Source organism: Pedobacter yulinensis (assembly GCF_003029735.1).
Taxonomy (GTDB): domain Bacteria; phylum Bacteroidota; class Bacteroidia; order Sphingobacteriales; family Sphingobacteriaceae; genus Pedobacter; species Pedobacter yulinensis.
In genome coordinates this window covers 115,344-346,029 of sequence record NZ_KZ686269.1, presented here as the reverse complement: position 1 = coordinate 346,029, position 230,686 = coordinate 115,344, and the positions used below count along the sequence as shown (strand labels likewise).

General features: G+C 51.0%; 194 protein-coding genes (1 of these 194 running past the window's edge). 90 read left to right on the top strand and 104 right to left on the bottom strand.

Features of this window, described 5'->3' with window-relative positions; all coding sequences use genetic code 11:
* Positions 1-260: 260 nt before the first annotated feature.
* The 4 genes from C7T94_RS19745 to C7T94_RS08775 form a co-directional block, all read right to left on the bottom strand.
* The gene (locus C7T94_RS19745; protein ID WP_107214997.1) at positions 261-500 is read right to left on the bottom strand and encodes a chemotaxis protein CheB; all 240 of its coding nucleotides are present in this window, start codon (positions 498-500) and stop codon (positions 261-263) included.
* The gene (locus C7T94_RS08785) at positions 454-2,121 is read right to left on the bottom strand and encodes a DUF5060 domain-containing protein (protein ID WP_204353253.1); all 1,668 of its coding nucleotides are present in this window, start codon (positions 2,119-2,121) and stop codon (positions 454-456) included. The genes C7T94_RS19745 and C7T94_RS08785 overlap by 47 nt, the downstream gene beginning before the upstream one ends.
* Positions 2,122-2,203: 82 nt before the next feature.
* Positions 2,204-3,769, bottom strand: a complete 1,566-nt coding sequence (locus C7T94_RS08780; RefSeq protein ID WP_107214996.1) for a carboxylesterase/lipase family protein — start codon at positions 3,767-3,769, stop codon at positions 2,204-2,206.
* 3 nt (positions 3,770-3,772) lie between these two features.
* The gene (locus C7T94_RS08775; RefSeq protein ID WP_204353252.1) at positions 3,773-5,062 is read right to left on the bottom strand and encodes a glycoside hydrolase family 30 protein; all 1,290 of its coding nucleotides are present in this window, start codon (positions 5,060-5,062) and stop codon (positions 3,773-3,775) included.
* A gap of 404 nt (positions 5,063-5,466) precedes the next feature.
* Between C7T94_RS08775 and C7T94_RS08770 the strand changes: the two genes are divergently transcribed.
* Entirely contained in the window at positions 5,467-6,486 is a 1,020-nt protein-coding gene (locus C7T94_RS08770) for a glycoside hydrolase family 26 protein (protein WP_107214995.1), read from the top strand.
* On the opposite strand, the gene C7T94_RS08765 is transcribed toward C7T94_RS08770, so the two are convergent.
* The gene (locus C7T94_RS08765; RefSeq protein WP_239494963.1) at positions 6,459-7,355 is read right to left on the bottom strand and encodes an AraC family transcriptional regulator; all 897 of its coding nucleotides are present in this window, start codon (positions 7,353-7,355) and stop codon (positions 6,459-6,461) included. The genes C7T94_RS08770 and C7T94_RS08765 overlap by 28 nt on opposite strands.
* Before the next feature lie 385 nt (positions 7,356-7,740).
* Between C7T94_RS08765 and C7T94_RS08760 the strand changes: the two genes are divergently transcribed.
* From C7T94_RS08760 to C7T94_RS08735, 6 genes are all read left to right on the top strand, one after another.
* The gene (locus tag C7T94_RS08760) at positions 7,741-10,818 is read left to right on the top strand and encodes a SusC/RagA family TonB-linked outer membrane protein (protein ID WP_107214994.1); all 3,078 of its coding nucleotides are present in this window, start codon (positions 7,741-7,743) and stop codon (positions 10,816-10,818) included.
* Between the two features lie 12 nt (positions 10,819-10,830).
* Complete coding sequence (locus tag C7T94_RS08755) at positions 10,831-12,363, top strand: RagB/SusD family nutrient uptake outer membrane protein (RefSeq protein ID WP_107214993.1); 1,533 nt, start codon at positions 10,831-10,833, stop codon at positions 12,361-12,363.
* A 10-nt stretch (positions 12,364-12,373) separates the two neighbouring features.
* Complete coding sequence (locus C7T94_RS08750) at positions 12,374-13,306, top strand: hypothetical protein (protein WP_204353251.1); 933 nt, start codon at positions 12,374-12,376, stop codon at positions 13,304-13,306.
* A gap of 69 nt (positions 13,307-13,375) precedes the next feature.
* Entirely contained in the window at positions 13,376-14,395 is a 1,020-nt protein-coding gene (locus C7T94_RS08745; protein ID WP_107214992.1) for a glycoside hydrolase family 26 protein, read from the top strand.
* 46 nt (positions 14,396-14,441) lie between these two features.
* Entirely contained in the window at positions 14,442-15,848 is a 1,407-nt protein-coding gene (locus C7T94_RS08740) for an MFS transporter (protein WP_107214991.1), read from the top strand.
* A 22-nt stretch (positions 15,849-15,870) separates the two neighbouring features.
* A complete protein-coding gene (locus C7T94_RS08735; protein ID WP_107214990.1) occupies positions 15,871-17,046 on the top strand; it encodes a glycoside hydrolase family 130 protein in 1,176 nt (391 codons plus the stop codon).
* Between the two features lie 54 nt (positions 17,047-17,100).
* On the opposite strand, the gene C7T94_RS08730 is transcribed toward C7T94_RS08735, so the two are convergent.
* Entirely contained in the window at positions 17,101-18,324 is a 1,224-nt protein-coding gene (locus C7T94_RS08730) for an AGE family epimerase/isomerase (protein WP_239494962.1), read from the bottom strand.
* An 89-nt stretch (positions 18,325-18,413) separates the two neighbouring features.
* Positions 18,414-19,613: a glycoside hydrolase 5 family protein gene (locus tag C7T94_RS08725; protein ID WP_107214989.1), complete on the bottom strand. Its 1,200-nt coding sequence runs from the start codon at positions 19,611-19,613 to the stop codon at positions 18,414-18,416.
* Between the two features lie 303 nt (positions 19,614-19,916).
* Here C7T94_RS08725 and C7T94_RS08720 point away from each other — a divergent pair, with 303 nt between their 5' ends.
* The 6 genes from C7T94_RS08720 to C7T94_RS08695 all read left to right on the top strand — a co-directional run bounded on the left by C7T94_RS08720 (position 19,917) and on the right by C7T94_RS08695 (position 25,453).
* On the top strand, positions 19,917-21,260 hold the full coding sequence (locus tag C7T94_RS08720) for a M23 family metallopeptidase (protein WP_107214988.1): 1,344 nt from the start codon (positions 19,917-19,919) through the stop codon (positions 21,258-21,260).
* A 30-nt stretch (positions 21,261-21,290) separates the two neighbouring features.
* On the top strand, positions 21,291-21,626 hold the full coding sequence (locus C7T94_RS08715; protein ID WP_107214987.1) for an MGMT family protein: 336 nt from the start codon (positions 21,291-21,293) through the stop codon (positions 21,624-21,626).
* A gap of 97 nt (positions 21,627-21,723) precedes the next feature.
* On the top strand, positions 21,724-22,020 hold the full coding sequence (locus tag C7T94_RS08710) for a hypothetical protein (RefSeq protein WP_107214986.1): 297 nt from the start codon (positions 21,724-21,726) through the stop codon (positions 22,018-22,020).
* 49 nt (positions 22,021-22,069) lie between these two features.
* Complete coding sequence (locus tag C7T94_RS08705) at positions 22,070-22,816, top strand: DUF72 domain-containing protein (RefSeq protein ID WP_107214985.1); 747 nt, start codon at positions 22,070-22,072, stop codon at positions 22,814-22,816.
* 52 nt (positions 22,817-22,868) lie between these two features.
* Positions 22,869-23,216, top strand: a complete 348-nt coding sequence (locus C7T94_RS08700; protein ID WP_107214984.1) for a hypothetical protein — start codon at positions 22,869-22,871, stop codon at positions 23,214-23,216.
* 56 nt (positions 23,217-23,272) lie between these two features.
* The gene (locus C7T94_RS08695) at positions 23,273-25,453 is read left to right on the top strand and encodes a TonB-dependent receptor (protein WP_107214983.1); all 2,181 of its coding nucleotides are present in this window, start codon (positions 23,273-23,275) and stop codon (positions 25,451-25,453) included.
* Between the two features lie 70 nt (positions 25,454-25,523).
* Here the strand turns inward: C7T94_RS08695 and C7T94_RS08690 are convergent, their stop codons facing one another.
* Complete coding sequence (locus C7T94_RS08690) at positions 25,524-27,896, bottom strand: sensor histidine kinase (RefSeq protein ID WP_107214982.1); 2,373 nt, start codon at positions 27,894-27,896, stop codon at positions 25,524-25,526.
* 625 nt (positions 27,897-28,521) lie between these two features.
* On the opposite strand from C7T94_RS08690, the gene C7T94_RS08685 reads away from it, so the two are divergent.
* Positions 28,522-29,037 carry a hypothetical protein gene (locus tag C7T94_RS08685; protein ID WP_162618621.1) on the top strand — a complete coding sequence of 172 codons (516 nt, stop codon included), beginning with the start codon at positions 28,522-28,524 and terminating at the stop codon, positions 29,035-29,037.
* Between the two features lie 200 nt (positions 29,038-29,237).
* Here C7T94_RS08685 and C7T94_RS08680 read toward each other — a convergent pair whose 3' ends face one another.
* The 7 genes from C7T94_RS08680 to C7T94_RS08650 all read right to left on the bottom strand — a co-directional run bounded on the left by C7T94_RS08680 (position 29,238) and on the right by C7T94_RS08650 (position 40,976).
* Entirely contained in the window at positions 29,238-30,335 is a 1,098-nt protein-coding gene (locus tag C7T94_RS08680; protein ID WP_107214980.1) for an alpha/beta hydrolase, read from the bottom strand.
* Positions 30,336-30,771: 436 nt separating this feature from the next.
* On the bottom strand, positions 30,772-31,173 hold the full coding sequence (locus tag C7T94_RS08675; protein WP_107214979.1) for a VOC family protein: 402 nt from the start codon (positions 31,171-31,173) through the stop codon (positions 30,772-30,774).
* A gap of 143 nt (positions 31,174-31,316) precedes the next feature.
* Entirely contained in the window at positions 31,317-32,822 is a 1,506-nt protein-coding gene (locus C7T94_RS08670; RefSeq protein ID WP_107214978.1) for an alpha-L-fucosidase, read from the bottom strand.
* A gap of 1 nt (position 32,823) precedes the next feature.
* Positions 32,824-34,386, bottom strand: coding sequence for a sulfatase family protein (locus tag C7T94_RS08665; protein ID WP_107214977.1), 1,563 nt, complete (start codon positions 34,384-34,386; stop codon positions 32,824-32,826).
* Positions 34,383-36,041, bottom strand: a complete 1,659-nt coding sequence (locus C7T94_RS08660; protein ID WP_162618620.1) for a beta-N-acetylhexosaminidase — start codon at positions 36,039-36,041, stop codon at positions 34,383-34,385. The genes C7T94_RS08665 and C7T94_RS08660 overlap by 4 nt, the downstream gene beginning before the upstream one ends.
* A gap of 16 nt (positions 36,042-36,057) precedes the next feature.
* A complete protein-coding gene (locus tag C7T94_RS08655) occupies positions 36,058-37,794 on the bottom strand; it encodes a RagB/SusD family nutrient uptake outer membrane protein (protein ID WP_107214975.1) in 1,737 nt (578 codons plus the stop codon).
* Positions 37,795-37,802: 8 nt separating this feature from the next.
* Entirely contained in the window at positions 37,803-40,976 is a 3,174-nt protein-coding gene (locus tag C7T94_RS08650) for a SusC/RagA family TonB-linked outer membrane protein (RefSeq protein ID WP_204353250.1), read from the bottom strand.
* A gap of 252 nt (positions 40,977-41,228) precedes the next feature.
* Between C7T94_RS08650 and C7T94_RS08645 the strand changes: the two genes are divergently transcribed.
* Positions 41,229-45,176, top strand: a complete 3,948-nt coding sequence (locus C7T94_RS08645) for a hybrid sensor histidine kinase/response regulator transcription factor (RefSeq protein WP_107214974.1) — start codon at positions 41,229-41,231, stop codon at positions 45,174-45,176.
* A gap of 48 nt (positions 45,177-45,224) precedes the next feature.
* Here the strand turns inward: C7T94_RS08645 and C7T94_RS08640 are convergent, their stop codons facing one another.
* A complete protein-coding gene (locus C7T94_RS08640; protein WP_162618619.1) occupies positions 45,225-46,484 on the bottom strand; it encodes a family 16 glycosylhydrolase in 1,260 nt (419 codons plus the stop codon).
* A gap of 242 nt (positions 46,485-46,726) precedes the next feature.
* The gene (locus C7T94_RS08635; protein ID WP_107214972.1) at positions 46,727-47,299 is read right to left on the bottom strand and encodes a hypothetical protein; all 573 of its coding nucleotides are present in this window, start codon (positions 47,297-47,299) and stop codon (positions 46,727-46,729) included.
* A 268-nt stretch (positions 47,300-47,567) separates the two neighbouring features.
* On the opposite strand from C7T94_RS08635, the gene C7T94_RS08630 reads away from it, so the two are divergent.
* The 6 genes from C7T94_RS08630 to C7T94_RS08605 all read left to right on the top strand — a co-directional run bounded on the left by C7T94_RS08630 (position 47,568) and on the right by C7T94_RS08605 (position 59,278).
* A complete protein-coding gene (locus tag C7T94_RS08630) occupies positions 47,568-48,140 on the top strand; it encodes an RNA polymerase sigma factor (RefSeq protein WP_107214971.1) in 573 nt (190 codons plus the stop codon).
* 131 nt (positions 48,141-48,271) lie between these two features.
* Positions 48,272-49,339, top strand: coding sequence for a FecR family protein (locus C7T94_RS08625; protein WP_107214970.1), 1,068 nt, complete (start codon positions 48,272-48,274; stop codon positions 49,337-49,339).
* 217 nt (positions 49,340-49,556) lie between these two features.
* Positions 49,557-52,781, top strand: coding sequence for a TonB-dependent receptor (locus tag C7T94_RS08620; RefSeq protein ID WP_107214969.1), 3,225 nt, complete (start codon positions 49,557-49,559; stop codon positions 52,779-52,781).
* Between the two features lie 10 nt (positions 52,782-52,791).
* Positions 52,792-54,402: a RagB/SusD family nutrient uptake outer membrane protein gene (locus tag C7T94_RS08615; RefSeq protein ID WP_107214968.1), complete on the top strand. Its 1,611-nt coding sequence runs from the start codon at positions 52,792-52,794 to the stop codon at positions 54,400-54,402.
* 41 nt (positions 54,403-54,443) lie between these two features.
* The gene (locus C7T94_RS08610; protein ID WP_107214967.1) at positions 54,444-56,315 is read left to right on the top strand and encodes an alpha-L-rhamnosidase-related protein; all 1,872 of its coding nucleotides are present in this window, start codon (positions 54,444-54,446) and stop codon (positions 56,313-56,315) included.
* A 188-nt stretch (positions 56,316-56,503) separates the two neighbouring features.
* The gene (locus C7T94_RS08605; RefSeq protein WP_107214966.1) at positions 56,504-59,278 is read left to right on the top strand and encodes a family 78 glycoside hydrolase catalytic domain; all 2,775 of its coding nucleotides are present in this window, start codon (positions 56,504-56,506) and stop codon (positions 59,276-59,278) included.
* Positions 59,279-59,360: 82 nt separating this feature from the next.
* Here the strand turns inward: C7T94_RS08605 and C7T94_RS08600 are convergent, their stop codons facing one another.
* Positions 59,361-60,140 (bottom strand): tryptophan-rich sensory protein, encoded by a 780-nt coding sequence (locus C7T94_RS08600; protein ID WP_107214965.1) that lies wholly within the window; start codon positions 60,138-60,140, stop codon positions 59,361-59,363.
* Positions 60,141-60,198: 58 nt separating this feature from the next.
* Positions 60,199-62,634: a TonB-dependent receptor gene (locus C7T94_RS08595; protein ID WP_204353249.1), complete on the bottom strand. Its 2,436-nt coding sequence runs from the start codon at positions 62,632-62,634 to the stop codon at positions 60,199-60,201.
* A gap of 205 nt (positions 62,635-62,839) precedes the next feature.
* Here C7T94_RS08595 and C7T94_RS08590 point away from each other — a divergent pair, with 205 nt between their 5' ends.
* On the top strand, positions 62,840-63,178 hold the full coding sequence (locus C7T94_RS08590) for a hypothetical protein (RefSeq protein WP_107214963.1): 339 nt from the start codon (positions 62,840-62,842) through the stop codon (positions 63,176-63,178).
* Positions 63,179-63,371: 193 nt separating this feature from the next.
* On the top strand, positions 63,372-63,719 hold the full coding sequence (locus C7T94_RS08585) for a nuclear transport factor 2 family protein (RefSeq protein WP_107216017.1): 348 nt from the start codon (positions 63,372-63,374) through the stop codon (positions 63,717-63,719).
* A gap of 159 nt (positions 63,720-63,878) precedes the next feature.
* Here C7T94_RS08585 and C7T94_RS08580 read toward each other — a convergent pair whose 3' ends face one another.
* From C7T94_RS08580 to C7T94_RS08570, 3 genes are all read right to left on the bottom strand, one after another.
* A complete protein-coding gene (locus C7T94_RS08580; protein ID WP_162618618.1) occupies positions 63,879-64,178 on the bottom strand; it encodes a c-type cytochrome in 300 nt (99 codons plus the stop codon).
* Positions 64,179-64,606: 428 nt separating this feature from the next.
* Positions 64,607-65,413 carry a helix-turn-helix domain-containing protein gene (locus C7T94_RS08575; RefSeq protein ID WP_162618617.1) on the bottom strand — a complete coding sequence of 269 codons (807 nt, stop codon included), beginning with the start codon at positions 65,411-65,413 and terminating at the stop codon, positions 64,607-64,609.
* 298 nt (positions 65,414-65,711) lie between these two features.
* Positions 65,712-66,071, bottom strand: a complete 360-nt coding sequence (locus tag C7T94_RS08570; protein ID WP_107214960.1) for a winged helix-turn-helix transcriptional regulator — start codon at positions 66,069-66,071, stop codon at positions 65,712-65,714.
* Between the two features lie 86 nt (positions 66,072-66,157).
* Here C7T94_RS08570 and C7T94_RS08565 point away from each other — a divergent pair, with 86 nt between their 5' ends.
* Positions 66,158-66,688 (top strand): dihydrofolate reductase family protein, encoded by a 531-nt coding sequence (locus C7T94_RS08565; protein ID WP_162618616.1) that lies wholly within the window; start codon positions 66,158-66,160, stop codon positions 66,686-66,688.
* A gap of 51 nt (positions 66,689-66,739) precedes the next feature.
* Here C7T94_RS08565 and C7T94_RS08560 read toward each other — a convergent pair whose 3' ends face one another.
* Positions 66,740-67,453 (bottom strand): hypothetical protein, encoded by a 714-nt coding sequence (locus C7T94_RS08560; RefSeq protein WP_107214958.1) that lies wholly within the window; start codon positions 67,451-67,453, stop codon positions 66,740-66,742.
* A 237-nt stretch (positions 67,454-67,690) separates the two neighbouring features.
* A complete protein-coding gene (locus C7T94_RS08555; RefSeq protein WP_107214957.1) occupies positions 67,691-69,082 on the bottom strand; it encodes an MFS transporter in 1,392 nt (463 codons plus the stop codon).
* 627 nt (positions 69,083-69,709) lie between these two features.
* On the opposite strand from C7T94_RS08555, the gene C7T94_RS08550 reads away from it, so the two are divergent.
* Entirely contained in the window at positions 69,710-70,333 is a 624-nt protein-coding gene (locus C7T94_RS08550; protein ID WP_162618615.1) for a methyltransferase domain-containing protein, read from the top strand.
* Between the two features lie 107 nt (positions 70,334-70,440).
* On the opposite strand, the gene C7T94_RS19335 is transcribed toward C7T94_RS08550, so the two are convergent.
* Entirely contained in the window at positions 70,441-70,647 is a 207-nt protein-coding gene (locus tag C7T94_RS19335) for a hypothetical protein (RefSeq protein ID WP_162618614.1), read from the bottom strand.
* A 69-nt stretch (positions 70,648-70,716) separates the two neighbouring features.
* A complete protein-coding gene (locus tag C7T94_RS08545) occupies positions 70,717-71,205 on the bottom strand; it encodes a hypothetical protein (RefSeq protein WP_107214955.1) in 489 nt (162 codons plus the stop codon).
* Between the two features lie 238 nt (positions 71,206-71,443).
* Between C7T94_RS08545 and C7T94_RS08540 the strand changes: the two genes are divergently transcribed.
* The 3 genes from C7T94_RS08540 (at position 71,444) to C7T94_RS08530 (ending at position 74,539) form a co-directional block, all read left to right on the top strand.
* Positions 71,444-72,073 carry a TetR/AcrR family transcriptional regulator gene (locus C7T94_RS08540; RefSeq protein ID WP_107214954.1) on the top strand — a complete coding sequence of 210 codons (630 nt, stop codon included), beginning with the start codon at positions 71,444-71,446 and terminating at the stop codon, positions 72,071-72,073.
* 295 nt (positions 72,074-72,368) lie between these two features.
* On the top strand, positions 72,369-73,034 hold the full coding sequence (locus C7T94_RS08535) for a hypothetical protein (RefSeq protein ID WP_107214953.1): 666 nt from the start codon (positions 72,369-72,371) through the stop codon (positions 73,032-73,034).
* Positions 73,035-73,234: 200 nt separating this feature from the next.
* Positions 73,235-74,539: a toxin-antitoxin system YwqK family antitoxin gene (locus tag C7T94_RS08530; RefSeq protein WP_204353248.1), complete on the top strand. Its 1,305-nt coding sequence runs from the start codon at positions 73,235-73,237 to the stop codon at positions 74,537-74,539.
* A gap of 1,062 nt (positions 74,540-75,601) precedes the next feature.
* On the opposite strand, the gene C7T94_RS08515 is transcribed toward C7T94_RS08530, so the two are convergent.
* From C7T94_RS08515 to C7T94_RS08490, 6 genes are all read right to left on the bottom strand, one after another.
* On the bottom strand, positions 75,602-76,195 hold the full coding sequence (locus C7T94_RS08515; protein ID WP_107214949.1) for a hypothetical protein: 594 nt from the start codon (positions 76,193-76,195) through the stop codon (positions 75,602-75,604).
* Positions 76,196-76,252: 57 nt separating this feature from the next.
* Entirely contained in the window at positions 76,253-77,443 is a 1,191-nt protein-coding gene (locus tag C7T94_RS08510) for an RCC1 domain-containing protein (protein ID WP_107214948.1), read from the bottom strand.
* Between the two features lie 156 nt (positions 77,444-77,599).
* Complete coding sequence (locus C7T94_RS08505; protein ID WP_162618613.1) at positions 77,600-78,013, bottom strand: hypothetical protein; 414 nt, start codon at positions 78,011-78,013, stop codon at positions 77,600-77,602.
* Between the two features lie 109 nt (positions 78,014-78,122).
* Entirely contained in the window at positions 78,123-78,719 is a 597-nt protein-coding gene (locus C7T94_RS08500) for an NAD(P)H-dependent oxidoreductase (RefSeq protein WP_107214946.1), read from the bottom strand.
* 456 nt (positions 78,720-79,175) lie between these two features.
* Positions 79,176-81,107 carry a RagB/SusD family nutrient uptake outer membrane protein gene (locus C7T94_RS08495; RefSeq protein WP_107214945.1) on the bottom strand — a complete coding sequence of 644 codons (1,932 nt, stop codon included), beginning with the start codon at positions 81,105-81,107 and terminating at the stop codon, positions 79,176-79,178.
* Positions 81,108-81,118: 11 nt separating this feature from the next.
* Complete coding sequence (locus C7T94_RS08490; protein WP_107214944.1) at positions 81,119-84,394, bottom strand: SusC/RagA family TonB-linked outer membrane protein; 3,276 nt, start codon at positions 84,392-84,394, stop codon at positions 81,119-81,121.
* Between the two features lie 367 nt (positions 84,395-84,761).
* Here C7T94_RS08490 and C7T94_RS08485 point away from each other — a divergent pair, with 367 nt between their 5' ends.
* Positions 84,762-88,076 (top strand): ligand-binding sensor domain-containing protein, encoded by a 3,315-nt coding sequence (locus tag C7T94_RS08485; RefSeq protein ID WP_239494961.1) that lies wholly within the window; start codon positions 84,762-84,764, stop codon positions 88,074-88,076.
* Positions 88,073-88,849, top strand: coding sequence for a response regulator transcription factor (locus tag C7T94_RS08480; protein ID WP_107214943.1), 777 nt, complete (start codon positions 88,073-88,075; stop codon positions 88,847-88,849). Before C7T94_RS08485 ends, C7T94_RS08480 begins: the two co-directional genes overlap by 4 nt.
* Before the next feature lie 45 nt (positions 88,850-88,894).
* On the opposite strand, the gene C7T94_RS08475 is transcribed toward C7T94_RS08480, so the two are convergent.
* On the bottom strand, positions 88,895-90,007 hold the full coding sequence (locus tag C7T94_RS08475) for a glycoside hydrolase family 88/105 protein (RefSeq protein WP_107216015.1): 1,113 nt from the start codon (positions 90,005-90,007) through the stop codon (positions 88,895-88,897).
* Between the two features lie 386 nt (positions 90,008-90,393).
* On the bottom strand, positions 90,394-91,128 hold the full coding sequence (locus C7T94_RS08470; RefSeq protein ID WP_107214942.1) for a glucosamine-6-phosphate deaminase: 735 nt from the start codon (positions 91,126-91,128) through the stop codon (positions 90,394-90,396).
* Between the two features lie 129 nt (positions 91,129-91,257).
* Here C7T94_RS08470 and C7T94_RS19330 point away from each other — a divergent pair, with 129 nt between their 5' ends.
* Positions 91,258-92,388, top strand: a complete 1,131-nt coding sequence (locus tag C7T94_RS19330; RefSeq protein ID WP_162618612.1) for an acyltransferase family protein — start codon at positions 91,258-91,260, stop codon at positions 92,386-92,388.
* Positions 92,389-92,491: 103 nt separating this feature from the next.
* Here the strand turns inward: C7T94_RS19330 and C7T94_RS08460 are convergent, their stop codons facing one another.
* The 11 genes from C7T94_RS08460 to C7T94_RS08410 form a co-directional block, all read right to left on the bottom strand.
* Entirely contained in the window at positions 92,492-93,145 is a 654-nt protein-coding gene (locus C7T94_RS08460; protein WP_107214941.1) for a carbohydrate-binding family 9-like protein, read from the bottom strand.
* A gap of 27 nt (positions 93,146-93,172) precedes the next feature.
* Positions 93,173-94,378 (bottom strand): N-acetylglucosamine-6-phosphate deacetylase, encoded by a 1,206-nt coding sequence (gene nagA / locus C7T94_RS08455; RefSeq protein WP_107214940.1) that lies wholly within the window; start codon positions 94,376-94,378, stop codon positions 93,173-93,175.
* A 5-nt stretch (positions 94,379-94,383) separates the two neighbouring features.
* Entirely contained in the window at positions 94,384-95,718 is a 1,335-nt protein-coding gene (locus C7T94_RS08450; protein WP_107214939.1) for a sugar MFS transporter, read from the bottom strand.
* Positions 95,719-95,727: 9 nt separating this feature from the next.
* Positions 95,728-97,287 carry a beta-N-acetylhexosaminidase gene (locus tag C7T94_RS08445; protein ID WP_107216013.1) on the bottom strand — a complete coding sequence of 520 codons (1,560 nt, stop codon included), beginning with the start codon at positions 97,285-97,287 and terminating at the stop codon, positions 95,728-95,730.
* 51 nt (positions 97,288-97,338) lie between these two features.
* Entirely contained in the window at positions 97,339-98,382 is a 1,044-nt protein-coding gene (locus tag C7T94_RS08440) for a glycoside hydrolase family 5 protein (RefSeq protein ID WP_204353247.1), read from the bottom strand.
* Between the two features lie 10 nt (positions 98,383-98,392).
* A complete protein-coding gene (locus C7T94_RS08435) occupies positions 98,393-99,385 on the bottom strand; it encodes a glycosyl hydrolase family 18 protein (protein ID WP_107214937.1) in 993 nt (330 codons plus the stop codon).
* 63 nt (positions 99,386-99,448) lie between these two features.
* Positions 99,449-100,822: a glycoside hydrolase family 18 protein gene (locus C7T94_RS08430; protein WP_107214936.1), complete on the bottom strand. Its 1,374-nt coding sequence runs from the start codon at positions 100,820-100,822 to the stop codon at positions 99,449-99,451.
* A gap of 98 nt (positions 100,823-100,920) precedes the next feature.
* Positions 100,921-102,507: a SusD/RagB family nutrient-binding outer membrane lipoprotein gene (locus tag C7T94_RS08425; RefSeq protein ID WP_162618611.1), complete on the bottom strand. Its 1,587-nt coding sequence runs from the start codon at positions 102,505-102,507 to the stop codon at positions 100,921-100,923.
* Positions 102,508-102,518: 11 nt separating this feature from the next.
* Positions 102,519-105,755 (bottom strand): SusC/RagA family TonB-linked outer membrane protein, encoded by a 3,237-nt coding sequence (locus C7T94_RS08420; RefSeq protein WP_107214934.1) that lies wholly within the window; start codon positions 105,753-105,755, stop codon positions 102,519-102,521.
* 297 nt (positions 105,756-106,052) lie between these two features.
* Positions 106,053-107,111, bottom strand: coding sequence for a LacI family DNA-binding transcriptional regulator (locus C7T94_RS08415; RefSeq protein ID WP_107214933.1), 1,059 nt, complete (start codon positions 107,109-107,111; stop codon positions 106,053-106,055).
* Between the two features lie 213 nt (positions 107,112-107,324).
* A complete protein-coding gene (locus C7T94_RS08410; protein WP_162618610.1) occupies positions 107,325-108,383 on the bottom strand; it encodes a glycosyl hydrolase family 18 protein in 1,059 nt (352 codons plus the stop codon).
* 455 nt (positions 108,384-108,838) lie between these two features.
* On the opposite strand from C7T94_RS08410, the gene C7T94_RS08405 reads away from it, so the two are divergent.
* The 3 genes from C7T94_RS08405 (at position 108,839) to C7T94_RS08395 (ending at position 112,461) form a co-directional block, all read left to right on the top strand.
* Positions 108,839-110,401, top strand: a complete 1,563-nt coding sequence (locus C7T94_RS08405) for a family 43 glycosylhydrolase (RefSeq protein WP_107214931.1) — start codon at positions 108,839-108,841, stop codon at positions 110,399-110,401.
* A gap of 468 nt (positions 110,402-110,869) precedes the next feature.
* Positions 110,870-111,385: a hypothetical protein gene (locus tag C7T94_RS08400; protein ID WP_162618609.1), complete on the top strand. Its 516-nt coding sequence runs from the start codon at positions 110,870-110,872 to the stop codon at positions 111,383-111,385.
* Positions 111,386-111,576: 191 nt separating this feature from the next.
* Complete coding sequence (locus C7T94_RS08395) at positions 111,577-112,461, top strand: NAD(P)-dependent oxidoreductase (protein WP_204353246.1); 885 nt, start codon at positions 111,577-111,579, stop codon at positions 112,459-112,461.
* Here the strand turns inward: C7T94_RS08395 and C7T94_RS08390 are convergent.
* The 3 genes from C7T94_RS08390 to C7T94_RS08380 form a co-directional block, all read right to left on the bottom strand.
* Positions 112,458-112,817 carry a winged helix-turn-helix transcriptional regulator gene (locus C7T94_RS08390; RefSeq protein ID WP_107214928.1) on the bottom strand — a complete coding sequence of 120 codons (360 nt, stop codon included), beginning with the start codon at positions 112,815-112,817 and terminating at the stop codon, positions 112,458-112,460. The two genes, C7T94_RS08395 and C7T94_RS08390, sit on opposite strands and share 4 nt — an antisense overlap.
* Positions 112,818-112,963: 146 nt before the next feature.
* The gene (locus C7T94_RS08385) at positions 112,964-113,710 is read right to left on the bottom strand and encodes a LytR/AlgR family response regulator transcription factor (protein ID WP_107214927.1); all 747 of its coding nucleotides are present in this window, start codon (positions 113,708-113,710) and stop codon (positions 112,964-112,966) included.
* Positions 113,711-113,721: 11 nt separating this feature from the next.
* Positions 113,722-115,638, bottom strand: coding sequence for a histidine kinase (locus C7T94_RS08380; protein ID WP_107214926.1), 1,917 nt, complete (start codon positions 115,636-115,638; stop codon positions 113,722-113,724).
* A gap of 408 nt (positions 115,639-116,046) precedes the next feature.
* On the opposite strand from C7T94_RS08380, the gene C7T94_RS08370 reads away from it, so the two are divergent.
* The 9 genes from C7T94_RS08370 (at position 116,047) to C7T94_RS08335 (ending at position 123,347) form a co-directional block, all read left to right on the top strand.
* A complete protein-coding gene (locus tag C7T94_RS08370; protein WP_107214924.1) occupies positions 116,047-116,238 on the top strand; it encodes a hypothetical protein in 192 nt (63 codons plus the stop codon).
* Positions 116,239-116,307: 69 nt separating this feature from the next.
* The gene (locus tag C7T94_RS08365; protein WP_162618607.1) at positions 116,308-116,511 is read left to right on the top strand and encodes a hypothetical protein; all 204 of its coding nucleotides are present in this window, start codon (positions 116,308-116,310) and stop codon (positions 116,509-116,511) included.
* Between the two features lie 28 nt (positions 116,512-116,539).
* Positions 116,540-116,740, top strand: coding sequence for a hypothetical protein (locus C7T94_RS08360; RefSeq protein ID WP_107214922.1), 201 nt, complete (start codon positions 116,540-116,542; stop codon positions 116,738-116,740).
* A 112-nt stretch (positions 116,741-116,852) separates the two neighbouring features.
* Positions 116,853-117,788: a grasp-with-spasm system ATP-grasp peptide maturase gene (gwsG, locus tag C7T94_RS08355; protein ID WP_107214921.1), complete on the top strand. Its 936-nt coding sequence runs from the start codon at positions 116,853-116,855 to the stop codon at positions 117,786-117,788.
* A 112-nt stretch (positions 117,789-117,900) separates the two neighbouring features.
* Complete coding sequence (locus C7T94_RS19325; protein WP_162618606.1) at positions 117,901-118,062, top strand: hypothetical protein; 162 nt, start codon at positions 117,901-117,903, stop codon at positions 118,060-118,062.
* Positions 118,059-119,141: a hypothetical protein gene (locus C7T94_RS08350; RefSeq protein ID WP_107214920.1), complete on the top strand. Its 1,083-nt coding sequence runs from the start codon at positions 118,059-118,061 to the stop codon at positions 119,139-119,141. Before C7T94_RS19325 ends, C7T94_RS08350 begins: the two co-directional genes overlap by 4 nt.
* A gap of 1 nt (position 119,142) precedes the next feature.
* The gene (locus C7T94_RS08345; RefSeq protein ID WP_107214919.1) at positions 119,143-121,335 is read left to right on the top strand and encodes a peptidase domain-containing ABC transporter; all 2,193 of its coding nucleotides are present in this window, start codon (positions 119,143-119,145) and stop codon (positions 121,333-121,335) included.
* A complete protein-coding gene (locus tag C7T94_RS08340; protein WP_107214918.1) occupies positions 121,325-122,632 on the top strand; it encodes an HlyD family secretion protein in 1,308 nt (435 codons plus the stop codon). The genes C7T94_RS08345 and C7T94_RS08340 overlap by 11 nt, the downstream gene beginning before the upstream one ends.
* 331 nt (positions 122,633-122,963) lie before the next feature.
* Positions 122,964-123,347 carry a DUF5018 domain-containing protein gene (locus C7T94_RS08335; RefSeq protein ID WP_204353245.1) on the top strand — a complete coding sequence of 128 codons (384 nt, stop codon included), beginning with the start codon at positions 122,964-122,966 and terminating at the stop codon, positions 123,345-123,347.
* A 147-nt stretch (positions 123,348-123,494) separates the two neighbouring features.
* Here C7T94_RS08335 and C7T94_RS08330 read toward each other — a convergent pair whose 3' ends face one another.
* From C7T94_RS08330 to C7T94_RS08300, 7 genes are all read right to left on the bottom strand, one after another.
* Positions 123,495-123,896, bottom strand: a complete 402-nt coding sequence (locus C7T94_RS08330) for a nuclear transport factor 2 family protein (protein WP_107214916.1) — start codon at positions 123,894-123,896, stop codon at positions 123,495-123,497.
* A gap of 304 nt (positions 123,897-124,200) precedes the next feature.
* Positions 124,201-125,109, bottom strand: coding sequence for a helix-turn-helix domain-containing protein (locus C7T94_RS08325; RefSeq protein ID WP_239494960.1), 909 nt, complete (start codon positions 125,107-125,109; stop codon positions 124,201-124,203).
* Between the two features lie 29 nt (positions 125,110-125,138).
* Positions 125,139-125,879: an SDR family oxidoreductase gene (locus C7T94_RS08320; protein ID WP_107214914.1), complete on the bottom strand. Its 741-nt coding sequence runs from the start codon at positions 125,877-125,879 to the stop codon at positions 125,139-125,141.
* 254 nt (positions 125,880-126,133) lie between these two features.
* Complete coding sequence (mnmE, locus tag C7T94_RS08315) at positions 126,134-127,492, bottom strand: tRNA uridine-5-carboxymethylaminomethyl(34) synthesis GTPase MnmE (protein WP_107216012.1); 1,359 nt, start codon at positions 127,490-127,492, stop codon at positions 126,134-126,136.
* Positions 127,493-127,715: 223 nt separating this feature from the next.
* Positions 127,716-128,399, bottom strand: a complete 684-nt coding sequence (locus C7T94_RS08310; protein WP_162618605.1) for an MCP four helix bundle domain-containing protein — start codon at positions 128,397-128,399, stop codon at positions 127,716-127,718.
* 273 nt (positions 128,400-128,672) lie between these two features.
* Entirely contained in the window at positions 128,673-130,091 is a 1,419-nt protein-coding gene (locus C7T94_RS08305; RefSeq protein ID WP_107214912.1) for an ATP-dependent DNA helicase, read from the bottom strand.
* A gap of 2 nt (positions 130,092-130,093) precedes the next feature.
* Positions 130,094-131,236 (bottom strand): putative sensor domain DACNV-containing protein, encoded by a 1,143-nt coding sequence (locus C7T94_RS08300; RefSeq protein ID WP_107214911.1) that lies wholly within the window; start codon positions 131,234-131,236, stop codon positions 130,094-130,096.
* A 153-nt stretch (positions 131,237-131,389) separates the two neighbouring features.
* Here C7T94_RS08300 and C7T94_RS08295 point away from each other — a divergent pair, with 153 nt between their 5' ends.
* The 3 genes from C7T94_RS08295 to coaD are packed head-to-tail and all read left to right on the top strand — an operon-like array spanning position 131,390 to position 133,246.
* Positions 131,390-132,208, top strand: coding sequence for a DUF3822 family protein (locus tag C7T94_RS08295; RefSeq protein WP_162618604.1), 819 nt, complete (start codon positions 131,390-131,392; stop codon positions 132,206-132,208).
* Complete coding sequence (locus tag C7T94_RS08290; protein WP_107214909.1) at positions 132,196-132,732, top strand: RsmD family RNA methyltransferase; 537 nt, start codon at positions 132,196-132,198, stop codon at positions 132,730-132,732. Before C7T94_RS08295 ends, C7T94_RS08290 begins: the two co-directional genes overlap by 13 nt.
* Positions 132,733-132,784: 52 nt before the next feature.
* Entirely contained in the window at positions 132,785-133,246 is a 462-nt protein-coding gene (gene coaD, locus C7T94_RS08285) for a pantetheine-phosphate adenylyltransferase (protein ID WP_107216011.1), read from the top strand.
* Here the strand turns inward: coaD and C7T94_RS08280 are convergent.
* Entirely contained in the window at positions 133,206-133,865 is a 660-nt protein-coding gene (locus tag C7T94_RS08280; RefSeq protein ID WP_107214908.1) for an NUDIX hydrolase, read from the bottom strand. The genes coaD and C7T94_RS08280 overlap by 41 nt on opposite strands.
* Here C7T94_RS08280 and pyrE point away from each other — a divergent pair.
* From pyrE to C7T94_RS08260, 4 genes are all read left to right on the top strand, one after another.
* On the top strand, positions 133,864-134,523 hold the full coding sequence (pyrE, locus tag C7T94_RS08275) for an orotate phosphoribosyltransferase (RefSeq protein WP_107214907.1): 660 nt from the start codon (positions 133,864-133,866) through the stop codon (positions 134,521-134,523). The genes C7T94_RS08280 and pyrE overlap by 2 nt on opposite strands.
* A 51-nt stretch (positions 134,524-134,574) precedes the next feature.
* A complete protein-coding gene (locus C7T94_RS08270; RefSeq protein ID WP_107214906.1) occupies positions 134,575-134,973 on the top strand; it encodes an SRPBCC family protein in 399 nt (132 codons plus the stop codon).
* Positions 134,974-135,305: 332 nt separating this feature from the next.
* Entirely contained in the window at positions 135,306-137,909 is a 2,604-nt protein-coding gene (gene clpB, locus C7T94_RS08265) for an ATP-dependent chaperone ClpB (RefSeq protein ID WP_107214905.1), read from the top strand.
* Between the two features lie 192 nt (positions 137,910-138,101).
* The gene (locus tag C7T94_RS08260) at positions 138,102-139,211 is read left to right on the top strand and encodes an acyltransferase family protein (RefSeq protein WP_107214904.1); all 1,110 of its coding nucleotides are present in this window, start codon (positions 138,102-138,104) and stop codon (positions 139,209-139,211) included.
* Here the strand turns inward: C7T94_RS08260 and C7T94_RS08255 are convergent.
* The 5 genes from C7T94_RS08255 to C7T94_RS08230 all read right to left on the bottom strand — a co-directional run bounded on the left by C7T94_RS08255 (position 139,201) and on the right by C7T94_RS08230 (position 144,487).
* On the bottom strand, positions 139,201-140,415 hold the full coding sequence (locus C7T94_RS08255) for an MFS transporter (RefSeq protein WP_107214903.1): 1,215 nt from the start codon (positions 140,413-140,415) through the stop codon (positions 139,201-139,203). The two genes, C7T94_RS08260 and C7T94_RS08255, sit on opposite strands and share 11 nt — an antisense overlap.
* An 83-nt stretch (positions 140,416-140,498) precedes the next feature.
* Complete coding sequence (locus tag C7T94_RS08250; RefSeq protein ID WP_107214902.1) at positions 140,499-141,404, bottom strand: ribonuclease Z; 906 nt, start codon at positions 141,402-141,404, stop codon at positions 140,499-140,501.
* A gap of 65 nt (positions 141,405-141,469) precedes the next feature.
* Positions 141,470-141,856 carry an STAS domain-containing protein gene (locus C7T94_RS08245; protein WP_107214901.1) on the bottom strand — a complete coding sequence of 129 codons (387 nt, stop codon included), beginning with the start codon at positions 141,854-141,856 and terminating at the stop codon, positions 141,470-141,472.
* A gap of 83 nt (positions 141,857-141,939) precedes the next feature.
* Complete coding sequence (locus tag C7T94_RS08240) at positions 141,940-142,890, bottom strand: phosphoribosylaminoimidazolesuccinocarboxamide synthase (protein ID WP_107214900.1); 951 nt, start codon at positions 142,888-142,890, stop codon at positions 141,940-141,942.
* A 637-nt stretch (positions 142,891-143,527) separates the two neighbouring features.
* A complete protein-coding gene (locus tag C7T94_RS08230; RefSeq protein ID WP_107214898.1) occupies positions 143,528-144,487 on the bottom strand; it encodes a PhoH family protein in 960 nt (319 codons plus the stop codon).
* Positions 144,488-144,590: 103 nt separating this feature from the next.
* On the opposite strand from C7T94_RS08230, the gene C7T94_RS08225 reads away from it, so the two are divergent.
* The 3 genes from C7T94_RS08225 (at position 144,591) to C7T94_RS19490 (ending at position 146,185) form a co-directional block, all read left to right on the top strand.
* Positions 144,591-145,370 (top strand): SAM hydrolase/SAM-dependent halogenase family protein, encoded by a 780-nt coding sequence (locus tag C7T94_RS08225; RefSeq protein WP_107214897.1) that lies wholly within the window; start codon positions 144,591-144,593, stop codon positions 145,368-145,370.
* Between the two features lie 133 nt (positions 145,371-145,503).
* Positions 145,504-146,022, top strand: coding sequence for a hypothetical protein (locus C7T94_RS08220; protein ID WP_239494959.1), 519 nt, complete (start codon positions 145,504-145,506; stop codon positions 146,020-146,022).
* A gap of 16 nt (positions 146,023-146,038) precedes the next feature.
* Positions 146,039-146,185, top strand: coding sequence for a hypothetical protein (locus C7T94_RS19490; RefSeq protein WP_204353244.1), 147 nt, complete (start codon positions 146,039-146,041; stop codon positions 146,183-146,185).
* A 50-nt stretch (positions 146,186-146,235) separates the two neighbouring features.
* Here C7T94_RS19490 and C7T94_RS08215 read toward each other — a convergent pair whose 3' ends face one another.
* From C7T94_RS08215 to C7T94_RS08195, 5 genes are all read right to left on the bottom strand, one after another.
* Positions 146,236-147,186 (bottom strand): D-2-hydroxyacid dehydrogenase, encoded by a 951-nt coding sequence (locus tag C7T94_RS08215; protein WP_204353243.1) that lies wholly within the window; start codon positions 147,184-147,186, stop codon positions 146,236-146,238.
* A 17-nt stretch (positions 147,187-147,203) separates the two neighbouring features.
* Positions 147,204-148,268, bottom strand: a complete 1,065-nt coding sequence (gene serC, locus C7T94_RS08210; protein ID WP_107214896.1) for a 3-phosphoserine/phosphohydroxythreonine transaminase — start codon at positions 148,266-148,268, stop codon at positions 147,204-147,206.
* 261 nt (positions 148,269-148,529) lie between these two features.
* Positions 148,530-149,492 carry a thioredoxin-disulfide reductase gene (trxB, locus tag C7T94_RS08205; RefSeq protein WP_107214895.1) on the bottom strand — a complete coding sequence of 321 codons (963 nt, stop codon included), beginning with the start codon at positions 149,490-149,492 and terminating at the stop codon, positions 148,530-148,532.
* 140 nt (positions 149,493-149,632) lie between these two features.
* Entirely contained in the window at positions 149,633-150,793 is a 1,161-nt protein-coding gene (locus tag C7T94_RS08200; protein WP_107214894.1) for a dipeptidase, read from the bottom strand.
* 2 nt (positions 150,794-150,795) lie between these two features.
* Positions 150,796-152,424 carry an acyl-CoA carboxylase subunit beta gene (locus C7T94_RS08195; RefSeq protein WP_107214893.1) on the bottom strand — a complete coding sequence of 543 codons (1,629 nt, stop codon included), beginning with the start codon at positions 152,422-152,424 and terminating at the stop codon, positions 150,796-150,798.
* A gap of 277 nt (positions 152,425-152,701) precedes the next feature.
* Between C7T94_RS08195 and sucC the strand changes: the two genes are divergently transcribed.
* The 4 genes from sucC (at position 152,702) to asnS (ending at position 157,528) form a co-directional block, all read left to right on the top strand.
* The gene (gene sucC / locus C7T94_RS08190) at positions 152,702-153,892 is read left to right on the top strand and encodes an ADP-forming succinate--CoA ligase subunit beta (RefSeq protein ID WP_107214892.1); all 1,191 of its coding nucleotides are present in this window, start codon (positions 152,702-152,704) and stop codon (positions 153,890-153,892) included.
* A gap of 142 nt (positions 153,893-154,034) precedes the next feature.
* Complete coding sequence (locus tag C7T94_RS08185) at positions 154,035-154,394, top strand: hypothetical protein (RefSeq protein ID WP_107214891.1); 360 nt, start codon at positions 154,035-154,037, stop codon at positions 154,392-154,394.
* A 494-nt stretch (positions 154,395-154,888) separates the two neighbouring features.
* Complete coding sequence (locus tag C7T94_RS08175; protein ID WP_107214889.1) at positions 154,889-155,419, top strand: ferritin; 531 nt, start codon at positions 154,889-154,891, stop codon at positions 155,417-155,419.
* Between the two features lie 660 nt (positions 155,420-156,079).
* Positions 156,080-157,528: an asparagine--tRNA ligase gene (gene asnS, locus C7T94_RS08170; RefSeq protein WP_107214888.1), complete on the top strand. Its 1,449-nt coding sequence runs from the start codon at positions 156,080-156,082 to the stop codon at positions 157,526-157,528.
* Between the two features lie 18 nt (positions 157,529-157,546).
* On the opposite strand, the gene C7T94_RS08165 is transcribed toward asnS, so the two are convergent.
* Positions 157,547-159,214 carry an FMN-binding glutamate synthase family protein gene (locus C7T94_RS08165; RefSeq protein WP_107214887.1) on the bottom strand — a complete coding sequence of 556 codons (1,668 nt, stop codon included), beginning with the start codon at positions 159,212-159,214 and terminating at the stop codon, positions 157,547-157,549.
* A 79-nt stretch (positions 159,215-159,293) separates the two neighbouring features.
* On the opposite strand from C7T94_RS08165, the gene C7T94_RS08160 reads away from it, so the two are divergent.
* Positions 159,294-159,914: an L-threonylcarbamoyladenylate synthase gene (locus C7T94_RS08160; protein ID WP_107214886.1), complete on the top strand. Its 621-nt coding sequence runs from the start codon at positions 159,294-159,296 to the stop codon at positions 159,912-159,914.
* Between the two features lie 96 nt (positions 159,915-160,010).
* Complete coding sequence (nhaA, locus tag C7T94_RS08155) at positions 160,011-161,237, top strand: Na+/H+ antiporter NhaA (RefSeq protein WP_107214885.1); 1,227 nt, start codon at positions 160,011-160,013, stop codon at positions 161,235-161,237.
* A 9-nt stretch (positions 161,238-161,246) separates the two neighbouring features.
* On the opposite strand, the gene C7T94_RS08150 is transcribed toward nhaA, so the two are convergent.
* From C7T94_RS08150 to recR, 11 genes are all read right to left on the bottom strand, one after another.
* Complete coding sequence (locus tag C7T94_RS08150) at positions 161,247-162,710, bottom strand: TolC family protein (RefSeq protein WP_107214884.1); 1,464 nt, start codon at positions 162,708-162,710, stop codon at positions 161,247-161,249.
* Positions 162,697-165,879, bottom strand: coding sequence for an efflux RND transporter permease subunit (locus C7T94_RS08145; protein WP_107214883.1), 3,183 nt, complete (start codon positions 165,877-165,879; stop codon positions 162,697-162,699). Before C7T94_RS08145 ends, C7T94_RS08150 begins: the two co-directional genes overlap by 14 nt.
* 22 nt (positions 165,880-165,901) lie before the next feature.
* On the bottom strand, positions 165,902-167,080 hold the full coding sequence (locus C7T94_RS08140) for an efflux RND transporter periplasmic adaptor subunit (protein WP_107214882.1): 1,179 nt from the start codon (positions 167,078-167,080) through the stop codon (positions 165,902-165,904).
* A gap of 88 nt (positions 167,081-167,168) precedes the next feature.
* Positions 167,169-167,765 (bottom strand): TetR/AcrR family transcriptional regulator, encoded by a 597-nt coding sequence (locus tag C7T94_RS08135; protein ID WP_107214881.1) that lies wholly within the window; start codon positions 167,763-167,765, stop codon positions 167,169-167,171.
* Between the two features lie 102 nt (positions 167,766-167,867).
* Positions 167,868-168,632 (bottom strand): tryptophan synthase subunit alpha, encoded by a 765-nt coding sequence (gene trpA / locus C7T94_RS08130; protein WP_107214880.1) that lies wholly within the window; start codon positions 168,630-168,632, stop codon positions 167,868-167,870.
* A 27-nt stretch (positions 168,633-168,659) separates the two neighbouring features.
* On the bottom strand, positions 168,660-169,841 hold the full coding sequence (gene trpB / locus C7T94_RS08125) for a tryptophan synthase subunit beta (RefSeq protein WP_107216008.1): 1,182 nt from the start codon (positions 169,839-169,841) through the stop codon (positions 168,660-168,662).
* Positions 169,842-169,845: 4 nt separating this feature from the next.
* The gene (locus C7T94_RS08120) at positions 169,846-170,496 is read right to left on the bottom strand and encodes a phosphoribosylanthranilate isomerase (RefSeq protein WP_239494958.1); all 651 of its coding nucleotides are present in this window, start codon (positions 170,494-170,496) and stop codon (positions 169,846-169,848) included.
* A gap of 1 nt (position 170,497) precedes the next feature.
* Complete coding sequence (gene trpD / locus C7T94_RS08115) at positions 170,498-171,493, bottom strand: anthranilate phosphoribosyltransferase (protein ID WP_107214879.1); 996 nt, start codon at positions 171,491-171,493, stop codon at positions 170,498-170,500.
* A gap of 254 nt (positions 171,494-171,747) precedes the next feature.
* On the bottom strand, positions 171,748-172,575 hold the full coding sequence (locus C7T94_RS08110) for an SDR family oxidoreductase (protein WP_107214878.1): 828 nt from the start codon (positions 172,573-172,575) through the stop codon (positions 171,748-171,750).
* A gap of 21 nt (positions 172,576-172,596) precedes the next feature.
* On the bottom strand, positions 172,597-173,379 hold the full coding sequence (locus C7T94_RS08105) for a PI-PLC domain-containing protein (protein WP_107214877.1): 783 nt from the start codon (positions 173,377-173,379) through the stop codon (positions 172,597-172,599).
* Positions 173,380-173,395: 16 nt separating this feature from the next.
* Complete coding sequence (gene recR / locus C7T94_RS08100; protein WP_107214876.1) at positions 173,396-174,013, bottom strand: recombination mediator RecR; 618 nt, start codon at positions 174,011-174,013, stop codon at positions 173,396-173,398.
* Positions 174,014-174,084: 71 nt separating this feature from the next.
* Between recR and C7T94_RS08095 the strand changes: the two genes are divergently transcribed.
* The 3 genes from C7T94_RS08095 to C7T94_RS08085 all read left to right on the top strand — a co-directional run bounded on the left by C7T94_RS08095 (position 174,085) and on the right by C7T94_RS08085 (position 177,342).
* On the top strand, positions 174,085-175,563 hold the full coding sequence (locus C7T94_RS08095; RefSeq protein WP_107214875.1) for a sodium:solute symporter: 1,479 nt from the start codon (positions 174,085-174,087) through the stop codon (positions 175,561-175,563).
* A 10-nt stretch (positions 175,564-175,573) separates the two neighbouring features.
* Positions 175,574-176,281: an LOG family protein gene (locus C7T94_RS08090; RefSeq protein WP_107214874.1), complete on the top strand. Its 708-nt coding sequence runs from the start codon at positions 175,574-175,576 to the stop codon at positions 176,279-176,281.
* Positions 176,282-176,730: 449 nt separating this feature from the next.
* Positions 176,731-177,342 (top strand): hypothetical protein, encoded by a 612-nt coding sequence (locus C7T94_RS08085; protein WP_162618603.1) that lies wholly within the window; start codon positions 176,731-176,733, stop codon positions 177,340-177,342.
* Between the two features lie 13 nt (positions 177,343-177,355).
* Here the strand turns inward: C7T94_RS08085 and C7T94_RS08080 are convergent, their stop codons facing one another.
* From C7T94_RS08080 to C7T94_RS08065, 4 genes are read right to left on the bottom strand one after another with little or no spacing between them, the layout of a single operon-like run.
* Complete coding sequence (locus C7T94_RS08080; protein ID WP_107214872.1) at positions 177,356-177,946, bottom strand: DUF502 domain-containing protein; 591 nt, start codon at positions 177,944-177,946, stop codon at positions 177,356-177,358.
* A gap of 9 nt (positions 177,947-177,955) precedes the next feature.
* Positions 177,956-180,412 (bottom strand): bifunctional UDP-N-acetylmuramoyl-tripeptide:D-alanyl-D-alanine ligase/alanine racemase, encoded by a 2,457-nt coding sequence (locus C7T94_RS08075; protein WP_204353242.1) that lies wholly within the window; start codon positions 180,410-180,412, stop codon positions 177,956-177,958.
* Complete coding sequence (locus tag C7T94_RS08070) at positions 180,409-182,124, bottom strand: GMC oxidoreductase (RefSeq protein ID WP_107214871.1); 1,716 nt, start codon at positions 182,122-182,124, stop codon at positions 180,409-180,411. The genes C7T94_RS08075 and C7T94_RS08070 overlap by 4 nt, the downstream gene beginning before the upstream one ends.
* Entirely contained in the window at positions 182,117-182,662 is a 546-nt protein-coding gene (locus C7T94_RS08065; protein ID WP_107214870.1) for a gluconate 2-dehydrogenase subunit 3 family protein, read from the bottom strand. Before C7T94_RS08065 ends, C7T94_RS08070 begins: the two co-directional genes overlap by 8 nt.
* A gap of 135 nt (positions 182,663-182,797) precedes the next feature.
* On the opposite strand from C7T94_RS08065, the gene C7T94_RS08060 reads away from it, so the two are divergent.
* The 3 genes from C7T94_RS08060 (at position 182,798) to C7T94_RS08050 (ending at position 186,221) form a co-directional block, all read left to right on the top strand.
* Entirely contained in the window at positions 182,798-183,262 is a 465-nt protein-coding gene (locus C7T94_RS08060; RefSeq protein WP_107214869.1) for a GNAT family N-acetyltransferase, read from the top strand.
* A 126-nt stretch (positions 183,263-183,388) separates the two neighbouring features.
* Positions 183,389-184,933 (top strand): SulP family inorganic anion transporter, encoded by a 1,545-nt coding sequence (locus C7T94_RS08055; protein WP_107214868.1) that lies wholly within the window; start codon positions 183,389-183,391, stop codon positions 184,931-184,933.
* A 79-nt stretch (positions 184,934-185,012) separates the two neighbouring features.
* A complete protein-coding gene (locus tag C7T94_RS08050) occupies positions 185,013-186,221 on the top strand; it encodes a GAF domain-containing sensor histidine kinase (RefSeq protein WP_107214867.1) in 1,209 nt (402 codons plus the stop codon).
* Positions 186,222-186,231: 10 nt separating this feature from the next.
* Here C7T94_RS08050 and C7T94_RS08045 read toward each other — a convergent pair whose 3' ends face one another.
* From C7T94_RS08045 to C7T94_RS08030, 4 genes are all read right to left on the bottom strand, one after another.
* Positions 186,232-188,976 (bottom strand): family 43 glycosylhydrolase, encoded by a 2,745-nt coding sequence (locus C7T94_RS08045; protein WP_107214866.1) that lies wholly within the window; start codon positions 188,974-188,976, stop codon positions 186,232-186,234.
* 78 nt (positions 188,977-189,054) lie between these two features.
* Positions 189,055-189,609 carry a dihydrofolate reductase family protein gene (locus C7T94_RS08040; protein WP_107214865.1) on the bottom strand — a complete coding sequence of 185 codons (555 nt, stop codon included), beginning with the start codon at positions 189,607-189,609 and terminating at the stop codon, positions 189,055-189,057.
* 122 nt (positions 189,610-189,731) lie between these two features.
* Positions 189,732-190,580 carry a sigma-70 family RNA polymerase sigma factor gene (locus C7T94_RS08035; RefSeq protein ID WP_107214864.1) on the bottom strand — a complete coding sequence of 283 codons (849 nt, stop codon included), beginning with the start codon at positions 190,578-190,580 and terminating at the stop codon, positions 189,732-189,734.
* Positions 190,581-190,713: 133 nt separating this feature from the next.
* A complete protein-coding gene (locus tag C7T94_RS08030; protein WP_107214863.1) occupies positions 190,714-191,142 on the bottom strand; it encodes a GyrI-like domain-containing protein in 429 nt (142 codons plus the stop codon).
* Between the two features lie 287 nt (positions 191,143-191,429).
* On the opposite strand from C7T94_RS08030, the gene C7T94_RS08025 reads away from it, so the two are divergent.
* Both C7T94_RS08025 and C7T94_RS08020 read left to right on the top strand, forming a co-directional pair.
* Positions 191,430-191,795 carry a hypothetical protein gene (locus tag C7T94_RS08025; RefSeq protein ID WP_107214862.1) on the top strand — a complete coding sequence of 122 codons (366 nt, stop codon included), beginning with the start codon at positions 191,430-191,432 and terminating at the stop codon, positions 191,793-191,795.
* A 109-nt stretch (positions 191,796-191,904) separates the two neighbouring features.
* Entirely contained in the window at positions 191,905-192,366 is a 462-nt protein-coding gene (locus C7T94_RS08020) for a YybH family protein (protein WP_107214861.1), read from the top strand.
* A gap of 7 nt (positions 192,367-192,373) precedes the next feature.
* On the opposite strand, the gene C7T94_RS08015 is transcribed toward C7T94_RS08020, so the two are convergent.
* Genes C7T94_RS08015 through C7T94_RS08005 form a run of 3 tightly spaced genes read right to left on the bottom strand, consistent with a single transcriptional unit; the run spans position 192,374 to position 194,602 of the window.
* A complete protein-coding gene (locus C7T94_RS08015; protein ID WP_107214860.1) occupies positions 192,374-193,177 on the bottom strand; it encodes an AraC family transcriptional regulator in 804 nt (267 codons plus the stop codon).
* Complete coding sequence (locus C7T94_RS08010; protein ID WP_107214859.1) at positions 193,170-194,099, bottom strand: hypothetical protein; 930 nt, start codon at positions 194,097-194,099, stop codon at positions 193,170-193,172. Before C7T94_RS08010 ends, C7T94_RS08015 begins: the two co-directional genes overlap by 8 nt.
* Complete coding sequence (locus C7T94_RS08005; protein WP_107214858.1) at positions 194,096-194,602, bottom strand: GNAT family N-acetyltransferase; 507 nt, start codon at positions 194,600-194,602, stop codon at positions 194,096-194,098. Before C7T94_RS08005 ends, C7T94_RS08010 begins: the two co-directional genes overlap by 4 nt.
* Before the next feature lie 260 nt (positions 194,603-194,862).
* Between C7T94_RS08005 and C7T94_RS07995 the strand changes: the two genes are divergently transcribed.
* On the top strand, positions 194,863-195,252 hold the full coding sequence (locus tag C7T94_RS07995) for a hypothetical protein (protein ID WP_204353241.1): 390 nt from the start codon (positions 194,863-194,865) through the stop codon (positions 195,250-195,252).
* A 31-nt stretch (positions 195,253-195,283) separates the two neighbouring features.
* Here the strand turns inward: C7T94_RS07995 and C7T94_RS07990 are convergent, their stop codons facing one another.
* Genes C7T94_RS07990 through C7T94_RS07975 form a run of 4 tightly spaced genes read right to left on the bottom strand, consistent with a single transcriptional unit; the run spans position 195,284 to position 202,428 of the window.
* Entirely contained in the window at positions 195,284-196,879 is a 1,596-nt protein-coding gene (locus tag C7T94_RS07990; protein ID WP_107216004.1) for a RagB/SusD family nutrient uptake outer membrane protein, read from the bottom strand.
* A gap of 20 nt (positions 196,880-196,899) precedes the next feature.
* On the bottom strand, positions 196,900-199,866 hold the full coding sequence (locus C7T94_RS07985; protein WP_107214856.1) for a SusC/RagA family TonB-linked outer membrane protein: 2,967 nt from the start codon (positions 199,864-199,866) through the stop codon (positions 196,900-196,902).
* Positions 199,867-199,912: 46 nt separating this feature from the next.
* Positions 199,913-200,782 (bottom strand): inositol oxygenase family protein, encoded by an 870-nt coding sequence (locus tag C7T94_RS07980; RefSeq protein WP_107214855.1) that lies wholly within the window; start codon positions 200,780-200,782, stop codon positions 199,913-199,915.
* A gap of 20 nt (positions 200,783-200,802) precedes the next feature.
* Positions 200,803-202,428, bottom strand: coding sequence for a sodium:solute symporter family transporter (locus tag C7T94_RS07975; RefSeq protein ID WP_107214854.1), 1,626 nt, complete (start codon positions 202,426-202,428; stop codon positions 200,803-200,805).
* 200 nt (positions 202,429-202,628) lie between these two features.
* Between C7T94_RS07975 and C7T94_RS07970 the strand changes: the two genes are divergently transcribed.
* From C7T94_RS07970 to C7T94_RS07945, 6 genes are all read left to right on the top strand, one after another.
* Entirely contained in the window at positions 202,629-203,639 is a 1,011-nt protein-coding gene (locus C7T94_RS07970; RefSeq protein ID WP_107214853.1) for a LacI family DNA-binding transcriptional regulator, read from the top strand.
* Positions 203,640-204,278: 639 nt separating this feature from the next.
* Positions 204,279-204,608 carry an ArsR/SmtB family transcription factor gene (locus C7T94_RS07965; RefSeq protein WP_107214852.1) on the top strand — a complete coding sequence of 110 codons (330 nt, stop codon included), beginning with the start codon at positions 204,279-204,281 and terminating at the stop codon, positions 204,606-204,608.
* A gap of 3 nt (positions 204,609-204,611) precedes the next feature.
* Positions 204,612-205,103: an SRPBCC family protein gene (locus C7T94_RS07960; protein WP_107214851.1), complete on the top strand. Its 492-nt coding sequence runs from the start codon at positions 204,612-204,614 to the stop codon at positions 205,101-205,103.
* A gap of 2 nt (positions 205,104-205,105) precedes the next feature.
* A complete protein-coding gene (locus C7T94_RS07955; protein WP_107214850.1) occupies positions 205,106-205,978 on the top strand; it encodes an alpha/beta fold hydrolase in 873 nt (290 codons plus the stop codon).
* 72 nt (positions 205,979-206,050) lie between these two features.
* The gene (locus C7T94_RS07950; protein ID WP_107214849.1) at positions 206,051-206,470 is read left to right on the top strand and encodes a DoxX family protein; all 420 of its coding nucleotides are present in this window, start codon (positions 206,051-206,053) and stop codon (positions 206,468-206,470) included.
* A 47-nt stretch (positions 206,471-206,517) separates the two neighbouring features.
* Positions 206,518-206,715: a KTSC domain-containing protein gene (locus C7T94_RS07945; protein ID WP_107214848.1), complete on the top strand. Its 198-nt coding sequence runs from the start codon at positions 206,518-206,520 to the stop codon at positions 206,713-206,715.
* A gap of 10 nt (positions 206,716-206,725) precedes the next feature.
* Here C7T94_RS07945 and C7T94_RS07940 read toward each other — a convergent pair whose 3' ends face one another.
* Complete coding sequence (locus C7T94_RS07940) at positions 206,726-207,076, bottom strand: winged helix-turn-helix transcriptional regulator (protein ID WP_107214847.1); 351 nt, start codon at positions 207,074-207,076, stop codon at positions 206,726-206,728.
* Positions 207,077-207,168: 92 nt separating this feature from the next.
* Between C7T94_RS07940 and C7T94_RS07935 the strand changes: the two genes are divergently transcribed.
* Entirely contained in the window at positions 207,169-207,921 is a 753-nt protein-coding gene (locus C7T94_RS07935) for an SDR family NAD(P)-dependent oxidoreductase (RefSeq protein WP_107214846.1), read from the top strand.
* A gap of 371 nt (positions 207,922-208,292) precedes the next feature.
* Here the strand turns inward: C7T94_RS07935 and C7T94_RS07930 are convergent, their stop codons facing one another.
* Entirely contained in the window at positions 208,293-208,700 is a 408-nt protein-coding gene (locus C7T94_RS07930; RefSeq protein ID WP_107214845.1) for a winged helix-turn-helix transcriptional regulator, read from the bottom strand.
* A 170-nt stretch (positions 208,701-208,870) separates the two neighbouring features.
* Here C7T94_RS07930 and C7T94_RS07925 point away from each other — a divergent pair, with 170 nt between their 5' ends.
* The 9 genes from C7T94_RS07925 to C7T94_RS07885 all read left to right on the top strand — a co-directional run bounded on the left by C7T94_RS07925 (position 208,871) and on the right by C7T94_RS07885 (position 219,857).
* Complete coding sequence (locus C7T94_RS07925; RefSeq protein WP_162618602.1) at positions 208,871-210,910, top strand: PAS domain-containing sensor histidine kinase; 2,040 nt, start codon at positions 208,871-208,873, stop codon at positions 210,908-210,910.
* 111 nt (positions 210,911-211,021) lie between these two features.
* The gene (locus C7T94_RS07920) at positions 211,022-211,714 is read left to right on the top strand and encodes a type 1 glutamine amidotransferase domain-containing protein (protein WP_107214843.1); all 693 of its coding nucleotides are present in this window, start codon (positions 211,022-211,024) and stop codon (positions 211,712-211,714) included.
* A gap of 96 nt (positions 211,715-211,810) precedes the next feature.
* Positions 211,811-214,084: an ATP-binding cassette domain-containing protein gene (locus tag C7T94_RS07915; RefSeq protein WP_107214842.1), complete on the top strand. Its 2,274-nt coding sequence runs from the start codon at positions 211,811-211,813 to the stop codon at positions 214,082-214,084.
* 109 nt (positions 214,085-214,193) lie between these two features.
* On the top strand, positions 214,194-215,669 hold the full coding sequence (locus tag C7T94_RS07910) for a sensor histidine kinase (protein ID WP_107214841.1): 1,476 nt from the start codon (positions 214,194-214,196) through the stop codon (positions 215,667-215,669).
* A gap of 148 nt (positions 215,670-215,817) precedes the next feature.
* On the top strand, positions 215,818-216,510 hold the full coding sequence (locus tag C7T94_RS07905; RefSeq protein WP_107216003.1) for a helix-turn-helix transcriptional regulator: 693 nt from the start codon (positions 215,818-215,820) through the stop codon (positions 216,508-216,510).
* A 79-nt stretch (positions 216,511-216,589) separates the two neighbouring features.
* Positions 216,590-217,006 carry a DUF1761 domain-containing protein gene (locus C7T94_RS07900; RefSeq protein ID WP_107214840.1) on the top strand — a complete coding sequence of 139 codons (417 nt, stop codon included), beginning with the start codon at positions 216,590-216,592 and terminating at the stop codon, positions 217,004-217,006.
* Positions 217,007-217,112: 106 nt separating this feature from the next.
* Positions 217,113-217,919 (top strand): helix-turn-helix transcriptional regulator, encoded by an 807-nt coding sequence (locus C7T94_RS07895; protein ID WP_107214839.1) that lies wholly within the window; start codon positions 217,113-217,115, stop codon positions 217,917-217,919.
* Positions 217,920-217,983: 64 nt separating this feature from the next.
* Positions 217,984-218,961 carry a nitrilase family protein gene (locus tag C7T94_RS07890; RefSeq protein ID WP_107214838.1) on the top strand — a complete coding sequence of 326 codons (978 nt, stop codon included), beginning with the start codon at positions 217,984-217,986 and terminating at the stop codon, positions 218,959-218,961.
* 65 nt (positions 218,962-219,026) lie between these two features.
* Positions 219,027-219,857 (top strand): transporter, encoded by an 831-nt coding sequence (locus C7T94_RS07885; RefSeq protein WP_107214837.1) that lies wholly within the window; start codon positions 219,027-219,029, stop codon positions 219,855-219,857.
* A 54-nt stretch (positions 219,858-219,911) separates the two neighbouring features.
* Here the strand turns inward: C7T94_RS07885 and C7T94_RS07880 are convergent, their stop codons facing one another.
* The 5 genes from C7T94_RS07880 to msrA all read right to left on the bottom strand — a co-directional run bounded on the left by C7T94_RS07880 (position 219,912) and on the right by msrA (position 222,437).
* Positions 219,912-220,475 carry a DUF4256 domain-containing protein gene (locus C7T94_RS07880; RefSeq protein ID WP_107214836.1) on the bottom strand — a complete coding sequence of 188 codons (564 nt, stop codon included), beginning with the start codon at positions 220,473-220,475 and terminating at the stop codon, positions 219,912-219,914.
* Between the two features lie 11 nt (positions 220,476-220,486).
* Positions 220,487-220,909: a DoxX family protein gene (locus C7T94_RS07875; protein ID WP_107214835.1), complete on the bottom strand. Its 423-nt coding sequence runs from the start codon at positions 220,907-220,909 to the stop codon at positions 220,487-220,489.
* Positions 220,896-221,381, bottom strand: a complete 486-nt coding sequence (locus C7T94_RS07870; RefSeq protein WP_107214834.1) for an SRPBCC domain-containing protein — start codon at positions 221,379-221,381, stop codon at positions 220,896-220,898. The genes C7T94_RS07875 and C7T94_RS07870 overlap by 14 nt, the downstream gene beginning before the upstream one ends.
* A 6-nt stretch (positions 221,382-221,387) precedes the next feature.
* Positions 221,388-221,711: an ArsR/SmtB family transcription factor gene (locus C7T94_RS07865; protein ID WP_107216002.1), complete on the bottom strand. Its 324-nt coding sequence runs from the start codon at positions 221,709-221,711 to the stop codon at positions 221,388-221,390.
* A 228-nt stretch (positions 221,712-221,939) separates the two neighbouring features.
* A complete protein-coding gene (gene msrA, locus C7T94_RS07860; protein WP_107214833.1) occupies positions 221,940-222,437 on the bottom strand; it encodes a peptide-methionine (S)-S-oxide reductase MsrA in 498 nt (165 codons plus the stop codon).
* Between the two features lie 802 nt (positions 222,438-223,239).
* Here msrA and C7T94_RS07855 point away from each other — a divergent pair.
* Together C7T94_RS07855 and C7T94_RS19320 are read left to right on the top strand one after the other, a co-directional pair.
* Positions 223,240-223,575: a hypothetical protein gene (locus tag C7T94_RS07855; protein ID WP_107214832.1), complete on the top strand. Its 336-nt coding sequence runs from the start codon at positions 223,240-223,242 to the stop codon at positions 223,573-223,575.
* Between the two features lie 466 nt (positions 223,576-224,041).
* The gene (locus tag C7T94_RS19320; protein WP_162618601.1) at positions 224,042-224,206 is read left to right on the top strand and encodes a hypothetical protein; all 165 of its coding nucleotides are present in this window, start codon (positions 224,042-224,044) and stop codon (positions 224,204-224,206) included.
* Positions 224,207-224,407: 201 nt separating this feature from the next.
* On the opposite strand, the gene C7T94_RS07850 is transcribed toward C7T94_RS19320, so the two are convergent.
* The 3 genes from C7T94_RS07850 to C7T94_RS07840 form a co-directional block, all read right to left on the bottom strand.
* Positions 224,408-225,109, bottom strand: coding sequence for a porin family protein (locus tag C7T94_RS07850; RefSeq protein WP_162618600.1), 702 nt, complete (start codon positions 225,107-225,109; stop codon positions 224,408-224,410).
* Between the two features lie 276 nt (positions 225,110-225,385).
* Positions 225,386-225,934, bottom strand: a complete 549-nt coding sequence (locus C7T94_RS07845; protein WP_162618599.1) for a cysteine hydrolase family protein — start codon at positions 225,932-225,934, stop codon at positions 225,386-225,388.
* A gap of 118 nt (positions 225,935-226,052) precedes the next feature.
* The gene (locus C7T94_RS07840) at positions 226,053-226,910 is read right to left on the bottom strand and encodes a methylated-DNA--[protein]-cysteine S-methyltransferase (protein WP_107214829.1); all 858 of its coding nucleotides are present in this window, start codon (positions 226,908-226,910) and stop codon (positions 226,053-226,055) included.
* Positions 226,911-227,169: 259 nt separating this feature from the next.
* Between C7T94_RS07840 and C7T94_RS07835 the strand changes: the two genes are divergently transcribed.
* The 3 genes from C7T94_RS07835 (at position 227,170) to C7T94_RS07825 (ending at position 229,675) form a co-directional block, all read left to right on the top strand.
* A complete protein-coding gene (locus tag C7T94_RS07835; protein ID WP_107214828.1) occupies positions 227,170-228,006 on the top strand; it encodes an aspartyl protease family protein in 837 nt (278 codons plus the stop codon).
* A gap of 74 nt (positions 228,007-228,080) precedes the next feature.
* Positions 228,081-228,665 carry a Crp/Fnr family transcriptional regulator gene (locus tag C7T94_RS07830; protein WP_107214827.1) on the top strand — a complete coding sequence of 195 codons (585 nt, stop codon included), beginning with the start codon at positions 228,081-228,083 and terminating at the stop codon, positions 228,663-228,665.
* A 116-nt stretch (positions 228,666-228,781) separates the two neighbouring features.
* Positions 228,782-229,675: an EamA family transporter gene (locus C7T94_RS07825; RefSeq protein ID WP_107214826.1), complete on the top strand. Its 894-nt coding sequence runs from the start codon at positions 228,782-228,784 to the stop codon at positions 229,673-229,675.
* Between the two features lie 336 nt (positions 229,676-230,011).
* Here C7T94_RS07825 and C7T94_RS07815 read toward each other — a convergent pair whose 3' ends face one another.
* A complete protein-coding gene (locus C7T94_RS07815) occupies positions 230,012-230,419 on the bottom strand; it encodes a hypothetical protein (protein ID WP_204353240.1) in 408 nt (135 codons plus the stop codon).
* 183 nt (positions 230,420-230,602) lie between these two features.
* On the opposite strand from C7T94_RS07815, the gene C7T94_RS07810 reads away from it, so the two are divergent.
* Positions 230,603-230,686, top strand: the beginning of a protein-coding gene (locus C7T94_RS07810; RefSeq protein WP_107214823.1) for a nucleoside triphosphate pyrophosphohydrolase family protein. It continues 279 nt past the right edge of the window; 84 of the gene's 363 nt are visible here — the first part of the coding sequence; it begins with the start codon at positions 230,603-230,605; the stop codon falls past the right edge of the window.

Below are 230,686 nucleotides of genomic sequence, written 5' to 3'. Positions count from 1 at the left end.
TTACCGGAATGGATACCTGCTGTGGCCGGGACTTGTACCTGCTCAGGCGATCAGATTCATGTGGCGAAATACCGGCTTTCCGAATGGCTGATCTGGTCATCTGCCCGGCTGCCGCCTGGAATTTGTTTAAGAAAATCGATGTAACGTTTATTTTTCTAGCTGTATCAATGACATGGCCACACGCGGCGTATCCTGATAAGGCGCATCAACGGATGCTGTACAACCGTTAGCCGCCAGTCTTTGAAATGCTCATGAGGCCCTCAATCCGTCCGCGCCATGCCCGACAACACCACACCGATAGCCTGGGCGGGAAGATGACAGGCTGCCGACCGGAACAGGGTATCAAGCGACGGCCGAAACCCGTTTTCCCGGGGCGCCTTGGATATGCGTATGCTGTTATCAGTCAGCCTCTGCGTCCTCAGCTTCAGGAGTACAGCTAGGAAAATCCTGTCGTTAAAACACCAGCACGATATCCCCGCCGGCCGCGACTGGTATCCCATTCAAAGTACTCCCGGCCCTTTGCCGGGGCAGTTTGCGCCGGCTTCCCTGTTCACAGTCATACAGGCTCAGCTTGCGAAAGGATTGCAGGGTAGCAAACTGCAAGTTCGCTATTCGGTCAGTTTTACCGGGATTGTAAACGTAGACGAATGTTCGCTTTCCGCAGGCGACAGCGAAAACCTCCAGGCCCGCCCCCGAATTGTTCACCTCCACTGTCCTGAAGGCTCCCCTGCCGGCCTGCATCATCTCATCCCGGACCGCCCTGACATTGGCCAGGTATTTGTCCGTGTCGCGGTTTTCAAAGTACTCCCACCACCAGGATAACGGCAGCACAGGTGTGGGCGAAAATAGTCCGTACCACAATCCGCGTTTAAAATCGCTATCCATTTCACTGGCAAAAAGATCAAAATTTTTCTGCCAGTCGTATTCATAACCATATTCGCCGATCACATACGGTTTGCCGAAGCGCTTGCCATAATCAACGATCGCAGCAGGTAAGGCCCGGTTGTTCCTGTAAATGTGTTTTTGGTTAAAATCAATGTCGGGCAGGCTGTTCAAGCCTTCCAGATCGCGGTGCGAGATGCTGGTTGTAATGAGGTGACGGTACGGATCCAGGCTTCGCAGGTATGTACTCATTTCACCGTGCCATTTCACAATGTCTGCCGCCGGGATGGGATTGTCTTTGTCTCTGAACTGGATATTATCTATTTCATTAAAAAACTCCCAGGCGCCAATTGCCGGACTAAAGCCCCAGCGCGCAACGATAAAACGCAGGCGGTTTTTATACTGTTCGCGCGCTTTGGCGTCGGTAAAAAAACCATGCATGGTAGCCGGGTGCCGGCCGTTTCGTTCATCGTGCGTTCCGGCACCAAGCGTCAGCATCATGTGCAGACCGAGGGAATCTGAAAGCTGTACCAGCCGGTCAAGCTTTTGAACGGCGCTTGGATTGAAATACGCGGCAGAGGGTGTGTACCTGCTGTTGTTGAAACCGCTTTGCCAGTCGATCGGTAAATTCCAGGAGCAGATCCAGGTGCGGAAATAGTCGCCGCCATGGCGGGCAAGTGCAGGCAGCATGTACTCGTAGTTGTATTTTTTGTCTTCATGCAAGGTTTTAAAAAACCTGGAATCATCGTGGTCCCTTGATTCCCAGCAAATATTTTCGCCCAGACCACGGTAAAGCTGTCCGTTGTCGTACCTGAAAGTCCAGTGGTTACCGGCATGGAGGATACCCTTGCCCCTGCCGCCCTTCGCGCTGAAATGTGCCGGAGGGCTTTCCTGTTTACCGGCCGGTGTCTTCAGTACGAAGCAATACCTGTATCGTCCCCGTTCTTGGGGCAGGAACCTTGCCTTCCAGGCAGACTTCAGGCTATCGCCTGATTCGAAATAACAGGGAAGAACAAGCTTTTTGCCGGAAGGGCTGGTCAGGAGCATATCTACGCGAACCTGTTCCTGCAGGTAAGGGTTGCTGAAAGGTGCGCGCAACACCAGCTGCCATTCGGCAAGCTGATACTGGACGGGCCTGCCCGTAAGTTGGCGGGACGCCAGAAAGCCGGTCTGTGCCGGTAAGCGAGAGGCCAGCAGCAACAGCGCGGCAACAGAAAATAAAAAAAACGGTTTCATCATGGTATTAGTTTCTTAAGCAGATGCGGCGGTCGATTCAGTAAGGATGATCATGCCCCCCTGCCGCCGTCCGGACCCTGGTATTTTACGGATGGAGCAATTGGTCAAGCTGGCTGTAACGTTTTCCGTGCGGCTCGGGCAGGGCGTGGCTCACCGAGTCGATCACCATGACTTTGGGGATGCTGCTGCGCAGTCCGGGCCATTCAGCCAGGCCGGTCCCGTTCGGGTTGCCGCTGCGCAGAAAGTTGAGCAGGTACCTGAACCAGGTTTCTGAGGCCTGCTGGTCAGCAGGTTGCCAGGCATAACGGGTATTTTGGTCCAGGTTGGCCAGGGCATACTCGATATCAGATGCATGAACGGCGCCGAAAGGATTGTTATAATCAGCACCGGGCCCCTTGAATCCGGTCCGTTTGCGCGCGAACAAGTATTGATAAACCGGAAAACCATTCGTTTTGCTGTGCACGTCGATCAACTTCCAGGTGCCATAAGCAATGAAGCGATCGCTGGCAAGCGCGGTAGCCATTCGTTCCACCAGCGAGTCCTGGCTGGCCGGGTAAATTTCCAGTATACCCGCCGCGAGCGGTCCGTACAGGCGATCAACGGCTTTTCTGTAATTGGCCACGGTCGGCTTGGCATTTTCGAGAACGGCTCCCGCAGCACGTTCGGCGGTCGTCCAGCCAGCCATGAGCGGGATGTCCAGCTGCCGCCCTGTCGAATAGAGCTGTAACGGATGCTCGGGCAAGAAATAGCCATCTATGACAGGCGGAAACCAAAAATCTGCCGCCAGTTTATGCAGCCGGGCCGCCGGCAACCTGCGCAGTGCAGCCAGCGAAGCAACCCCTGCCCTTTTTTGAAAATCAAGTCCGTATTTTTCGGCCTTTGCCCTCGCGGTAAGCCAGTCATTGCCCAGCAATGATCCGCTCTGCGCAATGGCGGCATGAAAAAGCCCTTTAGACAGCGGCGACGCGACCTGTGCCGAAACCGACATGGACCCCGCCGATTCGCCGCCGATGGTGATGCGCCCGGGGTCGCCGCCAAAAGCGGCAATATTTTTTTTGACCCATTGCAGTGCCGCATGCTGATCAAGCAGGCCATAGTTGCCAGATGCACCAAAACGGCTTTCTGCCGTCAATTCCGGGTGAACGAAAAAACCGAACAGCCCGAGCCGGTAATTGACGGTTACCATGATCACCTTATTTTCGGCCAGCCGCCTGCCGTCATAACGGGCCTCCGAGCCATCGCCCGATGAAAAGCCTCCGCCATAAAAATAAACCAGCACCGGAAGGGGTTTGCCCGATGCTGTGGCAGGCGCCCATACGTTCAGGTACAGGCAATCCTCCGATTCTGCCGGACTTCTGAAGATCATGTCGTCATAGCGCTGCCGCTGATGCGGCCGCGGACCAAACCGGGTTGCCGGGCGAATGCCTTTCCAGCTTTTTACGGGCTGCGGCGCTTTCCAGCGCAGGCTGCCCAGTGGTGGGGCAGCGAAGGGTATGCCGCGAAATACCCGGACCAGCGGACCATCCATAGCGCCCTGCAGGCGGCCGTTTGTCGTGCCTACTACGAGCCCGCCGGGCCCTGCCGTCTTTGACTGTGCCAATATCTGCTGCGCAAGCACCACAAGCAGGAGCATAAAAAAATGTTGTTTCATAATTTACCAGGTATAAGTAACTACTGAACCATGTTCCAGGCGGGCTTTAAAAAAGCCGGTCGCAGCACCGGCCGTAAATTCCTGCGCAGTTTTGCTGTTGTTGGCCACCAGCAGCACCGTTTGGCCTCCGGGGGTCGAAAAGGCAACGTGTGCAAGCGGCCCGCTTGACGTACTGGCTATACGAACCGACCCGGGGGGCACAAATTTAGAGGCATGGGCGATCGTGTAATACGCCAGGTTACGGGTTACCTGATTGCCTTCAATCGTGATTGCTCCCTGACACATCGAACAGCCACCATTGCCGGTATGCGGGTCGTCGTTCTGGTCTGCGGCCAGGTTCCACAGGATCACGTTCCTGCTCCAGTTGCGGGTGGCCCCGATCACGATCCGGGCAACTGGTGCCGCTACGTTAAATTCCTTGCGGTTAACAGCCATCATTTCTGTAAAATAAAGGCCTTTATCAGGGAAGGCGTCGTGTACTTTGCTCATGGCACTGACCGGTCCTGCATACAGATGAAAGCCCGTGCCAGCAACGTATTTCCTGGCCTGGGGGTCTGTAAGAATGGCTATGGGGTATTCGGGCGCGTCGCAGTTGTGGTCGTATAAAATGAGCTTTGTTTTCAGCCCGGCTGCCGCCAGTTTGGGCCCCAGGTAATCACGAACAAACCGGAGCTGTTCTTTGGCCAGGAACTGCATGCTGGGCGTATTGCCGTCATTAAACGGCTCGTTCTGCACAGTGACCGCGTCGATCCGGATGCCGTGCCGGGACATGGCCCGGATGTAACGGATAAAATAATCTCCGTACACATCATAGTATTCATCTTTCAGGCGGCCGCCCTGCACTTTGCCGTTCGATTTCATCCAAACGGGTGCAGACCACGGCGAACCAAGTATCCGGATGTCAGGCGAAATGGCGAGAATTTCCTTGAGAACAGGCACCACATCCAGTTCATCCTGTGCCAGGCTGAACTTTTCCAGTTTTACATCGGTTTCCCCTGCAGGAAGGTCATTGTAAGAAAACACAAAGGCGTTCAGATCTGAAGCGCCGATGCTCAGCCGCAGGTAACTGATGCCAATGCCTTCCCGGCCAAACAGTTCCCGGAGCAGCATTTTCCGCTTTGCCGGATCCATCGCAATGAGGTGTTGGGCGCTGCCCCCGGTCAACGCAAAACCAAAACCTTCAACAGGCTGGTAGCGGACCGACTGGTCCACGATAATGTCAGCTGTCCCGCCCTGGCTATACCCGGCCAAGTTTACAGCGCGCTGCGCGGCAAGCAGGTTTCGCTGATCCATGCTGGTTAGCCAGGATTGCACAACAGGCTGGCATTGGCTCTGAAAGGGGCGAAATAAAACGGCGAAAATCACAACAGGCAGGCAAGCCATGCGAAGTTTTATCGGAGACATACACGGTCAATTTTGGTCAGTTCAAAACTACAGCTGCGACCTGGCAGCGCTGCAATACATTTTTGACATTTGTTGGTATTTTTAGGCTTGCCGGTGGCCTGACCATCTTTTGCGTTTGCAGCACACCTGGTTACTGCCTAGGCGGCACCTGCTGAGGGTCGACTTGGCGGGTCACCTGCAAAGCGGGTCGTGCCTGCGTGAGGCCTCCATGCCGTAAAACACCAGGATTTGTCAATTTAATATTAGCATCGGTTGCAGGCTAAAGCTATTTTTGAGCGTAAATGCAACACATAATGAAAGCCATTCTTACCCTCCTTATATTGGCAGTAACAAGCCAGACAACCATTATGGCGCAACAAAGCGCCAGGGTCAAACGTTTCAAAACGCTCCAGCTGCTCTACAAGATCAGTGGTAAACAGGTGCTTTCAGGCATTCACAACCGGGAACCGAACGATACCCCTGCCCGTTGGACAGACGCGATCAAAAAAACGACCGGTCAATACCCTGCCCTGTGGAGCGGCGACTTCCTTTTCCAGACAGAAAACATTGCCGCACGGCAGAAGATGGTCGATGAAGCCATCCGGCAGTGGCAGCGTGGTGCCGTAGTAAACATCATGTGGCATGCCTGCAATCCGGCACTTGAAGAACCCTGCGCCTGGGACAAGCAGGGCGTGCTGAGCAAACTCAGCGATGCACAGTGGAAGGACCTGATTACCGATGGCTCTGCACTCAATAAACGCTGGAAACAACGTATGGATGCCGTTGCTCCTTACCTGCAGCAGCTGCAAAAGGCTGGTGTCGAGGTGCTCTGGCGGCCGCTGCATGAAATGAACCAGGGTGTTTTCTGGTGGGGTGGTCGGCCTGGCCCCGAGGGGACACGTAATCTGTACCGGCTTACCCACGATTACCTGACACAGGTAAAGAAACTGGACAACCTGATCTGGGTCTGGGACATTCAGGATTTCGAAACGCTCGCGCAGGACGCGGTAAATTATAACCCCGGCGAAGCGTACTGGGACGTCCTTGCCCTTGACATTTACGACGACAAAACCGGTTTCTCTAACACAAAGTACGAGATCATTAAAAAAACTGCAGGCGAAAAGCCGATTGCGCTCGGCGAGTGCCAGGTCTACCCTACCGCCGAGGTCCTTGCCGCTCAACCCCACTGGACTTTTTTTATGGGCTGGTCGGAGCTGGTCTATAAATACAATACAGAGGCGGCCATACGGAGGCTGTTTGCCGACCCGCGGGTACTTACCCTGGAGAAACTGAAAGCCGCAAAATTTCAGACAAACACCCGCGTGCCAAGATAACTTTCGCGGAACTCTTTCGGCGTGCAGCCTTTTTTGTTTTTGAATGTGCGGTTGAAATTCGCCATGTTGTTGAAACCGCACTTGAAAGCGATCTCAGAAACGGAATGGGTGGTATCAATGAGCATGCGCGACACGTGCCCAAGCCGGATCTCATTCAGGCTGTCTATAAAGCTGTAACCTGTGCGTTTCTTAATGAAGCGGCTGAAAGAAGCCTCTGGCATGTTGGCTATTTTAGCCACATCGGCCAGGCTGATGAGCTTGTGAAAATTGCTGTTCATATACTCGAACACTTTTTCAATTCGCCTGCTGTTAAAATTGTAGTTCTCATTGGTAAAGCTGGCATCAGACAGGGTGCGGTAGTTCTTCGAGTTGGAGAGCGCGTGCAAGATAGAGAGGAGCTCCAGGATCGACCCAAAGCCGCGTTTATCGACCAGCGCAAGAATACGCGGGGTAATTTCTTCAACGGCTTCCCGTGTAAAAAGAATGCCCTGTTTGGCCTGTTCAAACATCTTTCTGATCTGACTGAGCTGGTTGCGCCGCAAAAATTTCTCATCGATCAGGTCCTTGTGGAACTGAATCGTAAATTCCCTGATCTCTGTACTGGTACAATTGTGCATGAACCAGCCATGCGGCAGGTTTGAGCTTACAAACACCAGTTCCTTATCGGTTATATCTTCCATGTGGTCACCCACAATTCGTTTGGCGCCCGGGGCATCGAGGATCAGGTTAAGCTCCATCTCTTCATGGTGATGGAGCGGAAAATCAAATTCAGATTTGACACGCGAGAAAATGGTAAAACAATCGTGTACAGTGAGCGGGGTGATTTCCCGGATCATGCCGTTGTACATAGGGTTTCTATTTGGTTCCATGCTAAAATAATAGAAATCTTCTATTGCTGCCTGAACATGCCAGGTATTCATAAAAAAAGACAATAAATTGTTAAAAAAACATCAGTCTTGTTTTTAAGCAATCGCGCCGGTCGGCTCTATATGCCGGCCTATAAACCCCTGTCAAAAGCTTTAAAAAATACAAGCGCTTCTCTCACAAACCCGAAATGGCCGGAAACCTGAACACAATTCTCCAGCAGCAGTTGCCGGCGTCAGAATAGTACCAACCTGCAGGTTCCCGGAAAATCAGCCCGAAAACATAATTAAATATAAGCAAATGTTAAAATACTATTAAGGAGCGCGCAGGCGTGGCCGCTATCTTTGAGCCGAACCAAATCGACAACCAAATATTCAATTAGCAAATCTTATGAACAAAACTCTGTACACGGTACTTGCCTGTATCCTGTTTTTCTTTGCCGCTTCGGGTCCGCTATTTGCGCAAACCAGGACGGTGCGGGGGCACGTAACCGACGAGAACGGCGCCGGCCTTCCGGGCGTCGTCGTTGCCGTTAAAGGCGAGAACACCCGCAGCTCGACAGATCCTGATGGCAATTTTTCCATTGGCATTTCGGGCAACCAGGTGCTGGTGTTTACCTATGTAGGCATGCAAACCCGCGAAATCGGCGTGAGCGCAACCCAAACCAGCCTGAATGTTTCCATGAAGGCAGACAATCAAAACCTGGACGATGTGGTCGTTGTCGGTTACGGCGCGGTAAAAAAGAGCGATCTGACCGGCTCGGTAGCGACCCTTAAAGGCAGTGAACTGAACCGTACGCCTGCTGCATCGGTAGATCAGCTGCTGCAGGGCAAGATTGCCGGTGTCCAGGTCATTACTTCCGGCGGCCAGCCCGGTTCGGGCGCCACCATCCGCATACGCGGTGCTAGCTCGCTTAACGGCTCCAAAGACCCGCTCATGGTCGTAGACGGACTTCCGTTTGGCGATGCGGGAAATTTGAAACAGATCAACCCTGAAGACATTGAAAGCATCGAGGTTCTGAAAGACGCCTCTTCTGCAGCCATTTATGGTTCCCGGGCCGCTAACGGCGTGATCCTTGTGACCACCAAAAAAGGAAAAGCAGGGCAGTCGCGCATTACGTTCAGTTCACTGAATACGCTTTCCGCGCTGTCTAACAAACCTGATCTCTGGCGTGACCCGGTCGATGAGGCCATTTATGCCAACGAAGCGGCGATCAACGGCGGGGCTATTGCTGCCGATATTCCTTATATCGGCATAAACCGTCCTTTTGGCGAAGGCAGCAGAACCATCTACTACCCTTCTATCGCCGAACTTCGCGGCCTCGCACCGGGAAAAGGCCCCTGGCCGTATGACACGGATTGGGTCGACCTGGTTTACCGGAACCCGTTCTCGCAAAGTTATACACTTGGTGCAGACGGTGGTTCAGAGAAAACCAAATACGCCCTGTCAGGAAATTATTACAGCGAAGATGGCATTGCGATCAACAACGGTTTCGACAAGTATACCGGCCGGCTTAACCTGAGCCAACAGCTGAACAAGGTGATCACCGTAGGAACCAATGTAGTCCTGGCTTATACCAACAACACCGGTTTCGGACTTGGCGTTGGCCGCAGCCGCATTTTTCCGGCATACGACGAAAACGGCAATTATTTCAGAATGAGCAGCACCGATTACGGCAACCCGCTCTCGCTGGCTAACCGGGTACTGAGCCGCAGTAAATCTTTTGACTTGTTCGGTACGCTGTATGCGGACGCGCGCATTACAAGTTGGCTGCAATTCAGAAGCCAGCTAAGCTCCAAATATGGCAATTCGATCAACGACCAGTACGACCCGCGCGATGTGACGTTCAGGGGTTTTGAGAACAAAGGTTTCGGGTCAATCGATAACGGCAACTACACGGACCTGCTGAACGAAAATTATTTTACCGCAACCAAAAATTTTGGCGATGACCACCAGTTTAACCTTGTTGTGGGCAATACGATTCAGAAAACAGTGAACCGGTCCAGCACACTGATTGGCAGAGAATTCGTGAATGACAACCTGCTGAACGAGAACCTGGAAACCGCGGTTACCAAATCGCTGTCGAACGGGCTGAGCCGGTTCGACCTGAACAGCTATTACGGGCGCCTGAACTACGTGTTGTTCAATAAATACCTGTTTACCGCCACTGCTCGTGCCGACGGATCTACAAAGTTCGGTGCCAACAACAAATGGGCTTTTTTTCCTTCGGGCGCCATTGCCTGGAAACTGAACGAGGAAAACTTCATCAAGTCGATGAAAGTTTTCTCAGAATTGAAACTTCGCGCCAGTTATGGCCTGACCGGCAACCAGGGCATCAGCCCCTACCAAACACTTGACCGCTTCGGTTCGTACCGTTATTTTACAGGCGCTGCTTTCCAGACCGGTTTCGGGCCAGGGCTTGCCGGCGCCAATGATGAGCAAGGGCGCACGGTGGTTGGCGGCCTCGGTAACAACAGCCTGCGCTGGGAAACGACCCGTTCGTTCGATGCCGGTATCGACATCGGCCTGATGGATCAGCGTTTCACCGTGACGGCAGATTTCTACATCAAAAAAACCGACGACCTGCTCAGGCTGAAAACGATCGCGCCTTCTGCCGGTTATGACCAGCAATGGATCAATGACGGTGAAGTGAAAAACACCGGTTTTGAACTGGGTTTCAATGCCGAAGTGCTGCGCGGATCGGCCCTCAGCTGGACCCTCGGCGGTACATTTACCCTGAACAGGAACGAAGTGATCAGCATGGGCGAAAGCAACCGGGTCGAAGTAGGGACACTATATGAAGCTGTGCGTCAGCGCATCAGCACCTATACCCTGGGCCAGCCGATGTATGCGTTTTACGGATACCGTTCTGCAGGCATCATCCAGACCGTTGAAGAGGGCGTAGCTGCCGGACTGACCGGATCAGAGGCCCTGCCCGGCGAAATCAAATACCTCGATATTTCGGGCCCTCAGGGTGTGCCCGATGGTATCGTCGATGCCAATGACCGCACGATGATCGGCAACCCGAACCCTGACTTTCTGTACAGCATCAATACAAACCTGCGTTATAAAGGTTTTGACCTTTCGGCACAGCTCTATGGCGTGCAGGGAAATGAGGTTTGGGACTTTAACAAGATGACCCCCAGCCGCCAGATCCTGCGCTGGACGCCTGATAACCCAAGCAATGACTTTCCGCGCGCCAACGCGAACCGCGGCTACAAGGCATCAGACTTCTTCCTGACAGACGGCTCATTCTTACGCATCCAGAACATCACCCTGGGCTACAATTTTAAGCCCGGAATGATCAAAGGACTGAACAGCCTGCGTGCTTTTCTTTCAGCGAACAACCTGTACACATTTACCAGGTTCAACCCCGGGTACGATCCGGAAGTTGGCGAGCTGGGCATCAATACAGGCGGTTATCCGCGTCCACGCGCGTTTTCGTTGGGTATCAATGTCGGATTTTAACCTATTACAGTCATGAACATCAAAAAACTTACATACCAAACCCTCCTCTCGTGTTGGCTTTGCGCCGCCATACTGGTTCCTGCCGGCTGCAGCAAAATGGATGAGAAGCCTTACGGCCTGACCAATACCGGTTCGTTTTATAAAACGGCGGCAGATGCAGAATCAGCCATTATCTATGCGTATTCCGTGCTTCCTGAGGTAGGCTATTATTCAAGGGGTTATTACCTCATTACCGAACTGCCTACGGAGAATCTGACCCAGAAGGGCGACGCAGGCGCATCAAACTTTGAGCTGGATGAGCTGCGCACCACGGCCAACAACTCAGACCTTGATAACATCTGGACCTATATTTACCGGGGAATTGCCCGCGCGAACGCCGTTATTACCAATGTCCCTAACATCAGCTCCATGCCGGAAACGGCACGAAACCAGGCTGTCGGTGAGGGGCATTTTCTCCGGGCGCTCCACTATTTCAATCTGGTCAGGATGTTCGGCGAAGTGCCGCTCAGGCTGGAGACCATTTCAGACGTTGCCCAGATTCCGGCGGCGAAGGCACCGTTGAAAGACATTTATGACCTGATCCTTGCCGACCTGACGCGGGCTGGCGAGCTGATCACGGTTCCCCGCATCAGCGAAGGGCGTGCAAACAAGGTAGCCGTCGATGCGCTGCTTGCCAAAGTTTACCTGCAGCTGGCTTCTGCAAAAGCCAGCGGCGCACCAGGCTATGCCTTTGTTGCCGATGCCGAAGCTGCGTATAGCCAGGCCAGAAACTTTGCCGCGCGGGTGGTTAACGGACAGAGCACCTATGCTTTCACCAACCGGCTGCCAGAGATCTTTGACACCGAAGTGTACAAGAAGGCGGCGGTCTCTGAACACATCTTTGACGCGGCAGTAGACCGTACCGGCGAGGTTGAGGGAAACTTTTCGAAACTGCCCAACATGTTTCTTCCGGCCGACCGGCCAATGACCATCCCCTACGACCCCAGCGATCCGGCCGGAAGGCAGATCAATATTGGCCAGGGCTGGGCACACTTCCGCACAGAGGCAGCGATCTATAACGCTTATGCCAACAACGACAAACGAAAAACCGAACTCATCGTTTCCAGCTATACGAATGCCGGCACCACTTACAACCTAGATATTACCAGCAGTTCGCGGCCGTTTACGCGAAAATTCATCGACCCGCTGCGCGTGGGCGATAAAAGCAGTGCCAACTCGCCTGTACTGCGGTATTCAGACATCCTCCTCGTCTTTGCAGAAGCAGCCGGCCCGACCACCGAAGGTTATGCGGCCATTAACCGGGTACGCAGCCGTGCGGGCATCGGCCCGCTGAACCCTTCGCTAGGTGTACAGGCCTTCCGCGATGCGGTCGTTGAAGAACGTGCCCTCGAACTTGCTTTTGAAGGCAACCGGCTGTTCGACCTGCGCCGTACCAACAGCATGGAAAAGATCCTGGTGCAGAAGTATGGGAAAACCATTACCAGCGGGGCTTACTTTTTCCCCATCCCCCAGAGAGAAATTGACACGAACCCATTAATCAAATAATAAGCTGACCATGAGAACAAATGCAATGCTGAAAAATATCTGGATCCTGTTGCTGGTCCTTGGCACCGCGGCATGCCAGAAAGATCCGTACAAAGATGTGGAAAGCAACGAAAAATCGATCGAAGCTTTTACACTTGGCAACGGACTGGTCCAGATCGGCCCGGCAGAAATTAACCGCAGCGCCGGCACGGTTACGGTAAAGGTACTGATGCAGGGCAATACTGACCTGAGTAATGTACGTCCCTCCATTCAAAGCTCTTATAAGGCCAGCATCAGTCCGGCGTCGGGCGAGCCGGTCAACTTTACGGCAAACGGCAACAAGACCCGGTACACCGTAAGGGCCGAGAGCGGGCAGCAGCGGGAATGGACCGTTGAGGTTATTCCGTTTACCGAAACCATTCTCGGCACCTACGCCGTAACCGACCTGGTGGTTTACGGCGGCACAGGACCCGAATACAACGGTGCCGCGGTGCTCAAAATGACCGATAAACCCTGGATATGGCCTGCGGCTGATGGCCCGGCGGCCGAACTTGACAACCAGCTTACCTTTACTTTCGGCGGCGTAACCGCCGAGGGAAACACCTTTGGTACGATCAGCAACACGGCAGGCGCCGACGGTAAATACGCGAACTTTCTGTTTACCGGCACGCCCCAGACCGATGTCAATAATTTTTACCGCACCATACCCAAAGGCGAGGGCAAGTGGACCCGGAATTACGTAACAAATACGGTAACCTTTACATTTAGCGACGGCAAAACGGCTACAGGAAAATTTGTAGGCGCCGGTACTACTGACCTGGGCAATGGCGCTAAAAAGACTGTTGTTAACCAGGCCTTTGAGTTTACGCTGAACGGTACCGACGACTGGGGAAACATTTACAGCGACCTCGACAAGTTTGTAAAGAAGCCCAGGACCTACTGGATAGACGTGAAGAAAAATTAAACAAATTATAACACCAGCTTCGGGTAGCATGGCACAGGCCGATCTGCCCGAAGCTTTAATATAAACACCATGATCCGAAACCTCCTGCTCCTGGTTCTGCTGGCCACCAGCCTTTCTGCCTGCAAAAAGCCAGGCGGTGCAGGCGAAGAGAAAGAACCCGAGCCACCGGCGCCGAATACACCCTTTAAGACGCTGAATTTTCTGTACAGCATATCCGGCAGTAAAACTTTATCGGGCATTCACAACAGGGAGCCCAACAGCAGCCCGGCCAGGTTTACCGAACAAATGAAGTCGGTTACCGGCAAATACCCTGCGTTGTGGAGCGGTGATTTCCTTTTCCAGCAGGACAACATTAACAACCGCCAGATTATGATCAACGAGGCTGTGAACCAATGGAAAAAAGGTGCCGTGATCAACCTCATGTGGCATGCCTGCAATCCGGCCCGGTCACAACCCTGCGAATGGGACAATGGCCAGGGTGTCATGAGCAGCCTTTCAGATGCTGAGTGGAACGACCTGCTTACAGAAGGTACGGCCATCAATACCGAATGGAAATCCATGATGGACGAGGTAAGCGGCTATTTGAAGTTTCTGAAAGATCAGGGCGTCGAAGTGCTGTGGCGGCCGCTGCACGAAATGAACCAGGGAAAATTCTGGTGGGGCGGCAGGCCCGGCGCAAACGGCACCCGGAAACTCTGGCAATACACGCACAACTACATGAAAAACGTAAAAGGCCTGACCAATCTGATCTGGGTCTGGGACATGCAGGACTTTTCAACACTTTCGGCAGACCTGGACAACTACAACCCTGGTGCTGCATTCTGGGATGTCGCCGCCCTCGATTTCTACGATGGCAGCGGTTTCAGCCTGGCCAAGTACCAGGCCATGCTGCGCATCTCGGGTGGCAAGCCAATTGCCATCGGCGAATGCGATAAACTGCCTACTGCCCAGCAACTGGTCGAACAGCCCAAATGGACGTTTTTTATGGGCTGGAGCGAACTCGTTTTTGAACAAAATTCTACAGTACAGCTCACCTCGCTGCACAGCGCCGGCCGGGTGCTGACGCTCGATAAAATGCCCGGCTGGTAAAACGCCCCGAAATGAAGACCTTAGCAGTTAAAACTTTATACACCTCATGACGCAACCTCTCTCCTTAAAAGAAAAAATAGGCTATGGTTTCGGCGATTTCGCCTCGTCCATGTTCTGGAAAATTTTTTCAGTCTACCTGTTGTATTATTACACCGATGTGTTCGGCATCGCCGCCGGCGTGGTCGGCACCATGTTTCTGATTACCAGAATCTGGGATACGGCACTGGACCCGCTGATCGGTATCCTTTCAGACCGCACGCAAACGCGCTGGGGAAAATTCAGGCCTTACCTGCTGTGGGTGGCCGTACCGTTCGGACTGATCGGTGTACTCACCTTTACAGCTCCTGAATTCAGCACAACAGGAAAGATCGTGTATGCTTATGTAACCTATACCCTGATGATGATGGTCTATTCAGCCATCAATGTACCCTACGCTTCCTTAATGGGCGTGATGAGTGCCGACACGCGCGAGCGTACAACGCTGTCTACCTTCCGCTTCGTTTTTGCCTTTGCGGGAAGTATCCTCGTTTTGGGAAGTGCGGAATCGCTGGTTGGCTTTTTCAGCGGCGGGCAAGCTGACGCATCTTCCTTGAAACAGGGCTGGCAACTGAGCATGAGCGTCTATGCCCTCATTGCAGTAGTGCTCTTTTATCTCACATTTGCCTGGACCCGCGAACGCATCACCGCCGCTACGGCCATCCAGGGCAACCTGAAAGCCGACCTGAAAGACCTGGCCGGCAACAAGCCCTGGTTTATCCTGCTCGGCGCCGGCGTTTGTACGCTGATCTTTAATTCCCTGCGAGACGGTTCGGCCATCTATTATTTTAAATATTACTTTGAAGGGCCCGGAGCAGGCATGACCCTGTTCGGCATACCGTTCAGTTACAGCACACTGTACCTTGTTCTTGGGCAGGCCGCGAACATTGCGGGCGTGGTGCTGGCCAAACCGGTTTCAGACCGCATCGGCAAGAAAAACACCTTCATTGGCGCCATGCTCGTGGCCACCCTGCTCAGCATAGTTTTTTACTTCTGCAGCCCCGACGAGACTGCCCTGGTCTTTTCCCTGCAGGTTCTGATCAGCATCTGCGCCGGCAGCATCTTCCCGCTGCTCTGGTCCATGTATGCCGACATTGCAGATTACTCAGAATGGAAGACCGGCCGGCGAGCAACCGGGCTCATTTTTTCATCCTCCTCCATGTCTCAGAAACTGGGCTGGACGCTCGGCGGCGCCTTAACCGGCTGGATATTAGCACTCTACGGCTTTCAGGCCAACGCCGTGCAGGATGCAGCCGCACAAACGGGTATCCGGTATATGATGAGCCTGATCCCTGCCGCAGGCTCGCTGCTGTCTGTAGGCATTATCCTCTTTTACAAACTGAGCGATACCTATATGATTAACCTCTCAAAAGAACTCACAGATCGTCGCGAGATCGCCCAGAAGGGCATTAACTGAATTTCATTCATCCATTACACATATGACTAGCTATTTTCAAGAAAGACTCAATAAACTCCGGGCACGCCACGAAGAATTCCTGGAGCGCCCAAATGAAAGAGAAGATTTGGGCAACGGCCTGTTTTTTCGCTACCGCAATCCGGTGCTTACCGCCGACCATGTTCCGCTGAACTGGAAATATGACTTCAATGAACAAGCCAATCCGTGGCTCATGGAACGCATTGGCATCAACGCTGTTTTTAACGCAGGCGCCATGCTATTCGACGGCCGTTACATCCTGGTGGCCCGGGTTGAAGGCAAAGACCGCAAATCTTTTTTCGCGGTTGCAGAAAGCCCGAACGGTATTGACCGCTTCCGTTTCTGGGACCAGCCGGTTGTGCTGGCCGAAAACGAGGAGCCGGACACCAATGTTTACGACATGCGGCTGGTGGCGCATGAGGATGGTTGGATCTACGGGCTGTTTTGCACCGAACGCCGCGACCCTGGGGCACCCGAGGGCGACCAGACCGCAGCCATAGCCCAATGCGGCATTGTACGCACGCGCGACCTCTGCAAGTGGGAGCGCCTGCCCGACCTCAAGACACCTTCGCCTCAGCAGCGTAATGTGGTACTGCATCCGGAGTTCGTAAATGGCCAGTATGCGTTTTACACCCGTCCGCAAGATGGTTTCATCGAAGCAGGCAATGGCGGCGGGATCGGTTTTGGCCTGTGCGCAAATATGGAACAGGCGGTAATTACAAATGAAGTGATCCTGGACAGGAAGATCTACCATACCGTTTATGAAGCGAAAAACGGACTGGGCCCCGCTCCCATCAAAACCGCTCACGGCTGGCTGCACCTGGCGCATGGCGTTCGCAATACAGCAGCCGGTCTGCGCTATACGCTCTACCTGTTTATGACTGCCCTGGACGACCTGAGTCGCATTATCCACAAACCTGCCGGTTATTTCATTGCCCCGGAGGGAGAGGAACGGATCGGCGACGTTTCAAATGTGGTCTTCTCGAATGGATGGATCCAGGACGGAGACCGGGTGCTGGTTTACTATGCTTCGTCTGATACGCGCATGCATGTGGCGGAAACAAGTGTACAGCAGTTGGTCGACTATGTCCTCAACACGCCTGAAGACGGCCTTACTTCGGCAGCATCTGTTCAGGCCATTAACGAACTGATCGGGGCAAACGCAGTCGCTGTCCATTAACAAAAAACCGGCAGCTGCGCCAGATGCAGCTGCCGGTTTCTCCTCTCTTTTCCACTACAACCGTTTCAGTAGCTCGATGCAGGCACGCCCATTATGGTAGGGACATTTCCAAAAGCCGGCCTTGTCTTCCCCTTCCATCAGCGAGCCGTCTGCCTTGCGGCCCCAAAACCACTCGCCGTTTACCGGGTCAATGATTCGTAGCTGTATATAGTCCCATAGCCGCTGCACTGCCAGGCTGAACGTTGCATCGTTTGTTAACCTGGCCGCGGTTAGAAACCCAACCATTGCTTCTGCCTGCACCCACCAGTGGCGTTCGGTATTGCTGTGGCCCGAAGCGGGATCGTATTCATAGATCATGGCACCGTCTCCGGCAAGCCCCTCCAGGGCACCCCCGGCCAAATCAAGCGCCAGCGCCCGGACCGTCCTTGTAATCTCCTCGTCGTTGACCGCTGCCGCTGCTTCCAGCAACAGCCAACTGGCTTCAATGTCGTGGCCATAAGAGACCACGGCTAGTTTACTGACCCAGTTCTCGTCCATGAAAAGGCGTAAATGCCGGGTCTGCGGGTCATAGATCCGGGTTAAAAAAACCGTTAACAAGCCAAGCAGCTGCTGTTTCAGCTCAGGGTCTGGCCAGACCTGATAAAGAACGGTATAGGCCTCCAGCACATGGAGGTGCGTGTTCATTGTCTTTTTTTCGTTTGCGTCTTTTTCGCTGAGCCGCAGGTCTGCCAGCTCGCCCCAATCACGTAAAAATGCTTCGAGATAACCACTGTTCAGCGGATCAAAGCTGTGTTTCTCCAGCAGGCGGAACAGCGCTATGGCCAGCTCAAGGTCCTGCGCTCGGCCCGCTGCACGGTAACATTCTGCCAGCCCGTAAATGGTGAAGGCCTGGGCATACACCTGTTTTTTGGTATCGGCGGGTTTACCCCCGGCCGTTACCGACCAGAACACCCCGCCATACCGGGTGTCGTTAAAACAGGCATGGATGTAGTCGGCGGCGCGGAGGGCCATGTTCAGGTCTTCTTCCCGTACACCGTGGTTGTATGCCGCGGCAAAGGTCCAGAGAATGCGCGCGTTCAGTACCACGCCTTTATCTGCTTCGGGATCTACCTGCTCATTTGCATCAATGCGCCCATAAAAACCACCCGCGGGGTCTGTCATGCGAAGTTTCCAGTAATGCAGAATGGCTTGAAATTCCCTGCTGATCTCTTGTTTAGTCAATTCCATTGTGTTGTTCAGATGTGGCCTGCGGCCACCGGCGTCAAAGATATCCGGCATGAGACTGCCTTGATAATATTTTTTTAACAATAACCGGTTTAAAAAAAGCCCCGGCCTGCTGGCGGGCCGGGCACTTCATTCGCAGCATTTTATGGATAAACCAATGCAGGATAGGCAGCATGAAATGCATTCGTACCGGCAGCAATGCCATTAAAAGTACCGTAGCCGTCATTTTCCCAGGGGTTTTTCCAGGCACATACCCCCGCATAACCGTTCCAGTATGATTGCTTGTAGTAGTTCTCCATGGTGATGTTATAGTTGCCGCTGTTGTTTGGCGTCGAGCTGGTTACATTGCCGCCATAGGTCTCGCCGATCAAAGCCGGTCTGTTGCCATTGTCCAGCCAGTAACCGATCGTTGTTGCAAACGGACCGCTGCTGCTCTGCCAGGCATACCAGTGCGGAGACCAGAAATCGAGGTAGGCCTGCGGGTCATTGAACTGGGCCTGCAGCGAAGCATTGCTGTAATTGTTACCGGTGTACCGGTTGTCGCCCGTATAGGTATTGTAACCGATGTAGCGGTCGCTGTTAAAACAGATCCACATTGAGCCAACGGTTACCGGCTTGGAGGAATTTTTGTGAATAGCGGCTGCGCACATGGCCAGGAAGCGGATAACCTTGTTGCGGTCCAGGCGGCCGCAATCTGCATCGCGCCAAATGTGTTCGGGCTCATTGCAGAGGTCGTAACCCATAATGTTGGGAACAGCATTGTAGCGTTTTACGATCGGGATCAGCCAGTTGTTGATGTAAGCATTGGTTTTGTTGACGTCTGTAATGATGTTGCGGAACTGCGTCGCTTTGCTGCCCTTGGCCATATCGAAAGACCAGAACGTTGGCATGATGTAAATATTCCAGTCTTTGGCCTTTTGTACCAGGCCGTCCATATCGGTAAGAAAACGGGCGCTCGGGCTCAGGGTATAACCGTTTGCATCGATCCCCGGACTGTAAGCACCCGAACCATGTATCCAAATCCTGGCCAGGTTGATGCGGTTTTGGTTGTAACGCGCAAACTCCGCGTTCCACCAGTTGGGATCATAGTTCCGGTCCAGGAAATCTAGACTGTAATCGCTCTGCTTTTGCCAGGCAGTGTTAATCCCGTTGAAAAAGATCTGTTTGCCATTCACGTAAAATTTGTTGCCGGAAATACTCACGGCTCCGACTGCCTGTACATTAGCGGCGGGCGAAGGTTTTTGTCTGTCCGGGGATTCCTTTTGCGGAACAGGCTGTTTTTTACAGGCTGAAAAGCACAGCAGGAGCGCCAGCAGCGCGGGCAGGTTTCTGTTTTTTCTCATGGTTTTATGTATTTGGTTTGTCAATAAACCGGCTGGTTAAGACCGGGTTATTCAAATTTACCCGCATAAATTATTGGCTTTTAATAGTTTATTGACAATAGCTGATACAAATGCGTGCCGCAGCCAAGGCTGACGTGGTGCCTACGTTTGGCCGCCCACCTGTAACCGGGCCGTTCGCTTTCGTTGCCAGCGGGCTTAGCCCGCACTGCCCGGACACTGGGCGGGCAATTTTTATCCGGAGCCAGGCTAAGTCGTCGCAAACATCACGTTAGGGCAGCGTGTTATGCTTACAAACACCAATAAATGAACAAAATAAAATACCTGGTCCTTTCTGCCCTGCTCCTGCTCACGCTCATTTTGAACGGATGTAAATCCAGGATGCCCGGATTATTTTCGGCACGTTCCCCGCACGATCAATACCGCGGCATGCTGATTAATGCCGGTCTTGACCGCACGGCCATGGGCGCGCAATGGCTCAGCACAGCAGAGAAAAGCCTTGCAGCCCCCATTGCGGTCAGGGTTCCGTTCAGGGAGTCGGGCTATTTTCCGGCAGACCGCGTTGTGGCTGCATCGTACCGTTTTTCGGTAAGCCAGGGCCAGAAACTGACCATCAGCATCGACAGTAAAGCTGCTTCGCCATTTCGCATCTATGCAGACCTCTGGGAAATCAGGCCCGGCCGTGAGCCGAAACTCCTGGCCTATGCCGACACACTGAATAATCCGTTCACTTTCGACGCAGATGCGGTCAACATGTACCTGCTGCGCCTGCAGCCCGAATTGCTGCAGGGCGGCGCCTATACTGTCGAAATCGGAACCGGTCCGTCGCTGGCCTTCCCCGTGCAAGGAGCCAGCCGCAAAAACATTGGCAGTTATTTCGGTGCCGGTCGCGACGCCAACACCCGTAAACACGAAGGTGTGGATATATTTGCGGCCTTCCGCACACCGGCCATCGCAAGCGCCTCAGGCACGGTGGTTCGTGTAAATGAGAACAACCTGGGCGGCCGTGTGGTCTGGTTAAGGCCAGACGGAAAGGAATACACCCTCTATTACGCCCACCTTGACGAGCAGCTTGCCAAAACCGGGCAGCGTGTCCAGCCCGGGGATACCCTGGGCCTGGTCGGCAATACCGGAAACGCACGCACCACGCCGCCCCACCTGCATTTTGGCATTTACGCATCAGGCGGCGCAGTGAACCCGCTACCGTTTATCGATCCGCAGGTTACGCCCCTGCCACCGCTGCGTGCGGCGCTCCAGCCATTGAATACCCGCATGCGTACACAGAGCGAAGTTTCGGCAGCACTGACCACTACCGCCGGCCCGGACACGCTGGTGCGCCTGCCGGCAGGTACCATTGTACTGGCCGAAGCGGCGAGCGAAGACCGGTACAGGGTAACGCTTCCTGACGGCAGCTCAGGATATATTTCGGCCGGCCGGCTTAGGTCTGCAAGTGCTCCGCTGCGAAAATTCACAGCAGAAACCGCGGGCCATGAAGTATTTGATCTTCCGCTGCGTACCGCAGCCGTACGTTTCCGCCTGGAACCCGGCGAGCGTGCGGATGTACTGGGAACCTACAAAGGTTATATCCTGATCTCAAACAAAAACCAGGAAACGGGCTGGGTTCCTGCCCCAGCCAGGCTAAGCCGGTAAATTGCTTTCTGAACGGGTACAGCATAAGTTATGAAACAAAAACAGGCTGATTTTTTTGACCAGGTGTACGCTGTGGTTCAATGTATCCCTGCCGGGCGGGTAAGCACCTATGGCGCCATCGCCAGGGCGCTTGGCGCTGCACGTTCATCCAGACTCGTCGGTACCGCGCTGATCATGGCCCACGACCCCAGGCTATCCATTCCCGTTCACCGTGTTGTAAACCGCAACGGACTGTTAACGGGTAAACAACACTACGGCTCGCCAAGCGAAATGCAGGAACGGCTGGAAGCAGAGGGCATTGTTGTTCTCGAAGACCAGGTGCAACGCTTTGACCAGGTATTCTGGGACCCGGGCGAACATCTTTAAAAAGGTTCGGGTACGGCAACGACATGTCGTGCAGAAGTCCCGGAAATCTTTAAACAAGATTGCCGGGAGAACTGTTCCACGATGAAAATTGACTACTATGAAACAGATGAATGTTCCCGAAGACATGAAAGTGACGGTTGATTTTCAGGCCGCCGGAATTTCCGGGAAGGTCCGGGAGCTGCAGCCGCTGGTTTTCAAAGACCAGGATGGTTACCGTTGCCTGCTCGGCCCCGATCTTGAGACTGGTGTGGTGGGTTCGGGCGAAACGGTCGATGCGGCAATAGCCGACTGGACCAGAAACCTGGACGAACGCCTGGCCAGCGGAGACCGGAACGACGAGCTCGGCCTTTACATTACCGAAATGTTAAAAATGAGCAACAAGGATGTGTGGTAACCGCAGGTAACATGGCTTCAGATCGCCAGACCAAAACACCGTGAACAACATGGATCAGGGAGAACTTTATATTGGCACTTCGGGCTGGAGTTACAAACATTGGAAGGGTACTTTTTATCCTGAAAAACTACCGGCCTCAAAACAACTGGACTTTTACCTCAGGCACTACAATGCAGTCGAACTGAACGGCAGTTTCTACCGCCTGCCAAGTGCAGAGACCATTGAAAACTGGATGAGCCGCTTCCCCGAGGGATTCAAGGTCTGCGCCAAGGCCAACCGTTTTACCTCTCACCTGAAAAAACTTCACGATCCTGAGATCACATTTGAACGATTTTTTAGCGTATTTGATTCAATGATTGCTTTCATGGGGCCTATATTGGTGCAACTGCCGGCCAACCTGGCTTTTCATGAAGAGGTCGCTGAGAATTTTTATAAGGTACTTTCCCGAACTTATTCGGCTTACCGCTTCGCCATAGAGGTCAGGCACCCCACCTGGTTTACGCCCCAGAGTATCGGCCTGATGAAGCAATACGGTGTTACGCTGGTCATTGCCCAGTCCAGCCAGTTTCCTTACCACGAGGAAATTACCGCAAGAGATGTCTACCTGCGGCTGCACGGACCGGGTAAGTTATACGATTCTTCTTACAGCAGCAAAGAATTGGCAGATTTTGCGGCGCGGATACGCGAATGGCGGCAGTCCGGGCATGATGTATGGGTATTTTTTAACAATGACGTGCATACCTATGCGATCGACAACGCCAACACCCTGCGCAAAATGCTGGGGGTCGGCACCTGAGGCTGCGACGGGTAGGTTCCCCCGCAAGAGATTTGACAGCAAACAGCGCAGCTTGTCCGAAAATTTATATTTTTACTGCGTGAAACTGTTCTCGCTGCTTCTGGCCTTTTTTGTCTTAGCCCTTACGGTGACGCCCTGCTGCGTGCCCGATGTGCCTGAAGGAGATCTGCATGAAACAGTTGTCATGAAAAGCAAAGGCTGTAACGAACTGGGCGGCGATTGCTGCAGCACTTGTTCCCCGTTTTATGTCTGCTGCAGCGGCGCGGGGCTTGCCACAACGGCACAACAAAGCGCAGATGTGTTCAGGTTGCCTCTTGCCGTAAACCACCGCACGGCCTATGTGACCCCAAATCTTCCACTCGTTCCCATGTCGATCTGGCAGCCGCCGCAACTTGGTTAAGTTCAGTATCGGTCTCTTCAGACCCCATTTATTGAAATTACCCTTGATCCATTCAAATGAAAAATTTTATAGGGGCCCTGGTGTTGCTGTTGTTATCTTCAGCTGCCCTTGCCCAGCATACATATAAGGCGGTCGTCAAAGACGCCAAAACCCACGAGCCGCTTAGCGGCGTAACCGTAGCGGTCCCGGAACAAAACAAGACCGCGAAATCTGACCATACAGGCCTGGTTGTCCTCGACGGAATCCTGCCAGGAAAACAGGCGGTTCGCCACAGCCACATTGGCTACACAACCCGCACAGACAGCCTGCTGTTTCCGCTGGAAAACGACGTCACTATCGAGGTACTTCTGGAGCCTGCCGAAACAGGCGAGGAGCTGGAAGAGGTGGTTGTATCAACGACCCGCAGCAGCCGCACCATCAGCAACATTCCCACCCGGGTAGAGGTTATTGCCGGTGAAGAACTGGACGAAAAAGCGAACATGAAACCCGGCGATATCCGCATGGTACTTGCCGAAAGTACCGGAATCCAGACGCAGCAGACTTCGGCTACCAGCGCCAATGCCAGTATTCGCATTCAGGGGCTGGACGGCAGATACACCCAGATCATCCGCGATGGCTTCCCGCTGTATTCCGGTTTTTCGGGCGGCCTTGGTCTGCTGCAGATTGCGCCGCTGGATCTTCAGCAGGTAGAGGTCGTTAAAGGTTCTTCATCCACACTCTACGGTGGTGGGGCCATTGCCGGCCTGGTTAACCTCGTATCGAAAAAACCTACCACAACGCGGCAGCTTAACTTTCTTTTAAACGGCACATCAGCACTTGGCCTGGATGCAAGCGTCTTCTATGCACATAAACCAGGTAAAGCCGGTCTCACCGTCTACGGCGCCTACAACAAAGGCAGTGCCTATGACCCATTCAACACCGGTTTTACGGCAATCCCAAAATTTGACCGGTTCACGCTCAATCCGCGGGTGTTCCTGACGCTGGGCGACAAGACAGCACTCTCGGCGGGCATTACGGCAATGACCGAAAAGAGACTCGGGGGCAACCCCGACTATGTGAAGGGTAAAGCGACAACCGGTCCCGCCTATTTCGAGGAAAACAAAACCGGGCGGTACAACAGCCAGGTCGAACTTGAACACCGGACAAGCGATGCTGAGAAACTGGTGTTCAAAAACTCGGTTGGTTATTACGACCGCAGCATCGGTTTGCGCGATTACAGTTTTTCCGGCCAGCAGGTCTCATCTTTCAGCGAGGCCAGTTACAACCGCAATGGGCGGAAAGCAGACTGGGCAGGCGGGCTGAACTTTGTTACCGAAAATTTCCGGGAAGACCCGCATGGAAATGCCGCCCTGAGAAGTTACGATTTTAAAACGTTCGGCGTCTTTGCGCAAAACACCTGGAACCTGTCTGAGGCCGTGAACGTAGAATCAGGCATTCGCGGCGATTATCACAACGCGTACGGTTTTTTCTTCCTGCCACGGCTTTCAGCCTTGTGGAAAATAAACAAACACTTTTCAACCCGTCTGGGCGGTGGTTTCGGGTATAAAGCGCCAACCGTATTTACCGAAGACGCCGAACGCATCCAATTCAGAAATGTATTGCCCATTGATGTTTCGGCAACTGAGGCCGAACGTTCTTACGGTGCCAACTACGATATCAATTATCAGACAGTGTTGTTCGATGACGCTGTAGGCCTGAGCCTTAACCAAATGTTCTTCTACACGCGGATAGATCGGCCGATCATGCTCGTTTCGGCACCGGGCGGGAATCTCAACTATGTACAGCCGGACGCACATATGGATACCCGGGGGCTGGAAACCAATGCAAAGGTTACGTTTGGCGATTTCAAACTTTTTGTAGGCTACACGCTTGCAGATGTGAGTTACCATCAGGGTGCTGTGAATACGGCATATCCGCTGGTTTCGCGGCACCGGCTAAACAATGTGCTGATGTATGAAATAGAAGACGAGTGGAAAATAGGCGCTGAAGCCTATTATTTTAGCAGACAGCAGCTAAATGACGGCGCCACTGGCCGTAGCTACTGGACCACCGGTTTTATGGTAGAAAAGTTATGGGAGAGATGTTCGGTATTTATCAATTTTGAGAATTTCACCAATACCAGTCAGACCCGGTTTGACAGCATTTATACCGGCAGTCTGACCAATCCAGTGTTCAGGGATATCTATGCTCCTGTCGATGGTTTTGTGGTGAATGGCGGCGTCAAACTGCGGCTTTAAAGGCCATAACGCGTGTTCGGCGCGACTTACTTAACCTAAAATCGCGCCGCGCATGCCGACATGATGGCCCTTAATGGCTGCCAGCCAACAGCCGGTCGTTCAGGTCTGCACCCCATTCGGTGACAGGCAGAGCCACCGGCTGTTCTCTTGGGAGGCTGAATGAGAATACTGATCCCTTGCCTTGTTCGCTCCGCACGGTCAGCTCCCCATGGTGCCGGTCAATGATCTGTTTAGTCAGGTACAGCCCTAATCCAAGTCCGCTGAAACGGGTAGCCTGTTCTGAACGATAAAACCGCGAAAAAATCTTCTTTTGTTCATCAGGAGAAAGACCGATACCCTGGTCTTCAATGTGAAACGCAACCTGTTCAGCATTTTCTTCCAGCATCACCCGAATACTTTGGGCATTTGGTGAATACTTGATTGCATTGCCCACAAGATTAACCAGGGCCTGCTCCATCCGTTGCCGGTCGGCTTGAATAACGACCGGTCCGTCGGGGATACTAGCTATGATTTCATGCGACTGGCTCGTGTGTCTGAACGTATCGATCACATCGGCCAGCAGGGCGCGAATATCCAGTTCTTCCAGGTTAAAGACCAGTTTGCCAGCTTCGATCTTAGACATATCAAGCATATCGGCAATGAGCGAGTTTAGCTTTTCAACCTGGCTAAGACATTTGTTCAGGAACAGGGAGTCGGCCTGCCCGGCATGATTCCGGGCCAGTACCTGCAGGTAACCTTTAATGGAAGTGAGGGGTGTTTTAAGTTCATGACTGGCCAGGGCAACGAATTCATCCTTTTTTTCACTGAGTAGCTGCAGTTCTTCAAACAGTCTCGATCTTTCAATGGCTACTGCGGCCTGGGAAGCGATGCTGCCGACTATGTCTTCATGATCGGCCGTGAAAACGGCGGGCTCAGGATGACCAAAAATTAATCCACCGATCAGCTGACCTGATCCGGACACCACCGGGACAGTTAACAAACTGGCCGGTTTCAGCTCCATGCCCGCAAAGGCCAGTTCCGGCATCTGCCTGCTGTACTCAGGGTGACTGCCAAGATTGTCAAGGCGCACGCTCACCGGCTCGCTGAACATTTGCTGAAAGAAAGCCTTGTCGGCGGCAGCCAGTACCGGGCCAGGCGCAGCGGCTGTACCTGATAACGCATACAGTGAAAGCGACTCGCCTTCCTCATTCATCGTATTATACAGAAAAGCGCCGAAGGTTGCGCCGGTTATTTTTTTCGTCGCATCGGTTACACGCTGTAAGATCGTCTGGATATCGAGCTTTTCTGATATACTCTTGCCGATTGAATTCAGCATTTCCATGTTCTCTGCATATCTCTTCAGCAAATCCTGCGACCGTACCTGCTCGGTTACGTCGCGTGCTACTTTCGAAGCGCCGATGATCTGGCCTTTCAGGTCTCTTATAGGTGAAACGGTCAGTGAAATCGGAATTTCATAGCCCGCTTTATGAAGACGGATGGTCTGGAAATGGTCTACCCGCCTGCCGTTCTTGATGTTGTCTATAATGTGTTCTTCTTCATGAAGCCTTGACTCGGGAATCAGTATGGTGATGGATTTGCCTACCGTTTCGGCTTCTGAATAACCAAAAATGCGTTGGGCCCCTGCATTCCAGCTGGTTATCGTGCCATCCAATCTTTTGCTGATGATGGCATCGTCAGAAGATTCGACAATTGCCGCCAGCATGGCTTGTTTTGAAGCGGCATCTTGCCTGTCACTGATATCGCGCGCCACTTTCGAAGCGCCGACAATTTCGCCCCGCCGGTTTTTGATCGGCGAAACCGTTAGCGAAATCGGAATCTGCTGTCCGTCACGCCGGACGCGCTGCGTTTCGAAGTGATCTATCTTTTCACCTTTCCTGATGCTCGATAAGATCTGGTCTTCTTCAGTCAGCCGGTTTCTGGGAATCAGCATGGTAATTGATTTACCGACTGCTTCCTGTTCCGTATAACCGAAAACGCGCTCTGCACCATGGTTCCAGCTGCGAATGGTACCATCCAGATCTTTGCTGATAATGGCGTCGTCTGATGATTCGACGATGGCCGAAAGCAGTGCATTGCGGCGGTCATAATCGTAATTCTCTGTAACATCAAGCAAGGTGATGAAGGCTCCCGGCGTTTCTCCCGCCTGGCCCGGCAGTGGCCGGATATACATTTTCAGGTGCCTTACCTGCCCGTCAGGACGCGCGATCGATATGTGCTCAGAATCGCTCGCAATGCCCGATTGTATCGTCGGCAATACCGCCGTTCCGCCAGCAGCTATTTCACGTCCCGCACTGTCATACATCTTCAGCGCCCCGCTCCAGAAATCTTTGTCCGGATCGGGCTCGCGGCCCCAGAGTTCTGCCGCCGCTACGTTATAAAAAGTGATCCTGCCATCGCCGTCACATGTGTACATGGCAAAAGGCGAATCTTTGATCATATTCATGTATTCAATCACTGCCGTTCTGTTAAATTGAATGGATGAATTCCTGTTTATTCATAAACACTGGTTATCGTCTTTTCAACGCACCCCTAAAATACTAATAATATTGTCTTGTTTATTCCGAAATGGAATATTCACTGATAATTGCAAACCTGCGTCAACCAGATTCCCGTCTGGCATCCCCTCCCGGCTGCTGCCAGTCGCCGGCATGATCAAATCTCATGAAATAAATAAAGCACACTATCCCTCGTGGCGCTTCTATTTCCCCATCTAGCAGGCATAATGGCTGCTTTGCTCCACCCGTTATGTAGGGTGAACAGCTGCTGCTTCAGCCCGTGCCTTGCCCCAGCTTTTGCGGCACAAACATAAACAAAACAGCGACGCTTGGTAATAAAAGAATCGAAATAATGATATACGGGCACATAAAGCAGTATCTGACACAATAAGACACGTATTATCCACCGGGTCTTATCAGCTGGAAACCGCTCCCGGGCCATGCTCAATGCGGTAACCTATATCGGCTCAGGCAGCAGGTTGCTGCTGGTTTGATCACGATGACTGCCAGTGTAGCGTTATGCCTGGTCTGCTCGTATGGGTTATTAGTTTAACCATTCAACCTCAGACCATTATGAATACCATCATCTCTTTCCCGCCGTCACGTAAAGTGAAAATTGCCGGCCGGCTGCTGCTTGTCTTTGCCCTATGCGCACTGTCATTTGCTTATTCCTGCAAAAAACCCCTGGACGAACAGGAGGTGCAGCTTAGTGAAAACCTGCTCAAAAGCCAAAAAAAGTACTCAAAACTAACCGGATCAAGAACAGAGTCCGGTGGTACTTTCGACCTCACCGACATTCAGCGGGAGGGTAACCTGCTAAACATTGCCGTAAAAGGAGGCTGCAATGCGGCTGACTTTGAAGTGGTTTGGGACGGACACATCCTGCTGAGTTATCCGGCACAGGTTAAGCTAGTGGTGCACAACCGCGCCACTGAGACCTGCGGCACCGACCGTACATTTAACATTCAGATCGACCTCAGCAAAATCATCGAAAATCCTGATCCGAAAGACTATGTATTTCATGTCGCCAACGGATCGGTTAAACGGGATAAATCGCTTAACCCAGATGGGTCGGTAACATCCCGTTAAACGATCTACGGGCTGCGGGAGCCAGCCCTTACGCCGGTATCCGGTTCGCTTTAGTTTATGTGGTTAATAACCAGGTCTTGCACCTGGTTATTTTTTTAGTGCCGCGCCGGATGTCATCTGAATGCACATCTTTTGATTGTCCTTGGGCCGGTTGCCGTGCCCGCATGCTTGGGCAAAACGTAAAGATTCTGGTTCTTCACTTATTTCAATGCAAGTGGCCTGACTTCGCTGACCAGCGAGATCAATAGTTTTCCGGGCTCTTCCAACGGTATCAGGTGCGCCGATCGTTCAAACCATATTGCTTTTTTCTTCGGTGCAGCAACCTGATCAAGCCATGCCGCCGGCGGTTGCGATGGAGTTGTATAGTCGTGCCGGCCCATAAACATAAACACAGGTATGGGAAATCTTTTAACGGGCTTAAAATCAACCCTCAGGAATTCGGGCATCACCCGGTCCAGGGTGTATAAACTTCCGGCGCCGATCGCGTTCACGTCTTCAGCGGTATAATCGGGCGAAAGCAGCGGCAAATTGAAAAAAAAGAATGAGTCATTGCGGTAGGCAGACAAACCGCCGTAATACTGCGGCCAGGTTCTGGCAATAATGATGCGTTCGCGTGTTACCGGCTGGTTGCCGGGGTATGGTGCAATCGAGTTAAGCGCATCAATGGCCTTCTTGTTCTGGTGTTTTTTTGCCTGCTGCAGTCCGTACTGAAAACTCAGGCGCTCATTGTCCATGGTGTTGATCACCTGCCCGATGCCAACATAGGCATAAAAAAGGTCCGGACGTTTTAACGCTGCTTTCATACCCACAATGGTACCCCAGCTGTGGCCGATCAGGATCAGTTTACGCTTGCCGTATTTTTTAAGAAGATGCCCTGCCAGCTCAATTGCATCATCGGCATAGCGTTCAATGGTCAGGGAACTGCCCAGCCCGGCCGTATCGTTAGCTGCATAGGTTTTTCCGCTCGCGCGCTGGTCATAGTTCACAAAAGTAAAGTACTCTTCCATGGGTCGCTGAAAGCTCCAGGCCAATGGCGACATCGGCGAAGCAGGTCCGCCATGAACAAACAAGACGATTGGATTTTCCCGGTCCTGGCCGCGCACATAAATCCACTGCCTCATGTTGCCAAGGCTGAGCTGGTACTTTTCCTGTACGCCTCCAGGGGCCACAATAGAATCGAGATCGGCAATGATCTTTTTTGCTTCGCGGTTTTCCTCTGCTTGTCCTGTTCCCTGAGCCAAGCCCATGCGGCAGCAGATGAAGAGTGCGAGGACAGCGATGAGACTGTTTTTTTTCATGCGGTTTAGACTTTACCGGAGAAAGGCCGGGTTGCCGGATATAAATCTAGTTAATACCAGGCTACGTATCAATTAATTACGCTGTTCAACCTGTTCAGAATGAGAGGACACGCGTCCGGGGACCCTTCTGGCATGCGACCGGATCAAGGGACTCATGTCTTGAGGCTTCCCTTGCAAAAATTGCCTGAGGGACGTAAGTAGAACCGGTGAAAATTGCCACACCCAACCCGACAAGCGGCTTCGCGCCGTTGTCAGAATCTTGATTTTGTGAACTGCAGAACACCGGCGGATATGCGCGGCATATCCAATGACATACGCTGCAACAGTTACGCAGTCGGATAGCTGCACAGTCCGGTGCTTGGTTTTTGTTACCACGACGAATCCGAATTTAGGGCTTGAGCTGCAGGCAAACGTTTTCCGGCCGGCTCCGGCCGGATCAACCTGTTGCGTCTTCCGCATTCTCGCCGGCCGGTTCCCAGAGTTCGATGATGTTGCCCTCGGGATCGAGCACGTGGATGAACTTGCCATACTCATAGCTGGTAATTTCGTCGACGATGGCTACCTGGTCTTTTTTCAGTTCTTCGACCAGGGCGGTCAGGTCATCGACCCGGTAATTGATCATAAAGGGTTTTGACGAAGGATCAAAATACGCTGTATCCTGCGGAAACGTCGCCCAGGCAGTGCTTCCTGTTTGCCCGGGGTTCGCGGCATCCCGCCATTCGAAAGTCGCACCGTATGGCCCGACGGGAATACCGAGGTTCCTTGCATACCAGTCATTCATGGCTTTCGGATCGCTGCATTTAAAGAATACGCCGCCCAGCCCTGTTACCTTTTTCATAAGTGATTTTCATTTTTGACAGTTTCTAATGCGCTGCACCTCAATACATCGGGTGCAGCGCCGCACTTTTTTCCTGAATTCTGTAAACAAGGTCTGCCTATTTCGGCATATTTCCAAATCAGCTGTGTGTACAGGAGGGCATGTTATTTCGCCTGCTTAAACAGGCCGAACGCTGCTAACGTTGGGTTAAGCCTGGAAGAAAGAATGCTGATCCTGACGCGGTCTGTGGTAACCGGCGCAAAGGTGAGCAGCCGTTTGTACCCAACCGTTGTGCCGCTGGTGAGTTCTGTCCATTTCCCTTTATCAAGATAGTGCACTGCAAACTTTTCAATCCGCTGCCCCACGGCTATATTTTCCTGCATCATCACCACATCAAAAGTACGGGCAACAGGCAGTTTAAAGTCGAGCACCGCCGCCGTGTCGGTTCCGGCGGTCGTCCAATATGTGGAATAACGACTGTCGAGCAGGGCCTTTGTGTTTTTTCCATTTGGCGAGCTGATCTTGGCACCGGCAGCCAGATTCGTTTTAAAAGTTGCCGTGCGCAGCCGCGCCCATTCCAGCAAAGAGGCTTCATCGCTTTTGCTGATCAGTCCCCGGGTGTCTGGCGGGATGTTGAGCAACAGCACCCCGTTTTTACCTACCGAATTGTAGTAAATGTCCAGCAGTTTTTCGGGCGACTTGACCTTACTGTCTTCGGCGGGATGGTAAAACCAGCCCGGGCGGATTGAGACATCCGTTTCGGCCGGATACCACACCAGGCCTTTCGCGCCAATAAGCTTGTCCCGGCTGCCAATGTCTTTTCCCTTGATGAAACCAGACGGTTTGGTGTTCATTTCTTTTTGCGAATCTGCCGAAATCAGGTCCTGCGACAAGTTGTTCGCCGGCAACACACTCCATTCGGTATCGCGGCCGTAGCCCGTTTCTGTACCTACCCAGCGAACGTCGGGCCCCATGACAGCAATGGTGGCCTGTGGCTGCAGTTTCCTGATGTGCGCATACCAGCGGTCAAAATCATATTCTTGTTTTTTACCGTTGGGGCCTTCCCCGTTCGCGCCGTCAAACCAGACCTCATCTACCTTGCCATAACCGGTCAGCAACTCGGTCAGCTGGTCTATAAAAAGATCGTTGTAGGCGGGGGTGCCGTAAACGGCTGCGTTCATGTCCCATGGGGAGAGGTAAATGCCAAAGCCCATGTTGTATTTTTTGCATGCTTCGGCCACTTCCCGGACCACATCGCCATTGCCCGCTTTCCAGGGGCTGCTTTTAACCGAGTGGGCTGTTGTTTTGGTTGGCCAGAGGCAAAACCCATCGTGGTGTTTGGCTGTAAGAATAACCTGCCTGATGCCTGCCGCCCTGGCAATCCGCACCCATTGGTCGGCGTCAAGCTGGCTTGGATTAAAAATTTCAGGGCTTTCTTTTCCCGTTCCCCATTCCCTGTTGGTAAACGTGTTGACTCCGAAATGAAAGAATGCGGTCAGTTCCAGTTTTTGCCATTTCAACTGCCGTGGAGAAGGCGTGATCCGTGCAGCAGTACGGACAATCTCAGCCTCGGTTGCTCCCTGTGGAATAATGGCATAGTTCTGCTGCGCAAAAGTGTTTCCGGAAATAGCCAGCAGTAAGCCGGCGGTCACTTTAGATATAACTTTCATACTAATTCAGTTTACCGGTGGCCGTTAAGATCTGTAATGCATCCTGGTCATCGAACTTATTAATTTCTGCACGTAACTGTTGTTTCAGGCCAGCTGTTATTGCCTGGTATCCAGCTTTGCCATACAGGTTGTGCATTTCCTGCGGATCCTTTTGCAGGTCGTATAGTTCCCAGCCGGAAACCCGTTTGTAGAACCTGATCAGCTTGTACCGTTTTGTACGGATACCGAAATGTGGCGAAACGGAATGTTCCCCGTTTTCATAATAATGGTAATAGAGAACCTGCCGGCCCTTATCCGCTTTGTTTTTTAAGGCAGGCAGCATCGACATGCCCTGCATATCGGCCGGAACATCTATTCCTGCTGCCTGGAGCAGGGTCGGCGCAATGTCAAGGTTCATGACAAAACGGTCAGACACCGAACCGGCAGGGACCTGTCCGGGGTAACGCATCACCATGGGCGTACGGAACGACTCTTCATAAATCCAGCGTTTATCAAACCAGCCGTGTTCGCCCATATAAAAACCCTGGTCAGAGAGGTAAATAACGATGGTGTTTTCGCGCAGGCCATGCGTATCGATGTAATCCATCGTGCGGCCTATATTCCGGTCAAGCGAAGCCGCTGTGCTCAGGTAGTCGCGCATGTAACGCTGAAATTTCCACTCGGTCAGTGCTTTACCTTTCAGGTTAAGCCGCTTCAGCTCGGCTTCGATGGGTTTATAATAACCGTCTATCTTTGCGCGTTGTGCGGCGTTCATCCGGCTGAAACTCGCATCGGCATTTTTGCGTTCATCAGAACCGAACATTTTGAGATCATAGCCCATCAGCATGGTTTTTTCGATAGACATATCCTGTACCGCTGCTGCCTTGCGGTTGTCATAACTGTCGTAAAAGTTGGCTGGCAGCGGGAACTTCTTGTCGTCGAATTTACCGAGGTCGGCGGTATCCGGCAGCCACACACGGTGGGTTGCCTTGTGACCAATGACCAGGCAAAACGGTTTGGATGGATCTCTTTTTTCCAGCCACTGTTCAGATGCATCGGTAACAAGATTGGTCACATAACCTTCCATTTTCTTTTTACTGCCGTCCATCATGTTGAAGTCGGGATTGTAATAATGCCCCTGATCTGGCAGGATCTGCCAGTAGTCGAAACCCTGCGGTTTACTTTCCAGGTGCCATTTGCCGATCCAGGCGGTTTGGTAGCCCCCTCTTTGCAGGCGCTTGGCGAAAGAATCCTGGTCGCCATTAAAGACCGAACTTTCATTGTCCTTGAAGCCGTTCTTGTGGCTGTATTTACCGGTCAGGATTACCGCCCGGCTCGGGCCGCAGATCGAATTGGTCACATATGCCTTGTTAAAACGGACACCCTCCCTGGCAATCCGGTCAATACCCGGCGTCGGCATCATGTTGCTGCCATAAGCCCCGATGGTCTGGTAGGCATGGTCGTCAGAAATGATGATGACAATATTGGGCCGTTTGGTGGCGGTAGCCGCCGGTTGCACCTGGGCGCACAACAGCGAACCCGTGTGCGCTAACAGGATGATCAGAATACTTTTAAACAGGTTCATTTTACTGGTAAATTATCATAAACGAGGGGGACAGCGGTAAACACACTCCGGCCGGCCGCACCCAGCCTTTTGGAATGAAAGTAAAGCTTTTTATTAAACTGCTGCCAGTCTTTTAATGGTTTTGGCGTCCACAGGCTTTCTGACAGGGCAAGCATGCGCGGCAGCGCCATCTCCTCTACGCCCTTCATCGAACCGATAAACTCGGTCCAGATGCAGGCCTGGGCGCCGATGATGAAGGCGGCTTCGGTTGTGTTCAGCTCTGCAGGCACCGGATCATAATCATACACATCTTTCAGTGTATTGATCGAAAATTTAGCGGCGAGCGGCTGCTGGTAGGCCAGCGTATCTGCCTGGTAGCGGTTAAAATAAAGTGGTTTGACGGGCGCCATGACCACCGGGTGGTGCATTTTTGCTGCCTTAATACCGCCTTCCTCGCCTCGCCAGCTCATTACCGTCGCATCAGGAGCGAGACCTCCCTCGAGGATTTCGTCCCAGCCAAGCAACTTTCGGTTATTTGCCGTCAGGAACCGCCCAATGCGTTTTATAAAATAACTCTGAAGGCCGTGCTCGTCTTTCAACCCTTCGGTGCGGATGCGGCGCTGGCAGTTGGTACATTTTTTCCAGCCGGTTTTGTTCACTTCGTCACCACCAATATGAATGTACTGGCCGGGAAAGACATCCATCACCTCCTTCAATACCTGCTGCAGAAATTCAAAGCTGTGCTCTTTGCCTGCGCAGTAGTTGGCGAGCGCCTCGGGCTGACCGCCAAAAGAGCTTCTTACCTCCTGCTGCAAACCTGTACAGGACAATTCGGGATAGGCCGCAAGGGCAGCATCAGAATGGCCCGGCATTTCGATCTCGGGCACAACGGTAACGTTTTTTGCAGCGGCATAACGCACAACCTCGCGCGCCTGTTCCTGCGTGTAATAACCCCCATAACGAAACGTATCAGCCGGCAGTGTCTGCTTGCTTTTGTAAAAAACGCTCCCGGGAATTTCCTTTCGCCAGGCACCAATGCCCGTCAACTTCGGATACTTTTTGATCTCCAGCCGCCAGCCTTCTGAATCGGTCAGGTGCCAGTGAAAGACGTTCATTTTATACATGGCCAGCAGGTCAATGTAACTTTTCACCGCCTCGACAGAGAAAAAATGCCGGCTTACATCGAGCATCATGCCCCGCCATTTAAAGCGGGGATAATCGGTAATGTTGAGCAGCGGCAGCCGGATGGCTTCGTTGGTACGGTTTGCAGGCATCAGCTGGAAGAGCGTTTGGAGGGCATAAAAAGCGCCCTTATCGCTGTTCGCAGCGACTGTGATGCCCGATGCATCGATGCGCAGGCGATAACCTTCGTCACCAAGCAGCTGATCAGCCCCGATCAGCAGCCTGATCTGACTTTGAGACTTATTGCCTGTATTCTTTAAACGGAACCCTGAAACAGATGCAACAACATTGGTCAGATAAGCTGCCTGCCTGGACAGTGCCCTGTTTTTAGCATCGAAATAGATGCTGGCGTTTTTAGCCAGGATAAAATGACCTTCACCCATTTCCATTCTAACGGGTTCTGGAATGATCTTAACCTGGGCTGAGGCTGTACCGGTCAAGTGCAAGAACAGGCAACCGAACAGGATCGTGTGAAAGGCTTTTGTTATTCTCATAAATGCTGTTACGGACCTAGTAGCCATAATTCTGCTGATCTGCCGACAGGCCTTCGTTGGTATTCAGTTCATTTTGGGGAATGGGCAGCAGCAGGTTCTTCCGCAGTAATTCAGGGCTGTTAGGCAGCATCCGCTCCCTGAATGGGGTATTGTTGTTGCTGGCCGCAGCCGAAGCGACAAACGCCTTGGTCAGGTGGTGGTTGTTGTGCCGGTCTACCACCAGTTTCAGGTAGTCAACCCCGCGACGCCGTACATCGACATACATTTCATACTCCCCTGCCAGCTCGAACAGCCGTTCGTTAAAGATCAGGGTTCGCAGCTCATTCTGCGGAACAGCGGCAGTCAGGTTTTTCGGATAAACGGAAGGCGTTGTTCCCGAGTTGCGCGCGCGGGTCAGGACCAGGTTCATATACTCGCGGGCCTTCGCGTTGTTGTTCAGTTCATTTTCCACTTCTGCCATGAGCAGCAGAAAATCCGCATACCGGAAAATCATCGCGTGTTTGTTGCTGTTCTGGGCAGTCGAGTTGACATCCATGGCCTTGATAAAATAGGGCCAGCCCTGGTGGTCGCCGTTTCGGTCTACATAGGCGGCCTTCATTGCCGGTGAAATTTCATCCACTTTCGGGTTGGTAGGATCGGCCAGTGCCGCATAGCGAACCGAATCAATGGCCGTTGCATTCACACCCCCCGGACCGGAAAGATATGGATACGAGAACATGCGGAAGTTGTTTGTCTTCGACTGCACATAGGTTGCGGCGATGCTCAGCTTCAGCCGCGGATCATCCGGATAGGTACCCCTGAACTGATCGTAAAACGCCTTCGATACCTTCACGCGGCCCCAGCTGATGCCAGTTGTGGTGTTAGACGGTGCAAAGAGCCAGTTTCCCCGGTTGCCTACATAGGTTGATACCGAAGAAAAGTTCAGCTGGAAGATCGACTCCGGTGAATTGCTCACGCTGTTGGCAAAGAGCGATCCGAATTTTGGGGCAAGCGCATAATTACCCTGTTCAATGACCCGGTCGCCCATTTGTTTGGCCTTTGCCCAGTAAGGAGAAGTGCTCACGTTCTCCTGGCTGCCAAGCATCCAGTACAATTTGGCAAGGTAGGCGAACGCGGCATATTTAGTCGCTTTCCCTGCTGCGGCGGCACCCAATTGTTCTTTTGTGGCCAGGTTTTCGGCAGCTTCAAGCCAGTCCTTTTCAACCTGGGCATACACCTCCTGGCGTGTTGCCCTGCCTTTAGCGATACTGGCCGATGTTGTCGGCTCCAGGCGCAGCGGTACACCGCCAAATACGTTAGCCAGGTTGAAATAACATAAGGCGCGTAAAAATTTGGCTTCGGCAATGGCCTGTTTCTTATAGGCCGTGCCGAGCTGGCTTTGCTCCAGGCTGCTGATGAAGTAATTGCATTCGCCGATCACTTTGTACCAGCCCGACCAGATCATCGACACGGTACCGTTTGTGGCTGGTACATTCAGCGAAGCAAACATGTCCTGATCCTGGCCGTTGGTCTGTGCCCAGCCCAGGCCAGAGCCTCCAACCATGATTTCCGGCACTCCCTGACCATAGGCATTGTATGTGGTCATGTATCCATAGCAGCCTGCCAGTGCCAGGTTGGCTGTGCTTTCTGTTTCAAATGCGGTTTTGCTGTTGATCGAATACCGGGGGTCTTCGTCGAGGGCTTTTTTGCAGGAAGCCGACGTGAGGGCCAGGGCCACCAGGCCCATGTATGTGATGCGTGTTAAATTTTTCATGACAATCGTTAAAAAGTAATGTTAAGACCCAATACGAACTGGCGGGGATTTGAAAAGGAGTTCAGGTCGATACTCGGCCTCAGGCCATCGAAAGGGAACGTTCTCATCTCCGGATCATAACCGGAATAATCAGTGATCAGAAAAGCGTTTTTTACCGAAGCGAACATGTTCACGTTCCCGAGTTTATTGTTAAAGGTTTTGCCGGGCAGCGTATAAGCAAGGGTAATGTCACTGCAGCGCAGAAAACTTGCGTCTTCGACATACCGGTCGTAAATGACATTCTGCAGTACGCTGTTGATACCAGGATACAGGTTCGAGGGTGCCGATGGCCGCCAGGCACCCAGGTAAGCAGCACTGATCATGTTACCGGTTTGCTGTGAGGGCGTCTGCTCGTAGCGCACATTGCCATTTAATACATCTCCGCCGCTTACTCCGTAAAATGATGCCGAGAACCGAAGCCGTTTGTACTCCAGGGCCGTCTGAAAACCGTAGTTGAAATCTGGGTTCGGGTCGCCGATAATGGTCCTGTCATTTACATTGATGACGCCATCGCCATTAACATCTACAACTTTGATGTTCCCTGCCGACTGGTTGAAAATGCTTGAAGCAGGAACCGTCTCCCCGGCCTGAATGATACCGTTGGTCTTGTAACCAAAGAAAAGACCCGGTGCTTTGCCCATGATGAAGATGTTCGCGGGACCGAAATGGTCGCCGATCGAATTGCCCAGGTAAGCCCTGTACATCTCGCTGCCAAACTGCGTTACCGGCAGGCCGAGTTCGATGATTCTGGCCCTGTTGATTCCGATGTTTCCTGAAATGCTCCAGTTGAAGTCCTCATTCCTGATCAGCTCTGAAGAAAGTGACAGTTCAATCCCGCGGTTGCTGAGTGCGCCCTGGTTCATCGTGATGGCGCCAAAAGCGGTTGAGCTTGGCAGGTTTTTTTCAATCAGCAGGTCGCTGGTCTCTTTATAATAGGCGTCGAGCGTTCCGGTGAGCCTGCCCTTCCAGAATCCGAAATCGATACCGGCATTGTAAGCGGTCGTCGTTTCCCACTTCAGGTCGCTGTTCTGCAGGTTGCTGACGGCAATGGCCATTGCCCTGACGCCCATAGCGGTAGCGTAATCAATGGTTTGGCTGTAGTTGTAAAAACTGTTGTAGGGCGAGATCGACTGGCTGCCGGTTTTGCCGTAGCCAAGGCGCACCTTAAGTTGGTCCAACCAGCTCGCTTCTTTGAGCCAGGCTTCCTGGTCTGCCCGCCAGGCCAGCGCAAAAGAAGGGAACAGGGCCCAGCGGTTCTCTTTTTTGAATTTGCTGCTGCCATCAGCCCTCGCGGTTATTGTAGCCAGGTATTTGCCGTCAAGAAATGACAGGTTTAACCTGGTCAGGTAAGACAGGAGCTGGTAGTCACGCTGCATCGGCTGCAGTTCGTTGATGATCGAGGCCATGTGAAGCCCATTGGTGCGCAGGTTCTTAAACTGGAAATTGGTTCCGGTGGTTGAATGGCTCAGCCAGTTGTAGTCATCGTAAGTAACACCTACTGTCGCGTTCACCGTAACGAGCTTTTTGATTTCGCCTGTGTAGTTGACCAGGTTTTCCAGGGTGTAATTATTGTTGTTCAGTTTGCTAAGTCCGAGAAGCCCGTTATTATTTAGTCCCTGAAATAACTGCACGCCATACCACCGCGCACGGTCCTGGATCATTATGTTTCCACCTCCGCGCACGTTATAAGAAAAATTCCTGGAAATTTTCCAGGTTAGATCTGCGGCTGCCCGCGCGGATTTTTCGTCGGTCAGGTCATCATAATCGTTGAGCCATGACAGCGTTGTCGTCCTATTTTCTTCGTTATTGAGCAGAAAGGGATCGTCGGCCGGAATTTCGAAGGGCGCAGAATCGATTGCCGTTCTGGAAATGGAGCCAGTTGCTCCACCGCGCGAGTTGCCCCCGCTCATCATGTTGTTCTTTTTCAGGGCACCGCTTAACGAAGCATTGAAGGTAAGTTTCGGAGACAGGTTGCCGCTCAGGTTGAGCCGCATACCCGTTTGTTTCAAACCTGTTTGCTTCACGAGACCCTGTATATCTTTGTGGTCTGCCGACAGGTAATATTTAAGTTTGCTTTCGCCGCCGCTTACCGAGAGTTCATAATTCTGGGAGAACGCATTTCTGTAAATTTCTTTTTGCCAGTTCCGCTCTGTGACCGCGCGGAATGTAGCGGGATTGGCGGCATCATATATTTGACCCGAAAACACGTACCGCGTCTCGTCGCCAACCTGGTAAAATTGCTTTTCGGCCGTGCCGGCGCGTTCATTGCGAAAAGCGGCATATTCTGACAGGCTTAGCATATCACGCAGGTTCGTAGCCTGCGCCGTAGTAAAATTCGTCCGGAGATTGATGGCTGGCTTACCCTGTTTGCCTTTTTTAGTCGTAATGATGATGACACCATTGGCACCCCTCGACCCATAGATTGCGGTCGCAGAGGCGTCTTTCAGGATTTGAATATCCTCGATATCAGCCGGGCTCAGGCTTGTTAACGGATTTTGCGGGATCTGGAAATCGCCTCCGCCAAGTGCGCTTGCAGGCATTGAGCCTGTAGACGCCTGTGGAATGTTGTCAATGATATACAGCGGCTGGTTGTCGCCCCGGAGTGAGTTGGCACCGCGAATGGTCACGGATGAAGCTGCTCCCGGGGCAGCCACCGACCCTGAAACGGCGACGCCGGCAATTTTGCCCTGCATCAGGTTCTCAACAGATAATGATTTCGATGCATCATTTGCCTCGGGTTTAAGGGAAGCAATGGCGCCCGTCACGTCCGATTTTTTTACGGTTCCGTAACCGATCACGACAACGTTATCCAGGGTGTTGTTCTGCTCGTTTAGCGTAATGTTTACAACAGTTTTGCCGGCAAGCGGAATTTGCTGGGTTTCAAACCCGGTGTAGCTGACCTTTAAAATATCAGTCGCCGCCGCCGACTGGATGCTGAAATTTCCATCGCCATCGGTGGTTGTATAACGGGATGTTCCTACAATCTGCAGGGTTGCGCCGACTACAGCGTTTTTCGTCCCATCTGTTACCTTGCCTTTTACAACACGGGTTTGTGCTGCGGCCAGGTGCGGCAGCAACAACCAAACGGTAAATGCAACAAAATACGATAGCCGGGATAGATGCATGGTAATACTACCTTTCATAATAATTTTATTTGGTTAAAGTCTGTTTGATTGCACGCCGGAAGCGGGGCGCCTCCGGGTGCTTGTTTTCCCTAACCAAATGTAGGGCGGCCGCCAACCGACGGGTGTTCACTCCTGTCTGAAATTGCTCCGAAATTGTCTGAAATTCGATGCAACGCGGCATCGTGATGCCATTTCAGGCAAGCATAAACCTGTTAGCGGTATGTTTACACCCGCCGTTGCTTATCTTTATCTCCTGTAATTATAGACAGCTTGGCAAAATTCAAACTTAGAACAACCTGTTTGTTCCTTGCGCTTTCTTTCCTGTGTTACCTGGCACCGGCCGGGGCCAACCAGGGCTACACATTCAAGCAACTATCGCTGAGCGAAGGATTGACGCAGTCGACTGTACGCTGTATGCTGAACGACCGGAACGGTTTCATCTGGATCGGTACGAAATCGGGCCTGAACCGGTTCGACCGGTACAGCCTGAAAAGTTACGTGTACCGGAAAAATAATCCCAACAGCATTCCGGGCAACCAGATCAGTTTCATCATGGAAGACCGGCGGGGTACCATTTGGGTGGGCACTGAAAATGGCCTGGCCGTTTATGACCCCGTTAAAGACAATTTTAAGGTAATCAGGCATAGAAACCGTCCTTTGTTGGCCCGCTCCGCACTGGAGTTGCCTCATGCCGTTCTGTTCGGCGGCGACGGCACGCTCTATGCGTACGCGTTTGCTGACGGAAAAGTCCGGCCTTTACCTGTTACCATACGCGAAAAAAGCGACGATGCCTTTACAGGCATGAAACTGTGGCATGACCAGACTGTTGTTTTATATACCCGCCGAAATGGAATATGGACGTATGATGCCCGGAACCGCCTGCTTTTACGCTTTACGGCTATCGCCGAAAAGGAAATCATGGCCGTACATGTAGACGAGCGCCAGCAGCTGTGGGTTGCGCCTTACGGGCAGGGTATCAGGGCTTACAGCAGGCAGGGCAAAACGCTTGTTCATTACAACACGCGTAACTCGGCGATCAGCAGCGATGTAGTGCTTGATATCATTGGTCTTAAGGGCCAGTTGTGGATTGCCACTGATGGCGGCGGCATCAATATCTTTGACCTGCAAAGCAGGAATTTTTCGGTCCTCAAACACATACCTGGTAACGCCACGTCCTTTCCTGAAAATTCGATCCTGAGCCTTTACCATGACAAGGAAGACAATCTCTGGGCAGGAAGCGTCAGGGGCGGATTGATTTCCATCCGCAAAGCGTTTATCAACACCTATAAGGATGCCCCCCTGGGCAGCGTTTATGGGCTTAGTGAAAAAACGGTGCTTAGTACCTGTGAAGACAAGTCAGGCGTGTTGTGGGTCGGAACAGACGGCGGGGGCATTAACCGTTTCGATCCTGTTCACTTTACAGTTCGCCACTATCCGGCTACGTTTGGCTTCAAAATCGCATCCGTAACAAACTACGATTCGGACCACCTGCTTATTTCGGCCTTCAGCAAAGGGCTATATCTTTTCAACAAAGCAGCAGGTACAGTACGGCCTTTTCATGATGGGCAGATCAACCCCAGGGGTGCAACCATCCGGTCTTCGGGGATCGCGGTGAATGTAAACAGGGTATCTGAAAACGACCTTTACCTTTTTACGGGCGATATCTTCCACTACAACATTGCTTCAGGTGTTTTTTCAAAGGTTAACTTTAAGCATGACCGGCGCGTTTACAGCTCCCTCCTGAAGATTGCTTCGAACAGGCAATACACTTATTTCTTTAGCTCGTACGGAATTTTTGAGCTGCACCATGCCAGCAACCGGGTCAGGACAATCCTGACCGTTCCGGCCAATGAAAACCCCATTACGGCCGTGGCGAGAGACAGGCGCGGGATTTTCTGGATCGGCAACCGCGACGGACTTATGCGTTTTGATCCGGCAACGAACGTAACGAAGCAGGTGGGAACCAGCCTGTTCGACGAGGTTTCGGCGCTGGTCGCCGACAGTGCGGGTAAGCTCTGGATCGGCGCACAGAACATGGTGTTTCTGTACGTCTCGCAGCAAAACAAATTTGCCGCCTTCGGCGAGTCTGACGGCGTGATCCCAAATGAATTTCTCTTCAAGCCCTCTCTTGTTGCTTCAAGCGGAGACGTATACCTGGGTGGCGTGAAGGGACTCCTGCATATTAAAAAAGACATTCCCTCCGTTACGGCCGACCCACCCGCCATCAGCCTGATGAGCCTTGAACTGAACGGTGTTCCTTTACCGGAAAATGTAAGGGCACAGCCGAATCATATCAGTATTCCATGGAACCACAGCTCTTTGGTGATCAAAGTCATGGCCCGGGAAAAGGACGTTTTCAGAAAAAAAATGTTCCGGTACCAGATCAGCGGTCTGCGCAGCCAGGTCATTGAGACCTACAATCATCAGCTTGCCCTCGGCTCCCTGCCGCCAGGTAACTACCGGATCCTGGTATCCTGCAGCCTGAGAAATGGCGGCTGGAGCAACTATGCAGAAGTGCTTAAGGTTGATGTAAATCCGCCCTGGTTCAGAAGCTTCTGGTTTATTGCTTTGGTTCTGTTTATCGTCGCCGCCGCTGTCGTTCTGCTGTACCGCACCGCCATCGCCAAGAGAGAACGAAAATTGCAATGGGACATGAAGGAACACGAGCAAAAGAGCTATGAGGCCAGGATACGCTTCCTGATTCACATCAGTCATGAACTGAGAACACCCTTAACACTTATTTATTCGCCTTTGCAACGATTGCTTCGCCAGCAAGACATGGACGTAGAACTGAAACGGAAGCTCGCGGGCGTCTACAAACAGGCGGGACACATGAAAGAAATGATCGACATGGTGCTCGATGTGCGGAAAATAGAACTTGGACAGGAACGGTTGAACCTGCAGCGGCTGCAGCTGAACAACTGGGTCAGAAAGATAACCGAGAATTTTGAAACAGAGTTTGAGGACAGGAGGATACGCATGATCTACCGGTTTGACGAATCGATCACCTCAGCTGTTTTTGATGATAAAAAATGTGCGCTGGTTCTGACCAACCTGCTTGCCAACGCTTTAAAATTCAGCGAAGCCAATACGAACCTGACCATCAGCACAGCACAAGCCGGCGGTTTTTTCAGGGTTGCAGTTACCGACGAGGGCATCGGGCTGGACCATGTAGATGTAAACCAGTTGTTCAGGCCGTTTTACCAGGGGGTGCACCATGAACATGGAAGCGGAATTGGCCTTTCTTTTTCGAAAATCCTGGTCGAAATGCACGGCGGACGCATTGGCGCAACACCGAATAAAAACAAGGGCGCAACGTTTTATTTTGAGCTGCCCGCCAGCCTGGAGCCGGATCATGCTTCGGCCGAAATGCCCGCAGCTGCTGTGCGTAACCTCGATGTCATCAGCCAGTCGCCTGTAATTCAACAATTTGAGACGGCCGGCCACACGTTGCTGATCGTCGAAGACCAGTCTGAGCTGCGTACTTTCCTGGTTGAAAGCCTTAAGCCCTATTTTGCTTCAGTCTATGACGCTGCGGACGGGTTGGAGGCACTTGATCTTGTAACCAGCCACGGCCCCGATATCGTGGTAAGCGATGTCATGATGCCTGGAATAGACGGCTTCGAGTTATGCAAACGACTGAAAAATGATATCCAGGTGAGCCACATTCCCATTGTATTGCTGACCACCCAGGGAGACGCGGACAGCCGGAACCTTGGATATAAACTGGGTGCTGACGCCTATGTGGCAAAACCCTTTGAGCTAGATTTCCTGCAAACACTATTGGAAAACCTGCTGAGAAACCGGGAAGCTGTAAAGGCCAGGTATAAAAGTTCAGCGCTGTTTACCGCACCCCAAGACGGAACGTTTAGCCGGGCGGATGAAGAATTTATGCGTAAACTGAATGACCTCATTACGAACAACCTGGATAATGAACAGCTGCATGTGGAGTTTTTAACCGATAAAATGGCCATGAGCCGGGCAACGCTCTATAGCAAACTGAAAAACATAGCCGACATCGGCGTAAACGATTACATCAACAAATTCAGGCTCGAGAAAGCCGCCTACCTGCTGGTACATACTGATAAGAGTATTATGGATATTGCAGACGCTGTGGGCTTTTCGAACCAACGATATTTCAGCACTGTGTTTAAGCAGGTCTACCAAACTACGCCCACTCATTACAGGCAGAAGAACACAGTCAGGCAAGAAAAATAGAAGGGGCCGGAATAGATCCCTAAGCCCCTACCGTGGTTTGGATATAGGTTACTGTTTGTTCAGATAAAAATCGTCTGCATAAGCCGTTCCGGCTTCCGGCTTCGAAATGTAAACGGTGGCCGAGGTTTGCTGCGCCCCGGTCGTGAAGGTAACCAGGCCGTGCTGGTACTTTTTGCCCGCTATCGGGGTTTCTGCCGGAGAACCACCGTAGTTCTTTACCCCGAGCAGCAAGGAAGGACTGCTGGTGTTGGTCCGGACATAGCCTCCAAACGTATAGGTTGTGTTGGGCAGAAGCCCGCCGATGGTCTGCGCTAAAATGGAAGCCCCGCCCTTCAGGCGAACCGCGCGACCTCCGCTACGGGCATGCGCCCTGACGACCTTTGCACCCGCTCCAGCCTGCCAGGGCCCCAGTCCGGCCTGCTCGAAGCCGGGGTTAGGCAGTTCCTGCTGTTTGTACACCCTGACCCAGTCTACCTTCATTTCAAAAGGAAGGTCTGCATTGTTCGCGGGTCCCGGCCAGCCCACAGCGCCGGCCTGGTTTAAAATGATATAAAACGGCCGGTCAAAAGGCCATTGTTTCGAACCCGCTGCAGTTTCCTTTTTGTAGGTATACTGGTGTTCGCCATTCACATAAAATTCAATCGACCCGGGGTTCCAGACAATGCCGTATGTATTGTAATCATCAGCATGGTAAGAAGCCTGGTGCGTAGCAGTACTGGCTCCTTTTTCGTTGGTTACCGCGCTGTTATGGATGGTTTGGTGCACGACATTTTCGTTGTTCACATGTTCCATGATATCGATTTCGCCACTGTTTGGCCAGCCACCATAGGCGGTTGGCAGTTCAGGCATCATCCAGATGGCCGGCCACGAACCCTTGCCTTTGCTGAAGCGTGCCCTGACTTCGATTTTGCCATAACGGATGCTGAACTTTGAGGATGTCATGATGCCGCCCGAATGGTAAGGAACTGCATCGCCGGCAATGATGGCATTGTCCATACGCAGCACCAGGTTGCCTCCGGCCTGGTAAACATAATCAGGCGATGAGGTGAGGTACCTGGTCCAGGCGGCTGATCCCCGCTCGCAATAGGTCCAGCTGCCTGCATTAAACTTGCCGGCCGACCTAAACTCGTCTGAAAACACCAATCGCCAGTCCGCAGCCGCGATCCTGCGGGCCGAGGTGTCGGCGACGGCTAAAAGTTTGCTTGCCCCAGGGCTTGGAAAACCGTTCGAAGCCTTTGCTTCTGAAACGGGGTGTGCGGCGAGCGCAAGGATCAGGCCGGACAGGATTAAAAGTTTTGAACCGTGCATTTGTGTGTGGTTTGGGTACTGCAAGGTAGCACCGGCCGGCGTACAAATGTGTTCGTTTTTGCCTGAAATTGGTTCAAAATAGTCTGAAATGACGGCCGGGGAGACTGCCATGCAGGCGGAATGGGTGCTGCGCCAAACCGGCCCGGCCTGCGCCACTGCCGAAGCGGGTTACCGGGCCATTGTTTAAAAGCTTCGAAGCGGTCTTCCGGGCAGCACAAGCCCGGCTTACATCAGCGTTCCCCTCAACTGGTCAACAGATAGACCAACAGCGCAAACAGCACAAGGCCGATGCAAAGCGGTTTCCAGATCGGTTTTGCACGGTATTTCGTTTCTTTGCCAATGTGGCGTTTCCAGAAGAACTCGTACATCAGCACCACACCAAGGCCGTTGATCAGGAAGGAACCGCCCAGGCCCGGGTTTAGGTCCAGGCTGTTGACTGCCGCGCCCGCAAAGACCGTATACAATAAGCCCACGGCGATGACCAACCAGCCCGATTTTCCGACCGTCCTGCAGTTCGCTGCCAGCATAAATGAGCCGAAAAGCACGGAGAACAAAATTGAAAATGCATAAATGGCTGATTGGGAATAAAACAGTGGGACCTCGGGATCGTCTACAACGTGCTCCTTTACTTCGTTGCTTTCTGCTATAGCAGTTTCCATGCATTCGGCTACGCCGGACGGTAAAACGGCACTGCGTTCCAGAAGAATTGCGTGGGCCAGCCGGACGGCCTCCTCTGTGTGTTTGTCCACATGCTGAATATAGTACAGCAGCTGGGCATCTGACTTCTCCGAAAGCCTGGCTTTGAGTGTGCGCATAGATTGACCAAAACTAAACAATCAATGCCGAAAATCCATACTAAGCAGTTACTGATCAGCCTGCGCAGGCATCTTGGCGTACAGGCCGGCAGACAGCGGTCTGACTTGCAGGGGCTTTTCCTCAGCGGCATGAAGATGAGGTGTTATCGGTTAGCGGGCGTAGGTCTTCCCTGACTGCAGCTGCCTGTGCTTCTGACGAAAATGCCCACATCGGTCGACCCTCTTCTTTTGGTTTACTTATTTTATTAGATTTGGTAAGAGCAAGCGGATGAAAATTTACCGGTCATGTACAGATAGTGAACTGATTAACCTGATCAAAGGATATGACCAGGCCGCATACAAAGAGCTGTACCAGCGTTATTGGTACCTGTTGTATAAGCATGCCAGAAAAATGCTGCACAATGAAGAAGAAGCAAAAGATGTGGTGCAGGACGTATTCACGACGCTGTGGAGCCGCGTGCCGGCCATCGAGATCAATACAGACGTTGCCGGTTATCTCTATGCCGCGACACGCAACAAAATCCTGAATCTTTTTGACCGCGGTCGGGTACAGCAAGTACACCTGAGCACACTGCCCCACCCCATCAGTGCTGCCGAAAGCAAGACCGACTACCTGCTAAGGGAGCGTGAGCTGGCTGCGCTCATCGAGCAGGAAATAGCCAGGTTGCCACAGAAAATGCGCTGTGTTTTTGAATTAAGCCGCAAAGATAACCTGAGCCACAAGGAAATTGCGGCTCAACTCGACATTTCAGACAAAACGGTTAAAAAGCAGATCGTAAAAGCCATCAAAGTGCTGCGGCTCAGGCTCGGACCTTTATATCATTTATTCTCCTTTCTGTAATACGATGGCACCGATCTGTGCGCAGCGGTTCGCCGGGATCCGGCAGGCCGGACTTTTTTTTCATCCGGGGTACTCCCAGGCCCGGACCTCCCTGTCTTACTTTATAACCAAGATCAAAGACCATCGCCTGCATGGAACAAAAAAATTTAGAACAACTCATAGCCAGATACCGTGCAGGCCGCTGTAACGCAGAGGAACGCGCAACCGTAGAGGACTGGTACCTGCAACATGCAAAAAAACAGCGCGATGAGCTGCCCGAATACAACTATGAAACTGTCGAGGCCGAAATTTGGAGCCGGATACAGGCAAAAAACCGCAGGCCGGGTCGCTCCACGGCCTGGTACAAATGGGCGGTTGCCGCGATGGTTGTGGTGGTTGCAGGTCTGGGTGTCTATCGTTTTGACATCGGTCAGGACCGGTTGCGGGCGCCCGGCGATGTGATGCCGGGAAAAACACGCGCTGAGCTGGTCCTCGCCAATGGCGACCGGATCGAATTGGATGCCGCACAAGACGGCCGGCATACAGACGACCTGAAACCGGGGGATGCGGTTCAAGGCTACCGGACCATTGCCACCCCGCGGGGCGGCCAGTATCATTTCCAGCTTCCCGATGGCAGCAGGGTCTGGCTCAATGCTTACTCCTCCCTAACCTTTCCGGCCAGGTTTACCGGCAAAGAGCGCAAGGTTTTATTAAAGGGTGAAGCCTATTTCGAAATCGCGCACAACAAACTGAAGCCTTTTCGCGTACGTACGGCATCGCAGGAGATTGAGGTGCTCGGTACCCGTTTCAACGTTTCGTCTTACCGAGACGAAGGCACCAGCAAAGTCACCTTGCTGCAGGGCAGTATAAAGGTTTCAGAGTATCATTCCCGCCAGATCCGGCTGCTCAGCCCGGGGCAGGAACTCGCCGCATCGCCCGGCGGTACAGTAATTAAGGAGGTCAATGCCCGGGAAGCCATTGACTGGAAGCTCGGGTATTTCAGTTTTCACGACGAAGACATCCGTTCAGTGATGCAAAAGGTCAGCCGCTGGTATGACGTTGATGTTGTTTACCGTGGTCCTGTGCCCGACGGTGGCCTGGAGGGAACCATTTCCAGGTCACAAAATCTTTCGAAAGTACTCGAGATGCTCCAGGCAACAGGCCTTGTACACCTGGAGTTTTCCGCAGGAAAAATTATCGTACGTGCAGCCAATCCCTAACCAAGCCAACGCTAACCAAATATAAACAACTAACTCCCTAACCATGACAACATAAAGAAAGCCCGTATCGAAGTTGGCAGCGGCCAACATGCTTTTTTCAGAAAAAACGCGAAGGTGTTCCAGCACCTTCACGTTTCAAAAGTTTGGGTCATCCCAGCTTGAGACTGAAAATCAACAGCATAGCTAACAATCTATTGTAACCCAAACAAACAAAAGTATGAATTTTAATGCTTTGAACAGCAAGGCCTGTGTTCCGCATGCCCCCATCCGAAAACTCATCTTGATCATGAAGATAACCACACTACTGGTATTTATGGTGTTCTCGCAAATCAGGGCCGAAGTAAACGCCCAGGTCAGCATCTCGATGAAAAATGCCCCCATTAAAAAGGTAATGGACAGTTTTCACAGCCAGACCGGTTATGAATTTCTCTTTGTCAGCGAGCTGCTTGCAGACGCGCAGCCCGTAACGGTCGAACTGAAAAATGCATCAGCCGAGCAGGCGCTCGAAAAGATATTCAGGAACCAACCTTTTACCTATCGGATTATAGACCGCACGATTGTCATCAGGCCGGTATCCGGCAAAGCCGGCGCATCCAAACAAGACAGCTCTTTCAGCCTGAAGGGTCGTGTGTTTGACAGTGCAGAGCCACCGCATGCCCTGGCCGGGGCAAATGTTGCGCTGAAAGGCTCCAGCGTACGGACCAGTACCGATGAAAATGGAAATTTTGAAATTCCGGTCAGGCGTAACCAAATCCTGCTGGTCACGTTTACCGGCTTCAAACCCCGCGAATATGCAGTAACAGGGCCAAAAAACAACATCACAATTTCGCTGGAAGAAGAAGTAACACTTATGAATGAAGTGGTTGTAACAGGCTATGGCGAGCAAAAAGTCAAGACCCTGGCCAGTTCATTCAGTTCGATGAACATCAAAGCAAACGTAAGCAACAAGCCGATCACCCAGCTTTCGCAATCGCTGCAGGGCGGTGTCACGGGCATCACCGTCAGGCAGGGAAGCGGCTTGCCGGGCGGCGACGGCGCGAATATTCTCATTCGGGGCATCTCGACCATTGGGTCAACTTCTCCCCTTGTCCTGGTAGACGGCGTGCCGTTCAACATCAATGATGTGGACCCGAATACGGTTGAATCGATTAACGTCTTAAAAGACGCAGCAGCGGCCTCGGTTTATGGGGCACGAGCGGCCAATGGCGTTATCCTGATCACGACAAAACGGGGTGTCCCGGGAAAGGTGGTCATTGCGTATGATGGCTACGGGGGCTACCAGCGGGCATCCTTTCTTCCCGAGTTTGTCGATGGCCCCACTTACCTGAGGCTCGCCAACGAAGCCAGTATCAATACCGGCGGGGCGCAACTGTATTCAGACGAGTACATCAGCAATACTGCAGCCGGGACCGACCCGCTAAAATATCCGAACACAGACTGGTCAGAATTGATTCTTAAGAAAAACCCGGAGATACACAGCCATTCGCTCGCAGTTTCAGGCGGAAACGAACTGGCCAGGTTTGCCGTATCGGGCAACTACCTGTACCAGGACGGCATTACACCGCTGCGCGATTTTACAAGGTACTCGTTCCGGGCCAATACGGGTGTAACCTTGAGTAAACAGCTGTCCATGCTGCTCGACCTGGTGTTACAAAACGGTGTCAACCAGAGTGAAATAAGCCGGTTTGGTTTTGGCAACCCGCTGTTGCGCGGCGTGTACAGTACGCCACCGAACATAGTACCGAAATACCCCCTTCGCGCCGACGGCCTGCAATCATACGGGAACTTCGGCGACATGCAGAACCCCCTTGCCGAGGTAGAACGCGGCGGCTATGCACGCTACAATTACAACATCGCCAACATCAATTTTCAACCGATCTGGAAAATTACGCCCGAGCTGAAGGCCCGCGGCCAATACCTGTACAAGGTGAACAGCGGCGGCAGCCTCAGCAACCGCGACGTGTACAGTTTTATCGACTATTATACGAACGCACTGCAGTATACCTACTCGTCAATCAAAACGCAGAGCACGAACCGCAACAGCTACAATTATCTCGCCCTTAACCTGGAATACACCAAAGAATTTGACAAGCATTCTGTCTATGCACTTGGGGGCTTCAGCCGCGAATCGTCGGGCATCACCAATTTTGATATCGTTAACCTGGCCTCCTACTTCGTGAAAGCCAACTATGTGTACAATGACCGGTACATTATTGAAGGTACGATCCGCACCGATGGTTCTTCGCGGTTTGGTCCGGGTCAACAATGGGGAGCCTTCCCTTCTGGTGCCATAGGCTGGAACATCGGGAACGAGGATTTCCTAAAAAATTTGAAGTTTGTTCAGAAGTTTAAGCTCCGCGCGTCGTATGGCTTGCTGGGAAATAATGAAAATGCCCAGCTTTATCAGTATCAAAGTTTAATTGACGCCAACAACGGCCGGCAGACCACCCTGGGTAATCCGGCCATTACCTGGGAAACCGTAAAAATGGTTGATATCGGCGCAGACCTGACCCTGTTTAACAACCTGAACATCACCGCAGACTGGTTCGATAAAACGACACAGGACATTTTGCTGAGTCCGGCGCTGCCCCTTTCGTCAGGTTTTGGCCTGACCGTTCCGGTTAACTCGGGGAGTGTGAAAAATACCGGCTGGGAGCTGGCGCTGAACTATACGCATGCCTTTGCCAACGACTTTAACCTGAGCGCCGGCGGCGGCTTCTCCTATTACAGAAATAAGGTTGTGACATTGCTTGGCGGTCCGTACACCTTCAATTTGAAACGCATTGCCGAGGGTCAGCCGATCAGCAGTTATTACCTGTACCGGACCGACGGTTTGTTGCAGGAAACCGATATAGCCGCCAATGTTCCCCGGCTGGCCGGCTCGGGAGCGGGTGATATCAAATATCTTGACCTGAATAAGGATGGCGAGATCACCGAAGCAGACCGCGAATTGCTTGGCAATTCAGAACCTCAGGGCAATTACTTCGCCAACCTGACGCTTAACTACAAGGGAATCGAACTCGAAACGCAGTTAAATGGGTTTACAAACAGCCTGGGCTATTATTCAGGCCGCTACCAGATGGCGACAACCAATACGAGTACGGGTGGCACGCCCATGCGCTACCAAACCGATTACTGGACGCCTGCGAACACGACGGCGCGTTTGCCACGAATTTTACCCACGGCCGGCACCAACGCGCTGGCCTCTGACTTCTGGCTGTTCAACGCCGCCTTCTGCCGCATCCGGTATATCCAGCTCGCTTACAACTTTCGCCAGGATTTCGTCAGAAAGATGGGCCTGTCGAGCCTGAGGGTATTCGTCAATTCGCAAAACCCCGTAACGTTCAGTAAAAACCGGCTGCTTGACCCTGAGACACAGGGCGACGAGGGGACCTATCCCCTCATGCAGATCAATACCGTCGGATTAAACGTCAAATTCTAACAGACAAAACATGAAAAATATTTATATCATCTTTCTGGTAGGCCTGCTGGCTGCCAGCGGCTGCCAGAAAAATTTCCTGAAACAGGACAATCCAACCGGCGTAACCGACGAACTCTTCTGGAACACCGAAGACCAGCTGCGCAACGCGCTGGCTACCGTTTACGATGCCCTTCCGAGCGGCACGTACCAATACCAGGCCAACACCAAAATTTCATTCAGCGGGATGACAGACGACGCCGTATGGAACGCGAATTTTTACAATGAGATTCCGACGATTGCACTGGGCAACGGCAATCCGTCTATGAAGCAGGAGACACTCGGCGTACCAACCAACGCCATTATGCCTATATGGCGCGATAATTTTTTCGCCATCCGCGCAGCCAACCGCTTCATAAAATATGCGCCAAAAGCCTACATCGAGCAGTCGCTCAAATCGAACTATATTGCACAGGCCCGTGCGCTGCGTGCTTATTACCACCTGGACCTCTTGTTGCTTTATGGCGAAGTACCGGTGATGAGAGATATCATGGAGCCTGCAAATCCCGGCTTGCCGAAAAGTACGCGGAAAGAAGTGGTAGATTTTATCGTCTCGGAGCTCGAGCTGGCTGCAGCCGAGCTACCCGCCACGGCCAGTCAACGCGATCCCGCGGCCATTACAAAAGGTGCCTGTTACACGATGCAGGCCGAAGCATTACTGAACTCGGGCCGTTACACTGAAGCGGCACTGGCCTGCAAAAAGGTAATCGCCCTGGCCGGTGAAGGCGTTTACGCTTTGCATCCTAAATACGAGCAGTTGTTTACTTACGCGGGCCAACTCAACAAGGAAAGGATTCTGTTTAAAGCCGGCGGTATGCGTGAAGGGTACGGCAGGCTGGCGCCCGCGGGCGCAGGCGGCACGACCAACCTCAGCCCCACGGCAGCCCTGGTCAATTCGTATGAAACCAAACAGGGCTTAACGCTGGCCGAGCTGAGCGATGCGGAAAGGACAAACTATATTTTGAATCCGAACTTTAACAACAACCGCGACCCGAGGCTGTCAGCCACCATCCTCTACCGCGGCGCAGATTATTTCGGTGTACTCGACCCGTTCAATAATTCCGCCTCGAACGCCAACCGGCTCGGCGCTTCCAATTCGACCCGAACAGGTTACTGGGTCAAAAAATACCTGGATGCCGGCGACCGTTACAACCAGTACGGGAGCAGGTTGGATTATGTGCTGTACCGCTATGCCGATGTCCTGCTGATGTATGTCGAGGCCCTGGTAGAAGATGGCAAATGGACAGACCCGGATGTGGCTTCCAGCCTGAACCAGATACGCAGGCGCGCCGAAATGCCCGAGATCAATACCACTAAATACAACTCCCAGGAAAAACTGCGCGAGCTTTACAGGCGCGAGCGCAGGGTTGAACTTGCTTTTGAAGGCCGGCGTCTATATGACATCAGGCGGTGGCGAATTGCAGACCAGTTAATGAACGGAGTTGTGTACGGCGCGACCAATCCGCAGACCAACCAACCCGTCATTGTAGAAAGCCGGAAATTCAGCAGCAAGGATTGGCTCTGGCCCATACCGCAGGTAGAAATTGATCAGAATAAAAACATGGTGCAGAACCCAGGTTATTAATCAGGCAGTCACAAGGGCATTACGCCCATAAAGAAAGAAACATGAATTCCGGAAGAAGAAAATTTATCAGGCAAAGCAGCCTGGCGGGCATGGCATTGGTCGGCTCAAAAGCATTAAAAATCCTCCCGGCCGACACCGGTTACGCCTTTGAGTCGGCCTATCTTAAGTTGAGGGCGCACGAAAATTATCCCAGGTTAACCTACCTGGCCACAGACAGCCTGGGCGAAGGCGATTTTCTGACAAACAGCCTGCTGCGGCTGCCTGAAGTGAAAGAACCTGCATTTCAGACAAAGGTCGGCGGGAACCAGATCAGCTACCTGGGAGGCAACCAGCCGCAGCCGCAGTGGAGCATCTCCTGTCACACAAAAACCATATGGATTACCAGCAATCGTTCTGCAGGGCAAGATCACCAGGTCTCCTTCAGCATTGTGATGGCCCAGAAGGCCAACCATTGCACCGTATTGGGTTCACTCGATAGTCAGGGGCAGATGGCCCTGCCCTGTATCCTTCACTTTCCCGGAATGGGCTCGCTGAAGATCAGTTGCGCCACACCGGGTGTAAAGATCGGTTACGATGCGCTCAACGACGCCGGAAGGGCTGCCGCGAACCCATATGTTTCGGTTACGCTCCCACCAGCCAACGACGACCAGACACGTGTATACAAGTTTGAATCTGTTGCCATTTACCCGGCTATCGGCCAACTGAACGCGGAGCCGCGGCTCAAGGGCGTTAAGCGTGATCTGCTAAACATCTTCCAGCTCAATCCCCGCCGGAACATCCTGGCCAACAACTCAGGCAGTGACAATTGCGTGTTCACCGTATACCTTTATGCAGAGGCCGCCCGGCGCTGCCCGGACCTGTTCGAGGGCTTCCCGGCCATGAACCTGGTTCGCGACACCCTGAACCGTTATCTGGACGGCTATTCCGGCTACGGTTTTAGCGGTCATCCGGGCTGGATCAGCAAGTACCACTCGCTTGACAGCTATCCCTCACTGATCATCGCCGCCTGTCATTACATCAGCCACACCAATGACCGCAACTGGGGGCTTAAGAATTATAAAGCCATAAACGCCTGGGCAGACGCGATGATGCAGCTGGACAAAAATGGCGACGGCCTGATTGAATACGGCTACTCTGGCAACGCAGGCAGTTGGCGCGGCGAGTTCAGGCGCCCCGCCAATTGGTGGGACGCCATCGGATTCGGGCATGACGATGCCTACTCCAACGCCCTGGCGTACCGGGCGCTTTACCTGCTATCGGCCGTATCGCATCAGCTCGATGACCGGCCAGGCGCAGAACGCTACAGGAAACTGGCTCAGAAACTAAAGGGCGCATATTATAAAGCCTTTTTTAATCAAGGCACCGGCTTGCTCGCGGGCTGGCGCAGCGAAGACGGCAAATTGCACGACTATGCTTTCACTTTCGTAAACAGCATTGCCGTAACTTACGGGTTGTTATCAAATAAGCAGAGCCGCGGCGTCATGAACGCGCTGCTCGCGAAGATGGCACAGGTTGGTTACACAAACTTTAAACTTGGTTTACCGGGAAACCTCATTGCCGTCAGAAGCGAAGATTACACGCATCCCGATAAGCGCTGGGGCTACGGTGAAAAGGAAGACGGATCTGACGGTTTCCAGATCTATGAGAACGGTGGTGCATCAGGCTGTTTTGCTTTCTATACCCTGAAGGCCCTGATGAAAACGGGCAAAAAAAAGGAAGCGGAAGACATGCTGCTGCAAATGATGGATGCTTTTTCAAATCGGGAATTTCAGGGACAGTGCGCCGGTTCAAAAATGTCCAGAGACTGGAAAACCTGGAACGGTGAATGCTGGGGCTATGAAGGCTTCCTCGTAGATAATTACCTCACCTTGTACGCTGCTGTGGATTTTTACGGCGGCAAAAACCTGGACTAGGCGACTTAAGAGGCTGCGGCTGACGCTCGGGCCTCCCGACCTGGCTGCCGGCCGCCACCCGGGGTGGAGGGACTATCGGCGAAGGCATGGCATCACGCTCGATATCGAATATATACGTAATTTTTAACATGTTTGTCTGGTTTCTCGATGACCTGACACCTACCCAACCTTAAACCATTGAAACGCAGATGAAGACCATACTCCTTTTTGCGCTGCTGACCGTTTTCTGCAACGGGTTTGCACAGGTGCCGCCCCTACACGCGGTTCCGGTTAACCTGACCTGTAATTACCGCAGCAGCCCCATCGGCCTCGATGAGCGGCAACCCCGCCTGAGCTGGAACATACAGGCGGCCGCCCGAAACTGGCACCAACGGGCCTATCAAATCATGGTTGCCACCGATTCGGCCGGCCTCCTCAGCAGCAAGGCCGTTATCTGGAACAGCGGCAAAGTCCAGTCAACGAGAAACCTCCACGTGAAATATGCCGGCAGCCCGCTCCGTTCTTTCATGAACTGCTGGTGGCGCGTGCGTGTGTGGGATGCCGCAGGGAAAATATCGTCGTGGAGTGCACCGGCCTACTGGAAAATGGGCGTGCTTGAACCGGCACACTGGAAGGCGCAATGGGTTGCCTCGAACCTGGAACTAAAAGCCTATCAGGTCGCGCTCCGAAGCCTGCCCGACTTCGATATGGAACCCGAGACATCCATATGGCGGCGGGCCGATTCGATACGCAAGCATGTGCGGGTGCTCGATACGGCGCAGGCTGTCCACATGCGCAGGGTTTTTACCACTTCAAAAAAGATCAGGAGAGCGACGGCTTACGTTTGTGGTCTGGGTCTGCACGAACTCTACCTGAACGGCAGGCGGGTTGGCAAGGAATACCTGAATCCGGCCCACACCGACTACCAAAAAACGGTATTTTACAATACGTATAACGTAACCGCTTACATTAAGACGGGTCGTAATGCCCTCGGCGTAATCCTGGGCAACGGCTGGTACAATGGGCTGGTACCGCATGCCCTGCGCTTTTACACGGCAGACTACATCGATCCTCCCAAGCTCATGATGCAGCTGCGCATCGAATACGCTGACGGCTCTGTCAAATTGGTCGGGACTGACAAAAGCTGGCAGTACACCACCCGCGGCCCGATCTATTACAATGACATACTCAGCGGTGAAAGTTATGACGCCCGCAGCGAAATGCCGGGATGGAGCACCCCCGGCTATGCAGCCACGAACTGGGAAAAATGCCTGGCTGCCAGCGCGCCTTCCGGAAAATTGGTCTCGCAGCAACTTTATCCGGTGACGAAAATCCGGACTGTTCCCGCAGTGAGCGTTAGCCGGCAAGGGCAGGGATTCCGGTTCGACCTCGGGCAAGACCTCAGTGGCTGGGTCAGGCTCAGGGTCCATGGCAAGCGGGGACAACAGGTCAAAATACACTATTTAGGCTCGGGCGGGCATACCCTCGGTCGCTACCAGACACACTACTATATCTTAAAGGGTGGCCGGGAGGAATGGTACGAACCGCGTTTCAGCTACAATGGTTTCAGGCTGATCGAAGTTGAGGGTCTGGACTATAGTCCTGAGTGCTCAGATGTGCAGGGCGTGCTCGTGGCTACAGAACTGAAGAAAACGGGCACATTTGCCTGCTCCAACGATAAGCTGAACCGGCTGCAGCAAACGTTGCTGAACACCATTGATAACTTCGTACTGCATATCCCGAACGATCCAACCCGCGAAAAAGCCGGCTGGCTGCAGGATACCCAAAACGGCTTCGATGTAAACGCATACAACTATGACGTGGCCTCCATGTACCGCAAATGGCAACGTGACTTCAACGACATTGCGTTCGACAACGGTTATGTACCGCCGGTTGCACCCGGCAGGTTTGCCGGGCCCTCGATCAACGGTCCGTGGTGGGGTGGTATGATCTTGTATAATGTTGCCATGCTGCACCACTATTACGGCGACGAAGATATTATCAGGGAAAGTTATGCGCCTATGAAGCGGTGGATGGCCTACCTGCAATCGATCTCGAAAGACCATGTCGTTGAATGGGGCCTTGGCGAGTGGATGGAACCTGCTGCCGCACCCGATGGCCGGCCTACGACCACGCCTGTGCCCTTGACATCGACCGTTGCCTATTACTTTTACGCATGCAAAATGGCTGAATTTGCACGGCTGCTGGAGAAGCCTGATGACGTAAGCTATTTCACGGATCTGGCCAAAGACATCAAAACAGCATATAACCGACGGTTCCTGGACGCGGCGACCGGCCGTTACGCACTGGGAAGCCAGGCAGGTCAGCTCATGTCCCTGCGCTACGGACTCGTGCCCGATGACAAACGGGGGCTGGCCCTGGAGCGCCTGCGCGAATACATTGCCAAACAGAACGGGCACCTATCGACCGGTTTCGTCGCGACGCCCGTTCTGCTCACCACGTTATCAGACCTGGGCATGGGAAAAGAGGCTTATGCAATGGCGACCAAAGAGGACTACCCCGGCTGGTTTGACATGGTTTTCAATAAAGGTAATTCAGTACTGAAAGAGGCCTGGAACGGCGGGCTTGTACAGATGCCTTCTTTAGCAGGCCCGATCGGACACTGGTTCTACCATTCACTGGCCGGCATCCAACCTGCTCCGGGTGCACAGGCATTCGGCCGCATCGTGATCAAACCCACGTTTATATCGGAACTTTCGTGGGTCGAGGCCAGCTACCAGTCGGCCGGCGGAAAAATTTTTTCACACTGGAAGCACAGCAACGACCGGTACGAGATAAGGGTTACCATACCCGCCAATACAACGGCCCTGGTTTATTTGCCGGCGGGTAGTCCGGATGGCGTCACGGAAAGCGGAACCGCTTTAAACACACATAAGGAAATCAGCATCAGGGGCAGCTCGGCGAACGAAACGGTGCTTGCGCTTGGCTCAGGATCGTATCGGTTCAGCATGCCGGCGCGCTAGCAGGCACGTGGTGTCTTGCAACTGCTGGTAAATTTTGCTTTAATGGGTATGCAGTTTGCAATGGCCAGATAAGTAAAATGGCTCAGGAGCCCTGCCGGCGTTCCAGCTGCCCACCCTTTAATGCAGTAAGGACGACGAAAATTGCAATGATCAAAGCAGTTCCGTAACAGGCGTATACCACCTGCCTGGCCTCGCTCCGACCCGCATTTGCTACGGCAATGGCAATGACCGCCCAGATGCCCACCAGCCCATAGGCCAGCAGCCTGCGCGTGCGAACAACCAGGATGTTAACCAGACCCGCCACGCAGACCATCACAATTGCCCAGGTCGCCGCCGGAATACCCCAGCCATCCCAGCCTTCTTTGGTCAGGTAAGCAGCAATATTTGCGATCATGGCCACCGATATCCAGCCAAAATAAATTGAGAACGGCCAGTGGACCAGCAAACGGCGCCTGAACGGCTCGGCTGCATTTCCTATGCCAGCATTCCGCACAATTTTAAACAGCGAAATAAAAAGGATAATCATGATCAGCACAGACAGCGCCGTATAGTCGTAAAGCCAGGCAAATATCCACATGGAATTGGCTGCGCATGAAATCACGAACCACCAGCCTATTCTTGAAACAACCGCCCGGTCTGGATCTGTTTTGCTCGTCCAATTAAACACAATAAAGCCGGCGAGCGACAGATAGATCAAACCCCAGATCGAAAAAGCGTACCCGGCAGGTGTAAAATAATTATCGTATCGGGCAGATACGCTTCCCATGGTATTGCCGTTCAGCAATCCGGTATTGGAAAGGTAATTGATTGCGATCGTGATGATCAATGCTGCTGTGTTGCCTATTGCAAGTACTTTTTTCATGCTTAGTCCTCCTCATTTATAGGGCATAGCAGCGATCCCTGCCGGCTGCCATCCTTTTTTAAAACTCAAATATGAACCCAAATGATGGAATCAGGTTACCCGATGTCGTGTTCAGGATGGTCGGGATCGCGTTCGACCCGTCGGCCCGCAATGCTGTACCATCAGTCGTTAAAAACGCACTGTTATCTTCAGTTCGCCTGAAGGTATACTTGGGAAAATTCTCATTTTGACCCTTGGCGATGTTCTGAATATCCAGGTATATATTTAGCGCAGTTTTTCTGAAATTAAACCGTTTGTCTACCCGGAAATCAATCTGGCTGAAAGCGGGAAGCCGCTCGGTGTTTAGCCGGCTGTAATCGGCAACGCCTGTACCCAGGGCATAATAACTGGCTTGCGAGCGCTGAAGATCAAACGGGGTGTACGGCGATCCGCCCGAATAGCGGTATTTCAAACCCAGGTCCCAGTTGCGTTTAAGTTTGTAACCGAGCGTGACCGACAACAGGTGGCGGTTATCCCAGGATGAAGAGACCAGGTTGCCATCAAGTCCGGAAAATTTGCTGATCACATAGGTATAACTGGCTACATAAAACAGCTTGTTCACCAGTTTTTGCTGCACAAAAAACTCTGCACCATATGTTTCCCCGTCGCCGGAACTCAGCACGGCTTCGCTCCCCACCGATGCATATTCAGCGCCCTGGTTGGCCAGCGAAATGCCATTGTTTACCGAGACCGGGTAATTCCGGTATCGCTTGTAAAAAGTTTCGACGGTAAACCTCAGGTCATTCCTGGGCAGAAACTGCGTGCCCAGCACGTAATGTGTTGACTGGATATACTTTGAACTTCTGTTCACAGCCACACCGCTGTTGTCGAGATAACCGAGAATGGTATAAGGCGGAATTTTAAAATAAGTGCCTGCAGATGCATTGATATCCCATTTCTCATTTAGGTGGTATGACAGGGAAAGCCTGGGCGATAACGTTTTAAGCGGGTTGTTGCCCGTAGCGGTAAACGTGTTCAGATCAGTCCTCAACCCGCCCGAAACCAGTAGTTTTTCATTGAACAGGTTTTTGGAGGCCTGTGCAAATGCACCATATTTCCAGAAATCAATGGCGTTGCTGAACCTGATTTCGCGCCGCGGCTGCGCCTGACTACCGGACCCACCTGTTGTACCGGCAGAAACGACATTGAACAGGTCGCCGGTATAGCCGACAAGCTGCGCACTGACGCCTGCGGCAAGGCGCCAGCCGTTCACAAACTCATTGATATCGAACCTGAACTTGTTTTCGGTTTCCCGCGACTGCACCCGCAGCGTGCGCCGGCTTTCGTCCTGTACCTGGTCTTCAAATTTATCGAGGCTATTGTCGAACGCATTGCGGCTGATCGTGAAATTCAGGTAGCCGTTCTCGATCTGGTGATTCAGGTTAAAGCCCGCCGTATAATTCCATTGGTTGATGTAAGGTGTAGACCGAAGCACATAGGTATTTTCGGGAGTAGATTCCCGCGTTGCGGCGAAATTGAACCGGTCTATGGCACCGAGACCAATGGCAGTCAGTTTGGTGCGCGGGCTGAACTGGTGCACTACTTTATATTGAAAATCTTCGAAATTCGGCCTGATAGGCAGGTCGATCAGTTTAAACAGAAAGCCGAGGTAAGACTTGCGCGCCGAAGCCAGGAAGGTAGTGTTTTTAGACAGCGGGCCCTCTAGCGTCAGCGCCGTCTCGGTAAAACTCACCCGTGCATTGCCTGAAAACCGTTCGGAATTACCTTCGCGCTGCCTGATCACGAAGGTCGACGCCAGCGGGTTGTCATAACGTGCATCGAAAGCAGAAGAAGTCAATTTCAGGCTTTCGATAAAGGATACGTTCAAAATGCCTTGTGCGCCACCCGAGCTGCCTTGCGTCTGAAAGTGGTTCAGCACGGGTATCTCGATCCCATCCAGGTAGTACACATTTTCGTTCGGCGCGCCACCGCGAATAATGATATCATTCCGTTCGCCAACGCCATTGCTAACGCCCACACCGGGAAGGGTTTGTACCACTTTTGAGACATCAAAATTGCCGCCGGGACTGCTTCTGATTTCTTCTGTGGTAAGTTGCTGGACGGAAAGCGGGGTGACCAGATCGGTTGCCACCGCAGATTTGCCGCGCTTGAAGCTAATGTTCACATCCTTGAGGGTGTTGGCCTGCGGCTGGAGGTAAAAATTGACCAGTTGCGGGCTCCCGCTGCCGACTACGATGTTGTATTTCAGCTGCGTCACGTAACCGACACTGCTGGCAGAGATAATGTAGGTACCCACAGGAATGGTGAGCCGGAAACGGCCGGCGGTGTCGGTGGTAGTTGTGGCCACTGAGTCGCCCGCCGAAATGGTAGCGCCTGACAGCGGTTTACCGGTATTGACATCCTGGAGGGATCCTGTAATCAGGCCGTTCTGCTGTGCAAAGACCGGCATCCTGAATAAAAAGAAAAGGAGAAAAATGAAGTAGTTTATTTTCAATGCAAATGGTAGTTAGAATGAGCCGCGAAGTTAAGGGTTCAGGCCGCTTGCCCGGCGAAATTAAGTAATAAAGTAAATACAGGCTCTGACAGGCATTACGCTGAAGTTAACAGTAAAAATAAGATCCCGGCTTGCGGCAACAGCACCCGGTCAACTCCGTAAATCATCCCATTGGCTGTCACAACATTAGCCTGCAAAATAACAGATGCCGAGGCGTTTTGTTTCCTTTTACTTTTGCTCTGCCACCAGCGCCTCCTGTCAGGGTCGTACCATTCGCAATAGCCTCGGTCAGGTCGCCGGAAACGATGCGGCCGGGAACTGCCCGGGCGATAAAAACACCGCGAGAACGGCACATGTAAACTGCAGGCCAGAGCGTTCAATTAGCGGCCGTTTCCGCACCTGCGACTTTATTTACCGGGCTTATCTGCGTTCGTATGACCGCTTGGCAAAAACCGCGCTGATCAGAATGAAAGGTATGCCGATATTGAGGTGGCTGATCGAAAGCGGAGTCGTAGAGCTGGCGGCAGACGCAAAAGACAACTGAAGCCGGACCGCCCACAAGGCTTAAAGGACAAAACGATTGACGCGAGCCGGCACATGATCCGTTGGAAGGGTCGCCGCCGGGCTTTCATTGTGAAGGAGCCCCAGAAGAAAACCCCCTTGGCAGCGGAAAACACTTTAAGCTTCTGATTGTTGTACGAAGCGGTTGCGCTCCGGCGCATCAAATTAAAAAAACCATGAATCTGAACAACAAAGAAATACTGGAAAAAGCGAATGCAGCTATAACTGCAGGCGAGTATGAGGACTTTCTCTCCTGCTGCACCGATGATACCCTGTGGACATTTGTCGGCGATCAGACCCTGCACGGAAAAGAAGCCGTTCGGCAATACATGGCTGCTGTATATGTGGAGCCCCCCCGGTTTATGGTCCGGAACCTGATAGCTGAAGGCGACTTTGTTACAGCCATCGGACAAATCAGCCTGAGAAACCAGGAAGGGACAATGACCGATTACACCTATTGCGATGTCTGGCGGTTTCGGGACGGCAAGATGGCAGAACTGCAGGCCTTCGTTATCGAGGCATAAACGTGGGCTTCGGCCTGTGGTTGGTTACAGTGCCAACGCTGCGTTTAAAAAAGCTGCGCCGGCTGCAACTGCAATGCTCCTGCTCGCAAGAGATTGTGCCGGCAGCAGTCTTTAGACCGAGACGCCCACCGCCTGGTTTTTCGATATAAGATACGCCGGCTACTTTCTCAAGGTCTTCACATAGGTCGCGACGGCTGCAATCTGCCCGGGTGTCAGGACCTTTCTCCACTTCGGCATAAACCATTTGCCGTTGGTAATGATGTCAGCCAATTCACTGTCATTAATGGTGCTCACCTTCAGGTTGCCGGCTCCCATTCTGCCCAGCGTTCCGTCGGCTCCATGACACCGCACGCAGTTGTTCTGAAAGATCATTCTTCCGTTTTCCAACTGAGTCTTTGCCTGCTGAGCGCTGGCGCTCATGACGCCGCAGCAGGCCACAAGCAAAATCATTTTTTTCATACTTTTTTCTTCAAAAGTACCGCTGCTGTGGGAGCTGGAATAGAAGGAACCCGTCAAAGATAAAGAGGCCGTTTCAGGTATCCGGCTGGCAACCTGTCCATCTGTGCGTGCAGCGCAAACTGGAAATTAGGATCTGACGACCCTGCACCATAGCAACGTGACATCGCCCCTCGGCAACCAAGCTCTGACCATATCCTGGATGGGTTTTATTACTGAGATTAGATATTTATCCGGATAATGAGTAATTTTATTAACTTAAGTTGGTAACTTTACAAAAGTTACCAACTTTGCAGGACTCGAATTATATCCAGGCATCAACGGGTGAAAATTTGGCTTACGTTCCCGCAGCCGGATCGCACTTGCCTTTTCCACCGATTTCAGTTAACCCAGGTTCTTTGGCGCCACGTATCGGGGTACAAAAAAAAGCTTCAGGATTCCAGCAAAAACGAGGAAGCTTCGCGGCCAACTTTCACCTGGTTTTGAAAATGCCTGGGCGTAAGTCCGGAAAATTCTTTAAAATCCCTGTTGAAATGTGCCTGATCTGAATAGCCGATGGCGTAAGCCAGGGACGATAAGTTAGTACGCTTGCTTTGATTCAGCATTTCGACAGCCTTCTCAAATCTGAGTATCCGGAGGTATTTTTTTGGTGATATGCCCAGATGGGCTTTAAACAACCGCTCAAGAGACCGTTCTGACATTCTTACCACATTCAGAATCTCGTCCACTGAACTCAGTCGATCAAGCGGCGAATGAATCATCCAGTTGATGGCACTCAGTTGGATAGTTTTTCGGGATAACCTGGATAAAAGATATTGAATAAGTAAATCAACCCGTTGCTGATGGCCGGCCGCATCATATAGTTTTTCAATCAGCTCTGCGGAACAAAAGTTGACCAGATCCGGCAAGGTGTCGGTCAGTTCATGGGCATCGATACCGAAAAGGGCCTTCATGGCATGGGGATAGAAACTGACGCCAAGATGCGAATAAGAACCTTTTACCAGATAGTGGGTCTGCCTGGTAATAATTCCGCTTAAGAAAGCAGTTGGCAGTACGATGCCGTTTTCTGTCTTTGTAGCAATGTGCCCATCCAGGTTCTGAAAAATAAGCCTGGGAAAACGATCGGCTAAAATTTTAATGGCTTTATCCTTGCCCCCGTCTTCGGCATAATCAATCGTCCAGAAATAACGAACGTACGCCTGCAAACCGGGCGGCGCTTCATAAATCTGATAGTTCATCCCCATACTTGTTGACCCCCTTTTTGGACTTCCTCCGGCCCGTACCACCTGCGCGGGCAGAACCCGCTGTTTAATTAAAATTGCAGACCCGGGCAGACCTGCCAATCGTATTGAAGCGACGCTTCGCACGTTTTTGCCGGTGTTGGTCAGCCCGGCTTCACAGTAAAGTTCAAACTTATTCATCTCCGGGTAGCCTAAATTGTAAAAAGCCGACAATTTTTCCGGCATGCCCTTTACGGCACACCTCACTGCAGACCAATGGGCCGTAACTTGCAGCAGGCTGCAGCTCGCTGGAACCCTATTTGCCTGTTATCATTTTGCGGTGTTTTGAACCAAATTCAATCAGTGCATCCAATACAGGCTGAATCGCGTCTGCATGTTCAGTGAGCGCATACGATACTGTAACCGGCCGGGTGTCATTCACTGTTCTGGTAACCAGCTGGTTCTGCTCCAGGTCCTGGAGCTCTTTTGACAGTACCTTCGGCGATATGCCCCTTACCCGCTCATGCAGGTCTTTGAAACGCAGGGCACCAATGGTCAGGTTCTGGATAATGCAGATTTTCCACTTGCCACTGAGCAGTTCAATGGCGTCGCGCAGTGGCAGGGTTCGCTCCTGCCAGAATGCCGTATTGCTGCAGGCTGCTGCAGATGTTTTCATAAAGTCACTTTCCTAAAGGTAATCAATGGTAAAAATAAACCCGGCATCAGATAGTTTTGACCACATCAACGTCAAATCACATGAACATGAAAATTATCCTCGGTGCGAATATCTCAGCAAACGGAAAAGTCCTGCTGGGCGAAAATCCTGACCATCATGCACCTGACCAGGCTACAAATAGTTTGATGCAAATGGCACTTCAGGCCGGCAACCTGGTCATCGGCCGGAAGACCTATGACTTCATCGCGCAATTTCCAGGCGGTATTAAACAGATGCTGCCGGGTGCCGAAGTTGTGATCATTTCAAGCCAGCCAGACTATCCGGCCGATGTGCCGGTAATCGGCAGCGCCAAAAAAGCAATCAGCTACCTTGCCGAAAAAGGCTTCCAGGATGTGGCCGTTGGCGGCGGAACGGAAATCTATAATCTGTTCCTGGACCAGGAACTGGTTACCGACATTTACTTTAACCTCATTCCGGTCATTACCGGAGACGGCGGAGTTTTGGGTACGGCCAGTCAGGTGGCGACACGCTTTCATTTAGCTGGTTCCCGGGTGCTTGACGAAGGGATTGTCCAGCTGCATTTAACGCGGAACCCACCTGACGGCGGTTCATTGTAACGGCGCCGCGCCTGCATTCCCGGAAATCCGGTCAAAGGCGCTGCTGCAACATCATTGTAGCGGCAGGGCCTTTTCATTTTCATCAAGCAGTTCAATCCTGGGCTGGTTGTGTTTGTCTACGTACATCCTGATGCGCACCTTGCCATTCTGGTCTTTAATGAACAAGCCCATGTCGTCCGTATAGGTCTTGCCGATAAACAACCGTTCGGTGGCCAGAAGCCCATCTTTGCGCATGGCTGCAATGCCCGACTTCATTAAGGAGTCATTCTTCAGTTTTTGCAGGGCATGATAGCGGTCCAGGCGCTCCTGTAAGGCATCTTCCTTGCCGTAACTCCACAATTGCAGGCCATATTTCTTTACCCGCGACTGCAGGTCTTCAATGTACTGGATCTGCATGACCTGGTCGTCGCGGTATTTGTCGACTGAATAGACCATGCCTGCGCTTTTTTTATCGTTATCATAGGCCAGGCCCCCGCACTCGTCGCCATCGCCATTAAAAAAGATCAGCCCGGCGTCCCTTACCCGAGGCGGGAGGTCCTTTCCAGCCATGCGCCCGGGGTGCTGCCGGGCTTTGTTGCTGATGACCAGCTTGATGGTGCCGTCTTTTTCAACGATGTTGATCCGTTCAGCCGTCAGTTCGGTAAACCTGGTAATTCCGCTAAAGGCCATCGCCGCGCCCGCTACTACTACCAGGCCAAGCGAGAAGACCAGGTAACGCAGTTGCCTTACTTGTTTTTCGAGAATTTGGATTTGTTCGTTTTTCATAGAAACAAAGCGTAAAATGTTTTTAGCTACAGGCTGAGACAGAAAACCGGCTCATACGTTTCGTTTTTTCTAGCTCCGCTCCGCCGCAAAGTGGCACCACCGCTTCAGGCTTGTCCGGGTCGGACCCAACGGCATAAACCAGCCATGCAAACTTATTCATCTCTCCTGAAATTTGCTTGTAGAAAACCGACGAAACCGTGAAAATCCGAGCGGCCTCTTACCAGACCGTATAAGCGACTACTTTCTTGGGAGCAAGATCAACATCCCTGCAACCACGCCCAGGCAGACCATTCCGGCCTTCAGGCCGTTGTCGAGCGCGAGTTTGTAATACGCCGCCGTGTTCAACGCAACCGAATTGTAAAAGATGCCACCGATTACGCTGACACCCAAGGCCGAGGCCAACTGCTGAAAGGTTGAAAACACCCCGGATGAGCTGCCCGCAAACCTCGGCGGAACCTTGTCCAGCGCAACATTTAACAAAAAGGGCAACACCATGCCATTTCCCAGGCCATATAGCCCGATCAGCGAAACGTTCAGGTATGGCGCGCTAACAGTTCCGAACAGGAGGATCTGCAACAGAAATGAACTACCGATAATTAAGAGTCCGGCTAATAAAACGTATCTGCCGTAGACGACCAGCAGCTTCGATGCCAATGCTGCAGACAGCATAAAAAGCAAAGCATGGGGTACAAAGTAAATTCCGCAAATCAGGGCCGAAATACCCAGCCCGTTTTGCAGGTACACCGCAATCATTAACAAATAAGCGGTGTGCAGCATAAAGTGAAACAACACGGCCAGCAAGCCTATATTAAATTCCTTGTAGCGGAACAACTGCATGTCTATGAGCGGATGCCCGTCGCCACGCAGTTTTTGCTGCTGGTCATAAAAAAAAAGGGGAAGGATACATGCCCCGGCAATTAACAGCACAACACTCCAGTAAGGCCACCCCTGTTCCCGGCCCTCAGTAAGGGCGTAAATGATGCAGCCCAGGCTGATGGTAAGGAGTACTGCACCCCCATAATCGAACCTCACGTGGCGTTCTGTTGAGGTTTCGGGTAAATACAGGCTGATTGCCCACATGGCCAGCAGCCCAACCGGCACATTAATAAAAAAGATGAGTCTCCAGCCCGCGATAGGAAAATGGCTTTCTGCCAGGTAGCCCCCCAATATCTGCCCGATGATCGCAGCGATACTGAGCGTCATGCCGTACCAGCCAATTGCCTTAGCCCGTTCCTGTTGCCCGGGAAACAACACCTGGATCAATGCAATGGACTGCGTGACCATAAATGCCGAGCTGATACCCTGCAGAAACCGCGCAATATTCAGCTGCAAAGCAGAATGGGCCAGACCGCAGAACGCCGACGTAACCGTAAAACCCAACATTCCCCAAAAAAACACCTTTTTCCTCCCCAGGTAATCGCCGGCCCGGCCGCCGGAGATCAGGAAACATGCGCTGCCCAGTAAGTAGCCGGCTATGATGAGCTGTACTTCGCCCTGTGTAGCATGTAATTTCGATTTGATGACAGGTACCGCCATGTTGATGATGAAAATATCAATCACATACAACAAAGGAGCCGTTAAAATAACCAGCAGTATGAGCCACTTTGAACGGTTTGTTTTTGCAGACATTTGATAAGCTTGGGTTTAAAAAAAGCGGGGCGCATGGCCGGTGTGTGAGCACATCACATCGGCTGAAGACCTCCGCATGGATTGTCACAAAATTATACCTGACCCTGTTGCCGGGCAACCGAAAAACAGACAAGTATTTTTAAAGTGGCATCGGGCATATTGTTTTTGGCTAACCTGGCGGTTACGCTCACCCCTTGCTACGGTATTTTGCCGTTTGTTCGAACCGCAGCAGCAAAAACCAGCGCCAATCCGGCACGATAGCTGCATGCCCAACCGGAAATCAAGGGGCCACCTGTCGCGGCCGTGAAACACCGGCGTTATACAATTAAAGCGGCTCGCATAAAAAAGTGCTAGATTTTAATAAATTTTGGCTAACAAAACGAACATGACGTCTGTCAAAATAACAAATATATCTCATGGTTTTCTCAAAAGTTAAGTCGGGCCTTACCGAAAACGGCCAGTCATCTGCAGCAGACCACAGCTTACAGCCGACTGCTAGTTAAGATAAAAAACCGCGAAGAATACAGTGCGTATGCCGAATATCTTCAATATTTGCGGCAATTCGAAAACAAACTGCGGCAGTTGGGGCAGCCTGATTATGTCAGGTTAAACGGCTCTACTTATCAGATGAATTTATATGGAAAATACGACAACTTCAGAGAGTCCTGCCTTTCGGCCGAAGGTTTAAGTTCAAGGCTGCGGTTTAGCCTGCAGATCATCGATAACTATTTACGATCTGTAACCGAGGTGTACCTCACTGAGCACGATACCCGCTATCACCGCTTTCTGGCGGCAAACTATGATTTCAATATCACGTCCAGCTTGTTTAATTCGGATCATCCGCTGCACCAGGACATGACGGGGCTTACATTTGCCGATGAGTCTTTTGATCTCTGTATTTCTTTCGAAGATCTCGAGCATATTCCCGACTACAAAAAGGCGATACAAGAGCTTTACCGGGTAACCAGGAAAAAAGGTGCGGCACTGTTGAGTACGCCTTTTTGGGTGGACAAACAAAAGACTGTGACCAGGGCACGGATCAGCGATGATGGGACGGTTAACCACCTGCTTGAACCGGAATACCATGGAGACCCGCTCAGGCAGGAAGGGATCCTGTCGTTCTACGACTTTGGCTGGGACCTGCTTGAAGACTTTAAACGAGCCGGTTTTTCAGAGACCAGCTTAGTTCTTGGCTATGATACGACAAAACTGATCCTTGAGCAGCAGTTGTTTATCCTGGCCATCAGGTAAAAACGATTCGGGATTCGTTCCGGATCCCTAAAAAGGTCGCCGCGGGTCATTGTCTTTTGACAGGACAACCCTGCGCGGAACCTTTAACCTGATCTTCTATTGCCTGGCTATTGATAAACCTGGTATGTGTAATGATTTTTAGATGCCCGTATTTTAAATTCCCGGTATCCGATGGTGTACAATTCACGTCCCGTTGGTTCGATACATCTCCAAAGTCCAGTGTGTTTCAGGTGGAGCTTGACGCTGATTATGCTTGAATCGCCTTCTGTTACCTGGTACCGCCACCAGTCTGAAGCAAGGAGCGTGATAAGCATGTACCGCGATCAGGAAACAGCGGTCTTTTGAAAGTTTTGAGGCTCTCATGTATTTGTAGGGGAAATTGGCTACATCATTTCAAGCAGCGACCATACAGCCACAATGATCAGGAAAATGTTAGCTGATGCCTTGTAGTTACATTTCCTGGAAAAGAGCACAAATGTTTCGATGATGAGTAAAAGAGCGGCAATACCTAATGTATAAGCCATGCCATAAGCCATCAGATAAGCGCCGCCGGCGCCGCGTTCTAAGGCAGAGATCAAAAACAAAACGAGGCAGATAAACATAAACAGCGAGAGCCTGATTAACAGATGTTTGAGCCAGTTCTCATCCTGTTTCTTTACTGAAGCGGTAGTATCTCCGTGTAAAAGCACGGCGAAGGCCTCACTCTTATAGAGCGAAATGAAAAAAGGCAGCAACCCGAGAATACAAAGCGTATGCAGCATGGATAGCATGCTTCCTGGTCCAGGAGCAAAATAAGGGAATCTGCGCATCAGGATCGACAGGACGAACTGCAGGATGATGGATGTGATGGCTAACTTGAGTTTGTTTTTCATGCGCTGGATTTTCCTGGTTCGTGTTTCCCGGTGGTGTAGATGACAACTGGTCCGGCAGTTAGTGCAGCTTAACAAACACACAAGTCACCAGATAGTGACAAAATTAATTAAATATCATTCAAGTCAGAAAAAATTGATAAGCCGCAAACAAATTACTGGTAGCCTGCTGCTGAGGCGCACATCAGTTACCGATAGTTTTACATTTGTAGTTGCAAGCTTTACCAAAAGAGTGACAGTTATGGATAGAAAAAAATCAGCCGGTGCACCGCGCAACAAAGCACTCAGCAAGCAGAAAATCATGGATGCAGTTGAGAAAATCCTGATCGAGAAAAGCTTTACTGCGCTCAAAGTAAACGACATTGCAGCAGTAGCCGGACTGGACAAAAAATTGATCTACAATTATTTCGGCGGTACTGACCAGCTTCTCGACGAGTACATTCACTCGAAAGATTTCTGGAGCAACGTGAAGAATGATGCGGTGCCGGCCGGAATAACCGACGGCGGCAAAGCCTTCGTGCAGGAGCGCTTGCTTTCGCAATTCGAGTATGTTGCTAACGACCAGGCATTTCAAAAAATCCTGTTGTGGCGCCTGTCTGAGCAACGGGAAGCGCTTGAAAAGTTGACGGCGAGCCAGGAAGCAGCCGGTGAAGCGCTGCTGGAAAATATAACGGACCCTCATTTTGGCGACCGAGCTGAGCATTTCCGTGCCGTCATGGCCATCCTCATTTCGAGCGCCTATTACCTGAACCTTTATGCAAGCGTTAATGGCAGTACGTTTTGCGGCATTGATCTAAGCAAAGCTGAAGGACGAGAAAGCATCAGGCGTGCACTGTCTTTCCTGGTCGACTCCGTGTATCAAAAACCCTAGAATCGGCACACCTACCGGAGTCTGGCCCGGCGCAAATCCCTCCCGTTCGTTAATCCACTCGTTTGCTGTCAAACGCCCACTTAAATAAGTCACTATCTGGTGAGTTTTTTGTAAATTTGCTGCGCGTAGTGAGCACAACCCCGGTTCGCGCATCTTAATGATGACCGCATGAACAAATGGTGCAGGGAAATAAAAATTCGTGTACATTTCCGGTGCTTTTCTTCCCGGCCGGAGTGGTGCGTCTTGCAAATTACCCTTGTCTGAAGGATACTATATTGCTAAACCAGTTGATTCGATGAAGCGACCTTCGAATGGCCAGATAACAGTATTTAAATTAGCGGTGAGCGTAATCTTGCTTTGTACGTTTGAAGGGTGCAGGGGACAGGAAAACCCGCGCCATATCGGCGCCAGGTACGGACGCTTCGACCTTGACAAGATTACGTTTTCAGAACACTTGGACACGCTGTTCGCCAGGGCAGAAAAGTACTACAAGATGCCTAAGGGCACCGAGGTCTTTGATTCGAAGCTTGGCAGATATGTCCTAACGGATACCCTCTATTCCGTTTACAGAATTCCTGCAAAAAATGTTACCGAAGGTACATATAGCTTCAAAACACTGAGAATTCAGCCACGCGAGGTGGTCGATTTTTACGCAGACCGTCTCAATAAATTCAGAAAAGCTGAAGTGTCGGTCTACATGAGCACCAAAGAATACGCGCAGCTGCGTGCGGACTGCAAGGATTTTAAAAATATCACCACGACAAGCGTGAACAAGCTTAACAATGGCAAATATCAGATCTTCCAGGATACTGATCAAAAGAACCAGGTCCAGACCACCCTGTACTGCCTGGAGAACACCGATACTGCCGAGGGCGAAAGATTTTTTGTCCGCATATCCCGTCTTGACCTGAAAATCCGGAACGACGGGTTTTACAAGCAATTGAACGATAACCTGAAGTAATGGACCGAAATTCCGGATCGTGAGACAAACGCTTACCAGTCTTGCCCTTTTTGCTGCAGCACAACCGGAACAACATGAAGACAAACAGGGTTACCAATTTTAAAATCAGGTATTAACAAAGAGCAACTTCCAAGATCATGCGCGGCCAACTCAGATACCTTCTGTCATTTCCTTTCCTTGTGTGCCTTTTGCTGTTGATTGTGAACGACTTCTTCCTGAAGACCGCCTTCCACAATGTGCTGACCGGAAAGCTCTCCGATTTCTGTGGCTTGTTCATATTTGCGGTTTTTTGGTCAGTTGTGTTCCCACGGTATCGCTTATGGGTTTTCGTCTCCACGGCATTGCTATTCATCTACTGGAAAAGCGCTCACGCATCTCCAGTTATCGGGCTTGTAAGCGATTATGTCTTTAAAATCAACCGGACCATAGACCCGACCGATCTCATCGCGTTGTCCATGTTGTTATTGGCCTGGCGCTTCCTGGAAAATGGCCCGGTATTTTTTATTACCAACTCTTTAGTTCGTCAGTTAAGCGCCTTTTTTATTGCACTCGTTACGGTTTTCTCCTTTTGTGCAACCAGCCAGCAGCGATATGTTCAATCTTTTGATCAGCCGCAGTACCTGTTGTTCAAGTCTGATGCGCCGGCTGATTCCGGCGCGAATACCAAACCTTTTGAGTACTATCAATTCGATTCCCTGCTTGTGGTTAAGGTCAATGAGCTGTACACCACGCGACGTCCTGTTGCAGACGACGATTATGATAAAAATGTAACCTTAAAAGACCTCGACAGAGAAATTTTAGCGGGAAATCCAGCGATCAGTTTGCCTGCGCCGGGAAAAATCACCTCGTTGACGATCAATGCCGGGCAGGAACAGCATGCAGTGAGATTCAATGGCGGACGCCTGGACGGAAAGTTCATCAGCACGCGGGCCGGCAAAGTAGTAATAGAGGGGTTTTATAAAAAGGGAATCCCCGACTCCACCTGGACGTTCCGCGATATAACCAGCAAGGAGATAACCAAACAAACCTTTATTAATGGCGAACGGACTGAAGTGAAAAGGTTTGAAGGCACTAAACTTTTGTCTGCTGAAACCATCAATACACGTGCAGACCGCAAACTGCACAAAGCAGTACAGATCGGGCTGCTCGTGCTGTGTATGGCAGCCACTATTTTCCTGCTGATCAGAAACTACCGCAAAACGTTTCCGGCCCGACTGGAATTAAGGCCCATTGGCAAATGGCTGCTTTGTCTTGTTTCGCCATTTGTTATCTGGCTCCTGTATTTCGGGATCGGCGTGCTGCTGAATGATTTCACCGCCGATATCTTCGAAACAATGGCTACGATCATGTTTATGTTTTCGGTAACCTGCCCCTTGATGTTTGTTGCCGTATTCTGGATCAGGTTAAGGCAACCGGTAGACCCCTTGTTGTATTGCCTGTTATTCGCCCTTGCCGGCAGCATCTGGGCCGCTTTTCGCACCCTAACCGTGTTGTCTATCAACTAGTGCATTCGATACGGTTCCGGTCCCGGAAAAAATTCATCCTCTGCACGAGATCGCGATACACCCTCTGGCGATTAAGCAAATATTTTGGTCGAAGTCTGTCATCTAAAAAAATGCTGAGAATTTAATAACTGGAATTCCTCTTTTTAAATTTTTAGCTAATTATGTGCCCGGGCTTCTTAGCCCGGGAGGCCCATGAATTGGCTCTTAGTAAACAAATGAAAATTAAAACGCTCACAATTGCCGCCACGGCGGTTACTTTTGCGTGCCAGATAAACAGAACCTATTTAAACCGCGAACCTGCAGGCCCTACCGGTAAAAAACAAGATAATATGAAATACTTATTCCTATTGTATAATCTTCCTGCTCCTGGGAAGCTCCAAACGTCAGAAGACTACGCCAGATCTTGTTAAAAAGAAAATTATTGTCATCCAAGCTTATGGTGAATTACTCAGCCTACCAAATCATAAGCCTGGCACCGGGGATTTCTTCGGGCATTATGTGAGTCCTTATCCTACACGGTGCCATTGGAGGAAATCATATTTGGCGATAATCTTGCCTTGAACAACAAACTAAAAGTGTATGCCTATGATATTGATAGAAATGCTTACCTGACCATCAATCACAGGCAAAACCTGGGTCTTATGGCCCGAAAAACAGAACCTTTCCCTGTTCTGCCTGAAATTCGAAAGTTCCCTGACTCAGACACCTACTATCGCCTAAAGACAAAGGACCGAACATTGCGGCTTTGAACGGCTGATGGCTTCTGTGAACGTTATGATCTGGGACGCAACGGGCATATAGCAGATAGTGTTTTTATCCTGAAGCGGATCGAAAATCTTAAATCGCCCGATGATTTCAAGGGCGATTCAACGTGCGTTGTCCAGTGGAGAATAAAACAGGAATAATCAACTCGTCCACCTATACAGGTCTGTTCACAGCCTTTGGTCACGATCAGTACTGTAAATTTTTCTCAACGACGGCTGTGTGTGGTTTCGCAGTCTGTTTTCCCCAGACACGGTCATCCTATCCGGCCCATTAGGTATACTGTCCAGCCGGCAGCCCCTAATCTTCCTTGTAAATATTGAACTTCCCGAAGGTAATTTTTCCGAAGTCCTTTGCCGTCCTGACCTTTGTCTTGACCTGTTCCGGCGAGGTGGCATGAAAGCTTTCGCCGCCGTCTTTGAACAGATACCAGTTTTTTTCGGCAGGCGCATATTTGAACGTGATGATGCGTGTCCAGCGCCAGCCGCTCCCACCGTAGTGCTCAACAGAAAAGCATCCGTTCCTGATGCTGATGCCTGTAAACGGATCGCCCATTTGTCCGCCGCAATTCACACAATAAACCGCATTGTCGCTGCGCGCAACCAGCCTGTAGCTTTTGTTCGGCTTACCGGCAAGTATGAGCAGGGGCCGCTTTTCGGGCCTTTCCGATTCCGTAGACCTTCTCTCTTCACCCGCCTTAAACAACACCAGGATCGCATCCGGGTAAGCATCGCGGTTCAGATCGCCCCGCGTTACATTCAGCACGCTGTAGCCTTTGGGTACAAAACCTTTCAGGTTATGCGGCACGGCCACGGCCTGCGTAGGTGCCTGCGCCAGGCCTTTTATCTGGACGGAAACCAGCACGAGAAAAAACAACATCGCTTTGCGTACCATTGGGGATCAGAATTTTGCTATCTGCCAGGGCTCGACCTGCCTGTAGCCGGTTACATATTATTTAACTTGTGTAAATTTCGTCAGCTGATCAATGTTGCCCATGCCAAGTACACCGTAGGTATTGCTCCCGCTGGCCCAGAATGACCGGTCTGTTTTTATGATGAACGAATGGTAGTCTGCAGCCGCAACTGCTGCGACATCAGTGGTGACCTTGATAAACCGGTTGGTATCGTTGCCCTCCATGCCAAAGGTTCCGGAATTGTTGTAACCGCTGGCCCATAAACTTCCGTCGTTCTTGATGATGAGGGAAAAGAATCGGCCCCCGGCCAATTGCGCCACCTCCTCTGTCACTTTTTGAAACTGGTTCTGGTTCACATTGTTTCCAAGACCCAGCTCGCCATATTTATTGTTGCCTGCAACCCATAAGCTGTTGTCAGTTTTGATGATCAGTGAATGATAGTCGAGTGCTTTAATTGCTTTAACGCCATCCATAACTTTGACAAAACCCCGCTGCTCGTTGAAATTTCCAATACCGAGTTCGCCTTCAATGTTTCGGCCGCAGGCCCAGAGACTATGATCAGTCTTCAAAAGCAACACGTGACCCAGTCCGGCCGAAACTGCGCGTACATTGTCAGCAATTTTGGTGTAGGTGTTTAGTATTTGTCCGTTTGAAAATGCGCTGCCAAACATTTCATCCCGGTTAAAGCCAGCTGCCCAGAGCGTATGGTCGGCTTTGATGATAAAACCGTATGCGTCGCCGGCTTCAACCTGGGCGGCAGCGTCCATTACCTTTTTAAATCCACCATCTGAGGGCTGGTCGCCAATGCCCAGTTCGCCGAAATTATTGCTTCCTGCGGTCCAGACGCTGCCGTCGCGTTTAATGACCAATGAACGGCTTTCCGTCACTGACGCCGTGGCCACATCGTCCATTACCCGTGCAAATCTTCGCTGGGCGGAGCTGCTGCCGAGCCCCAGCGCCTGCCCGCTGTTTTTACCGGTTGCCCAGAGTGCCCCCTTGTCGTCTACAACCAGCGTATTGTCCATGCTTGTCGAAACATGCAGCGCGGCGAAGCGCCCGTTTACCACATCCGGCTTGTCTGCAGGTCCGGGGGTCTTCTTACAGGAAAATCCGAAGAGAAGGGTTGTGCAGAATGCCAGTTTAAGCAGAGGTTTCAACTGAGCATGGTATTTCCCTTCATGGGTGTGCGCAGCAGCAATGGCGTTTCTTGTGGTAGACAGTCTGTTCATCGGCGCAAAATTATGTTGAACGGCATGCAAGCAATAACGAAAAAAACAAGAGATGGTTTGCCCCCAACGGCGTTATATGTTCCTGCAAAATGCACTTTTTGAAGATAACGGCTTAAATGGGCCAGGGCCCATTCAAGAAAGGCTAAAAGTGACAGATCAACGCTGGCCCGGCTGCCTGCTGGCCTGGTGAATATCTCTGCGGGAACGGATAAAGAATACCAGGAGAATAATAAAATAAGGCAGACAAAATAACGCTGCAGACCATCCGTCCTCCTCCATTGCCAGCGAAAGGGATAGCATGGCCAGCAGCGGCAGCAGGAAAAAGCTTGCTGCACTGCTAAAAACATTTGCTTTTACCCGGGGCGTCAGATTAAAAAAGACCGGGAAAGACATCAGCGCAAGGACCAGGTTGAAGGCCACTGCGAACCCGTATGGTAAATTTTTCATGTCTGTATCTGCTGTTGCGATCAGGCCGAACTGTTGCAGTATAAACACAGCGGCAAGATTTAGAACTGATGCAAGCAAGGCGCTGACTGCAATTGTTATGAGGTATTGAGTTGGGGTCTTCATGCCTTTCGTATTTATTGTTGATGCTTTCCTCTGATCTGGCAGGCTGCTCTGGCTGCGCCACATGAAATGCGTGCGCTGCAAAGCTTCCAAAAAATCCTGGTTTTACAAATTAACTCATGCGCAGACCTGCATCAGCCAAAGCCAGTTGTTGTATCTGTTCAAGCCATTCCTGTCTGATTCCCGGTGTAGATGAATGCACAGGGTGCAGGTAGGTGTAGGCTATTGGCGAAATACCGCAATAAGCGAGCACGCCGTTCTGCAGCTGTATCCGGGCAGATTCGGCATAGGTTTCTCTATACAGCTGCTGAGGCGTATCGCCGGTAGCTATGATCCGTGCAGACCTGCCCGCCAGGTGTCCGGACACGCTGCCGTCTGCATTCAGATGGAACGTAACGCCGGGAAGAAAGGCACGGTCTATAAACCCTTTCATCAGCGCCGGAAATCCGTACCACCAGATAGGATGAATCCAAACCAGGTGGCTGCACCATTTCAGGTCTGCTATTGCGGCCAAGAGATCGGGCTCGGGCTGCAGCGTGTCGCGGAAACCATAACGAAGATTCGGGTCAAAGTTGAGCCGGTATACCGGCAGATAACGAAACGCCACATCGTGCTGCCTCAATGCGTCGATATAGGCCTGCGCGATTGCTTCGTTAAAACTCTGGGGATCGGGATGAGCGTTGATAATCAGTATTCGTTCATTTTTCATGCAGGTAAATTTCAGGGAACCAATCGCAGCTGCGATCGGCGGCCGGAGGCGCAGATTTACATCAGGTATGTAAAGCCGATGCCAGGATCCGCGTATCCGCTTGCACGAGATACGAACAAACTGACTTCAGAAATGTTCAGGGCTTCCAAGCAACATAACAAAGACGCTTGCCTGAACTGGCTGCCGGAAGGCAACAAAGATCCTGCTCAGGACAACAGGAATTGACCCCCGGTCAAGGCATCTCCAACCAAACGGAGATGCCTGCTACTGAAATGAGCGTTCAGTTGCCCGCAAGCGGGCCCGGACCGGGGCGAGCGGTCGTTTTTAAACGACCCGCACTTAACCAACTTTCGGTACGATGCAGGGGTCTGCCGGCTGCAGCCCCGCATAGGGTATAAGCAGGCGGCCGGCACTGGCCGCCTGGTATTAATTTGATGAATGACTCAGTTTGTCAGGTTAAAAAACGTCCTCATCGGCCACTGCCTCCTGCCAGGTTTGCCAAACCGGCTCAGCAGCGTTGTGGCCGCTGTACCCGGGATTCTGACGCAAACGGGCGCCGCCGTTCGCATCGATTTCATTCTGTGGGATCGGCCAGTTGATGTTGTGCGGCGCGATGGTATAGGAACGGTTCCTGACCATCACTTTCCCCTTGTTGTAGAAGTCGTTGTAACGCTGAATGCGTTGATACCAATAACTGTTTTGAGCAAGGTTGTCGACATTGTAAACCATGCCTTGTTCGTCAGGCTTGCCGCTCAGGGCCAGCGAGTAAGACACCCGGCTTAATTCAGTATACCTCCATTCTTCCATGTGCAGCTCGCGTGCGCGTTCGCTCATGATATCGCCTATACTCACGGCGGTGTATAACTGCGTGCACTGTGCACGCCGTCTTATGGCATTGACATCCTGCGTGGCACCGGCAACATCCCCTTTGTAGAATTTAGCTTCGGCGCGCAACAAATACGTTTCAGCTAGCCTATAGAGATACCAATCGCCGGCACCACCCCGGTGGTCCGCACTGTTTGGGTTTTGTGTAGCCAGCGGATCTTCGATGTAATATTTGTAATGCGGGTAGTCAAACCAGTTTCTGATCGTATCCCTGCACAGCAGCGTGCCTGCAGCATTTCGAAGACGCAGGTTTTGGCCAAAATTGGCGCTGGTGGGATCGTTGTATTTGATCGACTCCATCGTAACCCAATTGCCCACAGCTGTATTGTGACGAAGGTCGCCCTGGTCGTTTACCCCGTTTACGTACCAAACGCCTTTTTGGGCATAATATGTTGGGCGGATGACGCCGATACCACGGCCCAGGGCACGGTTATAATCGTATTGTGCGCGGTAGCTGCCGTTGGAAGGCGCATAAAAACGAACCGCCTGTTTGCCGTCGGGCGTGGTGGTGGCGCTGTTGTCAAGCATCGGCCCCCAGTTCCTGATTGCATTCAATTTGATACCCATATCTGTCTCGTTCCGGTTTATCATCACTAGAATGGTCTCTTTGTTGCCACCGATCGCCTTGTTTTCAGGCCGGTGCAGGTCCCAGATCACATTGCGTGTTACCGGCCAAACGTTCGCATACGGACTAATGAAACTTCCGAAGTTTGCATTCATCAGCGAATAGCCGGAATTGTTAATCAGCGTATCGGCCTGTGCAATGGCCTTGTCCCACTTTCCGGTGGCCAGATAACATTTTATCAGCAGCTGGCGGCATGCGCCCTTGTTAATCATGCCGGTAAGCCCCATCTGGGCCTGGTTAGGCACCCAGCGAACCGCTTTCTCCATGTCCAGCGTTAGCATTTCCAGGATTGCCTCCCTCCTTGTCGATTTATAATCGATCTTAGGGGCACGGAGCAGTTTTGTGATCAGGGGCACGTCTTTAAACTGGAAACAAAGGGCCATGTAACGGAACGAACGGTGAAACAGCGCACGGCCCCGGTATTCATTTTTAACGGCATCGCTTAAACCTTCCACCTTGTCTACATAGGTCAGAATGGTGTTTGCATATTTCACGCCGTTGTAGGTCTCACCCCAGAAATAGGACGTACGTTCTGGCAGGTCTGTAGGCGTTAAACGGGTGGCAATATCGGCGAAAATGTTGCCATCATCCGTCTTTCCGGCTACGGCCACATCTGAAAACATGTAATCGGTGCTGATCGGTCTGCCCAGGTCTACCGCAGACGTATAGGTCCAGTAGGCACGCAGGTGGCGGTCGCAGATGGCCATTGCCGCATCCAGGCCGCTCTGGGTTGTGAAGGTTGCATCCGGCTCAAAAAAGGAAAGCGGTTCGGGCTGCAAAAAATCTTTTTTGCAACCTGCAGCGGCAGCAAGCAAGATCGTCCCGGCCAGCAACAGCCTGGCTGTCTTGTATCTTAGTGTATTGGTATTCAGTTTCATGTTGTTTTGTCTTAGAAGATTACGTTTAATCCGAAGGTGAATATGCGCGGGGCTATGGTACCGGTTTCGATATCCCAGTAGTCCCAGTCTTTGTCCTTTTTCCAGACGGCTACATTACGAACGGCGCCATAGACCTTGAATTTTTCAACGCCAACCTGTTTGAGCAGCCGGGCATTCAGATCATAACCTACGGTGATATTCTCCAGGCGGATAAATGACCTGTCATACAGTCTGCTCGGCGCATTGACACCGGCGGGGCCTTTTGAGTCCAGGCGTGCAAATTCGTTCGACGGATTTTCCAGGCTCCAGTATTCGCGCTGGTAAGCGTTCCACAGGTAGGTAAATTCCGAGCCGCCGTTTGTCTGGTTCAGGTACGCGCCGTTAAGGCTTTTGTGGCCCCAGTATGAATAGAGGTTGAAAGAAAAACTGAGGTTTTTATAGCTGAAGTCATTCCTGAGCGACATCATGATCGGTGCATTGGTTCTCCCGAGAAACTCCCTGTCGTTGTTGTTGTAAACCGGGGTTATGCTGCCGTCTGCGTTTACACGGTCGTCGGCAGTATAGGTATTGGCAACTTTGGGATCGCCCGGGCGCTGACCAAAGCGCTGGGCCTCTTGCGCCTCATTTGCCTGCCAGATTCCTGTTACGCGGTAGTCCCAGATCGCATCGATCGGCTGGCCTATAAACCAGCGGTTGGAAATGTCGTCCCGCTCTTTTACGCCGATAACATTGCCGTTTGCATCCAGAACATTGTCGTAGATGTAATACAGATTTTTGATCGTGTTTTTGTATTTCGAAAATCCGAATGTAGAATTCCAGGAAAAGTTTTTGCTGCGCATGTTTTGCGAGTTCAGGGCAATTTCAAACCCCCTGTTTTCCACTTTACCCAAATTGGTAGTGATGTTCCCAACCCCCGCAAAATCAGGCAGGGAGCGGTTCATGATCATATCCACGGTCGGCGTGATGTAGTAATCAAAACTTCCCGTGATCCGGTTGTCAAAAAAGCCAAAGTCAAGACCGGCATTAAAGGCTTCGGTTTTTTCCCAGCTGAGCTGCGGATTGGCAAGGCGATCCATCATCAGGTAACGGTACTGGATCAGGTTGCCGCTGGCGTCGATGTAACCCATGGTAGCACCGGCTCCTGCCCCAAGATTGGCGAGTGCCAGGTACGGGTTGGCCAAAGACCGGTTTCCATTTTGCCCCCATGACAGGCGAAGCTTACCGCTGTTCATCGGTTTCCACCTGAAGAACTTCTCGTTGGTAAAGGTCCAGGCGAAAGCAGTCGAGAAAAACGTGGCCCGCGGATTGGACGACCCAAAAGCCGAGTAACCGTCGCGGCGTACCGATGTGGTGAGCATATACCGGTCGTTGAATGAATAGAACAGGCGGGCAAGCATGCCGTCTGCCGTTTCTTTTACGTCGTCGGTATCGTAGCTGCTCCGGTTCTTGTCACCGTAGTACGTTTCATGATAACCGAGCACATCGCTTGGCAAAATGTTTCTGGCCTCGATCCTGTCGGTCCACCGCTGTCTTTGTTCAGCTTCCTGTACCAGGGTGATGTTAACGCGGTGTTTCTGGGCGAATGTATGGTCCCAGTTCAGCGTATTGTTCAGCGACCAGTCAAAACGCTGGGTGGATTCTCGGTTGACAAGGCCGTTGGTTGCCTTCCAGTTGGGATGGCTCGCTGATTCCCAGTACCGGTCATGGAAAAATTGATAACGCGGTGCGCCGTTGAATGAATAGGTAATGTTAAAAGGAAGTTTGACTTTTGCCGTCAGAATGGTGTTTAATACCGTATAACCTTTATCAAGGTCGCGGTACTGCCGGTCAAAATCATAATTAAAGCCCCGGTTGGGTACAAATGTATCGCCCATCGGGTTTACCTGGAGATTGCCGTTTTCATCCTGGTAGCTGGCAAAGGGAGAGTTCGAGCGGATTTGCCGGTCCCAGTCTACGGCCAGGTCACCATCTGTACGCTGCTGAAAGTTAACATTGGCACCGATGTCGAGCCAGTTGGTTACTTTGCCTTCAACTTTTAAATTAGACCGGATGGAGGTGTAGTTATTTCCTACCGCTACCCCCTGGTTCGAAAGGTACCCGAGCGACATGTAATAGGTCATCCGGTCGCCTGCCCCCGACACGCTCATGTTGTGGTCATTGTTGAGACCGGTGCGGAAACTGTGGTCATACCAGTCAAAACTTTGCCCGTTGGCAAAATTTTTAAGCGTTACACCGTCCAGCAACAGGCGTTTTGCCCATATTTCCTGATCAGACAGGCCGGGTGTATTTGTTGTATACGCGCGCCATTGGTCTAACGAAACCCCGTAACGGGCCAGGTTGGCGGCGATAGGCGATTCGTAGTAGGCGCGGTTGGGCTGCGAGGTATTTTGATAAGCCTCGTAATTGCCGGTGGCGGAATTTAGTCCGTACGTGCCTGAAGTAAACCAGTCCTGGCGATATCGCAGGTAGCCCTCAGGCCCGAAAACGGGGCGGTTTGCGCCCATGGTCGTCATGCCCAGGTTTGAGGTGATGCTGATACGCGGTTTGCCTTTCTGCCCCCTTTTGGTGGTGATGATCAGCACGCCGTTCGCCGATTTTGCCCCAAACACGGCGGCAGCCGATGCGTCTTTCAGTACATCAATCTGGTCAATGTCATCAGGATTGATCTCTGACAACTCACCGTAAAAAATGGTCCCGTCCAGTACAATCAAAGGGTCGTTGTGACCACCATCGGTGTAAACCGAGCGCTGACCGCGGATGCGGATGGTCCCGCCTCCTTTCGCCGAGGCATCGAGTCCGACGGTTACACCCGGTGTGCCGCGCAAGATATCCTGCGTGGTATTCGGGTTCTCGGCTGCAATCTTATCCGGCCGGATTTGTGAAATCGATCCGGTCAGGTCCTTTTTCTTCATGGCGCCGTAACCGATAACGACGATATCCTCTAACGTTTCGGTGGTGCCGGCCAGTTTAATATTGATCTCATTCCGGTTACCCACCGCAATGGTTTGAGACTCATAACCGGCATAAGACACGGTCAGAACTGCTGCAGAACCAACCTGCAGGCTGAAAGCACCGTTGTCGTCGGTGCTGGTGCCAGTGGTCGTATTCTGGATGCGGACGGTAACTCCAGGCAGGGCCTCGCCCGTTCGCGCATCGGTCACAAGCCCCTTAAGGGGTCTCGTTTGCGCCAGAACAGCCACTGGCAGCATGAACACGCACAACAGAAGGGCAAGGCCCAACCGTTTTGTCGTTATGCCATTCAGTAAAAAAGCGTAATTATTGGTCATAATATTTGGTTTTCGTTGTTTAATCAGGCGACTTTCAAAATCCTTGTTGCAAGAGCACAGCCATATGGCCCCGGATATTGAGCTTCAGAATTGGAAAGCTAGTAAGGGATCTGCCAGACGTAGCTATGGCACGACCCGGCAAAAGGACAATTAAGATTATTGGCATGTATTGGCTTCATAGCAGTTCGTCTCACGTTTTCCAGCCCGGGGTAACCGGCAAGGGGGCCCGCGTGTAAATTTGGTTTATAGTTTGGTTTCAAGTCGGCCGGGGTTCTTCTGGTACGAACACCAGCCTGTTCTCAAAATAAATCAAAGACAAGCTTTTATTCTGTTCATCTTTTTGTCGATTTATCTCATTTAGGGTAAGTTGTTTTACTCAAATGAAGCGCTGGATCGCTTTTTAGACCGGGCGGCTGTCGCCGAAAGCGCTGCAGACCCGGGGCTTGCCTATTACAATAAGCGCGATTCGTATATCTTTGATATGTTTTGTACCATGAGGGGTTTGCTTTTATGTTTGCTCGTATACCTGGTTATGCCCTTTGCTGGGGCGAAGTGCTTCGCGCAGTCTTATTATTTCAAACGTTACGGAGCTGATGACGGCCTGGCGCATAATTCGGTCACCTCGATCCTTCAGGACAAAAAAGGGTTCATGTGGATCGGCACCCGCGGCGGGCTGAATCGTTTTGACGGTTATTCTTTTAAAACCTACCGCGACCACGAAAATCCCTACGGCCATGTGGGCAATACGGCAGTATCTGCACTCGCTGAAGACAGGAAGGGCATCCTGTGGATTGGAACCGGCAGGGGAATTTTTAGTTACGACCCCGACCGCGAAGTCTTTACCCGACTGCCCGAAGCCGGCCTGAGTAACGTGAACAACCTGCTGGTCGACCAGCAGAATAACTTGTGGTTTGCAACTGGCGGCTACCTCTTCAAATATGATCAGCGCAGCAGGAAAGTAACAGACCTGCACACCCGGGCCCAATGTATGGCCATAGACCAGCGCAACAACCTCTGGGTAGGCGACAATACCGGCATGCTCACGTATTTTGATTTTAAGAACCGGTCCCGGAAATCTTATACCATCGTTGGCAGCGAATTCGCCCCCAACCTGCGTTCCATTAGCAGTATATCTTTGCGCGAAGACGGAACGGTACTGATTGGCTGTTACAAACAGGGGCTTAAAAGTCTGAACCTGCGTACGGGACAGATTAAGACCCTACCCCTATACAGCGACGGCCGGGCGCTCATTTATGTGCGAGACATCAACCGGATCAGCGCCAATGAGTATTGGATTGCAAGCGAATCGGGCATTTACGTCTACAATCCGGTCAGCAGGGCATCGACCAACCTCCGGACACGCGCAGACGACCCCTATTCAATTGCAGACAACGCGGTGTATAAGGTGGTGCAAGATGACCGCGGCGGCATCTGGGTGGCTACTTTTTTCGGCGGTCTGAACTATTACTCGCGCGAAAACGCCAGGTTCCGGAAATATTACCCGCTTCTCGGAAAAAATACCATCTCGGGCCATGCCGTACGTGAAATCTGCCCGGACAATGACGGCCATTTGTGGATCGGGACAGAAGATGCCGGCCTTAACAAATTTAATCTGCAGACCAAAAGGTTTACAGCGTATGTTCCCGGCCCAAAGAACGGCATATCATACCCAAACATTCATGGCCTGCTTGCAGTCGGAAACGAACTTTTTATCGGGCCGTTTTTTCACGGCCTGGAAATTATGGACACACGTACAGGCCGCATACGTGACCGGTTCAGGTTCGTTGGACCGCCGGAAGACAACAAAAGTTATTTTGTATTGTCCATCTACATGACCCACGATAGCCTGGTACTGCTGGGCACCGGACTTGATGGCTCCGGGTTGTTCACCTACCACCCGCGTCACAAGACATTTAAACGGGTTGCGGGCGTTCCGGTCAATACACACATTCTGGCCATCAGGGAAGACCATGCTGGTTACGTATGGGCGGGAAGTCTGGGCCAGGGTGCCTTCTTTTATCATCCGAAGACCGGAAAATCCGGCAATATCCGTTTCGCCGCACAGCATAAAGCGGCTCCGCTGAATGAATTTTCAGTATGCGGTATCCTGGAAGACAGCCAGAAATCGCTGTGGTTTGCTACAGAGGGCGGCGGGTTGATCAGGCTGAGCCCTGACCGCAAAACCATTAAAAAATTCACCGTAAAAGATGGTTTGCCTACCAATATCCTGTACCGTATACTCGAAGATGATTCAGGACACCTGTGGATCAGTTCGCTGAAGGGACTGGTCTGTTTCGACTTGCGCACCGAAAAGATACGCACGTACAACCGGTCAAACGGCTTGATAACAGATCAGTTCAATTTTGGCTCCGCTTACAGGGCAACAGATGGCATGATGTATTTTGGCTGCGTTAAAGGCATGGTTGCATTTCAGCCGGGCGAACTGCTGAGCGTTGAGACAGGACCGCCCCTTTACGTGACCGGTTTTCAACTGGATAACCACGAACTTGTTCCGCAGCAGCAAAAAGGACCGCTTTACCGGTCAATCATCAACACAGATACCATTGTGCTGCAATACAACGAAAACAACTTCAGCGTTGAATTTTCTGCACTCGATTACCATGCCGCAGAAGCAACCCGGTATGAATATATTATGCAGGGGCTGGATAAGAACCGAACCTACCTGACGCGGAACAGGAAAGCCTTTTTCACAGACCTGTCGCCCGGAAACTACACTTTCTCGGTACGTGCAAGGAGCAACGCCGGTTACTGGACCAGTGCCGAACGCCGCTTATTTATCCAGGTTTTACCGCCTTTCTGGAAAACCAACACGGCGTACCTGCTGTACCTTGCCGCCGGTCTGCTGGCTGTCTACTTTTTAACCAGATATTACCACCGTTACCAGGAACGCAAGCACCTGGGCAAACTCAGGCTTTTTGAAATAGAAAAGGAGAAAGAAATTTACCAGGCAAAGATTGAATTCTTTACAAACATTGCGCATGAAATCCAGACACCCATGACCCTGATCCTGGCACCGGTAGAGCTCATGGCCGAAGAGGCGCATGAAGAAGAAACGAAAAAGCGCCTGCAGATGGTTGAACGCAATGCCAGACGGCTGTCAGACCTGACCACACAGCTGCTCGATTTTCGCCAGACCGAAATAGACCAGTTCGGGCTGAACTTCGTAGAAACGAACATCAACGAGCTTTTACAGGAACAAGCCCTCTCTTTCGATGAGGAGGCACGAAAAAACGGAATTACGTTGACTCTGCGGGTCCCCGAGCCACCTGTCATTGCATTTGCAGACCGGGAAGCGCTGGTGAAGATCTGCCTGAACCTGATTTCAAACGCTATAAAATATGCGGCCAAAGCGGTGTCAATTGAACTTTTAAGCTCGGTCGAGCCCGAAGGAACGTTTAGCATTTGTTTTCTCAACGATGGCAAAGGGATACCGCCGGAATACGCCGAAAGGGTATTTGAACCTTTCTTCAGGCTGCGAACGAAAGAAAAACCCGGTACCGGGATTGGCTTATCACTGGCAAAATCGCTGGCCGAACTGCACAATGGCACGCTGATCCTTACCTCTGGTGAAACCGACAAGGTAACATTTAAACTGACCCTGCCGGTTCGGCAGCGATTTGAATTCAAACTGAGCAGCTGGAAAAAACGCCCTGACAAATGAACTATCAGATTTTAATTGTAGACGACAACGAAGACATTCTTGAGCTGCTTTGCGGCGTATTTAAGGGAAACTATACACTGAAACTGGCCGGCAATGGCGAGCAGGCGCTGGATATTCTGAAAAATGAATACATAGACCTGATCATTTCAGACATTATGATGCCCGGAATGGACGGGTTCGAGCTTTGCCACATGGTCAAATCGAGCATTGAATACTGCCACATTCCGGTGGTGCTGCTAACGGTCAAAAACACCCATCAATCACAGATACAGGGACTCGAACTTGGCGCCGACCTCTACATTCACAAACCGTTCTCCGCCCGGTTGCTGCAGGTGCAGGTAGCCAACCTGCTCGAAAACCGGTCAAAGATCAAAGCCCACTTTGCAAGCTCCCCGTTTGAAGATGTGCGCGTTATGGCCCATTCAAAAACAGACGAGACCTTTCTGAAAAAGCTTGATGACTACATCAGGAGCAACATCAAAGATACACAGATGAACATCGATCAGCTGGCCCACCACATGCACATGAGCAGGCCGACCTTGTACCGGAAGATCAAATCGCTGTCTACCCTTTCGCCCAAAGAACTGATTGATGTTACCCGGCTAAAAACATCGACCAAACTGATCGCCAGGAACGAATTCACCATGTTTGAAATTGCAAAAATGGTCGGTTACAGTTCACAAAGCCTTTTCAACAAAAACTTTCTCCGCTATTTTAACATGACGCCGAACGAGTACGCGGGCTCCCTGCAAAAAGAGGTAAAAAACGAATGACCGGCTTTCGGGGCCGGCCATGTCGTTCAGAGGTGATAGTTCAAATCATTTAGCCACCTTTTCGAGCAGCGCAGCGGTGCACCAAAGATAGGGTGCCTGCCCGTGGTAATCGCCGGTGCGGCGCGGACGGTCAAAGTAATATTGTTTGTCGTTCTTTTTATTGGTACCCACGCACACTTCAGACACTGCACCGTTTTTGTCGATGTAAGGAACCAGGGCCATCCAGGCATTGCGTGCCACCGGTGCATATTCTTTGGTGTTGAGCCAGCCATGTTTGACCCCGGTAATCATGGCGAAGGTAAACATCGCAGATCCCGAGGTTTCCGCCCACCAGGTCGGTTCGTCAATTAACTGGTTCCACATGCCGCCCGGCGTCTGGTAGGCCTTCAGGCTTTTCATCATGGTGCGGTAGCCTTTAAGAATCCGCGGGCGGTCTTTGTGGTTGCGCGGCAAAGACCGCAGCAGTTCGGCCATTCCCGCCGCCATCCAGCCATTGCCCCTTCCCCAGTAAAAAGGAACATCGGGGGCATGGTAAAACAGTCCGTTTTCGCGCTGCAGCTCGTTCAGATACATGACCATCTCTTTCGCGGCACGGTCCAGGTACTTCTGCTCGCCCGTAACCCGGAAAGCCTGCGTCTGCACAATGGTAATCATGTACATGTCATCGATCCACAACCGGGTTTGCCAGGAGTATCCTTTCCTGGCCCACTCCTTTTCTTCAGGTTTTGCATTTTCGGGAACCTGCCATTGGGTATCGGCATACGGAAGGCCAAGTTCCAGGTAACGCACATTTTTTGTTTGCAGGTACAACTCGAGCGGCAAACTGCCGAACATGTTTAAATCCACATGGTTCTTGATAGGCAGCAGGTGTTTTTCTGTGGTAAAGAGTGGTTCGAAACGTGCTTCAAGTTTTCTGACCAGGGCGGTGTCGCCGGTTAAGGCTGCAAAACGGAGGGCACCATTCCAGTTAAAGGTTTCCGGATAACTGATCCATTTGCCCGCATGAAGCGCATGTTTACCACCCAGGAAGCGGTTGGCCAGGCGTTTTCCCACCTCCTCCGGCGTATAGCCCTCAGGAAAATTTGTCAGCATACTGGTTTGTGTATAGGCCGCCTGAAACGGCAAAAGCAGCAGGAACAGAAGCAGTTTTCTCAGCATAAGGTTAAGCATTTTTGGCAGCGGTTGCCGCCGGTGTAAAAGGCGGAGCAACCTGTCTGCAATCTGATAATGGATATTTGGTTTTTCGGTTCAAAATAAACCAATGTATCAGAGAAAATCAGTTCAATTCTTTGTCGTTTTGTATCAGTTTCAGGCTGGTTTTTTAGCTTTACGAGTTACAAGCATTGCACACGAAAGCGGTGCGCAACCCCATGCGTTCATACATGCGTATCCCGGATGATGTAACGCCGCAGAAGGCCGATGCCAGCCGCTTTGTCTTTTCAGCGACGTGAAGGTTGAGAAATCAGCATGTGTAAATTAATCCTGGTCTATGTCCCTTTAAAACATGATGATTTGCGGGTTTTAAAACCGCTCAACGAACGGGTTTATGTTAACAGGCTGGCACTGTCACGATCTAAAAACAAATCTACGTTTGAATGGCGCTGCAGGATGCTGGCCGGATATTTTGTGTCGATCTGTTCCTCCAGGGCATTTTTAACCGCTCGCGCCTTGGCCTTGCCCGGAACTACGCAACTGATAAAATCTGCTTTCAGCAGGCTCGGGATCGTCAGTGTCAGCGCCAGCTTGGGCACCTGCCCAATATGTTCAAAGCAGCCGTCGTTCACCTGCTGATTCCTGCAATCTTCATCCAGCTGTACAATCTTTACAGCCTGGCGGTCATTGAAATCTGCTACCGGCGGATCATTAAACGCGAGATGCCCGTTCTCTCCTATGCCCATACATACAATATCTGCTGGGTGCTCGGCTAAAAGCTGGGCATATCTCAAACATTCTGCATCCGGGTCTGAAGCATTCCCGTTCAGATAGTACACCGATCTGAATTCGAATTTTTCGAACAACCGTTCCCGTAAAAAATTACCAAAACCCTGCGGCGCGTCTGCAGGCAAACCGATGTACTCATCCATATGGAAAGCATTGATGTGATCCCAGTTCAGGTTATAAGTATGCAAATGCGCTAAAAATTCATTCTGCGAAGGCGCAGCAGCAAAAATCACGTTAACCTGGTTTTTGATGCTGGACAGGCGCCTCACCTCTTGTGCAAATTGCTCAGCTGCGGCCGCCCCCAGCGCTTTACGGGATTCATAAATTTTTATGTTCATGGTGTCTGCAATATTAGATTTAAACCCGTTCTGTGGTTTGTTTGCTAATGTAAGAATTATTCGTGTACGTACACGAAATTTGTTATTTTTATCAAAACTTAGACCCAAAAACCAAACAAACCGTTGATGATGGAAAATTCAAAACATGTTAGTCAACGCAACCTTCCCCTGGATGTCCTTCGGGGAATGACCGTTGCGTTAATGATCGTCGTAAACAACCCCGGCAGTTGGAGCGACATTTATGCACCGTTCAGGCATGCCGAATGGCATGGATTTACGTTAACCGACCTGGTCTTTCCTACGTTTCTTTTTGCAGTAGGCAACTCCATGAGTTTTACACGGAAAACGTTCCGGGCGGCACGCACAGCGGTGTTCTACAAGAAAGTATTGAAAAGAAGCGCGATTATTTTTCTGATCGGCTTTTTGCTGCTTTACTTTCCTTCTTTCAAAATTGAGGATGGCAAGCTTGTTTTTATCAATATACTTGATGTGCGGCTTTGGGGCGTATTGCAAAGAATTGCGGTGTGTTATCTGCTGGCCAGCATCGCTATCTATTACCTGAATAAAAGGTGGCTGGTCATTTTAAGTCTGCTTACGCTGGTCGGTTATTGGGCTGTGCTTTACCTGGCCAACCCGAACGACCCCTACAGCCTTCCAGGCAATCTGGTCAGAACCATCGATATCAAAATATTTAATCCGAAGAACCTCTACCAGGGTTTTGGAATGCCGTTCGAACCTGAAGGGTTATTGAGCACCTTGCCGGCAACGGTAAATGTGCTCGCCGGTTATCTGACCGGATTATTTATGCAAACCTCAGGTTCTAAAAAAATCCAGGCGATAAAGATGACCATTATCGGGGTAATCCTCAGCCTGACGGCCATCTTGTGGAATACTGTCTTTCCGATCAACAAGCCCATCTGGACCAGCTCTTATGTTCTGCTGACAGTCGGCTTGGACCTGCTGATCCTGGTCGTACTCGTTGTACTGATTGAATTGGCAAACCTGCGCAAATGGACTTATTTCTTTGCTGTATTTGGAAAAAATCCGCTGTTCATTTATATCGTCTCGTGGATTGTGCTTAAAGTACTTTACCTGATCCCATTCGGTGGGTTTTCAGTGGCGTCGTCGGTTTACCGCAGGGTGTTTTTGCCGGCGTTAGACGCAAAAAACGCTTCTCTGGCATTTGCCGTAAGCTATATGCTGCTCATGTGGGTGATTTGCTGGGCGATGGACAAAAGAAAAATCTATGTCAAGGTATAACACGTAAAATGAGGTCTTACAAAAACAGCAGCCGGCATTTTGCCGGCTGTGTATATCCAGCTTGCCTGCAAAAACTGTTTACTCGGGGATTTTACACGAAAGATCAGGCTGTTCGCGGCCCAAATTCCAGGGCTCCGAAACAATCCGTTCTATGGAAATCGGGCGCACCACCGGTAATTCTGTTCCAGGTTAAAAAATGGGGCTGAGGAAGCCCGTCGCCGCATTTATAAAAATTGCCCCTCGCTTTTAACAGGTCAAACGAACGGATGTCGTGATGGATGAATATGTCGTTGGGGATGACCAGCACAATTTCCCAGCTGAATCCTTCTTCCTGCCTGAATAGTCCCGAATGAATTCTCGATGCAAAACTCATTTTGCCGATTGCTGCTGCAGGCAGCAGTTCCCGGCCGCCGCGTTCACTGCCATAACCAATTTTCGTTGCACCCAAACAGTTGAACTCCAGGTTATAATAAGATGAATCGTCATTGAAAGCGATAAAAAATTCCACACAGCTGTCGTTGTGGATATTGCCGTTGGTTGACTCATTGGCAATCAGGTAGCGCTCCTCAACCTGGTATTTTAAAAGAATGGCTTGGGTATTATGCGCAATAAAAAAGTCGGCCCGGGTGTCGCTGGTAAATTCCGGCCAGGGATTAATTGCAATCTGCTGGCGCTCCAATTGCTGCATGGCATGCAGCAGCGTATCTGGGGTGTTAAAGTCTGAAGTACTGATATAGGGAATTTTTAGCTGATTCACGAAGTATGGAGGTATATATAAATGTAATTAAGGTATCGAAAGAACCGGCGCCTGGTTTTGATATACCACTTTGCCGTTAACGATGGTCGTATCGATCCTGATGTGATTGTCAAATATGACGATGTCGGCATCCCGGCCTTTGGTCAGGCTGCCTTTAAGGTGACCAAGCCCTAAAATTTGGGCGGGCGTTTCTGTGATCATTTTTACGGCGTCAGGCAAGGATACCTCGGCCAGTTCAATCATTTTGCGAACCAGCTGATCAGTTGTCGCCACACTGCCGGCAAAGGCACTGCGATCGGGCAGCTTGGCTACGCCATCTTCAACCACAACTTCCATCCCGCGCTGAAGACTTCCGAGGATACTTTTGCCCTCGCCCATTCCTGCCGCACGCATGGCGTCGGTAATTAAAGCAGTATGTGCTGCGCCCTTTATTTTGTAAACAAGTTTCAGCAAGGGCGTGGGCAGGTGTACACCATCGGCAATAATTTCGACGCTCATGCCATCGATCAGGTAAGCACTCTCCACAACGCCGGCGTAACGATAGGCATTTCTTCGCGACACACCAGACATACACGAATAAAAGTGCGTAGCATGCCTGAATCCCGCATCATAGGCTTTGACCACATCCTCATAAATGGCATCGGTATGCGCAATCGCAGCCAGGATATTTTTCTCTTTCAATGCGTCGGCAAATTGCAAAGCGCCCGGCAATTCCGGCGCGGCACTCCACCGTTTGATCACCTTCGTTGAAGACAGAATTTCATGGTATTCGTCGGGATCAGGATTACGAATATATTTCGGATCCTGGGCCCCTTTCTGGTTCATGGCAAAATAAGGCCCTTCAATATGCAGACCTACAAACTGTGCGCCCTCCTGGTTCAGCGGACTTGCCTTCTCATACGTTTCAATCGTTTCCAGCAGGTCCTGCTTTTCACAGCTCAGCGTTGTGGGCATCATGGCGGTGGTTCCATACTTGGCATGTTCGCGGGAAATGGCAAGAAAGGCATCGACGGTGTTATCCATAAAATCGTGTCCCCCGCCGCCATGCACATGCATGTCAATAAAGCCGGGTGCAATAAATTTCCCCTTTGCATCGATCTTGAGCGCACCCGGAACCGAGACATTGCTGGTCGTCACTTCTTCGATCTTGTCTCCGCAAATCACGACCGTGGCACCTTTAATCAGGCCAGAGGGCGTAATGGCCGTGCCGTTATATATCTTCGTGTAATTCATAAATATCAGTTGGTTCTGGATTTCCAGCTTTTGAGCCGGTGACCGTAAAAAGCATAGAAAATCAGGTAGGAGTAACAGGGCAGCAGGACCCAGTAGGCTTCGCGCAGGTTGTGGTGATCGGCCCAATAACCGTACAAAAGCGGCATGACGGCGTTCCCGCAAAGGCCCATAATGAGCAGCGAAGCCCCTGTTTTGATAAAGCGACCTAAATTATGGAGTGCCAATGGCCAGACGCCTGCCCAGATCATCGAATTCGCGAAACCCAGCGCCACAATAAACCACACGGAGATGTCGGTATCATGCCCGAAAAAGGCTATTCTTTTCTCGAAAAACAAAATGCACAGCCCGAGCAGCAGCCCCAGAACCGTACATATCTTCAATGCCATAAGCTGCGAGACCAGCTTCGGGATGAAAGAGATGCCCAACAGGTAGCCTAAAATTGTTGCCGTAAGGGTGTACGATGGAAACGACTTGGCTTCCATGAAGGCCATGCCCTGATGTGTCGCATAGTTCACGATACTGTCTACAGCAATTACCTGAGAGCCGACATGAAAAAAAATAGCGAGGGCACCAAGCACCAGGTGCGGAAAATCAAGAATGCTTTTTTTGCCGGCATGGTCTGCCGCAAGGTTCTTGTCTTCATGTTCTGTATCAATTTCAGGCAAAGGAGAAAAGCGCACCAGAAAGCCAAGTAACACCAGTACCAGGGCCACCGCCGCATAAGGAATTACGACCCGGCCAACGAGCTCGTTAAGTACAGCTTCCTTCTCCGCTCCCTTCATCAGCACGACGCTTTTAAAAAGTTCACTGTCTGTTTCCGGTTTTAAAATGACGGCAGCGAAAAGCAGGGGGGCCAGGATACCCGCCATTTTATTGCAGATTCCCATAATACTGAACCGTTGTGCCGCGCGTTCCGGAGGCCCCAGTATGGTGATATAAGGATTGGCAGCGGTTTGTAAGATGGCCAGGCCAATACCAAGGGTAAACAGGCCGGTCAGAAACAACGCGTACGTGCGGGTAAGCCCGGCAGGCACAAACAACAATGCGCCCAATGCCATTACCCAAAAGCCGCACATCATGCCTTTTTTAAAGCCGGTCTTTTTGAGCAGGTAACCTGCCGGCAGCGACATGACCAGATAAGCAATATAAAAGGCGAACGCGACCAGATAGGACTCGAAATTATTCAGTTCGCAGGCCACTTTAAAAAAGGGAATCAGTATGGCATTGATCCATGTTACAAAACCGAAAATGAAGAACAGCAGGCCGATGATTGAAATGGACACCAGCATATCTTTTTTGGTAAGCGATGATACCTGAACGGGGTGGTTGTGTGTTGACATCTGATGCGATTAAGGTGTGCGCGTCATTTTTCGCAATCGGGCAAGCAGGTCTGCATGCCGGAAATTCCGAAGCCTGGCTTCTTCTGCAATTTCTGCAGGGAACAGGAAACGGGCGTTTAGCTTGGCAAATTGCGTGTCAACTTCTGTTGTGTTCAGTGCTTCCAATTTCATAACGAGGGCTGCAGCCTGTTTTTTATCAAAGTTTTGATCGTTCAGCGCGTTTTCGACTTCCATGCAGACCAGATAGTTGTAGCGGATGTTTGCCATCAGGATGTAGTGCGCGTATTCTGCCTGGTTTTTGGTTGCGTGAAGTGTCCGGAAGGTTTTCAGCGCAGCTGCCGCACTGTCTTTCAGTTGTCCGACCGTAAGGCCGGCACGGGTAACTTTGCCCTGGGCAACCTCGTAGGGTGCCAGTTTTAATGCGTTCCAGAATTGTGTGGCTGCTGCCTCAGAAAATCCATATTTTCTGCTGGCGTAATCCGTTACAAAATCTGCCGGCACGATGGCCTCCTGGCTGGAGACCGCCCTGAAGAAAGCGTCAACCAGGAGATTAAAGCCTGACAGCGGGTAAACCCTTCTGATGGCGTGCAGGTCCAGCATGTCGCTGTGCGATTCGGCTATCGGCGAATAGATACCCGAAGTAGACCAGGAGGTCATGATCATTCCCTTATACCCCAGCGCTCTTCCCTGCGGAATAAAAACCCTGATGTTGTTCAGGTGCTTTGCCCAGTCGGTTAGAAAGTAATTGTCCGGGCTGCTCCTCAAAGCCGGCGATCCCCAGATTTCGAAACCACTTTTCATCAGCTGCCCATGGTCGCCAAAACGGTCCAGTTCCCAGCCGTAATTCCAGTCGATAAAGATGGTTTCCTTCGGCAATGACTTCAGGGCATCGGGATATTTCAGCGCAATGTCTGCCCATACCACTGGTCTTTTGCCCAGGCCTACCACCACCTCGCAAAGCATTTTGATATAGTCGCCGTATAACCTCCCCATTCCAAGCGAATCTGCCTTGCGTTTCGATTCCGGCGATTTGCCCAGCAGATACGTTTCGTCTCCGCCAATGTGAATGTATCTGGATGTATGGGTACTGATCAGATCTGCATACAGGTCAGTGAACAAGGCTTTACAAAGCGCTTCCTTGACCGGATTCACCTGTGAATAGTCTTTCTGATCCTCCCTGAGCGCCTTGTATCGATGATTTTTAAGGATGTACTCGACATGTCCAAAACTCTGCTGCAGGGGTATGACGTCAATTTTCAATGAATCGCAATAGGCGATAAATGATTTCACATCGGCCCTGCTGTAAGCATATTTGTTGGCAATGACCGCATGTTTTTCAAACGGATAGGTCCCTTCCCACTCCATGACCAGCGTGTTGATGCCATTTTGGTGGAGACGTTGTGCAAATTTTTTCAATGCAGGCATCGTCATCACCTGGATTCTCAGATCGAGGTGAAAACCCCTGACCTGAAAATCAGTTGTTGGTTTTGAGGTTTGCGCACTGGCGTTGTCGGCGGCGAGGAGCCAGCCCACTGCCAGTGCAAAGATGCACTTTGCTATGTTTATCATCTTGTTCACTCCTGCTATTTTAGGGTTGTGTGTCATGTTACCAACGGTTTATTATTTCCAGCTATCTGGCGGACTGCTCAATTGCGTCCGGATCCATTTGCCCGCGTCTTTAAGCTTATCTTCGGTCCATGGGCCGTTCGGGCAGGTGCCTGTTTTCCAGGCGGCTCCGCTGCGCGGGCTATCTGAAAAATTCCAGTTTATCCAGGAAACTTTCCTTTCTGCCAAAAACCTGAGCCATTGCTGCGACTTGACGAAATCATTTTCGCCGTCACCCCATCCGTCCTGCGTACCAAATTCGGTTACAAAAACCGGGATTCCGCCATCGAGTGCAGTTTGAACAAAACGCATGCGTGCGTCCTGGTCAGGTTTATTCTTGTCGGCGGCATAAAAGTGCATGGTATACATGACATTTTGATCGGTCAATGCATTGCCGATTACCTGATCAGGCCGAGAGGCAAACTCAGGCGTACCCACAATGATCACCGATCCGGGATCGTTCCTGCGGATGACCGGTATAAGCTGTTCCGCATAATTTTTAATCAATGCCCAGGTAACGGGGTATTTATCGCTGTTTGGCTCGTTGCAGATTTCGTAGAGCACATTACCCTTGGATGCATGTTTTTTGGAAACATGCTCAAAAAAGGTTTTGGCCATTGCGGTGTTTGCGTTTGGATCGCCCGGATGTAACATGTGCCAGTCGATGAGTGCGTAAGAACCACGCTGGTAACACTTTTCAACCAATTCATCTACGAATTGCGTAAAATATTCAGGTTTTGTTTCATAGCCCCCCTCCTGGATATACGTCGAAATACGTAAAACATCGGCGCCCCAGCTGTTGATCAGCAGATCGAGCGATTGGTCGTTATAACAATTGCCGCGGTATTGGAGCCCATGGGTACTCATGCCCCGTAGCTGAATCGGCTGGCCCTGTTGGTTCACCAGGCTGGTCCCTACTACCTTCAACCTCCCGTTGACTGTGAACGGCTTAGTTTGGTCGGCAATGGCCCTATTTTCTTGCAGGCTTACCGTTTGTTTACCCTTGCATGCCATGGTTGCCAGCAAAACCAGGCAACACAAATTACAGATCTTCTTCATCGGCATATTTTTATTTCATGGCTTGTTTGTGCGTCTGGTCAATCAGACTGAGCAGCGAGTGTTCATTTGGGCTGTCGTATAACAATTGCCAGATCATGACGCCCCCTGCATCTTTTGTAGCCAACAGTGTTTTGTCTTTGATCGTCTTTTTCCCGTTGTAATAGATCGTACCACCATTGGCCGGCAATACAATCTCGTCGTATTCCATGCGCTCCGGGTATTTGGCTTGTACATCCAGCCACGATAACTGCCTGAATGACCGGTCTTTTGTGGGCAGTTCGCCAAACCCATACCCGTAAAATGGCAGTCCGAGATTGAGTTTGTTCTTATCCATGCCACGTTCCTGTCGCCAGTAATCCAGGTGGTCCATGGCGTAAGATATTGGAGCGTGTTGTCCGGGCATTTCGGGTTTCCAGGGTCCGGTCTTATCGTAAGCCATGATATTAATAAAGTCAAACTGTGCCAAAGCCACATTGGTGATCCGCTCTCTCGTCCACCAGGCTACGGCGGCGGATAACAATTTTTTTCGCTTTTTCAGTTGTTTTTTCAATCCGACCACAAAGGCCTCATAGTTCGCATCAATGTCATCACCCTCCAGGTCGACATCAATACCGTCCAGGTCATATTTATCGACCACTGCAATAAAGTTGTTCACAAGGGTCTTTCGATGCGCATCTTCCAATAAGCGGGCGTAATAAGCGTGACTGCTTCCGCCGCCGCAAGACAAGAATACTTTGATGTTGTGTTGACGGGCGATTTGCACAACCGTATCTAGTCCGGGCACATCTTTAAATACGCCTTCAGGGCTGGGATTTATAAAAGCAATGTTGAGATGCGTGATCTTTTCCAGATCGACCTTTTTAAGGTCCTGGGCCATGTTGGCTCGCGACCAGATATACCCGATCACTTTGAACTGCGCCTGTGCGGGCGTAAAACTGGCCATCACCAGGAAAACCAGGAGAACAAGTCTGGAGATCCGGTTTTTGCTGTAGCTGTAATTCATGGTGTAAAAACTTTAGCAGTCATCTGTTCAAATGCGGCCAGCTATGCGCCGACCCTGAGTTGTCTATTTCAGCGTGTTATAAACGGCTTGTGTTAACGACCTGTTCCCCGCGGCATCAAAGTCTCCCTGCCAGATATAGGCGCCCAGGAAATCGCTCGCTTTGATGAAACCAGCCTTTTGCGTTACGAGTGGAACGCCGTTGAAGTAGATGGCCAGCGGCGCGGGTGTTAAATCCACTTTTTCCTTATCAAACGCAGTTGGGTATAAGGTCAGGATGTCCTTATAAGGGATATAGTTGAAAGAGGTGAAACTCGAGTTGTTACCATTGGCATCAACAGCGGTATACCTTAATCCCATAGCCGGGATGCCCACCACAATCTTGTTAAGGGGTAACTTGGCCTTCCAGAGATTGGCACTGGTTACCATATAATCGTAACCGGATGGGTTGCCCAATGGCCTGCCCGGACCCGTGTTTAATCCGCTTTCGAAAGCCCGTACGTGCACCCAGTTTACGTTGGCCAAACCCGCAGCGGTATAGTTGGTATGCGTATAATTTACCGGCACGGTTAAGGTAATGATTTTCGAACTGCCTAAAGCAGCGCGCAACTCGTTGATAAAGGTGATTGTCGCCGCCATGTTAGCCGTTGTGGTCGCCTCTACGATATTGCCAACATCTGCCATCATGATATCGACACCGTCCATGTTGCGCAGGGCCAGGTAATCTTTAACGGCCTGCACCAGTGCAGCGCGTTGCGTAACATTTTTCAGGGCTGAACCGAACAGGTTGCTGTCATAAACGTTCCAGCCATTTGCCGACAGCGTTGCGCTGACACCCAGTAAAACCGGTACACCGGCAAGGTGGGCTTTGGTTACAATTTCCTGGGTCTTTCTGCCTGTTTCCCCCTTAGAAACGTCCAGTATGCCAGCGGCATTTACCAGTCCGGCCTTAAAGGTAACGTGGGTTACGTTGTTCCAGTTCATATTGGTAATATCACCATTCTCTCCCAGATAAGACATGACGACCTTGGTATAACTTTTCGGGGTAAATGGCGTCCCGGCAGCGGCCAGCACAAATACATCTTTAAACCTGCTTACCGTTGTTCCGTTATAACTTGCCTCGACCTTGATTCGGTAATCGCCGGCCATTGTTGCTGTGAAGCTAAATTTTTCGCCGGTGGCCACTTGTTTATCGTTCACCTTCCAGACTACCTCTACCCTGCCAGACGGGGTAAACTGCAGCGTATTAAATGCAATGGTTTCGCCCGGTTCCAGTACCTGGGTTGCGTTTGGCGTTGGGAATACAGACGCAACATCGCCGCCGAGAATCCTCGGGATGTAGTCGTTCTCTTTCTCCTGCCTGGCGGCATCATCTTTCTTACAACCAGCAACGAGGGCTGCAGAAAATAATATACATATGAACAATCTGATCTTTTTCATCCGTTTAAATATTTGTTTTGAGCGGTGGTGCGCCAATCCCGATTTAGTTCCGGGGCGGTGCCCTACGGGACATGGCGTGGCCACCTGTACAGCGTTAATTATTCCTGGTCCCACCAAACACGTTTTGTCCAGTCGTCTGTGCCTATAATTTTAATCGCAGCTTCAACGTTAGCCGTATTTTGCTGTTTTTCAGACAATGGATATTCAAACCTTCTCGGGATGGTTTGTGACACCGATTCTGTTGTAGGCGAAGGGGTCAGTACCGGGAATCCGCTTCTGCGCCAGTTCGAATACGTTTCGTTCCCGTTTAGCAGCAAGGCAATCCAAAGCTGTGTATTGATCTGTTCCAACTCGCGGCCCGCAACCAGCGGATTGGCCGTTTTAAAGTTGTTGATTTCGGTCGCGGTCACGACAGGGCCGCCGGGGTACAAACCAAGTTGCTGCATCGCTGCCTCAACCCCCTTGTAATAATGATCCTGTGCTGTACCACCCAGGTTCAGGCCGAAACGCTGGGTCGCGTCAGCGAGCAACAATTCCACTTCTGCATAGGTAATGTGAAAAAACGGCGCATCGTTTCTCAGCAGGTTGTGGTTCAGTTGCGGCTTAAGATCTATACTTCGTGGGGTATAACTGGTTCCATTTGCCAGTGTAATGGCGGTGGTGCTTAATACATCATCAGAGTTGTAACGCCCTGGTATGGCGCCTACCAAACCGATTTTTGCCCTGACCTGCGCCGTGATGTCTTCTCTTTCAAGAAACCTGGTTGGTGCCACCGGGTTAAATTCACGATAACATTTGATCAGGTGGTTTACACGCGGATCGTTCGTGGCGGTTAGCGCGTTTAAAAAGGTGTTCACCACGCGGCCCATTTCGTTTTTGCTGTTCCAGGCGGCCGAGATGCCGTTGGGGCGGGGATCCTGGAAGCTGTTTGGCACATTCTCATGTCTCGTCATACAGATATCTGCATTGCTGGTAAACACACCGGCCGCATAGGCTGCCTGTATTTCTGCCTTTGCCTTTTCGGGATCTCTTTTAGACAGGCGAACGGCCAGCCGAAGCCGCAGCGAATTGGCGAATTTTTTCCAGGCCGGTATGTTGCCTTTATAGAAATACTCGTTAGCAACCCTGTCTTTTGCAGGGTCTAACTGGGCAGAAGCTTCTGCAAGCTCTTTGAAGAAATCGTAGTAAATGTCTTTCTGGGCATCGAATTTTGGTCGGATCTGGCCGGCAGCACCTTTCCCGGCCTCAAAATATGGAATATCACCATACGTGTCGGTTAGGCGGGCAAAGATATAGACCTTCATGATCCTGCACATGGCATTGAGGTTGGTTTGGCTGGCCACGCCTTTGCTGCGCTCAACTGCATCGACAATGTTGACGACATCATTTTGGTAGCTCTCATCGAACATTCGCCACAAGTAAGAAGGCGTTTTTTTGTACACAGCCCCGAAACTCATGTTAAAAGCGCCGGCAAACTGTTGCATCATCGGGATGAGCATAAAGTAGTTTGTTCGTTCCTGTATGCCCAGGTCTCCCGAAAAATACACCTGTGTGTACATCAGCTGACTGGCCGGATCCAGGTTGGAAGATCTGGTTGAGTCTACATTCAGGTCGCCGAATTTTTTGCATCCCAGCGAATTCAGCATCACCGCGAGCAGGACTATATAGGTTATTTTTTGTTTCATGATCGACATCTTTAAAATTTCACATTCAGGTTAAAGCCCCAGCCTCTCCGGCTGGGAAGTGAACCGTACTCCAGCCCCTGGCCATTGCTGTTGTTGTAATTTGAATCAGGGTCCACGTTGGGTACATCCTTGTAAATGATGAACGGGTTTCTGGCTACGAGGCCTATTGAAGACGCTTTCAAGCCGAGTCTTTTGTTCAGCGCCTGTGGTAAACTGTAAATCAGGGTCAGGTCCCTTACCTTGACATAGGTCGCCTTGTAAACAAAGGGCGTGGCAATGTTGGAACCATCGGTAACAAAGGTTGTCCAGTACAGCGACGGGTCCATTGCCCGCGTGTTCCGTGTGTACACCGGGTTGGCAGCAGTACCTGTATTGATAACCCCCTGCGGCACAAACCCGCCCACTTTCCCTTCGGCAGCCCACTCAGCAGCGGTCTTTTTAGCCGCCAAACGGTTTTCTTCAGAAAGAATCCACTCGTCTCTGCCCGCCAGGGTCGCCGTGGCAGAACCCCTGGCATGCATAAACAGGTTGGTCATTGAAAACAGGTCGGCCCCGTATTTAACATCGAATGATGCATTCAGACTGAAGTTGCCATAAGAAACGCGGCTGGTTACACCTCCGGTCCAGTCAAATACACCTTTGCCCAGGACCTTCATTTTGGGATCAATAATAGGCAGCAGATTGGCAGCGTTGAGGATGACATTACCATCCGGATCACGCATGAAATCATAGCCCATCATTGTCCCGTATTGCTCACCGGGTTTGGCAACCACGCGTAACCCTGCCCAGCGTGCTTCTGAAAGCGACAGGTATTCGCCTACCCGTTCAGATAAGGATTCAACTCTGCTCACGTTCCTGGCAAAGTTCACACTCAGGTCCCACTTGATCTTGCTGTTGTCAGACAGTGGACTTGCGGAAACGAGCAATTCGATTCCCTGGTTTGCAATGACACCGGCATTGATCAGTTGCTGCGGATAACCCGATGAGAACGCAGCAGGCACAATATTGATCTGATCTCTCGATCTCGAACTGTAGTAGGCCGCATCGAAATTGATCTTATTTTTGAAAAATTTCAGGTTCGTACCGATTTCGAAAGACCTGGTCCTGGTCGGCTTTAAATCGATCGGGGGGATTACCCGCGATGAAATCCTGCCGTTCAATGATCCGTTAAAAGGAAGCTGGTTGAGTGAATAATACAAATCCAGCAGGAACGGGTCGGTGTCATTTCCCACTTCTGCTACAGAGGCCCTTAATTTGCCGAACGATAAGATTTTAGTGCCTACCTTGAAAGCATCTGTAAATACAAAGCTGCCGGACAACGACGGATAAGTATAGGTATTGTTGTTTTCAGGCAATGTCGAAGACTGATCACGCCTTACCGTTGCATCCAAATACAGGTAGTTTTTGAAGCCGACGGTTACCAGCCCATAGGCCGACCTGATGGTTCGCGGTATATCATTCGGAATGACTGATTTATCGAGGTAACTGCCCGCACTGATCGCGTCCAGGATGATCATGTTAGAGAACGCGGATGTTGTGCCTTTGCGGATGCGGTTATTGATGCTTCCGCCCAGGCGTGCCGATACATTGAAGTCTTTGCCGATCTGCTTCGTATAACTTGCCAGGACCTCTGTCTGGTTGGTCGTGTACCGTTGGTTAACCTGGTCAAGTTGACCGCCTAAAGCTCCTGGGGTAGACCGGGGCCTGTAACTTTCATATTCGAGAAATGTAATGTCTGTAGAAGCTTTCGCATTAAGACTAAAGCTCTTGCTAAACTGATAGGTAGCATTCAGCGAGCCGGTAAGCCGGTCCTTGTCAGTTTTATTGTACATTTCCTGGATGACCCAGTACGGATTGAGCCGGAACTGGCCGCCACCCCAGTCAAGGTAATCGCCCTGGGCCGTTTTGTAATTTGTTTTGAACAGTTCCTGGTCTATGTTGTTGGCCAGACCGTTAAAATTCATACCAATGTTCGAGGGCGAGTCGCCCAGTCCCGCACGGTTGTTCACTTCTTCGTCCATATAGGTTGCCCGCACCTCAACCGAGAACTTGTCGCCGAATTTTGAACGTCCTGAGAAGGTGTAGGTGTTTCGCCTGATGTCACTTGTTGGTACGATATCCTGATACCTCAGATCGGCGGCAGAAAATCTGAAATTCGACTTTTCTGTCGAGCTGCTCAGGGCTACCGTGTTGTTAAACGACGAACCCGTGCGAAAAAAGTTCTGGATATTATCTTTGACCAGTGCATACGGCCTGCTTACCCCGTCAAAGCCTACAAGATTGATCCCGGGATCCAGCCGCGGACCGAAATTAATAAAGAGGCTATTGAAAGCCGAAGCCTGATCGACCGGCAGCAACTGGTTTCTGCCCTGTCCATAAATGTATTGCACATCATCATACCGGGTTAGCTGCGTTTCTATCGAATTGGTACTGTTAAAATCAATCCCCAGCTCTTTGCTGTTGCTGCCTTTTTTGGTGGTGATTAAGATCACACCATTGCCGGCTAAACTTCCGTAGAGTGCTGTTGCAGCAGGCCCTTTCAGTACAGATATTGATTCGACGTCATCCGGATTGATGGCAGATATCGCGTCGCCCATGTCTACGCCGCCGCCAAACTGATCGGTTCCCACCTGGCCGTAGTTGGAGTTGTCCATCGGGATTCCATCTACAACATACAGGGGCTGGTTGTTGCCGGTAATACTTGTTGATCCCCGCAGCACCACTCTTGACGAGCCGGCCGGCCCCCCGGCCGTACTCGTGATCACCAGGCCGGCTACTTTGCCAGCCAGGGAGTTAATGACATTGGTTTCTTTTGCTTTGTTGATATCGTCGCCGTTAACCTGTGTGACGGCATAACCCAGCTCCCGCTCACTTCGCTTGATACCTAGGGCAGTGCGCACTTCTACGGTATTAAGTGTGGTAACCTGTTCACTGAGACGAAGATCAACGCGTTTTCGGGAATCCCGGGCCACGAAAAATTGGGTCGCAGTGCCGACCAGGCTCACCTGGATCGTGTCTCCGTTAGTTGCCCTGATCGAGTAGCCGCCTGAGGCATTCGTTGTGACCGCCAGTTTGGTCTTTTTATTGAGCACGCTTACATTTGGCAATGCGAAGTTATGCTCATTGGAAATTATCCCGGTTACATTAAATGAGCCTGTTTGCCCAAAGCTGGTCGCAGAAAAGCTCAGAAATAGCAGCAGGAAAATGAAACCGGGAAAAACCCGCGTCATTTGTAAAGTTTGTTTCATTTCAATCGTTTGTTGGTTAAAAGTATGTAGTGGTTTGGTTCTGCTAACTTAAGCACAGGTATCTCAAGCCAGCGCATTTCCGGCAAGCTGGCTTATTCACCTGTATTCAACAACGGGGATATTTTATATTCGGTCGTACACTAACACCGTTAACGTACACGTTTTTTGCTAAAAAAAAAGGAACATGCCCTCATCTGCAGGAAGCATTTGTTCAGAACACCTTCCGTTAACGTACACGAATATATTAAACAATATTTGAAAAGCAAATTTTTGTGAAAAAAACTGCCGTTGCCTTTGTTAATTTTTGTAGTAGCTGTAGTTTTCTTTGGTAATGATATCGATCGGCATGTACTGCACACTTTCTACAGGAGCCTGCAGCAGGTGCTGGTAAATGGACATGACACCTTTGTACCCCTGCTCCTGTGGTTTCTGACAGATCAGAAAATCAATTGTCCCCTTTTTCAGGTATTCGATATTTTCTTCCAGAAAGTCGTAACCGATCAGCTTAACGTCCTGGATCTTGTTTTCTTCAAAAAATCTGGCTACTGAAGATACCCGCGAGTTGGTTACAAAAACCAGGTCGGGCTTATTTTTTTTGAAGACGCGTTTCAGCGTTTTTTGTAGCGAATCATAATCTGTTTCATTGATATCTACTTTATCGATGGCCACGCCGGTATGTTCTTTTTCAAAGCTGGTCCTGAAGCCTTCTTCTTTTTTAAGCAGGTGATGATGAAGGTCTATTTCCCTCGATATGTTTACCACCAGTACGGTCTGTGATGCAGAAATGAGGTATTTTGACAAGTGTGCCGCCAGGTAACCGCTCTGAAACAGGTCAGGGCCAATATAGGCCACGTTGGCCTGGTCTGCCAGGTCTGAGTTGATCAGTACAAACGGAATATGGTTTTGCCGGCAGCGTGAAAGGAAAGCGATTGATTCGTTTTCAAACATAGGCGCCAGCAGCAGTCCGTCGTAGTTTTGTTTAAGAATATTGTCTGCCTGGTCTGTAAAAGTCTGTTTCGCATTCTGGTCAAAGAAATAATTGTCTACAACCACCCCAAAGTTCCTGATCTCGGAGGCGGCCTCGTTGATCCCCTTTAAAGGGGCGTTCCAGTAGCCGGTCTCATTGGATACAGATGGGATTAAAGCAGCAATCCTGATCACCTTTTTTGAGGCGAGCATACGCGCCATGATGTTTGGCTGGTAGTCAAGCTCTTCAATAATCTTTTGGATCGTTTCCTTGGTTTTTGCCGAAACACCCGGCCTGTTATTGATGACGCGGTCAACAGTACCAATAGAAACATTGGCACGTTTTGCAATCTCTCTGATGCCGGTGGTATTTTCAGCTCGTTTTTTCATCCCTAACAAATGTAGAGATATTTAAAGAACAGAACAACGGCGCCTGCGCCAAATGTTAACGTTAACGAAGCACTTCCAATTTACCGGCAGCTTGTCGGAAAAAACGAACCGGCCGTGTTTACTCGCGCCAAATACGGCACCCGGTTTCTTGAAAACATGTCAGCAACCGCCTGGGCAGTCGCTGACACGTACATTAAGCATATCTGGTCCTGGTTAAGGTGCCGGCGTATTGATTTTTCTGCCCACCGCCTGCAACAGACTGTAGGTACCGGTAACGTCCTGAGAGAGTTCCCAGATCATCACCCCTTTAATGTGTTGCGCGGCGTATTTCGTTTTTGCTTCGATGGCGGTAATGCCGTTGTACTTGTAACCATCGTAGGTATCTACATACGCAACCGAGGCCGCGCCATATTGGGCAATCAATTGATTCCAGGCTTTGTAGCCGGTTCCAACGGTAGGTTTGTAGCCATAAAAAGGAACTCCCAAAACAAGTTTGGACGCCGGTACGCCAAGCGTTAAGAATTTGTTGATATGCTGCAGGGCGGCGTCATAAGAAGAATGGTTCGACGTACCGCCCCAGCCATTATCATAAGACATGATGCTGATCAGGTCGAGATAGGCATATGAAGACGCCGGAATTTCCCCCCCGTTAAAGGCGGCTGTAGCCGCGGTAACCAGTTTGCCGAGCGGGTTAATTTTGGTCCGCAGCGCTGCTACAAAGGGCGCATAGTTTTGCTCGGTTTTAATCTGCTCCAGCGTCGATCCCTCTACATCGATGTCAATCCCGTCCAGGTTAAAATAGGTAACGAACGCAGCCAGGTTATTGATGAAGTTGGCGCGGTTGGCTGCGCGAAACTGTATGGCAATGTTACCCGCATTGGGATCCGGGTCTCCCCCGCCCAGCGAAGCAAGTACCTTTCTCCCCGCCGCGTGGGCTTTTGTTACGACCGCGTTGATTTCTGATGCGTTAAAATCGCTGAACAAGGGCTGTCCATTGGCCATCATTCCGCCACTGGAACTCGGCGCAAAAAAGGCCAGGTTAACGTGGGTCACAATGCCAAAGTCTATCGAGTTGGCCAGGCTGGTCACATTGACCCAACCAGGTACATAACCGATCACCACTTTGTTCGGATTGGTGACTGCCGCCTGCTGGTTCCGGTTGCCGGCCGACCGTGGTTCCGGGCCGGTTACAGCCGGGCCTTCTTTTTGCTTGCTGCAAGCACCTGCTGCAAGTACCCCCAGCGTAAGCATGGCGAATTTAAAGTTTCTCATTTTCATTGTTTTAGTTTAGGTGATTGTTAAAAATATATGCGAATGATATGCTTAAGTAACAACACAATCGTTAACGTACACGTAATTCTGATCCAGACGGGGAAAGAAACGGAGGCAATAAGCTAAAAGAAACGGCTAAAATACTGTCAGAAACAATTGTGTACGTACACAAATCTAATTTAATATTTTGAAACCGGAAATACTTTGTTCAATAATTCAAGATTGATCCAGCAGGTTAGGTTGTTTGTTTCAAGGAGAACCGCTGCTTAAAAAACTTATCCGCATTTGCAGACCGCAGCTTTTTTTCTGCCGGGCTACTGTGAAAAAATGAGACAGATCAACAATACATTGAACAGATGATTTGCCCAACAGTGCTTTTATTTGGTAAAGCTAACCCAATGTAAACCAGCCGCCTGCCCCAGCTCCCGCTTGCGCCGCGGCACAAATCATGTCCTATGAGCAAACCTTTTATTCCGGTGATTATCGCCGTTTTGTTCTCGTTAACAGCCTGCAAAAAAGCCGTGAAGGAAGAAGCCACCGTTCCCGGGCAGCAACCTTCTGACCAACTCAGCTTAAGCAGCAGCGCATCTTCGCTTAGCCGGCTCGTTGACGGCGCCACCTACCGCATTACTGCTGCCGTTTCCTGGCCCGCAGGTCCGGCGGTGGAAGTAACCGGCAACTCGACCGCAGAAAATCAACAAATCCAGCAGTGGTCGTGGTTCCCGAACAGCGGCCAGAAATGGAAACTGGTCAAGATCGACTCCGTTTACTGCAAGCTGGTTAACGTAACCAGCAACAAATGCCTTAAGTCAAACAGTTCTGCCTCGGGCGATATCCTGGTGCAGGGCACAAACGACAACAACGACAACCAGCGCTGGTCGGTCGTGTATTCAGGCAGCAACAACATGTACTCCCTGATCAACAAAGCAACAGGCATGAACATGGTGCTTGACCCCAACAACAACACACCCGGCACCAAGATCAGGCAGAAAACAACCAGCACAGGCACGCAAAACCTGTTCAATTTCCACAACTTGAATTTCAAAAACCCGCTGATTGACGTAAGTCGGGCCGACCCCTATGTAGCTGAAAAAGACGGCTATTATTACTTCATGTACACTCGCGGCAGCAACATCGGCCTGCGCAAAACGAGAAACATGTCGCTCTTGTCGTCTGCGACCGAAAAGGTGGTCTGGACCCCGCCTGCCGGCACCGCCTATTCTTCAAACCTCTGGGCGCCCGAACTGCATTTTGTGTCAGGAAAATGGTACATCTATTTTGCCGCCAATGACGGCACCGGCGACACCCATCGGATGTACGTTTTAGAAAATGCAAACGCCGACCCGATGACCGGCACCTGGACCTTCAAAGGGAAGATCAGCGACGATACCGACCAATGGGCCATTGACGGCACCATCCTCACCGTCGGTTCAACGAACTATTTTGTATGGTCTGGCTGGGAAAGTACCGCCAGCCGCTACAAACAGTACCTGTACCTGGCACCCATGACCAATCCCTGGACGGTAAGCGGATCACGGGTCAAGATATCCTCGCCCACCAACACCTGGGAAAAACACGAACCAAGCTCGATCGGTGCGGGCGTGAACGAGGGCCCGATCATGCTGCAAAAAGACGCCAGCAGCCCGGTCTTTATCATTTACTCGGCCAGCCGCTACAGCAGCGACAACTACTGCCTGGCACAGATCCAGCTGAAGGCGGGCGGCAACCCCACCGTGCCGGCAGATTGGATCAACAAGAAGCAGGTTTTTACCCGCAATGATGCCAATGGCGTGTATGGTCCGGGCCACAACGGCTTTTTCACCAGCAGTTTTACCAATCCCAACGGCGTGGTGCAGAAAGAACACTGGTTTATTTACCACGCCCGCAGCGTGGCCAATACCACCGGCGGTGCCCGCACGCCGCGCATGCAGAAACTAACCTGGAATGCAGACGGTTCGCCAAACTTCGGGACGGCTGCCTCAACCGGTGTAGACACGCCGATCCCTGTGGGAGAGTAAAGTGATTGTGGACCGGCCAATGCGGGCCGGTCTGTACCGATACATGTTCAACCAAAAGCAGGCCCGATGCGGCCTGCTTTTGGCTGTTTCAGGGAGCTGGTTGGCGGTTGCTGGTCACCTCACTCAAAGCAAATCTTTTCATGTCCCCTACAGATCTAATATCTGATTTATCATCTGTCTGGTTATTTGGTGCAGCTGCCCGAACCAAGTCAGTCTGCCTGGCTAGTTGCTTAAAGATTGAGACCGGAATTATGTCGAGCCGCCGAGCGTGTAGCCAGGCTAATGGTTATTAATAGCCATTGTGTACTGTTTTTAAAGTTGTTAATTTCGGAATGCGAGTGAAAAAGTAATCTCAATCGGAACAGAATCTGTTCACCATCCAGTCCGGCTTGGGCGCCAGAGATGGTTTTTTGGCCAAGGAACAGATCAGACCGCTTGAGCAGCAGCACCGAACCAGACTATTGCCTCATGAAGCATTGTAACAGACCAACACTTCTCCTTATTATAATCTTACTGATCCATGCGGGTTGCCGTAAAACAGATCAGGTAAGTAATCCTTGCGACGGTTTATTGAATGAGTCGCCACCGGCTACTGCCTATCTGAAAGTTCTGGCTAAAGGCACCGGAGAAAATTTGCTTACCAATGGCAGCATAAAGGAATCTGACATTGTGGTTGTCGAAAAGACAACCAATACAGCTCACAAGAACTGGAAAGTTGTGAAATCCGGGGTGGTCGGCTCATCCTATTATGGCACAATACAACTGATGTTGTTTGATACAAAAGAAGGCCAGCACGACTACTTAATCCAGTTAAGCAATTTGCAACGAACAACGATTCAATACACTGTAACCAGAAGAGAAACAGGTTCCCCCTGCAAACCAGTTGCTTTTCCCATCAGCAATATCAAGCTAACAGATCATCCCTTCAGCTATATGACAGAGCAGGGAAAAGAGCTTCTTAATTTCCTGATCATAGAGCTTTAGGTAGGTTTTCATTTTAAGCATCTTTTACGAAAACACACTACTGCACATGGAACGCCAATACTTGCAGGCATAGCCCCCTTTTGAACCGCATTTTTTACGCCGACCCTGGCGGCTATTATTTTCATATAGGGATAATTTTTTCCGTTATTCTATTTGGTTTTTTTAAGTCTGAAGTTTGCTTTTCAAAATTTATGATGATGAATAGAGTAACAGTAATCGGACTTGGCCCAATGGGGCAATCAATTGCAAAATCCTACCTGGCTAAGGGCTACGAAGTACATCTTTGGAATCGTACGCGGTCTAAAGCAGATGACCTGGTACAATCAGGAGGCATTTTTCATTCCCACATATCAGCAGCCATCAATGAAAGTGAATTAATTATCGTCAGTTTAACTAATTATGATATTTTTTATGTTGTTTTGCATGAATCGACTGAAAATCTGCAAGGAAAAGTTGTAGTGAATTTAAGTTCCGGCACTCCTGAGGAGGTTCGTAAAGCTAAAGACTGGTTGGAGCTGTTTGGCGCTGGTTTTCTCTCAGGGGGGATTATGGTACCACCGCCGCTGGTGGGTAAAAAAGATCCAAATTCCTATACGTTCTATAGTGGCGACAAAGCTGTTTTTGACAGGTATCAGTCACATCTGGAGGTTCTGTCGAGAACTGATTACAAGGGGGATGAAATTGGGCTGGCCATGTTATTTTACCAGGCGTCTTTAAATGTGCTTTACGCGTCTATTACCGGTATAGTTCAAAGTTATGCAATTATAAAGTCCGCGAATATCGACGCAAAAGCTTTCGAACCTTACATGCAGGGATTTTTGAATTTTTTACCTTATCTGGTTCAAGATGCCAATATTCCGGAAGAGATCGATACCAAAACCTACGACGGTTCTCAGCAAAGTCTCAAAATGATGTTAGCCGGCGCTAAGCATGTCACTGAAACATCCAGGGAAGCGCATCTTGATTATTCGGTTCCCGAAAGCATTGAAAAATTATTTCAAGAAACTGTCAACAGCGGGTTCGGAGAAAATGGCACGACAAGTATTGTTGAAACAATCAGGCGTACCAATGCCTAAACCGATTTCTTTTTTTCCATGAGTTCTTTAAAGACTGACAAATATCCATTTCCCCATTTATCCATTTCCAATACTACAGGTAACAGCGATTGTCCGAACTCCGTTAAAGCGTATTCCACTTTTGGCGGAACTTCGGGATAAATGGTTCTTTGGACAATTCCATGAAACTCCAATTCCCGAAGCTGCAGATCCAAAACCCGTCTGCTGGCTTCGGGAATTGATTTCTGCAATTCATTAGGTCTCCGCACACCGGAATTGATCAGAAATAAAAGATAGGTTTTCCATTTTCCGCCAATTATTTCCATCAATACAGCCATGCCGCAGTCATAATTTTTTGGAATTTTTTTCTCGTACATGCGTGTATACCGAATGTTGTTAAACCATGCTCGTTAAACTTAATTAAAACATTTCATTTTCAAATTGCCTTTTTCCCTTCAACTTTTCCCGACATTTTTCCTGAAGACACCTAAGTTGCGCATCTGATCAACTCCATGTTCAGCAATCATGAAATATTTTCCAGGTACCTGAGCACCTCTTCCTTTTTCCGGCTTGAAACGAGGATCTTTTCCTTATTTTCCATTTCAAGATAACCTTCCCGATAATATTTTTTAACAAACTTGAAATTAACCAGGTAGGATTGATGACACCTGATGTACCCAAATGGCGTAAGCAAACTTTCATAGTCTTTGAGGCCTTTCGAAACCAGGATCTCGCGGCCGCCACATAAATAAAATGTCGTGTATCCTTTATCGCTCTTACAATAGAGCACATCGTCAAGGGATACCACTTCTATGCATTCCAAACTTTTCAGGGCAATTCTTTTTGTGGCAGTTATCCCCTGAGCAAGGTAATGTTCTCTGGCTACGGCCAGCTGGTGCGACGCTACTGCCTCCTCTTCTCGATGCTGGTAACATTTATTTAGCCAGGCGGTTAAGGAAAGTTCGTCGACGGGTTTGAGCATGTAGGCAAAAGCACCCAGGTTAAGCGCCCGAATGGCGTACTGATCATAGGCAGTTAGAAAAATGACCTGGAAATCCAGGCTTTCCATCTCGTCAAACAGCTGGAAGCTGTCCCCGTCTTTCAGGCGGATATCTGCCAGCACCAGATCGGGCTTCAGTAAAGCGATTTCTTTCTTAGCGGTATAAATTTCCCCTGCCATACCCACCACTTTGAGATAGGCAATTTTGTTTACGATCTGTAGAATGTGCTGCGCAATCAGGGTTTCGTCTTCTAAAATATAGAGCTTCATGTTGATCGTATTTATTCTGTAATGATCGGGATCAGTATTTCTACCCTTACCCCTGTTGCACCACTGGTTCCCTTGTCATTCACTTGACACCTGGCCTGTTGCCCATTTGCGGTAAATAGCCTGTCTATTCTTTCTTTTAAGATCACCTGGGCGAGCGACTGCCTTTTTTGTTGTTCTTCCGGAAATTTTGCCAGTCCGCTGCCGTTATCATCAATTTCAATGACCAGCGTATCTTCGTTCCTTTTAAACGAAATTTTCACCAGCCCCTTATAATTAATGTTTCTGAAACCATGTTCAATCGAATTTTCAACAAACGGCTGGATCAGCATGGGCGGGATCAGTGTGTCGCCTAGACTCAGACCGTCATCTACCGTAATCTGGTAATCAAAGGCATCGGTATACCGCAACTGCTGCAGACGGAGGTAGTTTGTTAACGATGCCACTTCCTCCCCGATTTCTATAAAATCTTTCCTGCTTTGCTCCAGCACGCCACGCAGCAAACCGGAGAACGAGCTGAGGTAACATACCGATTTTTCTGTTTGTGCCGAAGCGATGAGGCTTTGTAAATTGGCGATGGCATTGAAAATAAAATGGGGGTTTAACTGAACCTGCAGCACTTTTTGTTCCAAAACCAGCTTCTCATTTTGCGATCTCAGCAGTTTATTCTTTTCCCTTAAACGTTGTTGGCGATAGATGATATAGAAAAGAGAAACCGCCGCCAGAAAAATGATCCCCATTAAAAAAAGCGTCCAACGTTGCTGTTTAATGATGGTCTCGTTCAGCTTGTTCCGGTCATTTAGGTCAGCGATATTCTTGTCCTTTTTTTTAGTTTCGTATTTCTCATGCAGTTCGGCCACTTTCATGACCTCCATAGCCGCGGTGTTCTCTAAATCAATTTGATAGGCTGAATCTATTGCCGCCAGGGCATTGGAAAACTCACCCTTGGTTTTATAAGCCTCTGTCAAACCCTTATAGTAAATGCTGCTTCTCTTACCGTTTGATAGCGCCTTTTCCATTTCGATACCCATTCTGTAATACCTGATTGCAGAATCGGGTTGTTTGTTTTGGGAAAACGCAGTCGCCAGGTTATTGCAGGCGACGGCGTTAACGGTATTGGTTTTCTGCAGATAATCAAAATAGATTTTACTGCACGCAAGGGCTTGTTTGGTTTTGCCCTGCCTGCCGTAAATCTGCGCTTCATTGTCGTATGTCCGGGCAATCGCCAGGCTATCTTTTACCTCTTTAGCCAGATTCCGCGCGCTTAAGTTGCAGGCGGTCATTTTCTTCAGGTCTCCCACCCTCGAGGCCAGGAGAAAGGAGATATCAAAATAGCGTTGCTTAACAATCGGATGAGTTTTAAACGGATGGTTTTCAAAATAAACGGCGACATACGCCAGCGATTTTTTTTCGTTGCGGTTCTGAAAATAAGCCTGCGCCAGCAAGTCGTAAAATCGATAAGTTAGCCGGCTGCCGGTCTTTTCAGCTTCTTTTAAACCAGCATAGATTTGTTTCATCAGGTCTGCCTCAACTGTACCACCTCCCTTTATTTTCTGGGTCAGCATTTCTAGGGTTTTTAGCCGCTCTACGTCATCTGTAGGCCCCGGGTCCTGCATCTGCGGGTAAGTCAACAATGCGCTGTCAGTTTTTCCGGCATAAACATATCTTCTGGCTTTAAAAAAAAAGTAATAAGGATTTGAAGTTTTGTTTGCCATCTTGCCCAGCAGGCTATCTTCTTTATGAACGGTCTTTTTTACCAAGGCCGATGGCAGTGTGTCTAAAGCAATAATGAAAGACAAGTAATCCTTTTGGGCGGCAGGATGAGCTGTCGGCTGTGCTGCATCATGGCGGGCGCTTTCTTTAGGGTTGCAGGAAAACACGAATAGCAGACCAAGACATAGGCTCAGTATGATGTTTTTAGTCATGTTCATTTAGAATGAATTGCTTGCAGCGAATAAAATAGCCATCGGCAGAAATACAGATAAATTAGTTTTTAAAAATAAGCATCCTGGCTATACCCTACAGCAATGAATACATATTTGCGGCACTCTGAGCGATATCTGTACGGATTGCGCACTTATTTGACTATGGTTTCAGGATAATGGGCCGCCGACTGATACCGAGCACATGCCCTTTAACAAAGGGCATGCACCTGTTTGCCAAGCAACCGCCAAAAGCTGCTTAACGAATATCAGGCAAAATACAGCGAAAACAGACGCAAAGCCGGCACATGTCAACTGCACCTTGTAGGCCCTGGGTTTAATCGTGAATTTTAATTGAACGAAACCCAGTTGCCAGGGTAGGTTGGCAAAGACCTGATCACTTAAATCTATTTCACTATGAAACTTCAAAAAAAATTACTGGAAAAGAAGATTGAGCTACGGGAAAGCAAAATCAACGGCGGCCGGCTGAGACCCAGCCATCAACAATCTGTTGCACAAACAGGAGAGCCAGAAAATCCGGACACCTGCACAGACATTGGCTTCGACCAGCCTGCCCCTGCCACTCCGGTGGGTTATGATTTTCGCTAACAAGGACGCGGTACCGACAACATTCTGCCGTTGTCATTGAAAAAATCTTACAATTTAAATCTAAAAAAAATGAAAAACAGCAACAAATTGTTCGACAAACAAATCGAACTGAAGAGCAGTCAGATCAGCGGTGGACGTGCCGACGATACGACAACCTACAAGAACACGCAGAACACCTACGTAGACGATCATGGATGTACCGTAATTTACCAGACCGTACAGACAGACCAGAAAAAGCTGCTTGAAGAATGCTGGTTCACCAACTGCCCGTAATATCCTATCACACTTTACTTGAAGAGACATGAAAAACAACAGTAAATTATTCCAGAAAAGAATAGCCCTGGAGAACTGCCAGGTGAATGGCGGCCGTGCCATGGGCACCCAGGCCATGTGCAGCAAATACACATACGGTGATCACTGCGCGGATAAAACGACAGCCATGTACGACGATAAGGGCAACTCGATAGGCCCACAGGTTACTACAGCCTGGCAAACTGATTAGTGCGCTCCAAGACCATCGGGCTGTACCAGCCCGATGGTCTTTTCCTCATGCAGCATACTTTTCCTCATGCAGCATAAAAGATGTCCTACAGCTACTTTTAAAAACAAGTTAAGTGATACTCATTTTCTCGATCAACAGCGATTATTCAACAAGTTCTGTGATCAGCTGGCTGATCCGTCTGCAAAAACCCTGTATCAGAATCAATGAAGATACGGCTGTAGAACTGCTTTGGCTGACTTCAGCAGATTTCGCCATCAGCATTGATGGAGAGACAGTCTTAGGCAGCCAAATCACCAAAATGTGGTACCGCCGTGGGGGACTGAATCTGTTTGCAAAGTTTAAGAGCGAATTGATCAAAGACTACCTGCGTTCCGAGCATACAGCCCTGATCGAATATTTTTACCACCGGCTCGACCAGATCCCTTCGGTGAATAAATTCAGGAACAGTGATATAAACAAACTATACCTGATGGATCTTTGTCAGAAACATGATGTTCTGGCGCCCAGGTACCTGGTTACCGGCTGCAAAAGTGAACTGGTCGATTTTTTTCAGCAGGAAAAGCGCATCATCTCAAAGCCCCTTAATTCGCCTTTCTCCTTCCAGGATGAGGAAGACTTCTCGCACATGGCCTATACGGCGATGATCGACAAGGCGGATATCGATGCGCTGCCGGAGCGTTTCGTCCCCACATTTTTTCAGCAGGCCATACCCAAAGCATACGAGATCAGGGTGTTTTACCTCGCCGGCAAGTTTTATGCCATGGCCATATTCTCCCAGAACAACGCCAACACCAACATCGACTTTCGCAATTATGACCGGGAGAAGCCAAACCGGGTTGCGCCATACCGCCTGGAAAAGGCATACGAAAACAAGCTGCATAGGATGCTGGAGGCGTACGGACTTAACTGTGCTTCGTTTGATATCATCTATTCAAGCGAGGACGCACAATACTATTTTTTAGACCTGAATCCGGTTGGTCAGTTTGGGATGGTTTCTGCACCCTGCAATTACAATTTGGAAAAGGAAATTGCGCTGGCTTTGGTGTAAAGATCCATTTCACGGTCAACGGAAGATGCAAAAAATCAACCAGGTCGTGCGGGTAGCTTAAGGCCCCAGGTATCTGGCGCAGAAGCGAAAAAAGTATAATTTACCCTGAAAAATGAACAACATAACAGACCATATCGTGTCCGGCCAGGTACCGGTGCATATCAAATCGCTGGTAAAAAAGCCGAAACCTACCTATCTGGTTAAAACCCGGATATCCAAACGCTACCAAACCAAGGGGCTACAGCTTGACATGTATTATAAATCGCCCATATGAGTAAATTTTATTTAAGAAACCAGTTGTGCATTCCGGTAGATGGCTATAACAGGGCCATGATTTACGATTTGGGGCGTAGAGACTATCACTTTATCTCTAGGGCTTATTATGGGCTTTTAAACACCGACGGATTTATCAATTTTGATCAGATCGCCGATCAGTCGGAACGAAGCGAACTGATTGATTTTCTATTGGATCTGGAGATCATTTTCGAAGTGGCAGCTCAGCACGAAGAAAAAAGGTTTCCTCCCGTTACACGCAGTATAGCTTATCCAAACCAGCTTACCCACGCCGTGATCCATGCCAACATCTCCCCCGCTTTTATTGATGTCATCGGCAACAGCCACCTTCAAAACTTAAGTATCCTGGCGCCACAGATAAGTGACGAGCTACTTAAACTCATTGCGTCGATTAAACATTTAGAAATTGACGGGATTTACCTGTACATCGAGAATTTTGAAGCGGAAAACATTGAAAGACATCTCACCGAATTGGGTCGTCACTTTGCCCTGTTTTCGGTTAACTTTTTCGGTGCAGCAACACCAGACACCCAGCTGCGCGACAACATTTACTACAATTTTTTCACTGAAAGCCTGCAGGATTATTGCCAAAAAACGACTGTAGACAAGCTGTTTGTAAATCACGACCTTTTTTTTGAAGCGTATAACAAGCACGCCTATTACCATGGCAAAGTTTACATCGATCAAAGCGGGCAAATCAAAAACGGCCTCAACAATACGCAAAGCTTTGGGAACATCAATTCGGTTACAGCGGTTGAGTTTCAACAAATCGTACACAGTGAACCGTTTATGGAGCTGGGCAACATTAACAAGAATGAAACGCTTGTTTGCAAAGACTGCGAATTCAGGTACATGTGCACAGATCCGCGGGTACCGGTAAAAGGCGATGCACACTGGTACCACCCCACCGAATGCCAGTACAACCCCTACCTGTCGCTGTGGCAGCACGATGACGGTTATCTTGACCTGCAAGCATCGGGCGTAACTGTATCGGCAACCGGCTGCACCATTGATAAAGCGCTGCTCGACATGAAGTTTAACCAAATATGGAGCGAATAGCGTGAAAGATTTCCCTTTTTATAAGCAGCCTGATGCGAAAGACTGTGGCCCCACCTGCCTGCGCATCATAGCCAAGCACTACAAAAAAAGTATCCCGCTGCAGCAGCTTAGAAGCCTGTCTGAAACCACCAGGGAAGGCAGTGGCCTTTATTCCCTCAGCACAGCTGCCGAAACCATCGGTTTTAAAACCCTTGGGGTAAAAATCGACTTTCAATTGTTCAAAGAAGATGTACCGCTGCCTTGCATCGTGCATTGGAACAAAAACCACTATGTTGTGGTATACCGTGTGGACAGGGCAGATAACGTCTACATTGCAGATCCGGGTTACGGTTTAATCAGGTACAAAAAGGACGAATTTATAAAACACTGGATTGGCGAAAATGCCACCGAGAATACCGAGGAAGGAATTGCCCTGGTCCTTGAGACCACCCCCGATTTTTTCAAAAACGATTTTGAGGAGGAAGACAAAAAAACAAGTTTCGCTTTTCTCTCCAGGTATTTATTGAAGTACAAATCGCTGATGATCCAGTTGGCACTGGGACTGATTGGCGGCAGCATTTTATCGCTGATTTTTCCGTTTCTTACGCAAAGCATTGTCGACGTAGGCATTCAAAACCAGGACATCAATTTTATATACCTGGTGCTGTTGGCGCAAGTCATGCTGTTTATCGGAAAGACCGGCATAGAAATTATCCGCAGCTGGATTTTACTCCACCTCTCTGCCCGGATCAACATTTCCATCATCTCAGATTTCTTCATCAAACTGATGCGTTTGCCAATCAGTTTCTTTGATACCCGGATGACCGGCGATATCATGCAGCGCATTAATGACCATCACCGGATCGAACAGTTGCTCACCACCTCGTCATTAAACACGCTCTTTTCACTGGTTAACCTGGTTATCTTCAGCATTGTACTGCTGCTGTACGACTACCGGCTTTTTGGTGTTTATCTGCTGGGCGCGCTCCTTTATGTAGCATGGATCAGCTTTTTCCTTGGGAAAAGAAAAGAACTGGATTATAAAATGTTCTCTAACATCTCGCAGGAGCAGAGTATGGTCATCGAACTGATCAACGGCATGCAGGAAATCAAGATGCACAATGCCGAAAAACAAAAACGCTGGAATTGGGAGTTCCTGCAGGTCAAGCTGTTCAAGATCAAGATCAAATCGCTCTCTCTTGAGCAATGGCAGTCTGTTGGCGGAGGTTTCATTAACCAGATCAAAGACATTCTGGTCAGCTTTCTTGCTGCCAAACTCGTGTTATCCGGCAACCTGACCCTGGGCATGATGCTGTCGGTACAATACATCATCGGGCAGTTAAATTCGCCGCTGCTGCAGCTCATCCAGTTCATCAAACAGTCGCAGGACGCAAAAATTGCCCTGGAACGATTGGGTGAAATTCACGATAAGGAAGATGAAGAAACCGTCGACCGGCAGTATTTGAACGAAATCCCGCAGAAAGACATCGCCTTGACTCAGGTCACTTTCCGGTATACGGGTGCTGAGTCTTTCGTATTCCAGGACTTAAACCTGGTCATTCCCTACCAAAAAACGACGGCTATAGTAGGTGCCAGCGGCAGCGGAAAAACCACGCTCTTAAAACTGCTGACAAAGTTTTACGATCCTAACCAGGGTGATGTAAAGCTGGGCAACACCGATCTAAAACATATTGCCGCCAGTTACTGGCGTGAACACTGCGGCACCGTGATGCAGGAAAGTTATGTTTTTAACGACACCATTGCCAACAACATTGCTGTTGGTGAAGATGCCATTGATAAGGAAAAACTGCGAAAGGCTGTTGAGATAGCCAACATCAAAGACTTTATCGAAGACCTGCCCCTGAGTTACAACACAAAAATCGGCAACGAAGGAATTGGCCTCAGCGGCGGTCAGAAGCAGCGTTTGTTTATTGCACGGGCGGTATACAAATCGCCTGATTACATCTTTTTTGACGAGGCAACAAGCGCCCTCGATGCCAACAACGAACGGGTCATTATCGAAAATCTAGCACAGTTTTTTAAAGGCAAAACTGCCGTGATTATTGCCCACCGGTTGTCGACCGTTAAACATGCAGACAAGATTGTTGTGCTTGATAAGGGTGTGGTGGTTGAAGAGGGCAACCACCAGGAATTGGTGGCCAAAAAGGGAGAATATTACAGGTTAATCAAAAATCAGCTTGAACTTGGAAACTAAAGCAGACGTGTTAGACCGCATTGAACTGCGTTCGGAAGCCGTTCAGGATGTGCTATCAGAACCGCCCCATTGGATGTTCCGCTGGGGCAATGCCGTCATATTGGGCATTATTCTGATGATCCTTTTGATGAGTTATTTCATCAGGTATCCGGAATTTGTGCCCGCTACAATCACCGTGACCGCCCAAAACTCGCCGGAGAAACTGGAAGCCACCATAGACTCCAGGATTGAAAAAATTTTTATCAGGGATCATCAAAAGGTGCGCAAAGGCGATATCCTTATGGTCTTGCAATCGACGGCAAACTACCGGCATATTTTACAGCTAAAACAAGTGATCGATTCCGTTGCACCCGGTCAGGTGAGTGACCTACCCGTGGCCCGGCTTGCAAACTTTAACCTGGGCGAACTGCAGAGCGACTTCAATAGTTTTGCTAAGGCTTTCCAGGACGAGAAATTATTTAACAAGCTAAAGCCCTATGCTCCGGAAAACATTGCTACCAACCAGAATCTGGCTGCCTACAACAGCAGAATTGTCATGCTGAAGGAGCAAAAAGGTTTAGAACTGGAAAAGTTCGGGCTGGTAAAAAAAAGTTTCAACCGTGCACAACAGCTTTTCAACGGCAAAGTGATCTCTATAGCTGAATATGAAACCGAAAAAATGAAATTGCTGCAGGCACAGCAGAGTATAGAGGCCACAAACATCGCCATATCACAGACACAGGAAGCCATTGCCAATTTGCACAAAACCAGAAGCGGCACCGACATCAACTCGGAGAAGGATAAGATCAACCTCGCCTCGCAAACCCTGCAGCTCTTTGAGCAATTAAGAAAGTCGTTGCGCGAATGGGAGCAAAATTATCTGATTATATCTTCGACAGATGGCACCGCAACCTTTCAGCAATTCTGGGCGGAAAATCAATTTCTGAAACGTGGCAACCCCATCTTAACTATCTTGCCCGATCACCAGCAAGGTCTGATCGGCCGAATGCTGGTACCTGCGGTTAACTCCGGAAAAATTGAAAAAGGCGAAAAAGTGCTGATCAAATTAGACAACTACCGCTACCAGGAATATGGAATTGTGGAAGGACGGGTTCAAAACATCTCTTTTACACCCGATGACAAGGGGAATTATTATGTCGATGTGACCCTACCCAAAGGATTGACCACCTCGTACAACAAAAAACTGGTGCTCGACAAGGAGCTCAAGGGCAACGCCGAAATCGTGACACAAGACCTTAGGCTGATAGAACGGTTCTTTTACCAGGTTGCGAAATTGACGGTGTATCAGGGGAAATAAAGTGCACAATCATCAGGATGCTTTCTAGACCGATCAACAGTCAATCCCAACCTTCAGCACCGAGGTCGGCAATGAAAAGATCCTCCTGTGATGATTGCTGCGGGTCTTGCTAAACCCTGATGAACGTAGTGGGGCATTAACCGTATACAGCGATAACTTTGGTGGTAGATTACCTGAAACAATGCGTTGAATGTTGTCCATAATAGCAGCCTATATTTGGGAATGGGAGGCCGTATTTGGATAAACCTTTTGGAATGGATTCGTGTTATGATGACTCCAACCCAAACAATTGGAATGATTACCTATGTATAAAATTAAATCCAGGCTTATAATGGGTGGTTTACTCATCGCAACCTTAAGCTGTTCAGTATCTGGCTGTAAAAAAGACCAACCAAACGAGCAACCAGAACAAACCAGATCATCGCAAAAGGACATTCTTACGTTCGAATTTTTCAAAGCGGACAACAGCAACCTTACGGCCGATTACAATACGTTACAGACGGGCAATACCATTGCTGCAACCCTACCATCAGGTACGAATTTAAGCGCATTGAAAGCAGCCTTCACTGTTTCCAAAAATGCTGTTGTACTGGTGAATGGTCAGTTGCAAACCAGTCAGGTAAGCGTTAATAATTTCACACAGCCGGTTATTTACACGGTTAAAGCAGAAGACGGAAGCACAAAAAACTACACGGTTACGATTACCACCAGATAGCGACTTGCTCTGTGCCTGTGTTGTCATACAATAAAATGGTGTAAGATACCAGGGTTGATCATTTTATCAGGGTTGTGCTCAGGATGCCGACTGCCCCTGAGCATAACGGCTCTCTGTGCGAGCAAGCGAAATTGCCATATTTGCGGCTCAAATATCCAGTAACGCCTGTGAAACGGCATAACTGTCTTCCAACAAGGTATATTCAACGATTTTATCTCCGAGGACTGTGAAATGAATAAAAAATAAAGAACTCACAACTTTTCCTGTTTTTAACATCCTGGTAGTAAAGGCGCCCTTTATGATGACGTTATGATCATCATACAGGATCGTTGCAATTTCACCTGAAACAGGTTCCGTCTCTTTCCATAGCATCTCGAAAAAGTCGCGGATTTCTGGTTTATTTTTTCTTACGCCCAGCCATTTTATATTGGTTACGTCGCCGGGAATCTCCCACTTCACCTCGTCTGCGAAAAGGTTCATCAGCTTTTCCAGGTTTCGTTGTTGTAAATAGTGCAGAAAGTCTTTCGTTATTGCGTGCGTATTACTCATTGTTGGCGCTTATGTTGATTTTGGTCTGTAAAGATATTTTGAAATCAGCAGGTACCCGTTGTCATTCCGCGCCAAACAATTGACTTTATGCGCCAAAATAGAATCAGGAGTAAGGAACCGAGAATGAGGACCATGGCGCAGAACCCGGCGTTTCTCAGGCCATCTGGGGCATTCCTTCCTGATCGAAACAAGTCAGTGGGATAACTTCCCGGCCGGGTAGCTAAACTTTTTGGTTCGGGCGGAATCAATTCAGTGAATGAAGATCTCAGAAGATTGGATCGCAAGCGTAGCAACGCGCGGCCTTCTAATGCGCACCGATTTGTTGCCGCCTGTACTGTGCCGGCGATACATTGGTTCGCTGTTTAAACAGTTTATTGAAAGACTGGGGATGTTCGAATCCCAGTTGATAGGCGATCTCGGCAGTTGTCAGGCTGGTATGGTTCAACAGTACTTTCGCTTTGTTTATCAGTGCAAGATGAATATGCTGCTGCGTTGTTTTTCCTGTCAGAGACGTGAGCATATCGGAAAGATAACGCTGGGATACATTCAGATGGATAGCGAGATCCTGCGGTGAAGGTAATCCCTTGATGACAGCCTCGTCAAGTCGCTCGGCAAGCCGCTCGCCCATCCTCACGATCAGTTCATGATAAATACCCTGTCTTGTCTGAAACTGCCGACTGTAAAACCGGTTGCTATGGTTGAGCAACAGGTCCAGTTGAGAGACCAATACATCGTCACTAAACTGATCGATATGGTTATGCAACTCCACATCAATGGATTGAAAAAGTCCTTCCATAGTGAGTTTTTCGTCTGCCGACAGAAATAAGGCTTCTGCTACAGAATAATCGAAAAATCCGTAGCGATGAATGCGTTGTGCCAGATCATGGTTAGCCAGCAGATCAGGATGAAAATATAACGCATAGCCCTGGTAGTCGCCCGGCTCGGCCGTCATTTGCACAATCTGACCCGGGGCGAGGAAAGCCATCCCACCTTCCTTGAAAATATAGCTGCCAGGGCCATACCTCATGCTGCCGTTAAAATCCTTTTTGAAAGTTATTTTGTAAAAATCCAGCGTGACACCAATACCCGCGTTGTGCAGGTCGACCTGAACCGCATCATAATTTAACAGCGCGATCAGTGGATGGGCCGGCGCGCCAAGCCCCATAAACTGGAAAAGATCAGTTATGGTATCGAAATTCAGTGTGTGAAGCAAGCTTAAATTCTAATAACTAAATATACGCATTATCCCTGAACGGTAGGTCTGATGACGATATCGCCCACATCGATATCAGGTGTTTGACCAATGGCATAAACGACAGCCTCCGCGATCGACTCCGGAGATATGGAAATCTGATCTGCGATTTCCTGGTGGGTTGCACGTATTGCTTCACTCTTGATATTGCTTAAAAATTCCGTTGCTACGTAACCCGGTGAAATGCCGGTTACCCGCCACCGTCCCTTAGATTCCTGACGAAGCGCTTCACTGATTGTGCGTACGGCATTCTTTGTTCCGGCATAAACACCCATGGTGGGCACGATCAGGATGCCGGCTGTTGAGATCACATTTACAAAATGCCCCGACCCGTTTTTAACAAATTCAGGCATGGCGGCGGCTATGCCGTAAAGTGTGCCCTTGATATTTACATCGATCATTTGCTCCCAGCCTTCCACATCCATTTCTTCCATGAGCTGTAAGTGCGCTACACCGGCATTGTTGACCAGAACATCCAGCCGGCCAAAACGCGCAACAGCCAAAGCCACCAAAGCCTCAAGGTCTTTAAGGTTGGTTACATCCGTTTCTGCGTAAGCAGCCTGGCCACCATGGTCAGTAATCGATTGAACAAGGTGCTTCAATTTTTCGGCGCGGCGCGCACCCAGAACAACTTTCGCACCCGAAGCGGCCAATGTTTCGGCGGTTGCTTTGCCGATACCGCTGCTGGCACCGGTAATGACAACTACTTTCCCTGCTATTAAATTTTCCATGTAGATCTTTTTACAACACAAAGATCCTTATAGCGGGCAGCATGAGCGTAGCCGAAATGGTTTCATGTGTAGTCGTTTTGGGAGGTTGGAGACAGAGGGAACAAACCGGCTAAAAAGGAACAAATAAGGAACAAAACCATGCAAAACAGATCCTGAATTTCGCAAAGCTCCGCAAAGAGAAATCCACATAACTAGCTAAAATTAAGCGGATTACCTTGATTTTGTTAGATGTAAGTTTGTATTATTTTGATGGTTTACTTCCCAATACAAAACTTACTAAAAATATTCTCCAGCAAATCGTCTGTGGTTACCGTCCCGGTAATCTCACCGAGGTAGTGCAGGGCCTGCCGGATGTCCATGGCAAGGAAATCTGAAGCGACCGGTGCATCAATGTGCTGCAGCACCCGCTCCAGCGCCGCCGAGGTGTTTTTCAGGGCTTCTACATGCCTAATGTTGGTCACCAGCGTCTCGTCGGTATTGATGCGGTGCAGGTTTACTTTCTCCAGCAGCACTTTTTTCAGGTCCTCTACACCCTTGCCTTCCTTCGCCGAAAGGAAAAAAGCATCGATGCCGGCAAAAGCTTCTTTGCCTTCCGCGCCAAGCAGGTCGGCCTTGTTGATCAGCACCAGGTGCGGAATGTCCAGCGCCTGCAGTTCCTCCAGTTGCGCGCGTATCTCAGCCGGTTGCTGCAGGGCATCGGCCATGTAAATGATCAGGCGTGCCTGCTTCATTTTTTCGCGCGTGCGGGCTACCCCCTGCGCTTCGATCAGGTCGGCGGTTTCGCGGATGCCCGCGGTATCAATAAAGCGGAACAGCACGCCACCAATGTTCAGCTCGTCTTCGATCGTATCGCGCGTGGTGCCGGCAATGTCAGACACAATGGCCCGCTCCTCGTTCAGCAAGGCATTCAGCAGGGTCGATTTGCCCACGTTTGGTTTGCCGGCAATGACCACCGGCACACCGTTTTTCAGCACGTTGCCGGTTTCAAAGGAGGCAATCAAACGGTCCAGCACAGCACCGATCTGCAGAATAAGCTGCTTCAACTGCCCACGGTTGGCAAATTCCACATCCTCTTCGCCAAAATCCAGCTCCAGCTCAATCATGGAGGCAAAATGGATCAGCTGATCGCGGAGCGCGGCCAGTTCTTTGGAAAATCCGCCGCGCATCTGCTGCATGGCCACCTCATGCGAGGCTTTGCTGTTCGAAGCAATGAGGTCGGCCACCGCCTCTGCCCTGCTCAGGTCCATACCACCGTTGAGAAAAGCCCGCAGGGTAAACTCACCCGGCCTGGCCGCACGCGCACCCTTCCTGATCAGCAGCTGGATGATCTGCTGAATGATATAATTCGAGCCGTGACAGCTGATCTCGGCCACATTTTCGCGCGTGTACGAGCGCGGCGTTTTGTATAAACCAACCACCACTTCGTCCAGCACAATGTTGCCATCGGTAATGAGCCCGAAATGCAGCGTATGCGTTTCCTGTGCTTCCAGCTCTTTGCCTTTAAATACCCTGCTTACAATAGATATGGCCTGTGTTCCTGAAAGGCGAATTACGCCAATTGCACCGCTTCCGGGCGGCGTAGACAAGGCAACAATGGTATCTGTATCGGTCATGTGCTGAAATAAAAGACAAAAGTACGGCTTTCCCGGACGGGCAACAAAAAAAGGAAGGCTTAAAAAACCTTCCTTCAGGAGCTTCAAAACGGTCGAGGTTAATCGTCTGATTCCGGGCCTTCAAAATGAAGAGCCCGAAACCTCAAAAACCTTATGAAAACTCTGCTATAAAAACACCTGTAACCGCAAAAGGTTTTCTGCAATTTTAAAACCCCTGGGAATATCAGTTCAGTTTAAATTTATCCTGCTGTACGTTAACCGTTTTGGAGGCAAACAGCAGCGATACGATCACCGCACCGATCAGGATGGCCAGCGCCGTCTGCACGAATGAATACAGTTTGGTGCCCGAAACAAACACATCGCTGCCGGCCAGCAGTTCGTCGGCCACGGCATGCTGAATGGAAATCAGTTTGGCAAGGTGCAGGTTGGTCTGACGCGCATGTTCCCGTGCCTCCGCCTCGTACAACTGCAGCGCCGCCCGCCGTTCTCCCGAGCGGTACAGCGCCAGCACCGAAGTCTCGGCCTGCCTTTCGCGCCGCAGCTGCTCCCTGAAAAGTGCGAGTTGCTGTTTTTCGGTCTTTACCAGGTAGGTGCGGCTATATTTGGTTACCAGCGAGTCCAGGATGCCGTTGCTCCTGGCCAGTTGAGGTCCCGGATCGGCCACTGCCCCCTGGCTGTCGTACAGCAGCGCATGACTCAGCGCCCGTTCTTTGGCATGCAGTTGTTCGCCCACAAAAAACAGGTCTGTAGCCGGCACCAGCCGGTCTTTATACAGCGAGACAAAAGACTCGTTGATGCTTTTTACACTCTTGTCTTCCAGGATCCTGATCAGCAGAAGACACCCCATCACACAAAACAACAGCAGGGCTACCCTGATCTTGTTCTTAAAAAAATAAGCGAAGTCCATATGGAACCCCGGGGGCGATTGGCGACCCGCGAAGTACCCAAATATACCGAAACCAAACAACATGGTGCAGGGCAAAGCGCCACCTCATGTTACCACCTGCAAGACAAGAAGATACTGAATTACCTGTTATGGAAAAGCACGGTCAGTGCAGCACTTAAAGGCCGTTCTGCTCTTCGCTGTAGCCCTCGTACCCCGGGGCTGCCGCTGCGATCCGGTTTAGCCGGCAAAGACAGTGCTGCCAGGCTGCACAGCGACGCCCCAGGCATCAGCCGGTCAAAATTCTTCAGCCGCCTGGCCAAAGAAATTCGGGGCAAAATTCACCAGGTAAAGCTGTTTCCTGGCCCTGGTAATGGCGGTATAGAGCCACCGCAGAAAGTCGAGATCGATCATTTCTTCAGTCAGGTAACCCTGGTCCACAAACACCGCATCCCACTGGCCACCCTGCGCTTTGTGACAGGTTACGGCATAAGAAAACTTGATCTGCAAGGCGTTGTAAAAGGGATCTTCCTTAATGGCACGCATCACCGCAGCCCGGCTGCCCAGGTGCGCATAGTCTTCGAGCAGACCTTCGTACAAACGTTTGCCAGCCTCATACGGCAGGCTTGGCGTTTCGGCCTGTAACGTGTCAAGCATGACCTTACAGGTCACAATGCCTGCTGCCGGGAAATCGCTCAGTTCGATCTGTGCGTCCATGAACCGGAGGCCATACCTTTCCTCTTCGCCCCGCACCCGGATAATGCGTGCCATATCGCCATTGGCAATAAAGGCTGCCTCTTCGTTTTCGGGCAGCCAGAAGTAATTATTCTTGACAATCATGATGCGGTCGCCCCCGGTCAGCTCTTCTTCCCGGTACAGCAGCCGTGCGCGGATCTGGTTGTTGTAGGTATTGGCCGATTTGTTTGAGCGGCATACCACCAGTGTGGATTCTTCGCCAAACTCACGATAAGCATATTCAAGCCCCTCGACCATCCGGTGTCCGGTCATCCTGAAAATATCGCTGAAATCTTTGGTCACAAAGCGTGGCAGGGCAACTTTGTTGCCCCTGATGAAATTGCGCAGCAGTGTGGCATTGCGCAAAATGCCCGATTGTTTCTGCTGCCGCAAAACTTCTTTCAGCTCAACACCGCGAACCCGCAGGTCATAGCGGTCTTTCAGGTATTTGGGCTGCAAAGCCGGGCTTTCGGCACTGCCAACGGGTGGCAGCTGCCCGGTGTCGCCCACGAAAAGAAGCAGGCAATTTTTGTCGTTGTAGACAAATTCGAGCAGATCGGCAAGCAGCGAACTGCCGCGTTCGTTCCGCTCATCGGCAATCATCGAGGCCTCGTCTACAATGAACAGCGTATCTTGCGCCAGGTTGGGCGCAAGCTGGAAAGCCAGGTCATGCCCCACGGCAGAGCGCTTGCGGTAAATGCGTTTGTGGATGGTGAAGGCCTTGCGCCCTGAGTAATTGCCCATGACTTTAGCCGCGCGGCCTGTCGGGGCCAGCAGCTCGGCCTTAAACCCGAAACTGCGCAGCGCCCGGACCAGGGCAGACAAAGAGGTCGTTTTACCGGTTCCGGCATACCCGCGCAGCACAAAACACCCGTCTTGCGGGCGCTCGTCCAAAAAAGCGGCCATTTCGCTGCAGAAGGTCAGCTGCTCGGCCGTTGGTGTGAAAGGGTAGGCGGCAGCAATGAGGGCGGCTTTACTCATGTCTACAGCAATAAGGTATCAATGCGGTGTGCAAGTACCCGCTGCTGGGTATCTGACCAGGTGAAGACCGTGAAATGGCCATCCTGAGAGGCAACCAGCCCCAGCGCATGATGCTCGTCGTTCACAAACTGGGCTACCGAGAAATGCCGGGTGCCGCCAATTTTTCCGGGATGCACCACCACCTGTTCGCCACCCACCACAGGCTCGATCAGCGCTACATCGCCAACCAGCGGTTTGCCTTGTGCCCGGCCCAGTTTGGAGCCGAAGGCCAGCAACTGGAAATTGCTGTTGATCAGCGTAGCACCGTCAACCGCGGTCAGGCCCGATAAGTGCTCCACTTCGCGCTGCAGCGCACTGATCCAATACAGCTCGCTCACATTGCCAGCCTGTTGCCTGATCAGTTTGCCCAGGCCGCAGAAAGCCGGATCAAGCGCGTATTGCATGGGTTTAATGACCGAATCGCTCCAGCTGGCCGAGGCCGCATCGACCACGATCAGCGAGCCGCCGCGCCCATGGGCACGCATGGATACAGCCAGCTGAATCAGCACGTTCGTGGGATCGTTCCAGGAAGATACCCCTGCCTGGTCAAGCAAGGATTTGACCAGCGGCGGTGAGTCGGGCAGCGATGCAATCCGCTCGTCGACCACTTTAACCTGGTCGCCCTTCAAAACAGCAACATTCGTAAATTTACCGAAACCCGATATCCGGCGGTGTTTAATAACCAGCAAAGCCGGCTCTGATACGTCCAGGACGAAACAGAAATTAGGAATGATCTGTGTCGTGCCCCAGATCATCAGTTCGTCTTCAAATTTCCAGATGCCCAGGTGTATGCCCGCCCGTTCCACACCCGGCGCGATTTTGGTCAGCAAGGTTGGGGTTAGCGGCAGCGCATGCTGAAATATGAGTGCGCCCATGGCTTTGTCTGGCGGCAGGTAGGCCAGTGAGATCTTGGGTGAATGGCCTTCTTCCCGGCGCAAACTGGCCCAGAAAGCAGCATCGATCATGCTTTCGATCGACTTGCGGTCGGGCAAAGGCGCAACCCCCTGTTCGCCGCTGTCGTTCGCCGCCCCGATATGACGGGAAAAATGTTTTTCTACTACTTCTGATACTGTTGCCGCCGCTTCGTACGTAGACCTGTATTTCATATAAATGCGTATGCTGTAAGTGAACCGGCCTCTTGCTGCCGGTTTTTGAGCATAAAGGTAACAATTGTATTCCTCTTTCAGACGGCCTTCAGGTCGGCCGGCGGTAAAATTGACGCAGACCCGTTTATTAAAAAAAGTTCTACTTTTGCTGGGATGAACAGCAACAACAGCATCTTTCTTTCCACCCCCGACTTTCAGGGCCGCCGCGAAGCGGCCGATGAACTGCTGGTCCGCATTACCGAACATTCGTTCTCGTATGCGGTGATCGGCGAGGGTGGCGAATTGCTGAAAGCCCTGTTTGATCGGCCGGAATGCAGCGATGGCGCTGCCGACGCACTCAGCGCCCTGGCGAACGACCCGGTCTTCGCACTGCCCTTTGCACGGGTCGTCGTAGCCGCTCAGACCGACAACATCATTTTCGTCCCGCCCGCACTTTTAGCCGACGATCCGACAGCTTATGCCAAATACTTCAGGTTCACTGATGGCGAAGCGCTCCACAGCCACCACGAAGACGTCTTCAATACCGTCTTTACGGTCCCTGCAAAGGTTGAGCGCTTCGTGAACCAGCTTGAGGCGGCCGAGCTCCTGCCACTCGCCTCACCTGCACTCAAAATGACACGGCACCTGCAGCACCATGCCCTGCTGCTCGATTTTACGCCCCGGCACGTTTCGTTCTTATACCATAAAGACGGCCTGCCCGTATTTTTCCAGACCTATGAAGTTGAGGGCCCGGAAGAACTGAACTATTATTTACTGCTGCTCATTGACAGCCTGGACCTGGCACCCGAAACCGTTGTTTACCTCTGCGGAATTGTTCATGAAGATGATGCCGCCTGGTCTTGTGTAGGTAAATATTTCGTAAACAGGCATTTTTTTCTTCCCGAACAGTCCGGAATTGACCTCGACCTGCTCAACGAACTTCCTGCGCAGTATTACAGCACGCTTTTGGCCCAGCGGTTATGCGGATCATAGGTGGCAGATTAAAAGGCGTTCGCCTGCAGCCGCCTGCAAACCTGCCGGTCAGGCCGACGACAGACATGGCGAAAGAAGCGCTTTTCAATATCCTGAACAATTCATTCGATCTAGACCAGGTCCGGGTGCTCGATCTGTTTTGTGGCACCGGCAACGTTTCGCTTGAATTTGCCTCGCGCGGTGCTGAAGCGGTGACTGCCGTAGACCAGCACATGGGCTGTGTTAAATGGGTAAAGGATACCGCCGCAAAACACAACCTGGACAATATTGCCGTCAGGCGGGCCGATGTATTTAAACTGCTTCTCGAACAGCAGGCACCTTTCGATCTTATTTTTGCAGACCCGCCTTATCAATTGCCTTCCATCCCGCAAATACCCGCCCTGGTTCATGCGCAGGGCTTGCTGCGCCCCGGCGGCTGGCTCATCGTAGAGCACCAGAGCATGATGCAGCTCAGCAACCAGCCCGCTTACGCAGAAACGCGGAAATACGGAAATTCCTCGTTTAGTTTTTTCAAAAACCCATAATTTTTTAGTTCTTTGCTCATACCGGCCCTTGCCGGATCAACAAAAGAAACTCATGAAAATTGCCCTGTTTCCGGGTTCGTTCGACCCCATTACCGTTGCACATGTCGATATCCTGATGAGGGCGCTTCCGCTGTTCGATAAGATCGTGGTCGGCATCGGCATCAACAGTTCCAAACAGGGCCTGTTGCCCATTGAAACGCGCGAAGCCATGCTTCGCGAGCTGTTCAAAAACGAAACGCAGATCGAGGTGCAGCTTTATGAGGGGCTGACCGTTAATTTTTGCCGGCAGATCAACGCGTCTTACATGCTCAGGGGCATCCGGTCGGCCGCCGACTTTGAATATGAGCGCGCCATTGCGCAAATTAACCAGACCATGTTGCCCGGGGTCGAAACCATCCTGCTGTTGAGCAAGCCGGAATACTCGGCCGTCAGTTCGACCATTGTCAGGGACATTCTGCGCAACAAAGGCGATGTCAGTCCTTTTGTGCCGAAGGGAACGCTGCCGTACCTGTAGCCTGTCCGGGTAAAAGGTTTGCAGTAAGGAGCACATCGACGATTGAGGGAAAAGTATTGGTCAGCACCGAAGGTATTTCTTCAGCTTTCATCCAGACCGCACGCGTAATGCCCTCCTCAACCTGGGGCACCAGTTTGGGTTCGCCTTTTACTTTCATGCGGTACCAGTTCGTCTTCTTCAGCGCATAACCGTCATTGTAGGGATAGACATGATAGGTTTTGCACAGCTTTTCTTCCCGTTTAGCCACCTCGATACCGCATTCTTCTTCAACCTCACGGACGGCCGCGATCTTCATTTTTTCACCCTTTTCCAGTTTCCCTTTGGGCAGATCCCATTTACCATTGCGAAAAATAAAAAGGTACCTGCCTTTTGCGCTCTCGGCAAGTCCGCCGGCGGCTTTAATCAGCTCACAGCTCTTTTTAACCCGCTGAAATATCTTTTTGGGGTCAGACCCGATCAAAATATAATTCCGTTTTCCGGTCTTACCGAGACCGTTACAAAATGCCGGAAAATCAAAGCCCTGTGTGTCAAGTTGTTGAATTTTATCAGCAAGAACCGGGACGGAATCTGCAATAAAAAGGGTGTTGTCGTTGATATAAATTCTGTATTTTTGGGCCATGTACAATAAAAGTGATATTGAATTAAAGGTAGCTGAATTCTTGTTACAAATTAAAGCAATTAAATTGCAACCTGCCAACCCGTTTACCTGGGCTTCGGGCTGGAAATCCCCTATTTATTGCGACAACCGCGTCACCTTATCGCATCCTTCTGTTCGTACCTACATCCGGCAAAAGCTTTCACAGCTGGTCCAGGAAGAGTTTGGCTCGGTCGATCTCATTGCCGGCGTAGCCACAGCGGGGATTCCGCAGGGTGTACTTGTTGCCCAGGATCTGGGCCTTCCTTTTGCCTATGTGCGTTCAAAAGCCAAAGAACATGGAACCGGCAGCCTGATTGAAGGTGAAATTTCTGAAGGGCAAAGAGTTGTTGTGGTTGAAGACCTCATTTCGACCGGAAAAAGCAGCCTGCAGGCAGTTGAAGCGTTGCGCGCAGCCGGTTGTACTGTTGCGGGGCTCGTCTCCATTTTTACCTATGGATTCGATGTGGCTGAAGAAAATTTCAAAGCTGCCAAATGCCGTCATGCCAGCCTGTCAAATTACGGTGCATTGCTGGAGTACGCGGCCGAGCACAGCTTCATTATGAAAAATGACATTGAGCTGCTGAACAAATGGCGCCAGGACCCGGCAAACTGGGGTCAGCAAACCGTAACCGGCCAATAAACCAAAATAAGTTAACCGCGCGCATCTGCGCCGACCACTAAACCGCAGAACATGACCATTATCGAGAACACTGTTACCATTGCGCGGCCCGTACAGGATGTTTTTAATTTCCTGACCGATATGAACAACCACCAGCAGCTGATGCCTGAAAACATTTACAACTGGTCATCCACGCGCGATGAAGCCCGGTTTACCATTCAGAACATGGCCAAGCTTGCGATTCACATTTCAGAACGGAAAGAGTTTTCAGAGATCATCGCAGTCCCATCAGAACAGGCGCCTTTCGGGGTAGAATTGAAGTGGACCCTAGAAGACCTGGGCAATGGCTCGACCGCAGCGAAACACATCATCTCGGCCGATCTGAATATGATGATGAAAATGCTGGCTTCTGGTCCGCTACAAAAACTGGTGAACCACCAAACTGAAAAGTTAAAAGAGATCCTGGGCTAACATTGCCAGGCTAAATATAACAGAGCGCGCGTCGGCCAGACCCGCGCTTTTTTTATGTCGTCGAACTTTGCGGCCTGAGAAGCTCCAGGATAAAAAGTACCACCACCATAAATACCGCCACTACCGCATACAAAAATCTGATCATACCTTTTTTATTTTTTCTTCATAACAGCCTGTGCCCGGATTGGTTTGTCACAAAGTCAGATCAGACATAAGTTCAGGTCAACTTATTATATTTCAGACAGTTAGTCATATTTATATAAATAAGACAGACAAAATTTCCGGTTTCGTCAGTCAGCGGCGGGTGGCACCCGATTTGAATATGCCCGGATATGAATTTCAACAACTTTACAATCAAGGCACAGGAGGCCGTTCAGCAGGCTTCCGAAATAGCGCAGGGCAATCAGCAACAGGCGATTGAAACTGCACACCTCTTAAAGGGTCTCCTTACGGTTGATGAAAACGTCGTCTCTTACGTTCTTAAGAAACTCAACGTAAACCTGAATATCCTCAACCAGCAGCTCGACGCTGAAATATCCCGTTACCCGAAAGTCAGTGGCAGCAGCATTTATCTGTCATCGAATACCAATGCCGTGCTCCAGAAGGCACAGGCCTATGTGAAAGAATTCAAAGATGAGTTCGTCTCTGTAGAACATTTGCTGCTGGGCTTACTGTCTGTCAACGATGCCGTGGCCAAATTGCTGAAAGAACAGGGTGTAAATGAAAAAGACCTGAAAAAGGCCATTACTGACCTGCGCGGAGACAACCGGGTTACCGACCAGAATGCAGAAGCCACTTACAATGCACTGAACAAGTACGCGCGCAACCTGAATGAGTATGCCGAGAGCGGCAAACTTGACCCCGTTATTGGCCGTGATGAAGAGATCAGGCGCGTGATCCAGATCCTCTCGCGCCGTACCAAAAACAATCCCATCCTGATTGGTGAACCCGGGGTGGGCAAAACGGCCATTGCAGAGGGCATTGCCTTTCGCATTATCAAGGGCGATGTGCCTGAAAATCTGAAAAGCAAAACGGTCTTTTCGCTAGACATGGGCGCCCTGATTGCTGGTGCGAAATACAAGGGAGAATTTGAAGAACGCCTTAAAGCAGTTGTTAAAGAAGTGACCCAGAGCGATGGTGAGATCGTCTTGTTCATTGACGAGATTCACACGCTGGTCGGCGCCGGTGCCGGCGAAGGTGCCATGGATGCAGCCAACATACTCAAACCGGCATTGGCACGGGGTGAACTGCGGGCCATTGGCGCGACCACACTGAATGAATACCAGAAATACCTGGAAAAAGATAAAGCGCTGGAGCGTCGTTTCCAGAAAGTACTGGTCGATGAACCGGATACCCAGGATGCGATCTCCATTCTGCGCGGCCTGAAAGAACGGTATGAAACGCATCACAAAGTGCGCATCAAAGACGAGGCGATCATTGCCGCGGTTGAACTTTCGCAACGATACATTTCAGACCGCTTCCTGCCAGACAAGGCGATCGACCTGATGGATGAAGCGGCTTCCAAACTGAGGCTGGAAATGGACAGCGTTCCTGAAAACGTCGATGAGCTTGAGCGCCGCATCATGCAGCTGGAAATTGAACGCGAGGCCATCAAGCGCGAAAAAGACGACAAAAAGGTACAGGAACTAAGCGAGGAGATTGCCAACCTGGCCGCCGAGCGGAACGAACTGAAAGCGAAATGGCAGGGTGAAAAAGACCTGGTCGATCACATTAACAGCCAGCTGGAGCAGATCGAAAACTATAAACTTGAAGCTGAGCAGGCCGAGCGTGCCGGCGACTACGGCAAAGTGGCCGAATTGCGGTACGGAAAGATCAAAGAAGCGCAAGACTCTGTACAAAAGCTAAAAGCCGAGCTGGAAAACCGCCAGAGCGACAGCCGCATGCTCAAGGAAGAGGTTACAGCAGACGATATTGCAGGTGTGGTAGGACGCTGGACGGGCATTCCGGTTACCAAACTTGTGGCCAGCGAGCGCGAAAAGCTCCTGCACCTGGAAGAAGAACTGCACAAACGGGTAGCTGGTCAGGACGAGGCCATCGAGGCCATTTCTGACGCCATCAGGCGTTCGCGGGCAGGGCTGCAGGACAAAAAGAAACCGATCGGTTCATTTATCTTCCTTGGTACTACCGGCGTCGGTAAAACTGAACTGGCCAAGGCCCTGGCAGATTTCCTCTTTAATGACGAAAACGCCATGACCCGCATTGACATGAGTGAGTACCAGGAACGGCATGCGGTGTCCAGGCTGATCGGTGCGCCTCCGGGTTATGTAGGTTACGATGAAGGCGGGCAGTTAACGGAGGCCGTACGCCGCAAACCTTACTCGGTGGTCCTGCTCGATGAGATCGAGAAAGCCCACCCTGACGTCTTCAACATCTTGCTGCAGGTACTTGACGATGGCCGGCTGACAGATAACAAAGGCCGGGTGGTCAACTTCAAGAATACGATCATCATCATGACCTCGAACATCGGCTCGCACCTGATCCAGGAGAACTTCAAGGACCTGAGCGATGACAACCGTGACCTCGTTGTTGCCAAAACGAAAAGTGAACTCTTCGAACTGCTGAAACAAACGATCAGGCCTGAATTCCTGAACAGGATCGATGAGCTGATCATGTTTACGCCGCTTAACCGCACCGAGATCCGCGACATTGTGAACCTGCAGTTTGAACAGGTGAAACACACGCTGGCCGATATGGGTATCCGCATCGAGGCGTCTGCCGAAGCGCTTGACTGGCTCGCAGAACTGGGTTACGACCCGCAGTTCGGTGCACGGCCGCTGAAACGCGTGATCCAGAAAAAGATTCTGAACGAACTTTCGAAAGAGATCCTCGCAGGCAAGATCGATAAAGATAGCAGCATCCGGCTGGACATGTTTGACCATAAGTTCGTGTTCCTGAACAACGCTGGCACCGACTAACGCCAACCGGCATACGAAAGCCGCTTTCCGAATGGGAAGCGGCTTTTTTTGTACTAGCACAGAATCGTGTGAACGGGCAACCGCAGGCAGCTGTATACATACTCCGTACTGCCTGGCTGCCAGCACTTTGAATTTACCGGAATTATCGGTAGACTTGATCTGTCCGCATTAACCTGGTGCGGCAAGACAAGCATGCAACCAACCACTCATGCCCCCGGCAGACTGCGCTCACTCGATTTTACACGCGGCCTCATCATGGTGCTGCTCGCCTTTGAAAGCGTAGAACTGTATGAACACCTGAGGTCGGCTGTGCCCGCGCACAGCGGCCTCCAACCATTTCTTGCGCAATTCTTTCACAAAGGCTGGCATGGCTGGCGGTTCTGGGACCTGATACAGCCCCTGTTCATGTTCATGGCCGGCATATCCCTGAGTTATTCCCTGACGCGGCAGCAGCTACAGGGCGTTTCCTGGAATAACCGGCTCAACAAAATACTGAAACGTGCCGCCCTGCTGATCTTCTGGGGCATTTTTAAACGCATATCAGACCCCGATTGGTTCGCAATTGAGCGTCTTGACGTTACAGATATCCTGACGCAGCTGGCATTTACAACGCTGATCGCGTTTTTCCTGTTCAGCTGGTCTTCCCTGCGGCAGGCCGCCGCCTGTCTCCTGCTTCTTGTCCTCACAGATACCCTATACCGTCATTTTTCTGCACCGGGGTACCAGGGTGGCTATACCGATGGCGAAAACCTCGGCAATTATGCCGACTGGTTGCTTTTCGGCCAGAAATCGCGGGGCTATGTCTTTATCAACTGGGTTCCGACCGCGGTACACACCATAGCGGGTGTAATGGTCGGGCGGCGGCTTCTTAGCGGAAAAAATCCGCTCAGGATCATGTGCGGAACGGGGCTGGTACTGCTGGCAATTGGCCAGGCACTGGACTATACCGCCGTTATTCCGGTTATAAAACCGGTTGCCAGCGTGTCGTTCATCCTGGTATCGCTGGCCTGCTGCCTGTTCATTCTTTCGCTTTTTTATTACCTGATCGATAAACGGAACCTCGATCCCGGCCTTGCTTTCTTCTCGGTCTTCGGCATGAACGCCATCTTCATTTACCTGTTTTTTGACATTGTTGGCAGGCACTGGCTGAATGGGTACGTGGCCATGGTCCTGACGCCGGTGCTTCACGCCGCAGGGACAAGCGCTGCGCTCACACCGGTCCTGTGTTCAATTGCCACTTTTGCGTTGGAATATGGTCTTTGTTACTTCCTCTACAAGAGAAAAATATTCTTTAAACTGTAGTGCGTTTTTCGCGCGATTCAACATTGGGGAGGAAACCGGTCAGCAGTCCGATCAGGGGCAGGTAGGCACAAATGCTGAAGACATACTCGATACTTGTCTTGTCTGCAAGCGCGCCCAGCAGGGCCGAACCGATACCGCCCATGCCGAAAGCAAATCCAAAGAACAGCCCCGCTACGAGGCCTACTTTACCAGGAATTAATTCCTGGGCATAAACCAGGATGGCCGAAAATGCCGAGGCCAGGATCATCCCGATCGGTACGATCAGCACGCCGGTCCAGAATAAGTTGGCGTGGGGCAGCAGCAGTGCAAAGGGTGCCGTTCCAAGAATGGAGAACCAGATTACGTATTTACGACCGATCCGGTCGCCCACCGGACCACCGAAAAGCGTACCGGCTGCAACTGAAAACAGGAATACGAACAAGTAGATCTGTGAACTCTGCACGCTGACGCCGAACTTGTGAATCAGGTAAAACGTAAAGTAGCTCGACAGGCTGGCCATATAGAAATACTTAGAAAAAATAAGAATGAGCAGAATAACGATCGCAAACACGACGCGGCCACGCGAAAGCTGATTGGTATGTACAACAGCCTGTTTTTTACGGTCGCCCATGCGCTGCAGCTGCCCCTTATACCAGCCGCCTACCCAGCGCAGCACGGCAATGGCAAGCAAAGCGATCAGCGAAAACCAGGCAATACTCGCCTGCCCGTTCGGAACAATGATCCATGCCGCAAGCAAAGGCCCCATCGAGCTGCCGGCGTTGCCACCCAGTTGAAAAAGCGATTGGGCCAGTCCCCGTTTTCCACCCGATGCGGCGTGCGCCATGCGCGAAGCTTCGGGATGAAAGATCGACGATCCGATGCCAACGAATGCTACAGAAACCAGCATCAGGTAAAAATGGTTGGAAAGCGAAAGCAGCACCAGGCCGGTCAGCGTAAAGCCCATTCCCATGGCCAGCGAATAAGGCTGCGGCTTTTTATCGGTATACAGGCCGACAAAGGGTTGTAGCAGGGATGCAGCAAGCTGGAAAGTTAAGGTGATCAGGCCGATCTGGCCAAACGTGAGGTGGTAATTGGTCTTAACGATCGGGTAGATAGCGGGAATCAGTGACTGGATCGTATCGTTCAGCAGGTGCGAGAAGCTGAGTGCAAAAAGAATCGGGAAGATGGTTTTTTCAGCAACTCCACCCGTAGTAGAAGTGTTCATTCTCTCAGGGTTAGGCCGCAAAATTATTGATCGCCAGGCGGAGAATTGTCAGCCAAATATCACTTCGTACTTGAATGTTGAAGCTAAAGCGTATAGGTTCGCCCCTCAAGAGCAAGCTGGGTCTGAGGAAATACAGCACGCGCCTCATCAAGAAGCGCCTCTAAGGTTTTGTACCGCGACGAATAATGTCCGATAATAAGTTTTTCCGCACCGGCTTCGAGAGCCGCTTCGGCCGCCTGAAGGGCCGTGCTGTGATGCGTTTCATTGGCACGGTCAAGCATTTCATGTAGAAAGGTTGCCTCGTGATAGATCGTGTTGCTGCCTCTAATCGCTTCGAGGTATGTACCGTCGCAAAGGGTATCGGAACAATATGCATACGACCTGGGTTCTTCGGCCGCGGTGGTGTAGTCAGAAGCGGGCAGCACACGGCCATCGGGCAGGGTCACATCCTGGCCTTTTTTCAAAGCTGAGAAATAGACCACGGGCACATCTGCCACCTTTTCCTTAATCAGTTTACGCTGCCGTTTTTTCTGGCTGAACCGGTAACCGGTACAGGGAATACGGTGGTTGAGCGGGAAACTGGATACGACAAGATCACTGTTTTCGAACACTGTTCCGGGCCTATCCGGATCAACGACATGAAAGTTAAGCTCGTACCGGATGACGGTCTCGGAGTGCCTGAATTGTAGTTCCAGTATTTCCTGGAGGGCTGCCGGTCCGAAGATATCGAGCGGCTTGATTCTGCCGTTCAGGTGCATGCTGGAAAGAAGGCCGATCAGGCCGAAATAGTGGTCGCCATGCAGGTGCGTAATGAACACGTAATCGATCCTTGCCGACTTGATATTGAAACGGATCAGTTGCTGCTGAGTCCCTTCACCGCAATCGATCAGGTAGATCTTTTCATTGCAGTTGAGCACCTGTGCACTTGGATTGCGGTTAAAAACCGGCGTAGCCGAACTGCTTCCAAGAACGGTCACTTCAAATTTCATGGATTAACTCTCCTTCCGGTAATGAACTGGTTTTATGCAGAGAACAGTAAAATGCCACCCGATGTTTATTCACTGACGTCGGTTCCACGCAATTCTTTTTCCACCTCTTCCATAAAGATGAGGTCAGTGGCCTCTTCAAGCCGCTGTACAAAGGTAACTGAGTTGTACATGTTAGAGATGCTGACGATTTGCCGGAGTTCCTTTTGCACACCGGTAACGATAAAAATGCCGTTCGAAGATTTGCACAGCCTGTCGCCCGCAAGCAGGCTGCTCAGGTCCTGCGCATCGCTGCATTCTTTTACAGCACCCAGGTCCAGGATGATGTTTCTGAAACCTTCAGAATGAAGAATGTATAATTCTGCTTTCAGGCCCGCAGCAATCTCATTGCTGAATTTTGGTTCCTGAAGCGTAAGTGCAACGTATTTATCGTGTTTATCTACTGAAAATTTCATTTTTGCTGTCCGTGGCAAGGCCGCAACCCTGCGTTTCTAAATCTGGGACCTTCAACCCCACTGTCGTTACGAATATAAAGAATTTAAGACGACAAGCGCTGCAAAGCGCTCAGAATGTTTTTCTCGATGCGTGCTGTGATCTCAAGCGTATCACCGCGCTCAAAAGCCTGCCCGGTTATCTGCTCGTATAGTTCGATATAACGGTCAGATATCGAGTTTACTCTCTCAGGCGTCATTTCCGGAACCTGCTGTCCGTCTTTGCCCTGAAAACCATTCTCAATGAGCCATTTCCTGACAAATTCTTTCGAAAGCTGTTTTTGCGCTTCGCCGGATGCCTGGCGCTCCTCATACCCGGCAGCATAAAAATACCGTGATGAGTCGGGCGTATGGATCTCATCGATCAGGTAGATCTGTCCGTCGGCTTTCCCAAATTCATATTTGGTATCGACCAGGATCAGGCCGCGGTCTGCAGCCATTTCAGTACCGCGGCGATAAAGCGCACGTGTATAGGTTTCCAGCTGGTCATAATCCTGTATAGAGACAATACCCTTTGCCAGGATTTCCTCGCGGGATATGTCTTCGTCGTGGCCTACAGCGGCCTTGGTTGTGGGTGTGATGATCGGTTCAGGAAGGCGGTCATTTTCTTTAAGTCCGTTGGGAAGCGACACGCCGCAGATACTGCGTTTACCAAGGCTGTACTCGCGCCAGGCATGCCCGGCCAGGTAACCGCGGATGACCATTTCAACTTTAAAAGGTTCGCAAATCCGTCCGATGGTAACCATCGGGTCAGCCACGTCGATCACCCAGTTGGGGACAATGTCGGCGGTAGCTGCCAGGAAACGTGCCGCGATTTGGTTCAATACCTGCCCTTTGTAGGGAATGGCTTCGGGAAGCACGACATCGAAAGCCGATATACGGTCGGTGACCACCATGGCCATGTAACGGTCAGAAATGGTATAGACATCCCGGACTTTGCCTTTATAGAAATGACTTTGCCCGGGAAAGTTGAAATGCGTTTCTTTTATTGCGTTCATGCTGTAAAAGTACGAAGTAAGATTGAGATGTGAGAAATGAGATGTGCGTACCCTGAACCTGCGTACCTTCCGGTTTGTCTGTTAGACGGAGCGCTGGCAGAGGAAGGAACTGCTGGAATTCCGAAACGGTCTCTTTGCTGCGATCGGAATGACATAGTCGGTGTGTGGCCGAGGGGTTATGCGTCGTGGTCTCTGTTCTTTGCTCTTTACTCCATGTCCAGCCCCTGCGGTCGACGGGCTTTGCGCTCCGGTTGTTATTCCTGTTCCGCTATGTGGCAATGCCAGCGGCTCCTAGCCGCGGTGGCTACTTCTTTTCGCGCCCAAAAGAAGCAGAAGGCGGGCGGCTGTGTATCGCTTCTTGCATAAAAGCATCCAAAGCCTGATGGCGGCGGGGAAAGGCCCGGAGACTTTGCACCTGTCTATTCCGGGCTGGTTCCCCTCCTGGGTCATTCGCAACCTCTTCAGAACACTGCAAGACTTTGCATACTTTTCTGCGGCGAGACGATACAAGGCCGCTTCGCACCAATGAAAGGCAGCAAATAAAATTTTGGAAAGCTGTACGATTGAGGGCCACTGCTTCTGCAGCACGCCGGTTTGCAAGGTTGAAGGGTTAGAATCTGATTAATTCCTGACGCTGCTACTGAATATCCCCGTAGGCCTTCAGGATACTTTTTACCAGCTTGTGCCGCACCACATCTTCCCCGCTCAGGTAGATCAGGTCGATGCCTTTGATGTCGCCAAGTATGCGCAGTGCATTATGCAGCCCCGACATTTGTTTTTTCGGCAAGTCAATCTGTGTTACATCGCCGGTTACAATAAACTTGGCCGAAGGACCCATGCGCGTCAGGAACATCTTAAGCTGCATGTCGGTGGCATTCTGCGCCTCGTCGAGAATCACGAAACAATTATCGAGTGTACGCCCGCGCATGAAGGCAAGGGGTGCAATTTCGATTGTCCGGTTTTCTATATAGTATTTCAGTTTTTCGGGCGGTATCATGTCATCCAGCGCATCATAAAGCGGCCGCAGGTACGGGTCTATTTTCTCCTTCAGGTCGCCGGGCAAGAACCCCAGATTTTCACCTGCTTCGACCGCAGGCCTGGTCAGAATAATGCGTTTGATTTCTTTGTTCTTCAGCGCGCGTACGGCAAGCGCAACTGCGGTATAGGTTTTACCGGTTCCTGCGGGCCCAATTGCAAAAAGCACATCGTTTGATTTGATGCTGTTAACCATCTTGCGCTGGTTGGCCGTGCGCGCCTTGATCAGCAGTCCGTTGGTACCAAAAACGATGACCTCGCCGCCCCCGGGCGTTTTTTCGGCGCCGGCGTCACTGACTTCCGTTTTTCTTTTTGTAAGCAGAATGGCCTCGACATCGTTTGCGCTCAGGTTACCGAAGCGCTCCAGCTGACCCACCAGTTCGGCAAACTTTGCCTCAAAGTTTTTAAGCTCTTTGTCCTCTCCAAGTGCCTTTACATCACTGCCCCGCGCCACGAGTTTGAGCTTTGGGAAAGCCTGTTTCAACAACTCATAATGCTCGTTATTTGCACCCCAGAATTGTACCGGATCAACGGTTTCGAGTGTCAGTTTTAATTCGTTCAAGCTTCAGTATTTTTTAGTTTCAGGTGGTTAATTCACATAAAAATTGAATATTTGCAAGCAGTATGCCACCTAGGCAAGATTAAGCATAAATATTGAAATTTTAATGGGGATAATCACTTTAACCACAGATCTGGGATCGAAAGATTTCTACAAGGCTGCACTGAAAGGCAGCCTTCTGAGCCTTCTCCCTTCTGTGAATATCGTAGACATTACCCATGAAGTTCCATCGTTCAATATCTCCTATGCAGCCTTTGTACTCAAAAACGCTTTTGGCTATTTTCCTAAAAACACGGTGCACCTGATCGGCATTGACAGCGTTTTCAATGAAAACACCAAATACATTGCGGCGCGGTACCGCGACCATTATTTTGTGGGAGCAGACAACGGCATTTTCTCCATCCTTTTCGAAGATGTCCCTGACGAAGCCGTTGAATTGAATATTATGCAGGACCTGAAATACCTGCACTTTCCGCTGGTCGACATTTTTGTGAAAGCGGCGATTCACCTGGCCAAGGGAAACCGTCTTAAGGAGATTGGCCTGCCGGTGGCAGAACTTGAACAGAAAATGCTGCTCAGCCCGGTCATCGAACGTGACATCATCCGCGGCAGCGTCATCTACATTGACACATTCTGTAACGTGATCACCAACATCACGAAAGACCTGTTTACCGGATTGCAACGCAACCGGGACTTTACCTTATACTTTCGCAAGAGCGAGACAATTAACCGGCTCAGCTGGCACTACAATGAGGTGCCCGAAGGCGAAAAGCTGTGTCTGTTCGGCATCAGCAACCACCTGGAAATTGCCATCAACAAGGGTAAGGCAAGCGGCTTGCTTGGTCTTCATCTGGGCGACATTGTCCGGGTAGAGTTCCACTCCTAAAAACAAAATTGCATGTTTACACGTTTGAAAACCATGCAGAATTTTACAGAAGGTCCCTTGCGTGCGCCATCCTGGCTGCTTTTTCAGGCTGCACCGCTGCTTTCTGCTGCTGCTTCACGGAAACTCCCTTAAAATGTTACGAACCCTATTTTTTAGTCTCTGCATTTGTTTTTTCTGCGCATCGTCAACCGCCCGGGCCAACCTGCAACAGGATTCGGCGGCTTATGAGGCCCAGCGGGCAAAAATTAACAGCCTGCTCCAGCAGCGCAGTGAAGAGTTTGGCCGTTACGACCAGAGCCTGAATATGCGAACCGGGATTTTCGGCTTGCAGACAAAAAAGGACATCCGCAACTCCAATGAGATCCTGCGCCAGATCGTGCTGAATGACAACGCCATCTTTAAAGAGCTCAAGGTTTTACTTGATTACAAGGACCTTCAGGTCAAACAAACCAGTTCGGCGGTGACCGACCACAGCGATCGCCTGGTGCGTTACCGGGCCTCCATCAAGCAATTACAGGACAACAACCAGGAACTGCGCGAACAGGTTAAAAAACTGGAAGGGCGCAAAAGCCTGGCAAACTATATCGTCGTTTTCCTGTTACTGGTTGTAACCGGCGGCGTGTACCTGTTTTACCGCAGCCGGAAGGTCTGACGGAAACCCGAAAACCATGACAAAAGCTTTTTTCAGGCTCCTTGCACGGATCAATAAAGCCGTGCTGCCGGGATATTATAAAAAGGACCCGGCCCGGTTAACCAACCTGCAGAAGGCACTAACGGCCTATCGCTACTGGGTACTGATGCGCGCTATGGACTAGTACAAAAAAAGGCGCCTTGCGGCGCCTTCAGCGTATTAAAAAATCAAAAACTAGTTAGAAAAATGGGCAATGATCAGGCTGGCCAGTTCTGAGCCAATGCGCTCCTGGGCTTCGTTGGTCGACGCCCCGATATGCGGCGTCAGCGAAATTTTCGGGTGTTGTAAAATTTCGGCTCTGGGGCTTGGCTCGTTGTCAAATACGTCCAGACCGGCAAATGATACCTGACCCGAGTCAAGCGCCGCGATCAGGGCCAGCTCATCTATCGTGCCTCCGCGCGAACAGTTCACCACTCCAACGCCCCGCTTCATTTTTGCAAATGTTTCAGCGTCCAGAATGGGCCGCTCGGCGAATGGCGTATGCAGGCTGATGAAATCGCTTTCTGTAATGACGCGTTCAAGCTCGACCGTCTGCACCGGAATATCAACAAGAATATCGCCCTGGAAACGCATGGTAATGTGCCCTTCGTACGGATAGAGGTCATAGGCCAGTACATGCATACCGAGGCCCAGGGCCACCTTGGCAGTTTCGCGCCCAATGCGGCCAAAGCCAATAATACCAATGGTCTTTCCGCTCAGTTCCGTACCCTTTGCATACGCTTTTTTCAGGTTATTAAACTGGGTACTGCCGTCTACGGGCATTCTGCGGTTTGCATCCTGCAGAAAACGAATACCTGTGAACAGGTGCGCAAAAACGAGTTCTGCAACCGAAAGCGAAGAGGCTGCCGGGGTATTTACTACAGCAAGGCCTTTGCTGCGTGCATATTCAACGTCTATATTGTCCATACCCACACCGCCGCGGCCAATGAGCCTGAGGTTCGGGCAGGCGTCGATGAGTTCTTTACGAACCTTCGTGGCGCTGCGAACGGTGATCCCATCGTAATTTAGCAGTGCCGAGGCAAGTTGCTCCTGTGGAATGGTTTCTGTATCGACCACATATCCGGCTTCTTCTAGCATCCGCTTTCCGATCGGGTCGATTCCATCATTGGCAAGTATTCTTATCATTTGGTTTCGGTTATAATTTATTTATTCTTTTCGGCAAAAATCTGCATGACCTCGATCAGCGCATGTACACTGGTAATGGAAAGCGCATTGTACATGGACGCCCGGAAACCACCTACACTGCGGTGTCCTTTGATGCCCACAATGCCATGCTCTTCAGCCAGTTTCAGGAATGGTTTCTCGAGTTCAGGATTTTCCATAACAAATGTGATGTTCATCCGCGAACGGTCCTCAACAGCGCAGGTGCCTTTAAACAACGGATTGCGGTCGATCTCGGCATACAATGCTGCGGCCTTGGCTATATTTTCTTTCTCGATCTCAGCCACACCGCCTTTTGAACGCAGCCAGCGCAGGTTAAGCAGTGCTACATAAATAGAGAAAACCGGAGGTGTATTGTACATCGATCCGTTTGCAATGTGCTGCTTATAATCAAGCATAGACGGGATCTTATTGCCGGTTTTACCCAGCAGTTCGTCTTTAACAATGACGATGGTGAGACCCGCCGGACCAATGTTCTTCTGGGCGCCGGCATAGATCAGCCCGAATTTTGACACATCGAACACGCGGCTCATGATGTCTGAAGACATATCACAGACCAATGGTACAGCTGTTTCCGGAAATTCGAAATATTCTGTACCATAAATGGTGTTGTTGGACGTGAAATGCAGGTAGGCGCTGTCTGAAGGAACAGCGTACTCTTTGGGTATATAGGTATAGTTGGACTCTTTGGAGCTGGCGATGACGTTAACATTGCCGAGCATTTTGGCTTCTTTAATTGCCTTGCTGGCCCAGACACCTGTATCCAGGTAACTGGCGGTCTGGCCCTCGCCCAGGAGATTCATGGGAACCATGGCGAACTGAAGGCTCGCTCCGCCCTGCAGAAACAACACCGAGTAACCGGCAGGAACGTTTAACAGCTCTTTCACCAGCTTTTCTGCCTCGGCAACAACAGCCTCGAACTCAGTGGTGCGGTGCGAGATTTCCAGGATCGATAAACCATCGTTAAAATCTAAAACAGCCTGAGCAGCTTGTTTAAACACCTCCTGCGGCAAGATACATGGACCGGCTCCGAAATTATGTTTCATTTTGTATTGATTTTTATGGCGTAAAAGTAAAGTTTTTGGCCCAGTTATCTGGTTCTCATTTTAATTTTTATAAAGTTTTTAGCAGTATGATATACATCTGTCAAACAATTGTCTGTTTGTTGAAAATATTGCAACGTTATCGACTTTTGATAAAAAACCTGCTAATACGTTTTTGCACCCCTGCCATGGTTGCGTCGGAAAGCAAAAAGGACCCTGTAACAGTATACAGGGTCCTTTCGGCATCAATTGCTGTAATCTTCATTAGGCAACAACGGCATCCTTTTTTGCGGCCAGATAACGTTCCGCATCCAGTGCGGCCATGCAGCCTGAGCCAGCGGCGGTCACTGCCTGGCGGTAATAATGATCCTGCACGTCGCCCGCGGCAAAGACCCCTTCAATATTGGTCTTCGTTGTACCGGCCTGGGTAATCAGGTATCCCGTTTCATCCATATCCAGCTGGCCCCTGAAAATATCGGTGTTTGGCTTGTGGCCAATAGCGACAAAAAATCCGGTCACCTCAATAACAGCATCTGCCCCGGTCTGGTTGTTTTTCACCTTTACACCGGTTACGTTTTTGCCATCGCCTATGATTTCGGTTGTTTCTGTATTGTATATTACTTCAATGTTTGGAGTATTCATAACGCGGTGCACCATGGCCTTAGAGGCCCGGAACTCATCACGGCGAACAAGCATGTAAACTTTACGGCATAATTTGGCCAGGTAGGTAGCCTCTTCTGCGGCCGTATCGCCTGCACCGACGATGGCTACGTCCTGCCCGCGGAAGAAAAAGCCGTCGCACACGGCACAGGCCGAAACACCAAAGCCGTTGTATTGCTGTTCACTCGGTAATCCGAGCCACTTGGCGGTTGCGCCGGTAGAAATGATCACTGTATCGGCCGTAATGGTCTTGATTTCATCGACAACGACCTTATGCGGCAGCGAGGAAAAATCGACCGAGCTTACATAACCGAAACGAATGTCGGTTCCGAACCGTTCTGCCTGTTTGCGAAAATCTTCCATCATTTCAGGTCCTGTGATTCCGGTCGGATAACCCGGAAAATTTTCGACGTCTGTGGTTTGCGTAAGCTGACCGCCCGCTTCCATGCCGGTATATAAAACAGGTTTTAGGTCGGCCCGGGCTGCATAAATTGCAGCGGTATATCCGGCAGGACCCGACCCAATGATCAAACATTCTACGTGTTCGGTTTCTGTCTGGTTATTCATGAATTAGTTTTTAAAACGCAAAATTAACTAAAATAAATTGCTTGTCTAAGCTCGGTACCTGGCCCGCGGACAATTTCAGTCTCTGCTGCGTCATTTGTTTGAGGAGCTTTTGTTGTTTCCGGGCCGGCTGCAACCGTAGTTTATTTTCCTGTGTTGGCCCTCAGGACCCGCAGCAGGTTGCCGCCGAGAATTTTTTCAATATCGGCCGTCTTGTACCCGCGCTTTATAAGGGCCGCTGTTACCTTAGGGTAATCCGCAACGCTGTTCATACCACGCGGATAAGATTCGGCGCCATCAAAATCGGCACCGAGGCCCACATGGTCGCTGCCGACCAGCTGTACAACATGATCAATATGGTCTATCAGTACCGACAGCGATGGCCTGATGGCATCTGCCTCGGTACCATGGCGCGCGAGAAGTTCGTCGATCGCATTTGAACGGCTCCTTAACTGGGCTGTCAGTTCCTTCAGTTCTGTGTCGTGTCTTTTGAAAAACGCATCCTGACGCTTGCTGTATGTACTGTCTATGAAGCCGCTGTAAAAGTTAATGAATACCACCCCGCCCGTCCGGGCCACAGCGCGGATCTGCTCATCTTTCAGGTTACGCGGTACCGGGTTCAATGCATAAACCGAGCTGTGTGATGCAATAACCGGTTTGCTGCTGGCCGCAATGGCATCGTAAAAGGTACGCTCGCCCACGTGAGACAAGTCGACCATGACGCCCAGTTTATTGAGCCTTGCAATCACCTGCCGGCCAAAGTCATTCAGTCCTGGTTTTTTGATGCGGTTTCGGCTCTCATCGGCAGCAGAACTTGACCAGTCTGTGCTGTTGTTCCAGGTCAGGGTCAGGTAACGCATGCCTCGCATGGCCAGGCTATCAATGTAATCGAGCCGGTTTTCGATCATGTGCCCCCCCTCAACGCCGATGAGTGCTGCCAGTTTATTGGCAGCAACAGCCGCACGCAGTTCGACAGCATTGCGCACCAGGGCGATCTGCTTAGGATACCTGTCGATCAGGCTGTAAAGCGAGTCGATCTGCCGGTTGGCCAGTGCAAAACCGCCTTTTTCATCACACCATACAGAAAAGATCTGTACATCCAGCCCGCCTTCCCTGGCGCGCTGCAGATCAAAGTAACCGCGCTGCTGCCGCTGCCCCAGGTCTACTCCCCACTCGATCTGGTTAAACAGAATATCGCCATGGGTATCGGCAACGATGGCACGCCGGTGCAGTCGCTCAGCGGTTTGCGCACTCGCCGCCCATGTGCTGAGAAAAAAGCAAACAATAAATGAAGTAACTCTCATGATCAGGTTTGGATAATTCCGGGATTGAAACGACGGGTAATGGGCGACTGGTTGGCGGCTTCTATACCTGCCGAAACAACCCTGCGGGTATCGAGCGGATCGATAACGCCATCTACCCACATGCGCGAGGCTGCATAATAAGGTGTTGTCTGGCTTTCATACCGGTCGGTGATGGCTTTCAGGGAACGCGCTTCCTCTTCGGCGTTAGCTGTTTCGCCCCTGCTTTTTTGTCCGGCCTGCTGTATCTGCAGCAAGGTTTTTGCAGCCTGGGCACCACCCATTACGGCAATCCTGGCGCTTGGCCAGGCAAAGATAAGCCGGGGGTCGTAGGCTTTGCCGCACATGGCATAATTGCCTGCACCATAAGAATTGCCGATCACTATGGTGAATTTCGGCACCACTGAGTTGGCTACAGCATTAACCATTTTAGCCCCGTCTTTAATGATCCCCCCGTGCTCCGAACGGCTTCCAACCATAAACCCGGTCACGTCGTGCAGGAAAAGCAGCGGAATTTTCTTCTGATTGCAGTTCATAATAAACCGCGCGGCCTTGTCTGCGCTGTCTGAATAAATAACCCCGCCAAACTGCATTTCGCCTTTTTTTGATTTGACTACTTTGCGCTGGTTCGCTACGATTCCAACGGCCCAGCCGTCAATACGCGCCAGCCCGCAGAGAATGCTTTGTCCATATAATTTCTTGTATTCCTCAAATTCTGAATCATCTGTAAGGCGCATGATGATCTCACGCATATCATAGGGCTTATCCCGGTCTTCGGGCAGAATGCCGTAGATCTCTTTCTGGTCTAGTTTGGGCAGCCGGGGCTCAATGCGGTCAAATCCGGCCTGCTGAGGCGCCCCCAGTTTAGCCATTGTTCTGCGGATGCTGTCGAGGCAAGCTTCGTCGTTGGGATGTTTGTAGTCGGTAACGCCAGAGATCTCGCAATGCGTTGCCGCGCCGCCCAGCGTCTCGTTGTCTACGTCTTCGCCGATGGCTGAACGCACCAGGTATGAGCCGGCGAGGAATACCGAACCCGTGCCTTCGACGATCATGGCCTCATCGCTCATGATGGGCAGGTAAGCACCGCCTGCTACACATGAACCCATGATGGCGGCAATCTGTACAATACCTTCAGCAGACATGATGGCATTGTTGCGGAAAATACGCCCGAAATGTTCTTTGTCGGGAAAAATTTCATCCTGCATGGGCAGATATACCCCTGCGCTATCGACCAGGTAAATCACAGGAAGGCGGTTTTCCATAGCAATTTCCTGCGCCCTCAGGTTTTTCTTGGCGGTCATGGGAAACCAGGCCCCGGCTTTAACGGTTGCATCGTTGGCAACGATCACGCACTGCCTGCCCGAAACGTAACCAATGCCGCAGACGACGCCTGCTGCCGGACAGCCCCCCTCATGGAGGTACATACCATCGGCCGCAAAGGCACCGATTTCGATAAACGGCGTTCCCGGATCGCAGAGCCGCTGCAACCGCTCACGTGCCAGCAGCTTGCCTTTTTCTTTTTGCCGGGCACTGTTCTTTTCACCGCCGCCCGCATAGATTTTCTTCAACCGGCTATTCAGGTCGTAGACCAGCTGCTTATTGCTGTCTTCGTTTCTGTTGAATTCGATATTCATGCAGGCAATTTAGGCGGATTTTGTGAATCGCCGAAACAGACTGATCGGGTATTTGGTATGCACCCCTTCTATTCTTCTCAGGCCATGGCCTGACAAATGCCCGCATGACCTTTCATGCAGGCCATCTGGTGGTCGGTATATTGAAAAACATGCCCTCGTCTGGTTGGAACAGCCATTTACAGGAGCATTTTTGCCAAGCGCTTTGCGCCACGTAAAATTGACATTATAGTTTTTGAAACCAATTCTGAAATTGTAGCTTTGGGCAAATTTTTAGCAGATGAATATTCACGAATACCAGGGAAAACAAATCCTGAAAAGTTTCGGTGTAAGCGTTCAGGAAGGACTTGTTGCCGATACCGTTGAGCAGGCTGTGGAAGCCGCCAGGAAAATGAAGGAAGACTACAACTCTGACTGGGTAGTGGTTAAAGCGCAGATCCATGCCGGCGGCCGCGGAAAAGGCGGGGGCGTGAAGCTTGCGAAAAATCTGGACGAAGTTAAAGAAAAAGCAGGCGCCATTATCGGTATGCAGCTCATTACACCGCAAACCGGCCCTGAAGGCAAAAAAGTAAATAAAGTACTCATTGCCCAGGATGTATATTACCCGGGTGCTTCAGAAACAAAAGAATTCTACATGAGTGTGTTGCTGGACCGGGCAAAAGGCCGCAACATTATTATGTACTCTACAGAGGGTGGAATGGACATCGAAGAAGTAGCTGAGAAAACACCTGAGCTGATTTTCAAGGAAGAGATTGATCCTAAAGTAGGTCTGCAGGGTTTCCAGGCGCGCAAAATCGCATTTAACCTGGGGCTCAGCGGTAACGCCTTCAAGGAAATGGTCAAATTCGTAGGCGCATTGTACAAGGCTTACGAATCAACCGATTCCTCAATGTTCGAAATCAACCCGGTTTTAAAAACTTCAGACGATAAGATCCTGGCGGTAGACGCAAAAGTAAACCTGGATGAAAACGGACTTTTCCGTCATCCGGATTATGCCGCCATGCGCGATACGACCGAAGAAGATCCGATGGAAGTTGAAGCCAGTGCATCAAACCTCAACTATGTGAAGCTTGACGGAAACGTAGGCTGTATGGTAAATGGTGCCGGACTGGCCATGGCTACCATGGACATCATCAAACTTGCAGGCGGCGAACCAGCGAACTTCCTCGACGTAGGCGGTACCGCAAATGCACAAACCGTAAAGGCAGCGTTCAACATCATTTTGAAAGACCCGAACGTAAAAGCGATCCTGATCAACATCTTTGGCGGCATTGTACGTTGCGACCGTGTAGCTCAGGGTGTGATTGATGCTTATAAAGAACTGGGCAACGTACCTGTTCCAATTATCTGCAGATTACAGGGAACAAACGCTGTCGAAGCCAAAAAACTAATCGATGAGTCTGGTTTGCAGGTTTATTCAGCAATTGCTCTGAAAGAAGCGGCCGACCTGGTAAGCAAAGTACTGGCTTAACCATAACGCCTGCCTGCCTGGCATAAGATCCCCGGAGCATACGCTGCCGGGGATTTTTTTTATGTATTTGATGACCGCGCTGTGATGCGGCTTTTTTTATTTTCATTTGGATTTATTCTAAATAAATTGAACTTTTGTATCAATGGAAAAAGCATGTGTAGATCTGAATCAGTTGATTAACGTTTTCACCGACGCCTCCGGCGCCGTCTACCAGTCAGACAAGCTCAACTGCCTCTATCTTGATTTCGGCGGTAAGTTTGCGCGTTTCAATTGCAATGCTTTGTTAAAATTCAAGCAGGCTGTTGAACGCATTGATGTGGAAGACATGCTGCTTTCAAGCGACCGCTCAGACTATGAACTGGTTACCTTTAATGGTTGTGAACACATTTATTTGCTCAATGCCGTAGAAGTGATTTCACTCAGATCCCTGCTGCAGGGTGCCTTTACCATGTTCCGCTTAAACCACCTGATCAACGATTGTCTGTACCGGCTGGTGAGCTGATTGCCTCCAGCCCTCACCTTCAGGGAAAGACAAAATTAAAGGTTCAGAAGAAACCGGCTGGTGAACCAGCACAACCTTATTCCGAATATTGCCTGCAGGGTCGAACCTGAACGCCTGACGAGCCTTTCCCCTTTCTGGTACTTCGACTTCATAGCCGCCGGGCGTATAACAGTGAATTAAATCGATGTCCGGCAGGGCGCCCAATTCTTCGGCACCACAGAACGCTCCTGGCAATAAGGGGAGAGGAAAAATGGGAACCAGTACCCCGGCCATTATTTTCCGCAAACCCAAACCGCCTGACCCTGTTGTTTGTTATTCTGTTATAAAGCGGCACGGGCGGGGCCTGGACAATCCCGGCGCTCAGGAATACAAGGTTATTTAAACTGAATATAAATACTTGCGTTTCACTTACTTAGATTAATTTCATATAGTAAATAAATTTCAGTACCGCCTGCAGTCGTGTTATCTTTGTTAAACAGTAAAAAGGAACAGAAATGAAAGACTTAATGCGTATCAAATGCCTGCTTTCTACAGAAGTTGAAGCGCTTTTGAATCAACAGATAAAAAAAGAGGCCCATTCATCTGCATTATACCTGGCCATGGCCTCATGGTGTAACCAGAATGGTTTTGATGGCTCAGCAGATTATTTCATGAAACAAAGCAATGAAGAGCGTGAGCACCAGCTTAAGCTGTTCAACTACCTGCTGGATATGGGCGCCAACGCCATCTCTCCTGAGGTGCTGGGTGTTAAACACGATTTTGCAGGTTTCCGCGAAGTATTTGAGGAAGCACTCGAACAGGAAATTGCCATTACCCAGAGCTTCAAGAATATCGTTGCCCGTTGCCACAAAGAGCAAGATTACGTAACCATCGAATTCCTGAACTGGTTCCTGAAGGAACAACGCGAAGAAGAATACAAGGCACGTCGCGCCCTCGAATTGTTCGAAGTGATCGGCGAAGAAGGAACCGGCAGGTGGCATATTGACAAAAATGTTGGCAAGATCGAGTACAACTCAGAAGCATAGACAATTACAACGAAACAATACCGAAGGCTTTCTTAACAGGAAGCCTTTTTTATTTCTTCTATTGCTAAAAAGGCTCCCGGAATCCGGGAGCCTCTGTTTTTGATTTGTTTGGTTTATATGATATGAATAATAAGTCTTGCTTTTTTAGAAAAAAGCCCCGAGAACCGGAGCTTTTTTTCAAACCAAATATATAATAATAATTAACGAGCATTACAAAGGTAGACTTTTATTCTTTAAAAACAAATAAACACTCATTTTTTTTCAATTAAATCTTAAAAAACACTGAAAAAAAAAGTCATTTCCTAAAATTTAATAGCAAAAACTTACTATACATTGAAAATTTAACCTAATAATTAGCAAAAAATCTGAAAATTTCCGGAAATAAGCCTATAAATAATAATAAAGCACGTAAAAACAAGGAATCAAAACCAAAAATCTGAAAAAAAATTAAAACGCCGGCAGATTAGTCGTTTTATTAGCATAAGAATTCAATAGATATCAGAAACGTGCAGATGAACCAATTAATGAAAACAAAATCAACGCGATATTGGGCCCTTGCCGATTCTCTGACCGCCGCTTCCGTACACAAAGCCTTTGGTTTCATGGGTTCCAAATAAGAACCAAAATGCGTATTTTCGGCCTCCGAAAAACTTAATAATCATGATAAAGAGACAGCAGATCAAAGAATTGTTTAAAGAGACGGCCTTCGGAAATGAAGTTCGCGTAATGGGCTGGGTAAAAACTTTCAGAAATAATCAGTTCATTGCTTTGAATGATGGTTCTTGCATGTCTAACCTGCAGGTGGTTGTCGACTTTACCAATACCGACGAGGCCCTGCTCAAAAGAATTACGACCGGCGCTGCAATAGCCGTAACCGGGAGGCTCGTCGAATCGCTCGGTAAAGGCCAGTCAGTTGAGGTAAAAGCTAGCGATATAGAGATCCTGGGCGACAGCGATCCGGAAAAATACCCATTGCAGCCCAAAAAACACAGTTTGGAGTTTCTGCGGGAAATTGCACACCTGCGCTTCCGCACCAACACCTTTAATGCCGTTTTCAAAGTAAGGCATGCCTTAGCCTTTGCGGTACACCAGTTTTTCAACAACCGGGGTTTTGTGTACATGCACACACCGGTGATCACGGCTTCAGATGCCGAAGGTGCAGGAGAAATGTTCAAGGTAACTACACTCGATCTTGACGATACGCCTAAAAAAGACGATGGATCAATCGATTTTTCCCAGGATTTTTTCGGCCGAGCCACCAATCTGACCGTATCCGGGCAGCTGGAAGGTGAACTCGCAGCCATGGCTTTCGGACAGATCTATACTTTTGGCCCGACATTCAGGGCTGAAAATTCAAATACAACCAGGCACCTGGCCGAGTTTTGGATGATCGAACCTGAAGTGGCTTTCTTTGATCTCGAAGACAACATGCAGCTTGCTGAAGACATGCTGAAATATGTCATTTCTTACGCATTGAACAACTGTGCTGAAGAACTCGAATTTCTGAACGGCCGTTTACTTGAAGAGGAGAAGAACAAACCGCAGCAGGAGCGCAGCGAGCTTTCGCTGGTCGAAAAACTGAACTTCTGCCTGGGCAACGATTTCGTTCGCCTGACCTATACCGAAGCCATTCAAATTCTGCGCAGCTCAAAACCAAACCAGAAAAAACAGTTTAAATACCTGATCGATGACTGGGGCGCAGATCTGCAATCTGAGCACGAGCGTTACCTGGTCGAAAAACATTTCAAAAAGCCGGTGATCCTAACTGATTACCCGGCCGATATCAAGGCGTTTTATATGCGCCAGAATGAAACGGACAGTGAAGGCCGCCGCACGGTTCGCGCCATGGACATCCTGTTTCCGGGCATTGGCGAGATCGTAGGGGGCTCGCAGCGCGAAGAACGCCTTGACAAACTAACCGAACGCATGCGTGCCATGAATATTCCGGAAGAAGAACTTTGGTGGTACCTGGATACCCGCCGCTTTGGCTCTGCCCCCCACGCCGGTTTTGGCCTTGGCTTTGAGCGGCTGGTGCTTTTCGTAACGGGCATGACCAACATACGCGACGTCATTGCGTTTCCACGGTTTCCAAAAAGCGCTGAATTTTAGACAGCTGTTCCGGCTTGCTTAATGGTGCACATCACTGTTGTGCGGCGCATCATAAAGCGGGTTGGCATGCGCGTAGTCGACCATAGATACCTTGTAATCTGTAGGCGCAAAACTCTCGGCCGTGCTTAAGGCCATACCCAGCTCAAAACGCGCGGGGTAAGGTGTTTGCAGCAGGCTGCCTTCAGGAATATAGGGGAAACTTTCCATATAAGACTGCATGAGGTTCTGGGAAATGCGGCGGTTGATGTAAGCGCGGGTCAGTTGACCCGGCTCCCTTAACCCTGCCGCCCCGAGCAGCTCGACCGCGCTTGCCACAGTCAGGTTGTGAAAATTGGCTACCCGCACCGTTTTGTCTTCTACAACCAAGCCCTTCATGAGACTCGGATCTTGTGTAGCCACACCTGTAGGACACGTGTTGCTGTTGCATTCGAGGGCCTGGATGCAGCCAAGGGCAAACATCATTCCCCTAGCAGAATTGCACATATCTGCGCCAAGCGCCATGTTTTTGATCAGGTCAAAACCCGACGAAACTTTGCCGGAGGCGATGAGCCGGATGTGTTTCTTAAGTCCGAACCCGGACAGTACATCATAAACGAAGGCTACGGCATCGCGCAGGGGCATACCGACCGAGTTGGAAAACTCGAGTGGCGCGGCCCCGGTACCGCCCTCTCCCCCATCAACGGTAATGAAATCGGCATAAATACCGGTCTGAACCATGGCCTTACAAATGGCAAAAAATTCACTTTTACGGCCAATACATAACTTGAATCCAACCGGCTTGCCACCACTCAGTTGCCGCAGCTGTTTGATAAAGGCCAGCAGCTCGAGCGGTGTGCGAAAAGCCGAATGCCCGGGTGGTGAGAGCACGTCTCTTCCTTCAGGAACCAGGCGTATCCTGGCTACCTCAGGTGTTACCTTGCTGGCAGGCAGCATGCCTCCATGACCTGGTTTGGCTCCCTGCGAGAGTTTGATCTCAATCATCCTGACCTGATCCCGCTGTGCCCGCTCGGCAAAGGCCTCGAAATTGAAGGTTCCGTCGGCATGCCGGCAACCAAAGTATCCCGTACCGATCTGCCAGATCAGGTCGCCTCCGGGTTTCATGTGATAATCGCTGATACCGCCTTCGCCAGTATTGTGAGCAAAGTTACCCATGCGTGCACCGCCGTTCAGTGCAAGAATAGCGTTCTGGCTGAGTGAACCGAAACTCATTGCCGAAATATTGAATATGCTCGCTGAATAGGGCTTGCTGCATTCAGGGCCGCCTACCAAAACGCGCGGGTCTGCATTCAGTTCATGGTGGCTCACCGCCGCAATGCTGTGGCTGAGCCATTCATAACCATTGTCGTATACATTTAGCTGCGTACCAAAAGGCACAGTATCATTTTCTTTTTTTGCCCGCTGGTAAATGAGCGAACGGCTCAGGCGGTTGTAAGGCGTGCCGTTAACATCACTTTCCACAAAATACTGGTAGACCTTTGGCCGGAGGTCTTCCATAAAATAGCGCATGCGCCCCACAATGGGAAAGTTGCGCACAATGCTGTGTTTTGGCTGGTACAGATCGTAGATACCGAGCAGCACAATTGGTCCCACAAAAATAAACGCCCAGATAAAGGGCGGCCATGCCAGGCTGATCATGACGGTAGCTGTGACCAGGAACGCTGCAACTGCTATAAACGCTTTTCTCATACCGCAAAATTTAGCCATTTAAGCCCGTATCTGCAAAGCCAGGGAGCCCGCTGGCACGATTTTTTGGTATCTTTACATTATGCTCATAAAGATCTACCCCGAAAACCCAAATGCAAAAAGTATTGACCAGGCTGTAGAAATCCTGCGAAAAGGCGGACTGATCATTTATCCGACAGATACAGTTTACGGGCTTGGCTGCGATATCCGCAACCAGCGTGCCATCGAGAAGATCTGCCGCATTCGCGGCGTCAAGCCGGAGAAAGCCAATTTTTCTTTTATCTGTTATGACCTGAGCCACATTGCCGATTATATCAAACCCATTGACAATGCGACCTACAGGGTCCTGAAAAAAGCCTTGCCGGGGCCATTCACATTCATCTTCAACGCGAACAACAATGTACCAAAACTGCTCAGTTCTAACAAAAAGACGGTCGGTATCAGGGTTCCGGACAACGACATTGCCCGGGAAATTGTGCGGGCGCTTGGCAACCCCATCCTGTCTACATCCATCAAAGACGATGACGAGGTGATCGAGTACTCAACCGATCCTGAACTGATTCACGAAAAATATGCAGACCTGGTCGATCTGGTGATAGATGGTGGCTTTGGCGGAAACGAAGCGTCGACCGTGATCGACTGCACGACAGGGGACTTCGATGTGATCAGGGAAGGAAAAGGCGATTTAGAGCCCTACCTTTAGATCTCTATGCGCCATAGCGCTCAGTCCGACTCTGGTAAAGGCCGATTCCAGTCGGAAAAGGCGGGCTTTTCCAGCCGGATTTCCTATTTTGCAGCCATGGCGAAATTGATCAATCTACAGGCATTTAAAGACTTTTTACGTTCAGGCCAGATCGGCGGACTGCTGCTCATGCTCGCGGTTGCTGTGTCGCTTTTTATCGGCAATTCGGCCTGGGCAGACGGTTTTTCATCGCTGCTGGTAACCAAAGCCGGTCTTAGTTTTGGTGGCGGCGTTTACGAGGAAACGGTCTCGGCCTGGATCAATGACGGGCTGATGGCTATTTTCTTCCTGCTGGTAGGCCTGGAAATCAAGCGCGAACTACTCGAGGGCGAATTATCTACATTTAAAAAGGCTTCGCTGCCGGTGGTCGCCGCGCTTGGTGGTATGCTGGTGCCCGCATTGATCTATGCGGCGTTTAACCAGGGGACAGCTACGGCGGGCGGCTGGGGAATCCCGATGGCCACTGATATAGCCTTTGCACTGGCCCTGATATCCATGCTGGGAAACCGGGTGCCTGCCTCGCTCAAAATCTTTCTGGCAGCATTGGCCATTGCAGACGACCTCGGAGCGATCCTGGTCATCGCGGTATTTTACAGTGAAGCGTTACACTGGATCTATCTTGTTTATGCCGCAGGGATACTCGCACTGCTGTTCATATTTAACAGGCTTAAGATCGGCGCCCTTTATTGTTACCTGATACCGGGGCTGTTCCTGTGGTACTTTATTCACCACTCAGGCATCCATGCAACAGTTGCGGGCGTACTTCTGGCCTTTATGCTTCCAACAAATTCCGGCAGCCAGGAATCGCCTTTGGAGAAACTCGAGCACCTGCTGAATGCCCCGGTCAACTACTTCATCATGCCCATATTTGCATTGGCCAACACCAATATTCGCTTTGAGCCGGCTTTACTCAGCGGCTTGCTCTCACCACTTGGACTGGGCATTGCCGGGGGGCTGTTTATCGGAAAAACGCTTGGGGTTGCCGCTTTTTCCTGGCTGGCCGTAAAATTGAAATTTGCCCGGTTACCGGCCGGCGCCAACTGGAAACATGTAATCGGCCTTGGTATGCTTGCCGGTATTGGCTTTACCATGTCGATCTTTATCAGCATGCTTTCGTTAGACAGCGCCGAGCTGATCGGCGAGGCCAAGCTTGCCATTCTTTTTACCTCCGTTATCTCGGGTTGTGCGGGCTTCTTTTTCCTGCGAAGCATCAGGAAACGGGGTACGCCAATGAGCGGAAACCAAAAAGCTCCCGCGCTTTCGCCACGGGAGCCCGAAATCTGAAATTAATCACTATTTCCATCCGCCTCCCAGGGCGCGATAGAGTCTTACACCTGCAGTAAGCCTGGCCGTTTTAATGCTGGCCAGGTCCAGTTCACTCTGCAGCAGGGCAGACTGCGCGGTGATCACCTCCAGGTAATTGGCCATGCCATTTTTAAAGAGCAGTCCGGCATTACGCACCGCAAGCTGCAGCTTGAGGGCACGCTGCTCAGCCAGTTCGTATTCTGTTTTCAGTTTATTGACCCTGACCAACTCGTCAGAGACCTCGCCCACCGCCAGAAGTACGGCCTGACGAAAACGGATAACGGTTTTTTCCCGTTCAATTTTGGACAATTCATAGGCTGTTTTAAGCTGCCTTCGCTGAAAAACAGGCTGGGTAACGCCCCCAGACACAACACCGAACAGTGCGGCCGGCACGTTAAACCAATTGCTGGCTTTGAAAGAATTGACACCTCCGCTGGCGCTGATGGTCAGCGTTGGGTACATGCTGGCTTTCGAAATACCAACCCGGGCATTCGCCTCATCCAGGGCCAGTGCCGCAGTGCGAATATCTGGCCGGTTTTCCAGTAAGGCTGCGGGCAGGCCAGTTCCAAATTCATCGGCAACGCCCGCTGCTTGCAGGGTGCCCGAGCGCTCAACCGGTCCGGGTACCTGTCCGGTCAAAATACTCAGCGCATTTTCCTGCAGCGTCCGGACCTGTTCAAGTCTTGGCACGAGCGTCGCTGCTGCCAGCTGCTGGGCCTCAGCCTGCTGCACGGCAAGCGAGGTAACCTGTCCGGAATTGAATTGCAGCCTGATGATACGCAGCGTGCTGTCGTTCAGCTTTACATTTTTACGGGCAATTTCAAGTTGTGCGTCGGTCATGAGCAGACCGTAATAACCTTCAGCTACCCCCGCAACAACGCGGGTGGTGATGGCGTTCCGGGCTTCCCGGGTTTGCAGGTAAGCCGCCCGGGCAGCCAGTTTCTGGCTTCTGATCTTGCCCCAGATATCCGCTTCCCAGGCAAGACCAAGATTGGCATTAAAATCTTCAATGTGCGTGGTTTTGAGAAACTGACCTGCACTCAGGCCATTCAGGCTGTTATCAGACGGCCGGGTCGTGCTGGCGGTTACATTGAGGTTTACCTGCGGCACGTTACCAAGTCTCGCCTGGCTGTAAAGCGCCTCTGCAGCTTCGATGTTCTCAAGGGCAAGCTGCAGGTCGTTGTTGCGCTGCAGCGCAGTATCGATCAGCCTGCGAATGTCGCTGGCTGTAAAGAAATCCTGCACGGGGATTAAAGCGATGCTGGAATCGGCCGCAGGGGCCGATGCGGTCCTGTAAGTTGCCGGCAGTGCCTGTACAGGCAGGGCTATGTCTTTAGAGACCTTGCAGCCACCGGCCAGCAACAGGATCAGGGTAATAGCTGCCCAGCTAACCGCCGGAAGTTTCCAGCGGTGGCGGGCAATGGCATTTATATAAGGGTTATACGGTTTCATATACTAATTTTTCTTGAGGTTGTTTTGGAGCTACACGAGCCTGCGGTTTGCTGCTTACTTTTTCATGCAGGAACTGAAAAACAATGAAGAGTACCGGTATGATAAACAGACCGAGCACGACGCCCGAGATCATTCCGCCGGCCGCTCCGATACTGATGGAGTGGTTACCCTGTGCCGAAGGACCTGTGGCACTCATCATCGGGATCATGCCAACGATAAAGGCGAGTGAGGTCATGATGATAGGCCGCAGGCGCAGCTGCGCCGCCTCGATAGCCGAGGCAAGCAGGGTCTTGCCGGCTTTTCGTCTTTGCACGGCAAATTCTACGATGAGGATGGCATTTTTTGCCAGCAAACCAATCAGCATGACCAGCGCTACCTGGACATAGATGTTATTTGAAATTCCTGCCAGGCCGATGGCTGCGAACACACCGAACACGCCGGTTGGAACCGAAAGCAGCACAGACAAGGGCAGAATATAACTTTCGTACTGCGCCGCCAGCAAGAAGTAGACGAACAGCAGACAGAGGCCAAATATAACCACCGACTGGCCGCCTGATGTGATCTCCTCTTTGGTCAGGCCCGAAAATTCGAAAGTATAACCGTTCGGAAGGTGTTTCGCCGCCACCTCTTCAACGGCCCTGATCGCATCGCCCGAGCTGAAGCCCGGCTTCGGGATGGCATTTACACCAATCGAGTTGAACAGGTTGTACCTGGACACCGTTTCCGGGCCGAACACGCGGTTTAGCTTGACCAGCGTGCTGATCGGAACCCTGTCGCCCTGACGGTTCCTGACGAAAACACCGTCCATGGCCGAGGGATCCTGACGGTCGGCCATATCAGCCTGTACCATAACCCGGTAGTATTTACCAAAGCGATTAAAGTCCGATGCCTGCGCACTGCCAAAATAAGTTTGCATGGTTTGCAGAATGTCCTGCGTGCTCACACCCAACTGTTCGGCCTTCACGTCGTCGACTTCCATTTCCAGTTGCGGGTAGTCTGCACGGAAAGAAGTAAAGGCGACAGCTATTTCAGGGCGTTTCATGAGCTCGCCGATAAAATTATTGCCAATGGTACTGAACTTATCCAGCTGTCCGCCCGTGCGGTCCTGCAGTACAAAATCAAGACCGTCAACATTACTGAAACCGGGAACGGTGGGGAAAGTAAAGGCAAAGAATGTAGCGCCTTTAATGCCGCTGAGCCTTTGCTGGGCATCGGCCATGATGGCATTTATGTCCTGTATTTTACCGCGCTCATCCATCGGTTTGAGCAGGTAAAAGATCACGCCTGAAGACGGACTGGACGCCTGCGTAAGGATGTTGAGCCCCGAAAGCACCGAGAGGTGGCGTTTTGCTTCCATGGGCATGAGCCTTTGTTCAGCCTCTTTAATGGCCGCAGTGGTGCGGTCAAGCGAGGCGCCCGGCGGCATGTTGACGGCAATGGCAAAGAAGCCCTGATCTTCGGAAGGAATAAAGCCTGATGGCGTACGGCGCATCATGACAACCGTGGCAATAATGACCACAGCCAGGCCGGCAAGACTGTACCAACGGTAACGGAACAGAAAGCGCAGGCTGCTGAGGTATTTGAATGTGAGCTTTTCAAAGCCGGCATTGAATCCCGCAAAAAACCGTTCCTTGAAGTTTTTCGGTGTTTGCTTGCCCGTTCCATGCGGCTTGTCTTTCAGGAACAGGGCTGTCAACGCCGGGCTCAGGGTCAGCGCATTCACCGCAGAGATCACAATGGCGATAGCCAGCGTAAAGGCAAACTGCCTGTAAAACATGCCGGTAGAACCTTCCATAAAGCCCACAGGCAGGAACACGGCAGACATGACCAGTGTAATGGATACGATGGCGCCGGTAATTTCGCTCATGGCCGACAGCGTTGCCTCCCTTGGCGGCAAATGCTCATGTTCCATTTTCGCGTGCACGGCCTCGACCACAACGATGGCATCATCGACCACAATACCGATGGCCAGTACCAGGGCGAACAGGGTTAACAGGTTGATCGAAAATCCGAACAGCTGCATAAAGAAAAACGTACCAATAATCGCTACAGGGACGGCGATGGCGGGGATCAATGTAGAGCGGAAGTCCTGAAGGAAAATGAATACGACAATAAATACCAGGATAAATGCCTCGATCAGGGTATGTTTTACCTGGTCAATAGACAGATCGAGCGGCTCTTTGGTATTGTAAAGAATATGGTATTTTACTCCTTTCGGGAAACTTTTTTCTGCCTTTTCCATCAGTTTACCGATGGCCACCTGGATCTCATTGGCATTTGAACCTGACAGCTGCATAACCATGATGTTTGTACCGGTCTGTCCGTCTACGCGGGCATAGTTGCTGTAGCTGTAGGCGCCAAACTCAACCCTGGCCACGTCTTTCAGGCGAAGCACCGAGCCATCGCTGTTCGAGCGTATGACCATGTTTTCATATTCGGATGGTTTGTTCAGTTTCCCTTTGTATTTGATCACATACTCGAACGCCTGGGTGCTGCTTTCGCCAAATTTGCCCGGAGCAGCTTCCTGGTTTTTGTCCTGAATGGTTGCAAAAACCTCTTTCGGCGTCAGGTTGTAAGCAGCCATCTTAGCCGGGTCTAGCCAGACACGCATCGAGTAGTCCTTGATGCCGCCAAAAATGTTCGACTGCCCAACGCCGGGAATACGTTTGATTTCCGGAATGATGTTGATCTGCGCGTAATTGGCCAGAAAGGTCTGGTCATACTCACCCCCTTCATCGGCAAACAGGTCAATAACCATTACAATGCTGTTTTGCTGTTTGGCGGTGGTGATACCGGCCTGGACCACCTCTGCCGGAAGCTGGGCCGTAGCCTGGGCCACGCGGTTCTGCACGTTGACAGAAGCCTGGTCAGGATTGGTACCCAGTTTGAAATAAACACTGATCACCAGCGAGCCATCGTTGCTCGCAGTTGAACTCATGTAACTCATGTTTTCCACACCGTTAATGGACTCTTCGAGTGAAGGAGCCACGGCACGAAGAACGGTCTCGGCATTGGCGCCCGGATAACGGGCGGTGACCTGGATGGCGGGGGGTGCAATATCAGGGAACTGCTCTAAAGGCAGGCGGCTCAGGCCAAGTCCGCCGAGTATAACCAGGATGATCGAGATCACCGTGGCCAGGACAGGCCTTTCTATAAATTTTCTAAACATGTTATTGGTTTTTGAGGATGAGTTATTTAAGGGAGGTAGTCAGCTTCTCAGGCACTACGGCGTCGCCGTCTTTCAATACCTCGAAGCCCTTAAGCACAATCCGGTCGCCGGGGCGGAGACCCGATTTAACCAGGTATTGGTTACCTGAAATACCGCCCACCGTAATGGGTTGTTTGGTCACCTTGTTTTGTTTGTTCAGCGCATAGACAAACATTTTGTCCTGCATCTCTACTGTAGCAGACTGGGGAATCAGCAAAGCTTCGCGGTGGTTTACCCCCAGCCGGATCTTGCCTGTATTTCCTGACCGCAGCGTACCGGCCTCATTGGCAAAACTTGCCCTAAGGGTAATTGAACCGGTGTTTTTGTCGAACTGGCCGTCTACCATATCAATTTTACCTTTAACCGGGTATTCACTTTCATCGGCAAGTTTCAGCGCAACCGGGGGCACATTCTTCAGTTTCTCAGCAAACGTGCGTCCGGGATATTTTGCGTTAAATGCATTAAAATCTGTTTCGCCAAGCGAGAAGTATACATGCACTTCGTGGATATCTGACAAGCGTGTGAGGGCCTCTGGATCTGTAGGAGAAACCAAGCTTCCCTGCTTCTTTGGAATGCGGCCTACATAACCGCTTACAGGCGCTTTAATGCGGGCATAACCAAGGTTAATTCGTGCGGTGGCCACACCGGCCCGGGCCTGTTCTGCATTGGCAACAGCCATGCGGTGCGCGGACCGGGCAGTACGTAACTGGATGTCTGATACGACCTTGTTGGCAACGAGGGGACTGATCTTGTCGATCTCCAGCTGGGCATTTGCAACAGCCGCCTCGGCCGCATGCAGGGCTGCGACAGCGTTGTTAAGCGCTTCCCTGAACGGGCGTTCATTGATCTGGAACAAAGGCTGCCCGGCTTTGACATACGCGCCTTCGTTCACCAGGACCTTTTCAAGGTAACCGCCAACCTGGGGGCGAATGTCTACATCGACGGCACCCTGCACGGCGGCAGGATATTCACTGAACGTGGTCTCTGTGCTTGCCGACAGCGTAGACACCGGCAAAACGGGTGCTGGTGCAGCAGCTGGCGGCGCGGCCTTTTGAGTGCATGACAAAATCAGCGCGGGGATCAGGGAAAGAAACATGACCTTAATAACATTGTTAAACAGTTTAACAGCGTTAAATGACATGTACAGCAATTTGGTTTTCATGGGGATTTCGGGTTTTATTATTTATTAATGTATAAACTAAACGGGTATTAAATAACCTAACAGTGTTAAATAGATGTTAAAAAAAAGGTCATCCGTTAATGGACCTGATAATTCCTACAATCGCATCTTTCAGAATTGATTGGTTGATTTCTTCGTTCATCCCCCGGTTAACCAGGTTGATCGAAATAAGTCCGTGAATGATTGACCAGAACGTATAATATTTCCTGGAAACCTCTTTCTCGGAGACCGGTTCTTTATACAGCTGCCTGATGACTACGCACATGGATTTCTGGACCAGGTCGGCTTCTTCCATGCCATTCTTGCCGTTACAGCAGATCATTTCTACGCCAAACATGAGCTGGTAGAATTCACGGTTGGCAAAAGCAAAGTTCCAGTAAGCTACCCACATGGCTTCTAGCTGCTGCTCGGGCTTGTCGTGCTTAGCTTTTGCTTCGCGAACATCTTTAGCAAGAATGAGATAGCCCTTCCTCGTCAGCTCAGCGAGGATCCCTTCCTTATTAGGGAAGTATTCGTAAATGATCGGTGCGGTGTATTCGATTTCGTCGGCGATCTTGCGCATGCTTAACGCCTGCCACCCCTCCTTCTGCGCAATCTGCAGAGAAGCATCCAGGATATTGCACCTGGTCTCTTCTTTTAATCGGGAAATGCGTTCTTTACTGCCCATTGTTGTGACTACAATCGTAAATCATTTAACACTGTTAAGCAAAAGTAACAAACGGATGCCCGCGCGCGCATCATCCGTTTGTCATTAGATTTAAGCAACAAACTAAGTGCCTGTTATTGAGGCGATAAAATCAGACACAGGTTTACCTTCGCCTATGTTTTTTACAAAGGCACTGCCTATAATGGCACCACTTGCATAGGCAGCGGTTTTTTTAAACGTGTGGCGATCATGGATTCCGAACCCGATCATCAGGGGATTTTTCAGATTCATGCTTTGTATGCGTGAGAAGTAAGCTTCTGTATCTTCCGAGACGTCGAGGTTTTTGCCGGTTGTAGCTGAAGAAGACAAAAGGTAAATAAAACCGCGGCTCAGGCTATCTATCTTCCGTATCCGTTCTTCTGATGTCTGCGGTGTAATCAGAAAGATGTTGCAGAGGTCGTATGAACCGAACAGCGTTTTATAGTGCCGCTCGTACTCGGCCATAGGCAGATCGGGAACAATGCAGCCGTCTACGCCCACTTCCTTGCATGCCCTGCAAAAATTTTCAACCCCAAACTGAAGCATGGGGTTTACATATCCCATGAGCAGCACCGGGATGTTAACGCGGCTGCGCAGGTCTTTAAGCTGTTCAAACAAGAGTTTCAGGTTCATGCCATTGTCGAGCGCAATTTTACTGCTGCCCTGAATAACAGGCCCGTCGGCAACGGGATCTGAATACGGAAACCCAATTTCCAGCAGGTCTGCTCCGGCTGCCTCCAGTTCTTCGGCAATGCGCAGCGTATCGTTTAACGCGGGGTACCCTGCCGTATAGTAGATCGATAATATATTTTGCTTCTTTTTTGAAAAGAGCGCTTCCAGTCTGTTCATATCTTTGTTAATCGAACCGTTTAAGGGTTAAAGCCCGAAATATTTCATATAAGTTTCCATGTCTTTGTCTCCCCGTCCTGAAAGACAGACCACTACGCTCTGACCTGTTTTCAAATCCATCTTTTCCAGGTAGGCAAGCGCGTGTGCACTTTCAATGGCCGGGATAATGCCTTCCATCTGTGTGAGCAACAGACCGGCCTGGAGGGATTCTTCATCCGTAATGGAAACATATTCCCCTCGTCCGGTCTTAAAGAGGTGCGCATGCTGAGGTCCTATGCCGGGGTAGTCAAGTCCGGCCGATACCGAATGTGGTTCCACAACCTGTCCGTCTTCAGTTTGCATCAGAATACTGCGGCTGCCGTGCAGCACGCCTTCCTGTCCAAGCAATGTTGTGGCGGCAGAATACCCCGATCGCACGCCTTTGCCTGCCGCCTCAACGGCTACGAGCTTTACAGCTGTATCGTCCAGGAAATGATAAAACATGCCGATCGCATTGCTGCCGCCGCCCACGCAGGCCAGTACAAAGTCAGGAAGTGCTGATCCGGTTTGCTCCAGCAGCTGTTTTTTTGTTTCAGCAGAGATCACCGACTGAAAACGTGCCACCATATCCGGGTAAGGGTGCGGCCCTACTACCGAGCCGATGATATAGTGCGTGTCGACAGGGTTATTGATCCAGTCGCGCATGGCTTCGTTGGTGGCGTCTTTGAGTGTTTTGCTGCCAGAGGTGGCAGGTACGACCTTAGCCCCCAGCATTTTCATCCTGGCCACGTTAGGCGCCTGGCGCTGAATGTCAATCTCGCCCATATACACTACACACTCAAGTCCGCGAAGGGCGCAGACCGTAGCAGTGGCCACGCCATGCTGTCCGGCGCCGGTCTCGGCAATGATCCGTTTTTTTCCAAGGCGCTCGGCCATGAGGATCTGACCGATGGTATTGTTGATCTTGTGTGCGCCTGTATGGTTGAGATCTTCACGTTTGAGGAAAATATTGGCTCCGTAGCGCTCGCTGAGCCTTCCGGCCCGGTAAAGCGGCGATGGCCTGCCAACATAATCCTTCAGCAACTGGTCAAACTCAGCCCTGAAACCAGGGTCAGCAATAATTTTCAGGTAATTGGCTCTCAGCTCTTCCACATTCGGGTACAACATTTCGGGGATGTATGCACCGCCAAAATCGCCGTAATATCCTTGTTCATCTACAAAATAGTTCATGTTCTTATGGTTGTGCTGCATTTCCGCGCAGCGTGTTTATCGTAGTTGCCAGTTCGGCAATGTCTTTTAATGCAGGCGCCAGCTCAAAGCGGCTGTTCAGGTCAACAGCGTAGAGCCGGCTGTCGTCTAACCTCAGCAAATTAGCAAGGTGTTCAGGGCCGATTCCTCCGCTTAAAAAGAAGGCTTTGCTCCCCTTATAACCGGCAAGCAGGTTCCAGTCGAAGGTTTTACCAGAGCCGCCGTGGGCCGGACTGCGGGTGTCAAAGAGAAAATAATCTGCAACATTCTCGTATGCAGCGGTCTGACTGAAGTCGAAGCCAGGGTCTACCCCAAAGGCTTTGATCAGTTCGGGCCGGGGCCGCCCGGTAAAGCAGGCGGCGATGGCAGCACAATCGGCCGGGCTCTCACTGCCATGCAGTTGCACGGCATCGAGTCCGTAATGCGTTACCGCGTCGGCAACCCGTGCCGGAGGTGTATTGACAAATACGCCGGTCCTGGCTATTGCTGCCGGAAGACTAGCCAGGATTTGCGGCTGCATGGCCCCCGCAAACCGCGGCGATGCCTCGTAGAATATAAAACCCATGTAATCGGGTGCCAGTTCGGCAAGTTCGCTGATGTTTCCGGCTTCGCGCATGCCGCAGATCTTAATTTTCATGCTAATTAACGGCCAGGAGTTTGTTAAATGCGTTCAGCGCCCTGCCGCTTTGCAGCGATTCTTCAGCTTCATAATAACAATCGGCAAAACTGGTTTCCATTCCATGAATGGTACGCAGCGCCAGCGCCGCATTGCACAATACAACATTGGTCTGGGCGTCAGTTGCCTCGTTATTCAGTACATCCATAAAAATAGCGGCCGACGAAGCGACCGTATCCCCCCCTTTTATGCCCGCCGGGTCCAGCGCCTCAAAGCCCATCTCGCTCAGGCTTAGCCGGTACTCGCCTTTATCGGTGAAAGTCTTGACATCGCAGGTAAGCGAAATTTCATCGTACCCCTCCAACGCATGCAGGATGGTATATTTCCGGTCGGTTTCCTGGTACAGGTAAGCGTACAAGCGTGCCAGTTCCAGGCTGAATACACCCACCATCTGGTATTTCGGCTGCGCAGGATTAACCATGGGTCCGAGCATATTAAAGAAAGTCTTTACGCCCAGCTCTTTCCTGATCGGCGCAACGGTCTTCATGGCCGGGTTGAACAGCGGAGCGTGGAGAAAACAGATGCCGGCCTGTTCAAGCTGCCTGCGCAACCGGTCCTGATCTGCTGTAAAGGCATACCCCAGGTATTCCATGACATTTGATGAACCACAGCCTGATGACACTCCATAGTTGCCATGTTTGGCTACCTGGTTACCGGTACCTGCAACTACGAAACTGGCCAGCGTAGAAATGTTGAATGTATCTTTGCCGTCACCACCGGTTCCGCAGAGATCGATCAGCTGCGATGCCGGCAGATCGGCCTTAATACAGAGCTCGAGCATGGCATCGCGAAAGCCCTGTAGCTCGGCGACTGTCATGTTACGCATGCAATAAGCGGTCATGAAAGAGGCAACCTGATAATTGTTATATGCACCCCGCGCAATGGAGATCAGGATTTCCCGCGCTTCTTCCCGGGTAAAGGTTTTGTTTTCAAAAAGGTGGTTCAGTATTTTTTTCATTGGTCTGTATTGCGCTAGTTATATTTTGGCTGCCGCGCTCAGTCCTGTTCAGTGCCAATACGCATAAAAAAAGGGCTGCTTGTTCGGCAACCCTGTTTTTCTTGAATATGTTTAATAATTTCAATATATACGGACGGATTGGCCTAACGATTATCGTTATGCCACCACCAGCTGATATTCAAATTTCCAATTGTCATTGTACGAAGGCAAATATTGGTATTTTTTTATGATTTGCAAAAAAAATTCATCCGTTTTTACCGGCTAATCCTGATCAGTGGATTTTTCTCTTTCGTGAAATGCTTGAAGACCATGGTATCGGCCAGGCTGGGCCATAACTTGTTCAGCCATACCGCCATTTTTCCCTGCCCCGTCATAATCAGGGTGCGACGGCGTTCCACAATGCCCGCAAGAATGCGTTCGGCGACCTCGTCAGCGCTCATCATTTTACCCTCTTCCATACTCGTTTCGCCGTGCGATGAGCCGTCTTTTGCCAGTGCCGCTACCCGGATGTTCGATGCGGTAAAACCCGGACAGGCCAGCAGCACATGCACACCGGTTGGCAGCAACTCGGTGCGCAATGACTCGATAAAGCCATTCATGGCAAACTTCGATGCAGAGTAGCCCGTACGGCCGGGCAGCCCCCGGAAGCCGGCGATAGACGACACGGCAACGATAGACCCCCCGTTTTTAAGTAGTGCAGGCAAAGCATATTTTGTGCAGTAAACCGTTCCCCAAAAATTGACATCCATCAGGTTCTTTAATACTGAAAGCTCAGTATCAGCAAAAAGTGCACGCATAGAAAGCCCTGCATTGTTAATGAGGATGTCGATGTTGCCAAAGGCAGCAAGTGCCTGCTCGATAAGCGCCCGGCAGTCGGCTTCCAGTGCAACATCTGTGGGGACCGCAATGGCCCTGACGCCATAACGCTGTTGCAGCGAACCGGCCAGCTCGTTCAAGGCTTCTGCTTTACGGGCGGCAAGGACCAGGTCAGCGCCCCGGGCGGCAAGAGCCGTAGCCAGCGAACGCCCGATTCCCGACGATGCACCGGTAACAATAACGTGTTTATTTTTAAGATCTTTCATAAAGACAGCTAAACTGGTATTTTAAGGTTTAGCCTGCGCACGCAGGAAGGTTTTACAGGCCTCCGGCTTATCGGTATTCACGATATCGACACCGAGGGCGGCCAGTTCGCGCCAGGCATCTTCGCCATCAGGTGTATTCCAGAAACGAATGGGTTTACCTTTCAGGTGGGCATCGGCAATGACTTTCTTCAACGCCACCTTATCTGCTTCCGGCAGTTCACCCTGACCGTTCCACGACGACCAGGTTTTGAAGTTGTCGCTGATCATAACCACCTTGCGCAGATCGCGCGAGCGGTACTTGCGGAACGGCAGCCCGTCGAAATAGATGAAGTCAGGATAAAGGTGAAATGTGCTGTCGGCTGGGCGGTTTCCGCTAATGGTAAGCAGCACCCCGGGGCCATCAGGTTTACGCCTGAGAAGAGCTAAGTAGGGTTGCAGGGTTTTCAGCAGTACAGGGTAGGTACTTTGCCATGAATCCTTGAAATCAATCATCAGCTGACCCGGCTTGAGTACCGGCGGCAGACTGTCGCCCTTCAGGTATTTTTTCAGCGGGGCCAGATACTGTTCATTCAGGCCTTTTGCCGCTGGCAGTTCTTTACGGCTGTGCGCAACTACCAGCGAATCGAATTGAAGAAAGACATCTGCTTCAATGGAATAAACACCTAGTTCCAGGGCCTCATAAAGCGGGCGCTGGTGTGTGTAATCGTTGTGAGAATGGATTTTAACCTGTGCCTGTGCACTGGCCTGAACCTTAAAAACGAAAACGCACAACAAGCTTATAAACAAGTTTTTAAACAGTCTCATTGAAATTATTTATTTATTAACGCATCATTGCGTTTTCGTACGGGACTCGGGTTACGATAGACCGGCCGAGCGTAATTTCATCGGCATACTCCAACTCGCCGCCAAACGCAACGCCGCGCGCTATGGTGGTAATCGGAATGTTGAAGTCTTTCAGTTTTTTATACAGGTAAAAAATGGTTGTATCACCTTCCATGTTCGGACTGAGGGCCAGGATCACTTCCTTGATCTCCTGTTCCCGCACCCGGTTTATAAGACTCTCGATATACAGGTCGGCCGGACCAATCCCGTCCATCGGCGAAATAAGCCCGCCAAGCACGTGATAACGGCCAAAGTACTGAGCTGTATTTTCAATTGCCATTACATCGCGGGCGTCTTCAACCACGCAGATCAGGCTGGTGTCCCGTTTGGGCGATGCGCATATTTCGCAAGTCTCTGTATCAGAAATGTTATGGCAATTGCGGCAATGCCTGATCTCTTTCTTGAGGGTAATAATGGCCTGGCCGAAATCTTCCACTTCCTGCTCCTCTCGGTTCAACAGGTGCAGTACCAGCCGGAGCGCCGTTTTCTGACCAACGCCGGGCAGTTTTGCAAATTCCGCTACTGCGTTTTCGAGCAATTTAGAGGAAAAATTCATGCTGCAAATTTATGTTTATCTTCCATTAAAAATTCATTTTATTGCTACATTTAGCGGCTAAAACCACAAATATGACCCCAACCATACTCCTCACATTTTTAATTGGGTATTTTCTCATTCTGATCGTCATCTCCTACTTTACCTCGCGAAAATCTTCAGACAACTCGACCTTCTTTGTGGCCAACCGCAACTCCAAATGGTACCTTGTGGCGTTCGGTATGATCGGCACTGCCCTTTCGGGTGTTACCTTTATTTCGGTACCTGGTGCCGTGGGCAAAACGAGCTTTGGCTATTTTCAGTTTATCCTGGGTAACGCGGTAGGCTTTATTATTATTGCAACGGTGCTCCTGCCCCTTTACTACCGCATTGGGCTGATTTCCATTTATACTTATCTCGAGAAACGCCTGGGATACTGGAGTTATAAGTCGGGCGCTATGATTTTCCTGGTATCGAGAACGATTGGTTCGGCATTCAGGCTTTATCTGGTTGCCATTGTCTTACAGAAATTTATATTCGACGCCTGGAACGTTCCGTTTTGGTTAACAATTGTGATCTGCCTGGTGCTTATCTGGCTGTATACGCGCAAAGGAGGCCTTAAAACCATTATCATCACCGATACGCTTCAGACCGTGTTTTTGCTGCTTTCTGTTGTACTCTCGCTGTATTTTATATCAGATTCGCTTAATCTTGATATTGCAGGCACCCTTGAGGCGGTTAAAACCAGCAGTTACTCGAAGATATTTTTCTGGGAAGATTTTCTGGGCAGCAAATCGCACTTTCTTAAACAGTTCTTTGGCGGCATTTTCGTAACCATCGCAATGACCGGCCTGGACCAGGACCTGATGCAAAAAAACCTGAGCATGGGTACAATTGGCGAGGCGAAGAAAAACATGCTCAGTTTTACCGCCGTTTTTGTCGTGATGAACATCTTTTTCCTGGGTGTTGGCGCACTGCTCTACATTTACGCGGCCCAGAACAACATCGACGTGGCTGCCTTACAGACGGCAGACCACCTGTACCCCGAAATTGCGTTGAATCACCTGAACATTATACCCGGAATCATTTTTATGCTTGGCCTTACGGCGGCAACCTTTGCAACGACCGACTCAGCGCTGACAGCCCTGACCACCTCTTTTTGTGTGGATTTTCTCCATTTTGACAAAAAGGCGAACCAGAACGACCCTAAACTGGTAACCATCCGGCATTGGGTACACATCGGTTTTTCAGCCCTGATGGTAGCGGTAATTCTGGTGTTCAAAATTCTGAACGATGACTCTGTTGTTACGGCGATCTTTACCGCCGCCGGCTATACATACGGTCCGTTGCTAGGCTTGTTTGCCTTCGGCATGATCAGCCGCCGTGGTGTAACCGACCGCCTTGTGCCCTGGATCTGCCTGATATCGCCGGTGCTGTGTTTCCTGATTGCCGCAAGTTCTGAGAAATTAACAGGTTATGTGATTGGATTTGAACTCATTGTTCTCAATGGTTTGATCACGTACCTGCTGTTGCTGCTAACGAGCAAACCGACAACAAATCAAACGAAATTTTAAATAGACTGATATGACGAGTGAAGATAAGATCAGAAGCGCTTTCGAAAATAAAAACTGGCAGGAAATCAAGGTGACCGACAGTTGGCAGATCTTTAAGATCATGGCCGAATTTGTTGATGGTTTTGAAAAACTGGCTAAGATTGGCCCTTGTGTAACGATCTTCGGCTCGGCACGAACTGCCGAAAGCAATCCTTATTATGGCCTGGCCGAACGCTGCGGTCACCTGCTTACTGAGCGCGGATATGGGGTAATTACAGGCGGCGGGCCCGGTATTATGGAAGCAGGTAACAAAGGGGCTTTCAACAACGGCGGTAAGTCGGTTGGTTTAAATATTGAACTGCCCTTTGAGCAGTTTCACAATAAATACATTGACCACAACAAGTTACTCGAGTTTGACTACTTCTTTATCCGTAAGGTGATGTTTATGAAGTACTCACAGGGCTTCATTGTGCTTCCCGGCGGGTTTGGAACGATGGATGAACTGTTCGAAGCACTCACCCTCATCCAGACGGGTAAAATTGCACGCTTCCCGATTGTGCTCGTTGGCAAAAGTTACTGGCAGGGACTGATTGACTGGCTGAAAACTTCGATGCTCGAAACGGAGCACAACATTCACGCTGAAGACCTGAACCTCTTCAGGCTGGTTGATACAGCTGAAGAGGCTACTGAGCACATCTTCAAGTTTTACGAGAAGTATGTGCTGAAGCCGAATTTCTAATTTTGGTTAAAACCTTCTAGGTTTCAGAAACCTAGAAGGTTTTAATTTTTTATCCCACCACCGCCCAATTTACTCAAATCTTTTAACTAAAAAGAAATATCTGCTGTTTATTTTTCCCCGCTGCGGGAAAAATTGTTCACACCTCCTTCCGGCGCTGGGAAAAAATTTACTCAGCAATCTCTTATTAATCAGCAGTTTAACCACACAACTTATAGAAGTTGTTTCTTTTTTCGGTCACTAAATGGCTTGCTCAGGTATTCCTGACCGGTCGCGACCCGGCACCTCCTGTAGCCCGACACCATTTAAATACTCTCCGGCCCGGATGTTGCCTTTCCTTATCCGTCCGGTGGATGCCGCAAAACGGTCGGTCGCCCTGCCAAAGATACTCAGGCCCTGTACGATGCCGTTCTTTCAGCCACCACCAGGTAGAATGCAAAAGTAAAGTGAACATGAACAGACAATTCTTTTTTAAAGTAGCCCTGATGGGCTTTAGCCTCACGACGCCGGCAGTGACTGCATTGGCGCAGTCATCGAAAAAACACCACGATGCCGCACTGAATACCAAATACATCAACATCGCAACCGCATCCAGCGTGCCTGCTGACACTGAACCTGCCGTGACTCTTGCTTTGAGCCTCAAAGGCGCCATGTCTGACATTATTTTCAGCAACAGCCCGGTACAGCTCAGCCTCGGTAAATCGGCGCTAAGTCATGCGGCTGCAGGATTCACCAATGATGTTTATACTGTGCCGGTCAGCGGACTTTATGTTATAGAAGGTGCTTTTACGATCAGTCCCGGAACCTTTTTTAACCAGCACTCGGGTGTGATCGGCATCCATCTTAAAACCGGAAACGATAAGGAATTGGTATCCAACTTTGTAAGCGGACTTTACGGGCCTATTCTGGGCGAAACCTGGGCCGGCACATCGATTAGTCTGACCGGAAAAGCGGTAGTCAGGCTGAATGCGGGTACAACCATCGCAACCTGGGGCAGCACCTACGGCGCAGGAAGCACCACACAAATGCAGGTTCAGTTTCTTTCCTTTCAGCGTATTCAGTAAGCGATGCGCGCTGTTAAAGGCCGCTTACGCCGCCGCTGACCACCAGCTTCATGGCATCTGCCGCCGTGATGTTGAGATCGGTAACACGGCTTTTGGGAACAATGCAGAGCTGCCCGGCAAAGGAATATGAAAGCGGAAAATATACCGCCACCTCGTCACTGAGACCAAGCTTGTGCAAATCGGGTTGGGTAAGGAAACCGATCTTTTTCATCCCCCCTTCTACTTCAACAAGCACCGGGTGGTTAAATTTCTTTTCATCACCAACAAAAGCCTCAGTAAGGTCCTTTATCGAACCGTAAATGAAATTGATCAGTGGCAGACGGTTCAGAATGCGGTGAAACCAACTGTACATGGGTTCCGTCACGAAATTCGTGACAAAGATGCCCGCAATCAGAATGATCAGCAGCACAGTCAGCAAGCCGAGACCGGGTATGTTGCGGCTTTCGCCGGTGCGCGGATCAACACCCAGCACACTGTTTACGTTCACCCAGCTATCTACTGTTGTCACAGCCCAGACCACGATAAATATGCTTAACGCAATAGGCACCACAATCAAAAGCCCTTTGATCAGGTAATTCAGCAAGGCCCGGCCAATTCTGTTCATGCTGCAAATTTACTCATAAAAGTAAACGCGTTTCACTCTTTGTGATATATTGGTCAGAATCTCGTACGGAATGGTGCCGATCGCCCGTGCAAGCTCTGATATGGTGTGCTTATCGTCAAAAACAATCGCTACGTCGCCCGGTCTGACTTTCAAACCGGTCACATCGAGCATACACATGTCCATACAAACCGATCCGACTACCGGGACAAGCTTCCCGGCCACAAGCATCTTACCGACGCCATTCCCAAATGCGCGGCTATACCCGTCGGCATAGCCGATCTTGACGGTAGCAATCTGTCCGCCATCAGGCAGCATGCCCGCCCGCGAATAACCCACCGACTCTCCCGCCTGCAGCGTTTTGACCTGGGTAACGGTGGTTTTCAAAGCAGCCACCGTCTGCAGCGCACCCGGAGGCAATGCCGCATCAAATCCATACAAACCAATGCCCACACGTACCATATCAAAATGGGCATCGGGCCAGCGAACAATGCCCGAGGTATTGCAAATATGCCGCAGCGGGATATAATTCAGTACAGACACCACATCGAGCGAAACGCGGTTGAAGCTTTCGATCTGCCGGGCAGTGAAATCGTCGTGCTCGGGCGCGTCAGAAGCAACGAGGTGCGAAAAAACACTCGTTACCCGGATGGCGTCTGTCTTGGCCAGGATGTCTTTCAGTACCGGTACATCCAGCAGGTCGAAACCGAGCCGGTGCATACCGGTGTCCAGTTTGAGGTGTACCGGATAATTTTTAAAGCGGTTTCCTAAAAAAAGCAAAAAACTGTTCAGGATCTCCAGGCTGTAAATTTCAGGCTCCAGCTGGTTTTGTACAATGGAATCGAAGGCGGCATACTCTGGACTCATGACCATAATCGGCATTTTGATGCCGCCTCTGCGCAGCGCCACACCTTCGTCTGTATAGGCAACAGCCAGGTAATCTGCTTTATTGTACTGCAGCAGGTTCGCAATCTCAAATGTACCGCTGCCGTAAGAAAAAGCTTTGACCATGGCCATGATCTTTACACCACTATCCAGTTTTGACCGGTAAAACTGCAGGTTTGATGTCAGCGCGTTCAGGTTGATCTCAAGTACGGTATCATGCACTTTCTGGGTCAGTGCCTTGCTGATGCGCTCAAAACCAAACCGCCTGGCGCCTTTTACCAGGATCGTTTCTTCGCTAAAGTGGAGCCCGGGAAGAGCTTCCAGAAAGGCTTCTGTGTCTTTGAAAAATTGCTTTTCCATAGGGAACAACGATTCGAATTCGGATATCTGCTCACCGATGCCGATCAGGTTGTTCACATTTTTATTCTGCAGCAGCGCCGCAACTTCCACGTACAATTCTGCATGATCTTTTCCCGACTGGGGGATATCTGAAAGAATCAGTGTCCGCCGCGGATGCTGGTTCTGAAGGTTCATAAAGTCGAGCGCGATGGCCAGCGAAGAAATATCGGCACTGTAAGAATCGTCGATCACCGAGCACTGGTTTATTCCGTTCTTCAGTTCCAGGCGCATCCCGATCGGGCTTAACTTTTCAAGCCTTGCATCGCAAACCACCGGCGTGTACCCCATGGCAAGCAGGGTGGCCCAGCAAATGATGCCATTCTCGACCGAGGCACTGTCTACGAAAGGCAGCAGGCACTCGATCTCTGTCCCTTCAAATAAGGCGCGCAAGTAAGTTCGACCTTCGATCGGTTCTGAAAACATGATGCGCAGGTCGGCCGGTGCACTATAGCTCCAGGTGAACAGCTTTTCGATACCCATTGTGGCCGGATCAGTGCCCTGCAGGTAATCAGGCGAAGCCACCAGATAAGAAACACCCTTAAAAAGCTTCAGTTTCTCAAGAAGTTTTTCGCTTTTATCTGCAAAACCTTCTGCATGGGCCTCGCCTATATTGGTCAGAACACCAATTGTTGGCCGGATCACTGCAGCCAGCGCATCCATTTCCTGAACTTTGGAAACACCGGCCTCAAAAATGCCGAGATCGTTTTCAGGCGTGATCTGCCAAACCGAAAGCGGAACACCGATCTGCGAGTTGTAACTTTTCGGACTCCTGACAATATTAAAATCTTCAACCAGGAGCTGGTAAAGCCATTCTTTGACCACCGTCTTTCCGTTGCTACCGGTAATGGCGATCGTTTCCAGGTTGAAACTTCTACGGTGAAATGCGGCTAACTTTTGCAGGGCCTGCCGCACGTCTGTCACGTATAGCAGGTTCGCTCCGGTAAAAGCCGCAGCCGGAACAGGATCGCGCAGCACAAAGTTGCGCACGCCGCGTTGGTAGGCATCGGCCGCAAAGGTATGCCCATCCCGCAGGGCATCGAGTGCAAAAAAAAGCGACAATGCCGGATCGGCAAGACTCCGGCTGTCTGTTGCCAGGTATTGAATTCTCGCCTCAGGATCGGACAGGTCTCCGCGGGCATCGATCACCTCGGCAATTTGCCTGGCCGCATAGATCACCTTGCTCATATATTGCTGCGCTTCATCTCTGCAACGGCATAATCTACAGCTCTGGCCGTCAAAGCCATATAGGTTAATGATGGGTTTTGTGTCGATGTTGAGGTCATGCAGGCGCCGTCTGTTACAAACACGTTTTTGCAGGCATGCACCTGATTCCATTTGTTGAGTACTGAAGTTTGTGGATCGTGCCCCATTCTGGCGCCGCCCATTTCATGAATGTCGAGCCCCGGAGCCTGCGAAGCGTCGTCCCTACGAATATTCTTAAAGCCCGCAACTGTAAACATCTCTTCCAGCTGTTCCAGGTAATCGGCCTTCATTTTCGCATCGTTATCGTCATAGCTGACCGATATCTGTAGCTGTGGTATGCCCCAGGCATCTTTTTTATCCCGGCTCAGGCGCACATAATTGCTTTCTTTCGGGATCGTTTCGCCCATCATGTGCGAATTAACCCGCCAGGGACCCAGGTTGTTTTCTGTTATATTCTTCTTCAGTGACGTGCCAATGCCCGACATATCCGGCTCAAACCCACGGTAGGCAGAGAAACCGGCCGCGTAACCGCGCTTGAAATCCGTTTCCTGTCTCAGCAAGTTCCGGAATCGCGGCATGTAGCCCCCGCCTGCCGGATTGCGCCCATCGGTTTTGAACTGGTTCAGTCCGTCAAACTCGGCATAAATTCGCGCGCTGTAATTGTGAAATGCTACGTATTTACCCAATACGCCGCTATCGTTCCCCAGGCCCTGCGGAAAACGCGATGAAGTGGAGTTCAGCAGAATAAGGTTGGTATTGAGCGCCGCTGCATTGACAAAAATTACGCGGGCAAAGTATTCGGTCACTTTTTTCGTTTTGGCATCGATTACCCGAACACCAGTAGCCCTTGCCTGCTGCTCATCGTAAATAATGGATTCAACGATGGCATCTGGCCTGAGTGTCAGTTTCCCCGTTTTTTCCGCCCAGGGCAGCGTAGCGGCATTGCTGCTAAAATAGCCGCCAAAAGGGCAGCCTCGCTGGCAAAGCACGCGATTTTGGCATTTTCCGCGTCCCTGCTCCAGGTGAACCGCCTGCGGCTGCGACAGGTGCGCACAGCGGGCACTGATCACCTTACGCGATGTATATTTAGAGTGAATGACCTTCCGGAAATGGTCTTCAACGGCATTAAGGGGAAAGCCGGGAAGAAATTCGCCATCAGGAAGTTCTGCAAGGCCGTCCCGGTTACCTGCAATTCCCGCAAAGCGCTCCACGTAACTGTACCAGTGCTCCAGGTCTTTGTATCTGATCGGCCAGTCGACCGCGAAATCGTCGCGCGCAGGTCCCTCGAAATCGAAGTCGCTCCAGCGCTGCGTCTGCCTGGCCCACAGCAGCGATTTACCGCCAACCTGGTAACCACGGATCCAGTCAAATGGCTTTTCCTGCACATAGGGGTGTTCCTTGTCCTTTACAAAAAAGTGCATCGCATCTTCTCTGAAGGCATAACAGCGACTGGCTACCGGGTTTTCAGCCTTGATCTCTTCTGTCAGCGCACCCCGGTGCGGAAATTCGTAAGGATACATATTGGTCGTCGGGTAATCCTTCAGGTGTTTGACATCACGGCCCCTTTCCAGTACCAGCGTACGCAGCCCCTTCCCGGTAAATTCTTTCGCTGCCCAACCGCCGCTGATACCTGAACCAATCACGATCGCATCAAATGTCTGCTGCGACTTCCCATCTATATTAAAATTAGCCATTCGTTGTCCTTGTTTTTACAGGAAAATAACCATTGTACCGGCCTGGGATCAGTTCCCATACGACCAGTTTGCTCATTACATATTCTGAATTAAGGTAACCGTCAATACACCGGGCCTTCATGATTTTGAAAAAATCTTTTACGTGGACAGGCAAGCCAGTATGTTCACTGGAAATGGACGAGAGCGCCCGTTCGCGGTCGGCGGCACTTAACCTGGCGAATGCTGCACCCATCTTCTCGGTACAATAATCCTGAAAGGAATCCAGTCCCTGCACAAAGGCTTTTCTGTCTTTTTCAGGATGGCAGTCATCGACCATTTTAAGCACGTACAGGTGCAGCTTCAGGTCTTTGGCTCCGGGCGTATCGGTTTTTGGCAGAATCGTCTCGGCGATGTCTGCCAGCAGGTTCTCCTGTTCCAGGCTCACATCCAGGTGTTCCAGTTTGATACTGGCTTTTCCGGAAGATTTAAGGCAGGAAGGCATCAACACAACGCCGCCGGCCAGGATTAAAATTTGTTGTATTGCCGTTCGTCTTTTCATGATTAAAACTGCCTGTGGGTAAACCGGTCTGGCCAGGCTGGAAAAGTACTAAGTTAAGGTTATCCGGTGTATATTTCAAGTGCATACCCGCTATTGACAATAAGATGATGAGCACCAAAACCTTATCTTTGACTGATGATCATCAGACCCTATCTAACAACTGACCGGGCAGCTTGCCTGGTCGCTTTTGACAGCAATGTCCCTGATTACTTTGCCCCGCAGGAGCGTGCTGATTTTGAACAATGTCTTGACCAGCAAACACAGTTTCCGCAGCAGCAGCCCGCCACCGTATATTTTGTGGGCAAGAGAAACGGGAAGCTTGTAGCCTGCGGCGGATATGCGCTTGACAGGCAGCGAAACGAGGCCTGGCTTACCTGGGGCATGGTGCTGCGCAGCCAACACCGGCAAGGAGTTGGCTCAGCCCTGCTGCACCACCGCCTGGACGCAATTTTCCAGGCCTGCCCTGAAGCTACCGTTCACCTGGATACGACCCTTTTTTCTTACCAGTTTTTTGAACGTGCCGGCTTCGTGGTTACGGGTACGGTGAAAGACGGTTATGCGCCGGGTTACGACCGCATTGACATGATCTGCAAACGTTAAACTCTGACTGCGGTTTTTCTTACCTTCGCAACGATTACAGTCCCACCATCTTTGGGTAGCTCCCGGTTTTAGCATATCCGCGTCCTGTGCGGGCTGGAAACTGTAGCCTGCACCCTTTGTCATGTTATGAAACAAACCTTAAAGCTGTTCGATTTCAGCCAGAAAATCAATTACCGGAACGAGATCTTCGCAGGCCTGACCGTTGCCATGACCATGATGCCGGAATCGCTTTCGTTTGCCATCCTGGCCGGTCTTCCGCCCCTTACAGGGCTGTATGCTGCCTTTATTATGGGGCTCGTTACAGCTATTTTCGGAGGCCGGCCGGGACTGATATCTGGCGGCGCCGGGGCTACGGTCGTTGTGCTGATCGCCCTCATGAAGTCGCACGGCATCGAATATGTCTTCGCAGCAGTGGCCCTGGCCGGCGTGCTGCAGGTACTCGCAGGCCTGTTCAAACTTGGCAAATTCGTACGTCTTGTGCCGCAGCCGGTCATGTATGGTTTCGTAAACGGGCTGGCCATCATTATTTTCATGGCACAGCTGAACCAGTTCAGAACCGAAAGTGGCCGCTGGCTAAACGGGCCGGCGCTCTGGATCATGATTGCGCTTGTGGCACTCACTATTGCCGTTACAGTAATCCTGCCGCGAGTAACCAAAGCCGTTCCTTCCTCGCTGGTTGCGATCCTGGTTGTGTTCCTGGTTGTGCTGGGTTTCCAGATCGATACGCGCACCGTGAGCGACATCGCGGCCGTGAGCGGCGGCTTCCCGCCCTTCCACATCCCCTCAGTTCCGCTCAATTTCGAAACCCTGGGCATCGTGTTTCCGTACGCATTGATCATGGCGGCAGTTGGCCTGACCGAAGGATTACTGACACTGAACCTGGTCGATGAGCTAACCGGTACACGCGGCGATGGCAACCGCGAGTGCCTTGCGCAAGGCGGCGCGAACCTGTTGAACGGTTTTTTTACCGGTATGGGTGGCTGCCCGATGATTGCCCAGACGCTGGTCAATCTTTCTGCAGGCGCCAGAGCCAGGTTATCGGGTATTATTGCAGCCATGACCATCCTGTTCATCATCTTTTTCGGTGCCCCTGTTATCGGTCGCCTGCCGCTTGCTGCGCTGACCGGTGTGATGATGATGGTTGCCATCGGCACATTTGAATGGGCCAGCCTGCGAATTGTCAACAAGATGCCCCGGCACGATATTTTCGTTGGCATCCTGGTTGCCGCTATTACCGTCTACCTGCACAACCTGGCACTGGCCGTACTGGCAGGCGTTGTTATCTCAGCCCTGGTTTTTGCCTGGGAGAGCGCCAAACGGATCCGCGCTGAAAAATTCATCAGCGCCGACGGAACACTCTATTATCAGATTCACGGGCCGCTTTTCTTCGCATCAACCAGCCTGTTTTTATCCAGGTTCGACCCCGGTAATGACCCCGAACATGTCGTTGTCGATTTCGGGGGCAGCCGGATTGCAGATATGTCGGGCATTGATGCCCTGCACAAACTTACAGAACGGTATAAACAGGCTGGAAAAACCCTGTATCTGCAACACCTCAGCGCGGATTGCCGCACACTGCTGCGCAATGCCGGGGCGGTTATTGAAGTCAATGTGCTGGATGATCCGGATTGCCGGGTGGCGACCGGACAACCTGACGTGAAGCGCAGGTAACATTTTTCGCACATGGGCATACCGCGCATGCACACAGAGAAATAATTGTATATTAAACTAGTTTTTACCATTCATATTGATGCAGCAACCATTTGACACCCACGACCCCTTTCTCCGGGACGTACTGAGTGTTCAGAAAATCTCCGCAGTACCCACCATTCTCGAGGTCATCTGCCGGTCTACAGGCATGGGGTTCGCAGCCGTGGCGCGTGTAACTGAAGAGAAATGGATCGCCTGTGCCGTACGCGATGAAATTCAGTTTGGCCTGACTCCTGGCGATGAGCTGAAACTTGAGACCACCATCTGCAACGAAATCAGGCAACACCAGCAGCCCGTGGTCATTGACCATGTAGCGGCAGCACCAGACTGGAACACCCACCATACACCGGCCATGTATGGTTTTGAAAGTTATATTTCGATGCCGATCTTTCTAAAGACCGGCGACTTTTTCGGCACCTTATGTGCCATAGACCCCCGGCCAAACCGGCTGAATACACCAGAAACCGTAGGCATGTTCCGGCTTTATGCCGAGCTTATCGCCTTTCACCTGCAGGCTCTGGACAACCTGGAACAGGCAGAAATGCATTTACGCGAAGAGAAGGAAACCGCTGAACTGCGCGAACAATTCATTGCCATTCTTGGACACGACCTGCGTAATCCCATCGGTGCCATTTCAAACAGTGCCCAGTTACTGAAACGGTTCGGCACAGACGAAAAGACCAGCCGCATTACCGGAATCATTCTGAATGCTACACACCGGATGGACGGCCTGGTCGAAAATATCATGGACTTTGCCAGCGGCAGACTGGGCGGCGGCATTACACTTCAAAAAGAACTGCACCAAAGACCGGCTGAAGTGCTGAACCAGGTGGTATCTGAACTGGCGCTGGTCTGGCCGCAGCGCACCATAGAAACTGAGTTTAACATCAGGGTGCCGGTCATTTTTGATGCCAGGCGAATTGCGCAGGTTTTCTCCAATCTGCTCGGCAACGCTTTATCGCACGGCAAAGCGGACTGCGCCGTGCACGCCACAGCCTCAGCAGACAGCGGATCCTTTATTCTACGGGTCTATAATGAAGGTCAGCCCATTCCGGAAATTACACGACAAAGCCTTTTTACCCCGTTTTTCAGAGGCGATGTTAAAAAGGGAAGCCAGGGCCTCGGACTGGGGTTGTTCATTTCATCGGAAATTGCAAAAGCCCATGGCGGCCGCCTCGAACTGCACTCTGACGCAATAGGTACAACCTTCAGCCTCATTATTCCGCAGGCTTCGGGTACCCCGCGCTGAACTTTACCAATTACCTTTCAAAGAAAGTCAGACCGTTAAAGCTGACACCGGCTGCCGTTGAGGTCAGCCCAACACGCGATTCTTTCAGGCTGACTTTCGCCTGATGCACAAGCTCGTTGTCTGCGAAAACAAGCAGGTCAGCGCCCGCACGCACTGCCCGGAGATTGAATGACTGCTTGGAAATCTGGCGGACGAGAATTTTTTCCGCAGCGAAGGCGCGACCGGGCTCCTCCAGGGTCACCAGCCTGAAACCATCAGCTTCGACCGCTGCAAAGTGCAGCTGCCAGATCCCAGGACGATCCGGGTGCGGTTTAAGTACCGTCGCCACCTTGCTCCACCTGCCGCCGTCCCGGCACCACAGTTCCATATTGGCCGGTTTCCCTTCTCTCTCATGCCTGAACGAGATGCGGTCGGTCAGGACGCGGTGATCGGGTGTAAAATGTTCTTCCATCATATCGGTGTTCCGCATGTCGATGTAAAGTGGTAGTTCCCGCTCTAAGGGGACCCGTATAGTCTCCTGCATGCGGCCGCTGGTAGTTTGGCCAATGGTCAGCGTACCGCCTTTAAAGTCGACCTCGGCTTTTAACCAGTCTGCCGGCCCCGCGTAAGCCGCATAAATCCCGGCAGCGCCCCGCAGCTGCGCTGCACTGATCTGAACACTGAACTCATAAGCCTTTGCAGCATCTCCTTTGAACACGGCACGGTTACCCGCTGCGCCCCCGGCAACAAGCCCATGGCTGGTTCTTTTCCAGGCTGTAGTTTGGCCCTGCGGCTCCCAGCCCCTGATATCGGAGCCGAATTCATCCCACCCGATCGTGTAAACAATGCCATCGAACGCCGTTGCGGGCTCCATGCTGTACACTCCGGGCAAACCAGATCCGGCAATGCCGGTAAGCCGCCCGCCGGGTGCAGGCCGCCCGTCAATCTCAATGACAATGGCATCTGCATTTTTTTGTACGCCGAGTTTGTGGTACACGTTAAAATTAAAGTCAGGAGCCAGCGGGTATTGCCCGGTCTTAACTACATTGCCCTGTTTTCGCAGCCAGGTCCAGCTTTTTTTAGTGGGATCGAGTCCGATCTGCAGGAAATTGTTCTGGTCCTGGTACCAGCCGAAGATGCCTGCCGGCTTTTTACCGGCCGGCCTGACATTCGCCTCGAACAGGTAATGTACTGACGGCTTTGCCGCGGGAAAGGCCTGCAATGGCGCTTTGCCCGAATGCCTGGCCTCGCCCTTTTCGACATCAAAGTCACCGCTTACATACCGCCATTTGCCCGGCTGTTCCCGCTCGAACAATTCACTGAAAGCCGCTGCCGCGGGTGCCGGATGGAAGCCGGCCGAGCGCGAAGCGGTCGGACCATCAACAACCAGTTTGTTCCCAAAGAAGTGCACCCGATTAATATACTGTCCACGTGGCTCCATGTTTTTATTAGCCATGTATACAAGCCACCATTCCAGGCCGTTGGGCCCGCGCACAATATTTGGCTGCCCGGGTGTGAACAGGATATCGTCAGGGACATCGGCGCCGAGATCAAACAGCGAAACATCGATGAACGCCGAGCGTGCGCCCGGACGCGCAGCGATCGCCAATACGTTGCCATCATCCTTAATAAGTATTTTCTCATTAAGCAGCAGGTGGGTATAATTCCGTCCCTGGTGTTCGTAAACGACCTGCCCGTTCAGCCATACTTTTGCAGGGCCGTCGTGATGAATGCGCATGGACAGGTTACCCCGGTTCTTTCCCGCTCTGAAAATTTTTCGCAGGAACAGCGGCCCGGAAGCCCAGGCGCTGCGCACGTTACGGGTGGTAGACCCTTCAAGCTTACTGCTGCCAAAACCGGACTCCCCCCTGCTCCAGTTGCTGTCGTCAAAACCCGCCTGCTCCCAGCCCGCAGCTGCCGAGTTACTGAAACTGAAATTTTTACCCGTGCTGCGCAGCAGGTCGGCATACCGGTCTTCAAGATCGGCCTGGTTTGACTGCACAACGGGGTGTGCATATTTATTTCCATGACCGAAACCAAGCGGAGAAGCGGCTTCTGCCACGCCCAGCGCATAATTACCCCATTCAGGCCCCGTGTGATTGGCATTATACATCATATAATACCTGTTCCGGTATTTCATGACCCATGGCCCTTCTGCAACCCGGTTATCACGGGTTTCCCAAGTGCCCCGCAGCGAGGCAAACTGGTACACAGGCTCGCCGGAGAAAGTCCATGGATCTTTCATCGGCCGCCCCCAGATTGTGTTTCCATCGGTGAATTTCACCGTATAGAAATACAGCTTGCCGTCATCGTCCGCGAACAACTGGGGGTCGATCCGGTTTTCGAACCATTGATCGCTGACCGGCTCCCGGTAAGGCCCGAGTATTGCTGCAGAAGTGGCATGGCCAATATGCACGGCACGATGGTCCTGACCCCAGTAATTGACAGACCAGTAATGGTGAAATGTCCCGTTCAGGTAGGTGATGTCGCTCGCATGGATCTGGCTGTCGCCGGCCGATGCGCCGCGCGTCCATTGGTTTTTCATAGATAAGACATGGACTGGCCCCTGCCAGTTAACAAGATCTGGGGAGCGGTAAAAGCCGCCGTTGGTAAAAACGCCGCCAATGTAGTATTCACCATTATACCGGATGACGCCCGCATCAGCCACACGCGGCAATACCGGATTGGCGAGGTTAGCTGGCAACTGGGCAGAGGCTGGCAAACAAAAGGCAAGAGACAGAATAATCCCTGCACAGCATTTCTGAAAGTGTTTCATATCTGGTTGTTACCTCAAATAAAACACAATCTTCGCGGTTTTACTTGCGGTCCGGTCTCAGTTTTATGTTGCTGCGTCTCAATTTTCGGTGGCGGCAGGAGAATCACGCAGCACGTCGAACCACAACTGCGTGAGTCCGGAGGGAAAAGCAATGCTTTGTCTGAGCCGCAGTGCCTGTTCGGGCAGGCCATCTTTAAATAACCGGATCCCCGAACCCAGCAAATGCGGGATGACTGAAACAATGATCCGGTCAACTAATCGCGCATTGAGCAGGGCAAACACCACTTCGGCACCACCGTCGCAATAGATGTCTTTCCCTTCTGCGGCCTGCAGGTCCATGACCAGGCTTACCGGATCGGGATGGTATTCAGCATGACCTTCTGTACCTGTCCGGGAGGCCGAGATCACATACAGTTTTTTATCCGGATGCATCATTTCTTCAGCCCCAAAACTGCGAACTTTTTCGAAAGTTCGCCGGCCCCAGATCACGGTGTCAATGCCGGCCTTAAAAGCGGCATAACCATAATCCTCGCCAGGTCGCTCGACCATGCCCAGAAAGTCGATATTGTCGTCCTTTTTTGCAATGTAGCCATCCAGGCTCATCGCGATGTACAGCATTACTTTTCTTTCCATAGTGATATAAACAGCCATAAAACTATCAAAATCATGCGTGCGAAAGTCAGCTGTTGATAACTAAGCCACTGCAGCCCCCCGGCCAACTGCAGATTATTCCCGCATCACGCTGCCCCCTGGGTTTAGCCTTGTTCCAGGCCTTTCAGCTTCATGGGATCTACAACTGAGAATATCTGCCTGATCTTCCCGCTGGCCGGGTCAAGATCGAACACCTGGCAATTGATAACCGTTCCGTTATTCGAAAAAAGTATCGCTGGCTGATTGTTGACCACAATCGGACTGATTTCCAGACTGGCCTGATAAGTTTTGTAAAGATACAGGATCAGGTCAGACACAGGCTGCAATCCGCGGGTCAGGCTGCTTACAATATTTACGCGCCCTCCGCCGTCTGCATAGAGCACAACGTCGGTCGCTAACATTTGCTCCAGCGCATTCACGTCCCCGGCCTGCATGGCCTGAATATACCCGGCCAGACCAGTGGCCTTCCCATGAGCAGCGACTGGATGGTGGCGGTCCTGCAGTTTCAGTTTTGCCCGGCTAAGCAGTTTCCGGGAGTTTTCGGGCGCAATATCCAGCACGCCGCCAATCTCTTCATGCGAATAATCGAATGCCTCTTTCAAAATAAACACTGCCCGCTCTTTCGGATTGAGGTTCTCCAGCAAGACCATAAGCGAGTAACTGATCATTTCTTTGCGGTGAAGGTAACGGTCAGCGAATTCCGTGCTGACCGGCTCCGGAAGCCAGACCTCTCCCCTGACCAGTTTGGCATTCCTTTTCTTAAGATTGATTGAGTGATTCACGACACTCCGCACCAGGTAGCCAAACTCATTGAGGGCATGCCCGTCTGGTGCCTGAAGATGTTTAATAAGCACATCCTGCACGGCATCGCGCGCATCATCTGTTGAACCCAGGATATTATAAGCGTAAGGAACCAGCTTTTTGTGGTAGTCTGTAAAGGATTTCTCGGACATATCGGGATGTAAAGGTATTGATGAACGGCACACAGCAGCAACCATGCCTTGCCGGCCGGTGTAAAAATAGAATTTTAATGATCAGTTTCCTAAAAGACCTCACCCGCCATTAGCGCCACCCCGAGCCAGCTATTCAGGACTGACGACCCACAGCGTCATCTATCTGCACCAGGCAGCGAACATCGTCATCGTTGATGTAGATTTCGACGCAAAGGCCGCCGGTCTGAAGCCCCGGCTGGTCGAGAAGCTCTTCAAAGGTTCGCTTGATCTGCTGGATGTCTTCCCTGAAATTACGGACCGTTTTGGCGAGGTATCTACCAGCCGGAATGGTGAAACGGCGGCAGCCCAGCTGCTCAGCTTCGCCGGGTCTGGCTTCATTTGCGGCAGCCCAGTAAAACATTTCGCCATTGCGGCAACCCGAAACCCCATAAAAAATGCGGTTGCCGGCATCGGCTTTTAAACAAGCTTCCATTTCAAGAATAGCCGCGCCGATCCCTTCAGGGACCTCGCGGGCAGCAACGTACACAACGGGTATATCCTGTTCCAAAATATATTTTTCCATGAGTAAATAATTTCAGACAATTTAGTTCGGCCAGCTGGGTATTCAGGGGTGTGGAACCGACATGAGCTGGGTGTAAATGTGACATGCCGCCGCCGGCGAAGCGTCCAGGTTCCTCGCTGTTTCCACACTACCTGGAGCTTTCAACTTTTCAATGCAATAAACTGGCACACAGTCCAGAACAATTTATTTATAGTGGACAAAACAATTTTCGCGACAGAAATGTTGATAATTTGTAGCTGGTAAACCTCCCGGATCTTGCCAGTTTTAAAACGCAATCTCGGCAAGACATGAAACCCGCATTCAACTATCTTTATTCACTAAAAGGAAATACGATCTGTATTGTTGAAATCAGGAAAACCGGCCTACCGGCTGCAGCTCCGCATGAGTCGGTTTACCAATGGTTATTGATTGACTTGAACACTTTACAGGTTCAGCCCCTCGCTGTTCGCTCCATAGACAGCTCCGGACTGGTTCAGGAGCGCTTTTTTGAACAGGGTTACCTTAAATTTGACGACAACCGGGGTACTTTCATCGAGAAGTTCAATGTAGGTCAGCACCAGTTGAGCTGTATTGATCCGTCTCAGCTGCCTGAACCGGTCGCATCCAGTATTACTTTTCACCTGAGCGACAAGCAATTGGGCATACCGGCCTGATTCACCAAATTGTCGACATTGTAAAAATTGCATAGACACTTGCAATTTGTCGGCTTTTTGCAACCGTAAATCCCTTCTAAAATCAGAGGTTTGTACCCAAAACATATGAATGGCTAGTGGATATCTAATAAGTGGTCAGGAGCCGGCGGCAGTTCTTCCTCCCCCGCTCCGTGTGATTTCAGAGTTTTATGCCGGCTTCAACAACCGCAATATTGAGGCGGTAGCCGAAAACTGGATGCAGGTAAACGAAGCCATTGCCATAAGTCCGGCAGGCCGGGTTGCTTTCGGCTGGGAAAACATCCGCACCGTTTATGAGTGGATATTCAGCCGGAAGGCCAGCATTCGCGCTCAGTTCTGCGACTACTCCTTACTCATGAACGACGACTTGTTTTACGCCGTTGGCACGGAAAAGATCGAGGTCTGCCTGGGCCGCGAATCGATAACTGCCAGTGCGAACATTACCCGCATGTATAAACGCCGCAATGATGAGTGGAAACAAATTCACCTGCACGGATCTATTGCCAAGGCCGATGAGCTTCTGGCCTACCAGGCCGCACTTGAACAACTATAACAGCGGGTCACAGCGCCTTAGGGGGAGTTCGGGTCAGTTTCCTGGCTTCCTTTGCAAAATGTGAAAAGTCTGCATACCCCAGCTCCTCGAAGGGTAACCTGCTGCCGGCATCGCGGTACAGCTCTAACGCATCTCTGAAACGCAGCAGGCTGAAACAGCGGGATGCACTCAGATCAAGAATTTCACGGCAATACCGGTTTAGCGTAGCGGCTGACATGGCGATGCTTGCGGCCAGTTCCGGAAGTTTCCGGCCCGGCGCTGCCCTTGCAGCGGCCAGGGCACTTGCAACGACGACCAATTTCCTGTTTTGGGCAACAGAACGGGCATTTTTTTCGAGCCAGGCATCCATTCGCCTGGCGTTTAAGTCCATATTGCCCGCCTGCCCCAGCGTCAGCAGCAAATCTTCGGGCAGGTAATCTTTGGCCGGCAGGTTACAGGACGACAAATGCGCCGCTTTCAATCCGCACACCAAAGGCAAAACGCCTGGTTTAAATTTAACCGCAAACTCACGGGCGCCGGGCGGATAGGTACATGTGACAGCCGTCTGCAGGCTACCAAGCAACATGGCCTGGTCAATCCAGTCCTGGCTTTCCCGCAAATGATCGAACACGGATTTTCGAAACGCCGTTAGCGGTACAGACAACAACATGTGCAGGCCCGGCAGGGCAACAATCTGAAAGCCGTTCGTACACCCGGGGGGCACCTCAATCAGAATATAATAATCGACCAGGGCCGATACGGCCGGCGCTGGCGCAACGAGCCGGATAAATGGCCCCGTTTGTTTCTCGAAAACGACCTTCGCACTAGCCATGGCTGCCCAGGTGGTAAAGGTATTCCAAGCCGAGGCCGCTGGTAAACATACGCTGCTTGCTGTTGCCGAGTAGTTTCGCGGCCCAGTCCACAAGGCCGCCGTCAGCAACTTCCTTCCAGCAACCACCTGCCCAAACATCTGCTTTGAAGCGGATGTGCCGGTAGTACTGCTGTTGCAGATCTGGCTCCCGCAGTTCGGCCGGCACATCGGGAAGATCCCTGGACAGGGCACGCAGACAGACTCCTGCAATCTGATGCCCCATCTCTCCCTGCAACGGTATGATGCCGCACCGGAACCGGGTAAAGCCAAATACGGCGGTAAGTATAATCCGGATGGCCCGGACATGCCTGATAACCGCGTCGGTTTCAAAGACAAAATTACCGGGATCTTTCGCCGCCGACACCAGGCAGGCAACTGAAAAGTGAGGGCTATGACCAGGTACCAGGTCGGGCGGCGTGCGCAACAACCGGCTCACGCTGGCATAGTTTCGCGTGTGAGCGTCATTCTGCTGCGTCCGAGCTGCATCGTACAGGGCAAGGGCGTTCGTGGCATCGGCCATCACTTCACAATTCCGCAAGGCAGATAATATCTTGTCCTGGTTCACGGTGCCGAGTACCGAGCAGGAACCAAGCTGCGCGGCCGGCGAGAGCTCGACGAGGTCGAAACCCGCTGTCTCGCAATGCCTCAATGCCGCACATTCCTGTTCCCGGAGCCGAAGCACCGGTGTAGCAGCGGGCTGAACGTGGCGGTTGGAGCGGTACAGGCGCAGCAGTTCTGACGCACTGAGCTTTTCCAGACGCTTTCGGAAAACCGCCAGCAGCAGGGTATTCAGGGCAGAGCCGCCTGCGGCGACCAACGTTGCCGGGTCTGGCAGGTCCAGGCGGCGTGCCAGCTGACTGGCGAGCGTGCGTTTATCTTTCATGGATGTTCAGGTTTGAGAAGGGTATACAGGTGCTCGTCCATAACAACGTCCCACTTAACGATGGCCGCTTTGTGAACGGCTTCACACCGGTACCCGTTTTTTTCGAGCACCCGCATGGATGCGGGATTGTTTGCAAAGACCCCGGCAAACACACGCGTGATGCCTGCAATAGAAAAAGCGTGGGCTGTAAGCAGCCGAACGGCTTCCGTTCCAATACCCCGTCCCCAGAACGGCTGGGCCAGCCAGTAACCGATCTCAGCACTGTGGCGATAAACATCAGACTGCAGCAGGGTACTGCCAATTCCGGCAAGCCCTTCATCTGTGTAAATACCGAAAATCTGTCCCGGATGCAGGGGAACGACTGTGCCAAGAAAAAAATATGCATCGGAAAGCTGGTAAGGATGCGGAAAAACGTCTTTGAGATACCGGGCTATGGCCGCGTTGTTTGCCATGGCCTGCACCGCGGCGGCCTGACCCTCATGAAGCATGTCCAGGTAAACCATGGCTCAAAAATCGTTATAATCTCAAATAGCGAAGGTGTAAAATCCAGTCAATTTTTTAAAAGTTCCATAACAGCCGGCGCAGGTTCGGACGGTACAAAGCAGCAGTCAATGTGCCGTTTAGCCCCGATGGCAGCGGCAGCCCCGACGAAGGAGGGCTACAGCGTACAGCGGGAAGAACATTGACCGGGACACTGTACCTGCGCTAAAAAAAACGGGCAGCCCGCCACAGCCCGGATGCGGTTTTGTTTTATTTTAGCAGCATGGCAAACTATACCATTCCACTGAAATACCGCAGGATGGAAAACCTGCACATCGTTTTCTGGCTGCTTAAAGACATTGGCTGGTGCCTGATCTGGAAACCGCTCGGCATTGTGATGATCTTCCCAACGCTCATCATTGCGATTGTGATCGCCTACCGCACGCGTGCGCTGATGTCTGAACTTTGCCACAACCTGGCTATTTTGTTCTGGATCTCTGCCAATTCTTACTGGATGATCAGCGAGTTTGCGGGCGTGGACCACCTGCCGGTCTGCGGATGGATCACTTACAAGCACCTGGCACTCATACCATTTCTAACCGGTTTGTTTTGCCTGGCGTACTATTATTTGTTCTGGAGACCACGCAACCGCGAAGAGCTGGAAACCATGTGAAAAAACCGGCCCTTTTCAGAGCCGGTTCCTGTTAATAACCTGGATTTTGAACAAGCTTGGGGTTCAGGGAACGTTCACTGTTCGGAACCGGGAACAGCCGCCTGAAAGTCTCTTTATTTGTTTTGTAACCCCAGTTGTCCTCGTATTTACCGAACCGGATCAGGTCGTTGCGCCGCCAGCCCTCCCAGGCAAACTCACGTCCGCGCTCGTCGAGCAGTTCATCGAGCGTAATAGCGCCGACGGTTGGCGCACCGGCCCTTGAGCGGATCTTGTTTACCAGTACCGCCGGCGTTTGCAGCTCGCCTTTCACAGTTGTGGCCGCTGCACCGCGTAAGATCGCCTCGGCTTTCATCAGCAGCACATCTGCAAGCCGGATGACCGGAAAGTCATTGCCCTGGTTTCTTGTATCGGGATTGGTGGCCGGATCGGGGTAAAATTTGATGGACCGCACGCCGCGCGCCTTGCCGATCTCATCGTTACCTACATCCATCGTGTTTTCCTTTACCAGCGGCATTTCGGGCGTAAATTCAAGGTGGTAGTTCACTTTTGCCGCTCCGTCAGCGCCGGTATAACTGTTGTCCATGCCTTTTTTGGTTGTCGCGATGAGGATGGGGCTGCCGTCGTTTTCATACTGTTTACCTGCCAGCATCGTTTTGTTGCGCACATCGCCGGTCAGGTTAAATTTCAGGTAAAAATCCTTGATGGTGCTCATGGCAATACTCGGCCGGAAAGGCAGGTTGTATTTTTTCTGCAGGCCGGTATGCAGGCCGAACCTCGAAAACTGGTTACCGGTTGCCACGTTGGCATCATAAGGAATGGCAAAAATGGTCTCCTTGGTCAGCGGGCCATTGGTAGGCGCAAAAATGCTCATGTAATCGGCCTCGAGCGTATAAACTGTGGCAGCATCGTTCAGAATGGCATCGGCCATGGCTACAGCTTCGGTATACCGCGGCTGACCGGTGTACACTTCGGCATTCAGGTATAACTTTTCCAGCAGTGCATAGGCCAGCCACTTTGTAGGCCTGCCATAGGTCTTTTGGCCCGCTGCTGCGCTCAGGTCGGGCAGCGCGGCCTTCAGTTCTGATTCAATGAACGCAAACACATCTTTGCGCGCAGCCGTTGGTGGCGGCTCGGCAATCACCGCATCTTTGATAATCGGTACATTGCCATACAGGTCCATCATGAAAAAGTAGAACAAAGCCCGCATGGTACGCATTTCTGCCAAAGAGGTCGTCCTGGCCGGACTGTTTGGTGCCGCCTGGAAAAGACTGAGAATGCGGTTCGAGGAATTGATCCCGCCAAAGCCCCATTCCCAGATTGATTTGACATAGGGATGGTCGGCGGTCCAGGTATGGTAATGCATAAAGCGGTATTGCCCGCCATCGTCGTAGTTGCCGTCACGGGCAGGTATGATGGCCTCGTCTGTAGAGAGTTCCTGCATGCGCCAGTAATCGATTGCAAATGTTGAACGCAGACGGGTGTAAACGGGTCCGGTAGCGGCAATAAACGACTCTTCATTTGTCGGAAAATTCGATGGCGTCAGTTCAGATTCGACATCGACATCAAGTTTGGTGCAGGCCGCAAGGGAAAAAGTCAACGCAGCCAGCAGAATATATTTTGGTTTCATAACAGTCAAAATTTTCATGGTTAAAAGGTCACGTTAAGGCCGAAAAGGAAAGACCGGGTTTTAGGATAAAAATTGTTATTGTCTATGCCTGGCTGTATCCCACCCATGTTGATCTCAGGATCAATGCCGCGGTACTTCGTAATTACAAACAGGTTGCTTGCCGTGGTATACACGCGCAGCCTTTTTAGGGCTTTCAGCTTTTCCAGGTTGAAACTGTAGCCCAGGGTCGCATTGTCGAGGCGCAAATAGGAGCCATTTTCGATAAAGCGGTCTGATATAATGTAACTGTTATTGTCGTTGACCGACTCGTTAAGTGTAAACTGCGGAATGTTGTTTGTTGTGGCGTCGCCGGGGCTGTTCAGGCCGGCCAGCGTGGCATTGAGAATCTGGTTACCATAAACACCGCGCAGGAAAACGTTCAGATCAAAGCGGCCCAGCGTGAAGCTGTTGTTCCAGCCGTAGATCAGATCGGGCTGCGCATTGCCTGTCAGACCGACCGCTGCTTTTGAGTATTCTGTGGTCAGGTTGCCGTCTGGCAGGTAAAACTGGCTTACGCCTTTGCTGTCTTTGCCTGCATAGCGGTAGGTGTTGAACGATCCGATCGGCAGTCCCTCCTGGATAACCTGCGAATAATTGCTGGTCTGGCCTTTGCCACCAAGCTGAGCCGTCGGGATAGCTGACAATGAAAATTTTTCATTCGATAGCGAACGCACCACATTTTTGTTGTGCGAGAAGTTTACCGAGCTTTTCCAGGTGAATTTCTTGTTGTTGAAGACCGACACATCGACAACGGCTTCAAAACCTTTGTTATCGATCTGACCTACGTTTGCTGTCAGGTTGCCGACAAAATATTGCGTGGTCGACACACGGTAGTCCCAGATCAGGTCTGAGGTCTTTTTGTTGTACACATCAAAGCTACCCTGCACACGCCCCTTGAATAGCGAAAAATCAACACCGACATTGGTCATAGCGGTACGCTCCCACTTCAGGTCAGGATTCTCGTTCTGAAACGGCCCTACAGCGTTGATGTACCGGCCGTCATAATAAAACCGCTCAACCGGTGCATACAGCGAGAAGCGGGTAAATGCATCGAAACCCAGCGAATTTCCGGTAACACCATAGCCAACGCGTACTTTCAGGTCTTCTACGAAAGCAGCATTTTTCATAAAGTTCTCTTCGCTGATGCGCCAGGCAGCCGAGGCGGAAGGAAAGTATCCCCAGCGGTTGTTGAGGCCGAATGCAGATGAACCATCGCGGCGAAGCGATGCCTGAAACAGGTATTTGTTGTCCAGGTCGTAATTGATCCTGCCGTAAAATGAAATGAGCCGAAGCGTCTGAATACGCACCGTACCATAATTGACCACCGAGCCAGGCAGGGGATCGCCAAGGCCAAGGTTGTTATAGGTCAGCTCGTCGGTTACAAAGCCCTGGTTCGAGGACTGGAAACCATCGCCATTGCGGTCTTCCTGGAAAGAATAGCCACCAAGCAGCTTAAAAACATGCTTCCCAAAGGCCTTGTCATAACTGAGGTAGGTCTCTGCCAGCTTTTTGGTGTTGGCGTAGGCGTTGCGAACCGCTACGCCGTTAAGGCCGCGGTTAATCCCCGACTGCCGGTTGTTGTAAAAGTTACCGTTGGTATTTTCATCCTGGTATGACAGGCTAAGGGTGTATTTTAGTCCCTTTACGATGTCCAGCTCGGCCTGGAAATTGCCTAAAAAGGTCTTGATCTTGTTGTTGATGATGTTGTTATCGATCAGCGAAAGCGGGTTCAGGTAGTTCCTGGTGCGACTGAAATCCTCGGTGTACGAACCATCCTGACGGCGGGGTGCCACCGTAGGCAGGTAGATCAGCATGTTCGGATAAACGAGAGGAGAAATGTCATCGCGAACGGTCCTGCTGTTAAAAACCGAAAAGTTCAGGTTCAGGCGGTCGTTGAATGCTTTCTGGCCAACATTCGCCTTGAGCGTATAACGCTCCAGCGCCGACCCCTTCATGATGCCGTTGTTTTCCAGGAAGTTGGCACTGATGCCGTATGACGTCTTCGACGAGCCACCATACAATGAAAGGTTGTGGTTGGTTGAAAAACCGCGGCGCTGCACAACGTCCTGCCAGTTGGTAGCTGAACCGTCATCGTCTGTCGGGTTGAGGCTTTTTTTATTCTCACCCAGGTAATTGCGCAGTTGCTCTGCCGAAAGCATATCGATCGTATTGCTGACACTTTCTGTGCCCGCATAACTGCTGTAAGAAAGCCCCGGCGCCACCCCGTCGCCGCGTTTGGTGGTAATGAGGATAACGCCGTTGGCGGCACGCGCACCATAAATCGCTGTGGCAGAGGCGTCTTTGAGCACATCGATTGCCTTGATATCATCTGGAGCAACCAGGTCAATGGAAGCTGCCGCCACCCCGTCTATAACATAAAGCGGCTCCTGGGCACCGGCACGCAGACTGGAGGGTCCGCGCAGAATAATCGCGCCATTTTCGTTGGGGTTCCCGCTTTTTGTAATGTTCAGGCCGGCTACCTTGCCCTGCAGCAGCTGTGATGGTGTGCTGATGACCCCGGCATTGAACTGATCGGGTTTGACTGAAGTGATGGCGCCGGTCAGGTTTTTCCTGTTTGAGGTGCCATACCCCACTACGACCAGGTCCTGAAGGGTATTGCTCTCATCTTTGAGGGTTACGTTGATCACACTGCGGCCCCCTACGCTCAGTTCCCGGCTTACCTTGCCAACCATGGCAAAACGCAGCACATCCTGCGCGCTGTTTACCCGGATGCGATAGGAGCCGGCATCGTCGGTAACTACGGCTGCTGTGCTGCCCTTTATCAGAACAGTTACGCCGGGCAGGGCAGCGCCCGCCTCATCGGTAACTTTTCCGCTTATTTGCTGCGCAGCGCTCTGCGCCCGTGCCAGCCCCCCTAAGGCCATAAAACAAAGCAATAGCAGGCACTTCAGCTGGGTCGCCCAACTGTGATAGCTGTTAATTTTCATAGTTTATTCGATTTTGTTTGAGTCTTGTATGGTTTACTTTTTCAGGCTATAGGGAGACTGTTTCTGGTAAATATTTGCTGATCAAATCTTCGTAATAGGGTTTCAGTTCTGATACGACAGGCGCTTTCGGACTCTTTGAATACAGATCGTACGGATTGAATTTATCCACCCACCCGAACAGCTTTTCGTCATGATCATTCAGCAGGTGTGAGTAGGCTTTTTCCCGGTGCTGCGAGTAAAATGAATGGTACCGGATCATGTACAGCGCCGGTTCGGGCAGGTAATCTTTTGTTATGTGGTAGAGGTATTCGTCATGCCCCCACGACATGTGTACCTTGTCAAGTCCGCAGCGGTGCGAATAAACCCCGTACTTTGTATTGTACCGCGGATCATGACTATCGGGATTGTCGGCAAAAAATTCCGGGAAAACGATCTTGTCAGAGAACTTGCAGCCTACCGGGAACGTGTCGCCAACCACATTCCATTGCGGCTCGCCGAAGAGGCATAGGACCTTGCCCAGGTCATGGATAAAACCGGTCAGGACAAACCAGTCGGGATGGCCGTCGGCGCGGATCGCCTCGGCGGTCTGCAGCAGGTGCTGCAGCTGGTCAAGAGAAATGTCGGGATCTGAATCATCTACCAGCGTATTCAGGTATTCCATGGCAGACCACCAGGGCATTTGCTGCTGGTCGAATTTCAGGAAACGTTCTTTTTTTGCCAGCACGTTATCATAGGTCTGGTACTTGTGGTTAAGCCTGTAAAATTCACGAACCGTATCGATCTCAGGACTATCATAGTTTCTGAACTCTTCCTTTTTCTTCTCAGGCCCCGGTTCAGGATAACGCCTCAAAATATCGTCTTCCCATTGTTCAAGATTTGAAAGCGGATTCGGATTGTCAAAGTTTGATGTGCTCATGATGCTATTTTTTATTGGGTTTACCAGAAAGCGATGTAAAGACCGGTCAGGATACCGAGAATAATGACAGATGATACGATAAAGCCGGTATCGACCCGGAACATTTTTGTGTCGACGACAATTTCGGCTCCCGCCTGGCGCGGCCTTGACACCAGGGTCATTGTTACCATCGTGACCATGATGATGCCGAAAACCCAGGTCATGCGGTGCAGAAAAGGCATGGGCCCAAAATATCCGCCGCTCATTCCGGGCAGAAATTTCATGGCCACCGACAAGGGTATGGTGCTTAGGGCCGCTACAAGAGCGGCTGCAGAAGTGGTCCGTTTCCAGAACAATCCAAGCAGGAAAATCGCAAAAACGCCCGGTGAGATAAAGCCAACATATTCCTGGATAAATTGATACACCTGGTCGAACCGCTGCAGTGCAGGTGCAATGACGACTGCAATAAGCGATGCCACAATCGTTGCCCAGCGGCCCACATTGATCATTTTGCGTTCTGAGGCGCCCTTGTTGATGTATTTTTTATAAATGTCAAGCGTAAAAATGGTCGATATGCTGTTGCACTTGCCGGCAAGCGAGGCAACGACCGCCGCCGTAAGGGCAGCGAAGGCCAGCCCTTTCAATCCCGATGGGAGAAGGCTCATCAGTACCGGGTAGGCCCGGTCAGGCTTTACATGCCCCCCTGATCCGACCAGCGCTTCCTGGAAATATCCTTCTTTAAACAGCACATAAGCACAAATACCTGGAATAACAACGATGACCGGAATGAGGAGCTTCAGGAAAGCAGCGAAAATGAGTCCGTTGCGACCGGTCTTCAGATCGGCACCAAGCGCCCGCTGAATAATGTACTGGTTACAGCCCCAATAGTTAAGGTTATTGATCCAAAGGCCACCTGCGAGCACCGCTACACCAGGCAGGTCGTCATAAAATTTATCGCCCGGCGAAAAGATCATGTGAAAATGATCGTCTGCCTTGCTGCGCAGTTTAAAGAGTGCTGAAAGGACGCCATCCAGTTTAAAATGTGTGCTGATAATGTCGAGGGCCATATAACAGGTTACCAGGCCGCCCAGGATAAGGATGAGTACCTGTACAGCATCGGTGTAACCGATCACTTTCATTCCGCCCAGTGTGATGAATACCGCAAAGACGGCAAGCCCGGCTACACAGAGATTAAATGACAGGCCGGTCAGACTCTCGATGGCGAGCGCACCCAGGAAAAAGATCGAGGTGAGGTTCACGAAAACATAGACAAGAAGCCAGAAGACCGCCATGAGCGTACTTACCGTATCGTTATACCGCATGGAAAGAAACTGCGGCATGGTATAGATGTTGTTGCGCAGGTAGACCGGCAGAAAAAATACAGCCACCAGGATCAGGGTAGCGGCGGCCATCCACTCGTAACTGGCAATGGCCAGACCCATGGCGAAACCCGATCCCGACATGCCGATAAAGTGCTCGGCCGAAATGTTCGATGCAATGATCGAAGCGCCAATGGCCCACCAGGTCAGCGAACCTTCTGCCAGGAAATAAGCTTTGGTGTCAGCTTCCTTTGCCTTTTTAGACCGGTATATCAGGATTCCGTAAACCGAAATGATCAAAAAATACAAGGCAAAAACAACGTAGTCGCGGGTTGTCAACAAATTCATATGCTCAGCTTGCCCGGCTCCAGACACGCCGGAGCTGGCGGTTTAATTTGGTTGTATTCGGTTTGGCTGCCGTGGTCGCGGCTTATATCAAAGCTTGTAAAAAAACGACGATTCACCCACGGCATCGAATTATTTATTTACGAAAACGTTTAAGTAAAAAACATTTGTCTAAATTCAGATATCCTAACAAGCGCCTTCTGATGAAGAGAAATGTCACCGTCAAAACACTTGCAGAGCAGTTGAATATTTCGATTGCAACCGTTTCAAAGGCATTGAGCGACAGCCATGAGATCAGCGCCGAAACCAAGCAGCGTGTGCTTGACCTGGCCCGGACGCTCAACTATGAACGCAATCCAGCAGCAAGCAACCTGCGCAGCCACAGGACAAGTACGATTGCCGTGATCATTCCTGATGTGGCCAACAACTTTTTTTCCCTGGCCATAAAGGGAATCGAAGAAATAGCCCGGACACACAACCACCATGTCCTGATCTACCAGACACACGAAGACAGCGCGGCCGAAATTGCTTTCACCAACAGCCTGATCAGCGGGCGTGTAGACGGGATTCTGATATCGGTAACCCGCTCTGCGGGCAACCTGGCGCATTTCCAGTCGCTTATCAGGCAGATCCCTGTGGTTTTTTTTGACCGCAGCATCGAAATTCCCGACGCGTTCAGCATCACGACAGATGACTATGAAAGCGCCTACCAGGCCACCCGCCACCTGGCCGAAAAAGGTTGCCGGAAGATCATCTTCTTACAAGGGCTTGACCGGCTGGCCACCGGACAAAGGCGCCTCAGGGGTTACCTCGACGCACTGAACGACAGCGGACTTGAACAGCTGCAGCCGGTAGCGCTGGCTGCAAACACAGATCCGCAGCTGATCCGCGACGGCATTCGCCAGGCAATCATCGGCGAAAAGCCCGATGGCGTGCTCTCGTCGATCGAGGAGTTCGTCGTTCCCTGTTATTATGTATGCCGGGAGCTGGGAATAGATATGCCCGGTGCGCTCAAACTGGTTAGTTTTTCGAACCTGCCCACCGCTCCACTGCTGCATCCTGCACTCAGTACCATTACTCAGCCGGCTTTTGAAATGGGCCGGGTGGCGGCATCGTGTCTTTTTCAGATACTTCACAAGCGGGAAGTTGACCTGCTTTCCCTGCCCGGGCTGCATTCGCAGCTGATTGAACGGGAGTCTTCGGCGTTGGTGTAACACATACGGTGTGATTGCCTGATGCGGGTTCAGGTTCTGTGCCGTGGTCCTTGTTCCTGGCCCTCGATTCTACTGAAGGCTGTTCCAGCCGCGCATGGCCGCTAAGGCTGCTCATTGTCCTCGCCGAAAAGAGAAAAAGGCCTGTGGCTGTGTATTCGCACCGGTCAACCGCCACCATACAACTTTGGAAAGCTGGACCGTTGACGGCTACTGCGTCTGCACCGTGCCGGTCTGCGCGTCCGGAGAATAGGCCCCTGGTGTCTCTCTTTGTTCTTTACGACTTTAACTCCGGGTGCCATCAGGATGGAGCGGTAGTCAAGGAAAGATCTGTTCGAAACAAAAAGACACTTCGCTATCGCTGTGAATAACATCATGGGAACGGATGGCCGGTGACTTCTGCATAGTGGTCTTTATCCTTTGCTCCTTAAGCTTCGTTTAAGCCGGGCCGCCAAGGCTAATGCCGTTATGTATTCCCGCTTCCTGAATCCACATTCAGCAGGCCGCCCCGCTCAACCGCTTAAATTCTGACCCCGTATTTACAAACTAAAAAATTATTGGCTGATTATCAATAATTTATAATTAACAGTTTGCGCAACCGATCAGTTGCGTTTATATTTGCAACCGATCAGTTACATATTTATGAGAAGAGACGTTTTCCAGGCGATTGCCGACCCTACCCGCAGGGCCATCATCCAGCAGATTTCGCAGGAGCCCATGAACCTGAACGCTGTTGCCGGCAGGTTCGACATGAGCCGGCAGGCTATTTCAAAGCACATACAGATCCTGGTCGAGTGCGAACTGGTTCGCATCAGGCAGCAGGGACGGGAACGTTTTTGCGAAGCACAGCTGGAAAAACTGAACGAAGTAGACGAATGGGTGGCGCAATACCGCAGACATTGGCAAGGCCGTCTGGATGCACTCAGCAGTTACCTTGTTGACCTGCAGGCCAATTCAAACAAAAACCCCTGACATATGGAAGAGCACAAAAAAGAAGTACACATCGAGTACGAACTTGATGCGCCTAGGGCGCTCGTATTTGCGGCCTGGACAGACCCCAAACACCTGGAAAAATGGTATGCGCCCGAGGGTTGCAGCATTACGATCAAACACATGGACGTTCGGGAGGGCGGCCGTTACCACATGAAAATAGACAATCCGCAATTCGGCCCCTGCTGGACCCGCGGTTCGTTTACCGAACTGCGACCGCCCGAGAAACTGGTGATTACCATGACCTTTGCCGATGAGGCCGACCGTTTTGTGGACCCTTCGGCCATGGGCATGAAATCGGGCTGGCCTAAGGAAACGGTGCTGACAGTGACGTTCGAAGATCTTGGCGAAAGGACGAGACTGCGGCTTCATCAATCGGTCTCTGAGGCACTTGCCATACAAACTGGCGCGCACCCGAGCTGGATCAACATGCTGGGACGTCTCAGGAATCTGGTGGAATCAATTCAAGGCAACTAAGCATGAAACACATTTTCAGTCTCTTATTTGCTGCCGGACTCGTCATCGTGGCCGGCAGCTGCAGCCGGACAACCCCTCCGCAGGCTGCAAACCGCAAAACACCTTCACGTCAAGGGTATGCGGCGGTAAACGGCATCCGGATGTATTATGAGGTTCATGGCTCTGGTAAACCCCTGGTGCTCGTCCACGGCGGCGGTTCAATGATCCCGGTAACCTTTGGCGCCATCCTGCCCTTACTTGCACAGCAACACCAGGTCATTGCCGTGGAACTGCAGGGACATGGCCGGACTTCAGACCGGCCCGCTCCTGAAAGTTTTACACAGGATGCAGCCGACGTGATTGGCCTGCTCGACCAGCTGAAGATTAAAAAGGCTTCACTCTTTGGTTTCAGCAACGGAGCCAACACGGCCATGCAGGCAGCCATCAATCATCCCGAACGCATTCACAAACTTGTTCTGGCATCCGTATTTTTCAGGCGCGAGGGCCTCATCCCCGGCTTATTTGGTATGCTGCGCGGCGCTTCCCTGGCACAGATGCCTGAGCCGCTCAAAAAAGCGTTTCTGGCGGTAAATCCCGATTCTGCTGCCTTGGAAAACATGCACAACAAAGACCGTGACCGCATGCTGGCCGTTAAAGACTGGCCCGCAGAAGAAATTGCCGGAATTTCTGCTCCTACCTTGCTTCTGTTAAGCGACCGCGATGTGGTCACACCAGAACATGCAGTCGAGATGTTCCGTCTGCTGCCAAAGGCGCAGCTCAACATTCAGCCGGGCCTGCACGGAGCCTGTATCGGCGACGTGTCTTCGGGTTCGGCCAAGCCCGAGCGTGTACGGGCAACAGCGAGCCTGGTCAACGATTTTTTAACGGCCAAATAACCGGCGGCCGGCGATTGGCAGCGCCATTTGTAAACGCCAGATTTTCACTATCTTGGTTGAAACATCCCCAGTATGGCCCCGCAATTCTTCAGCTGGCTTGACCACCGGCGCTCCGCTGCCTTTTTCCTGCTCCGGCTGTTTGCCGGAACACGCCTGATTTACGGGGTAGCCGATAACCTGCTCAGTGCGGCACACATGCGGTTGTTCAGGGACTTTCTGGCACAGGCGGGTTTCCCTGCACCTTTGTTTATGGCCATCCTTTCTGTTTGCGCACAGGCCTTTGCGGGCTTGGCTTACATCACCGGCTGGAAAATCCGTTATGCAGCATTACTCATGCTTATCAATTTCGCCGTAGCACTGCTCACCATTCACCTCGGCGATCCGGTCGAGGCACAAACACCTGCGCTTGCCTTGTTTTTCATCAGCTTGCTTTTTTTGTTTACTGGCAGCCGCATCGACCGCCGGCAAAACCACGCCCCCCGGCATGATTAACAAAACCCTTGCCCGCTCAAGCTGTTTAAGAAACAGAAACCTGAGCCATGCCCTCTACCGTTATTCAGCACATGCATTATGACCCGGCCAGCTGCGACCTGGAAATCGGTTACACGACCGGTCAGCGTTACCGTTACAAGGGCGTCCCGGAAAAGGTATACAAAGAACTTCGGGCGTCTGTGGTCAAGGGGCGTTACCTGCGGCACCACATCATCGGTATTTATGAATATGAAAAAATGGGTTAACGCTGCGTCTTCAGGCCTTCTGACGTTGTTTCCTGCCCCAAAGACTCAGCTGGTTTAAGATCGGACCCAACTCGGTCGCAATTTCGGTCAGTCCGTACTCTACGCGCACCGGCACTTCGGCATATACCGTTCGGCTGATCAGGCCGTCGTGCTCCATGGACCGCAGCTGAAGGGTCAGCATCCGCTCCGTGATGTGGCTGAATTCCCGGCGCAACTCATTGTAACGCAGGCGGCCATCTTTCAATTTGTCCAGAATCTGCAATTTCCACCTGCCATGTATCTTCTGAAGCGCATAGGTTAAGTCGCAGGCCACGAGGTATTTTTCATTGCTTGAATAGGTTGAATTTTGTTTTCTGGTCATTGCTTACAAGAATGTGTGTACCGCACAACCGGTTGCCGGCAACTCAAAAGTAGCCGGCGCCGGTTAGTTTTACAACTCATTTCAAACATCGTATGGATCTTTATTTAGACGCAAAAACAGCTGTGGTAACCGGAGCCAGCCAGGGTATTGGCCGCGCGATTGCAAAACAACTGGCAGCCGAAGGCGTAACGGTCTTCGCAACGGCAAGGAACCGCGAACTGCTGGACAGCCTGAAACAGGAAATCACGCGGGCAGGCGGAAAACAACCGCTGCTCTTTACCCAGGACCTGGCGGCGGCGGCCGGTTCTGAGCAAATCGCCGCAGCAGCGCAGGAGCAGCTCGGCCAGGTCGACATCCTGGTGAACAATGCCGGAAAAAGCAATCCCCTGCATCCCCTGGCCCCCGAGGCAGATTGGCAGCAATCCATGGTTCTGGATTTTTACCGGGTCCGGCAGCTGACCGAAGCATTGCTGCCGCACTTCATGGAACGGAAGGAAGGCGTTATTTTAAATTTGTGCAGCGGCTACGAACTTAAAAACCTCAATGCCTCGGCGGTGGCGAAAGCGGCTGTCGTATCCTGGTCGAAAGCACTGGCCAGTGAGCTGGGGCCAGCGGGCATCCGGGTCAATTGCCTGCAGCCCGGACTGATTGATACAGACAACATCCGGCCGTTTTTCCCAGGGCGGGAGCGCCAGCTTTTTGCGGAACGCGAAATTCCGCTGGGCGATTTCGGCAGTCCGGAAGACATGGCGAACATGGCCGCATTCCTGGTGTCTCCCAGGGCCCGGTACATGACCGGCACGGTCGCCGTGGTCGATGGCGGCCTGCGCCGTTATCCCTTCTGAAGGTTGTATTCAGGTGTTGGTTAACCAGGTCAGACCCCACAACAAACCGTCATTCTGATCGCCGGTGCAGCCCGGAGGCACCTCTCTGTAGGTGTGTCCGGGCTTGTTGCGTTACTCAGGCAATGCAGCGGCGTTTCGGACTGACAATTGAAGATATTGCAACGCATATTCAGGTGATTTTCACCTATTTTTTTGTAAGCTTCAAGTCTATTTTTGCCCCCATCATCCCCACCCCCTTAAACTTTTGTTTCATTACACGTGTCTATAGGAGATGATATGCTTCGTGGATCGTTCTATCCGTTCGACAAGGGATTGTTGGTACAATGGATAGTTGATTATATGCAGTTAAAAAGGCCTCCAGGAGGCCTTTTTTATTTCTCACCGCTCTCTGCGCCCCCGTACTTGACCTCATCGGCGCATATAACACTGGCGGGCATAATATATCCGGGTACAATCTCCTGCTGGTGCGCATGCCCCCAGGCTTCCATGGCTGCGATCAGCGGCAGCAAACTTTCGCCGAGCGGCGTCAGAAAATATTCTACCCGCAGCGGCACTTCATAATAATCCACTTTCCTGATTATGCCATACGCTTCCAGCTCTTTCAGTGCCATGTTAATAACACGCCGGCTGGCCTGGCTCATGGCACGGCTCAAGGCGCTGGGCCGCCGCACCCCGAGATTGATGTATTCAATAATCAGTGCATTCCACTTTCCCCCCAGCACTTTCAGAGTGGCATTGATGCCGCATTCATGGCTTTCCGGGATTTTTTTTTCGTACATCGCGAAACATTTCCGGAAAAATAACACATGTTCCGCTGGCATCCAACCGATTCTGAAGACCTCTGAACCGTTCTGACCTGCGATACAGCCAGGCCTGCAGCAAACCTGCTGAACAAATATCTGCACAGGCATGCAGCGATATCATGTTAGTGTTTATATTTAGCTCTTCTATGATTGACTTACTGAACAACCCGCTTTTCCAGGCACTGTTTAACTCACAGGTACCCCGCATCATTGTGGTAGCCGATGCCCCTGTCTTTACGATTGTAACCAGCAACGACGCGCATAAACACGCGACCAACCTGGTGGGCCGCGAAATCTCCGGAAAATCAGTTTGGGAAGTCTTTGATCCCGAAGGGGCGGGCGGCGACGGGGCGGTGCTGCTGGGCGAAGCCCTCACTGCCGCGCAGATGACCAATGAAACGGTCGTCATGCCGCCGTTTCGTTACGACATGGGCGCCTTAGACGGCCCCGGTATGGTTGAACGCTGGTGGCAGCTTGAAATCATGCCTGTTGGCCGGAACGGAAATGGGCCTAAATTTCTGCTCACTACAACAAACAACATTACCGAACGGATTTTCAAGGAGCGTGAAACGCAGATCGCACAACTGGACCTGGCCAGGATGGTTGAAGAAAGAACCGCCAGGCTTGCAGCCAGCGAGCTGAAATTCAGGAACCTCATTGACCAGTCGCCCATTGCCATTGCGCTGCTGACCGCACCGGCACTAACCATCGATGCCGCCAACCCGCAAATGCTCAGACTTTGGGCGAGTATGGAAAACCGGGCTCCTGAGTCGCCTGATCTGAGGCATTTCTCAGACAAACGACTTGCCGACGTACTTCCTGCAGTCGCTGAACAGTACGCCAACGGCATAAAAGCAGTGCTGGATACGGGCGAAAGTTACCACGAGCAGGAATTATCGTACCGGATCGGCCCTGCCGGGCAGCAGCGGGAACATTTTGCCAGTGTATTCTTTGATCCCATCTTTGGCCAGGACCAGACCGTTTCGGGCGTGATCGTTTCGGCCATTGACACGACCGGGCAGGTCAATGCCCGTAAGGAACTGGAACGGGCTTACGAACAGGTGCGCCTGTCTAAACAGGCTGCTCAACTCGGCACCTTCGATATGGATCTGCCGGCGGGCACCATGGAGTGGGACGCCCGTTGCCGCGAGTTGTTTGGCATCAGCCATGATGTAGAAGTTACTTATGAAAAGGACTTTCTGACCGGTTTGCATCCCGACGACCGGGAACGCATTGAAACCGTTATCTCCGGCCTGTTCGACCGGTCGGTCAGCGACGGGGTTTACGATGTTGAGTACCGCACGGTTGGTGCCGAAGACGGCCGGATCAGGTGGGTCCGGGCAAAAGGCAAAGTTTTATTTGACCCCAATGACCGGCCCCTGCGTTTTGTAGGCTCTGTGCTCGACATCACCGACCAAAAACATGAGCAACGCCTGCGCCACGATTTCATAGCCATGGCCAGTCATGAACTGAAAACCCCCCTCACCTCGCTTCAGGCACATGTGCAGCTGCTGCACCGGCACGCCGTCAGGGACCGGTACGAAGTGGCTTTTCACGCCCTGCAGCAGGCAGAAAAGCAGGTCATTAAAATGGCGAAAATGATCAATGGCTTTCTCGACCTGTCACGGCTCGAGTCGGGCAAACTGCATCTTAACCTGGACAGGCTGCCGATTGCCACCGTGATCGAAAACGTGGCTTCCGAAGTCCGGCTCATCCACCCCGCCGCCAGTCTTGAAATTACCACGACCGAAGACGTCACCGTCATGGTAGACAAGGATAAAATCGAAGCGGTGCTCATGAACCTTTTCACGAACGCCATCAAATATTCACGCAAGGAAAAATACATTCGCGTGGGCTGCACCACCGACGGCCACACCGTAACTGTCAGCGTAACCGATCAGGGCATCGGCATACAGCCGGCACACCTGGATCAGATCTTTGACCGATTTTACCGCATTGAGCATCCCGACAGTAAATACGCATCGGGGTTTGGCATCGGGCTTTACCTGAGTCAGGAGATCATCCTGCTGCACCAGGGCAAAATATGGGTAGAAAGCTGTCCGGGCGTTGGCTCGACCTTTTATTTCTCCCTTCCGCTTGCTCCTTCCGGCGCAGCCGAAGATCTGGCAGCACAACCGCCGGCCGCGAATACTGTCCAGCAACCGCCTGTTTCTACAGACTTTTAGGTACGACAGCCGGAACATCAAACCCGGCTAAACGGCCAAACTTTCGGTCCTGCCTGGTGTTTTACGCAGACAGACAACTGTCTGTAGCGGAACAGCAATAAAGCATGACCTATGAAAAAGATTTTAATGATCCTGACATCCCACTCGCGGATGGAGAACACCGACAGCACCACCGGCGTGTGGCTTGGCGAATTTACCGATCCGTATTATGAGTTTCGTGATGCAGGCTACGAAGTAACCTTGGCAAGCCCGGCAGGCGGCACACCACCGGTCGATCCGCTAAGTACCGTGACCGAGAACATTACTGAATCAAACCGGCGCTTCAACGACGACCCGGTTGCAAAAAGCGCCTTCGACCATACCTACCGGCTGAGCACGCTTGAACCCGGGCAATTCGACGGGGTTTTCTACCCGGGCGGCCATGGGCCCATCTGGGACCTGGCTTCAAATGAGACCAGCGGCAGGCTCATTGTTGATTACCTGGAGAACGGCAAACCGGTGGCCGCAGTTTGTCATGGACCGGCGGCGCTCATCAAGGCGGCCGAACTCAGGCCCGGGCTGCTGCAAGGCAAACGGGTCGCTGCGTTTACCAATGCCGAAGAAACGTTAACCATGCGCGCCAGCAATGTTCCCTATGAACTCGAAACACGGCTCAAAGAGTTGGGCGCCGACTTTAGAAGCGCATTGGTGCCTTTTACCAGTCATGTCGAAACAGACGGTCTGCTCATTACCGGCCAGAACCCCCTGTCGGCGGGTCCCACTGCCCGGGCAATGATCAAATTTTTCGGGCAGCCAGCATCTTAAGCAAAGCACACAGCTACAGGAGCTGTTATTTTTAACTTTCAAGGCGCTTTTGCGCCTTTTTTTTATAATTTAAACGCCTCGAAACACATCCCCCTTATGACCCCTGAATACATCGAAATCCGCGGCGCGCGGGAAAACAACCTGAAAAATGTAGACCTGCGCATTCCAAAAAGAAAGATCACAATTTTTACCGGTGTTTCCGGTTCCGGCAAGTCCTCCATCGTTTTCGACACGATTGCAACTGAGGCACAGCGGCAGTTGTACGAAAACTTCAGCATGTTTATCCGTAACCTGCTGCCCAGGTTTCCACAGCCGCAGGCCGATGCCATCAGCAATCTGAGCATGGCAGTGGTTGTTGACCAGAAGCGGCTTGGCGGTGGTTCTCATTCAACAATGGGAACCATTACCGATATTTCTCCGGTGCTCCGTTTGCTGTTCTCGCGCCTGGGAACACCACAGGTCGGAGCTGCAAACGTATTTTCATTTAACGACCCGCAGGGCATGTGTATGGCATGCAGTGGCCGGGGAAGGAAACTTGGTTTTGATGCGTCGAAGTTTATAGATCCTTCCAAGTCGCTTCGTGAAGGGGCCATACAGGCGCCTGGCATGGTGTCGTGGGAAAAGGACATGTACATCAACAGCGGTTTTTTTGATCCGGACAAGAAAGTAAGCAGCTTTTCGAAGGAGGAACTGGACTTATTGCTGTATGCCGGTCCGCGCAAGTTCAAGCTCAGAATGGGCGAAGGCAGCATGAACGCAACATTTATGGGCGTAATTGAAAAGTTTGAGCGTGCTTACATTCGCCGCGATCTCAAAACCCTTTCCGACCGCACACAAAAAATGATCATGCCTTATCTGCAGGAGCAGCCTTGTCCGCTTTGTAAGGGTGCGCGCTTAAATGAAGTTGCACTGTCTTGCAGAATCAGAGGCTATACTATTGCAGAGTTGTCTGCAATGGAAGTTGGCGAACTGATCGCCTTCCTGAAAACGATCAATGATCCGGTGGCCCAGCCCATGGTAACCACCCTGACCGAACGGCTTCAGCACCTGGCAGACATGGGGCTTGATTACCTGAGCCTGAACCGGGAAACTGATACCCTGTCTGGCGGCGAATCGCAGCGCGTAAAAATGGTTAAACACCTGTCTAGCAGCCTCATTGATGTACTCTATATTTTTGATGAGCCCAGTGTTGGCCTGCACCCGCGCGACGTGTACAGGCTGACCCGCCTGCTGCAGAAACTTCGCGACAAGGGCAATACGGTTATCGTGGTCGAACATGACCCGGATGTGATCCGGATTGCAGACCATGTGGTTGATGTGGGTCCGCTGGCAGGCATGCGTGGCGGAGCGATCATGTATGAAGGCGACCTGCCCGGGTTGTTAAAATCAGAGACCCTGACAGGGAAGTACATGCAGGAGCCGATGCCCCTGAAAACCGCTTATCGCCGGCCTTCCGGCCTGCTGCCGGTGAGGCAGGGGCATGCAAACAACCTGCAAAATGTTGACGTGGACATTCCCCGCGGTATCCTGACAGTCGTTACAGGCGTTGCAGGTTCCGGAAAAAGCTCCCTGATTCACCATGCGTTTCTTGCGGCACATCCTGAAGCGGTCGTTATTGACCAGTCGCCCGTGGGGACTTCTTCCCGCTCTAATCCGGCAACCTACACCGGTGCCATGGATTTAATCCGCAAGGCTTTTGCCGCCGCCAATGGTGTAGACGCCGCGCTTTTTTCCTTCAACTCGAAAGGGGCCTGCGAAAATTGCCAGGGAACGGGGGTCATTTATACCGACCTGGCTTTCCTGGAGGGGATCAAAACCTGTTGCGAGGTTTGCCAGGGCAAAAGGTATAAAGAAGAGGTGCTGGCTTACCGGCTCGACGGCAAGTCAGTTTCAGAGGTACTGGAAATGACCGTTAGCGAAGCCGCGGCTTTTTTTACAGGCAAGGACCTGCTCAGAAAACTGCAAACGATGATCGAAGTAGGGCTGGAATACCTGACACTCGGGCAGCCGCTGAGTACGCTATCGGGCGGCGAGTGCCAGCGCATTAAACTGGCCAGCGAGCTGCACAAAAAAGGAAGCATTTATGTAATGGACGAACCCACAACAGGCCTCCATTTGTCTGACGTAGGGCGCTTGATCGACCTGATGAACGGCCTGGTTGATAAAGGAAATACCGTAATCGTCATTGAACATAACCTTGAAGTGATCAGGAACGCTGACTGGATCATTGACATGGGACCTGAAGGCGGCCACAAAGGCGGACGCATCATGTTTGAGGGTACGCCTGCTGACCTGCTGAAAGCGGGTTCACATACAGCGCGTTACCTGAAAGAAGCGCTGCGGACTGACCTGGCTGCAGATCTCTCCTAAGCAGACTACCCCGCATGCTCGGGCTCGAAACGGCAGGAGTATCTCCTGCCTTCAAACACTTTTTTGCCTAAGCCTGTTTAGGTATCAGATGTAAGCGAAAACAGCCCGTATGCAACAAGGAGACAGTCAGCAAGACTTCGAACGCCGGTTCCTGGAATGTGATGACAAATTCAACACCATTTTTGAGCTGACCAGCGTGGCCAGCAAGATCATCAACGCTGACCTGATCATTCTGAAGGTGAATGATGCACTGGTAGACATGCTGGGATATGAACACCGGGAAATTGAAGGAACCAGAATTCTCGAATATGCCTGCCCTGAATTCAAACGTCATTGGCATGAATTACAGGATGCACTCTGGTCGCGCGAAATCCCGTTCTTCAAGCTTCGCGCCTGCCTTTACCGGAAAGATGGTTCCCTTGCCTGGGTCAACGTGACCACGATCCTCTTCAAAGACCAGGGCGAAACCTATGGATTTACTGTGCTGGACGATGTGACCGGCGTCACAGAACTTGAAAAAAGCGAAAAGCGCCTGAATATGGCGCTTCGTTATTCAAGGACAGCGATATGGGAATACGACCTGGTCCAAAATTCGGTATACCGCTCTGATGGCCATGATGAGATTTTCGGCTATGAACAGCAGCGTGAAAACTGGACCATCGAAGCTTATTATGCACACATCTGGCCAGACGACCTGCCCAAATTCCAGCAAGCTATCCGGTTGCTGGCGCTCGGGAAGTCGGTCGACCAGCAGATGCGCCTGGTAACCAGTGACGGGTCTGTAAAATGGATCCGCATGCAGGGCAGACCTGAAACCGACCCTTCCGGAAAAACAATCAGGCTGCTGGGCACATTGAATGATATCACCAGAGAGAAACTGATTGAACGCCACAAGGACGATTTCATCAGTATTGCAAGCCATGAGCTGCGTACGCCCATAACCAGCCTGAAAGCCCTGCTGCAACTGCTGGACCGGTACAAGGACGGTCTTTCTGATCGCATCAGGCTGCTGATACAACAGGCCAATAAAAGCATCAACAAGATTATCGCGCTGGTCGATGATCTCCTCAATGCCGGCAGGACTTATAACGAGCAATTTTACGCTCAGGAAAAGCACCTTCAACCTGTACAGGCTTGCCGAAGACTGTTTTTTGCACCTGGCCGAGGCCGGCTCGCACGAATTGGCGTTGAATGCCCTAAAAACTTGGAAATTACAGCTGATGCAGAACGCATTGAACGGGTGTTGATCAATTTGCTGAATAATGCAGCCAAATATGCACCGCGGTCAAAAACGATCTGCATTGACATTGAGCCGGCGTCAGATCTGGTCACGGTCAGCGTTACTGATCAGGGCAAAGGCATTGCGGCTGAAAAAATTCCTTTACTCTTCAACCGTTACTACCAGGGTGATACCGGCAGCGGAAGTTACTCTGGCCTGGGCCTGTTTATCAGCGCAGAAATCATCAGGAAACATGGCGGCGACATTGGCGTAGACAGCGAGGTGGATCAAGGAAGTACCTTTTGGTTTACCCTTCCGCGGCGGCAGGCAGAGAACGTGCCGGCCGCTTCCCAGGCCGCCGGCTAAGCAGCCGCCGGGTTGTTCCGTACATGCGCAAATTGCAACTGTTCCGCTATCTTTGTTCCTGATCGAAAACCCCAGGTATGGCAAGCCGCGCAGTCAAGACTGCTCACCCAGCCTGACCCCCCGGCGGCAATGCAAGGTCACCCTAACAATGGAAAATACTGAAACCACCCGACTGTCCCGGCTTACGGCTATATTGACGCAGCTCCAGGTAAAGCGGCTAACCACCGCAACTGAACTGGCGCGACGCTTTGGCGTAAGCGTTCGCACCATTTACCGGGACATCAGGTCACTTGAACAGGCCGGCGTACCTATCTTCACAGAAGAAGGAAAGGGTTACGCCTTGATGGAACACTATCGGCTGCCACCTGTCATGTTCAGCGAAGCCGAGGCCAATGCCCTTGTGCTGGCTGAACAGCTTGTGTTAAAAAACAAGGACACCTCTTTTATCAGAGATTATACAGCGGCCGTCGACAAGATCAAGTCGCTCCTCAAACACGGCCTGAAAGACAAGGCCAACCTGCTCTCTGACCGTACCCGGTTCAACAACAACCTCAACGCCAGCCGAAGCAGCAGCAATCTTTCAGACCTGCAGTATGCACTGACCAATTTTTGCCTGACCCGCATTGATTATACCAATGAAAACGGCGAAAGCTCCCGTCGCGACATCGAGCCCTTCGCACTGCTGAGCACCCAGGAGAACTGGCTGCTCGTAGCCTGGTGCCGGAAAAGACAGTCGTTCAGGTATTTCAGGCCAGACCGCATCAAAACGCTCGAGCTGCTCCCTGAAAAATTTACACCACATCAAATGACACTGCAGGAATACTTTGACCGTCGACACTAATTTTTTGGCCCGCCACCACCCCTGACACAAGGCTGTCACATGCCGGTTTTAGTTTTGCGCCATACATAAAAACATAACTATGGTGACACAATTGACACATCTGAACTGGGCAGGCATCGGGCTTGCGTTTTTTGCTTACTTCGTACTCGGGGCGCTCTGGTTTACCGTTTTATTCAACAAATCGTATCGGGTCTCGCTGGGCAGGCCGGGGGAAACCCTTCCGAACAGCCCGATCTTTATCCTAGGACCGGCCATCTGTTCATTCCTGATCACGCTGGCCAGCGCCATACTGATGGAGCTCCTCAACATTTCGGATTATGCAGATGCCCTGCTCTTTACAGGCATTGTCGGCATCGGCTTTCTGTTTGCCAACACGGTGAACATTGCCATCAATCCCAATATGCCGAGACCTTTGCACTACGGAATGATCAGTGGCGCTTACCACCTGGTGGGCATCGGCCTTGCCAACACCATCCTGGTGGCCATGCAATCCTAATCAGGGTACCGCAAGGAGCCTGGCGAAATGCCGGGCTCCTTCCCGCGTAAGAGGCCCGTTGCAATGATCGAAAAATCCTATCTTTAAAAACCAGATTGCCCACCACATGCAGATTTCTTCGTCCCCCCAGTTGAAACCCTTTGTCAGGCATTACCTGTTCATGGATCTTGGTACAAACGATACTGAAAAGCTCCGGTTGTTCCCTGATGCCAGCTGCGGCCTGGTCTTTCTGCTAAAACGCACGGGGGCACAGCTTGCAGGCCACACAGATCATTTACCGGATTCTTTTGTTTATGGACAACCGGGCAGGTATATCGACCTGACCTTCAAACAAGACCTTTCTTTTGTCGCCGTTGTCTTTCAGCCCTGGGGACTTCACCACATGCTGGGCTTTCCCGCCACGGAAATATCGGGTCAAATCCTGCCTGCCGCAGCAATCTTCGGCACAGCGGCAGACCGCCTCGCAGACCGCCTGGCCGGCTGCCAAACCCAGCCCGTACGTGTCAGACTGCTCGAAGAATTTTTAAATGCCTACGTGGAAAAACGGCGGCACAATCAAAGCATTATTGTTCCTGAAAGTATTCGGTTAATTCGCTCCAGCCATGGGAATGTTTCGGTACAGCAACTGGCAAAGCATATGGGTTATACAAGCCGGCATATAGAGCGCAGTTTTAACAAGGAAATCGGCATAAGCCCCAAATCGTTTGCAGAAGTCGTGAAACTGCACCATTTCATTGCCCTCAGCCGCCTGCAGAACCCGGTACACCTTACAAACATGAGCTATGAGGCCGGTTATACCGATCTCTCACACCTGCAAAAAGCATTCAGAAGACATACAGGTACCACCCCGGGCCGTTACCTGCTGAACCAGCATAAACTTGCCGTCAATCTGTTTTCCCTGAAGGGGTGGTAAGAATGTCGCATTTGTACACCGGGTTTTTTTTTCCTGGTTATAGATTTGCTGCAAACCCTGACTCATGGAAAAAATTAAAATTGCAACAGCCCAGTTTGAGCATAAAAATGCAGACAAAATGTACAACCTGGCTGTTATTGATGCGCTTAGCGCGCGGGCGGCCGCGCAGGGCGCAAATGTCGTCGCCTTTCATGAATGTTCGGTAACCGGTTATACCTTTGCCCGCCACTGTTCAAAGCAGGAAATGCTCGACATTTCAGAGCTGGTTCCTAGTGGACCGAGCACCCGGCGGCTCACAGAGATCGCAGCGAAACACAATATAGTTGTATTGGCGGGTCTCTTTGAAAAAGACGAGGCGGGGCATATGTACAAGGCTTACATTTGTGTAGACCGGAACGGGCTTGTGGCAAAATACAGGAAATTGCATCCGTTCATCAGCCCGTATCTGAGGCCCGGCGATGCCTATTGCGTTTTCGACATTAAAGGCTGGAAATGCGGAATCCTGATTTGCTACGACAATAACATTATAGAAAACGTTCGCGCAACACGGCTGCTGGGAGCCGAAGTCATTTTTATGCCCCATGTAACCATGTGTACCCCTTCCACTCGTCCGGGAGCGGGTTTCGTAGATCCGGTCCTTTGGAAAAACCGCGAAACCGACCCCACCAGCCTGCGCGCGGAATTCGACGGACTGAAGGGACGGGCCTGGCTCATGAAGTGGCTGCCCGCAAGGGCCTACGATAATGCCGTTTACGTTGTTTTTTCCAATCCGGTCGGCATGGACGACGACCAGCTGAAGAATGGCTGCTCCATGATCCTTGATCCCTTCGGCGACATCCTGACTGAGTGCCGTTCCATGGACAACGAGGTAGCCACAGCTTTGCTGAACCGGGAAAAACTTCGCCTGGCCGGCGGATACCGCTACCTCGAAGCCCGGAGGCCAGAACTCTACGCCGGCATTGTCGGCGCCGATCATGCGTCTGTACAGAAAGTGGCCTGGCTGGACAAGTCCGGGGATAAGATGGAACCTGAACGCCACTGACCGATCCCCGGCAAGAGAAAAAACAAACCGGCAGCAGGGCTTGTTATCGTCAGCAACACAAGCTTATGAAAAAACCACTCCTTACCCTCTGTTTTGTCCTGGCCCTGACTGGTGCTTTCGCTCAGAAAAGCGAGCGGTCACATACAGTTCTTCGTCCTGCACAGCAAAGCGCCATGCGCGAAATGGAAACCGACCGGCCGGATGTAACTGAGTCGCCGGTTAGCCTGGATGCAGGTCACTTCCAGCTGGAAACCGACCTGGTGGCCAACCAGCGCCAAACAGGAGATGACCTTACAAAGTCGGCCTGGCTGCTTAACGACATGACCCTAAAACTCGGGCTGGGCAGCCATACTGACCTGCAGGTTCGGTTTGAGAGTTTTGTACGTGAAACGACGACCGACCGGGTATCGGGAGGAAAAACAATCGAAAGCGGCACCGGTAACCTGACGCTGCGCATTAAACAGAACATCCTGGGCAACGGCAAGGGTAATTTTGCGCTGGCTGTTCTGCCCTATGTGCGGTTTCCGGTAGCGACATACGGCGAGAAACATCCCTACGAAGGAGGCCTGATCATTCCGGCCAGGCTTAAATTCGGCGGCGACTGGAAATTGGGCGCCCAACTTGAGGTAGACCGCCTCGAAGATCTGGATGGCCAGGGCACACATACGGAATTTCTGCAGTCGCTTACCCTGAGCCATCCCTTAAGCAAGAAACTAGAAGGCCTGGCCGAGACCTATTATACCTATGACTTCAGGCAACACCATTTTTCCAATTTTGTGAACGCAGCATTGCAGCTGGAGGTTTTCAAAGACGTGAAGATAGACGGCGGCATGAACTACGGCATTCAGAAAGATGCAGGAAAGCGCTATTTCCTTGGCCTTGCACTGCGGATCTAACCGGCAGACGCGGGGTACCTGCCTGCATCGGGAGGCACCACAGAACCTCTCGGTTCAGACCTTCAGCAGACCGCGAAACCCCCTTGCACCATAGTACGATTCTGCACCGTTGTGGTACATAAAAACCGTATTGTACCGGCGGTCGCCAAAGATCGCTCCGCCGAGTTTCCTGATCTCGGGCGGTGTTTCCAGCCAGCTGGAGGTTTTTGTATCGAAATTACCGAGTTCCTGAAGTTGCCGGTATTCGGTTTCAGTGAGCAGGCGAATGTCCATGGCGGCAGCCATTTCCTGTGCGCTGTCATGCGGTTTATGTTCTTTTCGGGCGTCGAGTGCAGCACGGTCATAACAAATGCTGCGCCGGCCCTTCGGGCTCTCCGCTGAGCAGTCGCAAAAAATATATTCACCCGTTTGTGCGTCGGTGCCGATCACATCGGGCTCGCCGCCGGTCTCTTCCATTTTGCTCAGCGAGTCCAGCTTTTCGGGACGCGCCTCCAGCCGTGCCTGCACGGCAGACCAGTCGATGCCCGCATGCCGGTTCATGTGTTTGACAAAACGTGCCTTTAAAACGGCTAACAGTTCTTGCTGAGTTGCCGGCGGTGGTGTTTCATTTCTCTTCATATCTGGTTTAATCAGTATCTGTGGTTATGTTCTATAGCTGAGCTGCCAGCCACGCTGAACTGCGATCCTGCTTTCCGGCTGGCTGGCCTGGTTGACCAGGACAAGCCGGTCAGCACAAGCAGCAGCAGGGCCGGCAGCATGTCGGTTCCAGACTGCCCGACTGCAAGATGCGAATAAATTGCGCCAGACATGGCAAAGAAAAAACCAGCATAGGCCCACTCCTTTAGCAGGGCCAGCCGCGGCAGCAGCATAACGGCCACACCCATGAGTTTCAGCACACCCAGCAGGGTCAGCAGGTAAGCCGGGTAACCGAGTACTGCAATGGCTTGCACTTCCTCTTTCACCCCCAGTAATTGCACAATTCCCGTCGAAACCATGCCCAGGGCCAACCAGCCCGTGGCAATCCAGTAGATGATCAGGTTACGCTTTTTCATCCCTATTGTTCCATTCTTCTGACAAGGCTTGAAGGCGGTTGTGCGCCATGTTGAGGCCATGGGCAAAAGGCATTTTCAGGACCTGGCTACGCACCGCCTCTGAGCGGTACACAATCTGCATCGTCAGTTGACTCGTTTCATTGTCAAGGGCCGAAAATTCGAGGAATTCCAGCTGAACCGGGAAGCCGGCGTTTTCCATTTCGAATGTTCGCACAATTTCCTGGTTCGGCACCACTTTGTGGATGGTCCCGTTTGCGCTGAACAGTACATTTCCGGCAGCGTCTGCGGTTTCAAACCTGTAACTCCCGTGCTCGGTAGTCTCCATTTTGAGGACTTTGGTTCCCATCCACTGCGACAGCAGTTCAGGTTCGGTATGGGCTTTAAAAAGCAGGCCGACCGGTATATCGAAAGTGCGTGTAATGCTGAGGTCCTGCCGCCCGGGGAGCGCCTCAATCTTGGTTTGTAGTTCCATATAGGTTTAGGTTTTAGGCTTGTACTGTTTCATGATACTTTCGAGCTTGTCAAAACGCCCTTCCCACATCTGGCGAAAAGGCTCGATGAAATCGGCGACTTCTTTCATGGTTTGCGGATTGAAATGGTAATGCACTTCGCGGCCGCTCTGCTCCTGCCGCAGCAGCGCACATTCGGTCAGGATCTGCAGGTGTTTGGAAACAGTCGGCCGTGCCGTGTCAAAATTTGCAGCAATTGCACCTGCCGTCATTGACTGGGAAGCGACCAGCACCAGAATGGCCCGCCTCGTCGGATCAGCAAGGGCCTGAAATACATCTCTCCTCAGGTTCATCATGTAGTCATTTGACTACAAAAATAGGTGTAGCTATTTAACTACGCAAATAAATTTTTAGTCAGGTAGCTGGAATGAAATTCAGCTGGGGTTAACCACCGGCACAGAGATTTTCCGTCCTTTGCTCGCATGCAGGATTCAGGCAATCCATCACCTTCCCGGGCAGGTGTTTTTTCTGCCCGGGAAGAAAGAGATACAGGTGAAAAGCTAAGGTACGGCCAGCTATGATCAAACCTGATCGAGCTGCCACTCGGGCCTTTCAAAATGACAGGTATATCCCCAGGGATTTTTCTGCAGGTAATCCTGGTGTTCGGCTTCGGCCGTCCAGAAATCTGTTTCGGGCACCACTTCGGTCACGATCTTTCCGGGCCACTTGCCCGAGGCTTCCAGGTCAGCGATGAGCTGCCGGGCAGTTTCCCGCTGGGTTTCGTCCGTATAAAAGATCGCCGACCGGTACGAGGTCCCCACATCGTTGCCCTGCCGGTTGCGTGTAGTGGGATCGTGAATCTGAAAAAAATACTCGAGGAGTTTGCGGTATGAAAGTACAGCAGGGTCAAATTCAATGCGTATGGCTTCTGCATGCGAGCCGTGGTTGCGGTAGGTCGCATTGGGCACATCGCCGCCAGTATAGCCGACTTCCGTCGAGATAACACCCGGATAATGCCTGATCAGTTCCTGCACCCCCCAGAAGCAGCCGCCGGCCAGAATAGCTTTTTCAGTGTTCATATGTTCTTTTTTAATACAAAGGAACGAAATTCAGCGATACGCTTTTGGCGGTAAGATCTTTTCGCATCCTCTTTATAAAAGAACATACGTTGCAAATTGTTTGCACTGAGGCCGGATCCACGCAGCGCCACCCTTTCTTATACCCACCACTTTGGTCTGGAACAGGCCAAAAAAATTCTGTCTGTTCAGTCAACCCAGGCACTCCCGGGAGTTTTAGCTTTGCGGCCTGCCGCCAGCAGACCCTAACACTAAAAAACCGCAGCCATGGCATTACATAACATTCCCGAAATGTACAGACAATCTGTAGAAACCTATTTCTGGAAAACCGATTCCGGCGCCTTTTGACCACACCTGTTTTGATCTTTTCGTAGAACATGTCGGGTTGTATATCCTGGCCGGATAACAGGGCATCTTTCGGAAAATTCTGCAGTGTGTTCAGATTCAGAGATGGGTTGCTCAGCGGTGTTCATCTTATACTGATCCTGAGTTGTATTGGCCGACACCAAGCGTGCCGTTGCATTTAGAAAAGACTGAAAGTACATCTCAATTAACCGTCTCCCCATTCTTCTTCAGCGGATACTGAAACCCGTATCATGGCGCTGCGCTCAGTGCTTACTTTTGCCAGCAGCAAAGGCATGCTGTTGCCTTAGCTGTCATCATGTTGGTAATGCGAAAAAATTGACAAGCCTCCGGCATGCCAGCCCCGGGTAGCAGAAACGAGCACAGCATGACGGCGATGCGGTTGCTTCAGTCCTATTGCAATAAATTTAGTAGTTTGCTTCACGCTAAACGCTTATATCCGATGAAACGCTCTCTGCTTGCCCTCACAGTGGCCCTGATGCCACTGCTTTCCTGCTCACAAAAGAAAGAAGCACACCGTCTTCCCATAAACAAGACCCAAACCGCCGTTTTGTATGATGATGGCACCTGGAGATACGTAAACGGAACTGCTGCTGCAGCGACAGTCAGGAACACAGCGGCCAGGGCCTTGCCGGTCACAACTCCGGCTCCGGCACCTACGTACCGTCCCTCATCCGCCTCGTATTCCGGCAGTCCGACCTGCGGCGCTCCGACAAAAAAAGGCGGTTACTGCCGCCGAAAGGTCAGGGGTGGCGGCTATTGCTGGCAGCATTCCTGAATCAGGATGTCTCCTTACATCAGAATTTTAAAAACCATATAAAGTTTAAATTATCTCTATTCGTGCTTGGCACGACCTTATTTTTTGCCCGCGGCAAAAAAGACCCCGGACCGAAACTTACGCTCGAGCAAGCAATCTGGACGCATTACGAAGAAACACATCAGTTCAACGTAAAACAGGGCTCGGCGGCCGCAGGCGGATTTGCCTGGTCCAGCTGAGACACCCAGGTTGGAACAGTAAATGCGAGCGGCTTTTTTACCGCCAAACGAATCGGAAAGACGACCATCCGGGCCGAAAAAGAAGGTAAGATTCTGGAATCGGAAATTACGATTACCCCCTACTTTAACACAGTCAAAGAACCGGTAACCGAGTTTGGTCTTGCCAGGGCAGCGGTAAAGAGCTAAGAAACCAGGCTGGCGCTTGGCGAGACGACAGATGCCCTGACCTATAGCGGCGAGAATGCAAGGTGCGCGGGCTGGTCTACCTGTTTGAAGGAGCCGGCCTGGCAGCAGGTGTGGCACTTTTTGCCAATACCACCGGCATGTTAAACGAAGCGCTCAGGTTTTACAATGAACGGTACAATTTTCTTGGAACAGACTCAGAGGGGCGGTATTACCAAGACGGAAAGTAGCGCTCCTCCTCAATGTAGACGATACGCTTGGCTTCAATGCCATTTACATCACATACAACGGACCAGGATCGATCAGCGCAATCAAATCTGCCGCCCGTACTGTACCCGACAACGTTCGGATCATGAAGCGATTTTAAAAATTAAAAGCGCAGTACGTGCTGCGCTTTTCCATCAAAATAATTGCTAAACGGATACCCGTTCTTAAAATTTATAACCGACTGCCAGCCCAAAACTCCGGTTGTAAAGTGACCCGCTGCGTCTTGTGCCACTTGTTTCGGGTTCCAGGTTTGCGATGCCCAACTGCATATTCAGCTGCGCCGAAATGCGTCCGCCGAACTCGTAACCTGCCAGTAGGCCGAGACCGAAGTCCCAGGGTTTACCATACAGGTAATTGCCAAACTCGCCTTCGCTGTAATCGTTCCTGAAAATGGTTTTACCTTTGTTGTCGGTCATGATGTCGCCGATGAGAATCGTATTCTCAGCGGTCCATGTTCCGTCTGTTCCATAAGCAGCATAGGGTCCGGCGCCGAACAGGAGACGCCCGCCGGCCAGTGCAGGTTTGTACAGGAGATGCAAGGGTACATCGATGTAAGATACCTTTACACGGAAATCGTTGGCCAGGCCATAATAACCGCCCCGCTCCTGTTTAAATCCCTTTTGTACATAAAAGGCACCAGGCTGCAAGAAAAAATCGCCGCCAAGGGGAATATCTGCGGTAAGGCCAATCCGGAGTCCGGCCATGGGGCTGGTTTCACCTTTTTGTCCCGATTCGTTTTTTGCAGAGACGTCTGCGAAGTTAATGCCCGCCTGCAAGCCTACCCGGGTTTGAGCAGCGGCCGGTCGTGCGACGGATAAAGCCAGCACAGCAACCCCACAGATAAGGGCTGATAAAGTTTTTTTCATGTGTTTGATTTTAGAATGGTCTAAGTTAATCTTTACCGGCATGTGTTGCAAATACACAACACGGACGGAAAGGCTGCAAAGTTACCGCTTCGGCTCTTGTTCCCGCGCCCCATAACGCTCACCTCCCTTTATTTAACGGGCGTTTAAATACCACAAAAGAAGAGCAGGTAAGCTGCGATCGCCAGGATGGCAAGAACAAGCAGGATCACAAAACCAAACATGATAAACGGGTTAACTTAATTAATCTGAAATAAACGCCGGCAGCCACCGTGTTCTTTACAGCGCTTCCATCCGCGCACCCATATTTTCCAGCTGCAGCAGCGCAGCAACTTTCGATTGGGCCGCTGAGATCTTCCCGAGTAACGCATGTTCAAGGGCAATTGTCGCCGTCGCATCGGGGTCTATGCTGACGGCCAGGCCGGCCATTATCGCCTCGCGGGAAGTAGTGGATACACAGCCATGTGTATAAAAACCGGTGATCAGGACCGCTGAAGAACCCATATCGGTTAACCAGGAACCAATGTCGGACCCTGTAAAGGCGCCATACACATCTTTTTTAAATTCCCGCTCCAGCGTGTTGCTGACATCGGGCCCGAGTCCGGGAAGGTATTCGCTGCCCCAGGTGCCTGGCATGAATGCAGGCGACTCATGCGGGCGGTTAAAGTGCCTGACCCAGGCAATCGGCGTTCCGTTTTTCCTGGCAATCGCAATTCTTTTTTTGATGACCTCAAGGGCCGGCAGCACATCAGGAACAGGGCGTTTGCCTCCTGCAGAAAATTCATTCTGCGCATCGATAATAACCAGTGTTTGCATGATTGTATCCATTTTCAGCCAATTTACACCGGCCTGTACCGGGACACAACCTGATTCTTGCGGAGTTGCACAAAATCGCTCACCTAAGCAGATGAAAGGCCGCCGATGCGAAAATCCGGAGTTACCCCGTTTAGCTGTCCAGTTTGATGGACCGGGTCGCAATTTCCCAGGACAGGAGCGCCTGCTTCCTGACTTTGCCATGGACGAAATTGCCAACACTCCTGTTTTTGCAAATGATCCGGTGGCATGGGATCAGGTAAGAAATGGGGTTCTGACCTGCGGCCGAAGCAACCTGGCGCACAGCACCGAGCTGCTTAATGGCCTGGGCAACAGCTCCATACGTACGGAACTCGCCAAAAGGAATTTGCAGCAGCGCTTCCCACACCTTGATCTGGAACTCGCTGCCCTGCACAAGCAACTTCAGCTTTTCAGGGTTAACGCTTGCCGGGTTGAATATGCGCCCGACCAATGGCCGGGTCAGCCCGGGAGCATAACGAATGTCGGCCGAATGCCAGTTGCGACGAAGACGACCGAGCTCTTTCCGGCTGGCCGTTTCATCTGTAAAACGAAGTTCACAGATGCCCCGTTCTGTCGCCGCGATGAAACACTTGCCGAAGGGCGTATCGTGGTACCCGCAAACGATTTCGAGCTTCATGCCCGCACTTTTGTACTGCTGCGGACTAACACCTTCAATATTGATGAACAAGTCATAGACCCTCGACTGACTTGACAGGCCTGCGAGGGATGCCGCTTCGATGAGGCTGCCCGTTCCGCCGATGCGGGGTTTCAGGTAGTTCACCGTCAGGTACTGGACAAACTTTTTCGGACTCAGACCCACCCAGTCCAGAAACATGCGCTGAAAATGAAAGGGACTCAGGCTTACCTGGTCGGCAACCAGGTCCAGGCTGGGCTGCGACCTGAAGTTCGCAGTGAGGTATTCAATGGCCTTTTCAATGCGGTAATAATTGCTATGCAGGTCGTTGTTCATAGGCTGTTGCCCTGTCGGGCTTAAGTTCAAATCGCGTTAAAGACCTGGCATACGGTCTGCAGACATACTCATGCTGTACTCAACTGCTGCTGTAAAGCTACAAATAAAATTACGGCATTCACCGGCGGTTCACGCGCTGGAAAAATGCAACGCGATGAACGCGTGGCCAAGATAATGGCTATATTCACAGACTCAGATCCCGGTCTGCAGCCGCCCCTTCCCGGGAGGGCTACAGATCCCTCACCCCTAAAACAAAAACATGAAAAAGTTTTTTACATGCCTGCTTATCGCGTATGCGCTGGGCTCATCCGCGCAAACTGTCCCCTTCCGGCTTACCACCGACGGACACATCCTTGTCTCAGCTAAAATTGAAGGTAAGGATGGGACTTTTATTTTTGACACCGGCGCTGGCATCAACCTGTTTTTCGAGGATTTTGCCTCGCACATGCGGCAAAAGTCTACATACAATTTCCTGACGGCCTTCCGGGCAACCGGCGAGCGGATCGACGCACCCATGTTTCGAACCGATGCAGTGGTATTTGCGCAGACTACGTTTAAGAATGTGCCGTACTCCACCTTCAACATGAAGGTTGAAGGCATCAATGGGCTGATATCCCTGCAAATGTTCCGGGAGCGTGATGTGATCATCGATTATGAGAGAAAAGAATTGACGCTAACGGCTATCGATCCGGCGAAAAGCAGGAAATCGGTCGACATCCAGGTCTCGACCTTTGCAGACGACGGGCTGGACATTTTCACTTATGTCATGCTCGACAATACGCACCGCATCAAAGTGCTGCTTGACTCGGGTGCAGGGCAAAATTCATTCTGGTTACACAGCAAATTCATGGACCTGCTGGGTGTGGACAAAAACAGTTTTCAGGTTAGTGAAAAGAAAAGCGAGTTCAACGAAAAGAAGCTGAGCAGAAACTACAAAGGCAAGATCCGCGCTATATCGAATCAATTTTCTCGGGTGGATGCGCCGACTGTCAATTTTGTAGATGGCCTGATCTACGAGGGTAAAACGAGCATCAATTGGCTCGGCAGCAAGATCGGGATCAGCCTCAAAAACAAGAAATTATATGTGCTTGACTAAGCTGCGCCAGTCCTGATCTTACATTTACGCGAACTAAAGCAGCCAAATGCGGCGGCACTTTTTATTGTTCATTTATGGCTTTTGACGGCATTTTGAAAAACATTGCCCGCCATGCCGACCTGACGGCTGGCGAGCAGGATCTGTTTTGTTCTGTACTACAGGTCAAAAATCTGAAAAAAAAAGAATTATTGTTTAAGCCTGGCAAGATTTGCCAGCAGGAAGCCTACATAAACAAGGGATGTCTGCGAACCTTTTTCTGTGATAAAAATGGTGCTCAAAACACGTTTTATTTTGGCATAGAAGATTGGTGGATCTCAGACCTGTTAAGCAGAACCTTTAAGGTTCCTTCTCAATACCATGTCGAGGCAATCGAAGACGCCCAGGTCTTTCTGATTAACGATGAAGACCTGGAAAACCTGATGATGAGGATACCAAAGCTGGAGCACTTTTACCGCAAGCTTTTTCAGTATTCGGTAGCTACCTTTGAACAACGGCTGTTGGAAGCACATCAGCTTAGCGCAGAAGAACGGTACCGTAAATTCAGAGATAAATATCCGGAATTTGATCGCCGCATACCGCAGAAGCACATCGCCTCTTACCTGGGCATGACGCCCGAATTTTTTAACACTATCCGTTCTAAGGTACTTAAAGCGCACTAGCGCTGCCAGTACCCAATCAACAAACGGAGATAACGCTGCTTATCACCCATTTCTAAATATACCTTAAGTTTCTTTGCTTTCAGGTATGTTAATTTTATCCTGAAAATTCGGATGACATGCCTCTTTCAAAAACTCTCAAAGCTACCTTATTTGTCTGCGCTGGTTCAGTAAGTTTTGCTGTCTTTGGTCCGCTGGTCAAATTTACACAAAAACGGGGCTACAGCCTTGAAGAGATCATATTTGCTGAAGCCTTGTTCGCTGTGGTTCCGGTTATGCTGTTAAACCTGTTTGTTCGTAAAAACGACGCTGAAAAATGTAAGTTGACCAGCAAGGAGAAGCTGCTGCTGGGACTGCACGGAGTATGTATTGGGCTGATCAGCCTATTTTATCTGCTGACCATACAATTGAGTTCCCCAGCTGTTGCCATTGTATTGTTAAGCCAATCGATATGGATCAACATTGTCGCAGAAGGTATTCAAACCAGAATTTTTCCTTCTGCTGCAAAGATTTGGGCTATTGCCGCCGTGCTGACGGGTACAATTCTGGTTACCCGTGTTTTCGCAGTCGATTCAGGGCTAAGCTTATTGGCTATTGTCTTTGGCGCTTTGTCTGCATTGGCCAATTCTACTTCCGTATACCTTTCAAGTACCCTGGTTAAAACAAAAGCTCCGCTCAGACGCACATTGTTCCTTAGCCTGGGTTTTCTGGTTGTCATCACCGCAGTCTATGCCCCAGGGCTGGCCGGGAATTTCGACAGCACAATACTGTTTGGCTGGGGGATTTTGATCGGGATCACAGGCTTCGTCCTTCCAACGCTGTGTTTTCTTCGCGGCATGCCTGTCATCGGCCCGGGATTAAGCGGAATTATCGTGTGTTTACAAATCCCGTTAGCAGCAATTTTTGCCATGATGCTTTTAGCTGATAACATTGGGCTGTATCAATGGCTGGGCATATTGATGATCATCGCAGCTATTGTATGCGTAAATAGATTCAAGCCAGGTAACAGATAGTGCAAGCATGCAATTTTTCACCAATCGACAGCTGCTCACAACAAGTTAGGCTGTCCTGGTTAGAATGAAGGTCACATAAATCCATAATGCGGCATAGGCCAGCAATAACAAAGCGAAGACGATTCCCATGACCAGGCCCATCAGTTTCCAAAAGCTCAAGGGTTTGGCCGTTGAGTCAGCTTTACGCGGGAAGAACTTTGTCTGTATCAGGATAACGAGAATCAGCACAGCAGAAAATCCCAATAAAATCCGGTAGCGATAAAACCAATCTTTCAGATGAAGCCACCGCGCCTCCAGCTTTACCGCTGATTAAACGTTGATCGAAGTCCCATAGGTTTAGCCTAACCAGGACCTTCCGATTTTCCCCTTAACTACAGTTTTATTTCCAAGGTAGAAAAAAGCGTAAGGCCGCGCCTCCAGTGTGACCGGTTTGCCAGATAGTCTTACCCTTACTGCGGTGTGGTCAAAACCGATTTCACGTTTAATTACTTTGCGCACTTCGAGCAGCCTTAATTCTTGTGTTTTGTTTTTGTGTAGGGCAGAGTCGATAAGGATATCGGCCTTAATGATGATATATTCCAAAGCAAAGCCGCCCAGCATCAGGTACATGAGCAAATATCCGAAAGTCGCATACCACTTGTCTTTTTGTGAATATGTGGTTCTGAGCGCCGCATAAATGGCCGGGGGGCTCAGGCATACCGCGAGCCAAAGGAGCGTTTGGTTAGGCAAACGGCATGTCGACATTCAAGCAGCGCTCTGGACAATAAATAGGTCGTGATCCAACATGCAGCGAGGGCGATCCCGATGGGTTTTTCGAGGCGTCTGAGCGTTGATTTCAGGTTCATTTTTCCAGCTGAAGCAATGTACGGTCAATCTCCTTGTAGCAATTTGTCGCGCAGGCAGCAAAACCATCGTTAAACAGAGGATATGAAAGACATATTTAAACAAGCGGCATCTCTACTGTCGCAGCATGCAGATGGAGACTTTGTAAGCAAAACAGATGCATTTAAC

Excerpts from the sequence above, each read along its gene's own strand:
- C7T94_RS08730 (WP_239494962.1), bottom strand. The coding sequence starts at position 18,324 with ATGCCGGATATCTTTGACGCCGGTGGCCGCAGGCCACATCTGAACAAC.
- C7T94_RS08365 (WP_162618607.1), top strand. The coding sequence starts at position 116,308 with ATGAAAAACAGCAACAAATTGTTCGACAAACAAATCGAACTGAAGAGC.
- C7T94_RS08680 (WP_107214980.1), bottom strand. The coding sequence starts at position 30,335 with ATGAAAAAAAACAGTCTCATCGCTGTCCTCGCACTCTTCATCTGCTGC.
- C7T94_RS08060 (WP_107214869.1), top strand. The coding sequence starts at position 182,798 with ATGATCATCAGACCCTATCTAACAACTGACCGGGCAGCTTGCCTGGTC.
- C7T94_RS08200 (WP_107214894.1), bottom strand. The coding sequence starts at position 150,793 with ATGAGAGTTACTTCATTTATTGTTTGCTTTTTTCTCAGCACATGGGCG.
- C7T94_RS19325 (WP_162618606.1), top strand. The coding sequence starts at position 117,901 with ATGAACAACATAACAGACCATATCGTGTCCGGCCAGGTACCGGTGCAT.
- C7T94_RS08410 (WP_162618610.1), bottom strand. The coding sequence starts at position 108,383 with ATGAGAAACTTTAAATTCGCCATGCTTACGCTGGGGGTACTTGCAGCA.
- C7T94_RS08495 (WP_107214945.1), bottom strand. The coding sequence starts at position 81,107 with ATGAAACTGAATACCAATACACTAAGATACAAGACAGCCAGGCTGTTG.
- C7T94_RS08780 (WP_107214996.1), bottom strand. The coding sequence starts at position 3,769 with ATGAAACAACATTTTTTTATGCTCCTGCTTGTGGTGCTTGCGCAGCAG.
- C7T94_RS08120 (WP_239494958.1), bottom strand. The coding sequence starts at position 170,496 with ATGAAAATTAAGATCTGCGGCATGCGCGAAGCCGGAAACATCAGCGAA.
- C7T94_RS08740 (WP_107214991.1), top strand. The coding sequence starts at position 14,442 with ATGACGCAACCTCTCTCCTTAAAAGAAAAAATAGGCTATGGTTTCGGC.
- C7T94_RS08755 (WP_107214993.1), top strand. The coding sequence starts at position 10,831 with ATGAACATCAAAAAACTTACATACCAAACCCTCCTCTCGTGTTGGCTT.
- asnS (WP_107214888.1), top strand. The coding sequence starts at position 156,080 with ATGATAAAGAGACAGCAGATCAAAGAATTGTTTAAAGAGACGGCCTTC.
- C7T94_RS07890 (WP_107214838.1), top strand. The coding sequence starts at position 217,984 with ATGGAAAAAATTAAAATTGCAACAGCCCAGTTTGAGCATAAAAATGCA.
- C7T94_RS08490 (WP_107214944.1), bottom strand. The coding sequence starts at position 84,394 with ATGACCAATAATTACGCTTTTTTACTGAATGGCATAACGACAAAACGG.
- C7T94_RS08040 (WP_107214865.1), bottom strand. The coding sequence starts at position 189,609 with ATGGAAAGAAAAGTAATGCTGTACATCGCGATGAGCCTGGATGGCTAC.
- C7T94_RS08715 (WP_107214987.1), top strand. The coding sequence starts at position 21,291 with ATGAAACAAAAACAGGCTGATTTTTTTGACCAGGTGTACGCTGTGGTT.
- C7T94_RS07915 (WP_107214842.1), top strand. The coding sequence starts at position 211,811 with ATGACCCCTGAATACATCGAAATCCGCGGCGCGCGGGAAAACAACCTG.
- C7T94_RS19330 (WP_162618612.1), top strand. The coding sequence starts at position 91,258 with ATGGAAAATTCAAAACATGTTAGTCAACGCAACCTTCCCCTGGATGTC.
- C7T94_RS08450 (WP_107214939.1), bottom strand. The coding sequence starts at position 95,718 with ATGTCAACACACAACCACCCCGTTCAGGTATCATCGCTTACCAAAAAA.
- C7T94_RS07955 (WP_107214850.1), top strand. The coding sequence starts at position 205,106 with ATGAAACACATTTTCAGTCTCTTATTTGCTGCCGGACTCGTCATCGTG.
- C7T94_RS08590 (WP_107214963.1), top strand. The coding sequence starts at position 62,840 with ATGCCGAGGCGTTTTGTTTCCTTTTACTTTTGCTCTGCCACCAGCGCC.
- C7T94_RS08305 (WP_107214912.1), bottom strand. The coding sequence starts at position 130,091 with ATGAGTAAAGCCGCCCTCATTGCTGCCGCCTACCCTTTCACACCAACG.
- C7T94_RS08785 (WP_204353253.1), bottom strand. The coding sequence starts at position 2,121 with ATGATGAAACCGTTTTTTTTATTTTCTGTTGCCGCGCTGTTGCTGCTG.
- recR (WP_107214876.1), bottom strand. The coding sequence starts at position 174,013 with ATGAATTTTTCCTCTAAATTGCTCGAAAACGCAGTAGCGGAATTTGCA.
- C7T94_RS08620 (WP_107214969.1), top strand. The coding sequence starts at position 49,557 with ATGAATTTTAATGCTTTGAACAGCAAGGCCTGTGTTCCGCATGCCCCC.
- C7T94_RS08630 (WP_107214971.1), top strand. The coding sequence starts at position 47,568 with ATGAAAATTTACCGGTCATGTACAGATAGTGAACTGATTAACCTGATC.
- C7T94_RS08360 (WP_107214922.1), top strand. The coding sequence starts at position 116,540 with ATGAAAAACAACAGTAAATTATTCCAGAAAAGAATAGCCCTGGAGAAC.
- C7T94_RS08585 (WP_107216017.1), top strand. The coding sequence starts at position 63,372 with ATGAATCTGAACAACAAAGAAATACTGGAAAAAGCGAATGCAGCTATA.
- C7T94_RS08300 (WP_107214911.1), bottom strand. The coding sequence starts at position 131,236 with ATGAAATACAGGTCTACGTACGAAGCGGCGGCAACAGTATCAGAAGTA.
- C7T94_RS07965 (WP_107214852.1), top strand. The coding sequence starts at position 204,279 with ATGAGAAGAGACGTTTTCCAGGCGATTGCCGACCCTACCCGCAGGGCC.
- C7T94_RS08320 (WP_107214914.1), bottom strand. The coding sequence starts at position 125,879 with ATGGAAAATTTAATAGCAGGGAAAGTAGTTGTCATTACCGGTGCCAGC.
- C7T94_RS08050 (WP_107214867.1), top strand. The coding sequence starts at position 185,013 with ATGCAGCAACCATTTGACACCCACGACCCCTTTCTCCGGGACGTACTG.
- C7T94_RS19335 (WP_162618614.1), bottom strand. The coding sequence starts at position 70,647 with ATGCTTATCACGCTCCTTGCTTCAGACTGGTGGCGGTACCAGGTAACA.
- C7T94_RS08405 (WP_107214931.1), top strand. The coding sequence starts at position 108,839 with ATGAGCAAACCTTTTATTCCGGTGATTATCGCCGTTTTGTTCTCGTTA.
- C7T94_RS08580 (WP_162618618.1), bottom strand. The coding sequence starts at position 64,178 with ATGAAAAAAATGATTTTGCTTGTGGCCTGCTGCGGCGTCATGAGCGCC.
- C7T94_RS07960 (WP_107214851.1), top strand. The coding sequence starts at position 204,612 with ATGGAAGAGCACAAAAAAGAAGTACACATCGAGTACGAACTTGATGCG.
- C7T94_RS08185 (WP_107214891.1), top strand. The coding sequence starts at position 154,035 with ATGGAAAAAGCATGTGTAGATCTGAATCAGTTGATTAACGTTTTCACC.
- C7T94_RS07925 (WP_162618602.1), top strand. The coding sequence starts at position 208,871 with ATGATTGACTTACTGAACAACCCGCTTTTCCAGGCACTGTTTAACTCA.
- C7T94_RS07885 (WP_107214837.1), top strand. The coding sequence starts at position 219,027 with ATGAAAAAACCACTCCTTACCCTCTGTTTTGTCCTGGCCCTGACTGGT.
- C7T94_RS07870 (WP_107214834.1), bottom strand. The coding sequence starts at position 221,381 with ATGGAACTACAAACCAAGATTGAGGCGCTCCCCGGGCGGCAGGACCTC.
- C7T94_RS08255 (WP_107214903.1), bottom strand. The coding sequence starts at position 140,415 with ATGAACACTTCTACTACGGGTGGAGTTGCTGAAAAAACCATCTTCCCG.
- clpB (WP_107214905.1), top strand. The coding sequence starts at position 135,306 with ATGAATTTCAACAACTTTACAATCAAGGCACAGGAGGCCGTTCAGCAG.
- C7T94_RS08030 (WP_107214863.1), bottom strand. The coding sequence starts at position 191,142 with ATGGAAAAATATATTTTGGAACAGGATATACCCGTTGTGTACGTTGCT.
- C7T94_RS07970 (WP_107214853.1), top strand. The coding sequence starts at position 202,629 with ATGAAGAGAAATGTCACCGTCAAAACACTTGCAGAGCAGTTGAATATT.
- C7T94_RS08175 (WP_107214889.1), top strand. The coding sequence starts at position 154,889 with ATGAAAGACTTAATGCGTATCAAATGCCTGCTTTCTACAGAAGTTGAA.
- C7T94_RS07825 (WP_107214826.1), top strand. The coding sequence starts at position 228,782 with ATGCCTCTTTCAAAAACTCTCAAAGCTACCTTATTTGTCTGCGCTGGT.
- serC (WP_107214896.1), bottom strand. The coding sequence starts at position 148,268 with ATGAAACATAATTTCGGAGCCGGTCCATGTATCTTGCCGCAGGAGGTG.
- C7T94_RS08665 (WP_107214977.1), bottom strand. The coding sequence starts at position 34,386 with ATGAACCTGTTTAAAAGTATTCTGATCATCCTGTTAGCGCACACGGGT.
- C7T94_RS08250 (WP_107214902.1), bottom strand. The coding sequence starts at position 141,404 with ATGAAATTTGAAGTGACCGTTCTTGGAAGCAGTTCGGCTACGCCGGTT.
- C7T94_RS08540 (WP_107214954.1), top strand. The coding sequence starts at position 71,444 with ATGGATAGAAAAAAATCAGCCGGTGCACCGCGCAACAAAGCACTCAGC.
- C7T94_RS07945 (WP_107214848.1), top strand. The coding sequence starts at position 206,518 with ATGCCCTCTACCGTTATTCAGCACATGCATTATGACCCGGCCAGCTGC.
- C7T94_RS07950 (WP_107214849.1), top strand. The coding sequence starts at position 206,051 with ATGGCCCCGCAATTCTTCAGCTGGCTTGACCACCGGCGCTCCGCTGCC.
- C7T94_RS07930 (WP_107214845.1), bottom strand. The coding sequence starts at position 208,700 with ATGTACGAAAAAAAAATCCCGGAAAGCCATGAATGCGGCATCAATGCC.
- C7T94_RS08145 (WP_107214883.1), bottom strand. The coding sequence starts at position 165,879 with ATGTTTAGAAAATTTATAGAAAGGCCTGTCCTGGCCACGGTGATCTCG.
- C7T94_RS08295 (WP_162618604.1), top strand. The coding sequence starts at position 131,390 with ATGAACAGCAACAACAGCATCTTTCTTTCCACCCCCGACTTTCAGGGC.
- C7T94_RS08225 (WP_107214897.1), top strand. The coding sequence starts at position 144,591 with ATGGGGATAATCACTTTAACCACAGATCTGGGATCGAAAGATTTCTAC.
- C7T94_RS08260 (WP_107214904.1), top strand. The coding sequence starts at position 138,102 with ATGCAACCAACCACTCATGCCCCCGGCAGACTGCGCTCACTCGATTTT.
- C7T94_RS08435 (WP_107214937.1), bottom strand. The coding sequence starts at position 99,385 with ATGAATTACAGCTACAGCAAAAACCGGATCTCCAGACTTGTTCTCCTG.
- trpA (WP_107214880.1), bottom strand. The coding sequence starts at position 168,632 with ATGAACAGACTGGAAGCGCTCTTTTCAAAAAAGAAGCAAAATATATTA.
- C7T94_RS07855 (WP_107214832.1), top strand. The coding sequence starts at position 223,240 with ATGAAACGCTCTCTGCTTGCCCTCACAGTGGCCCTGATGCCACTGCTT.
- trpD (WP_107214879.1), bottom strand. The coding sequence starts at position 171,493 with ATGAAAAAAATACTGAACCACCTTTTTGAAAACAAAACCTTTACCCGG.
- C7T94_RS08775 (WP_204353252.1), bottom strand. The coding sequence starts at position 5,062 with ATGGATCAGCGAAACCTGCTTGCCGCGCAGCGCGCTGTAAACTTGGCC.
- C7T94_RS07815 (WP_204353240.1), bottom strand. The coding sequence starts at position 230,419 with ATGTCGACATGCCGTTTGCCTAACCAAACGCTCCTTTGGCTCGCGGTA.
- C7T94_RS08420 (WP_107214934.1), bottom strand. The coding sequence starts at position 105,755 with ATGAAACAAACTTTACAAATGACGCGGGTTTTTCCCGGTTTCATTTTC.
- C7T94_RS07985 (WP_107214856.1), bottom strand. The coding sequence starts at position 199,866 with ATGAAAATTAACAGCTATCACAGTTGGGCGACCCAGCTGAAGTGCCTG.
- C7T94_RS08560 (WP_107214958.1), bottom strand. The coding sequence starts at position 67,453 with ATGAAAAACGAACAAATCCAAATTCTCGAAAAACAAGTAAGGCAACTG.
- C7T94_RS08600 (WP_107214965.1), bottom strand. The coding sequence starts at position 60,140 with ATGAAAAAAGTACTTGCAATAGGCAACACAGCAGCATTGATCATCACG.
- C7T94_RS08385 (WP_107214927.1), bottom strand. The coding sequence starts at position 113,710 with ATGAAGCTCTATATTTTAGAAGACGAAACCCTGATTGCGCAGCACATT.
- C7T94_RS07835 (WP_107214828.1), top strand. The coding sequence starts at position 227,170 with ATGAAAAAGTTTTTTACATGCCTGCTTATCGCGTATGCGCTGGGCTCA.
- C7T94_RS07935 (WP_107214846.1), top strand. The coding sequence starts at position 207,169 with ATGGATCTTTATTTAGACGCAAAAACAGCTGTGGTAACCGGAGCCAGC.
- C7T94_RS08110 (WP_107214878.1), bottom strand. The coding sequence starts at position 172,575 with ATGAAAGATCTTAAAAATAAACACGTTATTGTTACCGGTGCATCGTCG.
- C7T94_RS08470 (WP_107214942.1), bottom strand. The coding sequence starts at position 91,128 with ATGAACATAAAAATTTATGAATCCCGTAAAGCGCTGGGGGCGGCCGCA.
- C7T94_RS08350 (WP_107214920.1), top strand. The coding sequence starts at position 118,059 with ATGAGTAAATTTTATTTAAGAAACCAGTTGTGCATTCCGGTAGATGGC.
- C7T94_RS08150 (WP_107214884.1), bottom strand. The coding sequence starts at position 162,710 with ATGAAACCGTATAACCCTTATATAAATGCCATTGCCCGCCACCGCTGG.
- C7T94_RS07920 (WP_107214843.1), top strand. The coding sequence starts at position 211,022 with ATGAAAAAGATTTTAATGATCCTGACATCCCACTCGCGGATGGAGAAC.
- C7T94_RS08650 (WP_204353250.1), bottom strand. The coding sequence starts at position 40,976 with ATGAAAGGTAGTATTACCATGCATCTATCCCGGCTATCGTATTTTGTT.
- C7T94_RS07910 (WP_107214841.1), top strand. The coding sequence starts at position 214,194 with ATGCAACAAGGAGACAGTCAGCAAGACTTCGAACGCCGGTTCCTGGAA.
- C7T94_RS07865 (WP_107216002.1), bottom strand. The coding sequence starts at position 221,711 with ATGAACCTGAGGAGAGATGTATTTCAGGCCCTTGCTGATCCGACGAGG.
- msrA (WP_107214833.1), bottom strand. The coding sequence starts at position 222,437 with ATGAACACTGAAAAAGCTATTCTGGCCGGCGGCTGCTTCTGGGGGGTG.
- C7T94_RS08625 (WP_107214970.1), top strand. The coding sequence starts at position 48,272 with ATGGAACAAAAAAATTTAGAACAACTCATAGCCAGATACCGTGCAGGC.
- C7T94_RS08750 (WP_204353251.1), top strand. The coding sequence starts at position 12,374 with ATGAGAACAAATGCAATGCTGAAAAATATCTGGATCCTGTTGCTGGTC.
- C7T94_RS07850 (WP_162618600.1), bottom strand. The coding sequence starts at position 225,109 with ATGAAAAAAACTTTATCAGCCCTTATCTGTGGGGTTGCTGTGCTGGCT.
- C7T94_RS08500 (WP_107214946.1), bottom strand. The coding sequence starts at position 78,719 with ATGAAAAATGAACGAATACTGATTATCAACGCTCATCCCGATCCCCAG.
- C7T94_RS08270 (WP_107214906.1), top strand. The coding sequence starts at position 134,575 with ATGACCATTATCGAGAACACTGTTACCATTGCGCGGCCCGTACAGGAT.
- C7T94_RS08675 (WP_107214979.1), bottom strand. The coding sequence starts at position 31,173 with ATGAAAAAGGTAACAGGGCTGGGCGGCGTATTCTTTAAATGCAGCGAT.
- nhaA (WP_107214885.1), top strand. The coding sequence starts at position 160,011 with ATGGCGAAATTGATCAATCTACAGGCATTTAAAGACTTTTTACGTTCA.
- C7T94_RS08380 (WP_107214926.1), bottom strand. The coding sequence starts at position 115,638 with ATGAACATGACTAAAAACATCATACTGAGCCTATGTCTTGGTCTGCTA.
- C7T94_RS08045 (WP_107214866.1), bottom strand. The coding sequence starts at position 188,976 with ATGAAACACTTTCAGAAATGCTGTGCAGGGATTATTCTGTCTCTTGCC.
- C7T94_RS08005 (WP_107214858.1), bottom strand. The coding sequence starts at position 194,602 with ATGGTTTACCTGGACATGCTTCATGAGGGTCAGGCCGCCGCGGTGCAG.
- C7T94_RS07995 (WP_204353241.1), top strand. The coding sequence starts at position 194,863 with ATGGCAAACTATACCATTCCACTGAAATACCGCAGGATGGAAAACCTG.
- C7T94_RS08670 (WP_107214978.1), bottom strand. The coding sequence starts at position 32,822 with ATGAAAGTTATATCTAAAGTGACCGCCGGCTTACTGCTGGCTATTTCC.
- C7T94_RS07975 (WP_107214854.1), bottom strand. The coding sequence starts at position 202,428 with ATGAATTTGTTGACAACCCGCGACTACGTTGTTTTTGCCTTGTATTTT.
- C7T94_RS08615 (WP_107214968.1), top strand. The coding sequence starts at position 52,792 with ATGAAAAATATTTATATCATCTTTCTGGTAGGCCTGCTGGCTGCCAGC.
- C7T94_RS08035 (WP_107214864.1), bottom strand. The coding sequence starts at position 190,580 with ATGTCCGAGAAATCCTTTACAGACTACCACAAAAAGCTGGTTCCTTAC.
- C7T94_RS08165 (WP_107214887.1), bottom strand. The coding sequence starts at position 159,214 with ATGAGAAAAGCGTTTATAGCAGTTGCAGCGTTCCTGGTCACAGCTACC.
- C7T94_RS07830 (WP_107214827.1), top strand. The coding sequence starts at position 228,081 with ATGGCTTTTGACGGCATTTTGAAAAACATTGCCCGCCATGCCGACCTG.
- C7T94_RS07845 (WP_162618599.1), bottom strand. The coding sequence starts at position 225,934 with ATGGATACAATCATGCAAACACTGGTTATTATCGATGCGCAGAATGAA.
- C7T94_RS08015 (WP_107214860.1), bottom strand. The coding sequence starts at position 193,177 with ATGGCTAGTGCGAAGGTCGTTTTCGAGAAACAAACGGGGCCATTTATC.
- C7T94_RS08605 (WP_107214966.1), top strand. The coding sequence starts at position 56,504 with ATGAAGACCATACTCCTTTTTGCGCTGCTGACCGTTTTCTGCAACGGG.
- C7T94_RS08425 (WP_162618611.1), bottom strand. The coding sequence starts at position 102,507 with ATGAAACAAAAAATAACCTATATAGTCCTGCTCGCGGTGATGCTGAAT.
- C7T94_RS08635 (WP_107214972.1), bottom strand. The coding sequence starts at position 47,299 with ATGCGCACACTCAAAGCCAGGCTTTCGGAGAAGTCAGATGCCCAGCTG.
- C7T94_RS08570 (WP_107214960.1), bottom strand. The coding sequence starts at position 66,071 with ATGAAAACATCTGCAGCAGCCTGCAGCAATACGGCATTCTGGCAGGAG.
- C7T94_RS07895 (WP_107214839.1), top strand. The coding sequence starts at position 217,113 with ATGCAGATTTCTTCGTCCCCCCAGTTGAAACCCTTTGTCAGGCATTAC.
- C7T94_RS08290 (WP_107214909.1), top strand. The coding sequence starts at position 132,196 with ATGCGGATCATAGGTGGCAGATTAAAAGGCGTTCGCCTGCAGCCGCCT.
- C7T94_RS08395 (WP_204353246.1), top strand. The coding sequence starts at position 111,577 with ATGATGATGAATAGAGTAACAGTAATCGGACTTGGCCCAATGGGGCAA.
- C7T94_RS08390 (WP_107214928.1), bottom strand. The coding sequence starts at position 112,817 with ATGTACGAGAAAAAAATTCCAAAAAATTATGACTGCGGCATGGCTGTA.
- pyrE (WP_107214907.1), top strand. The coding sequence starts at position 133,864 with ATGTACAATAAAAGTGATATTGAATTAAAGGTAGCTGAATTCTTGTTA.
- C7T94_RS08280 (WP_107214908.1), bottom strand. The coding sequence starts at position 133,865 with ATGGCCCAAAAATACAGAATTTATATCAACGACAACACCCTTTTTATT.
- C7T94_RS08330 (WP_107214916.1), bottom strand. The coding sequence starts at position 123,896 with ATGAGTAATACGCACGCAATAACGAAAGACTTTCTGCACTATTTACAA.
- nagA (WP_107214940.1), bottom strand. The coding sequence starts at position 94,378 with ATGAATTACACGAAGATATATAACGGCACGGCCATTACGCCCTCTGGC.
- trxB (WP_107214895.1), bottom strand. The coding sequence starts at position 149,492 with ATGAATAACCAGACAGAAACCGAACACGTAGAATGTTTGATCATTGGG.
- C7T94_RS08445 (WP_107216013.1), bottom strand. The coding sequence starts at position 97,287 with ATGATAAACATAGCAAAGTGCATCTTTGCACTGGCAGTGGGCTGGCTC.
- C7T94_RS08480 (WP_107214943.1), top strand. The coding sequence starts at position 88,073 with ATGAACTATCAGATTTTAATTGTAGACGACAACGAAGACATTCTTGAG.
- C7T94_RS08195 (WP_107214893.1), bottom strand. The coding sequence starts at position 152,424 with ATGAATATCGAATTCAACAGAAACGAAGACAGCAATAAGCAGCTGGTC.
- C7T94_RS07840 (WP_107214829.1), bottom strand. The coding sequence starts at position 226,910 with ATGAACAACGACCTGCATAGCAATTATTACCGCATTGAAAAGGCCATT.
- C7T94_RS08550 (WP_162618615.1), top strand. The coding sequence starts at position 69,710 with ATGAATTTATATGGAAAATACGACAACTTCAGAGAGTCCTGCCTTTCG.
- C7T94_RS08735 (WP_107214990.1), top strand. The coding sequence starts at position 15,871 with ATGACTAGCTATTTTCAAGAAAGACTCAATAAACTCCGGGCACGCCAC.
- C7T94_RS08545 (WP_107214955.1), bottom strand. The coding sequence starts at position 71,205 with ATGAAAAACAAACTCAAGTTAGCCATCACATCCATCATCCTGCAGTTC.
- C7T94_RS08240 (WP_107214900.1), bottom strand. The coding sequence starts at position 142,890 with ATGAACGCAATAAAAGAAACGCATTTCAACTTTCCCGGGCAAAGTCAT.
- C7T94_RS08215 (WP_204353243.1), bottom strand. The coding sequence starts at position 147,186 with ATGATAAGAATACTTGCCAATGATGGAATCGACCCGATCGGAAAGCGG.
- C7T94_RS08770 (WP_107214995.1), top strand. The coding sequence starts at position 5,467 with ATGAAAGCCATTCTTACCCTCCTTATATTGGCAGTAACAAGCCAGACA.
- C7T94_RS08070 (WP_107214871.1), bottom strand. The coding sequence starts at position 182,124 with ATGGCTAATTTTAATATAGATGGGAAGTCGCAGCAGACATTTGATGCG.
- C7T94_RS08065 (WP_107214870.1), bottom strand. The coding sequence starts at position 182,662 with ATGAAAAGACGAACGGCAATACAACAAATTTTAATCCTGGCCGGCGGC.
- C7T94_RS08505 (WP_162618613.1), bottom strand. The coding sequence starts at position 78,013 with ATGAAGACCCCAACTCAATACCTCATAACAATTGCAGTCAGCGCCTTG.
- C7T94_RS07880 (WP_107214836.1), bottom strand. The coding sequence starts at position 220,475 with ATGAAGAGAAATGAAACACCACCGCCGGCAACTCAGCAAGAACTGTTA.
- C7T94_RS07875 (WP_107214835.1), bottom strand. The coding sequence starts at position 220,909 with ATGAAAAAGCGTAACCTGATCATCTACTGGATTGCCACGGGCTGGTTG.
- C7T94_RS08010 (WP_107214859.1), bottom strand. The coding sequence starts at position 194,099 with ATGAAAGATAAACGCACGCTCGCCAGTCAGCTGGCACGCCGCCTGGAC.
- C7T94_RS08760 (WP_107214994.1), top strand. The coding sequence starts at position 7,741 with ATGAACAAAACTCTGTACACGGTACTTGCCTGTATCCTGTTTTTCTTT.
- coaD (WP_107216011.1), top strand. The coding sequence starts at position 132,785 with ATGAAAATTGCCCTGTTTCCGGGTTCGTTCGACCCCATTACCGTTGCA.
- C7T94_RS08400 (WP_162618609.1), top strand. The coding sequence starts at position 110,870 with ATGAAGCATTGTAACAGACCAACACTTCTCCTTATTATAATCTTACTG.
- C7T94_RS08655 (WP_107214975.1), bottom strand. The coding sequence starts at position 37,794 with ATGAAAAATTTAACACGCATCACATACATGGGCCTGGTGGCCCTGGCC.
- C7T94_RS08090 (WP_107214874.1), top strand. The coding sequence starts at position 175,574 with ATGACGAGTGAAGATAAGATCAGAAGCGCTTTCGAAAATAAAAACTGG.
- C7T94_RS07940 (WP_107214847.1), bottom strand. The coding sequence starts at position 207,076 with ATGACCAGAAAACAAAATTCAACCTATTCAAGCAATGAAAAATACCTC.
- mnmE (WP_107216012.1), bottom strand. The coding sequence starts at position 127,492 with ATGACCGATACAGATACCATTGTTGCCTTGTCTACGCCGCCCGGAAGC.
- C7T94_RS08475 (WP_107216015.1), bottom strand. The coding sequence starts at position 90,007 with ATGCTGAGAAAACTGCTTCTGTTCCTGCTGCTTTTGCCGTTTCAGGCG.
- C7T94_RS08245 (WP_107214901.1), bottom strand. The coding sequence starts at position 141,856 with ATGAAATTTTCAGTAGATAAACACGATAAATACGTTGCACTTACGCTT.
- C7T94_RS08095 (WP_107214875.1), top strand. The coding sequence starts at position 174,085 with ATGACCCCAACCATACTCCTCACATTTTTAATTGGGTATTTTCTCATT.
- C7T94_RS08535 (WP_107214953.1), top strand. The coding sequence starts at position 72,369 with ATGAAGCGACCTTCGAATGGCCAGATAACAGTATTTAAATTAGCGGTG.
- C7T94_RS08020 (WP_107214861.1), top strand. The coding sequence starts at position 191,905 with ATGGCTAGTGGATATCTAATAAGTGGTCAGGAGCCGGCGGCAGTTCTT.
- C7T94_RS08565 (WP_162618616.1), top strand. The coding sequence starts at position 66,158 with ATGAAAATTATCCTCGGTGCGAATATCTCAGCAAACGGAAAAGTCCTG.
- C7T94_RS08515 (WP_107214949.1), bottom strand. The coding sequence starts at position 76,195 with ATGGTACGCAAAGCGATGTTGTTTTTTCTCGTGCTGGTTTCCGTCCAG.
- C7T94_RS08370 (WP_107214924.1), top strand. The coding sequence starts at position 116,047 with ATGAAACTTCAAAAAAAATTACTGGAAAAGAAGATTGAGCTACGGGAA.
- C7T94_RS08555 (WP_107214957.1), bottom strand. The coding sequence starts at position 69,082 with ATGTCTGCAAAAACAAACCGTTCAAAGTGGCTCATACTGCTGGTTATT.
- C7T94_RS08510 (WP_107214948.1), bottom strand. The coding sequence starts at position 77,443 with ATGAACAGACTGTCTACCACAAGAAACGCCATTGCTGCTGCGCACACC.
- C7T94_RS07980 (WP_107214855.1), bottom strand. The coding sequence starts at position 200,782 with ATGAGCACATCAAACTTTGACAATCCGAATCCGCTTTCAAATCTTGAA.
- C7T94_RS08575 (WP_162618617.1), bottom strand. The coding sequence starts at position 65,413 with ATGAACTATCAGATTTATGAAGCGCCGCCCGGTTTGCAGGCGTACGTT.
- C7T94_RS08135 (WP_107214881.1), bottom strand. The coding sequence starts at position 167,765 with ATGGGCAGTAAAGAACGCATTTCCCGATTAAAAGAAGAGACCAGGTGC.
- C7T94_RS07990 (WP_107216004.1), bottom strand. The coding sequence starts at position 196,879 with ATGAAACCAAAATATATTCTGCTGGCTGCGTTGACTTTTTCCCTTGCG.
- C7T94_RS08220 (WP_239494959.1), top strand. The coding sequence starts at position 145,504 with ATGTTACGAACCCTATTTTTTAGTCTCTGCATTTGTTTTTTCTGCGCA.
- C7T94_RS08430 (WP_107214936.1), bottom strand. The coding sequence starts at position 100,822 with ATGAAAAAGATCAGATTGTTCATATGTATATTATTTTCTGCAGCCCTC.
- sucC (WP_107214892.1), top strand. The coding sequence starts at position 152,702 with ATGAATATTCACGAATACCAGGGAAAACAAATCCTGAAAAGTTTCGGT.
- C7T94_RS08080 (WP_107214872.1), bottom strand. The coding sequence starts at position 177,946 with ATGAACAGAATTGGCCGGGCCTTGCTGAATTACCTGATCAAAGGGCTT.
- C7T94_RS07905 (WP_107216003.1), top strand. The coding sequence starts at position 215,818 with ATGGAAAATACTGAAACCACCCGACTGTCCCGGCTTACGGCTATATTG.
- C7T94_RS08710 (WP_107214986.1), top strand. The coding sequence starts at position 21,724 with ATGAAACAGATGAATGTTCCCGAAGACATGAAAGTGACGGTTGATTTT.
- C7T94_RS08440 (WP_204353247.1), bottom strand. The coding sequence starts at position 98,382 with ATGAAGAAGATCTGTAATTTGTGTTGCCTGGTTTTGCTGGCAACCATG.
- C7T94_RS08660 (WP_162618620.1), bottom strand. The coding sequence starts at position 36,041 with ATGAGAATAACAAAAGCCTTTCACACGATCCTGTTCGGTTGCCTGTTC.
- C7T94_RS08695 (WP_107214983.1), top strand. The coding sequence starts at position 23,273 with ATGAAAAATTTTATAGGGGCCCTGGTGTTGCTGTTGTTATCTTCAGCT.
- C7T94_RS08105 (WP_107214877.1), bottom strand. The coding sequence starts at position 173,379 with ATGAGACTGTTTAAAAACTTGTTTATAAGCTTGTTGTGCGTTTTCGTT.
- C7T94_RS08310 (WP_162618605.1), bottom strand. The coding sequence starts at position 128,399 with ATGGACTTCGCTTATTTTTTTAAGAACAAGATCAGGGTAGCCCTGCTG.
- C7T94_RS08640 (WP_162618619.1), bottom strand. The coding sequence starts at position 46,484 with ATGCACGGTTCAAAACTTTTAATCCTGTCCGGCCTGATCCTTGCGCTC.
- C7T94_RS08160 (WP_107214886.1), top strand. The coding sequence starts at position 159,294 with ATGCTCATAAAGATCTACCCCGAAAACCCAAATGCAAAAAGTATTGAC.
- trpB (WP_107216008.1), bottom strand. The coding sequence starts at position 169,841 with ATGAACTATTTTGTAGATGAACAAGGATATTACGGCGATTTTGGCGGT.
- C7T94_RS08725 (WP_107214989.1), bottom strand. The coding sequence starts at position 19,613 with ATGAGAAAAAACAGAAACCTGCCCGCGCTGCTGGCGCTCCTGCTGTGC.
- C7T94_RS08055 (WP_107214868.1), top strand. The coding sequence starts at position 183,389 with ATGAAACAAACCTTAAAGCTGTTCGATTTCAGCCAGAAAATCAATTAC.
- C7T94_RS19745 (WP_107214997.1), bottom strand. The coding sequence starts at position 500 with ATGGGATACCAGTCGCGGCCGGCGGGGATATCGTGCTGGTGTTTTAAC.
- C7T94_RS08705 (WP_107214985.1), top strand. The coding sequence starts at position 22,070 with ATGGATCAGGGAGAACTTTATATTGGCACTTCGGGCTGGAGTTACAAA.
- C7T94_RS08610 (WP_107214967.1), top strand. The coding sequence starts at position 54,444 with ATGAATTCCGGAAGAAGAAAATTTATCAGGCAAAGCAGCCTGGCGGGC.
- C7T94_RS08075 (WP_204353242.1), bottom strand. The coding sequence starts at position 180,412 with ATGAGCAAGGTGATCTATGCGGCCAGGCAAATTGCCGAGGTGATCGAT.
- C7T94_RS08415 (WP_107214933.1), bottom strand. The coding sequence starts at position 107,111 with ATGAAAAAACGAGCTGAAAATACCACCGGCATCAGAGAGATTGCAAAA.
- C7T94_RS08140 (WP_107214882.1), bottom strand. The coding sequence starts at position 167,080 with ATGAAAACCAAATTGCTGTACATGTCATTTAACGCTGTTAAACTGTTT.
- C7T94_RS08745 (WP_107214992.1), top strand. The coding sequence starts at position 13,376 with ATGATCCGAAACCTCCTGCTCCTGGTTCTGCTGGCCACCAGCCTTTCT.
- C7T94_RS08085 (WP_162618603.1), top strand. The coding sequence starts at position 176,731 with ATGAACAGACAATTCTTTTTTAAAGTAGCCCTGATGGGCTTTAGCCTC.
- C7T94_RS08720 (WP_107214988.1), top strand. The coding sequence starts at position 19,917 with ATGAACAAAATAAAATACCTGGTCCTTTCTGCCCTGCTCCTGCTCACG.
- C7T94_RS08690 (WP_107214982.1), bottom strand. The coding sequence starts at position 27,896 with ATGAATATGATCAAAGATTCGCCTTTTGCCATGTACACATGTGACGGC.
- C7T94_RS08025 (WP_107214862.1), top strand. The coding sequence starts at position 191,430 with ATGAAACCCGCATTCAACTATCTTTATTCACTAAAAGGAAATACGATC.
- C7T94_RS08335 (WP_204353245.1), top strand. The coding sequence starts at position 122,964 with ATGGGTGGTTTACTCATCGCAACCTTAAGCTGTTCAGTATCTGGCTGT.
- C7T94_RS08765 (WP_239494963.1), bottom strand. The coding sequence starts at position 7,355 with ATGGAACCAAATAGAAACCCTATGTACAACGGCATGATCCGGGAAATC.
- C7T94_RS08685 (WP_162618621.1), top strand. The coding sequence starts at position 28,522 with ATGAATACCATCATCTCTTTCCCGCCGTCACGTAAAGTGAAAATTGCC.
- C7T94_RS07900 (WP_107214840.1), top strand. The coding sequence starts at position 216,590 with ATGGTGACACAATTGACACATCTGAACTGGGCAGGCATCGGGCTTGCG.
- C7T94_RS19490 (WP_204353244.1), top strand. The coding sequence starts at position 146,039 with ATGACAAAAGCTTTTTTCAGGCTCCTTGCACGGATCAATAAAGCCGTG.